This is a genomic window from Bizionia saleffrena, from assembly GCF_008086175.1.
GTDB lineage: Bacteria > Bacteroidota > Bacteroidia > Flavobacteriales > Flavobacteriaceae > Bizionia > Bizionia saleffrena.
This window is the reverse complement of record NZ_VSKM01000004.1, coordinates 115,344-293,017: the sequence shown is the minus strand read 5'-3', so window position 1 is coordinate 293,017 and position 177,674 is coordinate 115,344. Positions and strand designations below refer to the sequence as shown.

Here is a 177,674-nt window from a genome sequence, read left to right as displayed (position 1 = left end):
CTAGTTCTGACAGGTTCTTTCTGTCCTTACTTAATTCTACAGCTTGTCGTTTAAAAGCTGGATCATATTTCTTTCGCTCTTGTGTCATAAGTTAAATGTAAGACTTTATGCTTAACTTGTACTGTCCCCTAAATTAGCACATCCAGTCCTGCTTTCCTATGTAATACTAAAATAACGGGTATCCTATTGGTCGGTTATTAGATCTAAACAAGGTTAACAGAATTCTAGCGAATCATAATATAACTTTATAATCTTCATATAGACATTCCTTGTCGTATTTTTAATAATAATTAATATGCCAAGTTAAGTGTTCTGGCTAGTGGTTGTTCTTAGTTGCGAATTGCCATATGACCATATAAAGTGTTATAAAAGACTAGTTTTTCAAATTTTTTTAAGGAAAAATTATAAGAAATTTCAGCATTTACGATTTTTTACAATAAAATAGAATAAGTAATTTCTATATTGTGTGGGCTATTAATAGACAGGTTTCACACTAATTGTGATAACTCTTATATTTATTTAGTATTTAATAAATTTTAAAGATCAACTTTTACACTTTGTGATAAGCCAATTATTTGATTTTGTTAAGGAAAAATTAGTTGTGTTACAATTGAGTTCTAAAATGAGATTTAAATAGTTTATGTACGCACTTGATTAGATTTTTAGAAGAAACAAAAGTTAATGTTCAGAATAGAATTTAATAGAATACGGGAAACCGTAAAAAAGCTATGAGAATGAGTATTATTTTTAAGAATTATAAACCAACCGATAAAATATGGAGTTAATCCAAAATAATCCTTACCGAATTGCAGGGATTCTCTCAAACGCAACTGCAAAAGAAGTACAAAAAAATAAAAGTAAATTTCTGAAATTTGCTGAAGTTGGAAAAAGAATTGAATCTGAATATGATTTCAATAGTAGTCTTCAATTAATAAATCGAGATAAGGATAATTTAGCCCAAGCTTTTTCTCAAATTCAGCAAAGTCAAGACAAAGTCAACTTTTCTCTATTTTGGTTTTTAAATGCAAACCCTTATGACAATACTGCCATCGAGTATTTAAAAAATGGAGACAAAGAAAAAGCAGTTGAGATTTGGGAAAAAGTAACGCGAGATAAAGGAGTGAATTCTAAAAATTTCTCGGCATTCAATAATTTAGGAACTTTCAAACTGTTAAGTCATAGGAAGGAAGATATTAAAGAAGGTCTTGAGGCTAAAATAAAACTTATTGAATCTGAATGCTTTAGGGAATTCGTTCTTTCCGTTGCTGATGAGACTGTTAAAATAAATAAGGATTTACAAATCGAAAAATTTGTTGATGAATTACTAAAGCACTTTAAATCCCAGTACTCAAATTTAGAATCATTACAAATGTTTAGTAATTGTAATGGCTCAACTCAAAAATATATTTCAAGAAAATTTACAGAAGAACCAATTCACTTTATTGAAAGCCAAATTGAAAGTACTAAAAACAAAAGGAATAAAAATAAAAGTAACGCCTTTAAATATGGGTTAGATTTAGCTGCTATGTGTAAGAAAGAGTTGGTGTTACTACAATCCCTAACTGGTACAACCGACTTAAAGTATAAAACAATTGCAGACCAGTTAGCAAGTGAAATTATGCAGTGCGGAATAGACTATTTCAATGCAAGTCTTAAAAATGATGCTAATGAGAATTATCTTGAATTTGCTATAAAGTTAACAAAAATTGCAGATAGAATTGCAGTTGGTAAGTTGACCAAAGATAGGGCTAAAGATAATCTTGTTACCCTCGCCGAAATGAAAGATCAAGAGCTTTCGGAAGCAATAGAAATTTTAAAAACTATTGTTAATGCCTATAAAAATAATGAAAGAAAAATTTTGAAACAGGTCAGAGAAGAAGAGGCATCTATGAGCTACGGCCAGTCTATAAATTATTCTAAAGTTTCTGAATTGATTAAAAATTCGATCGATTGGGATAAGGCCACGGAAATTATTAACAAGGTAATACCAAAAGAAAATATTGCTAAAATTAAGAGAAGTCAAGATTCCTCTAAAATCTCGGAGTACAAGAGTTTAGTCGAAAGTGTGTTAGAGAGAATGAGTTACACCAATAGAAGTAGAGTTGAATATCTACAATACTGGGAATCGACAAGAGTAACAAAAAAGCGTGAGTCGACATCTACATCTAGTTATAAAGATCAAACAACTACTTCATCAACGGATGGCGAAGGTATTCCATTGTGGTTAAAATGGGCTGGCGCGATTTTATTTTTTTTCTTATTAGTCAAATCTTGTAGTTAATAAAGTTATTATATGAGCGATTAAAACATTTGTAAAACGCAGCGTTTTGGGTTTTAAATTTAATGATCCAATAATATTATTAGCTCTGCAATCGAGACAATGGCTATCTATAAGTTTTAGAGTCTTGAAAAATTAAAATAAGACTTTTTAAGTAAATCCGTAATTTTAAGAGGTTTTACTAAGCTCCCCTCGAGATATCTATTATGAATAGTAAAAAAGCCAAAAACAAACAATGTATTAACCTTAGAATTAGTAAAGTATTAGATAAAATTAATCAAATAACAATGGAAAAAAATATTACTCATTTCGCTCTTTTTCGGAGTAACAAATCTTTTTGCACAACAGCAACAACTTCACATTCGACTGAAAGTGAAGGTATCCCAACTTGGTTAGAATGGGTTGCAGGAATTATACTATTTATCATTTTAATTAAAGCTTGTAATTAGATATGGAAAATCAAGAAATAAATTATTCATTAAATAAAATTGAGTTTAAAAATGATATTGATGATGGCTTGATGTATTGTTTATTAAATTTTTTAATAAAAAATAAAACTGAAATTGAATCAATTAAAAAGAATAATCCAAAGAGCTTTAAAGGACTTACAGACAAAATTGCTAAAAAGTTTTTTGATAAGTTTTCTACAGACTTCGAAAGCTTAATTCAAAACGAAAACCCTGAAAAACTTGCAATGTATTTAACGATGATTGATTCTAGTAGGATTGAAAATAACTTAAAAGATGGAGTTCTAATAATATTCAAGGAAACCCAACGGAGAATTAGTAACTATATAGAATTTCTTAAAGGGAACAAAAGTGATGATAATGGAGGTTGCTATATTGCAACTATGGCCTATGGTGATTATGACCATCCACAAGTAATTGAATTACGAAATTTTAGAGATGACTTTTTAAGCAAAACCATAGGTGGAAGACGTTTTATCAAATTTTACTATAAATATTCGCCAAGTTTAGTCGAAAAGTTAAAGAACAAACAAAGTATTAACCTCATAATCCGAAAAGGATTAAACCAATTTATTAAAGCAATCAAAAAATAATGAAAAAAATGTTACTCTTAGCTCTGTTTTTTGGAGCATCAAATCTTTTTGCTCAACAGCAACAAGATTCAATTTTAATTAAGGAAATACCAACCATAAAAAATAACGTATTTCAGCAAAGGCAAGAGATTGATGCTTTGACAAAAAAGCTGAACAATCAAAATTTTACAATTGGAAAGCAAAGCCAATCAGTTTCTACCTTACAAGACGAGAATATAAACCTAAATTCTTCAATCGATAGTTTAATCCAATTGATTCAAACGAATAGTCAAAATATTGTAACCAACTCGTCTGAACTTGGAATTAAAATTCAAGAAACACGACAAAAAGCAAATTCCCAGATAGCTCATTTAGATAGTAGTGTAGAAAAAAACCAATTGTATTGGATTATTGCCACTTTGTCAACTCTCTTACTAGGTGGATTAGTTTATTGGTTATTGGGCAAACGTATCACATCAAGCAAGATTGATGTAGAAACCCAGATCAGAAACACAAAAACAGTTTTAGTAGAAGAAGGCGTGAAGTTAGATAATAAATTATTAGAGGTTTTGGAAACACAATTAAAACTAAAACAAGAAGAAACGAAAGCGAAGCCAAGTATTTCCTATGAAAAGGCAGACCATTCTTTAGCCTTAAAAGTTGCGGATGAAATTGTACGAATGCAAAAGAATTTAACCCAAATGGATGAAAAAACAAAAGGATTAAAACAATTAAAATCTTCTGTGCAGCGTATTCAAGACAACTTTGCAGCTAATGGATATGAATTAGTTGAAATGCTAGGTAAAGAATATAATGAAGGGATGAAAGTAACCGCAAATTTCACACCAAGTGAGGATTTAGAAACAGGAAAACAAATTATTTCACGAATTATTAAACCACAAGTAAACTTTAAAGGAGAGATGATACAAGCAGCTCAAATTGAAGTTAGCGTAGGTGAATAAAAAAAATATAAAATGGCAAGAACAAAAATTGACTACGGAATTGATTTAGGAACCACTAATTCCGCAATTTCCAGAATGGAAAATGGAGATGCAATCATTAAAAAAACGGACACTTTAAAAGATACTATGCCCTCTTCTGTTTATATTAATAAGAAGAAAGCAATACAAGTGGGAGATAGTGCTTACAATGCACTGAAACGAGATAAACTCAAAGCAATGAAAACTTGGAATGATTCTAATTCCAATTCTTATATCGAGTTTAAAAGAACAATGGGAAGTGATAAATCTTATTCAAGTTCAAATCTTGGAAAAGATTTAACTTCAGAAGAATTATCGGCAGAAGTTTTAAAGACTTTAAAATCTTTTGTAAAAGATGAAAATATAAATTCCATTGTTATTACAGTTCCAGCAGCTTTTAAAAACAACCAAAAAGAAGCAACAAGAGAAGCAGCAAAATTAGCAGGGTTCAATCATATAGAATTATTACAAGAGCCAGTTGCTGCATCGATGGCTTATGGTTTAGATACTGACAAAAAAGATGGTTATTGGTTAGTGTTTGACTTTGGTGGTGGGACTTTTGATGTTGCACTTTTAAAAGTTGAAGAAGGTATAATGAAGGTGATTGACACTGAAGGGGACAACCATCTTGGTGGTAAAAATTTAGACTTTGCCATTGTTGATGAAATTATTATACCATACATACAAGACAATTTTGCGATTGACTCTGTTTTAGCAGACGACACAAAAAAACAAATTTTGCGAAACGCAATGAAGTTTTTCGCAGAAGAAACTAAAGTCGCCCTTTCTTTTAAGGAAACTCATAATATTTTATCTGATTTAGGAGATCTTGGTGAGGATGATGAAGGAGAAGAGATTGAGTTAGATATTACTGTTACACAGGAAAACATCACAAAAGCACTTTCACCGGTTTTCCAAAAAGCAATTGACATAAGTAAAAACTTATTAGAGCGTAAGAATTTAAAAGGTTTGTCTTTAGACGCATTAATACTTGTTGGAGGGCCAACATTTTCACCTGTATTACGAAAAATGTTAGAAGCACAAATTTGTAAACCAGATATAAGTGCAGATCCAATGACAGTAGTTTCAAAAGGAGCTGCATTATATGCTTCTACAGTTAACGTTTCAGAAGAAGTAAGAGAACAAACAAGAGATAAAACTAAAATACAGTTAGAAATAGCTAACGAATCGTCTACGGTTGAAACAGAAGAGTTTGTGCCAATCAAAATTTTAGCAGACAAAACAGAAGGTGAAATCCCTGACAAAGTATTTGCAGAGGTTACGAGAGGTGATAAAGCATGGTCAAGTGGAAAAGTAGAAATAAATACTATTGGAGATATTGTTGAAATTCAATTAAACGAAGGTAAAACTAATGTTTTTGATGTCATTCTTTATGATGATAAAGGTAATATTTTAGAAAGTGAACCATCTAGTTTTAGTGTAATTCAAGGATCTAAAATAGGTAGTTCAACTCTTGCTTACAATTTTGGGATAGAACTTAAAGATAGAGCTACAGGAAAAATTAGATTTAGAACAATTAAAAATTTAGAAAAAAATCAGCCCATACCAGCTGTAGGAATAAAAAATGGTTTAAAAACTCAAAAACGAATAAGACCAGGAAAGGATGCGGACTTCTTAAAGATACCTATTTATGAAGGAGGACATGAAGCGGAAGGGACAAGAGCGATTTATAACGAACATGTAACAGATATAAGAATCAGCGGAGCAGAATTACCTTCTTTACTACCAGAAAATCAAGATGTCGATTTAACAATAAGTATTAATAGATCAGAAAAAGTGATGGTTACGGCATACTTTCCTTATTTAGATTTCACATATGAAACAACAGTAGAAAGAACAATTTCTTCTATTGATACAGAATGGCTTTCAAATGAAATTAGAAAAGCAAAAGGCAGTATTTTAGAACTAAAACAAGATGGGAAATCTGATGATGTAAAACTTCAAAAATTGGAATCTGACTTGAATCTGTTGGATAAATCATTTGAGAATAATAAAAATGATGTAGATGCAAAGTCGGAAGTGCTAAATAATTTAAGAAAGTCATTAAAAGCGATCGATGAATTAAATGAAAGGACTGAATGGCCAAATTTAGAAGCAGAACTTAAAGAAAGATTCTACCGATTAGAAAAAGCCAACAATGATTTAGGAGATGATAATTCTAGATCCTTGGTTAATGAACTCCGTTTGCAATTGGAGGAAGTTATAAAAATAAAAGATGTGAAACTAGGCAATATTTTGTTGGAAGAAATCAATAACTTCTTTTTTCAGTTAACTATGATTTATCAGCTAATAGGAATGCTAAGAAATTTTAATGAGAAATTTGGAGATTATAGCTGGAGTGATTCTAATAGGGCAAGGCAACTAGTGAATAAGGGTATTAGTAAAATATCAGAAAATCCTGATACAGAAGAATTGAGACAAATACTAATTTCACTATACGATATGTTACCTCCAAATGAAGTTCCTAGTGGTGATGATACAGTTTTAGTAGGATAAATTGAACAATATGAGATTAAAAAATAAATTTAAACTTCCACTATTTTGTTTAGCAATAGCACTTTTCTCTTGCGAAAATGAAGCAGATAGAAAAGAGCGTTTAGCTATAGAAGAAGAACATAGAATTGAATTGAAAGAAAAGCGTGTAGCAAAAGAGGCTGAACGCACCTTTCAATTAGAACAAGAGCGCATTGAACGTGAAAAACGAGAAGAAGAAGAACGAATTATAAGAGAAGCTCGTCTTGAAAAAGAAAGACTAGAAAAAGCCATATATGCCAAGTTTAACGGTAATTCATTGAATACAGGTGCAATGCCTTATTCTCGTTATTATGGTGCAAACTCAACTTGTGTTGATTATGGTTGCTCAGAGATAAAAGTAAGAACTAGCAACTCTGATGTTATAGTAACTATCAAGAAAAATGGAAACGTAGTAAGACACGCTTATATCAATTCAGGAAGTAGTTATACATTCTCATTCCCTAACGGGATTTATCAGACATTCTTTTATTACGGTAAAGGATGGAACCCTGAAAAGGAGATGAAAGGCGGGACAATGAAAGGAGGTTTTATAGATAATGAAGTTTTTGGGAAGGATGAGCCACAAACATTGAGTAACAATGTTTTGGAATACCAATTGATTTTACAAGAAAACGGAAATTTCAGTACGCGTCCTAGTAATTCTGAAGAAGCTTTATAAATGAACCAAAATCAGAACATATTATCAAAAGGTCAAACAATTAACGAAAAATATAAGGTAACCTTCTTTCTTAAAAAAGGAAGTTATGCTGAAACCTACCGTGTAAAAGATCAAAATGGTAAAACAAAATTATTGAAACTGTTTTCTTATTCTAAATTAGATAGAACACAATTCAACAACAATGATGATGTTTTAGAAATTGAGATTTTAAAGCAAATTAAACATCCTAATTTGGTAAAATATTGCGATAATGGCGAATTGCTTATAGAAAATCAAAAGTATGCTTTTGTAATTCTCGATTTTATTAGTGGCGAAACTCTAGCTGATAAAATGAAACGAGACCAAACACTTAATCCTTATGACGCAAAAGATATAATTTCAGGCGTTCTAAATGGATTGAGCTATTTACATAATCTTGAAAATCCAGTTATTCATAATGATATTACGAATCTAAATATTATGACTGATTTGTCAGGCAAAGTTGTAATTCCAAAAATTATTGATTTTGGTTATGCAAGATATGTAAGTCAGTCAACCAAAGATTTTTTAAAAGATGGTCTGAATCCTTTTTATCAATCCAATGAAGCATTTAATAAAGTGTTCTCTGTTACAAGTGATGTATTTTCAGTTGGTGCCTTATATTATCATTTACTTTTTGGTTTGCCACCTTGGTTTGTTGAAATATCAAAATACAAATCCGATAGAATAAAATTAGAAGATGCTATTTTAGATGAACGAAATAAACCTTTAAAATTTGACGGCTCTGATATAAAAATTGACAAACAAACAGTAAATTTAATAAGAAAGGCATTACAGCCTAATGCAGAAAATCGTTTTAAAAATGTAAAGGAATTTATTCAAGCCATAAACGGAGAATTAGAAATCAAGCAAGTTTCTAATGTAAACGAATCAACCAAGCCCAAATTAAAAAGCATAAAAAACGGTAAAGGTTTTAAGGCAATTGCAGGAATGCAGGAACTTAAAGAAACCATACAATTAGATGTAATTGATGCGTTAAATGATAAAGAAAAGTATGCAGAATATGGTTTAACAATTCCCAACGGAATGTTACTTTACGGTCCACCAGGTTGCGGAAAAACATTTTTTGCAGAGCGAATGGCGGAAGAAATTGGGTTTAATTTCTACCAAATAAAGCCTTCTGATATTCAGAGCAAATTTGTAAATCAATCGCAAGAAAACATTAAAAATCTTTTTGATGAAGCTCGTGAAAACGCACCAAGTATCATTTTTATTGATGAATTGGACGCTGTTGTTCCAAATCGTGATAATTCAAGTGTAAATCATATGAACACGAGTGCAGTAAATGAATTTTTAGCACAAATGAATAATTGTGGAGAGGATGGCGTTTTTATTATTGGAGCGACCAACAGACCTAATTCAATTGATCCAGCAATATTGAGAGCAGGACGATTAGATAAAGTAATTTATTTACCCCCACCTGATTTTGAAGCTCGTGAGATGATGTTTAAATTGTATTTAGATAAAAGGCCAAGAGAAATTGGTTTAGATTACTCTGCTTTTGCAAAATTAACAGAAAAATACGTTTCGAGTGATATAAAATTCCTGTGTGATGAAGCTTCGAGAAGTGCATTAAAAATGAATTCAAGAATTTCAAAAGAAATTTTATTTGAAACTATTAAAAACAATCGACCTTCAATTTCTCTTAAGGAGTTAAATAGCTACATTGCTATTAAGGCAAAATTGGAAGGTTTAGCAGAAAACACTAATGAAAGACCAGCTATTGGTTTTAAAAACAATTAATATGGAAACAATAAACTTTGACAAATTATTACTTAAAACGGCGTTTTCATGTATGGCTTGTGATGGAGATATAGATAAGAGAGAAATAAAATTGATAAAGCAATTACATCAGGAGAGAAAAACGTTTGGTGAAATTGATATTAATTCTGAAATGGATAATTTATTACTTGCTATTAATAAAGATGGTCATCAGTTTCTTAAAGACTATTTTAATCAACTTACCGAATTTGAATTAACAGAAGCCGACGAACTAAAAATAATTGAAGTAGCAATTGCTACAATCAAAGCAGATGATAAAGTAGAGTATAGTGAAATTAAGTTTTTCAAGGTCATTCGCTCAAAATTAAAAATCGCTAACAAACCAATTCTTGATAAGCATCCAGATTTTGAGGATTATTTAGAGCAGGATATTATAAGCGAATCTTATCTATCAAGACTTCAAGCGGACTTTTTTGATACGCATATTTCAAATGAATTTGAACTTATAAGTCAAATCGATTCTAAAACATTAGATAGTTTAAAACAAAATGATGAAGAATAGCAAAACAATACTAAAAATTGCGTTAGCACTTTTATTGTTTTTATGTTTGTTGGATATGCCTTATGGATTCTATCAATTTGTACGCTTTGTAGCACTTATTGGATTTGGATTTTTGGCATTCAAAGCAAATGAAACAAATGACAATACAGAAGTAATTATTTATGGAGGTATTTAAGAGAGGATTATGCTTTTAATTCATCGCGTATTTTGAATTAATTCAAGATTTACTTGTCTTCTATGAAAAGAATCTAAAGAAATTCTATGAACGAAGTTTACCTAAAAAAACGCAAATTTTAACTCCTGTTGCGGACGATAAGTTTAAAATTGAAACTCAATATCGTAAAAAGAAAAAACAACACTCATAACTAGCTATATAGGGAATAGGGAGTTCAGTGGTTTATTAAAGTTCAGTCCTATTTACCAATACCGCCAAATCGTTGATTTGGCTTTTAAAAACAAAAGTCAACGTTTTGGCTCAGAGCAAAATTGAAAGTTTATCGCTTTCTACTGCTCTACTTGCCATAGGCTAAAAGTTGGCATTACTTTAAAAAACTAAAAAAAATGAATGCATACTTTTTAAATGTAATTCCAAAAATTCAGCAGTTTTCTAAAAAACTTGATGATTTAACTTTATTAAAAAATCAAAATTGGGTTTTAATTGATGAATCTAATGATAATAAAAATGTTTTTATTTTTCGTGATAATAACCAAGTTATAATCTCAAAAAACGGAAAAGTTAAAAGGGAAAATTGGGAATACATAGGACAAAATAATCTACTAATTGATATTGACGGTGAAAGTTATCTATTCAGACATGGTTTTTTGGACGAAAATATATTTGCCTTAAAAATGGATAGTAAAGACAATTATGTTTTTTTGATTAATGAATCTAAGTATGGCTTTGAAATTAATAGCGTCGCAGATATAAATGACTTTTTAATTGACAATTACTTAAGCAAAAACCAACAAAGCATAAATAGTCGACTTAATAATAATTACGAAATTAAAAAAATAAAGAGTAAAAAAGCTTTCTTTGGTCCAATATGGGAAACATATAAAGTTCACTTCAATGATAGATTAAAAGATGAAATATATGTGAATAAAACTAGTAATAAGGCATATTTTATTGACGGAATCAATTATACTTCAGAAATGAAACGGTATTATATAAATTCTGAATACTGTATTTCTGCTTTGCATGAATTTTTGAAAACAGGTAATATTTCAAAAGATGGTTTAGTTGAATCACTAATTTCATAGAAACAAACTTCTGCCAACACCGTATAAAATTAATTTATAAATTTAGACTATTTAAGAAAGTTCTTAGATTCTTCTTATCTGTGAATTATTTACTAACTTTAGTTTTTAAAACACGCAACTAAAGTTAAACAATCACGCTAACATCTCTAAACCCGCCCCCACAAATACACAACATTCCCAGTTTCTATATCAAAATAGGGGAGTGCACCATCGTGTCTATTGGGTATGTTTTTGACTAAATGGTAACGTTTTGTGAGTTTATCGCTAAGTTGTTTGAAATCTGCTTTTGTAGCTGGTTTGTTATCTAATGGCGTAAATATAGATTTTAATGAATCGGCGAGTAGACTTCCTGCTGCTGCATTTCCAATACCAGCTGTACTAACGGCTTCAATTTTAGTTTTGCTTGGTGGTATGGGTGGTTGCGCTTCCTGAACTGCAGTAGTAAAGGGAATTAGTTCTGTAGTCTTATTCGGGGTCGATTTTCTTAAATGGTAGGCTTTCGAACGGCAGGTATCGCTACAATATTTCTGAACACGACGGCGTTTGGGCTCAAAATCGGTAAAACAATACTCGCAAGTGTAATATTTCATATTTTCAATTTAACGTATAACAAACGTTTGTTTGACGCTAAATTAATGATTTTTATTAGATTTCAACCATATTAGGTAAAAATTTAGTCTAAAGTTACATTAAATACTGAAGTTAATAACAACCTATCGACTTCCTCATCATCTATCACTAATTTTTGTTTTTTAGAAGGTGTGCTTTCTACCACAGGTTTACTTACAGTAAAAATAGGGGTTTCAACGGGTTCAATACGACTAGGTTTAACATTCTTTTCTGCGGTAGGTGTGATTGTTTTAAATTGATCTATAAACTTTAAATCACCGTTAGGTGCGGTGTCAAAATAGGAGTCAAATTCTTTCGTATGCCTTTCGAAATAATCTAATTGCAATTTAAAAAGGTTAACAATTTTAAGATCCAGATTTTTAAATATAGAATCAATATTATGGTACATCCAATTTGTGATAAACATATAGCCTTCCAAATAGGTTTTATATTTATTTAGGAGTATTTGAAAAGGTGCAATATCTATTTCTTTTTTAGCTTCAAATAAAAGAAATAGGTTGTTTTCTAAGTGCTCATTTTTGTTTATTAATTTAAGCATAGAAAAATCGTTAAGATCATCGAAATGTTGCTCTTTAGTTTCCAGGTAGTATAATTTATTTACGGTCTGCACAGGAATTACGCCTTCATAAATACTTCCCTTTAGTATTTTAAATGCAGCCTCTGGAACGTAAACGACAAAGTCTTTACTTAAATTCTCTTTTAGTGTTGATAAAGTATTCATAGCGCTTAAAGTAGGTCAGAATAATCTTTTGGCAATTCAGCATCAATATCTCTCAGGTATTTTTCTAGCGCATCCATAGAGGCGTGACCAGTAATACCCATTAATTCACTTTTTGCTGCGTGAGACGATGAATTTTCTAATAAACCACGATATAATTTCGTAATAAAAGTATGTCTAAAACTGTATAAAGCGTGATTTTCACCCAGTTTAAAATGATCTTTTACTACAGTTTTAAAACGTTTTGAAAAATAATCTCTTCTATTATTCTCTGTTGCTTCCCAAGTCCCACCAAGTTTAGTGGGTGTAAAAAAGTAGTTTTCAGGATGAAGCTTCGATAAATCGGGCAGCTCTTTAAGTAACAATTTAGGAATTAACTTCGTTTTTAAAGGGCTGTTTTTAGCTTTAAACTGTATCGTGTTATTCTCTAAGTCAAAATCTTTTACTTTCAATCTACATACCTCTATTGGTCTTAGGAGGTTGTAAGAAATGAATTTAATATATAACAAGAGTATAGGATCCTCCTTTTCAAGGTATCCGAATATTTTTTCTTGTTCTGTAAGACTATAGGTCTGGTTTCGTTTAGGGGTACTCTTAAGAACAGAAATCTTTTTAATAGGGTTATGTTCAATAATCTCATTATCCTCTAACGTTTGCATTAAACTACTAAGGTTAAGGCGATAATTGTTTCTATTCCTAGAGCTCGATCTTAATAATATAAAATTCAGAAAAGCTAAAGCAGCTTTTTTATCAAATTGATCGATGGTTTTTATTTCTGGTCGCTTGTTTTTAGCCCATTTTACAACCGCATTGGTGCTGTATAGGTAATCTTGAAGCGAGCGTTCGTTGATTACTTTGGCTTTTAGCTTCAAACTAAAATCAAAAGCCTCACGCAAAGTCATTTTAGGATTTTCTTTTTCAATCTCCAATGTTGCTACAGGTAAAGCAGGCTCTACAGCTGTTTCTATAGAGTTTGTAGCAGCGATTACCACTTTTTGCTTCTTTATTTTTGGTACTACAGGTTTGCTTTTTTCGGCTAATTGCTCTTTATGATAATCGGTATTATTAATATACGGATTATAGCCCTCTCGTAGTAATTTTAGCAGCCTTCTACGATAGCGAGAAAGGAGCATCATTCTCTCCTCTTTGGTCTTGTGTGAGTTAGCAGCTCCATAAATGTTTTTCATCCGTTTTAGTCGTCCAGTTTTAGGATCTCTAAATGAAAAATAAACGTACCAGCGTTTTGATAAATCGCCGTTTGCAATGTAAATTTTTGGAGGTGAAAAATCTTTTTTGTGTGCCAAATCGTGTTCTAAATCGTGTTCATTATCGTGTTCAAATGTAATGATTTCGTTTGTAGTAAGCATAAAAAAACGGTTTAGAGTGAACTAAACCGTTTGTTTTGAATTGAATAAGATTTGTAGCGAGAACGAGAATTGAACTCGTGACCTCCGGGTTATGAATCCGACGCTCTAACCGACTGAGCTACCTCGCCATATTTTTGAGAGTGCAAATATAGTAACAATTTTCAATCAAACAAGTAAAAGGTGAAATAAAATTTTTATTTCATTAGAGTGTTAATCTTACTAATTAATGTATATATTGTCGCCATAATTTTTAAAGAAAATATGGAAGATAAAGTTAAATACGAAATAGAATTTCCTATTCACGCTTCACCCTCATTACTATTTCAATATATTTCAACTCCATCGGGTTTATCAGAGTGGTTTGCCGATAATGTTAACTCAAGAGGTGAATTATTTAAGTTTATTTGGGACGGCGCAGAAGAGCAGGCAAAATTAGTTACAAAAAAAAGTGGCGAACGTATTAAATTTAAATGGTTGGCAGATGAAGTAGATTCTTATTTCTTTGAAATTAAAATTCAAGTGGATGAAATTACTAAAGATGTCTCTATTATAATAATCGATTTCGCAGAAGCAGACGAAGTTGAAGATGCGAAAATGCTTTGGGAAAATCAAATCTCAGATTTAAAGCAGGTATTAGGTTCTGCATAGCATAAAAAATAGAATTAAAACATATATTTGTCCTGAAGAAATTCAGGACTTTTTTTATGATAAATTTTAACGGTAATATTCAAGAAAACGACAGTGTTTTAACTCCTAGTAATAGAGGTTATTCTTATGGAGACGCACTCTTTGAGACAGTAAAAGCCTCACACGGTAAACTATTGTTTTGGGAAGATCATTACTTTAGATTAATGTCTTCAATGCGTATTATGCGTATGGAAATACCGATGTCGTTTACAATGGAGTTTTTAGAAGCCGAAATTTTGAAAATTTTAGAAAGTGAAGATCTTACTCAGGCGTCAGCACGTGTAAAATTACAAGTACATAGAAACTCGGGAGGGCTATATTTACCAACTAACAATGGGGTTGCCTTTATTATTTCAGCTAAAAAAGTAGCGTCAGACTTTTATTTGATGAATGAATCACAGTACGAAGTCGATTTATTTAAAGATTTTTATGTTTCTCCAAGTATGTTATCGACTTTAAAATCGAATAATAAAGCAATAAACATTGTTGGAAGCGTCTATGCTGAAGAAAATGATTTAGACAATTGCTTCCTTTTAAACACGAATAAAAGTGTCGTTGAAGCATTGAACGGAAATGTCTTTTTAGTGAAAGGAAATACTATTAAAACGCCGCCATTAACCGATGGTTGCCTAAAAGGTATAATGAGAAAGCAAATAATACAGGTTTTAGAACTATTACCAGAGTACGAATTCTTAGAAGAGTCTATTTCTCCTTTCGAGCTTCAAAAAGCCGACGAGCTATTCATTACAAATGTTATTACCGGAATACAACCTATAACAAAATATAGAAAAAAGGAATATGCAAATACCGTTGCAAAAGGATTATTGCAAAAACTTAATGTAAAAGTGAGGTTGGGTTAATTGTAACTTGGGTTTTCTGGTGCATTAGACCAAATGCTGTAGGTGCCACCCAATTCGACCATTTTTTCTCTCCAGAAAAATTCGTAGTCTTTTTCTATTATTGCTTTTTTGTGAACATTCTTTGTAACTACCCAAGCGTTGGTTCTTAACTCATTTTCTAATTGGTTAATTTCCCAACCAGAATACCCCAAGAAAAACTTAATGTCTTTTTCTGTTATTTTACCTTGGATAATTAATTTAGAAACTTCACTAAAATCACCTCCCCAATAAATACCTAACGAAATTTCAATACTATTGGGTATTAACTCTGGAATTTTGTGGATAAAATATAAATTATCTTGTTCTACAGGACCGCCATTATAAACTTTAAAAGGGGTTTCTATCTCCGGAATAAGTTCGTCTATCGTATACCCCAAGGGCTTATTTAATATAAAACCAATAGAGCCTTCATCAGAGTGGTCTGTTAATAAAACAATAGAACGATTAAAAGATAAATCCCCGATTATTGAGGGTTCTGCAATTAATAAATCTCCTTTGGTTGGCTTAGTTAAAATCATTTTAGAAAGATTTAATTTAACTAAAAGTAGTTTTTTTTTTATTTAAATGCAATTTTTTGAAAATAAAATCCATAAAAAAAGCCTCCATTGCTGAAGGCTTAGTTATATTATTGATGCTAAAAACTTAGTTTACAGCATTTGATAAATCAGAACCCGCTTTAAACTTTACAACGTTTTTTGCTTTAATTTGAATTGTTTTTCCTGTTTGAGGATTTCTTCCGTCTCTTGCAGCTCTTTGAGATACCGACCAAGATCCAAAACCTACTAATGAAACTCTGTCGCCTTTCTTTAAAGCCCCTTCAATTTCAGTTAACGCACATTCTAAAGCTTTCTTTGAAGCTGCTTTAGTAATTCCTGCGTGTTCTGCCATTGCATCGATTAAATCTGTTTTGTTCATAGTTTTAATTTTAATATTAATAAAAGTTGGTTAAACATAATTGTTAAATCCTTTACAAATTTATACGGATTATCCTACCATGCAAGTAATGACGGGGTAAATCACTTATTTTGTTAATAACTTGTCCAATTTGTTAATAAAGAAGGATGGTTTAATATGATTTTTTAAAATATCAGCAACGATGCGGCCTTAGAGCATTTTTGCATCAGCTTTCACTTCATATCCGTTTAAAAGCGATTTTATGTCCATTGTTTTTTTTCCCGGAAGTTTTATATTTAGTATTGAAATGTATCCGTTTTTAACAGCGACTTTAAGTTCTTTTTTTGTGGTAATAATCGTTCCAATAGTTAAATTATGCGATTCTAGTTCTTTTTCTACCGAATAAATTTTAATGTCTAACGCAGCATCCCCATTCTGAAATAAACACCATGCTGCAGGATACGGACTCAAACCACGAATATGATTGTGTATAGCGTTAATAGAGACGTTCCAATCTATTTTACAGTTTTCCTTGTTTAATTTATAGGCGGTTTTACTAATGGCATTCTCAGGCTGTGGGGTAGTACTTACGTTGCCTTTAGCAATAAGGTTTACAGTTTTAATAATTAAATCGCTTCCTAAGTGCATAAGCTTATCGTGCAAGCTTCCGGCATTTTCATGAGGATCTATAGCGAGTTCTTCCTGCAGAATCATTGCTCCGGTATCAATTTTTTCATCTATAAAGAAAGTAGAAACACCCGTTTTTGTTTCTCCATTTATAATCGCCCAATTTATAGGGGCAGCACCGCGATAATTAGGTAATAGGGAGGCGTGCAAGTTAAATGTGCCGTATTCTGGCATTTGCCAAACCGCTTTAGGTAACATTCTAAAGGCTACTACTATTTGTAAATTGGCATTTAACGCACGCAATTCGTCTAAAAAAGTCGCGTCTTTTAAATTAGTGGGTTGCAATATGTTTAACCCTTTTTCTTTAGCAAATACTTTTACCGCACTTTCGTTTAATTTTCTACCGCGACCTGCTGGTTTGTCTGGAGCTGTGATAACCCCGACAATAGTGCAATGGTTTTCTAAAAGTGCTTTTAATTGTGTGACAGCAAAATCTGGAGTGCCCATAAATACAATTCGTAATTCTCTGTGTGTCTCTTTCATTATATATGTGCTAATTTATAGGTGTTTGTTTTTGTTAGTTTTATAATCTCGTACTCTAGCAATTCGGTTAGTGTACACTGTATATCCTGCTCAGAGAAAGGTAGTTGTTCTGCTAAAGCTCTCGAGGATAGATCGCTCGTTTCTAGTAATTCAATAATACCGTGTTTAACCGATTTAGCATCAACTTTTGGAGCTTTTTTCTTCTGTAAGCACACATTACACACCCCGCAATCGTCAACATTTTTCTCACCGAAATAAGAGAGGAGTTGTACGCTTTTACAAATGGTATCGTTAGAAATATAATTTAAAACGGACCGTACTTGATGCTGTCTCAAGCTATTTTGTTGTTTTATAACCGTAGAAATTCTGTTGATGCTTTTATCATCTTCGCGAGGTTGTAAATAGGTGATTTGTGCATCGGTTTTAGAATTTTGAAGCGTTATCAATTCAGCTTTTTCTAATTGTTCTAGGTTAGAAATGACTTTAAACTCAGGAATCCCCGTTTTTTCGGCGATTAATAGCGTGTTTATCTTTGTTTCTTGCTCAAAAACACCGCCATAGGTTCTAAGTATTGTTTTAACAATTATAGCAGAGCCTGGATGTGTTTCTAAATAATTAAAAAGCGAAGCATTACTGGTTACCACTTGAATAAGCGTTTTTTTCTTGAATTGCTTCGACAACGTAATAATACTGGTGCGGTCTAGTGCCAAAAGCGCATTGTATGCTATAATAGTATTGAATTTGTACGTTTTACAAAAATCGTTAAAGTTGAAATCGAAAGTTTCAAACTCTCCTTCACCATAAGCCACTTGAAAATAGCTACTTAGTTTTTTGTAAATAAGTTTTATAAAATCGACAGTTGGTAACACGTTTAAAAATTGTTTTTCAACTAAAGCCTCGTCATTTTTATCTTTTAAAATAACGGCAAACGCTTTATCTCCATTTCTCCCGGCGCGACCGGCTTCTTGAAAATAACTTTCTATACTCTCTGGTAAATTTAAATGAATAACTGTCTTAACGTCAGGCTTGTCGATACCCATACCGAAGGCATTGGTGGCTACCATAACTTGTTTTCGGTTATTTATCCAGGCATCCATAGCCTCATCTTTCTCCTTATTCGAAAGTCCGCCATGATAATTCGTAGCCGTAAACCCTTTATGCTCTAAAAACCGACTAATATCGAACGTCGCTTTTCGATTTCTTACATAAATTATTGAAGAGGCTTTATTTTTTTTTAAGATGGCGACCAATCGGTAAAATTTATCTTCTTCAGTAAACACCATATACGCTAGATTAGGTCTAGCAAAAGATTGTTTAAATATCTTTGGGGCAATAAAATCTAATTGAGAAACGATATCTTCTACAACTTCTGGAGTTGCGCTCGCTGTTAAAGCAATGACATTAGCAGTGGGTTGAAGTTCTCTTAATACAGCTATATTTTTATAAGACGGTCTAAAATCGTTTCCCCATTGCGAAATACAATGCGCCTCGTCTACGGCAATTAAATTTACATTCATTTGTCGGATGCGATCCTTCACTATGTCTTGTTGTAGACGTTCTGGAGAGAGATATAAAAATTTGTACTTACCATAAATGCAGTTATCGAGCATCGTATCTAAGTCCTTATAACTTATGCCACTTGTTAAAGCCATAGCTTTTATGCCTTTATCTTGAAGAGCTTGTACTTGGTTTTTCATTAAAGCGATAAGCGGAGAAATAACGATACAAATACCTTCTTTTGCTAAAGCGGGTATTTGAAAGCATAGCGATTTACCGCCGCCAGTTGGCAACAGAGCGAAAGTGTCTTCGCCAGTAATTACCGCATTAATAATATCTTCTTGAAGCGGTTTAAAGGAGGTAAAGTTCCAGTAGCGTTCCAATATGTTTACTGGGTGCTGCATTATAGGTTTTTTAACATGTTTAAAATGTAATCTGTGCGCGCATTAATGGTGCCAAAGGGTACGTCTTTTAATTCGTAGCTATTGTTTTTATAGGCTTTTATGAGGTAATCGTGTATTTCTTTAGCTTGCTCAAAACTTTCATACCGTTCGCTATCACTTATAAATATTTCTTGCCAAGGAGCTAAAATAAAGATATAATCGTATTCGTGTTCTTGGCAAGCTTCGGTAAAAAAAGCAGGATAAATGTCGCCGCTATAATCCATATATGCAACTATGTCAGGAATACCACGATCTAAAAACACAACATCCTTTTGGCTGTTTTTAGCAGTATTGAATTGTTTTATCCTACCGTGTAATAAGAGTTCACTAAAGAGCAGTGGCTTGGTTAGAAAAAGCTGCTCTATGCCTTGTTTACGTGCCTCTAACGTTATTTCTCGCGAGACTTCTTCAAAGCACGTGTAACCTCTTTTAATAAGTTCATTAATAATAGCTGTTTTTCCGGTGCCGGGGCCGCCGGCTATGACAATTTTTTTTGTATTCAATTCTGGCAGGATTTTGGCTGTAAAATTCGTAATTAAAAAGATATAAAAAAAATATAAAGTAAAATGTATCTTTGTAATACATAAAAGAACAATGAGTAAAAAACAAAATCAAGAAGAGTTTTACGCTAATTTAAAAGAACAATTGGCAGAAACTTCAAATTGGCCATCAGAATATTTATATAAATTTATAGTGAAAACAAGTCCGGAAAAAATTATTGAGGTAGAGTCTATTTTCGATAACGCAGGAGCTGTTATTACAACTAAAGAATCGAGTAATGCGAAGTATACTAGTATTTCTGTTAATATTGTTATGGAAAACCCAGATGCTGTTATTGCAAAATATCTAGAAGTTACCCAGAAGGTAGAAGATGTTATTTCGCTTTAAAAAGAACGCAAAGAATATAGAGTATAAAATAGTTTATATATAAGGAGATATAAACTATTTTTTGTATTTTGGCGATTGCATAAAGACTACAGTGCAACACATTAATTCTACACATTTTTATTTTGATAGACGCTATAGAGTATAATACAGAACGTGAACATTTAATTATTCCGGAGTATGGAAGACATCTCCAGAAAATGATAAACTTCGCGAAAACACAAGAAGATAAGGAAGAACGTAATAAGCTAGCGAAAGCAATAATTTCCGTAATGGGAAATATGCAACCGCATTTACGCGATGTTCCAGATTTTCAACACAAGCTATGGGATCAGCTTTTTATTATGTCTAATTTTGAATTAGATGTCGATTCGCCTTACGGAATGCCTTCAGAAGAAGCGCTTAACGAAAGACCTGAAACTTTACCTTATCCACAAAATTTTCCAAAATATCGTTTCTACGGAAATAATATAAAAACAATGATTGACGTTGCAAATACGTGGGAAGAGGGGGAACTAAAAGAAGCCTTGGTCTTTACGATTGCAAATCATATGAAAAAATGTTTTTTAAATTGGAATAAAGATACGGTTGAAGATTCTGTAATTTACAATCATTTGTATGAACTATCTGACGGTAAAATTAATCTTAAAAATACCGAAGAAGAGTTAACAGACGCGACCCGTTTACTACAAAATAGCAATAAGAAAAAATATACGACTACGAGTTCTAACTCAAAAAAAGCTTACGCTAAAAAAAGTCACACTAACAATTCCAATCGCGGTAAAAAAAGATACTAAAGAAGTCTATGGGTACATTTAAAATTGAAGGAGGTCATCAATTAAAAGGTGAAATCCAGCCTCAAGGAGCTAAAAATGAAGCATTACAAATATTATGCGCTGTTTTATTAACCCCAGAAGTTGTTACCATAAACAATATTCCAGACATTATAGATGTTAATAAACTAATCTCTCTTTTAAAAAATTTAGGGGTAAAAGTGAAACATTTATCTTCTGGATCGTATTCTTTTCAAGCCGATGACATAAATCTAGACTACCTTAAATCTGCTAATTTTAAAGAGGAAGGACGTGGTTTACGGGGTTCTATAATGATTGTTGGTCCGCTTTTAGCACGTTTTGGTAAAGGATATATTCCTAAACCTGGAGGTGATAAAATTGGCCGTCGTCGTTTAGACACGCACTTCGAAGGATTTATAAATTTAGGTGCTAAATTTAGATATAATCCCGAAGAGTATTTTTATGGCGTTGAAGCCGATAAATTAAAAGGAACCGATATGCTTTTAGACGAAGCATCGGTTACAGGAACTGCAAATATTGTTATGGCTGCTGTTTTAGCGGAAGGTACTACGACCATTTATAACGCTGCTTGCGAACCTTATTTACAGCAATTATGTAAAATGCTGAATAGAATGGGCGCTAAAATTTCTGGTGTGGGTTCTAATTTACTAACCATTGAAGGTGTAGATGTTTTAGGCGGAACCGCGCACAGAATGCTGCCGGATATGATTGAAATTGGTAGTTGGATTGGTTTGGCTGCAATGACAAAAAGCGAACTGACAATTAAGAATGTAAGTTGGGACGATTTAGGGCAAATACCAAATGTGTTTGCTAAATTAGGAATTACTTTAGAGCGTAAGGGCGATGATATCTATATACCTGAGCATAAAGACGGTTACGAAATACAAAATTATATTGACGGTTCTATCTTAACCATCGCCGATGCGCCTTGGCCAGGATTTACTCCAGATTTATTGAGTATCGTTTTAGTGGTGGCAACACAAGCTAAAGGAGAAGTACTAGTACACCAAAAAATGTTTGAAAGTCGCTTGTTTTTTGTCGATAAATTAATCGATATGGGAGCGAAAATTATTCTTTGCGATCCGCACAGAGCTACAGTAATTGGTCACGATTTTAAATCGCAATTAAAAGCAACAACTATGGTTTCGCCAGATATTAGAGCAGGTATTTCATTATTAATTGCAGCGCTTTCTGCCAAAGGAACGTCGACCATTCATAACATCGAACAAATAGACAGAGGTTATGAGCATATTGTAGAACGTCTTAAAAAGATAGGTGCTAAAATAGAACGACTTGATGGAAATTAATTACGATTAATTTCTCTTTAAAATAGGTAACTAAAAAACGCTCACTTTAATAAGTGAGCGTTTTTTTTGTTTATTACAGTAGAGTTTCCGCTAAAAATAAGTTAATTTCTTTAACACTTTAAAACAAAGAACCTCATTAGTTTTTTGAAATGACAACTTACTTTTCAGTGAATGATTTTTAAAGAGATATTGAGGGGTTTTTCTCTTAAACCTATGGATTTGTTAAATGGCTAAAATCACGTCTTGGTTCTTAATTCTAAAAGTAAATGGCTCTTGTGTCTTCTCTCAGGCAACAATAATTTTATAAGAATGTAGTGTAAAACACTAAAGCTTATCTTTTAAATATTTACCAGTTATAGATTTTTTATCCTCCACCAATGCTTCAGGGGTTCCAAATGCAACTAAATGTCCACCATATTCTCCGCCTTCCGGCCCTAAATCAATAATGTGATCGGCACATTTAATCAGTTCTAAGTTATGCTCAACAACTAAAATGGAATGGCCTTTTTCAATTAAAGCGGTAAACGATTTTAACAATTTCTGAATATCGTGAAAATGTAGCCCGGTCGTGGGTTCATCAAAAATAAATAAGGCCGTCTCCTTCGTGTTTCCTTTTCCTAAAAATGAGGCCAATTTAATACGTTGTGCCTCTCCACCAGAAAGGGTAGAAGAACTCTGTCCTAAAGTAACATAACCTAACCCCACATCTTGTAAGGGTTGAAGTTTGTTTTTAATTTTTGTTACGTGGTTTTCATCAAAGAAAATAATGGCATCGTCAATTGTTAAATTTAAAATATCATCGATGTTTTTATCGGCAAAAGTCACCTCTAACACTTCTTTTTTAAAGCGCTTTCCTTTACACGTTTCGCATTCTAAATGCACATCGGCCATAAATTGCATTTCGATAGTCACTTCGCCTTCCCCTTTACACGTTTCACAACGACCACCATCGACATTAAAACTAAAATGTTTAGGCTGGTAATTGCGGATGACACTTAATTTTTGCTTAGAATATAACGCTCTAATATCGTCGTAAGCTTTAATATAAGTTACGGGATTAGAACGCGATGAGCGCCCAATGGGGTTTTGGTCTACGAACTCAATGTTTTTTACATTAGCGTAATTGCCTTTTAATTCAGAAAATTGCCCTGGTTTTTCACCAAAACCTGTTAATGTTTTTTGTAATGCAGGATATAATATTTTTTTAACGAGTGTACTTTTTCCACTCCCAGAAACTCCTGTAATAACGGTAAGCATTCCTAAAGGAAAATTAACATTGATGTTTTTTAAATTATTTTCGCGAGCGCCAATAACTTCAACATTGTATTTAGTAGTCCGTCTTTTTTTAGGCACTTTTATTTGAAGTGTTTCGTTTAAATATTGAGCGGTTAGTGAATTCGATTTTAAAATATCTTGAAAAGTACCTGAGGCAACAACTTCACCTCCTAAAGTTCCAGCTTCTGGTCCGATATCGATAATTTGATCGGCCTCTTTCATTATATCTTCATCGTGTTCGACGACAATAACGGTGTTTCCTAAATCGCGTAACGCTTTTAACACGATAATTAAACGTTCGGTATCCTTTGGATGTAAGCCAATGCTAGGTTCATCTAAAATATACATAGAGCCTACTAGACTACTCCCAAGAGACGTGGCTAGATTAATACGCTGACTCTCGCCACCAGATAACGTATTCGATTTACGGTTTAAGGTTAAATAATCTAATCCCACATTTGATAAAAAAGAGATGCGATTGTTGATTTCGATAAGCAGGCGTTTAGCAATCGTGCTATCGTGGTCGTTTAATTGTATACTTTTAAAGAAGTCTGCCAATTTATCCAACGGCATTTCGACTAAATCGCTAATGGATACACCATCTACTTTTACATAATTAGCTTCTATTCTTAAACGTTTCCCTTGGCACGTTTTGCATTTTGTTTTTCCGCGGTAACGCGATAGCATTACTCTATTTTGAATTTTATAGGCTTTAGATTCTAATTCTGCAAAAAAAGCATTTAGCCCTTCAAAATACTGATTTCCTTCCCAAATTAATGTTTTATGAACAGCGTCTAGTTTAAAGTACGGTTTGTGAATGGGAAAATCGAATTTATGCGATTGGTTTACCAACTGATCACGATAATAACTCATACTTTCTCCTCGCCACGGAAAAATAGCGTTTTCATAAACGGATAGTTCTGTATTTGGGATTACTAAATCGTCATCAATTCCAACAATATCGCCGTAACCTTCACATTTAGGACACGCACCATAAGGATTATTAAAACTGAATAAATGCACATTGGGCTCAAGAAATGAAAGATCATCCAATTCAAATTTATTACTAAAGTGACGCTTCGAATCTTCTTTTAACAACTGAATATAACACTCTCCTTTTCCTTCAAAAAAAGCAGTTTGAACTGCATCGGCCAACCGATTGTAAAAATCTTCGTCGTTTTTGGTGACAATTCTATCGACAACTAAAAATAAATTATCTAACGAACTTATGTTTTCAGCATCGTTAATTTTTAAGATTTCGCCGTTGTATTTAATACGCGCATACCCTTGCTGGTTTAACGCTTGAAGTTTATTTTCTATCGTTCTTCCTTCCTCTAAAAAAACAGGAGCAAGGAGGAGAAGTTTTTCTTTTTCGTCGAGTGTTTTAATATATTTTAAAACATCGCTAACCGTATCTTTTTTTACTTCAAGTCCAGACACTGGGGAATAGGTTTTGCCTATTCTAGCAAATAATAATTTTAAATAATCGTAGATCTCGGTGGTTGTCCCTACAGTAGATCGTGGGTTTGTAGAATTCACCTTCTGCTCGATGGCAATGGCAGGAGCGATTCCCTTTATATAATCGACTTTAGGCTTGTTTAGGCGGCCTAAAAACTGTCTGGCATAACTCGATAAGCTTTCAACATAACGACGTTGGCCTTCAGCATATAAAGTATCGAACGCCAAGCTTGATTTTCCAGAACCCGATAACCCCGTAATAACCACTAATTTGTTTCTGGGGATAACAACATCAATGTTTTTAAGGTTGTGCAGTCTCGCACCTTTAATAATAATGTTTTGTTTAGGGTTAACTTCGGAAAGTATAGTATTCATAAGTGTTTTTAATATATAAAGTGCAAAGATAAGGTATATGAAGCAGCATTAAAAAAAGAATATTGTGCAATAAAGTGTTAAATCTTTATATTATTTTGTTTTTTAGGAATGATTGTTGTTATATTTGATTCATTCAATAACAATCTTAAATCCATCGCTTATAGCATAATATTACTTTTCACTTTATAAATCCCAAATTGAAAGAAGGCTTCTTCTTCAAGAAAAAGTAATTATTATGCAAAACAAACTAATCTCAGATGCTACATTAGTTAGCAACTATATTCAAGGCGATGAATCTTCATTAGAAATTTTAATTAAGAGGCATAAACAGCGCATCTTTAGCTTTATATACTCTAAAGTGTACGATAGAGATGTCGCCGAAGATGTTTTTCAGGATACTTTTATTAAAGTTATTAAAACACTAAAACGAGGTGCTTATAATGAAGAAGGTAAGTTTTTACCTTGGGTTATGCGTATTTCTCACAATTTGGTTATAGATCATTTTAGAAAGAATAACAGGATGCCAAAATTTGATAATAGTGGCGAATTTAGTATTTTTTCTGTATTGAGTTGTGATACGCTTAACGCTGAAAAAGCGCTTATTAAAGAACAAGTAGAAAGTGATGTAAGACGCTTAATAGATGAGCTCCCAGAAGACCAAAAAGAAGTTTTAATGATGCGTATGTATAATGATATGAGTTTTAAAGAAATTTCTGAGCGTACAGGGGTAAGTATTAACACTGCTTTAGGACGTATGCGTTATGCATTAATTAATATGAGGAAGGTAATTGAGAAGCACAACATTATTTTAACCAATTAGCACAATATTTTGTAAAGTGCGCCGTTTTACATTTTGTAAACAACTAAAAACCAAAGATGGCGAAACTCTACTCTAAGAAAAATAAAACAGAAATTAAAATGAACCCACGAGATGAGACTATTAGTTTTATTCTTAATTATTCAAAGGCTTTATGTGTTATTAAATATAAAAATTTGAAGTTTGAAGCGCTTCAGAATTAGTTTTTTAAAAGCCTTGATTTATTTCAAGGCTTTTTTATTTTTGGTATAATAATCCTTAAGTACTGTTGCTCTCCCTATCGTTTTGGTAATAATATCTTTTTCTAAATCCCAACCTCGCGCGGGCGAATACTCTCTACCATACCATATAATTTGAAGGTGTAAATCGTTCCAAATGTCTTTAGGAAATATACGTTTGGCATCTTTTTCGGTCTGTACCACATTTTTACCATTGGTTAAATTCCAACGGTACATTAAACGGTGAATATGAGTATCGACAGGAAAAGCCGGAAAACCAAAACCTTGAGACATTACCACGCTTGCTGTTTTATGACCGACCGCAGGCAATTCCTCTAAATGCTCGTAGGTATTTGGGACTTCTCCGTTGTGTTTTTCAATTATAATTTTAGACAATCCGTAAATACCTTTACTTTTCATAGGTGATAAGCCACACGGACGAATAATTTCTTTAATCTCTTCTATTGAAAGTTTAACCATATCGTAGGGGTTGTCTGCTTTTGCAAATAATAATGGGGTAATTTGATTAACGCGAACATCGGTACACTGTGCAGAGAGTAAAACAGCAATGAGCAACGTATAACGATCTGTATGATCTAAAGGCACAGGTATCTCTGGATATAAGTCTTTTAACGTATTTATAACAAATTCTACCTTTTCTTGCTTCGTCATATATTGTATTTTTGGTATAAATCAAAAATACAACTATGACTACATTAAAACAAGGAGATAAAGTGCCAGATTTTTCGGTAAATAATCAAGATGGTGAAACGGTTTCGTTATCAGATTATAAAGGCAAAAAATTAATCGTGTTTTTTTATCCTAAAGCAAACACGCCTGGCTGTACTGCCGAAGCGTGTAACTTAACCGACAATTATAAAATTTTACAAGATAAAGGGTACGAGATTTTAGGAGTGAGTGCCGATTCTGAAAAAAAACAATCGAATTTTAAAACGAAATACGACTTTCCTTTTCCCTTATTAGCCGACGAAAATAAAGACGTTATTAATGCTTTTGGTGTTTGGGGATTAAAGAAGTTTATGGGTAAAGAATACGACGGTATTCATAGAAAAACCTTTATAGTAGATGAAAACGGGGTGATAGCGTACGTTATCGATAAAGTGAAAACGAAAGATCACGCTGCTCAAATACTAGAGTTGTAGAGCTTTATATTGTATTGAATTTTAATTTATAAATAGAATAAAGTAATATGTTACAAGGCTGCTATTTATAGAAATAGCAGCCTTATTTATAGGGTTATATTTTACTTTTCGTCACAGTTGGCTTGCTCCGTCTCACAGCCAAATAAGCTTTTTTCCATAATTAAACTAGACACGCCCGGAGGTAACATTTTTTGCCAACCTTCTTCATTCTTTGCAATCATAGAAAGAACTTTTCTAGAAAACACGGTTAGAGTAGTAGAATCGTATTCTGTAATATCTACTACTTTTCCGTTATATTTAAAGAACTTATAAAGTTCTTTCATTCTTGGGTGTACCTTTAAATTTTCGCTGGTTGTAATGGTGCCATCTTCATTTTCCATTGGGTATAAATACACACGTAAATCTTTAAAAAACAGTTTTCCGAAAGCTTCCAAAATACCACCACTTAAATGACGGTAGTATTTTTCGTCAAAAATATCGATTAAATTATTTACACCCATCGCTAAGCCCATTCTACTTTTGGTGTATTGCGAGAAGTATTCTACCAGTTTATAATACTCTTGAAAGTTCGAAATTAAAACCGTTTGCCCTAAAGAGCATAGTAATTTAGCACGATCCATAAAATCTTGCTCGTCAATTTCCCCTTCGGCACGAAGGTTAGAAAGCGTAATTTCGAAAATAACTTGCGTATTATCTTCATCTACTTTATTTTCTTTAATGAACATGTCGTAAGATTTCTTATACATATCCATATTTACTTTCGTTACCGGTCTAAAACTTCCGCGTAGCGTTAAAATATTTTTTTTATAAAGTACTTTTGCAGGGAGCACATTGTTACCATCTGGCGCAAACATAATGGCATCGGTCATTCCGTTTTTTACCAATTGTAAACTCATCAAACGGTTATCTACATTTTCAAAAACAGGTCCAGAGAAGTTAATGGTGTCGATTTCTAATTGATCTTGATCTAAATGATCGTATAAATATCGTAGTAGTTTCTTCGGTTTGTTATGTTTATAATAGGCGCCATAAATTAAATTTGTACCTAATTTGCCTAATGTTTCTTGTTGTAAGCGCGCATCATTTTCTTTAAAACGCACATGTAATACAATTTCATTATAGGCTTGGTCTGCGTCTATTTGGTATTTTATACCGATCCAACCGTGCCCTTTAAATTTTTTTGCAAAATCTATAGTTGCCACGGTATTTGCATAACTAAAAAACATTTTATGCGGATGTTTATCGCGTGTTATACGTTGCTCCATCAAGTTAATTTCGTGATCAAGCATTTTACGTAAACGTGCTTCGGTAACGTAGCGTCTGTCTTTTTCAATACCGTAAATGGCATCACTAAAATCTTTATCGTAAGCAGACATCGCTTTAGCAATAGTTCCCGACCCTCCACCAGCTCTAAAGAAATGACGTACCGTTTCCTGTCCAGCACCAATTTCGGAGAACGTTCCGTAAATGTTTTCATTTAAGTTAATGCGCAATGCTTTATCTTTTAATGAAGGAACACTTGCAATAATTTTATCTCCTTTTAATGTGATTTCCATAAGTAGAATCGGAATTTATTTGAATACTACAAAGGTACCAAATTACTATATGAAACAAAATAAATAGTTTATTTTTGTGCCAAAGAAATATTATTTGAAAGTTACATTTTTAGGCACTGGAACTTCGCAAGGTATTCCTGTTATAGGAAGCACTCACCCTGTATGTTTAAGTAAAAATTATAAAGATAAACGCCTCCGAGTTTCGGTTTTAGTGGAGTGGGAAAACTATACTTATGTTATAGATTGTGGCCCCGATTTTAGAACCCAAATGTTAAGAGCGAATTGCAACCGGATTGATGGTGTAATATTTACGCACGAACACGCTGATCACACGGCTGGTTTAGACGATATTAGACCTTACTTTTTTAGACAAGGCGATATTCCTATTTATGCACACAAACGCGTTTTAGGCGAATTGCGTCGTCGTTTTGATTATATTTTTGCCACAGAAAATAAATACCCTGGCGTGCCAAATGTCATTGAAAATGAAGTAAAGAATGCACCGTTTATGTTGCAAAATATGGCTGTTATCCCAATTGAAGGCTTTCATTATAAATTGCAAGTATTTGGGTATCGTTTTGGTAATTTTGCGTACATCACCGATATGAAAACTATCCCTAAAGTTGAATTACAAAAGCTTAAAAATTTGGATGTTCTAGTTATAAATGCGTTACGTGAAGAAGAACATATTTCTCATTTTAACTTAGAACAAGCTTTAGAAATTATTACTAAATTAAGACCTAAAAAGGCCTATTTAACACATATTAGTCATCATTTAGGATTTCACGACGCTGTGCAAGCGAATTTACCCGAAAATGTGTTTTTGGCTTACGACGAATTAGAAATTGAACTATAATTAAGAAGAGATATAAAATTATATTATGAAGAATAAAATATTTATGTACTTGTTTATTTTTACGTTGTTAATATTGTTGTTTCAATACATGACGGCTAAACAAATTTTCGATGATAGTAATAAAACAGTAGCAACTTATAAAGTGCAAACCGAAAAATATAAAGATTCTATCGTAAAGCTGAATAATAAAATAACCGATTTAGCTCTTTTTGATATTGAATGGAACGATCCTGCTTTATCTTATTTTGAAGATAGCGGCTATAACATTTCTAAATTATTACCATTAATTAAAGATGGTTTATATGCACAAAACGAAACGAAAGGTCAGCACCCACTTATTCCATACGCGTCTAGCGAAGGAAATAGAATGCAGATTAATTCTATTAGAATTTTAAATCATAAATGGATTATAGCCGATTTTACCGATGGTCAGTTTTCGGGTGAATTGTTTATTAAGTATTTTATAGACGATAAAAGCGAGCTAGAATATAGCGTTGAAGACTCGTTCTTATACCGTATGTAATCATAGCTTTTAGTAGTTTATCTTCTAATAAACCAATAGATTAAAGAAATATTACACGCGTATTTAAAATAATTTTTCCAACTTAATCCTCCCAGAAATCTGGGCGTATGTTAGAGGAGTACGAGGTGCAATCTCCGCATTTTGGACTAACAATTGAATAAACAGGAAATTCGCCGCCTATATATTGATAATTTTTAAAAGGTGATAAAAAATTAAAAAGCTGAGCTCTTTGGTTTGGAACCCCTATTCCTCCACCATTTAAACTATAATCTAGGATTAAATGGTTTTCGTTATAATTAAAATGGTAGGGTACAAATTCCGATATTTCATTTGTACGATATAAACAATCGTAGGGGTAGGGCGGTTGCGGGATATTTAAATCTTCATAATTAAAATAGAGGCGTTTAGAGGATACAGTCGCCACCTCAAAAAAACCAATAACACGTTCGTTTTTATTATTTACGGCTCTAACATTACCTATAACATATCCTGATTGACTTTCTGAAAGCAAGCTTTCGTTAGCGCTTAAAGAATTAATTATTTTGTAAAAATTATAAGACTCTATACTTTGAACAAACTGTTTTACTAGTATAGTGTATCGTTGTCGAATTAAGACATCATCTTTTTCGATCGTTCTTATTACAAATCTATCAATTATATTATTATCGAGTTGGCTAGTAGATGCCTGAATAATTTCTGTTGATGAATTTGTAGTATAGCACGTTTCTTTATTCTCTGTTTTGGGTACAATAACGATTTCATACTCTAAACCATTGTTGACAATGTTAGTAATTAAAGCATCACTATTACCGTAAAGAGGAACTACAATTTTGTGTGTTTCTGTAAATTCATATCTAAAATACTGAGCGTTCGTCGATTCATTATTACTATTTAGTAAAACTTGAATTTTGTTTGCCGATGTGCCGCCGGAACTTACTGCCGCATACAACTCGTCTATTTGCGATACTGGAGAAAGCGCAGTTTCTGAAGAGGTATAGTTTTTACCATCGCTGGTTGTAATTAAGAGCGTGTAATTTGTATTGGCAGAGGCTTCAAACTCCTCATTAGAGACATAAGTGCCTTCGCTGTTTTGTGCAAAGTTATAAGTATTGCCTAAGCTATCTGACACAGAAACAGAGGCATTATCTTCAATTATTAGATTGCTATCTTCTAAAAAATAGGTTCGTGAAAGTTTTACTTCTTGATGTTTTAATTCGTTTGTAAGAGTTGCTTCTACAACTAAAACGTCCTCAAAATCTTGAGTTTCTAATGGGATCTCCTCTGTGCAATTAAAACAACTCGAAAAGAGTGTTAATGCTAAAATTTTATAGAGTTCTTTCATTTTAATTTAGTCAAATTATTTTAACAAGCAAAAGCTTTGCAATGTACTAAACCCTTTTATTGCAGTAAACTAATATATTAAATATATCGCACAAATTAGGTATTAAAAGTAGGTTTTAGTAATTAATTCTCCCAAAAATCGGGTTGTATGTTAGAGCAATATGAGGTGTAATTTCCACACTAGGGGCTTACTATTCTGTAAATACCATTGCCGCCAGCAACATACTTATAAGCCCAATTGGGTGATAAAAACTTGAAAAGTTGCGCACGTTGGTTTTGGTTATCTCCATGTAAAGTATAATTTAACTTTAGGTGGTTTTCATTATAATTAGTAATCTCAAATTCATCCGTTCTATAGTCAGAGTCGTAAGGATATAGGGTTGAGGAATGTTTAAATCTTGAAAATTAAAATAGAGTTTTTTGTAAGAGACTGAAGACACTTAAAAATAACCAATAATACGTTCATCCTTATTATAGACGGCATTTATATTTCCTATTATGTAGCCCGGTTAATTTTCTGAAAGTAGGCTTTCGTGGTCGCCTAATTCATTTATTTTTTTGTAAAAATTATGGGCTTATGGGGTTTGAATATATTGTCTTACCATTAAAGAGTAGTGCTCCCGTAAAAGAGCAGCGTCTTTATTAATGGTTATTACAGGGAGTCTACTAACATTATTTTGATTTAGGGTATTTGTAGAGGTTTGTATAATGGGAATTGAAGAGTTTGTGGTAAAACAGACACGTTGACTTTCCAATTTTGGTAATAAAGTTAAATCAAAGTCATTGCTGTTATTTAAAACATTTAAGAGTTCAAGATTATAGTAGGCGTAATAAGGTACTCTTATTTTGTGTGTCTCTGTATATTCATATCTAAAAAACGGTGCATTTGTAGATTCATTGTTGCTACTCAGTAAAACTTAAACCTTATTAGCGTCTCTTCCGCCAGAAATAACTTCGGCATATAAATCGTCTATTTGCGATAAGGGAGCAAGCTCAGTTTTTGAAGATATATACTGTTTATCATCGCTGGTTTTTATACTAAGGGTATACATTGTGTTGGGTAGGGCTTCAAACGCCACATTAAAAACGTAAGCGCCTATATTATTTTGGATAAAATTATAAGTGTTGCCTTGGTTATCTGTTATAACTACAGAAGTATTCTCTTCAACTATTTTAATATTACTCTCTCATAGATAGGTGCGCGACAGCTTTACTTCTTGTTAATTTACTTCGTTTTTAAGTGTGGTTTCAACCACTAAAAGGTCTTCAAAATCCTGAGTTTCTAAAGGAATCTCATCTGTGCAATTAAAACAACTTAAAAAGAGCGCTAATGTTAAAATTTTATAGAGTTCTTTTATTACTTTTTTGAGTTTTACGTCTACAATTCTTATAAATAAATAACGTGGTATTTAGTGTTTTTCAATAGGTTTAGCGCTGATAACTTCTGGCAATATTATGTAACAAGAATTATTTTTATAAATATCAATCTTATTTAACTTCAATAAAAGTAGACGTACTAATAAACGTGCCTAAATTATTAAGGCCTTCCAATTTAACTTCAAAAACACCTTTAACGTCCGAGGTATAGGCTTTAAATTGAGTCTCATTTTTAGAAATTTCTGGAACCCATAATAATTGTCTTCTATAATCGGGTATACGATTATTTAGAAGTGTTGTATTAGAATACTCCGGCTGAAAATATTTTTTTTGGGGTTCTAATTTTTTTAAGTCTTTTTCTATAAAAAAGGCGCCTTTTATAGAGGTTTTAAAATCTTGTGCTATCGTTTCGATATCAATGATACCTTCAAACACTTTAGAACCATAGATGTATTGCCCTTGTACAACTGTAATTGATTTTATTTTTTTAGAGTCGTAAAATACTACATCATTATTATTCTGAATAATAATTCCATCAACTAAAAGCAAAGGTTCTAGGTTGGAGGAGATAAGGTCGTAATTAAGAACATTATCATAGACTACAAACCTGTGTGTGCCGTCACTATTTTGTCGCAGACCTGCTTGGTTTACAATTTCAATAAAAGTCTCTCTTACAGTTTTAAAACGCGTATAAGCATTCAACTCGTGCTTAATGCCTAAACCGTCATAAAATAATTGGGGTCCAGCATTAGGTAGAATACTATCCCGTTTCTCTTCATAATAGGCATTTTCTATTTGATTTTGAATGTTACGTGCTTCAATGGTCTGTTTTAATTTAGAATCTATATTCAAATTAGCAAAAGACAGCGCGTTGTAGTTATTAGAGCTCAAAGACTGTAGTTGCACTTTAAAATCTTCTTTATTCTTCTCTATGACTTGAATGATAGCGCGATGACTGATACTGTTCTCATTTAAGTTGAAGAAAAATGCTCCGTTACTATTGGTTTTAGCGACTTTAAAAGTATAATCTTTACCTGGCAGTGAGAGGGCAACATATTTATTTGAAACATCTAGTGTGTTAACCGTATTAGTTATTTTTCCACTAATTAACTCGCCTCTCATTTCTGGAATATATAACGTGTCTGAACTGGTTACTGAAACATAATTTTTACTATTAGGGTTTAAAGCTTCTATTGAGTCTAATTTTCTTATGGATACACTATAATTGCCACTTTTTATTCTGTCATTAATTTCAGTGTTAACGCTGATAAGTTCTCTTTGAGAATATTCCTTTTTTTGTGTGGAAATAGACAGTAGAGGGTGGGTTATGTTTTCTGTGGGGAACGCGTCTCTTAAATTTAGGGTAGCCGTCGTTTTTAAACTGTCTTGAACTTTCTGACTATTGGCTGTGAAAGGATTAACTATAAAGATGTCTTTAGCAAAATAGCTTTCATTTATATTGTTTTTACTAAAGTTTGTGTACCCTACAATTTTGTACATTCCTGTAAGTACAGTAGACGGGATAAAGAAATCACTATAACCAACGCCGTCTATAAGTTTTATTTTATGTTGTAAAACAACGTCTTTTTTGGCGTTTACCAATTCTACATAACCGACCTTACTAATAGTGCTCAAGGTATTATTATCGATAGTAAAAAGTTTGTAATACAAATATTCACCGGCAATAACAAAGTCTGCGTTTGTTTGTAAAACCGTTCTTTCCTTACTAGAAAAAGGAGTTGAATCTTCTAAAGTGCGTTTATCAATTTGACCAAATAAAGATAAATTGAAAGCAAATACGGCGATTATTAAAATAGTTTTTTTCATAATTAGTCTTCCCAGAAATCTGGTTGTATGTTAGATGATGATGAGAATGAGGTGCAGTCGCCACAAACTGGGCTTACAAGTGTGTATATCGGGTATTCGTGTTCTAAATATTGATAATTCTCTTTAGTTAAATAGTTATATAGTAGCGCTCTTTGGTTAGGAACAGGTGGATTACCAGCCCCCCCCGTTAATGTATAATCTAATTTTAAGTGATTTACATTATAATTAAAGGGGTAGGGGAAAGTGGGGTCGTATACATCAGTTTCATACTCGCAATCATATGGATATGGGGGTTGAGTGATATTTACGTCATTAAAATTAAAGAATAGTCGCTTAGAAGATACCCAAGACACATCAAAATAACCAATTACACGTTTACTATTATTATCCATAGGCTTTATATTTCCTACTACAAACCCGGGTTGACTTTCGGAAAGTAAACTTTCATCAGCTCCTAAATCATTAATTATTTTGTAATATTGATAGGCTTCAAAACTTTGAACATATTGTTTTACATCTATACTGTATTGTTCTCTTAGTAAAGCATTGTCTTTTTCTATAACTCTAACAGGAAACTTATTTACAATATTATTATTAAGATCAGAGGTAGATGTTTGGATAATAGTGTTTGAACTATTAGTAATATAACACGTCTGTTTATTCTCCGTTTTGGGTACTGTATATATATTATACTGTAATCCATCTCCTACCACATTATTTACTTGAGCATCAAGATTAGAGTAATATGGTACAATAATTTTATGGGTCTCTATATATTCATATCTAAAATATTGCGCGTTTGTTGTTTCATTATTACTATTTACAAGTACTTGAACTTTATCGGCATTTGGACCTTCTTGTGTGAGTTCTGCGTATAACTCATCTATATTAGAAATTGGCGTAAGCTGGGCCTCTGTAGATTTGTATTGTTTACCACTACTAGTGGTAATATAAAGGGTATAGTTTGTATTAGGCAATGCTTCAAATGCAGTATTTGAGATATAGATACCCTCGTTATTTTGTGAGAAATTATAAGTATTACCCATAGTGTTCACTATAGATACATTAGCACCATTCTCTAAAACTTGACTGTTTCCCTCTATAAAATAAGTTCGAGAAAGTGTAACTTCTTGATGTTTTACCTCGTTAGTCAGTGTAGCTTCAACCACCAAAACATCTTCAAAACCTTCCGTTTCTAAAGGGATTTCTTCAGTACAATTAAAGCAAGAAAGTACTAAGGCAAGACATACTGTTTTATATATTATATGTTTTTTCATAATTAATCGATCCAAAAATCTGGTTTTATATTTGATGAGAATGCCGTACAATCACCACATTCTGGACTTACTATATAATAAACAATATCGCCAGAATAATATTTATAATAATCGCCGTCCACTAACAGGGTATAAAGCAAAAGTCTTTGGTTGGGTAACTGACCACCCCCCGCTAAATTATAATTTAATTGTAAATGATTCTTGTTAGTACTATAAAGGCTTGTCGCATCAAGTCGCAAATCACAATCATAGGGATAGTCTGGTCTTGCTATATTTAAATCTTCATAATTAAAATAGATTCTCTGAGAAGATACAGAGGCAACCTCAAAAAAGCCCATTACCTTTTCTGCTGGATTATTTACCGCGCTTAAATTTCCAGACGCAAACCCTGGTTGACTTTCAGACAATAAACTTTCACTTGTAATTAAATCATTTACTGTCTTGTAAAAATTATAGGCTTCTTGACTTTGAACATATTGCTTGACCTTTATAGAATAGCGTTCTCTTAGTAAACTATTATCTTTATTTATGGTACGTATAGGAAATTTCTCTACTATATTATTTTCAAGTCTATTTGTAGAGGTCTGTAGAATGCTTTTGGACCTATTAGTTGTATAACATGTTTTTTCATTTTCTTCTTTTAAGACGAGTTCAATATCAAATTCTTGTCCGGCATAGCCTACAATATTCGTTATTACCGCATTGTAATTACTATAATAAGGCACCTCTATTTTAAAGGTTTCTTCATACTCGTATCTAAAATATTGTGCGTCTGAGGTTTCATTATTACTATCTACTAAAACTTCTATTTTATCTGTTTCAGGGCTTTCTTGAACATATAAGTTGTCGATTGTAGCTGTAGGTGTAAGCTTTGCTTCACTAGATTGATACTGCTCACCATTACTAGTGGTAATAAAAAGCACGTAATTGGTATCAGGTAAGGCTTCAAATTCTACATCAGAAACATAAATACCCTTATCATTTGGTGTAAAATTGTAGTTATTACTCATATCGTCTTGTATATGTACAGTAGCATTAGCTTCAGGGTTTTGTGTGCTTCCTTCTAATAAATAAGTGCGTGAAAACTTTATTTCTTGGTATCCTGAAGCGTTAGTCAGTGTAGCTTCAACCACTAAAATATCTTCAAAACTTTCAGTTTCTAAGGGGATTTCATCTGTGCAATTAAAGCAGAGATAAAGCATTAATAGTAAGAAAAGAGGATGTCTAAAGTTTATTTTCATGATAAGATCTGGTTATTTAAAATTTAAAATTATAAGAGACTGTAGGCACTGGTATCGAAAATATAGATGATTGATACGCTTTTACTTTACCTTGGTCATTTACAAAAAACACAGAATATGGATTGTTTCTACCTAACACATTATATACTGAAATATTCCAAAAACTGTGTGCTAGCTTTTTTAATTTATGACTTCCTTCAATATTAAAACCTACATCCAACCTGTAATAATCGGGTATTCTAAATTGGTTTCTATCACTATATAAAACTTGTTCGCTGCCCGCAAAATTATATTTTCCAATAGGGTAGGTTATTGGTCTACCGGTTTGGTATATAAAATTGGCAGAAAAACTGTATTTTTTTGTTAATTTGTAATTTAAAACCATACTAAAATCGTGAGGCTTATCGTAATTAGCAGGGAAATATTCGCCGTTATTAACTTGTTCTTGAGGAATTTCGTTTTGTAGTTTTAAAAGGGCTTTAGAGTAGCTATAACCTATCCAGCCGTTTAAATTACCATTCTCTTTCTTAATTAAAAATTCTACACCGTACGCTTTTCCTTCTCCTTGAAGCAATTCTTGTTCTATAGTTTCATTTAAAATTAATTCGGCACCCACTTTATAATCTAAAATATTGTTCATTTTTTTATAATAGCCTTCAACACTTACTTCTATAGCACTTTGGTCGAAATTTTTGTAAAGCCCAACAGAATATTGATAGGCTTCTTGTGGCTTCGTGTTTAAGTCTGATAGCTTCCACGTGTCTGTTGGAGAAATGGTAGTGTTATTGGATAGTAAATGTAAGTATTGAATGGTTTTATTAAAACTCGCTTTAACCGATAAGCTTGGGGTTAATAAGTAACGCATAGACAACCTAAATTCGGCGCCACCATAAGTCTCTATTGTTTCGTTATCGCCGTATTCTATAACCTCTGTGATGGTAGATTCATTTTTAGGCACATTGTCTTCGTAGACGTTTTGAGTGTTGGCTCCTAAAGCAGAGAAAACAGAATATCGTAATCCAACATCGAACAGTAATTTTTTATTGACTTCAAATTTATCTGAAAGGAAAACAGCCGATTCTAGGCCTCTTTCTTTATTTAATCGCTTAGACTCGATAATAGATTCGCTTCCTTTTGCACTTAAATTTCCAGGCTCAATTTGATATAGTTTAGTACTGGCACCATAGGTAAACTTATGTTTATCACTATGTAAGTATTTCATCTTTAATTTCAACTGTGTTTCATTAATTTTATAGTCAAAATCAAAGTTGCTATTAGAGCGTCCTTCATATTCAATTCCATATTTGTACTGACTATTTACGGCAATCACTTCGGCTTTGTGCTTATCGTTAAACGAATGGTTCCACTTAAGTGACGCTAAGGCATTATTATAGCTAAAAATGGAATCTGAGGTGATACTAAATCTATCTTTACTATAATACCCTGTGGCCTGAAATTTATTATTCTCATTTATTTTATGGTCATATTTTATTAGACCGTCGTAAAATGAAGCTTCACTATTTTTTAAAGATTCGTCATCTAAAGATTTAAGAATCCAATCAGAATAGGTTGCTCTAACTGCAGTCGTTAAAGATATTTTATCTTTTACAATTGGGGTTTGTAGACTTAAACTTCCCGTAACAGGGCCTATGGAGCCTTCTCCAGAAAATTTCTCATAATTGGGCTCCTTGGTTTTAATATCGAAAACAGAAGATAAACGCCCGCCATATTCGGCAGGAATACTCGCTTTATAAATATCTACAGATCCCGTTGCAAAGGGGTTTACGGCAGAAAAGAAACCTAAAAAATGCGACGGACTGTAAATAACAGCATCATCCAATAAAATTAGGTTTTGATCGGCACGACCGCCACGCACATTAAAACCAGCCGAACCTTCTCCGGCAGTTTTAATTCCAGGAAGCGTTGTGGCAATTTTTAAAATATCGCGCTCTCCTAATACTACAGGAATGTTTTTTAATCCCGCAATGTCAATTCTCGTAATCCCAACAATGGCTTCTTTTATATTATCATTTTTCTTGGAATCGATGACAACTTCATCAAGTTTTTCGGCAGCCTCAGAGACTTTAAAGTTAACGGTTCCATTTCCATAAACTAAAATATTTAAACGCTCTTCTTGATAACCAAACAATTTAGTTTCAATAGTATTTAGTCCAGAAGTAACAGTCGCAGAATATCGTCCGTTTTTATCTGTCGTAATTTGTCTATTTGTATTGGGAAATATAATAATTAATCCGTCAATAGGTTTACCTGTATTAGTATCTGTAACCCTGCCAGAGATTGTAAATTCTTGGCTATTTAAATTCACATTTTGTTTCCCAACGGTAATGACGTTTTTAGAGTCGTATTGATTAAAAAAAATAGCATCGTTTTCTGGGTAATACGATTGTTCTTTAGTTTTGAAGAAATCGTTGGGCAAGGTTTTATAAACGACGCTGTTATTAGTGAGAATTACTTTATTATCATATACTAAAAAATTAATGGACGACTGACTAAAAAGATCACTAAGGATAAATTGTACCGATTTGTTGTCGTAAGTTTTGGTTATTTTATTGGAGTCGAACCAACGGTCTACAAAATAAAATTTAAGGCTAGATTGTTCTTCTAATTGCGTTAAAGCCTCGACGGTGTTAGCGTTATTAAAAGAAATAGTTACGTATTCACTTTGAGCATTTAATAGGCAAATACTAAATAGAGCGAAATATAAAAGTATAGTTTTTTTCATTTAATACTTACTTATTAAGAGTTTTAAATTCTAAATTTTTAAAAAGACTAATAAAGAATTGCTCTTCATCCTTTTTAAATAATTTTTTATTGAACTTATAAAAAGATTTTATGTCTTTTTTGCGATTGGGGAGAATTTTATGGACTGTTCTATAAGAGCTTATCGGGTGTAACTCGTCATTATAAAAGAGATAAAATACATCGTCGGTTTTAAAAACGAAAACATATTTTTTATTGTCTAATTTTTTCGATACTTTCTTATCTCTTTTTATAAGAAATTTATAATGTTCAGAAGAGTACGCTATCTCTAGAAAACCTAAATCTGATACGACATCTTTCAGAAGTGATTTACTATTTATAAAATGATGTTTATCAATTTGAAAATCCGTCACTTTATCTTTCACTAATTCAATATTGATATAACTTTTATCACCGGTTAACTTTGTTATTAACTGGTCTGTGGTTACATCGTATTTTAAATCTACTTCGTAAAACGGCTGATTGTTATAAGTTACATTGCCTTTGGTATAGTCCGTAAACTTGAAGAAATTAGTGTTACTAGGTATGGTTTTGTAAGTATTGTAATACCGTTTACCATTAAATAGACTCGTGTTTTCTAGTCCAACTATATTATCGAATAATACAATATTTTCTCTATTTGTAGTTACTTCTTGAGAAAACATAAAAAGGACACTCAGAAAAGAAATGAGTGTCAGCAAAAGAGTTTTTAGCACCATAATATTTTTATATATAACGTAATATATAGAAATAATAAGAGTAACTCAAGTATAAGGTGTAATTAAATTACTATTTCACTACCAATCGTTTTTTTAACCACTCTTTTAATTCGTAGAAGTTTTGTGGCGCAACACCGTGTCCTACAGGGAATTCATTGTAAGTATGCTTAATATTCAAACCTTTTAAAAATACAGGGTTTTGTCTAGCCCAATCCACAGGGATAACTTGGTCTACACTTCCGTGCGAACTATAAATATCTAAATGCGAGTACGCTTTTTTATCTTTTGCCGTGAATAAATCCTCGTTAATATAACCACTTAACGCCATTACATTTTTAATTTTTTCAGGGTAAGTTAACGCTACGGCATAACTTAAAATCGTGCCTTGGCTAAACCCTAATAAAGAGACATTATTTTTATTTACAGGATACGCTTCGGTTACTTCGTCTATAAATTTAGCTATTAAATCGCGAGACAAAATTGCTTGCTCATTATCGCTCCATTTTCCTTTATCGGCATCAAAATTAATAGCATACCAAGCATTTCCGTAAGGTTCCATAGGGTAGGGAGCTCGCGCAGAAATAATGAGAAGTTCTTCTGGTAATTCTGAAGCAAAAGAAAACAAATCGTTTTCGTCGCTGCCGTAACCGTGAAGTAAAATTAATAGAGGTGCGTTTTCTTGTAATGAAGATTCGCGTACAACGTGGTGTAAAGATAAATTTGCCATATTATTTGCCAAGATTTGAAAAGAGTTTTTGATAAAAAGCGCCTATTAGTGGTACTTCTTGCATTTTTCCTGAAGCCGCCATAATAACGCCATAAAAAAATAGAATCCCAAATCCTACCCAGAAAGCAGTAGAAATCATCCAGCTATCAAATTGCCCAACAAAATATCCTAAAAGAAGGTACGTTACGCATAAGCCTAAGCCTTGACGGATGTGAAACGCCGCAAATTCATTTTTTTTGTCGTTATTTAAAACAAGCGCTATAATTGAGCCTATTATCGTTAAATAACTAATAATCGCCATTGTTTTACCTTGTTCGATGGTATCTGTGTCCATAACTTATAAACTGATTTTTTTATTTGAAATAATGCCGTACACCGAACCTTTTAAATTGGTGTTTAAAAACATACTATTTTTAGATTTCGAAACGATATGCTCTAAACTAAATGTGTATTTTGTATCGGGATTAAATAACGTGAAATTCGCTATTTCACCCTCGTTAATACTACTGTTTTCAAGACTAAAACGCGTTTTTCCTTTTGTTAATAACGCTATAGTTTTTTTAGTAGTAAACAACGTTTGAAGCGCACCAAACGCACTTTCTAAACCAATTGTACCATACGCCGCGTGATCGAATTCTACTTTTTTATCTTCTATGGTAATGGGGTTGTGGTCGCTAGTAACCATATCTATAGTGCCGTCTTTAATTCCTTCTATTAAGGCATCGATATCTTGTTGTGTACGCAATGGCGGATTCACTTTGTAAGCCGTCTCAAACTCTTTTAAATGATTATCTGAAAACAATAAATTATGTATCGCTACACTACACGTTACATCCATTTTCTTTTTCTTAGCCTGACGTATTAAGTCTACCGATTCGGCAGTAGAAATGGTCGGGATGTGTAATTTTCCGTTGGTGTATTCTAAAATATATAAATCTCTCGTTACTTGTAAGGCCTCGGCCAAATTAGGATTTCCTTTTAAACCTAAAGAGGTACTCATTACATTCTCGTTCATTACACCGTTTCCCGAAATGCGTTTTTCTTGCGGAAAGGAACAGACTAAACCATTAAAATTACTAGCGTATTGTAAGGCTATTTTTAAAAGATTAGGATTGCTAATTGGCAATTTGTAATCTGAAAAGGCTACGGCTCCAGCAGTTCTCATATCGTAAAGCTCGGCCAAATCAACACTTTCACTATTCTTGGTTAATGCGCCAATAGGTAGTAAGGTGACAGCGCTATCTTGAGCTTTAGAATTAACAAAAAAGATAGCTGAATTAGAATCGATTACCGGATAGGTATTTGCTTGCATTGCCACCGCAGTAAACCCCGATTTTGCAGCCGTTTTTAATCCGTTTTCAATGGTTTCACGATCTTCGAATCCTGGTTCTCCAAAACAAACACTACTATCAAACCACCCTTGAGAAATATGTAAATTGTCTAAAGCAATTTCTTTATAGTTGTTTGGGTTGTCCAGCTGTTGGCCAATTTTTGAAATGGAGCCTTTTTCGATTAAAATATCTTGTGAGCTGTTATGAAAATCACTTTTTGTGTCAATTATAAAGGCCGATTTTATAAGTAAATTCATTTAAAATATTTTAAGATAAGCATTTCGATAATTAAAAGTATGATTGCAAAAATAACAAACCATTTCCATAGTGCATTTATTTTGTAATCATTTTTTATAGTATTAAAAACAGAAGAAATATCATTTGAAATCGATACGCCATCTAAACCCCTTAAATTGTGATAGTTTAAAAGGCTCTCGTCTCGACTATAATTATAGCTCACGTTATTAAGTATTTCTGCTTTATTTTTTATGTTGTAAATACCAGAACGCTCGGGTGTTTCGTTGGTGGTAATAGAAACTTTATTATTAAAATAATGCTGTTGTGGAATAATGTTGTCTTCTGCATTCGCTAAACTTAAAATGCGGTCTTGCTGTAAAGTTGTGTTCACATCAAACGTGTTTTCTTGGCCAATAGTGTAGTACAAATTAGGGAGTTTCAAACTGCGTTTCGCAATGTTATAAAATGTCGGAACAATTAAATTGATAGACTGAAATGTTGTATTTTTTGTATTGAGCGCTGCTGTAAAGATATAACGATTATTTTGCTCTGATAAAAAGGGAGAACCATCTTCAAATTGAAGCACTTTTGAAGCCGCGTTTAACGACTGGTTGTAATAGGAATTTACTTTTGGGTATTGAAAATTACTTATTTCCTTTTCAAAGACACCATTATTATAAATAGGATGAGAATAGTTAATGGTTGTGAGCCGTTTTTCTGAGGAAATGGGATCGCTAAATGTATTTAAGTTATTGTTTAATAAAAACGAGTTATAGTTTTGTAAATCAATATCTTTATTGGGTATAATAATTAAATTACCGCCATTATTTGTAAACGATTTCAACGCGGTATTTAAGGCGCTTGGTATTCGCGATAGTTCGTTTAAAACAATAAGATTTTGATTGGAAATAAAACTGTAATTTAAATCGTTTATAGTGGAAGAAGTGTAGTTAAATTCAGCATTAGTATAGATCCGTTTTAAGAAAGAATCATCAGCTTCATTTATACTTAAAACGTTAATGGTTTGTGGCGAATTTATATTAAAAAACAGACTATTATCAAATTGTAAATTGGTAGCGCTAATGGTTACTTTTCCGTTGATAACAGTGTTATTTGGAATCGTGAAAACAGTCGTGACTTTATCTTTAAAACTAACGGTAGATTTTGCTAATAACTTATCATTATTAAATAGCGAGACGGGTAAATTAGTAACCGATTCACCATTATTTTTTAAGAATACTGTCAGTTCTAAATAGGTTGCAGTTTGCTTAGTTATGGCTAGCGAATCGAGAACAGTATTATTAATATTAACAGGTTTTAATTGCACTAAATGTGTCGAAAAGGTACTGTCTCTAGGTAGCGATAACGGTTTCCCTTTATTCTGAAAATCGCTAATAAACACTAAGTTTTTAATGGTGTTATTACCGTTAGAGAAGTGTTTTCCGCTTTTTAGAAAGGCAGCGTCATAATCCAGTTGCGTTGTCGCATAATCTATAGTTAGAATGGCGTTGGTAATACTTTTTATTGTGGTCGTCCTAAACGTGTCGTCGTTTGTTATTAAAGATAAGGTCTCGTTTTCGGGGAAAGAGGAGATTAGGTCTTGAGCTGCACGTTTTAAGAGTTCGCCTTGATCCCCTTTAATTTGCATACTAAAGGAATTGTCTAGAAAAACAACGGTTTCTCTCTGTGCATTACTGGTATTGTTTTGTGACGTAAACGGTTGCGCAAAAGCGATGATAATTACAGCGAGTAACCCCATTCGTGTCAATAAAATCAGCCATTTTTTAATTTGTGAACTTTTACGCGTTTGTAGCTGTACTTTTTTTAAAAAGGCGACATTAGTAAATGCTTCTTTTCTAAATTTACGTAACTGAAATAAATGAACAATAATAGGGATTAGCAGTAAGAATAGGGCGTAAAGGAGTTCTGGGTTTTTAAACTGCATGGCTAATTGGGATTAAACAAATATAGAAAATGAATTGTAATTTAGACGGCCTTTAGCAAAAGAAAAAATAATCTTGCATAGATTGTTTATCGTTACTTTCGAAATAGTTTTTAATTTGAGATTGCGCTTCAGGATTTGCAACACTTACAATACATTGTGGATGCTCTAAAGTCGCAATACTCCCGACTGCTTTCATTTCTTGATTGTAAATATGTTTACCAATTTTTTTAGGGTTGTTACACACCCAGTAAAAAGGTATGTTTAAAGTAATAAGTCGTTTGGCAATTGTTTTTCCTTTTTTTCCTGCTCCCCAAACCACTAGCGGTCGGGAGATATCCTTATTTAATTTCAAAAAATAATGTAGTTTTAGGTCTATAAAACTATTTTGTGCGTAATGGGGATTGGTTCTTGAGGCTCGTGTGGTGTAATCGCGCCAATAATGTAGCACGTTTTCGCAAGGAATTACTTTATATCCCGCGTCATAAAACCGAAATGTTAAATCGTAATCTTCAGGGTAACGTGAGGTATTAAAGGCATTTACGGCTTCTAAATCTTTTTTGTAAACCATCCAACACGGGGAAGGGATAACGCACTCTTTATAGATTTTAGAATAATTGTTTCCTGTTATTGTTAATTTGTTTAACCAGTTTTCATAATTGCGGTAGCCATCGCTAATGCCTTCTTCAGAAAAATAATGGACTAAGCCCGTCGCTACGTGGTATCTTCCGTGTGTTATAAGATTTTTAGCTAATGTTTCAATTTTAGAAGTATGCATAATATCGTCGCTATCCATTCGGGTGATGAGTTTTCCCTCAGAATAAGAAAAAGCTAATTGTAACGCCGAAATAATTCCGAAGCCTTCATTTTTTAAAAGTGTAATTCTAGAATCAGCATCTGCAACGCTTTTTACCAAGTTGTAGCTATTATCTGTAGAATGGTCGTCGACAATTATAAGTTCCCAATGCGTATAGGTTTGGTTTAAAAGAGACGCTAAACATTCGGTTAAGTAGTGTTCCGTGTTTTTAAACGGAATGAGGATACTGACTAATGAGTTTTGCATAAGCGAATTTAAGGAAACAATTTTTAACAAAATGTTAAGTAATAAGCGTGTAACATAATTTATTTTTGAGCGTCTTACCGCGTTAAGACATCAACTTAAATAAAAAACAATGAAGAAAATTGTATTGACCACAGTAGCCATTAGTATGCTATTAGTTGGTTGTAACACAGCAAAAACAGCTAAGGCAACCGGAAACGATTTGGCGGTAACAAACCCCATTGAAACGGCTCTAGACCTTACAAAAGTAGAAAACGACAAGGTGCCTGTAAGTATTAACCCGGGGCGTTTTACAGCAGAAACGGTAACCTATAGATTACCAAGAGTGGTACAAGGGACGTACTCTGTTAGTGATTTCGGAAAATATATAGACGATTTCAAAGCCTTAGATTATAATGGGAATGTGTTGCCCTCTAATAAATTGGATACTAATACTTGGACCATTACAAATGCATCCCAATTAGACAAAATTGAATACTATGTTAACGATACTTTCGATGTGGAAAGTGTTGGCGGTATTGGAGGAGAACAGCCTTTTTCTCCAGCAGGAACAAACATTGAAGAAACAAACTACGTGTTAAATTTACACGGGTTTATTGGGTACTTCGATGCTTTAAAGAATGCGCAATATAATTTAGAAGTTACAGCACCAAGTTCATTTTTACGCACGTCTGCTTTGCAGGAAACGGGTTCTAAAGTGAGTGAAGATGGTAACATTACAACATCAACCTATTTTGCACCTCGTTATTTTGATATTACTGATAATCCTATGTTTTATGGGGAATTAGATGTTGAAGAATTTCAGGTGGGCGATATTAAAATCGTATTGAGTGTCTATTCTCCAAACAAAAAATATTCTGCAAGTCAGTTAAAGGAGGTGATGCAAAAAATGATGCAAGCTCAAAAAGCGTACTTAGGAGCTGTAAATAGTACACCGCGTTACGATATTTACTTATACCTTTCTGATGGTGCAGAAACGTCACCAAAAGGTTTCGGTGCTTTAGAACACCACACATCTACGGTAGTTGTTATGCCAGAATCGATGCCAGAAGCAGCGCTTTACGAAAGTATGATTGATGTTGTTTCTCACGAATTTTTCCATATTGTAACGCCTTTAAGTGTGCACTCTGAAGATGTTCATTATTTTGATTACAACTCACCAAGTTTTTCTAAGCATTTATGGATGTATGAAGGGGTAACAGAATATTTTGCAACGTTATTTCAAGTCGATCAAGGTTTAGGCTCTGAAGAAGAGTTTTACGATAAAATAATGGGTAAAATCCAAACGGCTTCTGCAATGGATGATACTATGAGTTTTACAGCAATGAGTGAAAATGTTTTAGATGAACCGTATGCAGCACAATATCTTAACGTATACCAAAAAGGTGCCTTAATAGGAATGTCTATAGATATCATAATGCGTGAAGAAAGTAATGGTAATAGAGGAATTTTATCTTTAATGAAGGAATTATCTTTAAAATACGGAAAAAACAAACCGTTTGAAGACGATAATTTATTTGCTGAAATTACAGCAATGACATACCCATCGATAGGGGACTTTTTAACAACACACGTTTCAGGAACAACGCCAATAGATTACCCTGCACTTTTTGCAAAGGTAGGATTAGAGGTTGCTGAATCTAAAGTAAAAACAAACTATATTCAAAATAATGGTGCGTTTATCTTTAAACCAGATATGGCTAAAGGAACAATTGCTTTCTCTGAAGCTGTAAAAAACAACAGTTTTTGGGCTGAAAATGGTGTGTTACCAGGTGATGTTATTAAAACAATTGACGGTGAAGAATTAACTTTAGCGACTGCACAAAATATATTTTCTAAAGCCTTTGTATGGCAACCAGGAACGGCAATAGATGTTAAATTAGATCGCAACGGTACAGAAGTGGTTGTAAAAACGACCTTAACACAATCGTATACTTTAGGACAAAGTTTAAAAGAAATGCCTAAGGCAACTCAAGCTCAAAAAGACTTACGTCAAGCTTGGTTAAAAGGATAATATATATAGCATATTTAAAAAGCCAGATGAATTTATCATCTGGCTTTTTTTATATCCAAAAATAGGGAGGTTTTAATTATATTGCAATCGTAAAATAAAACGTGGTGCCTTTACCCAATTCTGATTCTAATTTAATTTTACCGCCCAAATTATTGATTAGTTTTTGAACTGTCGACAAACCAATACCGTGTCCTTTATTTCCGTTTCTATCCAAGTTTCCAACGGTAGAAAACAAGTTAAAAATCTCTTTCTGCTTGTCTTTAGGAATGCCTATTCCATTATCTGAAATCTTAAATTCTAATTGACTTTTTCGTTTTTTACATGCGATATCAATAATAACTTTTTCCTTATCATTATACTTTAAACTATTTCCTATAAGATTAAGAAAAATCTGTTCTAAAGCCGCGCGATTGCAATAAAGCTCTTCGTTTATCTCAGGAAAATTAATTTCGCAATCGATATTTATATTTAATAAATCGACAATCTCTTCGAGTAGTAAATGTAAATCGAAACTTTCTCTTACATTATCTAGTTTATCACTTTCATAATGATTAAGAAGCCCAGAAATATAGTCGCTAAGCGTAAAGGAAGATTGTTTTAAATAATCTAAATATTCAATACCTTTGGCGTCTAAAACAGTATTGTATTTCTTTCTTAAAATATCTGTAGTCACAATCATATTTGCTAATGGCATTTTCATATCGTGAGAGACGTGACCAGCAAAATTCTTTAAATTTTCATTCTGAATGTGTAATTCTTCTTTTGTTTCACGTAATTGAATATTACGTTTTCTAAGCTCGAATAAGTTAACTACCTGTTTGGCCATCGCAATTAGCACCTGCTTTTGTAAAGCGGTAAGTTTGCGTGGTTTCGTATCGAAAACGCATAACGTTCCTAAGGGTAAACCATCAGGATTTATTAACGATACTCCAGCATAAAAAATGGCGTTATGTTCTTTAACAATGGGATTATCATGAAAACGCTCGTCTTTTCTTGAGTCTTCAATAATAAAAATATCGTCTTCACACATTATCGCGTGGCCACAAAATGATAAATCTCGTGGTGCTTCATTAAAAGGAAAACCATAATGCGATTTTAGAAAATTTCTGTCAACATCCAGTAACGTAATAAGCGAAATAGGAATATTAAATATTGCCGCTATTATAGAAGTAATATTGTCAAAATCGCTTTCTGGTAGGGTGTCTATTAGTTTATATTCGTAAACAGCAGCCAATCTTGCCGACTCGTTACTGGGTATTTTTGGTGCTATCACGGAATTATGTTAAAATTAAGTTAAACAAAAATATAAAAAATTAAGATAATAATCATATAAAAATAAAAGATTCAGTATTTCGAAGTCTATAATTATTAAAAACCCTCAAAAACACCCAAACCAAATAACGCATAATCGTATTTAACCGGATCGTTTGGATCCAATTGATATAAGGCGTCATCTAATTCCTTTACCGCTTTTCCATCGTTTTGTTTTCGCTTTAATAACCCCAATTTACGTGCTACATTACCAGAATGCACATCTAAAGGACACGATAATTTACTAGGCGAAATGTGTTTCCAAAGGCCAAAATCAACGCCCGTATTATCGTCTCTTACCATCCAGCGTAAAAACATATTTATGCGTTTTGCGGCCGAATTCTTAAAAGGATCACTAATATGTTTCTGGGTGCGCTGTAAATGTTCTATTTCGAAAAAAGCGGATTTAAAATGGTGAATGGAAGCTTGTAAACCTTCCGTATTAGCGTGTTTAGAAAATACAGCTTCTAACCCGTTGTGGTTTTTATAAATATGTTGTAACCCTTGTATAAACGTGGCGAAATCGTATCCGTTAAACGTTCTATGTACAAAGTTCTCAAGTTTTATTAAATCGGTTTCTTCGTGATTTATAACAAAATCATAGGGCGAATGCTCCAATAATTCCATCATCTTGTTAGCGTTATTGATAATACTTTTTCGATTTCCCCAAGCTATGGTAGCGCTTAAAAAACCAGCAATTTCAATATCTTCTTTTATAGAAAACTGGTGCGGAATCTGAATAGGATCCGAAGCAATAAAACTAGGATTATTGTATAACTCCACTTTGGTATCTAAAAATTCTTTGAGTTCTGCTGTAGTCATTTTTGTTAGTGTTTAGAATAGCCACTTGTTATTCGCTATAAAAGATGAATTGCTGACTTTTAACTGTAAAATCCTTTTTAAGACTCTAAAAATAATAAACTTGGTATTATTAAAGAGGCATTAAATAATGCGTGTAAAACCATAGCGTAAACTAAGCCTATTTTTACGCGTAAAAACCCGAGTAAAACTCCCAAAACAAGTTGTGGAGCTACTAAAATAGGAGAGAAGATTAAGATCTTAAGCGTGAGGTCGTAATTAAAAATATGTATAAATCCAAACAGTAAAGTAAACGCATAAAAGGCCGTTTTAAAAAAAGTTTTATTTTTACAAAATAAGGTAATGGGAGCACGAAAGAGCAGCTCTTCTAAAACAGGCGCAACAATGGCAACCAACAATAAAATAACTGGTGGAGAGTAGTCTTTAAAAAGTTCGGTGGTGGCGTGCTGGTCCATGCTGAAAACGCTAAAATTTTCTAGAATACTAATTAAAATAGATAGAAAAAATGAAATGGCAAAAGCTAAAACTAACGTTTTTAATACGAGTTTTAATTTCTCAGTGATAGAGAGTTCTAAGGCATTACATGTTGGATTTTTTAAATAGCTAGTAATTGTTTTTAAAAGTATCGTCATATTTACTGGTCCATAATCTTACCGTCCACCATTGTTAATTTTCTGTCGGCAAGATTGGCTAAATCTTCATTGTGTGTAACAATGACAAAGGTTTGTCCGTATTCATCTCTCAATTTAAAAAATAAATTGTGTAAATTTTCGGCACTTTCGCTGTCTAAATTCCCCGAAGGTTCATCGGCAAAAATAAGTTCTGGATTGTTAACCAAAGCGCGTGCAACGGCAACCCGCTGTTGTTCTCCTCCAGATAATTCGTTGGGTTTATGGTCGTATCGATGCGATAAACCTAAGAAGTCTAACAGCTCTTGGGCTTTTTTTATAGCGTCGGCTTTTGGTGTTTTTTTTATAAATGCAGGAATACAAACGTTTTCTAAGGCTGTAAATTCTGGCAATAATTGATGAAATTGAAAGATAAAACCAATATGTTGATTTCTAAATTTAGCGAGATTTTTTTCGGATAAATCAGGAATCGACGTACCGTTAATAAGTAAAGAACCCGTGTCTTTTTTAGAAATATGATCTAAAGTGCCTAAAATTTGAAGTAGCGTTGTTTTTCCTGCTCCCGAAGCGCCAACAATCGAAACTACTTCGCCTTTTTTAACATGTATGTTAACGCCTTTTAAAACGTGAAGGTCGTCGTAGTATTTATGGATATTTTCTGCTTTAATCATAGATAAAATTTAAAGCCTCAAAGTACTGCTTTCGCTTAAAAGGCACAACAATTATATGGTTTTAGATTTCTTTTTTAAAAGGGTCTTTATCGCATTGTAATCGATAAAATACACTAATTTCAACGATACGGTATTTCGCTTATTTTCATCAAACAATTTTCCTAAACTTTCAAAATAATCATCTTGTGAAGCTTCTGATAAATTGAATATAGAATTGCGATACAGTGCTGTTAAACGGCTACCCGGTGCAAATTGCCAGCTATAACTTAAATCTAAATTCCACGTATTGAAATTTATATCGGGGTCGTAACCAATAGACTCTTTCGTATAGGCCGGATTTTCTTGTAAACGGCCAGTATCTTGTAAGTTATATAATTGGTTTTCATAAGTAACTGTTCCTAAATAATTTCTAAAGCTTAAAGTAATCGCGTTAAAAGAATTAAAATTATAATTTCCAGAAATAGTGGTTTCAATATCGACGCGATCTCGCTGACCAAAGATTATATTACCATCTGCTTTAGTAACATAACCGCGATCGTTTGTATAATCGTCAAATTCAAAATCTAAAACCAACAGGAATTTATCGTTAAATTTAAATCGTGGGCCCACAGAAAACCAATAATTGTTAAACCCATATCGGTCTGCGTTGAATTGTTTGGCATAACCCGCGCTAGCATCTATAGAAAAGAACGTGTTGTAATTAGAAGAAATCCAGAAGTTGCTTTGCGCATAATTTTCGGTTAAAAAGAAACTGTCGAACCCATTTCTAGGTTCGAAAAAATCGTATTGTTTACCTATATTCCAATTAAAATTCATTCCAAAGCTGTGTAGAGTTTTAGTGGTAGCGTTAAACTCAGCGCCTACATTTGCGCCAGTGTAGGTAAGTGGCGCGCTTAAATTATTATAATTACCAGAAACACCAATATACAAATTGTTTAAAGTTTCTGTGGGTTCAAAAATACGGTACGATGCATTGGCAGAAAAGTTACTGTAATTATTTCGGTTTAAAATACCCAAATCATTTATATCGAAATCTTTATCGGCATAATTATGCGAAACATTAAAACGGTACTCGCCACTTGTTTTTCCAAACCCTAAGTACGAACTATATCCCTTTTTATTACCGTCGACATCGTTAAGAAGACTCATTTTGGCTTCTCCAACCACACCATACGTGTTGCTTTTATTTATTAAATCTAAGAGTAACGCCGTAACATTTGCGTCTCTAAAATCACCATTTCTAGTCACATTAGTATTAATTATGGTTGCTGAGGAGTTTTTATTAAATTGTTGATCTAACACCATTATATTATAATTGGCCAAAGGTTCAATGACTTGTTTGCGTTTAGATTGAATGGTTTCTTCGAGGTTCGACTGCGGATTTATTTTAGTTTCAGACGTATTAATAGTTACCGATGTTTTCTTGGTGATGGCATTAAAAAAACCAATTCCTAAACCTTTTTTTGTTCTTCCAGACACTTTAACGGCGTTTAGAAGTTGAATTTTCTCAGGATATTCCGCAATGTCCTCATTCTCGTCAATATCTGGATATACCGAAGGGTTTCTTCCTATGCGTCGCGAATAGAACAAATCACCCTTATTAAATAAATCGACACCTTCAGTAAAAAACTGGCGTTGCTCTGAAAATTGTTGTTCAAAAGGGCCAAGATTTAATTGCACATTATCAAAACCAGCCTGACTAAAATCAGGTATTAAAGTAGCATCCAACGTTATGTTTTCTGTAATACCATATTTTACGTCCAATCCGACAGCAAAATCGGTGTCCGTTTTCCCATCAAATTGCGAGACCAGAGAAGACGCGTAGGGGTAAAAACTTAATCGCGTTGGCGGATCTATATTCTGTATACCTACCAATTCACCATTGTACAACCCGATGCTGCTACCTGTGGTAATATCTATGGGATTCCAAGTCGATTGCTCGCTTGTTTTTTTAAAATGTCTATGAAACTGAATACCCCAAGTTGGGTTTTCTTGCTTTGTAAAACGGAGACAGCGGTATGGTATTTTTATTTCAACAATCCAACCATTGGGCATCACGCTAACGGCACTTTCCCAAACAGCATTCCAACCAAAATCTTCACCTATATTTGGCCTTTCAACAGCATCGGCTTGATTTCCTGTAGGAAACACAAAAAACTCGGTGTTATTCTGAGCATCGTTATTAGGATTAAAAACGACTCCGAAAAAATCATTTTGACCAAAATTATCGCGCTGATTAAATTGACGCATCATATCTTCTGGCACATCGTACAAATACGCCGAAATATAAATTCCTGTATTATCGTACGCCATTTTTACCTCTGTGCGTTTATTTTCAGGATCCGGTTTTCCTAACGTTGGTTTAAACTGTATAAAATCTGATGCTATTTGAGCATTTTGCCAAATATTATCGCTTAAAATACCATCAATTTTAGGCGCAATACTTGCTCGAGTTATCGTATATTTCTTCTTTGCCTGCGCCGTAGTGGGCACATTAAAAAGTAAAATAAGTAATAAGAGTAGGGGGTGTTTCATTAATGAAATGGTTAGCGTTAGTTTACGTTTAACTTTAGTATAGACGAGTTTTAATTTCAATTGTTACAATTTTACTCAAAAAAAAAGAAACTACTAAACTTATAAGCCTAACGAAACGTTAAATATCGTACAGTATGTAAGGTTTTTCGAGGAAGTCGCACTCATTTTAAGTAAATTTAAATTATGAAAGAAAATAATCTACAACGCGCCACTTTTGCCGGTGGTTGCTTTTGGTGTACCGAAGCCGTTTTCGATAGAATAAACGGAGTAGAATCGGTGATTTCCGGTTATACTGGAGGGGCTATAAAAAACCCTGCTTATAGAGAGATCTGCACTGGAAGAACGGGGCACGCAGAAGCTATTCAAATCTATTTCAATCCTGCTATCGTTAGTTTTACGGAGTTGATGGAAGTCTTTTTCGCGACGCATGATCCCACAACTTTAAATCAGCAAGGGCACGATAAAGGCACGCAATACAGGTCGGCTATCTTTTATGAATCGGAAGAACAAAAACATAAAGCCGACGCTTTTATCACTTTTCTAGGGTCTGAAAAAGTCTTTAAATCTAAAATTGTGACTGAAATCACAGCTTTGGGGGCTTTCTATAACGCTGAAGACGATCACCAGGAATATTACGAGAATAATAAAGAACAGTCGTATTGTCAATTCGTAATCAACCCGAAAATAGACAAGCTGAAAACGTATTACAGCGACAAATTAAAAGAACAGTGAATTGATTAATAGAAAATAATAATTGGACTATGCCCTATAAAAAATTTGAGGAGTATAATATGCAAGTTACAGACGATGTGAAGGATCGTTATAAAGCTATTATTGAGGATTTAGGTGAAAATACTGAACGCGAAGGATTATTAAAAACCCCAGAGCGCGCTGCAAAAGCACTGCAGTTTTTAACTCAAGGTTATGAGCAAGATGCCGCTGAAATTTTAAAAAGTGCGATGTTTAAAGAATCCTATAACGAAATGGTTATAGTAAAGGATATAGAATTGTATTCGCTTTGTGAACATCATATTTTACCATTTTTCGGAAAAGCACATATTGCTTACATCCCCAACGGTCATATTGTTGGCTTAAGTAAAATACCGAGAATAGTAGATGTGTTTTCGCGACGATTGCAGGTTCAAGAGCGTTTAACAGAGCAAATTTTAAATTGCATAAACGATACCTTAAAACCCGAAGGTGTAGCGGTTGTTATTGAAGCGTCACATATGTGTATGATGATGCGTGGTGTGCAAAAACAAAATTCTACCACCACCACATCTGGCTTTAGAGGTGCTTTTAAAAATATTGAAACGCGTACCGAGTTTTTAAAACTAATCAGTGAAAAACTATCGTAATTAGCTCACGTTTCAAGCCTTTAATTATTTAAAGTTATTGATTATTAAAGTTGTATTGTCAGTGTTATAAAAATGGAATAAAATTTGTATTAGGTTTAAAACAACTATACAAATTATCGATGAATTTAGAACATAGCAATAAATATAATAAACTAGCCTTAGGATTACTATTTGATGCCGTTGGTTACCTTAGTTTTATTATTCCAGGATTTGGAGAATTAACAGATTTTATATGGGCACCAATTTCGGCGTGGTTAATGACTAAAATGTACAGTGGGAAAAAAGGTAAAGTGGGAGCGGTTGTGTCTTTTGTAGAAGAACTATTACCCGGTTTCGATATTATTCCGTCGTTTACTTTAATGTGGCTTTATACCTTCGTGCTTTCATCTTCGAAAGAAAGTAGTAGTGAAATAGAGTAGTACTAATAAATAAAAAAAGCCAGTAATTAATTACTGGCTTTTTTTATATTGACAATATTCTATAAGATAAAAGTTAACCCGAGGTTAAAACTGCGCCCCATATTAAATATACCATCACTTTTTAATCGCGATAAATGATTAAAATATGTTTTATTCGTTAAGTTGCTTCCGCTTAGCGACACGCCACAAGTGGTATTAAACACGATGAATTCGCCACCAAAACCAGCACTTAATAAATTATAACTGTCAGTTGTTGTTTCGAAAGCACTGGTGTTATTTTGTTTAAATGTAGATTTCAACTTCACAAAAGCATAGCCTTTAGAGACTTGATTGTTTTTAAATTCTACACGGATTTTATTTGTTAAACTATTAGCGGGAATTAATGGCAAGTACGCGCCATTGTCTTGTTTACCAGTTACGGTCTCGAAGCTACTTTCTAAATGCAACCAATGTATAGGATGCGGGTGTAAGTGAAACCCAATTTCTCCTCCATATAATGAAGCGTCTTCTTGCAAATATAAAAACACAGGATCGTTATTTATAAGCGTTCCATTAGGCGTTAAATAAATATAGTTATTAATTGTATTATAGAAACCATTAACAAAAAACTCAAAATGTTTGCTACCATATTCTAAAGTTAAATCTGCTTGAATATTTTGTTCGTTTTGTAACTCTGAATTTCCAATTTCATAACGGTTCGTGCCTTCATGACTACCATTACTTGTTAATTCTGCCAAATTTGGCGCTCTAAACCCAGACGCCATATTTAGGCGTACAACAGTATTTTCTGTAAGGTTTGTTTTCACACCAACCGATCCATTAAAGCTGTTATAACTTTTATGTATTCCAGAATTCACCTTAATATCGCGCGTGTCGAAACGAACTCCCAATTGCAAGTCGGCGGCATTAAAATGAATGTGGGATGTTGCCAAAACTCCAAAATCGTTAATGGTGGCGTCTGGTATTAATTGTTCTTCACCATAGTTTTTATTGGTTTGATTCATACCTTGAATACCAACAATAGTTTCTATAGTTTCAGTTCTTGGCAAATTATATTTAATATCGTAATTCGCCGTTTTTAGCTTCATATATAAAGCAGGATCTAAAACACTTTCTTTCTCTGTGTGATCATAGGCATCATCTTGATGTTGTTCCTCTGCGGAATGATCATCGTGTTCATGGTGTTCCTCAAACTCTTTTCTGTCGTTATAAGTATAACCAAACGTATAATCTAAACGTGAATTCTTGAAAAAGGAAGTGGATTTTAAACTAAAAATATGATTCGTTAGGTCTTGATACGGTAATAAAGGTGCACGATTGGTAGATTGCTCACCAATTTCTTCTGGAATTCCTAATTTTGAATGATTTACGTTATATCTAAAATCCGTTTTAAAACCATCATTTTGGTAACCAATACCGGCTTTAAAATCTTGTTCTCTAAAGCGGGTGTTAGTCACTCGGTAGTCTTCTGTATTATAATCGGAGTGTTCTGCAAGGCTTCCTCTAAAAAGAAATTTTAAATTTTCTCCAGACGATTTATAGCCTGCATTTGTGCTATATCCTTTAGTATTACTAAAATATTTCCCTTCAATATTAGACGCCGAAGAATTTCTAGAGGCATACCTTTCTGGGTTTAAATATAAAACGCCACCCAGCGCATCGCTCCCGTAAAGTAATGAGGCCGGGCCTTTAATGACTTCTACGCTTTCTATGCCGGCATCGCTAATACCCAAACCGTGTTCGTCTCCAAATTGCTGATTTTCTAAACGGATACCTTGCGCGTACACCAAAACACGATTAGAACTTAAACCTCGAATAACTGGTTTCCCGATGCTAACCCCTGTGGAAACGCTTTCTACGCCCGCGATAGTGGATAGGCCTTCAGATAAATTCATAGCGCCTTGTTGTTGTAACGCTTTTATGTTTGCACGTTCCACTTTCATAACGTTCTCACTTTGTAATTTATGAAAAGGGGTGGAAATGATGACCTCCTCCATTTCTATAGCAGAAGGTTTTAATGCCATAGTTAGTGGGGTGTTTAATGGTAAAATGATATTCTGTGATGCCGTTTGATAGCCTACTATCGAAACAATAATATTTTGTGTACCTAACGGAATGCCTTTTAAAGTAAAGCCCCCTTCTTGGTTGGTTGTGGTGCCTTTTTCTAACTTAGGAATGTAAACCGTTGCAAATTCTATAGGGTGATTAGTGTCTTGATCTATAATGATTCCTGTAATATTCTGTTGTGAATACAGGTGTGTTGCCGCTAAAAATAGCAGTAGTGTATAAAAATATTTCATTGAAAAATGTAATTAATTTAATAAATAGTGGTATTTCACTTCCTAATGAAGCGAAAGAATAAAAAACTATAGGTTAAACTAATTGTGGAGGCCCCCGAAGAGAGTAGGGTAACCGTTGATAATCGCTAATAAACTGATATTGAGAACTTGATATTTTGAAGTTTTCTTCGATAGACAAAAACACGTAAGTATCGAAATTAACTGAAAAAACGTGATTTAATTTGAATTTATAAAATTCACACTCTATATCTATTTCGTGAATGTGAGTATCTTTTTCTCCCGTACATACTTCGTGTTTATGGTCTTCGAAAATATGGCAGAATTTAACAACAGTAGGTATCGCCACTGCAAAGACTAAAGCCAATGCGAGTAATTTTATACTAATATGTTGTTTAAACTGATGCATTTAATCTACAAATCTTCCTAATCCAAAACGGCGAATCATTTTCTTTTCGAATTCCCAAAAGAATTTAAACTGACCAAAAAGCCAACCAATACTAACTAAAAGAATCTGATAAAATAGAATCCCAATGATAATATATAAAAACCAATACACATAGATATTTAGGTTTTCTTTAGTAATTCCCATTAGTTTTATAATTGGTCGTCCAACAAATAAAGAAGACGATCCTGTAATGGCAAATACCATAAAAATACGAATGAGTTCCCAGCGGTGTGTTACAATCCATTTTTTCTCTAGCCTCTTAAATAGAAAAAGAATAAACTTTAATAGAATAAAGAATATTAAAAGCGCAAAAATTACTTTTAGACCATTAGGGTATTCTTCTCTAAATAAACCAGTTAATTTATAACTAGAATAAAATAGAATTAGTACTCCGAAAATTGGGAAAATAAATTGCCAATTCCTATCGATATCCCAGCGTGCTTTAAATTGTTTCATAATATACAATACAGCCGCAAATATAATTAATTTGAGGGGATTCTGCCGCCTAATAGGTTTTGTTTATAAGTGTTTTGGAAGTAAATAAAATAGTTGTACAGCTTGTAATTTAGCGCGTAACCGTAATCAATATTGTTTTGGTAGTTAATAGGGAGTTCGTAAAGCTTTGAATTGTAACGTAATGGTTGCGATACTCTTTGGTTCCACTCTGTAACATAACGGAAATTTCTATTTTCTAAGTACCCTTGGTTGTGAAAACCTTGAGGCTTCGCTGTAGATTTTAGCCAATAATTAAAACCAGGTTCTATAATTAGAATATCGTATTCTAGATTTTTACCAGAGATTGTAATGGTATCTCCAACTGCCGTATTAGTAGTCTGTTTTATATTTTCTGTCGTCTTTTCATTTGTTTTACAACTAAATGCTAGAACAGAAAACAGTAGTATAAGAGAGATGTTTTTCATTTTTTTTTTATTAAAAATACAATTTTTAAAGGGTAATAAAAAAAGAGCAAAACATAAGTTTCACTCTTTAGATTTATTAATACTATTATAGATACATTGTTAGGTTATTTTCCACCGAAAAGACCGCCTAATAATCCGCCAAGTCCACCTTTCTTCTTACTACCTCCAAGTAGCATACCAGCAACATCGTCGATAACGCTACCATCGCCGTCTGCATCTAGAATTTTTTCTAAGAAATTTTGTTCCTCTTTAGCGTCGTTTCCGCCCAATAATCCACCTAATAACCCAGATAAATCATTAGTTGAGCTTACGTTCTTTTGCTGTGCTTGTTGACCAATAATACCCATTAAAATGGGAGCAGCGACTTTTAATATTTGCCCTACAGATCCCACATCTAATCCTGCTTTTTGTCCGATAATAGATTCTACGCCTCGTTTTTTGCTGCCTAATACGTGATTTAATATTTTATCGCCATCATTTTTTACATTATCATCAACGCCACCAGAAAACAAATCACTCAAATTATCTAAAATTCCACCGCTGTGTTTACCTTGAATAGCATTCATTAAACCTTCTGCACCCTTCGGTGTAGCGGCGTTGCGCTCCATTGCTTTCATTAAAACTGGTAATGCCATTGTAAGTACACTACTTGTTTTGTCTTTATCTTGTCCTGTAGAACCTGCAACACCACTTATAATTGTTTGCCCAAGATCTGAGTTTAGTACGTCTAAAATTCCTGCCATTTCTTTGTTTTTCTGTTAATTAAAGTATTGATGTACTAAAATTACATAAAAAAAGCCATAAACATAAGTCTACGGCTTTTTAATTTCTGTTTACAGATTACAACACTGCGTGGTATTTTATTTTACTTTGTAAGTAATAAACGGCTAATTTGTTCTGCTAATTCTGTACCTATTCTATCTTGCGCTTCGTTTGTTGCTGCACCAATATGTGGTGTAAGCGATACGCGACCATTCATTAATACTTTAATTGCTGGTTTAGGTTCTTCTTCAAAAGTATCTAATCCTGCAAAAGCAATTTTTCCGCTATCTAAGGCATCAACTAAAGCAACTTCGTCAATAACTCCTCCACGCGCTGCATTTACAATACCGGCTCCGTTTTTCATTAGTTCGAATTGCTCCTTACCAATAACATAGCCTTTTTGAGCAGGAACATGCAGTGTTACAAAATCAGATTGTTTTAATAAATCGTCTAAGGCTACTGTTTCAATTTCAACATTTATAGATTGCCCATTGTAAAACTCTACTTTTATATCTTCTTTACCAATAAATTTATCGGTAGCAATTACTTTCATACCCACACCTAGAGCAATTTTTGCAACGTCTTTACCAATACGTCCAAAACCGACAATACCTAAAGTTTTACCTTTAAGCTCGATACCTTTAGCGTAGTTTTTTTTAAGTTTTTTAAATTGTGTATCACCATCTAAAGGCATATTTCTGTTCGAATCGTGTAAAAAACGGACACTACCAAATAAATGAGCAAATACCAACTCTGCAACCGATTGTGATGAGGCTGCAGGTGTATTTATAACGTGAATACCTTTATCTTTCGCATATTCTACATCTATGTTGTCCATACCAACACCACCGCGACCAATTATTTTTAATCCCGGACATGCATCGATAATTTCTTTTCTAACGGTAGTTGCACTACGTACTAAGAGTACAGTAATATTATTCTCGTTTATAAAATTTGCTAACTGCTCTTGAGAAACAGTGGTTGTTAAGACTTCAAATCCGGCCTCCTCTAATGCTTTAATTCCACTTTGTGAAACGCCATCGTTTGCTAATACTTTCATTTATTTAAGGTTTAATTTTGAAGAACTTCAATGTGATTCACTACCAGCACTTCAACTTAAAATTAATTTTATTTTTATAAGAAAATGGGTTACTTACGCCTGACTTTCTAATTCGCTCATTACTTCAACTAATGCTTTAACGCTATCTATTGATAACGCGTTGTACATTGATGCACGGTAACCACCCACACTTCTATGTCCATTTAATCCTCTAATTCCTGCTTCTTGGCACATTGTTTCAAATGTTTCTTTAAGGTCGTCATTTATAAGGGTGAAGGTTGCGTTCATATTCGAGCGGTCTTCTTTTGCAGAGTAGCCTTTAAATAACGGGTTTAAATCGATTTCCGAATACATAATACGCGCTTTCATTTCGTTAACTTTTTCGATTGCTTTTATACCACCAAGGTTTTTAAGCCATTCTAAAGTTAACATAGACGTATATACCGCAAAGACAGGAGGTGTATTAAACATACTGCTTTTATCGATGTGTATTTTATAATCCATCATCGATGGAATTTTGCGTGATACTTTTCCTAAAATATCTTCTTTAATAACAACAAGTGTCGTTCCTGCTGGGCCCATATTTTTTTGAGCCCCGGCATAAATTAAATCGAATTGAGAAAAATCTAAACTACGAGAAAAAATATCGCTACTCATATCGCAAACCATAGGAATATCGGTCTTTGGAAAACTTTTCATTTGTGTTCCAAATATGGTATTGTTAGACGTGCAATGGAAATAATCGTAGTCTGAAGGGATATCGTATCCTTTAGGTATATAATTAAAATGCTCTTTTTTAGACGATCCTACTTCATAAACATCGCCATACATTCTGGCTTCTTTAATAGCTTTATCGGCCCACGTTCCAGTGTTTAAATAACCAGCTCTTTTTTCTAGTAAATTTAACGCTACCATTAAAAATTGAGTGCTTGCTCCACCTTGTAAAAATAGAGCTTTATAACCTTTACCCTCTAAACCAAGAAGTTCTAGGGCTAAGGCGCTGGCTTTATCCATAACATCTACAAAAGGCTTACTTCTATGTGAGATTTCTAATAACGACAAACCGTTATCGAAATCTAAAAGCGCTTCCGAGGCTTTAGTAATTACTTCTCTTGGCAAGATACAAGGTCCGGCACTAAAATTGTGTAGTTTCATTAAGATGGTATTTAAAATCTTCCGTTAAAAAGACTGTTTTTTATTGTTATAAGTGCAAAGGTGATAAATAATGCCTTATTTTATGTTATTTAAATTATAATTTATTATCTATATTTTTAACAAAAAGTCGATCACGTTTACATCATCGGCATAATCCCAAAGCTCGGGTTTTTGCGTTTTTCCAAACGGAATTTCCGTATCAATAAAACCTTTAGAAACAATGCATTGTATCTGTTCTGCTTCCGTTTTTAATTTGTCTTGAAGTGCTTCGGTAGATTCGTAATATTCGTAAAATAGAGTAGCAATAGGTGAGGAGTAGCTTTCATCTTCTTTAATCATTAAGAAACCATTTTCAAGCATTTTAAATTCACTCATTAAGTACACCGCTTTATTGTAATCGTAATTATTGGCGTATTTATGTTCGTTTATAATGTCGTTCCAAGGAAACATAGCATTAAAGAAGGCATCAAAATTATATCCTTTAGGTAAAAATAACTTAGACACATTTCGGCATCCTAATCCGTAATATCTAAAAATATCTTCGGAAAGATCTTGCATCTGCTGTTCAGTTTCGTTCCCAGTTAAAACGGCTACCGAGTTTCTGTTTTTTCTAATTATAGAGGATTTACCTTTAAAATAATATTCGAAATAACGCGCTGTATTATTACTTCCTGTTGCTATAACGGCATCGAAATCTTTCAATTTACCTTCTGTAAAAGTTATTTTTCCTTTAAACTCAGGCTCTACCTGCTCTAAGTATTTTGCTAAATAAGGTAGAATATGTTTATCGTTAGACGATTGTTTAACAAGTACCGCGTGCCCGGAAATTAACACAGATATAAAATCGTGAAAACCAACGAGCGGAATATTCCCCGCCATAATAATAGCTACTTGTTGGGGCGAAACGGCATCAAAATTATACTCTTTAAGCCATTGCTCTAATTGAGAAGGTGTTAAAGACTGAGCCCAACCTTGCAATGCAAAAATAAGATTTTTTTGTGTAAACCAACCATTGTGCTCTTTGGCCAATTTTAATTGGTGTTTAAATCCATCGAAAAAAAGTTCATTGTAGTCTACTGTTTCATTTTTTACAGCTTCAGGCGTTGTAAACTGACTTAAAAAGGCTCCTAACTTAGTAAAAGCGTTAATTCTTTGATGTAAATTCATATAGTATTTGCTTATGAATGGTTTTGGCTTTAAATTTGTGCAAATTTAGAAAAAGAAAATGCTATGGCAATTATAATAACAGACGAATGTATAAATTGTGGTGCTTGTGAGCCAGAATGCCCTAATACTGCAATTTATGAGGGAGCGGATGACTGGCGTTATAAAGACGGAACTCAATTGGACGGCAATGTTGTTTTACCTAACGGAAAAGTAGTAGACGCCGATGAAACTCAAGAACCCATTAGTGACGAAGTATATTATATAGTACCCGATAAATGTACAGAATGTAAAGGATTTCATGACGAACCACAATGTGCCGCGGTTTGCCCTGTAGATTGTTGCGTTCCTGATGACGAACACGTAGAAACAGAAGAGGTGTTATTAGCAAAACAACGTTTTATGCACCCAGAAGACTAGATTATATTTCAAGTGATATAAAAAAAAATCTCAAGATTAAACTTGAGATTTTTTTGTTTTAATAGTTTTTTATTCCACATCAGACATTTCGAAAACTAAATACTCCATAATCCTATCGACATCCGAGAACCCTTGATCTGTATTTTCGGTATGGAAAGACGCGTAAAATACAGCGCCACTGCCTACAAGAAAAGTAAAGGCTAAGTCTTTATTTGCTGTTACAACACCAGAGTTGGTAGTGTATGTAACGGGGCCGTTTAGCCAAGATACGCACGTATTAGGATCGTAAGAATCGACAACCTGCCAGCTGTTTAAAAACGCATTAATCTCTATGTTATCGTCTATAGTCATTCCGAAATTTAATAACAACCACGCGTTTAAATCACCATTCAAAATGGTTGCATTTGTGGTTAGTGATATTCCACTCCTTTCAGGATCTAAAAAGGTTAAATAATCGGCTCCCGCATTGGTTATACTATTTAAATAACCTGAAGCCCAATCTGTAGCATAGAGAAATCCGCCGTTATTAACATAATTTAGTAGGTTACTATCGCTAGATACAAAACCGTCATTTAAACCGCAGTTAAGAAATAAAATATCGTAAGTCCCTAAAAGTGCAGGATCGGTAATTAAGTCGCTAAAGTCGAAAGAGACATTAGTGTTTAATTGCGGATTTTGAGCAGCATTTTTATTTTGAGATAAGCTGTGATTACCGTGTTTAGGAGTTGTTTGGTAAGGTACTCGGTTAGTGTTTACACCTTCAATAATATCGAATAACGGCGCACCGGTTATCGGGTTTACTAAACCAATATCGTATAAAACATTTTCTATATTATCGTAATTACCGGTGACTACACCAATTTTTGGTAGAATATCTAATTTGTAACTATCTAGAGTAGTATCGGTGGTTACTGCAATCTCGTGTTCGGTAGAAAATAAACCTTTAGAAAGCACTAATTTATAAGCACCTTCAGGCAAAGAGATGTTGAATTCACCTTTATTATTGGTTACTGTGTTTCCTTTAAGAGTAGCATTCGTATAAGCTTCCACTTTAGCATTAGAAATGGGATCGAGGTTGTTAGGCGCTAATAGCTTTCCGGAGATATTAATTTGATGTGGTTCTGGTTGAAGCTCATCTTCTTCAGAACAAGAAAAAAATAGAAATACCGATAAGCAACTTAGTAAAAATAGTTTCATAAGAATTATTTTAATGGTTAATAGTCTTTAAAAATGAAAACTTAATTTATATATTAAGTATCTTATAGATATAACAATCAGAGTTCATTTTCTCCTACTAATTTAATAAAATAACTTAAAACGCTGTGAGTTATATGTTTAAACATTTCGTTTTTTAGATTAAAAAATTGTAATTAATAGTATATTTGCGCCACAATAAATTATAATATGAAAGCAGGAATAGTAGGATTACCAAACGTAGGAAAATCAACTTTATTTAATTGTTTATCCAATGCCAAAGCACAAAGTGCAAACTTTCCGTTTTGTACCATAGAGCCGAATATTGGAGTTGTAAACGTTCCCGATACTAGATTAGAAAAATTAGAAAGCTTAGTAAATCCAGAGCGTGTTTTACCAGCAACTGTAGAAATAGTAGATATTGCTGGTTTAGTTAAAGGGGCAAGTAAAGGAGAAGGTTTAGGAAATCAGTTTTTAGCAAATATTAGAGAAACTGATGCTATTTTACATGTATTACGTTGTTTTGACAACGATAACATTATTCACGTTGATGGTAATGTCAACCCGATTAGAGATAAAGAAACTATAGATATCGAATTACAACTTAAAGATTTAGATACTGTAGAAAAAAAGCTTGATAAAGTAAAAAGAGCGGCAAAAACGGGAAATAAAGAAGCGCAAAAAGAAGAAGCGGTTTTATTAAAAATTAAAACCGGTTTAGAAGCAGGAATATCTGTACGTGCTTTAGAGTTTACAGACGATGAATATAACGATTACGTTACCCCATCTCATTTAATTACAGATAAGCCCGTGTTATATGTTTGTAATGTAGATGAAGGATCGGCAGTTTCTGGAAACGCTTATGTAGACCAGGTAAAAGAAGCTGTAAAAGATGAAAATGCTGAAGTTATAGTGCTTGCAGTAGGAACAGAAGCTGATATTACTGAGTTGGATGATTATGAAGAGCGCCAGATGTTTCTATCAGATATAGGTTTAGACGAAGCCGGTTCGGCAAAACTAATTCGTTCTGCTTACAAATTATTAAAGTTACAAACGTACTTTACAGCGGGTGTAAAGGAAGTTCGTGCTTGGACGATTGATGTAGGCGCGACGGCACCACAAGCAGCAGGAGTGATACATACCGATTTCGAAAAAGGATTTATTAGAGCTGAAGTAATAGGTTACGACGATTACGTAACTTACGGTAGCGAAGCAAAAACAAAAGAAGCAGGAAAAATGCGAGTAGAAGGGAAGACTTACATCGTTAAAGATGGCGATGTTATGCACTTTTTATTCAACGTCTAATTCTTATACCATACACGATTAAAAAAGCCAATATCTCTCGATATTGGCTTTTTTATGTTTTACGATAATACTGTTTATTAATGGTGTCATTTAAACTGCTAGACTCAAGCCGCAATTGTTATCACCAAATGGCGTTTGGCTCCTTCAAGCTATAAGTGAATAGAACGTGTATTTAAAAAGGTTCACACTTATTTGAATTAACATCATTAGTCAACATCACCATTCCTTCCGCCTATCTCAGAATTGGTAATAAGCACTTGTTTATTAGAAGAAAAATAAGCGAACTAAAAATCAAAAAATAACAACCCTTACATAGTGATTTAATTTTAGTATTTTAAACTAATTATACAAGTCAGACCAAAATCTAAAATTCATTATAGTATCCTACATTTCTTTAACACCATTATGCTATTAAAAAAAGTAAAAGTTTGTTAATTACTTTGTTGCTTTGAGTTTTCATTTTTTCTACGGATATGGTATATTAGCAATCGATCTAAACTTTCTCTTAATCACTATGTCTGAACAAACTAATTATACCGAAGATAATATACGCTCACTAGATTGGAAGGAACATATCCGTATGCGTCCAGGAATGTATATTGGTAAATTAGGAGATGGATCGTCTCCAGACGATGGTATTTACATTTTACTTAAAGAGGTGCTCGATAACTCAATCGATGAGTTTGTTATGGGCGCCGGTAAAACTATAGATATTTCTGTTCAAGGCAGCAAAGTTATTGTGCGCGATTATGGTCGAGGTATTCCTTTAGGAAAAGTGGTAGATGTGGTTTCTAAAATGAATACCGGGGGAAAATACGACTCTAAAGCCTTTAAGAAATCTGTAGGTTTAAATGGGGTAGGTACTAAAGCGGTAAATGCCTTGTCGTCCTTTTTTAGAGTAGAATCGTCTCGTGATGGAAAAAGTGCTTCGGCAGATTTCGAGCAAGGAAATTTAACTAATGAAGAGTTTTTAGAGGAAACCACACGTAGAAAGGGTACTAAGGTATCGTTTGTTCCAGATGAAGTCATATTCAAAAATTACAAATACCGAAGTGAGTACGTTGTAAAAATGTTAAAAAACTACGTATACCTAAATCCTGGGTTAACCATAGTTTTTAACGGTGAAAAATTTTTCAGTGAAAATGGTTTAAAAGATCTTTTAGCTGAAAATATAAACGCTACCGATTTACTTTATCCTATCATTCATCTTCGTGGTGAGGATATCGAGGTCGCCATTACGCACAGTAAAACACAATATAGCGAACAATACCATTCTTTTGTTAACGGACAAAATACAACCCAGGGTGGAATGCACTTAACGGCTTTTAGAGAAGCTTTAGTGAAAACAATACGAGAATATTACGGTAAAAATTACGAAGCTTCAGATGTTAGAAAATCTGTCGTCTCTGCCATTGCTATTAAAGTAATGGAGCCCGTATTCGAGAGTCAAACAAAAACAAAATTAGGATCTACAGATATGGGAGGTGAATTACCAACCGTTCGTACCTATATTAACGATTTTCTAAAAACACATTTAGATAATTACCTTCATAAAAATCCTGAAACGGCCGATAAAATTCAGAGAAAGATTTTACAAGCAGAACGCGAACGTAAAGAACTCTCTGGTATTAGGAAATTAGCCAAAGACCGCGCTAAAAAAGCAAGTTTACACAATAAAAAATTGCGCGATTGCCGAGTGCATTTTGGCGATGCTAAAAACCCTAGAAACTTAGAGTCTACTTTATTTATTACCGAGGGAGATTCTGCATCTGGTAGTATTACAAAGTCTAGAGATGTAAATACGCAGGCGGTATTCAGTTTAAAAGGGAAACCATTAAATAGCTACGGTTTAACTAAGAAAATTGTTTACGAAAACGAAGAATTTAATTTGTTGCAAGCCGCCTTAAATATTGAAGAATCGTTAGAAGATTTACGCTACAATAATGTAGTAATCGCTACCGATGCCGATGTTGATGGTATGCACATTCGTTTATTATTAATAACATTCTTTCTTCAGTTTTTTCCAGAAATTATTAAGGACGGACATTTATATATTTTACAAACGCCTTTATTTCGTGTACGAAATAAGAAGGAAACTATTTACTGTTATTCAGATGAAGAGCGTGTTAAAGCGATAGAAAAATTAAAACCAAAACCAGAAATCACCCGATTTAAAGGTCTTGGTGAAATCTCTCCAGATGAATTTGTGCATTTTATTGGCGATAATATTCGTTTAGATCCTGTAATGTTAGATGACAATATGAATATTGACGATTTATTATCATTTTATATGGGTAAGAATACTCCCACCAGACAAGAGTTTATAATAGATAATTTAAAGGTCGAGTTGGATGTTATCGAATAACTTCCTAGAGAAGAAAACAGATTTAATTATATTAGTTATCAAATAATTAAATGATTATACTATTAATTTACAGTGATTTATAGTTCATTTTGAAATTGAAAACACTGTATAAATTTTAAGGATTGAATTGGAGTTTAAATACAGTGATATTTAAAACAAAACTAATAAAATGCCTCCCCACGAAGGAATACGCAATATGGCAGAAGACAACGACGAACTAACAAACGATAACTTAGAAGATTTAAATACCCAGGAACCGCAAGAAACCATTACCCGAATTACAGGAATGTATAAAGAATGGTTTCTCGATTATGCTTCGTATGTAATTTTGGAACGTGCGGTTCCTGCAATAGAAGACGGTTTCAAACCGGTGCAGCGTCGTATTATGCATTCTATGAAGGATTTAGACGATGGGCGTTACAATAAAGTAGCTAATATTGTGGGGCATACTATGCAATATCACCCGCACGGAGATGCGAGTATTGCCGATGCAATGGTGCAAATTGGTCAAAAAGACTTGTTAATAGATACGCAAGGAAACTGGGGGAATATTCTTACAGGAGATCGCGCTGCAGCAGCACGTTATATAGAAGCAAGAATTTCAAAATTTGGAATGGATGTTGTTTTCAATCCAAAAATTACCCAGTGGCAATCTAGTTACGATGGCCGTAGAAAAGAGCCTATAAATTTACCGGTAATGTTTCCGTTGCTTTTAGCACAAGGAGGAGAAGGGATTGCTGTAGGATTATCTACTAAAATTTTACCTCATAACTTTATAGAGTTAATCGACGCTTCGGTAAAACATTTACAGGGTAAGCGCTTTACTATTTTACCAGATTTTCCAACAGCCGGAATAGCAGATTGTTCTGATTATAACGATGGTTTGCGTGGAGGGAAAGTACATGTGCGTGCTAAAATTTCGCAACTCGATAAAAACACGTTGGTTATTTCTGAAATTCCTTTCGGTACGACAACCTCCTCTTTAATCGATTCTGTTTTAAAAGCGAACGATAAAGGGAAAATAAAGATTAAAAAAATTGAAGACAATACGGCTGCCGAAGTGGAAATTCTTATTCATTTGCCATCAGGATTATCGCCAGATAAAACTATCGACGCCTTGTATGCGTTTACCAATTGTGAAACGTCTATTTCACCATTGGGTTGTGTTATTGAAAATAATAAACCATTGTTTGTTGGTGTTACCGAAATGTTACGCCGAAGTACTGATAATACGGTTCAGCTTTTAAAACAAGAGCTTGAAATTAAATTAGGAGAATTTGAAGAGCAATGGCACTTCGCGAGTTTAGAGCGCATTTTTATAGAAAATAGAATTTATCGCGATATTGAGGAAGAAGAAACTTGGGATGGCGTTATTTCTGCTATCGAAAAAGGACTTCAACCACATATAAAACACCTGAAACGTGCTGTTACTGTTGACGATATTGCGCGTTTAACGGAGATACGAATTAAAAGAATTTCAAAATTTGATATCGATAAAGCGCAACAAAAAATTGATGCTTTAGAAGAACAAATAGCAGAGGTTAAACATCATTTAGCACATTTAATAGAGTATGCGATCGCTTTTTTTACACGACTTAAAAAAGAGTATGGCGCCGGTAGAGAACGAAAAACAGAATTAAGAACGTTTGAAGATGTCGATGCTACCAAAGTGGTGATTAGAAACACAAAGTTATACGTTAATAAAGAGGAAGGTTTTATTGGTACGTCTTTAAAGCGCGATGAATATGTTTGCGATTGTAGTGATATAGACGATATTATTGCATTTACTGCCGACGGTAAAATGATGGTCTCAAAGGTAGATTCTAAAACCTTTGTTGGCAAAGGCATTATATACGTAGCAGTATTTAAAAAGAAAGATAAACGTACCATTTATAATTTGGTGTATAAAGATGGAAGCAAAGGCCCTTCTTATATTAAACGTTTTGCAGTAACTTCTATTACTCGCGATAAAGAATACGATTTAACCAATGGTAATAAAAGTTCGAAAGCACTATATTTCACTGCGAACCCTAATGGAGAAGCTGAGGTAATTACCGTGTTTTTACGACAAGTGGGAAGTGTAAAAAAATTAAAATGGGATATCGATTTTGCTGATATTTTAATAAAAGGAAGAGCTTCTAAAGGTAATTTAGTGAGCAAACATCCTGTTAAAAAGATAGAATTAAAAGAAAAAGGTGTGTCGACTTTAAAGCCTAGAAAAATTTGGTACGACGATACTGTGCAGCGTCTTAATGTTGATGAGCGCGGAGAATTAGTTGGTGAATTTAGAGGAGAAGATCGTATTTTGGTAATTACCCAAAAAGGGATTGCGAAAACTATAATTCCTGAAGTGACTACGCATTTTGATAATGATATGTTGGTGATGGAAAAGTGGGTGCCTAAAAAACCTATTTCAGCAATTTATTTTGATGGAGAGAAAGAGATGTATTACGTAAAGCGTTTTATTATCGAAAATGAAAATAGAGAAGAGCAGTTTATTTCTAATCATCCCAATTCGTTTTTAGAAATTGTATCTACCGATTGGAAGCCTATGGCCGAAATAGAATTTAAAAAAGAAAGAGGTAAAGATCGCAAAGAGAATGAGCCCATAAACTTAGAGGAATTTATCTCTATTAAAGGAATTGCTGCGCAAGGGAATCAATTAACGAAAGACAGGGTAAATGCCATCCATATAATGGAATCTATTCCTTACGAAGCACCAGAAGAAATTCCAGCGGAAGATTTAGAAGTAATTGAAGAAGAGGATATGTCTGTTTCAAAAACAACAGATGATGAGACTAAAGCTTCAAATTCAGAAGATGATAATGGCCAGTCTACATTATTCTAATCTTATAAATAACAAACACTAAAAAAGCCCATCTTTAAGTAAAGATGGGCTTTTTTTATAGTAAAATTCCCGTGTTATTTCTTTGGCTTTTTACTCACTTTAAAGCTTAAGAATTCAATAAATAAAGAGAATGCTATAGCGAAATATAAATACCCTTTAGGAATTGCTCCAACCGAATTACCGAAAAACTCGGTGTGGGATAGGTGAGCGGCTTCAGTAATTAACATAAAGCCAATTAAGATTAAAAATGCTAAAGCAAGTAACTGAATACTTGGATGTTCTTCTATAAAGTCTCTAATTTTATTAGCGAAGCCAATCATTATACCAATTGAAATGACCACAGCAATAATCATTAAAATTAAATTGTAATTATGGTTGCCCGATAAGCCATTCGTCATCCCTACAGCAGTTAAAATTGAATCGATAGAAAAGATAAAGTCGATTAATAAAATTTGAATAATGGCCTGTTTTAAGGAATGAATTTTCTTTCCTTTCACTTGGTTTTCATCGTGAAGAGGTGTTTCTACTTTCTCTCTAATTTCAGAGGTGCTTTTATATAATAAAAAAAGCCCACCCGAGAATAAAATAATAGCTTGCCAACTTATTTCTAAGTGTAACCAATCGGTATCAACGACATAAAAAGGCTTAGATAACCCAATTAAAAACGATACAAAAAACAGCAAAACTACGCGTTGTACCATTGCCAATAAAAGACCTATGTTGGTTGCTTTCTTGCGTTGGTGCTCCGGAAGTTTATTTGCGGCTATAGAAATAAATACAATGTTGTCTATACCCAATATAATCTCTAAGAAGGTTAGTGTTAATAGAGCAAAAATAGCATCGCTCGAAGTAAAAAACTCAATCATAGTCAGTCAGTTTTAGTCGCTTCTCCTTTTTGTTTAGCTACTTCTCCAACATAAGAATATTCAAAAGTATAAGAGTTTGCGGTGGTTGTAATAATTTTAATGTGCACATCTTTCTGTTCAGCCATACTTTTAGGGTTGATTGTTTTAAAGATGACTTCGCAATCGTTAACCCATCGAACCATAGAAGAATCTATGCGGGTTCCGTAAGTTTCAATTTGTAAATCTTCAGTTCTTGTAAAGTGTCCTACTTGTTCTTCTCCATCTACCATATAGTTGAATTTAAAAGTTCCGGTTTTAAAATCGTTGCAATTACGGTCTGGTTGATTACATCCTAGAACTAATAATAAGAGTGAGAATAACGCTATATGTTTCATAAATTATATTTTTTGTAAAGCTACAAAATGAAATAATCAAATGCGCTTATAAAATTTTGATAAACGAAAAATTTCATACCTATTATAGCGTAATAATCATTGTCCTGAGAATCGCGTATTTCATTTTATTATTAGCCGTGTACTTAATTCTCGAAATTTGAAAAACTACCGTCTTTATAAAAAATAACAATACGATCAATTTCTTTTTTTGAATTTGAAATTATTGAAGAGGGGGTGTTCTCAGATTCTATATGTTTCGAATTGTTCTTTGAGTTTTCATCCGAGTTTCTGTTTGAAAATAAATGTTCTTTCGGTTCAGTTTGTTTTTGGTTTTGAACGTCGTTTTTTGTTTGAGCAGGAAATTGTCCCTTTCCATTCATTAACCAATACAATTCTACTTCTGGAAAATGGGCGAGTACCTTTAGTACAAATTCTAAACTTGGTTTATTTCTACCGGAAAGAATATGTGAAATAGTAGAACGCTGCACACCTATTTTTTCGGCGAAAGAAGAAGCACTTTCACTGTTGAAATCGATCACCTTTTGAAGGCGTTTAGCAAAATCAGCATTGTTTATCATTGTAAACACGGGTTAGTCGTTATTGAACGTTACAAATGTAAACTTATTATTTAGAACTACCAATAATTATAAGATATTTAATATTTCATAGTCAACATAAGCTTTAAGTAGAATATTATAAGTTATTGAAATACAATATATTAACTATGTGAGACGTATTGCTATGCATTATTCGGAATCCGTGTAGTAATCACTGTTAAAGACTGGTAACATTTGTATACATTAGTACGCTGACCAAGCAAAAAGAACTGTTTACAATTGTAACAAAACAATTGTTTACCTTTGTAACACTTAAAATTTACATATGGAAATAGAAGCACTTCAATCTCTTTTTTTAAAGCACAAAGAGCGTTCTCTTTTTGGACGTTATATACACTCTAACCACATAGAACCTTTATTAACTAAATTGCCTAAAGAATTTAAAGTTACGGTTATTGGCGTTTCTGTAAACGATCATAATATTTATTCAATAACAATAGGTACGGGGCATAAAAAAATATTGATGTGGTCTCAAATGCACGGTAATGAAGCGACAACAACTAAAGCTCTTTTTGATTTAATAAACACATTAAAAGGGAATTCTGAAATGTCTGAAACCATTTTAAAGCACTTTACCTTGACTATTATTCCTATTTTAAATCCAGATGGTGCTAAAGCGTATACGCGTTTAAATGCTAATTCAATAGACTTAAATCGGGATGCGCAAAACCTCTCTCAGCCAGAAAGCCGAGCGTTAAGAGCTTGTTTTGATGCCTTTAAACCGCATTATTGTTTTAATCTGCATGGTCAGCGTACCATTTTTAGTGCTGGACATGATAATAAAGTAGCGACCTTATCTTTTTTGTCTCCAGCGCAAGATGAACAGCGCTCTGTAACCCAAACAAGAGCAGTTGCTATGTCTGTTATAAATAGAATGACGGAGACTTTATATAAAGAAATACCTGGTCAAGTGGGGATTTACGATGATTCCTTTAATATAGACTGCGTAGGCGATACCTTTCAGGCGTTAAACGTGCCAACGGTTTTATTTGAGGCGGGACATTATAAGGAGGATTACGATAGGGAAGAGGTGCGGCGGTTAGTGTTTCAGTCTTATTTAGTGGCTTTGAGCGCTATTAGACTAAATACTTTAAGTGAAAAAGATGTTGAAATGTATCTTAAAACACCTCAAAATGAGAAATTGTTCTTTGATATAATCATTAAAAATGCCATAATTGGTGGTGTTATAAGAAGTGTCGCTATTCAATATGACGAACAATTGTTAAGTGATTCTATTGTTTTTATTCCGAAAATAGTCAAAATCGATAAGGGATTATCAAATTATGGTCATAGAGAGATAAATGCTAATGGTAAACCGTTGATTTCGATAAATACTGGTGAATTGCAGGTAGGTATGACCGTGAATTCAGTCCTTTTAAATAATGAAGTATTATCATTAAAATTAGGTAATAATTAACTTTTATTCTCTAAAACTTAATAAGATTATAGTATTTTTGCATAATATTTAATAATTAATTGAAATGGCAAAATTTAGACTAGACGAGGTAGATCATCAAATCCTTGATATGTTGATAGATAATACTCGTGTTCCTTTTACAGACATAGCAAAAAAGCTATTGATTTCTGCTGGAACTGTTCATGTAAGAGTAAAAAAGATGGAAGATGCTGGTATTATAAAAGGCTCTTCGTTAACAATAGATTATAAGAAGTTAGGATACTCTTTTATAGCGTATGTTGGTATATTCCTGCAGAATACGTCGCAAACAAAATTTGTTTTAGAGCGTATTAATTTACTGCCTTATGTGACTGTTGCTCACGTAACGACTGGGAAATTCAACATTTTTTGTAAAATTCGTGCTAAAGACACAGAACATGCAAAAGATATCATCTTTATGTTAGACGATATCGATGGTGTTTATAGAACTGAAACTATGATTTCTTTAGAGGAAAGCTTAAACGATAAGAAACGTTTAATGCACGACATTTTTAGAGAGATGTAATTATAATTAAAGTAAGAGTAAAAACGCCCTTTAGTGTAAGCTAAAGGGCGTTTTTGTTTAATATTTAGTCTAAAATATTGCCGGAATTGCATAAATTACTAGAAGTTAACACTTTTACAGATAATTAGAATGTTTTATTCTTCTTCATCTTCTTCATCTTTTTTAGTAAAGAAAGCCTCTTCAACAATAATATGTCCAGCTTCATTTAGTGCTAAAAGGTCAATATTATCATCCAAATTGGCCATAGTGTAATGCAAACGGCAGCTTACCTTTACTAAGTATGTGGTGTCTTCTGTTTTTACTTCGATAGCCTCGATAGTTTCGTTTCTATGGTTATCAAAAGTAATAATATCCTTATCCCCATAACCATCAGGAAATTTAGAGGTTAGTAACTGTAGTACCTCTGGTGTTAGTTTTTTGTAATCGACAAGAACTCTTCGCATAACAACAAGTTTAAATTAATACAATTAGGCGTGTAAGCTAGTCTAGTTGTTCTAAAATTACGAAAAAATACAATGCGTTTAAGGTTATTTGTTGTAAAAATTAAAAGCTTTTATGATTAATTCATTATCAACTTTGCAATCTATTATAGGTTTACCAACATCCTCTAATAAGACGAAATTAATAGCACCGTGTTCATTTTTCTTGTCGTATTTTAATAAATCTATAATAGGAGCGTAGTCGTTTTCTGAGATTGTCACGTCGCCATAAATAGACTTGATTGCACTTTTAATAGTAGTGTTTTTCTCTTCTGGAAAACCTGCTATTTTGGTAGAAATATAAGTGGCTAAAACCATCCCGATAGCGATTGCTTCTCCATGTAATAGAGTGGGTTTGTCTTGCTGACTTAAATAATAAGATTCAATAGCGTGACCAATAGTGTGGCCAAAGTTTAAAGTTTTACGTAAGTTATTTTCGTTAGGATCCTGTTCTACAATGTCTTTCTTTATAATTATGGACTCAAAAATCAAGGTATCTAAATCTTCAAGTGTAAGTTTAGGTAAATTGCTTAACTTGCTCCAGTATAATTCATTATGTATTAATCCGTGCTTAAGCATTTCGGCTAGGCCAGAGCGTAGTTCAAGTTGTGGTAAAGTGTCGAGAAAATGCGTGTCTACTACAACCATTTTAGGCGGATTAAAAACTCCTATTTGATTTTTTAAATTACCTAGATCGACGCCTGTTTTACCTCCAATTGAAGCATCTACCATCGCTAAAAGCGAGGTTGGAACATTGATAAAGTCTATACCTCTTTTAAAAGTGGAAGCCACGAAGCCACCAAGATCTGTAACAACCCCACCACCAATATTAATGAGTAAGCTTTTGCGATCGGCGTTTAACTCAGAAAGGGCGCTCCATACACCAGAGCACGTTTCTATATTTTTATGGATTTCACCAGCTTCAATTTCAATAATTTCAATCTCTTTTTCAGTCTTAATCTGAGCTAAAAAGTGAGGTAAACAATAATTGTGAGTGTTATTGTCTACTAAAAAAAACAATTTTGAATAATTTGTGGTTTTTAAGAAATCATTAAGGTGGTCGTAACTAGCCTTGCTAAAGTGAATTGCGTAATTTTGGGTGGTGATTGAAATCATTTTTTTAATTGTCTAAATAGATTGTGAAAATAAGGTCTTTTTATAATATAATTAGTCGCGAGTAAGTATATTTGCAAAATATCTTATTTATGAATAAAATGGGTCAAGTAAAAATTTTTGAAAATACGAAAGTAGCATTTTCTTTAAAGAGCGATTCAGAATTAGAACGCGCTTATTTTTTGTTTAAAATGATTTCTAGCCAACCTTTGGTTAAGATAGGAGCTGCCTTAACAACTTTTGCCTTAAAGTTAAAATTACCCGTCGAAAGATTGATTAGACTAACGGTTTTTGATCATTTTTGCGGTGGTATTAATGAAGAAGACTGTCTTGATGTTGTGGAAGAAATGTACACTAAAGGAGTGAGTTCTGTTTTAGACTATTCGGTTGAAGGTAAGGAAGAAGAGGAGCAGTTTGATGAAGCGACGCTTAAACTTCTTAAAATTGTTGGGTTTTCAGATGAAAAGAAAGCGTTGCCCATTGTTGTTTTTAAACCAACTGGTCTTGGGCGTTTTTACTTGTATCAGAAAAAAGGAGAAGGCAAATCCTTTTCTGAAGACGAGAAAAAGGAGTGGAGACGCATTGAATCTAGATTTGACGCAATTTGTAAACTGGCAAGCGAGAGAGATGTAGAGATCTTAATTGATGGTGAAGAGAGCTGGATGCAAGATGCGGCGGACGAGTTGGTCGGAAAAATGATGTCTACTTATAATAGAGAAAGACCTATTGTTTATAATACACTACAAACCTACAGATGGGATAGGTTAGAGTACTTAAAGGAATTACACAAACGTGCTAAAAAAGAAGGTTTTAAGCCTGGGTTTAAGATTGTGCGAGGTGCTTATATGGAAAAAGAACGTGAGCGCGCCCACGAGTTAGATTACGAATCTCCAATCTGTAAAGATAAATTTACAACAGACGTTAATTTTAATGATTGTTTAAAATACATATTAGATAACTTAAATGATATTTCGATATTTATAGGAACGCATAACGAAGAAAGCACCTATTTAGGGATGCAAATTATGGAGGATCTAAATATCGATAAGGATGATAATCGTGTATGGTTTGGTCAATTATACGGTATGAGTGATCATATTAGCTTTAATATGGCGGCACTTGGTTACAATGTTGCAAAATATGTGCCTTTTGGCCCTGTAAAAGATGTGATGCCTTATTTAATAAGACGTGCTGGGGAAAACACTTCGGTTGCTGGGCAGACGAGTAGAGAGTTGTCGTTGCTAAAAAAAGAAAGAAAAAGAAGAAAAGCAAATTAACTAGAAAAGCTTAAAGTATAGATAAAAAAAATCTCATAATATATTTTATGAGATTTTTTTTGTTATGATCTAGTTTAAAAACTGAATATGTTTTACAACAGCTTGTTTTTCGCAATTTTCAACGGTAAGGGCTGCTTCTTTTTTATTGAGTTCTCCTTCAATATAGTATTCGCCACAAGGCTCTTTGCGTGTGTTACTTTTTGAAAAGTCGACATCACCTTTATGTAAAATGTAATTGATTTGAAGGGTGTCTATACTATTCTGTTGCACAAACAACAGTGCCTCATCAGAAATAATTAATGTTTTCGTGGTAATATTTTTTAAAACTCGGGATTCTGGCCCGTAGCTGCACGATACTTTTTTTCCGTTTAGAAAAAAGGCTAAGAGTACTAATCCAATAGAGAATCCTCCTATGTAATAGGCTATTCTGCGAAGTAAAGACATATTGATGTGTTAAATGTTTAAGTAAAAAAAAGAATATATTTTTACCGCAAATTTAGAATATTAAAAGGTTAATGTCACTATATTTTAAGCCAAACCATTCACCAACCGAACGATTTGTTAAAATACCGTGATAAAAGTATAATCCGTTTTTTAAACCTTTGTCCATTCTTATAGAATGTTCTAATCCCCCATCATCTGCAATTTTAAGTAAGTATGGGGTAAAAATATTACTAATCGATGCCGAAGCGGTTCTTGCATATCGCGATGGGATATTTGGAACGCAGTAATGCACAACACCGTGTTTTTTAAATGTGGGTTTTGTGTGTGTGGTGATTTCGCTGGTTTCAAAACAGCCCCCCATATCAATGCTAACATCAATAACTACAGAGCCTGTTTTCATTTGCTCTACCATAGCCTCGGTAACAATAACTGGTGCGCGATCTTTTCCTCTAACGGCGCCAATCGCGACATCACATCGTTTTAAAGCTTTATTTAAATACTTAGGTTGTAGGGTAGACGTGTAAATAGTACGTCCTAAATTAGTTTGAAGGCACCGTAACTTAGTAATAGAGTTATCAAACACTTTAACGTTTGCGCCTAGGCCTATAGCACTACGAGCTGCAAATTCTCCAACTGTTCCAGCGCCTATAATAACAACTTCAATTGGGGGTACTCCACTTATATTTCCAAAAAGGAGACCGTTTCCTTCACTAGCATTGCTTAATAGTTCAGAGGCTATTAATACGGAAGCAGTTCCTGCTATTTCACTTAAAGAACGAACCGCTGGGTAAGCGCCGTCTTCGTCGCGAATAAATTCGAAAGCCAACGCTGTAATGCGTTTACTCGCTAAGGTTTCAAAATATTTTTTCGATTGAGTTTTTAATTGAAGCGCAGATATTAAAATAGTTTGTGGGTTAATATATTTAATTTCTTCCAAAGTAGGAGGAACCATTTTTAATATCATCGGGCAAGCATATATTTTTGCCGTGTCACTACTTATTTCTGCACCGGCTTCACTATAATCCTTGTCGCTAAACTTAGAGCCTTGTCCTGCACCAGATTCTATTAAAATTCTGTGTCCATTATTTACTATGGCAGATACGGCGTCTGGAGTTAGGCAAACGCGTTTTTCTTGAAAAGCAGTTTCTTTAGGGATTCCTATAAAGAGGTTGCTTTTCTTTTTAAAAATCTCTAATGTTTCTTCTTGCGGAAGTAATTGCGCTTTTGAAAAAGGAGATAGATGTGACGACATGATTAAGTGCTAGAATTTATAGTAAATGAAATTACGAATAAATTTTGAATGACCGTATTTAGATTTAAAAATACTGTTTTATTTTTTGAATAAACGTTAATGGTCTTATACGCATTTCGTCTTCTAATTCCTGAGTACTTTTGTTCACCGAATTAATACGGTTAAAAATTTTTGCTCGTATTAAATAAATAGAGGGTATTATTAACGCCATTAATGGTATAAAATATTTCAACTCAAAACTGTCAATATAATGGAGGTCGTCGTTAAGTACATTTGTCAATTGGTAAATGTACATAGTCATTGGTATAAGAAGGGCATGGTACCACCAATGTCTGCAAGTGAAAAACCATATTGTAAGGAAATATAAAGGGATGGATTTTCCTGTTATAGTCCAAAATGCTACGTTCGCACTATTGTAAAACTCACTTTTGTATGTAAATAAAAAAGTATCCCAAATCGGTTGATTCGGAACACTTTCATATAAATAAAAGAAATAAGGGGAAATTGAAATTGCAATCGCAACTAAACTCCCCATAATCAAGTTTTTTCTATCCGTGTGTTGGAACTTTGATGTCTTTTTTGTCAATTTGTGTCTGTTCTTGATCATTCAAGTCAATAATGTTAGAGGCTTGAGCTGTAAATAAAGCTCCTCCAAAAATGGCTAATGCGATTAAAAATTTTTTAGATTTCATAATGTTAGGATTTTAATTAGATTAATTTATACTGCTAAACTAATTAAAACACTAGTGCAAAAACGATGAAAATGTTAAAAAAATGTTAAAAACACCGTTTTTTCGTTAACCGGTTACGGCAAAAACCGTAATCGTTCAAAAATAACATTTTATTTTAAATAAAAAATTAATTATCAGTAATGTTATATATTAAATTTAGGTTTCTAGTACCGTTTTCTAATCGATTAATAGTAATCTCGTAAAAATTGTCGTCCAGCAATGGTTTTAACAAGTCTGGCCATTCTACAAATATCCAATGTTGCGTATTTAAATACTCTTCAATCCCTAAATTATAAAGTTCTTCTTCATCTTCTAATCGGTACAAATCGAAATGAAAGATGGAGGTCTTGTCTGCTTTATATTCGTTAACTAAAGAATATGTAGGACTGCTTACGGTTTCAGTACAGCCCAAGGCTTTAACTAACTCTTTAATAAGTGTTGTTTTTCCTGCCCCAAGATCCCCATTAAATAGTATGATGTTAGAACTGGACGCTGTTTCAATAATTTTATGGGCAACAGCCGTAAGTGTCTCTAAAGTGTATTCGATTTTCAAACGCTACAAAATTTTTACAAATTTATTGTTTAGGATTTAAAACAACAAATGGAATGATCATTTCTTCCAGAGAAATTCCTCCATGCTGGTAAGTGTTTCTAAAATAGCTTACATAATGATTGTAATTATTAGGGTAAGCGAAAAACAAATCACTTTTGGCAAAAATAAAAGAACTATTCATAGATAGTGAGGGTAAGTGTATTGTTTCGGGATTTTTAGCGACTACAACATCTTTATCTTCGTAACTTAAACTTCGCCCAGTTTTATAGCGTAAGTTTAAACTGGTGTCGCGATCTCCAATAACCTTAGATGGATTTTTAACGTTTATAGTACCATGGTCGGTAGTTAGTATTAATTTAAAGCCCATTTGTTGTGCTTGAACAATCATTTCTAAAAGTGGAGAATTTTTAAACCAGCTTTGTGTTAAAGAACGGTACGCCTTATCGTTAGAGGCTAATTCCTTAACCACATCCATTTCTGTTTTAGAATGAGACAACATGTCTACAAAGTTATACACCACAACTGTTAAGTCATTATCTTTTAATCCTTTGAAGTTTTCGGCCAGTTTCTTACCAGATTTTAAATTCGTAATTTTATAGTATTCAAATTTAAGATTAGTAAGCCTTAAACGCTTCAATTGTGCTTCTAAAAACTCGGCTTCAAATAAATTTTTTCCACCTTCATCGGTATCATTTTTCCATAATTTAGGATGCATCTTCTCCATATCTTTTGGCATCAATCCAGAGAAAATGGCATTTCTAGCATATTGTGTAGCCGACGGTAAGATGCTAAAGAAAGGAGATTCGGACTCTTTTTTATAATGATTAGTAACAAACGGTTCGAAGGCTTTCCATTGGTCGTAACGTAAATTATCAATTACAACTAATAATGTAGGTTGCTCTTTACTTAGTTCGGGCACCACTTTATTTTTAAATAAATTGTGAGATAAAGTAGGGGCGTCTGTATTTGGTTCGAACCAAGACGGATAATTTTTATCTATAAATTTTCCGAATTGAATATTAGCTTCGCTTTTTTGCGATTCTAAAATTTCAAACATTGCTGGATCCTCAATATCTTCCAATTGAATTTCCCAGTAAATAAGCTTTTGGTAGAGCGCAATCCATTCTTCGTAAGAATTCACCACCGATAGATCCATCGCGATTTTCCTGAATTCTTGCTGGTAATTAGATGTTGTTTTTTCCGAAACTAAACGCGAATGGTCTAAATTCTTCTTTAAACTCAATAAAATCTGATTCGGATTTACTGGTTTTATAAGATAATCGGCAATTTTATTACCAATAGCTTCCTCCATGAGGTACTCTTCTTCACTTTTGGTAATCATCACTACAGGCAGTGTGTCTTTTTTTTCTTTAATCCCGTGCAAGGTTTCTAAGCCCGTAAGACCCGGCATATTTTCGTCTAAAAAAACAATATCGAAAGTGTTATCTTCTAAAATTTCTAAAGCTTCAGTGCCACTTTTACAGGGCGTAACGTTGTAGTTCTTCTTCTCTAAAAAAAGAATATGTGGTTTTAGTAAATCTATTTCGTCGTCAACCCAAAGTATATTAATAGTGTTCATGTATATTTGTTTAAATTTAATTTTAAATATTAAAAGCTTGCAAACTATTAACAAACTCAAAATACTAAACGACCCAATTTACGGATTTATTACTATACCAAATTCGATGATTTTCGATTTAATCGAACATAGATATTTTCAGCGATTGCGTCGCATTTCTCAAATGGGATTGTCATATTTAGTCTATCCGGGTGCGCACCATACGCGATTTCAACACGCCTTAGGTTGTATGCATTTAATGCAGAAAACGGTTAACGTATTGCGCTTTAAGGGGGTTGCTATAAGCGAAGACGAGCAAAACGCACTTTATATTGCGATATTATTACATGATATTGGGCACGGACCCTTTTCGCACGCTATGGAGCATAGTATTGTAAATGGAGTCTCGCACGAGCATATCTCTATGCTTTTTATGCAAAAACTGAACGAAGAATTTAACGGCGATTTAACACTTGCCATCGAAATTTTTAGAGGAAAATATAAGCGTCAATTTATGTGCCAATTAATATCTAGTCAAATAGATATGGATCGCGCCGATTATTTAAAACGCGATAGCTTTTATACCGGTGTCGCCGAAGGAAATATTAATAGCGAGCGTTTAATTACGATGCTTAATGTTAAAGACGACTGTTTGGTGGTCGAAAATAAAGGGATTTACAGTGTCGAGAAATTTCTTATAGCACGACGTTTAATGTATTGGCAAGTCTATCTACATAAAACAGGAGTAGCTGCAGAGCAATTATTGATTAGAGTATTGAAAAGAGCAAAGGAGTTAACGCGCGATGGCGCCAAATTAACAGCAAGTAAACCTTTACTGTATTTCCTTAAAAACGATATAACAATGGAACATTTTAATGCTGAAGCTTTAGAATTATTTTCTAAATTAGACGATTATGATATTGTCTCTGCAATGAAAGAATGGCAATATGAAGATGATTTTGTGCTAAAAAACCTCTGCAGTATGATTATTAATCGAGATTTATTAAAATGTAAGTTAAAAAAGAAACCTGTTAAAAAAGAAGTGCTAATAAAGCATCGCGATGCATTAATTGAGAAATATAACATCTCTAAAGCAGAAGCAGATTATTTTGTGTTTTCCGGAGAAGTGTCTAATCAGGCGTTTACAGAAAAAAAACAAAGAATAAAAATTTTACAAAAAAATGGCAAGATTGAAGATATCGTTAAGGCATCAGATCAATTAAACATAAAAGCCTTGTCAAAATCAGTAACTAAATATTTTATATGTTACCCAAAGGAAAAACTTTGATACATTTTTTCTATTTTTGTCAATCATGAAGTTTACAGCAGAACAAATAGCAGATATTTTAGAAGGCGAAATCTTGGGGAACCCAAGTGTTGAAGTTTCCAAACTATCAAAAATAGAAGAAGGCGTTGAGGGGGCATTAACCTTTTTGGCTAATCCGAAGTATACGTCTCATATTTATAATACAAAAGCATCTATTGTAATTGTAAATAAAAGTTTTAATCCAGAGAAAGAAGTAACGCCCACTTTAATTATGGTGGACGATGCTTATAAATCATTTTCTAAACTTTTAGAATATTACAATCAAGTAAAACTTAATAAGTTTGGAATTGAACAGCCTGTCTTTTTACCAGAATCCACACGTATGGGAAAAGACGTTTATATTGGCGCTTTTTCTTATATAGGAGAAAATGTTGTTATAGGCGATAATGTTAAAATTTTTCCAAACTGTTTTATTGGTGATAATGCTACGATAGGTGATAATACAATTCTCTTTTCTGGAGCTAAAATATATTCAGAATGTATTATTGGTAACTATTGTGTCATTAATTCTGGAGTAATAATTGGAGCCGATGGTTTTGGTTTTACCCCTAATGAAAAAGGAGAATATACTAAAATACCTCAAATAGGTAATGTTATTCTTGAAGATTTTGTAGATATTGGGGCAGCAACCACTATCGATCGCGCCACTCTAGGATCTACAATTATTAGAAAAGGAGTAAAGTTAGACAATCAAATTCAAATTGCACACAATGTGGAAATCGGAAAAAACACTGTTATAGCAGCGCAAACAGGTATTGCCGGGTCTACAAAAATAGGAGAGAATTGCCAAATAGGTGGTCAAGTGGGTTTTGCGGGACATATAATAATAGGTAATAATGTAAAAATCCAAGCACAATCTGGTATTGGTCGTAATGTAAAAGATAACGAAGTATTACAAGGCTCTCCAGCTTTCTCTTACGGGGATTATAATAAGTCTTACGTATATTTTAAAAATTTACCAAAAATGGCGAAATCCATAAACCAACTAGAAAAAAAAGATTATGGCAATAGTTAGTACTGAAATAAAGCAAAAAACAATTAATAAGGAGGTGTCCTTAACGGGTGTGGGCTTACACACAGGAAAAGATGTCACTTTAACTTTTAAACCAGGACCAATAAATTCTGGATTTGCTTTTAAAAGGGTAGATTTAGAAGGAAGTCCCACTATAGAAGCAGACGCCAATTACGTTACAACCACACAACGTGGTACGTGCTTAGAGAGAAATGGAGTAACAATTCAAACTTGCGAGCACGTCTTAGCTGCATTTGTTGGTTTAGATATTGATAATGCAATTATAGAATTAAACAATTCTGAACCACCAATTCTAGACGGCTCTTCGAAATTTTTTGTTGAAGCTATTGAAGAAGCAGGAATTGTAGAACAAGATGCTTTTAGAGAAGAATACGTGGTTAAAAACGTTATTTCTTACGTAGATGAAGAGTCTGGAAGCGAAATTCTTATTATGCCTGCAAACGAATACCAAATAACGACAATGGTCGATTTTGGTACAAAAGTTCTAGGAACTCAAAATGCCACTTTAAATACGATGTCTCGTTTTAAAGAAGAAATTGCAAGTTCTAGAACATTTAGTTTTTTACACGAACTAGAAATGCTGTTAGAAAACGGACTTATAAAAGGAGGAGACTTAAACAATGCTATTGTATATGTAGATAAAGAATTATCTGAGAGTACAATGGAGAAGTTAAAAGTTGCTTTTAATAAAGACTCTATTTCAGTAAAGCCAAACGGCATTTTAGACAACCTAACCTTGCACCACCCTAATGAAGCAGCACGGCATAAGCTTTTAGATGTTATAGGCGACTTAGCGCTGATAAAAACGAGAATTAGAGGTAAAGTTATTGCTAATAAACCAGGGCATTTTGTAAACACTCAGTTCGCAAAAAAAATGTCTAAATTAATAAAAAATGAACGTCGTAACAACGTTCCAACTATCGATTTGAGTCAAGAGCCCGTAATGGATGTGAATCAAATTATGCAGATGTTACCTCATAGACAGCCTTTTTTACTAATTGATAAGATATTTGAAATTACAAATGACCGCGTTATAGGAATGAAAAACGTAACGATAAACGAATCGTTTTTTCAGGGTCATTTTCCTGGTGCTCCAGTAATGCCAGGCGTTCTTATAGTAGAAGCAATGGCACAGACAGGAGGAATATTGGTATTAAGTACAGTGCCAGATCCAGAAAATTATCTAACCTTCTTTATGAAAATGGATAATGTTAAGTTTAAACAAAAAGTAGTACCAGGAGATACTTTAATTTTTAAATGTACTTTAATCTCACCAATTCGCCGCGGAATTTGCCATATGCAAGGGTACGCTTACGCGAATGGTAAATTATGTGCCGAAGCAGAATTAATGGCACAAATATCAAAAGTAAAATAAGAATCAATAACAAAAATTAAAAAATGAACCAACCACTAGCTTACGTGCATCCAGGTGCTAAAATTGCTAAAAACGTAGTCATTGAGCCTTTTACAACCATACACAACAATGTTGTTATTGGAGATGGCACTTGGATTGGAAGCAATGTTACCATTATGGAAGGTGCCAGAATTGGAAAAAACTGTAGTATTTTTCCTGGTTCAGTTATTTCGGGAGTACCCCAAGATTTAAAATACGACGAGGAAGACACGCTAACTATTATTGGTGATAATGTTACCATAAGAGAGTGCGTTACTATAAATAGAGGAACTACCCACAAAATGAAAACAGTTGTGGGTAATAACTGTTTAATTATGGCCTATTGCCACATCGCACACGATTGCGTAATTGGAGATCATTGTATATTTTCTAACAATACAACATTAGCTGGGCATATAACGGTTGGTGATTATGTGGTATTGGCTGGAATGACAGCCGTGCATCAATTTTGTTCTATTGGTAATCACGCCTTCGTAACAGGAGGGTCTCTAGTTAGAAAAGATGTACCTCCCTTTGTAAAAGCAGGTCGCGAACCTTTATCGTATGTTGGTATAAACTCTGTAGGACTTAGACGTCGCGGGTTTACAACCGATAAAATTAGAGAAATTCAAAATATATATAGAATTTTATATCAAAAGAACTACAACAATACGCAAGCAGCTGGAATTATTGAAGCCGAAATGGAAGCAACTCACGAACGTGACGAAATCCTTCAGTTTATAAAAGATTCTCAAAGAGGAATAATGAAAGGCTATTTCAAGTCTAATTAATCTCTATAGCTATAACAATCAAATATTAAAACATTAATAAACACAATGGCAACAACATCAGATATTAGAAACGGACTGTGCATTAAATATAATAATGATATCTATAAGATAACAGAATTTTTGCATGTAAAACCAGGAAAAGGACCTGCATTTGTAAGAACGAAAATGAAGAGTGTTACTAACGGAAAAGTATTAGATAATACGTTTTCTGCGGGACATAAAATTGAAGATGTTCGTGTTGAAACCCATAAATTTCAGTTTTTGTACCATGATGGAGAGTTCTATCATTTTATGAATGAAGAAGATTATACGCAAATTCGTTTATTAGAGGCCGCTTTAGATAGACCTGATTTAATGAAAGAGGGGCAAATTGTAACTGTAATTATTAACACAGAAGACAATATGCCATTATCTGTTGAAATGCCGGCTAGTGTTGTTTTAGAAGTTACACATACAGAACCAGGGGTTAAAGGAAACACAGCAACCAATGCTTCTAAACCTGCAACCGTAGAAACAGGAGCAGAAGTAAGCGTACCTTTATTTATAAATGAAGGCGATAAAATTAAAATAGAAACTGAAAAAGGAACCTATAAAGAAAGGGTAAAAGAATAGTAACAAGATCTTTTTATTTTCCATAAACTAGTTTTTATATGAAATTCTCCAAATCGTATTCTTTAAAGGAAATAGCGCAATTAATTAATTGCGATTATGTTGGCGATGACGATTTCCCTGTGTTAGGAATGAACGAAATTCACGTGGTAACTTCAGGAGATATCGTTTTTGTAGATCATCCTAAATATTACGACAAAGCACTGCAGTCCGAAGGCACTGTTGTTCTCATTAATAAAAAAGTGGACTGCCCAGAAGGAAAAGCGTTGCTCATTAGCGACGATCCGTTCAGGGATTTCAATGCTTTAACGCATCATTTTAAACCGTTTGAAAGTGCCAATGTGAGCATTTCACCTTCAGCAACTATTGGAAAAAACACCACAATTCAACCCAACTGTTTTATTGGTCATAACGTAACTATAGGAGACGACTGTATTATTCATTCTAATGTTAGTATTTATGATGATACGGTTATTGGTAACAATGTAGTTATTCACGCAGGGACTATTTTAGGTGCCAGTGCTTTTTATTATAAAAAACGCCTCGAAGGTTACGATCAGTTAATTTCTGGCGGACGCGTAGTTATAGAAAGCAACGTGCATATTGGTGCATTATGTTCTATAGATAAAGGCGTAACCGGAGATACTACAATAGGCGAGGGGAGCAAATTAGATAATCAAATCCAGGTGGGACACGATACAGTTATTGGAAAACACTGTTTAATTGCTTCTCAAACAGGAATTGCTGGATGTTGTATTATTGAAGATGGCGTAACTCTTTGGGGACAAGTCGGTACAACAAGTGGTATTACCATTGGTGAAAATGCCGTCGTTTTGGGTCAAGCAGGTGTAACCAAATCTATTCCCGGTAATAAAACATATTCTGGAACGCCAATAAATGAAGCGCGCGCAAAACTGAGAGAATTAGCGACGCTTAGAAAACTTCCAGAAATAATAGAACAATTAAAAACGAAATAATATGACAGCTAAAGAAGTAGTTAAACAATTTTACGCTCTTGATTTTGCTAAAGACAATGGCGTTTTAGAGTTTATTCATCCAGAATGCGAATTAAATTGGAATAGTAGTAAAGGCTATACGAGTTTAGATTATAAAGATATCGAAGAAAAAATAACGGGTATAAAAGAATCGTTTTTAACCTTCAATTATAAGTTAAGTCATTTATTAGAAGATAATAATACAGTTACAGCACGATATACCATTTATGGAACACCAATCGAGCAAGATAATGACGATAACAACGAAGAAGCAATAGCTCATTTTATCTCTATTTGGGAGGTTAAAGAAGGCAAATTGTACAGAGGATATGAGATAAGTCAGCTATTAGATGATAAAGCTGAAAATATCTCTACCTTTTCAGAAATAAATATATAAAAATCATTAATAAATAGCGCTCAAAACCTTATTTTTGCAGCGTTTTAAATTATAAACTATAGAGATGAGCGTTTTAGTAAACAAAAATTCAAAAATAATAGTTCAAGGATTTACTGGTAGTGAGGGTACGTTTCACGCAGGACAAATGATTGAATACGGAACTAACGTAGTTGGTGGTGTTACACCAGGTAAAGGTGGTCAAACACATTTAGATAGACCGGTTTTCAATACTGTTTCAGAAGCTGTTGAAAAAGCAGGAGCTGACACAACAATCATTTTTGTGCCACCAGCATTTGCTGCAGATGCAATTATGGAAGCTGCAGACGCGGGTATTAAAGTAATTATTACAATTACTGAAGGCATCCCTGTTACTGATATGATTAAGGCTGCCGATTACATTAAAGGTAAAGACTGTCGTTTAGTTGGGCCTAACTGTCCAGGAATAATTACTCCAGGTGAAGCTAAAGTTGGTATTATGCCAGGTTTCGTTTTCAAAAAAGGTACCGTTGGTATCGTTTCTAAATCAGGAACTTTAACATACGAAGCTGCCGATCAAGTTGTAAAACAAGGATTAGGTATCACAACTGCTATTGGAATTGGTGGAGATCCAATTATTGGAACAACAACTAAAGAAGCTGTTGAGTTATTAATTAACGATCCAGAAACGGAAGCAGTAGTAATGATTGGTGAAATTGGAGGTCAGTTAGAAGCAGATGCTGCTAATTGGTACAAAGCTAGTGGTAGTAAAAAGCCAGTTATTGGTTTTATCGCCGGTGAAACTGCTCCCGCGGGCCGTACAATGGGCCACGCAGGTGCTATTGTTGGTGGAAGTGATGACACTGCTCAAGCTAAAAAAGCAATTATGAGAGAATGTGGTATTCACGTAGTAGATTCTCCAGCTGAAATAGGTAAGAAAGTTGCTGAAGTATTAGCGAAAGTTAACGCATAAGCATTACATAATTTTAAAAAAGGCTATCTATACTTAGATAGCCTTTTTTTTGCTTTAAACTGAAGGGTGTTTTAAATTTAGTTAAGAGAGTAATTAGAAGTATTTCTATGATAAATGAAGGTTTTAATAATGTGTACTTGGTTTAAGAAAAAAAAGGTTAATTATTATAGCAATGGTATTAAATGTATTTCATAATTAGAGCGTATTCTTATTGTTAAATACTGTTAAAATATGTGTAATCCACAGTGCTTATCAATGCGTTGGATGTACTTTAGCTCACAAACTTTTTTATATAATAATAGCTACTAAAAGTAGTTAACTAACAGTGCCAAAAATGAAACATTTAAAATGGATTGTTGTTGTAATGCTTGTCGCATTTATTTACAGTTGTAAAAACAACAATAATGAAGCGGGGATTACCGCTAAAACAGAAGTTAAAAAGGATGTTAATGGGTTCGCTTACGAAACCGTTGCTAACGACCCCACAGGTTTGCGGTTATATACTTTAGACAATGGCCTTAAAGTGTATTTAAGTAAAAACACAGACGAGCCTAAAATTCAAACCTATATTGCGGTTCGCGCGGGTTCTAATTACGATCCAAAAGAATCTACTGGTTTAGCGCACTATTTAGAGCACATGGTATTTAAAGGCACGCATAAAATTGGATCCTTAGATTGGGAAAAAGAAAAAGTATATCTCGATTCTATTTCTAGTCTTTACGAGCAACACCGTGCTGAGCAAGATCCAGATAAAAAATTGGCGTTGTATAAACAGATAGACGAAGTATCGCTTGCCGCATCACAGTTTTCTGTGGCTAACGAATACGATAAAATGACTAGCTCTATTGGTGCAACAGGAACCAATGCACATACTTGGTACGAAGAGACAGTATACAAAAATAAAATCCCTGTTAACGAATTAGATAAGTGGTTAGCTTTAGAAGAAGAGCGTTTTAGTACTTTAGTATTACGTTTATTCCACACAGAGTTAGAAGCTGTTTTCGAAGAGTTTAACCGTGGGCAAGATAGTGATGGTAGAAAGGCTGCCACGGCAATGTTAGAAGGGTTATTTCCAAATCATCCTTATGGGCAACAAAGTACAATAGGTACGGCAGAGCATCTTAAAAATCCATCGTTAGTAGATATCAATAATTATTTCGATACGTATTATGTGCCTAATAATATGGCAATGGTTTTAGTGGGGGATATCGATTTCGAAAAAACGATTGAAAAAGTAAATAATACCTTCGGAAAATTAGAAGGTAAGGCAGTTGTTCATCCAAAATTACCAACGGAAGCGCCTATTGAAGAAATCGTAATTAAAGAAGTGTTTGGGCCAACCTCTGAAAGTGTGTCTTTGGCATTTCGTTCTAAAGGTGTAAATACAAAAGAACAACAATTAGTAACGCTTTGCGATATGTTATTAGCAAATGGAAAAGCGGGACTTATCGATTTAAATTTAAAGCAAAAGCAATTAGTGCAAAGTGCCGGTGCTTCAGCGTCATTTTTTAACGACTACGGCTATCATAGATTTTATGGCGCTCCAAAAGATGGGCAGACGCTAGACGATGTGAAAACGTTGCTTTTAGACCAAATTGAATTACTTAAAAAAGGTGCGTTCGAAGACTGGATGTTAACTGCTGTTATTAACGATCTTAAAAAATCGCAATTAGAGGAATACGAAAATAATACCGGTTTAGCTTCTGCTTATTACGAAGCGTTTATTCACCACGAGAAATGGGAAGATAAAGTGTCGTTTTTAAACGATTTAAAAGCGATTACAAAACAAGAAATTGTAGCATTTGCGGCGTCTTTTTACGGCGAAAATTATGTACTAACGTACAAACGTAAAGGTGTAGACAATTCTATTGTTAAAGTCTCCAATCCAGGGATTACGCAAGTTAACTTAAATAGAGATAAAGCATCGGAGTATATTGTAAATTTCAATGCAACAGAGTCTAAACCTTTAGCGCCTGTTTATGTCGATTATAAGTCTGAAATTAAGAAATCAAGTACAGAAAGCGGAATCGAAGTGTCGTATATTAATAATAAGACTAACGATTTATTTAGCCTGAATTTTATATTCGATATGGGTGCTAATAACGATAAAAAGCTAGAATTAGCTATCGGTTATATTGACTATTTGGGAACTGAAAAGTTTTCAGCAGAAGACTTAAAGAAAGAATTTTATAAGTTAGGTATCGATTATTCATTTAGAACAGGATTAGAAAATACATACGTATCGTTAAGTGGTTTAAAAGAAAATTTGCCAGCAGGGTTAGAATTGCTAGAAAGTCTTTGGTCTACTGCAAAAGCAGACCCAGAAGCGTATGTTAAATACGTGGAGTCTATTGCTAAAAGTAGACAAAACAATAAAACGAATAAAGCGGCTATTTTACGAGGTGGATTATTAAATTATGCTAAATATGGCGAGCAATCGGCAGTGCGTAACATTATTCCTATCACAGAAATGGTAGCGATTAATCCGCAGGAATTAGTAGACATTACTAACGATTTAAAAAATTATAAGCAACGCATTTTCTATTACGGAAAGAATGTAGATATTGCTATTAATGCTTTAAATAAGAGCTATAAAACAGCTAAAGAGCTTAAGGCGTACCCAGAAGCGCTTACGTTTACAGAAAATGAAACAGGAGGTAATGTGTATTTCGTAGATTACGATATGGTACAATCAGAAGTGATGTTTTTAGCAAAAAGTAATACGTTCAATGCTGAAGATATTGCCGTAAGTACTTTATTTAATAATTATTTTGGCGCTGGTTTATCTTCCATTGTGTTTCAAGAAATCCGTGAATCGAAAGCCTTAGCGTATTCTGCTTGGGCAAATTATGCAATGGCAAGAGACAACGATAATTCTAATTACTTAATGGCGTATATGGGAACTCAAGCCAACAAAATGCCAGAGGCTGTAAGTGCGATGTTAGCATTATTAAGTGAGATGCCAGAAGTAGAAGATCAATTTAATTCGGCTAAGGATGCTACACTTAAAAAAATAGCGGCAGAGCGTATTACTAAAGCCAATATTTTTTGGAATTACGAACGTTTGCAAAAGCAAGGAATAGATAACGATAATAGAGAAGCGATTTATAACGCTATTGAAAAAATGACTTTATCAGATTTAAAAACGTTTTTCAATACCACTATTAAAGGTGAAGAATACACTGTTATAGTAATCGGAAACAAAAAAGATATCGATTTCCAAACACTTAAAAAATTAGGTGAAGTGAAAGAAGTAGAGGCCGATTATTTATTTAATTACGCCACACCTTCAGAAATAAAAAGCTAATCCCTTTAAAGTCTTAGTATTTTAAAACTAATATAGTTACAGTAAAACCTCACTTTTTCTTATAATTGTGAGGTTTTTTGTATTTATAACCGGTAGTAATTATTATATTTGGATACGAATAAACCATAGAGAAAAATGAAAATTTTAGAAGGAAAAACAGCCATCATAACAGGAGCAAGTCGCGGAATAGGAAAAGGGATTGCTCAGGTTTTTGCTCAACAAGGCGCTAACGTGGCTTTTACATACAGCGCTTCGGTAGAGGCGGCGAACACCTTAGAAAAAGAATTAAACGCTTTAGGTGTTAAAGCAAAAGGATATAAAAGTAACGCTGCAAATTTCGACGAAGCACAAACGCTTGCCGAAGAGGTGGTGAAAGAATTTGGTAGTATCGATATTTTAGTAAACAATGCCGGAATTACAAAGGATAATTTATTAATGCGTATTACCGAAGATGATTTCGATAAAGTGATAGAAGTGAACTTGAAATCGGTTTTTAATATGACGAAAGCGGTGCAGCGCACAATGCTTAAACAACGAAAAGGCTCTATAATTAATATGAGTTCGGTTGTTGGATTAAAAGGTAATGCGGGGCAAACAAACTACGCGGCTTCAAAAGCAGGAATTATAGGTTTTTCTAAGTCTGTAGCTTTAGAGTTAGGATCAAGAAATATTAGAAGTAACGTAATCGCGCCAGGTTTTATTGAAACTGAAATGACGGCGAAATTAGATGAAGAAACGGTAAAAGGATGGCGTAATGCTATTCCTTTAAAACGTGGTGGTACTCCAGAAGATATCGCTAACGTGTGTGTGTTTTTAGCTAGCGATATGTCGGCTTATATCACCGGGCAAACTATAAATGTAGATGGCGGAATGCTAACATAATAGAATTTAAAAATTAATGAGTTATCAAACTCTTTTATATATCATTCTAGCTGGAATTGCAGCTCTTTTATTAGCGCTTTTTCAATACAAATACAAAACAAAAAGCGCTTCTAACAAGACTGCGCTTTTTGTGATTTTAAGGACGATTACTTTGTTTTCTGTGTTTCTGTTGTTAATTAACCCGGAATTCGAACAGTTAACTATTACTACAGAAAAACCTACCTTAGTGGTGGCTGTAGATAATTCGAGCTCTATAAAACACTTGAATCAAGACGATAAAGTAAATCAGTTTTTAATAGCGTTAAAAGAAAACACAGCTATAAATGATCGGTTTACTGTCGATTTATACTCCTTCGGAAGCCTATTACAATCATTAGATACGTTGGGTTTTAGCGAAAATCAAACCAACATCTCTTCAGCGTTTTCCAGTTTACACCAAATTTATAAAAACACGGTCTCACCAACCCTTTTAATTACCGATGGAAACCAGACTTTTGGTAACGATTACGAATTTTCGGCGAAGAAATATAATCAGAAAATTTATCCTATTATTTTAGGAGATACCACGCTGTATGTAGATATTAAATTACAACAGTTAAATGTGAATAAATATGTGTTTTTAAAAAATAAATTTCCAGTTGAAGCGATAGCGGTATATTCAGGTAACAGCAATTTTTCAACTACATTTCAAGTCACACAGGGTAATGCTGTAGTATTTTCAAAAATTGTGTCGTTTTCAAAAACAAAAACGTCTGAAGTCATTTCTTTTAATTTACCAGCAAACAAGGTTGGAGTGCACGCTTACAAGGCGACATTAGTGCCAATTAACACCGAAAAAAACAAAGTTAATAACGTAAGAGATTTTGCGGTTGAAGTCATCGACCAGAAAACAAATGTAGCTTTAGTGAGTGCGTTGTTACATCCCGATTTAGGCGCATTGAAAAAAAGTATAGAAACAAACGAGCAACGCTCTGTAACCCTCTTTAAACCGAATGAATTACTAGGGAAGCTCGACGATTTTCAGTTGGTTATTGTTTACCAGCCAGACAATAGTTTTAGTCAGTTATTTGCTGAAATGAAGGATGTTAACAAGAATAAATTTGTAATAACAGGCACAAAAACCGATTGGACTTTTTTAAATGCGCAGTCCGAAAATTACAGGCAAGATATTACCTCACAAACCGAAGACTACCAAGCCCATTTAAATACGAGTTATTCTGCGTTTATTGTTGAAGATTTAAATTTCGTATCTTTGCCACCTTTGGTCTCATCTTTTGGAGCACCCGAATTTTCTGTACCTCTAGAAACACTATTGTATAAAACCGTTGGAAACTTTAAAACAGACGAGCCGCTTTTAGCCACTTTTGAAGTCGGCTCGAAACGTGAATCCATTTTATTTGGAGAGAATATTTGGAGATGGCGGGCTCAAAACTACCGCAATACCGAAAGTTTTAATGAGTTTGATAACTTTTTTGGTAAAATTATTCAGTACTTAAGTTCTAATAAACGAAAGAATAGACTGGAATTAGATTACGATTCATTTTATCAAGGAGCGACCAATGTGGTTATAAAAGCACACTATTTTAATAAAAACTACGAGTTTGATAAGACAGAAACGCTGTCCTTATCGATTGAAAATAAGGACAATACACTAGTTAAGGCAGTGCCTTTCTTGTTAAATAATAATGTATACGAAGCCGATTTGAACGATTTACCCGCCGGCGAATACAGTTTTACTGTGCGAACTAAGTCTGAAAATATTTCAAAAGAAGGCCAATTTAAAATTTTAGAATATAGCGTAGAACAACAGTTTTATAATGCTAATGCATCAAAATTAGAGTACATTGCCAAAAATAGTAACGGACAAAGTTATTATATAGATAATTATAGTGAGATGTTTAATAATCTCTCGGAAAATGAGGCCTTTAAACCGCTTCAGAAAAGTAATAAAAGTACAGTGCCATTAATAGATTGGAAGTATTTATTAGCATTAATAACGTTAAGTCTTTCAATAGAATGGTTTTTAAGAAAATATAAAGGATTAATTTAAATAAATAAAAAAGAAGTAAATGGACAAATTACCAAAAGTAGGAATACCAATAATAATAGGAATTGTAATACTTTTAATAGTATTATTTAAATCGACAGTAACGATTGACTCCGGTAAAGCAGGTGTGTTATATCGAACCTTTGATAATGGTGTAGTAACCGACGAGCCACCTTTAGGTGAAGGATTTCATATTGTTGCCCCTTGGAACAGAGTGACTGTTTACGAAGTGCGTCAGCAAGAAATTTTAGAGCAAATGAATGTGTTATCTTCAAACGGGTTAGATATTAGATTAGAAGCTTCAGTTTGGTTTCAGCCTAGATTCGAAGATTTGGCTAAATTACATCAAGAAAAAAGTCAGATGTACAAAGATCGTGTGCTATTACCAGCAATAAGATCGGCAGCTCGTAGCGTTGTAGGACGTTATACACCAGAACAATTATACTCTAGTAAACGTGATGCCATTCAGCAAGAAATTTTTGTAGAAACAAAAAATATAGTGCAAGATCAATATATCCAGTTAAACGAAGTTTTAGTTAGAGATGTAACGTTGCCATCCACTATAAAAGACGCTATTGAGCGTAAATTAAAGCAAGAGCAAGAGTCTTTAGAGTATGAATTTAGATTAGTTAAAGCTACTAAAGAAGCACAGAAACAAATTATTGAAGCGCAAGGTAAAGCAGATGCGAATAGAATTTTAAGCGCATCGATAACCGATAAAATCCTTCAAGACAAAGGTATTGAAGCTACGATAAAATTATCAGAATCACCTAATAGTAAGGTGGTTGTAATTGGAGCTGGAGATAGCGGAATGCCAATAATTTTAGGAAACTAAACGTCTTAATAAGCTAATGTTAGAATTTTATCATAAAACATTTGGTTTTACAGAATAAAATTAACGATATTTGCACTCAATAAAACAAGAACAATGACATTTATTCAATTCCATCATCATTTTCATAGTTGCTCTCAAGCGAAGTGAAAGTGTATTGAATAAAACCAAGATATTTTTAAAACCCGTTTGAGTAAATCAAACGGGTTTTTTGTTTCTACTCACTATCGATTTACTCAAATTTAATAAATCTAATTAAAATGAGTAAATTAAAAATTGCAGTTCAAAAATCTGGACGACTCAACGAAGAGTCAATGCAAATTCTAAAAAACATTGGAATATCAATCGATAACGGTAAAGAACAACTTAAAGCATCGGCACGAAATTTTCCGTTAGAAGTGTTTTATCTTAGAAATGGCGACATTCCACAGTATTTAAGAGATGGCGTTGTAGATATCGCTATTATCGGGGAGAATGTTTTAATCGAAAAAGGGGAAGATTTACCTATTGTAGAACGTCTAGGCTTTTCTAAATGTAAGGTCTCTATTGCTGTGCCAAAGTCTTCTAAAGCAAAATGTTTAAGAGATTTAGAAGGTAAACGCATAGCCACCTCTTACCCCAACACGGTCAATCAGTTTTTAGAGAAAAATAAGTTAACGGCCGACTTGCACGTTATTAGTGGATCGGTAGAAATTGCCCCAAATATTGGGTTGGCAGATGCTATCTGCGATATCGTTTCTAGCGGTAGTACTTTATTTAAAAACGGATTAAAGGAGATTGAAGTCTTATTAAAATCTGAAGCTGTGCTAGCTGTATCTCCTAAAATTTCAGAAGAAAATAGAGTCTTATTAGATACCATCCAATTTAGAATGCGTGCGGTTTTAAAAGGTCAAAACTCGAAATATGTACTCTTAAACGCACCAAACGAAAAACTAGCGCAAATTATAAAATTACTACCTGGAATGAAAAGTCCAACCGTATTGCCTTTGGATGATAAAGGTTGGAGTTCTGTACATTCAGTAATTAATGAGAATGAATTATGGGCGGTAATAGATGCGTTAAAAGACTCAGGTGCCCAAGGAATTTTAGTATGTCCAATCGAAAAAATGGTAGTGTAATGAATATAATTGAAAACCCTAAAAGAGACTGTTGGGCTGAGCTTTTAAAGCGTCCAACTCAAACAGTAAATGACATTGAAAAAACTGTCAATGAAATATTCGATGATATTAATAGAAATGGCGATGTAGCTGTTTCAAAATACACACATATATTTGATGGTGTGCAATTAACGCGCTTTACTGCATCAGAAGAAGAGATAAATCAAGCAACTCAAGCGGTTTCGCCAGAATTAAAGAAGGCCATACAGCAAGCTAAATCTAATATTGAAAAATTCCACACAGCTCAAAAGACCACAAAAATAGAAATTGAAACCCAAGAAGGTGTTACGTGTTGGCAAGAAAAAAGAGCGATTCAAAAAATAGGATTGTACATCCCTGGTGGGACGGCTCCTTTATTTTCAACGGTTTTAATGTTGGCCATTCCTGCCCAAATTGCGGGTTGTAAAGATATTGTTTTATGTACGCCACCAAATAAAGAGGGTAAAATAGCTAACGAAATTTTGTATGCGGCGCAGGTATGTGGCGTTTCAAAAGTGATTAAAATTGGTGGAATTCAGGCTATTGCCGGACTAACTTTTGGTACAGAAACCATTCCTAAAGTCTACAAAATCTATGGTCCCGGAAACCAATTCGTAACCGTTGCGAAACAAATGGCTACAAAATACGGTGTTGCAATCGATATGCCTGCTGGTCCCAGTGAGCTATTGGTAATGGCCGATGTTACCGCTAATGCGGAATACGTGGCCTCTGATTTGTTAAGTCAAGCAGAGCACGGGGCCGATAGTCAAGTGCTATTAGTGTCAACTTCAAAACCTTTAATTACTGCTGTCGAAAAGGAGGTTGAAAAACAGTTAAAGGTTTTGCCAAGGCAGGCAATGGCAAAAAAAGCAATAGAAAACTCTAAGTTAATTTTGGTGAAGAATGATGCAGAAGCTTTAGATTTAATAAATGAATACGCCCCCGAGCATTTTATAATTTGTACAGAAAACGAAGCGTTCTATTGTAACGGTATCGTCAATGCAGGCTCCGTTTTTGTTGGTAATTTTACACCTGAAAGTGCTGGCGATTATGCGTCGGGAACCAACCACACTTTACCTACTAATGGATTTAGTAAAGCCTATTCGGGAGTAAATTTAGATAGTTTTATGAAGAGTATGACGTTTCAAAAAATCACTAAAAAAGGGTTGTTAAATATTGGTAAAACAATTGAAATAATGGCAGAAGCTGAAGGCCTACACGCTCACAAAAATGCCGTTTCCATCCGATTAAAAGATTTATAATGAGTATACAACATTTAATAAGAGCAAACATAAAGGCCTTAAAACCGTACTCTTCAGCACGCGACGAGTTTCAGGAAAAAAGCAATGCGATGGTGTTTTTAGATGCTAACGAAAATCCGTTCGAAAATGGCGTTAATCGGTATCCCGATCCGCAACAATTAGAAGTAAAAAATCTATTGTCACAAATAAAGGAGTGTCCGATAGAAAATATAGTTTTAGGTAATGGAAGCGATGAAATCTTAGACCTAATCATTAGAGCGTTTTGTGAGCCCAATCAAGACAATATAATCACCCTGCCGCCAACCTATGGTATGTATGAGGTTTTGGCTAATATAAATGCTGTAGCGGTTAAAAAAGTAGTGTTAACCGAAGACTTTCAACCACGAGTCGACGCTATTTTAGAGGCGGCCACAGCACATAGTAAAATTTTGTTTTTATGTTCACCTAATAATCCTTCTGGAAATAGTTTCTCGGGAGATAGTGTTGACGAATTATTGCGTAAATTTAAGGGTGTTGTAGTGATAGATGAAGCATACATCGATTTTTCAGAGCAACAAAGTTGGTTAAATAAATTAGAGCAATTCCCTAATCTTATTATTACACAAACCTTATCTAAAGCCTATGGTTTAGCGGCGATTAGACTTGGTGTGTGTTACGCTTCCGCAGAAATAACGCGCGTGCTTAACAGTATAAAACCGCCGTATAATGTAAACGCATTAACTCAAGAAAAAGCAAAAGAGAGACTGTTAAATATCGATATTGTTTCCGAAGAAATTGAACGGATTAAAAACAATAGATCCACTCTAATTTCAGCTTTAAAGTCCATTTATTGCGTTGAGAAAATTTATCCGTCAGACTGTAATTTCGTGCTTATAAAAGTTGATAATGCTACAAAACGGTATAGTGAATTAATTAATAAGGGCATTGTGATTAGAAACAGAACAAACGAGTCGTTATGCCATAATTGTTTACGTTTAACCGTTGGGACAACTAAGGAAAATGCGTTATTAATACAAAGCTTAGAAGCTTTAAAATAGAATTTAAAAATGAAAAAAGTATTATTTATAGACCGAGACGGTACACTAATTAAGGAACCGGCCGATGAACAAATTGATGCATTCGATAAACTAGAATTCTATCCCAAAGTGTTTCAATATCTAAGTAAAATAGCGACTGAATTAGATTTTGAAATTGTAATGGTTACCAACCAAGATGGTTTAGGCACTAAAGGGTATCCCGAAAACACGTTTTGGCCCGTTCAGAATTTTATTTTAAAAACTTTTGAAGCAGAAGGTGTTCTCTTTAAAGAACAATTTATAGATAAAACTTTTGCTAAAGATAATGCGCCCACACGCAAACCAAGTACAGGGTTATTAACCCAGTATTTCTCTAAAGATTACGATTTAGCAAATTCCTTTGTTATTGGAGATCGCTTAACCGATGTAGAATTGGCAAAAAATTTAAATGCTCGGGCTATTTTTATAAATGATAATACTAATTTAGGAACAAGTGAAATTACAGTAAAACAAACCGATTTACAATCTTTTATAGCTCTAGAAACAAACGATTGGAAGGTGATTTACGAGTTTTTAAAGCTTAAAGAACGCTCTGCGCGTAGTATTAGAAATACTAATGAAACTAAAATAGCTATTGAATTAAATTTAGACGGAACAGGCAATAGTGAAATAGACACGGGGATTGCTTTTTTCGACCATATGTTAGATCAAATTGCACGACACGGTCAATTAGATTTAAACATTAAAGTTGTTGGGGATTTAGATGTCGATGAACATCACACCATTGAAGATACGGCAATCGCTTTAGGTGACGTTTTTGCAGAAGCATTAGGTAACAAATTAGGAGTGGAACGGTACGGATTTTGTTTACCAATGGACGATTGTTTAGCACAAGTAGCGATCGACTTTGGCGGTAGAAATTGGTTAGTTTGGGAAGCCGATTTTAAACGCGAGATGATTGGTAAAATGCCCACAGAAATGTTTGTTCACTTTTTTAAATCCTTTACCGATGGGGCAAAGTGTAACTTAAATATAAAAGCTGAAGGTGCAAACGAACACCACAAAATTGAAGCTATTTTTAAAGCCTTTGCTAAAGCCATAAAAATGGCTGTAAAACGCGATACAGAGAAAATGGTGTTACCCAGCACAAAAGGTGTGCTATAGGTATTTATTAATGAATATTAAAGAACAGATAATGAATGTAGTTATTATAGATTACGGCGCTGGAAATATTAAAAGCTTGCAATTTGCTTTTAAGCGCTTAGGCGTAGCGGCAAAACTAACTAGTATTCCAGAGGAGATTAGTGTGGCAGATAAAGTTATCTTTCCTGGTGTCGGAGAAGCGAGTAGCGCTATGGAAATGTTAAAAAAGAGTAAATTAGACCTTCTTATCCCTACTTTAAAACAACCCGTCTTAGGCATTTGCTTAGGTATGCAATTATTATGTAACAGCTCAGAAGAAGGGAGTACTAATGGTTTAGGAATCTTTAACACCGAAGTAAAACAATTTTCTACGGTTGTTAAAGTGCCTCAAATGGGATGGAATACTATTACCAATTTAAAATCGGGGTTGTTTAAAAACATTAAGGAAGACGCGTTCATGTATTTGGTGCATAGTTTTTATGCGGTAACAAACGCGCAAACCATTGCAACAACCCATTACGATTTGGATTACGCTTCAGCCTTACAACATAATAATTTTTATGGTGTACAATTTCATCCTGAGAAAAGCGGTGAAATTGGCGCGCAACTTTTAAGGAACTTTTTGACCTTAGAGTAAGCTATTTTAAAAACATTCAATAAAAAATAAAGAAAGAGATCGTCATTTTAATAATGACTAGCAGCAAAGAAACTTATGAGAATACTACCAGCAATAGATATAATAGACGGTAAATGTGTACGCTTAACGAAAGGCGATTACAGCACAAAAAAAATATATAACGAAAACCCTTTGGAGGTTGCCAAACAGTTTGAAGATTCAGGGATTACTTACCTACATTTAGTGGATTTAGATGGGGCTAAAGCAAAGCATATTGTGAATTACAAAGTGTTAGAAAATATTGCCACAAAAACAAATTTGAAAATAGATTTTGGCGGCGGATTAAAATCTAGTGACGATTTAATAACGGCTTTTAATTCTGGAGCAAAGCAAATAACGGGAGGAAGTATTGCGGTGCATGATACCGAAATTTTCGAAAGTTGGGTGGCTAAGTACGGTTCTCAGAAAATTATTTTGGGAGCCGATTGTAAAAACGAAAATATTGCCATTAGTGGTTGGTTAGAAGAAAGCAGTTTAAAAGTGGTACCTTTTATAAAAGAATACCAGAAAAAAGGAATTCAATACGTTATTTGTACCGATATCGCGAAAGATGGAATGCTAGAAGGGCCGTCGTTCGATTTATATAAAAAAATTATTTCAGAATGTTCTAACGGTAACAGTACAGATCAATCTATAAAATTAATAGCTTCTGGTGGTATTTCAAGTATCGATGAGTTGCCAAAACTAAAAGCGCTAGGCTGTGAAGCTGTAATTATAGGAAAAGCCATTTACGAAAACCGAATCAGTTTAAAAGAATTAGAACGTTTTGTTTAACTAATTTAAAGAATATTATAGAATCCAAATCACATATTATGTTAACAAAACGCATTATTCCGTGTCTCGATATAAAGAACGGACGCACCGTAAAAGGAATTAATTTTAAGCAATTACGAGATGCCGGCGATCCTGTAGAATTAGCAAAACGCTATGCCGATATGGGGGCAGATGAACTTGTATTTTTAGACATCTCTGCTACTTTAGAAGAACGAAACACCACTTTAGAGATGGTTTTAAAGGTCGCAGAGCACATTAATATTCCGTTTACTGTTGGTGGTGGTATTTCTTCAATAGAGGATGTTGATAGGCTTTTAAAATCGGGAGCAGATAAAGTGTCTGTAAATTCTTCAGCCATTAAAAATCCCGAGCTTATTAATGCGTTATCTAATAAATTTGGTAAACAATGTATTACGGTGGCTATCGACGCGAAAGAGATCGATGGGGAGTGGATTGTGCATTTAGCCGGCGGAAGCATACCAACAAAATTAAATATGTTCGATTGGGCAAAAGAAGTTGAAAGTAGGGGGGCAGGAGAAATTTTGTTTACTTCTATGAACAATGACGGTACAAAATCTGGTTTTGCAAATTCAGCGTTAGCGAAATTATCTCAGAGTCTGAATATTCCTATTATTGCTTCAGGCGGCGCAGGAACTATACAACATTTTGTAGCGGCTTTTACTTTAGGACAAGCAGATGCCGCTTTGGCTGCCAGTGTTTTTCATTTTAATGAAATCACTATCCCAGATTTAAAAAGAGAACTTCAAAATAAGGGTATTCCTATGCGTCTATAAGCAAATTATAATATAAAAAAGGCTACAACATAAAAAAATAAAAGAATGAATATAGATTTTAATAAAAATAATGATGGATTAGTGCCTGCAATAATCCAAGATAGCAATACCAAGAATGTATTGATGTTGGGGTATATGAATGAAGACGCTTTTAACACCACTGAAAAAACTAAAAAAGTAACATTTTATAGTAGAACAAAGCAGAGGCTTTGGATGAAAGGTGAAGAAAGTGGAAATGTATTACACGTAGTCGACATACAACTAGATTGCGATAACGATACCTTATTAATTCTCGTTAAACCCGAAGGACCGACGTGCCATAAAGGATCTGATACGTGTTGGAACACCAAAAACGAGGTACATTATGGGTTTATTTCTAATTTAGAAAAAACTATTGAAGCTCGAATTAAAGTTGGTAATACTGAAAAATCGTATGTCGCATCACTTTTTGAAAAAGGAATTAATAAAGTGGCACAAAAAGTAGGTGAGGAAGCCATTGAAGTGGTTATTGAAGCTAAAGATAATAACGATGTGCTATTTTTAAGTGAAAGTGCAGATCTACTGTTTCATTACTTATTATTATTGCAAGCAAAAGGCTTTAAAATTGACGATGTGGTAACTGTTTTAAAGGAGAGAGAGAAGTAGGAAACAAAATAACTTCGTGCGAAGTGAGACTTATTATTTTAAAAGTCTTGGTTTATCCTTAGTATATTTAAGTTAAATCAAGACTTGATATTTTTAATTTAAATCCGCTATAAAATCCAACCCTTACTTTCCGCTTTTTTAGCCAAGTAAAAAATCACGAAACCAAAAACTAAAACCATCATTGGCATAATAATCGCCCCTGGTCCGTAAACTTCTAAAGCGTTACTTATAAACAAATTATAGGTGAGTTGGATAGTAATCCCTATTAAAGATATTAGTAAAAGGGGTTTCGCCCATTTTGTTCTTAATAAAAGCGCCACACTTCCTAAAAAACCAAAAAAGACAGCGGTAGCAAATGCAGCCATTACCCAATCTGGAGTGTTTATAACCATTGTTAGGGTTTCTAGATCGGGGTACAGCGCTTTAAAAGCTTCGGTTTGGTAAGCGTGTTGTAAATATTTGTAAATGCCTAAAGCATTCCAAAGCAAGGCAAAGGCAGCAATAATCCAATACCAAATGGGTAGTTTTTGTTTAACGATTTTAGACATATATTAATGTTTTATTTAGTTTATAAAATACAAGGTATTAAAATTTTGCGAAATGTAATTTTATAAACTACTTTCGGCCAAAATTATATAATTTTGAAGAAGTTTTTCTACGTTATTACTTTACAATATTTAGGATATAGATTTCACGGATGGCAAAAGCAGCCTAACCTGAAAACGGTTCATTTAATGGTGGACAGAACACTGAATTTTATTTTAGAAGGAAAACGTTTTAAAAGTTTAAGCTCCGGCAGAACGGATGCTATGGTTTCGGCAGAAAATGCTGCATTCGAATTATTTCTATACGAGCCCATAGAAGATTTAACCACGTTTTTAACGTTATTTAATCATAACTTACCACAAGATATTCGCGCAACGGGCATTCGTGAAGTCGACGCTAAGTTTAATATTATTCAGCATTCAAAACTTAAAGAATACAATTATGTTTTCGCTTATGGAGATAAGTTTCACCCCTTTTGTGCGCCTATATTAACAACTATTTTAGACGATTTAGATATCGAGATAATGAAAGAAGGCGCCAAACTCTTTGAGGGAGAACACTATTTTAAAAGCTATAGTTACCGGCCAACCGATCACGGTATTTATACCCGAACCCTCTTGTTGTGTGAACTTGTTGAAAACACAAAATACACTGCCAATTTCTTTCCAGAAACCACGTATATGTTAAGAGTAAAGGGGAAAGGTTTTATGAGAAACCAAATACGATTAATGATGGGGGCTTTATTCGATTTGGGTAAAGGTAAATTGAGTTTAGACGATATTAAGAACTCACTAACCGTAGAAAATACTGCCAAAATGGAGTATATCGCACCAGCTTCAGGATTAATTCTAAGCAAAATAGATTTTGAGTAATATGATTTAAAACTGTTAAAATTATTTGTAATTATATTTTATTTTAACATAATTTACGTTAAGAGATTGACAGTAAGGTTAAAATATGTTAAAATAATTGACTTCGCCTAATACTCTGTTTATATTGAATGGAAACCAAAAAAGACTATTCAATTATGAGCTATTTAAATATACAAGACGAAAAATTATTACCTGTAGTAATGGATCTCAATACGTTGTTGGCAGATTACCATATTTACTACCAAAAACTAAGAACGTTTCACTGGAATGTTTTAGGGAAAAACTTCTTCGATTTACATATTCAGTTCGAAGAAATGTATAACGATGCTAAAGTTAAGATAGACGAAGTTGCAGAACGCATATTAACACTAAGACATCACCCTGTTAGTAAATTTAGTGACTACTTAAAAATATCATCATTAGAAGAAGGAAATGCTTTAGTGTCAGACCAAGATATGGTTACTGAGTTAATAGGCGATCATAAAAAAATCTTAGCGCAAATGTCTGAAATTATCGAGAAAGCTAACAGTGCGGGCGACGAGGGAACTATCGACTTAATTGGAGCTTACATTCGTGAGTTAGAAAAATCGAGTTGGATGTTAAATGCTTGGTCTAAAAAAGCAAAAGAACATTTAAACGTAAATGAATTAAAAACGGTAAAAAGGTAACTCACCGTTTTATAATGTCATTACAAAAATGTTCTAACCACCTATTGATTAACCCATAACTAACGACTAAAAATGCAAGATCAAATTAACAAATCATTTAATTTATTATCAGAGAAACTTTTAAGTTGGTTTAATGCTTTTGTAAAAAATCTGCCTAATTTACTAATAGCAATTATAGTATTAGTCGCTTTTTATTATATCGCCAAATATGCTTCAAAATTAGTAAAACGATTAATTTCTAAACGCATAAACCAAGATTCGCTAGTCAATATCATTTCTAAAATGACCACTATTGTTGTTGTTGCTATAGGGTTATTTCTAGCGTTAGGAGTGCTCAATTTGAGCAAAACTTTAGAAACGTTAATTGGAGCGGCAGGGGTTTCCGGATTGGTTATCGGTTTGGCATTACAAGGTACACTAAGTAATACATTTGCTGGTATTGTACTTAGTTTTAGAAAATCTATAGAATTAGGACATTGGGTAGAAACCAATGGATTCTCTGGAGAAGTTGTAGAAATTAGCCTTAAAAATTTTGTTGTTAGAGAGGCTGATAATAATATGGTAATGATACCGAATAAGAATATTCTAGAAAATCCAGTAAAAAACTATTCTTTAACGCCAAAAATAAGAGTCTCTTTTAATTGCGGTGTGGGTTACGAGTCTAACCTTGAATTTGTTGAAGAGTTAACAAAAAAAACCATAGTCAATGCTTTTAAAGGCATTGAAAAAGAGGAGGATGTAGAATTTTATTACCAAGAGTTTGGGGGGAGTTCTATTAATTTTTTATGCCGATTTTGGATTGAGGGTGATAAAGCCATTTATAAACTTAGAGCCATCAATACGGCCATTATCGCATTAAAAAAAGCATTCGATAAAAACGATATTAATATACCGTTCCCTATAAGAACATTACAATTTGATAACGAATTAACATTAGACAAAAATAACGTTGAGAAACAACCAAAAGAAGAAAAGCAATAGAATTTAATATTAACCTTAAAACCAGAAATTATGTTACGTTGAACCATCACATTCATTATTATTGCATTAATCGCTGGGGTTTTAGGCTTTGGAGGCATTGCCGGAGGAGCAGCTGGAATAGCTAAAATATGTTTCTTCATATTTATAGTGCTTTTTATACTGTCACTTATAAATGGCGGGTTAAAAAAGTAATAATAACAATAAAATGTAGTCAATAATAAAATTATAATAAGAAGCGAAAATTAGTTGAAAATTGATTATATTTATTTAAACTAAAAACTAATATTAACTTTAAAAACCACAAAAATGAAAAAATTAGCCTATACATTTATTGTATTATTTACAATGGCAACTGTTTTTACAGGATGTAGAGAAGAAAAATCTGCAGGAGACGCTATTGAAGATGTTGCAGATGATATTGAAGATGCAGTAGATTAATGTGCTGTACACCATTAAAATAATTAGTTATAATAACTAATTAGCTTAGAGTCTCGGGTATTCCGAGGCTTTTTCTATTTTTAAAAACTAAAAAAAGTCACAAAAATGAATGCAAAGCCTATATTTAAATTCTTAAACGCATTAGAAAAAAATAATAATAGAGAATGGTTTGCCGACAATAAACAAGAATTTAGAAATATTGAAACCGAAATAAAAATAGTCTATAATTCAATTTTAGAAGTCCTGAATACACACGACAATGTAGATAAAGTGAAGATTTTTAGGATTTATCGCGATGTGCGTTTTTCTAAAAACAAACTACCTTATAAAATACATTTTGGAGGGTCTTTTCATAGGGTGAAACCAGAACTAAGAGGTGGGTATTATTTGCAAATCCAACCTAATAATAAAAGTTTTATGGCTGCAGGCTTTTGGAATCCAGAGCCAACCGATTTATTAAGAATCCGCAAAGAATTTGAAACTGATGCGAGTGAAATGCGTGAGGTTTTAGAAGGAGCAGTCTTAAAAAACACTTGGGGAACACTTACTGGGGATGAAGTAAAAACAGCACCCAAAGGATTTAGCCGCGATCATAAAAACATAGATTTAATAAGAAAGAAGCAATTTATATTTACTAAAAACTTTACTGATGCCGAAGTTTTAGATCCTAACTTCACCGACCTTGTAAGTGATTCATTTAAAGCTATTCGTCCATATTTTAATTATATGAGTAACGTATTGACTACCGATTTAAATGGAGTTTCTACCATTTAATTAGATTTTAGCATATTTCGTAAAGCGTAGCAGTAACCAACATAAAAACTAATTTGAAACTACTAAATAACGTTATTTAAATAGTTGTTTTATAACCTTTTATACCAGTGGCACACCCATAAAAATAATCGACATTTTCGACTTCAAATTTCAAATTTCTAAAAATATTATATACGGCACCAGAGTTCTTAAAAGCTTCAGTATAAACGCCAAGCATTTTATAAGTTTCCGGATTTCCTAAAAACAGTTTTCCAAAAACAGGAACCATTTTTTTAAGATAAAACATATAAAACGGATTTAGAAGCGTACGATTTGGCACAGAAACGTCAATTAGTGAAAATTTTCCACCTGGCTTTAAAATTCTATTAATTTCAATGGCTAATTTTTCAAGCTGCTTGTTATTAAATGTTTTTAAACCAAAACCAGAAATCACGTAATCGGCAGAGTTATTAGGAATAGAGTTTTCAAAAATATTTTCTTTTAAAATATCTATATTATAACCTTTATACTTGCGTTTCTTTTTTCTGGCACGGTTAATCATTTCCGTAGAGAAATCTATAGCAATGAGTTTAGACGTATTGTCACTATTTTTTAAAATATGTTTCCAACATTCTCCCATACCCGTCATTAAATCGACGGTCGTTTTTCCTTTTTCGATGTTAATTTCTTCAACACATTGCTTTCGCCATCGCTCGCTAAACCCAAAGGAAGTTAGGTAATTCATTTTAGAATACGACGTGCTCATTTTATCAAAAAGCTTTTCAACAAATTTAGGCTCATAAATATCTATCATTATAGAAGTGTGTTAAAAAAGAGCTGCTTATAAAATATCTACAACCGTATACTTTTTGTCATTAAATGTAAAGCTGTCCGTTTTAGATTTTCCTTTTAATAGCATACCGATAGGGGATTGCAACGAAATGGCATAATAAATTTCGTTTTCAATTTCAATTTGGCCTACACTAGTAGATAAGTAAAAAACAATAGTTTCGGTTTTAACGATGCTTCCTAAAGCTGCAGTTGTGTGCGTGCTATTAGGGTTTATTTGCGCCAAAAAATCACGGGTTTTAAGGGCTTCATTTAAATAGCCAGCATTCTTTTCAATATCATTTAATAATTTCCCGTTGCCACCATCTCCATCTTCAGATTCTTTGTCATTATTTTCAATGGCTTCAGCAAGTAATGCCATTTCATTTCTGTAATCCGTAATGCGTTTTTCAACATTATCTTTACAGGCTTGTAATAAGAGTTTTTTTGTCGTCATTACTAATTAAACAGCAGATAAAGTTTGCGATTTCTCGAATAATTGTATGTTACTTTGTAAGCGTTCTCTTACTATATTGATTAAGCGTTTATTTAAAGCTGAAGAATTTTTAATATAATTAGCATATTCTTCCACTGTAAATAGGCCAATTACCATCCCTTTAAGGGCATTTCGTAATTTCATATCTTTTTGCAGCCCGTTTTCAATATAATGTAGACGCTTTTCTAGTGTTAATTCATAAAATACATTTTTATGTTTCGCAATGTAATTTCTAAAAACTTCCGTAAACAATTCACTTTGAAGTTTTATGATGGGACGAAGTGTTTCATTTTGAAAGCGTTCGCCACTACTCATATTTTCAGTGATTTTAATTGATGATATCACTGGTCTTATCGCTAATAATTGCTCTTTACGTGTGCTCATAATTCTTAAATCATTTTATATAAAAGTACTCACAAAGAGATCTCAATAATTTGTAATAAGATTAACTTGTTAACTGGTTTATGAACAATTATATTTATTGAAAAATTATTAAAAATGAAGATTGTAAGCGTCAACAATCCAGAAAACATTGATTTTATACTCCCTAGAGGACATAGCGATACGGCGAAAACATTGGCTTCCACCAGAAATAATATTGCTCTTAAAGTACACGTGAGTCGTCCAAAATTAAGCAAAGCCGATTTAAAATGACTTTACCCCAAAGGAACAAAAGACGAATTGGCGTATTATTCGTCTCAGTTTAATTTCGTTGAATTGAATACAACGTATTATAATTTTTTTCCTGCTGCACAGTTTACAATTTGGTATGATAATACGCTGGCAAATTTTAAATTCTTCGCAAAATTATTTCAGGATAGCAGTAATTCAAAAAGATTAAATGGAGTAGAAGTAGAGGTTAAAGACTTTTTATATAATGCGTCAAATTTAAAAGAAAAGTTAGGTTCTTTTTCTTGCAAATGCACACTAATTTTACGCCAAGTAATTTAACTTGGTACGTGATTTCGTTTACAAATGGTCGAAAGAGATTCCTTTAGTAATCGAATTTAGACATACTGAATGGTACAATAATCCATACGTTTCTGAGGCATTTTATCAACTTTTAGAGGCACATACTATCTCCAATATAATCGTAGATACTGTTGGTAGGCGCGATATTCTGCGTATGTAGTTGATTAATTCATCTGCATTTATCCGTTTTGTTAGTGTAACTCATTCTTCTGATTACCAACGATTAGACGATGGCGTAGTAGTTTAACACAATGGAAAACTGAAGGGATTCAAGACGTAAATTATTTAATCATCAAAATATAGAAGAAGAAACTGCACTGTTAGCGACCTATTTTATGGCAGAGATAAATAAGGCTATAGGGGTCAATTAAAAACGCCTAATGGCGGCAGTAACCAAACCTCTCTTTTTTAGATTAATTCTAAAGATTAGATTAATTAAGGTAAAATAAAAAACAAGCACAATTTAATTTTGAAAACGGCGTTATTTTTCAATTAAAAGGAACGATAAACTATAATACAACTTTAACGACTTGATTTTTAATAGTTTATGATTTAGTTGTATATTGCATCGTTAGTAATTAATATTTAATACTCCCTTTTAAGAAACAACAAATAAATTTTAATTTAATAAAATAAATTTATAGTATATGAATAAACACATCAAATGTAGCTTTCTATTGCTACTTCTTTTTCTAAGTTTTTCCGGATTTTCTCAACAAAAATTGCCAATAGACTGTTTAAATGGTATAGAGAATATTTCACAATTACAAGACACCTCTCTCCAAGATATTTTAAATACCGAAATTAATTCTAACGCTAAATGGAGACATCTAATAGACGCTAAGAAAATGTCTATTGGTATTGTAGATTTAAGTGATGAAACTAATATTAGGTACGCTGGTATTAACGATGAAGATATGATGTACGCTGCGAGTTTACCTAAAATAGCTATTTTGCTAGCAGCAATGGATGCGATTGATAAAGGTGAGCTTAAAGACACTAAAGACGTAAGAAACGATTTACGATTAATGATTAGTAAATCGAATAACCAAGCCTCAACACGAATGATTGATCGTTTAGGTTACGACAAAATTGAAGCTGTTTTAAGAGCGCCAGAAACTAAATTGTACGACGAGAATGTTGGTGGCGGCCTATGGGTAGGTAAACGGTATGCAGCTTCTGGAAAACGTCATCCAGAACCAATGAAAGGGTTAAGCCACGCGGCTACAACTAAGCAAGTGTGTAGTTTTTACTACCAATTGGCAATGGGTAATTTAGTGAATACAAAACGCTCTAAGGAAATGTTAGATATTATGAAAGACCCAGCGTTACACCATAAATTTGTAAATACATTAGATCGTATTGCGCCAACAGCAAACGTCTATAGAAAATCGGGTTCTTGGAAAAATTTCCATTCAGATTCTGCTTTAGTTTGGGGGCCCAACAGAAAATACATTATTGTCGCATTAATAGATGACAATTTTGGCGAACAAATTATTAGAAATTTGGTTGAACCATTGGATAAAGTTTTAAAAAAATCGCGTTATTTACTGTAAGAAACTCCAACAGTAAATTAGCAATACGTGTTTAAACAATTAATAAACAAGACATTTGGATTAAGAGATGGTGAAATATACATCTCTTTTTTAATGCAATTGTATGTATTTTTAATTATCACGGTTTTACTCATTGTAAAGCCTACTGTAAACGCCCTTTTTCTTTCGCGTTTAGGTGCCGAGCACCTGCCTTACGGTTACTTGCTAGTCGCTGGTGTTGCCGTGGCAACCTCCTATTTTTACAACAAAGCGTTAAGAAAATTCTCAATACTTAACGTCACCATCATTTCATTAATAAGCTTTAGTGTTAGCTTTCTTTTGCTGAGTTTATTTCTCCAATTTTCGTTGTTAAATAGTGCGCTTTTATATGTGTATTATCTTGGGGTTTCCCTTTTTGCTGTTATTGCTACCTCACAATTCTGGATTTTGGCCAATATGGTTTATAATGCGCGAGAAGCCAAACGATTATTTGGCTTTATTGGTGCAGGTGCGATAGCGGGTGGTATTTTTGGAGGCTATTTAACCAGTATTATTGTCTCGAGTTTTGGTAATAAAATAGTGGTTTTGTTAGCGGGTGTCTTAATCCTGTTTTGTATTCCTATTTTGAAAAAAATATGGAAGCTGCGTATTCGTAAAATGAATATCTATGTTCGTAAACAACGCAAAGTAGATAAAACAATGCTCGAAGACTCTTCCATCATTTTAATATCAAAATCGAAACATTTAACCTATTTAGCCTTAATAACAGGTATAGGGGTAATCATTGCTAAGTTGGTCGATTTTCAATTTAGTGATTTTGCTTATAAAGCCATTAGCGACCCTGATGAGTTGGCCACCTTTTTTGGGTTTTGGTTTTCGACGTTTAATGTTATAGCACTGGTTATTCAGTTGTTTTTAACCAATCGCGTACTGAGTAAATTAGGCGTGTCTTCAACATTGCTTATTTTACCTTTAGGTATTGCTTTAGGGTGTTTGTTATTTTTGACTTTCCCAGAGCTGTGGGTGCTAATAATAATTAAAGGTATCGATGGTAGCTTTAAGCAGTCACTTAATAAAGCAGCCGTAGAATTATCGGTTTTACCAATTCCGCTGCTTATTAAAAACCAGGCCAAATCTTTTATCGATGTAGTTGTAGATAGCATTGCTACAGGTGTTTCGGGATTAATGTTATTGTTTTTAATTAGAAGGCTAGATTTAAATAGTTCTTATATTACTGTTATTGTATTGCTCTTTGTCTTTGTTTGGATTATTTTAATTTACAGACTACGTGAAGCGTATTACGAATCCTTCAGAGAGAATATTCAAAGAAATTTATCCCAAGAATCTAATGACAAAAAAATGCAGAAAGGGGATACAACCTTGAGTGTTGCTTTAGATATTTTGAATAATGGAAGTGAAGAAGATATTTCGTCTTTATTAAAACACTTAAGTAGTTATAAATTAAAGAGTTTAAAGTCGAATGTAATTCACTTATTAGAACATTCTTCAACTGCCATAAAAATGGAAGCGATTAAACATTTATATGACTACGATAAAGGAACAGCTTTAAATAAAGTACAACAGTTAGTTTACATTAAGGACGACGCTTTAGTCTTGACTGCTTTAGAATATATATTAAATCATTCGTCATTTACTGAAGAGCATTTTTTTAATAAATATTTGAATAATGGAAGTGATTATATAGCGAGTGCCGCTTTACTTTGTTTAGCAAAAGAAGCTTCAAACAACCAACATCTAGCCAATAAATATCAGTTAGAATCAAGAATACAATATAGGGTAAGACTTTTAAATTCACCCGAAGGTTTCAGTAGAAAAGAAGCGGTCGGAGAACTTTTAATTACTATTGCTTATTCTGGGTTGCAAAAATATTATCCGTTTATATCGGTGCATTTAAACAATCGCGATCCTTTTATTGTAGCGCGCGCTATTGAAGCCGCGGGAATAACAAGTAATCAAAAATATATTGACACATTATTAGAGTTTATTGATGATGTAGAGCAACGAAAAAATGCCATAAAAGCTTTAATAGAATTTGGTCCTAAAATAATTGATACCATTTTAGAACTTGAGCAAAATGAAACGCTTAAAGATAATATTAAACAACATTTGCCACGCGTTATTGAAGCATTCAAAACCCAGGATGCGGTGAAAGTATTATTTAGATTAATGCGAAGTCGCGATATTGTTATCCGTTTAGAGGCCTCGAAATCATTAATCAAATTAAAAAATAAGAATAGTAAACTGTACTTTAATAAACGCCAGCTTAAAAGCCTTATTATTAAAGAAAGTAAGTACTATAAGTCTACCTTAAACGCGATGATTTCTGTGCGATATACTATAGATGAAAGTTCAAAGACTCTCGATTTTAGCGATAAAGGCACCGAAATTTTATTAGCGCGACAAAGCATTGAAGCGTTACTTAAACAGCAACAACAGCACAGTTTGAAATGTATATTTAAATTGTTGAGTTTGGCCTATTATGAAGATGATATTGAAGTCACCTATTCCGGATTATTAAGCAATGTTAAAGAGGCCAGAGTTAATGCTTTGGAGTTTTTAGATAACCTAATACAAAGCGATTTAAAGCGTAAGCTGTTTCCTTTAATAGAGCATTTTGTTATAGATGAAGCAGCGTTTGATGCTTCTGTGTTAAACTTGAAACGTATTCCAGAAAAAACATATATAAATAGGCTTCTGAAGAGTAGGGGAAAGAAAATGAAATTAGAGATTTTAAACCTTATTAAGCAACTGGAAGATGTTAGTTATCTCCCAGTAATTCTTCCGTATAAAAAACATAGAAATGAAGAGGTTAAGTTTTTTGCTTACGATACCATACAAAGTTTAGAGAACACTAGAAATTAATTAGTACCACTTTCCTCTGCATCTTCTTTATAAACCTCTTCTCTAACTTCCGTTTTGCTTTCTATATTATTTTTATTGATAATATCATCAATTTTACTAGCTAAATACATATGTGCTCCGGCAGAATTTTTATTCAAAACATTAGACATTAAACACACAATATATTTCGTGCCGTTGGGGTGTTCTACAATAATCACAGAGTTCATATAATTGAAAACGTTTCCGGCATAATCACTACAATTCGGATTTTTATTACGGTCGCATTTGTAAAAACTTCCCGATTTAAAATAAACTGCAGCACTGTCTAAACGGGGCGATCTTGCATACCTAATACGTCTGTCGGTACTATATAAAAGACGTTTCATCTCTAAACTTGTTTCGTGATCTACAATTTCGCCTTGTTCTAGTTTTACTAAGAAAGTCATTAGCCCTTTAGGGGTGCCAATACTGCCCCCTTTGCGACCTACATATTTTTCAGGGCCACGTGTAAAAAGGCCACCCAATCTCCAATCGTCTTCGCTAATTCCCATATCACGCAATGGTTGGTTAACGACCATATTAGCTAAGTTTGTTAAGGAATCTCGGGGTGTTTCTTTAAAAAAAGCCTCCGTTTTTTCCTGATTTAAAAAAAAGTAGTCAGATCCAAATGCGCGCATTAGCATAGCTTCTCTATACACGACGCTCGCTGCGCCATTATTGCTAACAGACGCCATGTGATCTAACCATTCGTAAAGAGAAAATTCATCGCTAGCAACCACACGTCTTTTCGTGAGTTTGTCTTTTTCAATATCGTAAACAGGAATTGTGTGATGGTCTCCTGTTCCCCAATATCCAGAGGTTACGCGCGTATGTTGCAAGTAAAATGCACGTTGATCCCAAGAATCGGGGCACAGTTTACTAAGCTCGGTCATTAAGGCCACGAGAACCGCTAATTTACCAACACTTCCTGGCTGGTAACCTACATCTTCGCGAAAAGCAGCATAACGCAATTTGCCAGGATTACTCATATCTAAGATTGCTGCCGAATACCCGCTACCAGGAAATAGTGCGCGCATTTCTTTTGTAAACGCATCGTCTTCTTTTAGCAATGTGTTAATGCTGTCTTTCGATCGCGATTTTAAATTGAGTTTAATGTCTTCTAAATTTAAATACGCACCCGCAGGAATGCGTTTGTAGGGTACACTATCCACTTGCATTTTTCGTAAGTGATATAATCTGGATATTCCGGTAGACTCATAACCATCGATAGGGTAGGATATAAAACCAAATGATATAACGATGCAAAGTGTAATAGTAATATAAAAAAGGTTTTTCATAATTAAAGTGCTGTGGTTAGTGCTATGTTTCTGTCTACATTAGTACGTGGTGAAATCGAAATTAAGTACTCTGAACTTTTAGCTTGTTTATTTTCTACAAACGGACGGATTTGAAACAACCATAATTCATTGTTTTTAAAGCCAAATTCGACATCAAAAGCGTGCTCCGAAACCGAGTTAGGATCCATTGTTTTTCTAATGCTTTTAGCTAAAGCTTTAATATCTTCTATGTTTTTATCATTTAGAATAGGCGCATTGTACGATGTGTAGTAGGTCTTTGTGCCGCCATTTTCAGGTAAACGGATGTAGTTAGGCTGTCTGGCAGGTGCTAATAATTCTGAAGCGTCTTCTGTAATTAAACGTGTTTCTGCCAATTGTCCGTCGACAGCTCCACCAGCGCCACGACTAAATGCAACCGTTACATCGCTAGTGTTTCCAGAATTGATTCCTTTTGTAATCATTACTCCAGAATAATCAACATCGACACTAGGAATAATTAAAATAGAAGGAAATACATTTTCAGGATTCAATAAATACTTTTGTCTCCACTTAAAACTACGCTCGGTATAGGCCGAAGCCCATACCTGTTTAATACCTTTTAATATACCATCTTCCAAGAGGATATTAAATAAAGTTAAGTTTAACCCAGCGCCTGTAAACTCCTTAAGATCTTCCATATTGGTATCACTTCTTAAAAAAACAGGGACAGTACCAATGCTTCCTTTAAAAGCGTCTTTAAAATTAGCTTTTAAATCCTTCTCAAAAGTGGCGCTTAGCTGCATATTTATAATAGCTTTATGTAATATTCTCAAGTTCTCTAATTGAAAAGCTTCAACCGTTTCTTCATCACTATTTTCTGTGCGCAGCGCTTCAGCTTTATTAAACGTTTCATTTAAATACGACCAATAACTTTTATTTTCGCCGGGCATTTGTTGGTCCATATGAGCTCTAAAAACACCAAACGGAATCACCAAACCTTCTACAACTTGCTCAGGGAATAAATGTTTCAGTTCTCCTAAATTAGCGGCCTTTGGACCGCAAATTTCCCCCGAATTAACAGCTCTCACCGCCCGCATATTTAATACTTCGTTTGTATCTAATTTAATGTTCTCGACAGGCACCGCAATTCTATTTTTTGTACTTTCTTTTTTAAAAAACAGGTCTTTTTCTTCCGAAGTCATATCGTCTTCAAATTTTAAGATAACGTGCCCCTGATTGGACACCGCATAAAACACTTTTTTACCGTCGTATGCTTTTAAATCTTTTAAATTCTCGTACGATAACACCGCATTTGGTATGCCCAAATTTCTAGCTAATAATTGTACGTGAGATACTAAATTACCTTCAGAAACCGTCATAATTCCTGCTATTGGTTTTAAATCTGATGGTGGTTTTTCAAATATATAGATGTTATTGGAGTGTACGCTTACATCTTCAGGGTTGCCATCGACAACCACTAGTTTACCGAACGCATATCCTGGATTTAACCCACGAATAGTGGTTTGGTTTTTAAGGTCTACCACAGCATTGTTAATATTAGAAACTTTAGCGATTAGAACGCCCAGTTTACTCACCTCTTCTCCTAGATTTAAAGAAATACTACTGCGTACTCTATCGTCTATAAAACCATAAGCAAGCGGCTCGAATTTAGTATAGATATTTACCTCATCTTGGTAATTGGCTTTAACCATTGTAGTCGTCCACTCCACAATACTGCGACTCGTATTGAGTATCGCATTTAGTTGTTTTAAATTAGTAGTATTTCCTGAAGTAGTTAAAGTAAATTGAGAGGCGATTGCATAGTATTCCCACTCTTCAATAAGACCGGAACCTAAAGTCGCACAAGCCAGTGTGTTTATTTTATAAAGGTTATCACTTAAATTTGTGGTGTCCCATTTTTGCGCTTCTTTTAATAAAATGTTTTCTAATTGATTGGAGAGGTCTAAAATAGCCAGTCTATTTTTGCTGTACTTAAAATCGGTGATATGTGTTCTAATAGCGTATAACACATTAGAAAGTGCCGATGTTAATTGGTCGGGTGTAGCGTCTTTTGAATAGTTTTTTAGAAATTCTGAAAGACTAGCCGTTGCCTCATTTTGCTCGGTAATTTGAGATAAATCACTTTTCAAATCTTTAAAATCGATTGGCGCATAAAAGGTATGCATAGTTTTAACTAAATCTTCAAAGGCCAAGGATGCTTCTTCAGTAAATGATGTCTTTTTAGATTGAAGATAATTATTAACGAGTCTAATATCTGAGGCTTGTGGTTGCCCGTGAATTTTAATTCTAATATCCATAAAAGAAGGATGGTCTTCCGATAAAATTTTCGACTGACTTCGCATTAATTGTGCGATATTATCATCGCCATTGTGCGGAATATCTTTTAAACTTTGGCGTAACAAATAGTAATTTTGAATAATAAATTCATCATCCGCTACTATGTTAATAAAGAAGTCTTTACCCCAGGCTTCTTCATCCTCAGATTGAATGGCACCACGATAATATTGTGCTTTACGTAACACCCAACCATTATCGACACTACTTAAATAATTACCGATTTGATATTGCTTTAAGCGGCTATAATTGGCATTACGATCTAAAAAGTCATTCGGTTTTAAACCACCTAAAATCTCACCAAAAAACAAATGATTAGCACGTCTTAGTTGAAGGGCAGACGCTTTAAAACTGGCGTGCTGTATACCGCCTCCAATGCCATCTGGACACGGATCTTTAGGCTCTCTTTCGGTTCCATCTTCACAAAACCATTTAATGCGATGGTAAGGCCCGCGCAGATCATTTTTGTAAGAGGTAATGAGCTTTGACACCTCTTGAGGCGGCAATTCTTGAGAATACGTGAAAGACGGATAACAATTAAAAATGAAAAGGAGTACTACTAATTTAACAGTATTCATAGAAAGCATTATAACGGTTAGTATTTGTATTAAAAATACAATATTAAACGATATAAATATATGGGAATATTACAAATGCGTTAATTATTAACTCTTTTACTAAAAAGAGAGCACCGAGACCTAATAAATTCCTGTAATACGTTCTACTTAATTGTTAATATTTTAAAGACACTGTATATTAGTGTGCTAAAGGCTTGAAATATTTAACGTCTGCGTAAAATGTTCCAAACGGCAATAAAGAGCACAACAAAATAATGAAAAATGACGTATTATTCCATTTGTACTTAGAACGTAAAAAAATAGCCAAAGCCACGTAAGCAACAAATAGTAAACCGTGTGGCATACCTAATAATTTAACGTATTGCGGATCTTCTGCAAAGTATTTTAAGGGCGTTGCTATAAATAACAGCAGGATGTAAGATAATCCCTCTAAAAGTGCAATAATTCTAAACGTGCTAAGCATAAAAAAAGTTTTTTCAAATTTAATCATATCGACTGATTGGGGCAAGTGTTTTTAAGTTGTTTTTCAATTTGTTTAAAATTGTAAATAAAAAGAATTTTCTATAAATGAAACTGTATTTTTGTAGCTTAAATTTAGTTATGAAACGACAAGAGCGAATACTTAATAAATTAGGGATTACCGCATTAAATGCAATGCAAGAAGAGGCGAATTTAGCAATAACAGCAGCAGATAATGTTATTTTACTTTCACCAACGGGTACGGGGAAAACGGTCGCTTTTTTATTGCCTATTATTAATGCGCTACAAGAGGATGTGGAAGGTATTCAGGTCTTAATTTTAGTACCGTCTCGAGAGCTTGCAATTCAAATTGAACAAGTAGTTCGGGAAATGGGAGCAGGATTTAAAGTAAATGCCGTTTATGGAGGAAGACCATTTTCTAAAGATAAAATAGAATTAAGTCACGCACCAACAATTCTAGTAGGTACACCCGGGCGAGTGGCCGATCATTTACGCCGTGAAACAATTAGTATAAAAAATATTAGATCGTTAGTCTTAGATGAATTCGATAAGTCACTAGAAGCAGGATTTGAAGGCGAAATGAGTGAAATTATTTTCGCATTACCACATATAGAAAAACGCATTCTTACCTCGGCAACTCAAAGTATAGAAGTGCCTAAATTTGTGGGGTTACAAAATGAATTGGTTATTGATTATTCAGATACTGTAGTGTCTAAGTTGGAAGTTAAAGCGGTACTTTCTCCCGATAAAAATAAAATTCAAACGTTAGTCGATTTATTGTGTCACATTGGTAATAAACCTGGTATCATTTTTTGTAATTTCAAAGATACCATCCAATTTGTTAGTGACTTTTTAACTGATAATAAGATTGCTCACGGTTGTTTTTATGGCGGATTAGAACAGATTGAAAGAGAACGTGCATTAATAAAATTTAGAAATGGTACGCACCAAATTATTATAGCAACCGATTTGGCAGCAAGAGGTTTAGATATTAATGAGTTAAATTTTATTATCCATTATCAATTGCCCTTAAAGGAAGAAGAGTTTACACACAGAAATGGTAGAACAGCGCGAATGAATAGCCAAGGAACGGCTTATGTGTTACAATGGGAGGAAGAACCATTACCAGAATTTATACACACTGATGGCGTACAGCAATTAGAAAATAATAGAGTACCAAAGCCAACAGATTGGTCGACATTATTTATTTCTGGAGGTCGGAAAGATAAAATTTCGAAAGGAGATATCGCCGGATTATTGTTTAAACAAGGCGAATTAAACAAAGACGAATTAGGAATTATAGAATTAAAACAAGATTGTGCCTTCGTTGCTGTGCCACGCTATAAAGCTGAAGCTGTGATTGCAAAAACGAATAACACCCGTTTAAAAAAGAAAAAAGTAAGAATTACTTTAGTATAAATTTATTTGCTAAATTGTGCTATGACGGCACAAGAATTTAAAGTTTTAGCGCTACACTTGGAGGCTATTGCTCCTCATATTCCAGAACGATGGGGAGCGATACAGAATGATAAAAGCGATGCGAAAATTAATATGTTTCGCTATGCGTCATTCGAAGCTTTAGAAATTGCTTTAAAACCTTTTGATGATGGTGTAAAAACCTATTTCAAAAAACGTTGGTTTCTATGGAAATGCGCCCAATGTGATGAATATTTATTCTATAAACATACCGATGTTTTAAAAAACCCAGACAGGAAAGATCAAAATTGGGATTTCGAATTTTTTGGAGAGAAACGTTTACAATTCGATTTAAAAGGGACAGTAATTCCAAAGGCTATTAAACAACGGTTGAATCCTACCGAAAGCCCTTCCGCGGAAGCGATAATAAATTTCTTCTACACCAAACAAAGTCGAGGCATTCGCGATAATATTCAAAACCGGTTATTCGTAATTCATTGCCCGTTTGGCAGAGCGTCAGATAATTTATTACGCGTAAATTTTCAAGCCAAAGCCCTTATTTATAGGCAGTACATTCATACAGTAAAACACCACGACAACTATCCGTTTTTTGTTTATAAGTCAAAGCTTGTAGATATTCTTTATCTCAACGAACAAATAGATGGAACGGTATGTTATGAGTTTGCAGCTTTGGATAGGAATTAAATGACTTAAAAAAAGCGAGATTTTACAATCTCGCTTTTACTTTTTAATCTTGGTTTACATAGAAAGCGTGGATAACGCCGGGAAGCCAACCTAACAAGGTTAATAATATATTGATTAGAAATTTGCCACCTAATCCGTGCTTTAAAAACACACCGAGTGGTGGTAAAAGGATAGTAATTATAATATTTAGTACTGACATTGTTTTGGGTTTTTGAGGTTGTTTATTGTTTTAAAAAGTCTAATAAAATGGTGTTTAATTCCTTTCTGTGAGTCACATTCAATCCATGAGGTGCATTTTTAAGAACTTTGTAAGTGTTGTTTTTAATCCCTTTAGCCGCTTGATTTCCAGAAGTTTCAATAGGTACAATATTATCAGAGTCACCGTGTACAATTAGAGCAGGTACCGTAACATTTTTTAATTCGGGTCTAAAATCGGTATTTGCCCAAGCTCTTGCGGTTTGTAAAGTCGCTCTTGGCGACGCAAATGAAGCAATTGTAAAATCGTAGTCTAACTGCGCTGCGCTTATGCGGTCTCCTTTGTTATCGTCGAAATTATAAAAATTCTTGTGGAAGTCTTTTAGAAATCCCACGCGATCGGTTTGTAACGCGTCCATAATAGCATTTAATCCGTCTTCGGGAACGCCCTCAGGATTATCTTCTTTTTTCTTTACTAAAGGAATAATGGAAGCGATTAAAGCAATTTTATCGATTTTATCTGTTCCGAAATCCGTTAAATAACGAATTACTTCGCCACCTCCCATAGAGAAACCAACCAATACTGCTTTTTCTAATTTAAGGTCGGTTATCAGGGTATTTAAATCTGATGCTAATGTTGAGTAGTCGAAGGAGTCCCAAGGCGCAGAGGAGATTCCGAATCCCCGACGATCGTAGGCGATGCATCGATATCCAGCAGCGACGATAGCACTAATTTGTCCTTCCCAAGCTTGGTGGCTTAAAGGCCACCCGTGGATTAAAATAACGGGTTGTCCGTTACCGTAATCTTTATAATGAATATCTACGTGTTCTTGAGTTGTTTTATTTGTTATAAATGGCATATTTTGAATTGTTAATACTGTTAATAATCCTTATTTTGAATTATAAAGATCTTTAAAATTAAGACTAATTATACCCATAAAGTTATTAATTCAAATGCTAACCAGATATTAATTAACAGAATTTGTTAAAAACTCGTTTTAAATGATTTCAAACCTTAGTTTTGTTAGACACCAATAAATTTGATATTTGAAAATAAAGCAATTCAAAATACAACACCTCCCGAAGTTACTTCTAGAAACAGCCAAAGCATGGTATAATAGTGAACCTTTTAAATTAAGCGCTGTTGTGGCGTATTACGCTATTTTGTCATTACCAGCTTTATTAATTATCATTTTTAATGTTGTCGGCAATTTGTGGGGTAGAGAAATTGTACAGGGGGAGGTACTAGATGAAATTTCTAATGCTATTGGTGTTGAAGCTGCCGAAAGTATTCGTGTTATGTTAGTAGATAAAGGCGACAAACCAACGTCCTTTTTTGCAACGACTATTGGTATTTTTACTTTACTATATGGTGCGACAGGAGTGTTTTATCAATTAGAAAATGCATTAGACGGTATTTGGAAAGCAAAACCACGTTTTTCTAACGGTATATTGGCTACTATTTTTAGTCGTGTTAAAAGCTTCGGTTTCATTTTAATTATAGGGTTTTTACTTTTAGTAAGCTTTGTAATGACCTCCCTGTTGAGTACCTTTAGCAAACGATTACAAAATTTGTTACCAGAAAACTTAATCGATTTTGTCTTTATTATTGATATCGCAATTTCCTTAACTTTTATTTATTTTTTATTTGCAGCAATGTTTAAGGTGTTGCCTAATGCAAGTATCCCGTGGAGAGCCGTAAAAATAGGGGCGGCTTTAACTGCCATACTTTTTACAATAGGTAAATATTTGTTAGCCATTTATTTTAATGAAATGGAACCCGGTTCTACCTACGGTGCAGCAGGATCGGTGATATTAATAATGTTGTGGGTGTCGTACACCAGTTTAATTTTGTTTTTCGGAGCACAGTTTACAAAGGTCTATTCTGATAATTATTTAACTAAAGAAGAATGATAGCAAAGGATTTTATAACTATTCAGAAAGGATTAGCTTCCTATATTCATTGTACGCCGGTTATAACGTCTTCGTTATTAAACAAAATAATAGGTGTTAATCTTCAATTTAAATGTGAGAATTTTCAGAAAACAGGTTCCTTTAAATTTCGTGGTGCAACGTATGCTATTCAGCAATTAACAGCAGCGCAAAAAAGTAGAGGAGTAGTAACGCATTCGTCTGGAAACTTTGCTCAAGCTTTAGCCTTAGCAGCAAAAGGATTAGGCGTAAAAGCACACATTGTAATGCCCAAAAATGCGCCACAAGTTAAAAAAGACGCCGTTTTAGAATACGACGGATTTATTACAGAATGCGAACCTGGTAACACCGCACGAGAAAAATCAGCAGCCAAAATCGAGAATGAAATAGATGCAACGTTTATTCATCCTTCAAACAATAAAAATGTTATTTTAGGACATAGTACAGCTACCTTAGAATTACTCGATCAAACGCATCACTTAGATATTATTGTAGCTCCCGTTGGTGGTGGTGGGTTATTAGCTGGAACAGCATTAGCAGCACATTATTTCTCAAAAAGTGCTGTTATTGGTGCAGAGCCTATGCAAGTAGACGATGCCTATCGCTCGTTATTGAGCGGTAAAATAGAAATGAATGTTCATAATAATAATAATAATAATACTATTGCCGACGGACTGAGAACACACTTAGGGTCAATTAACTTTCCTATTATCCAAAAGTACGTCGATGGCATTATTCGCGTTGAAGAATCCGAAATTATATCGGCTATGCGCCTTATTTTTCAATATTTAAAAATCGTTATCGAACCATCTAGTGCTGTGGCTCTCGCGGCTGTAATTAAAGAAAAAGAGCGCTTTAAAAGCCAGAATGTAGGAATTATACTATCTGGTGGTAATGTAAATCTAGATACGCTCTCTTTCTCTTAACTTTACTGTTAAATTCAGGTTATAGTCTGTTAAATTGACAATTATAATCTTGTTTTTTTTATATCTTAAACAATCAATAGCTTTAAAGCTATCTCTAAATGGACCAACACAATTTGTTGGTTTGTAATATTTCACATAAAAATTAATTAAATGAAACAAATTCAAGCATACGGAACAGAAGACAAAAACGCCAAATTAAAACCTTTAACCATCGAGCGTCGCGAATTATTAGAAAACGATGTAGATATCGATATTTTATTTTGTGGTGTTTGCCATAGTGATATTCATTCGGCACATAACGATTGGGGAGGTACAAAGTACCCGTTAGTTCCAGGACACGAAATTGTTGGTCGTGTAACCAAAGTGGGGAACGCGGTTAAAAAATATAAAGAAGGTGATTTAGTTGGTGTTGGCTGTATGGTCGATTCTTGCCAAGACTGCAACTCTTGTGCTGAAGATTTAGAACAATATTGCGAAAATGGAATGGTTGGCACCTACAATGGTAAGGATAAGCACACTGGTAAACAGACTTTTGGAGGTTACTCTACAAGCATCGTTGTAAAAGAAGAATTCGTATTAAGTATCCCGGAAAATCTAGAAATCAAAGCTGTAGCACCACTATTGTGTGCAGGAATCACATCATTCTCCCCTTTAAACCACTGGAAAATTAAAAAAGGAGATAAAGTCGGTGTTATTGGTCTAGGAGGGTTAGGCCATATGGGTATTAAATTTGCCCACGCTATGGGAGCCGAAACGATAATGATTACCACCTCTCCAAATAAAGCAGAAAGTGCTAAAGATCTAGGGGCAGATTCGGTTTTAATTTCTACCAATGGAGAGGATATGACGAAACAGAATGGAACTTTCGATTTCCTTTTAAACACTGTTCCTGTAAAACACGATATTAATCCTTATATACAACTATTAAAAAGAGATGCCACTATGGTCCTTGTTGGTGCTATTGAACCTTTAGAACCAATGAATGGCGGACAACTTATTTTAGGAAGAAAGCGCGTTGCTGGGTCTTTAATAGGGGGCATAAAAGAAACTCAAGAAATGTTAGATTTCTGCGGAAAACATAACATTGTTAGTGATATAGAAATGATCGATATGCAAGAGATAAATACCGCTTTTGAGAGAGTAACGAGTAACGATGTAAAATACCGTTTTGTTATAGATATGAAGAGTTTGAAATAAGAGTATAGAAGTACAACTTTAAAGATTAATAGTAACATCTAAATTAAAAATGATGATAAAACCAAGAGAGAAAACACCAGATTTAAATATACAATTAGTAAATGATACCACTTGGAAGTTAAGCGAGTAATCGCCGAAAAACTTTACAATGCTTCTTTTTTATAGAGGAAACCATTGCCCGGTGTGTAAAAAGCAATTAGAAGAACTGCAATCGTGATTAAGTAAATTTACAGAACGTAGCATTAATGTCATTGCGATAAGTTCTGATACCGAAGAGGTAGCGAAACAAACCCATAAAGAATGGGATATTAAAGATATTCCTTTAGGTTTTGGTTTTCCAATCGAAGAGGCCAGAAAATGGGGACTGTTTATTTCTAAGGGGATAAAAAAAGAACCAGAGCACTTTACAGAACCTGGCTTATTTATTTTAACGCCAGAGTCTACGGTGTATTGGGAGTCTATTCAATCCATGCCCTTTGGCCGCCCTGAATTTAAAGACGTTTTAAACGGTATTGATTATATTCTAAAAGCAGATTATCCGGCTAGAGGGGAGTCTTAAATTGCTTCAAGTTTAGTAGAAACAATAAATTATTAACTTAAATATAAAAACGATGAAAATAGGAATTATTGGAAGTGGGAACATTGGAGGGAATTTAGGTAAACACTGGGCCAAAGGTGGCCACCAAGTACTCTTTAGTTCTAGACATCCCGAAGAATTAAAAGATTTAGCTCGCGAAGCAGGAAATAATGCACAAGCGGTAAGTGTAGAAAAAGCATTTGAGGCAAACGCCGATGTGTATTTACTAGCAACGCCATTTAAAGCAATCGATAAATTGGCAGAGTTGTATGCCGGAGAATACGGTAATAAAGTGATTATTGATGCGACAAACCCTTACCCAGAACGCGATGGAGAAATGGCGCAAGACGTGAGAGATAGTAATAGAAATGCGTCAGAATACACGGCGATGAAATTTGGTACGGCGAAAACCGCTAAAGCTTTTAATAGTATAAAAGCCGAACATTTACGCGATTACGCGTGGCGTACTCAAGATAAAATTGCAATTCCATTTGCCGCTCAAGATGAAGATAGTCGAGCGAAAACCCAGCAATTAATTGAAGATATCGGTTTCGATGCCGTTTATATAGGAGATTTACAGCAGACAAAAATTATGGATCCCGAACAGAAAATTTATGGTAAATCGGTTGGAAGACAGGAGTTAGAGCAACTTATTAAGTCTTAATTAATTTTTATAATAAATATTACAAAGCAGCCTTCAATTTATGAAGGCTGCTTTTTTTGTTTTAATATTTAATGCTGTGCGCTGTTTGGCAACTCAAATTAATGCAATTACTGTCTGTGGTCTCTATTGCGTTCTAAATTTTCATTGCCATTTCCTCGTTGAGAATACAATTGGTTTTCTTGATTTTTTAAAGATGAATTTAATTTAACTTTTGGAAATTTCCTACCGGGTACATCTAAATTATTACCCGTAAAAACGACCTCTCTACATCTGTTTTTAAGCAGTTTAAGAGCGCACATTTTCATTTCTTGCGCTTAAAGCGTGTTTGTAATCTCCAGTAATTTTCGGATTGTATTTTTCTTCTTTTTTATCCTTCTTCAGAATCATCACGTTTTAGGTTCGTTTTTTTTCATAGACACTTCAAAATTTTTCTAAAACGACCTTTGCTCTTTTTCATAAAAAAAGTAATCCATTTAGAAACTGCTATGTTAATTATTTCTGAAATTCAACTCTATTATGACTCTTTTTATTTTAGGGCTTTTTAGCTGGAAGAGTTATCATAAGATATTCTTAAACCCATTGGTAATGAGTAAGATGTTAGTTAACTTTAAATGATTCAATGAAGGTGTGCTAATACTTTAAATCTGAAATTAAAATGAGTAACATCTATTTAATTCGGATATTTAATTCGGACAAAAATTGAATCAGGATAATTCATAAATTAATTTAAAGAGAACAACATGAGTACTGAGAAAAATGATAAAGGATTTGAAACTATTAATCCAACAACAGAAGAAACGCTAGCGCAATACAATTATATGTCGAAGGATGAAGCTATCGAAGCTGTAGAAAAGTGTCATAAAGCGTTTACTAATTGGAAAATAAAAAGCCTAGATGAGCGCGCGAAAATTATAAAAGCAATAGGTAAAGCGTTACAAGATAATAAAGAGGAATTATCACAATTAATGACTTCAGAAATGGGGAAATTATTGAAGCATAGTTACCAAGAAATTGATTTAAGTGCGGGTATTTGCGAATTTACGGCAACCGATGGTAAAAAGCAGTTAGAAGATGAAGTAAGAGAAATGCCAGATGGCGGAAAGGGAATTATTCAACAAGCACCAATAGGTGTTTTATATGGTATTCAACCTTGGAATTTTCCAACTTATCAAGTAATACGTTACGCAATCACCAATTTAATGGCGGGTAATGGTGTATTATTAAAACACGCAAAAAACGTTACTGGAAGCGCATTAAAATTAAAGAAAATATTTGAAGACGCCGGTCTGCCAAAAGATGTATTTACAGTCTTAGTTATTAGTCACGAGGTTTCAGATGCTATTATAGCACACGATTTAGTGCGAGCGGTAACTTTAACAGGAAGCTCGGAAGCAGGGAAATACGTCGCTAAAAAATCGGCTGAAGTATTAAAGAAAACAGTGCTAGAATTAGGGAGCAACGATGCCTACTTGGTACTAGACGACGCGGATATTGACTTGGCTGTAAAAACCTGTGTAATGGCACGAACATATAACAACGGAGAAACTTGTGTCGCAGCAAAACGTTTTGTTGTGGTAGATTCGGTTTACGATGACTTTAAAACGGCTTTTGTAAAAGCAATGGAAAATTTAAAATTTGGAGATCCTACCGATAAAGCGTCAAAAATAGGACCAATGGCTAGAGAAGATTTACGCGATAAATTACACGAACAAGTACAAGAAAGCATAAAACAAGGTTCTAAATTAGCTTGCGGTGGAGAAGTGCCCAAACAAAAAGGATATTTCTATCCAGCGACTGTTTTAGAAGATGTAAAACCCGGACAAGTCGCTTATAGCGATGAGCTTTTTGGACCTGTAGCTGCTTTAATCAGAGCTAAAGACAATGAAGATGCTATGCGCATAGCAAATGACAGTAAGTTTGGATTAGGTGGAGGAATCTTTAGTAAAGATGAAGAAACATCGATTGCGTTAGCTAAAAATCATTTTGATACGGGAATGGTAAATATTAATTGCTATGGATTAGCGCATCCAAACCTTCCGTTTGGAGGTGTAAAACAATCGGGTTATGGTAGAGAACACGGTGGTTTTGGAATTCGAGAATTTGTAAATACCAAAGCGATTTATATAGCTAATAATAAGAAATAATTTATAAATACTAAATAGAATTTTAAACACAAGAAAGCCTGTAAACAATTTGTTTACAGGCTTTTTTTAAGCGTTGAAATTAGTGGTTATTTCAACTATTTTAAAGCATCCAAAAGTTTATCAGCTACCAACTCTGAAGACGCTGGGTTTTGCCCGGTAATTAAATTACCGTCTTGAATTGCGTAAGCCGCCCAATCTTGTTTCTTAGAATAAATACCGCCATTTTCACTGAGCATATCTTCAACTAAAAACGGTACGACCTCCGTTAATTGCACTGCTGCTTCCTCAGAATTTGTAAATCCTGTTACTTTTTTACCTTTTACTAACGGCTGTCCATCGGTACCTTTTACGCTTTTTAAGGCCGCTGGCGCGTGACAAACAAAAGCAATCGGTTTTTGTTGCGCATTAAACGCTTCAATTAAAGCAATCGAAGTCTTGTCATTTGCTAAATCCCATAACGGCCCGTGACCACCTGGATAAAATACGGCATCGAAATCTTTAGCATCAATAGTACTTAACACTTTTGTGTTTTTAATCTTATCTTGAGCTGTAGCATCCTTTTTATAACGCTCTGTAGCTTCTGTGCTTGCATCTGGTGTATCACTACTCGGGTCTATTGGTGCAGCGCCCCCTTTTGGTGTCGCTAGAGTAATGGTTGCTCCTTTGTCTAATAAACTGTAATACGGATTTGCAAATTCTTCAATCCAAAATCCTGTTTTCTTTCCTGTGTCTCCTAATTTATCGTGAGACGTTAATACAAATAGTATATTCATTTTCTGTTCTGTTTTGGTTTCTATGTTGTCTTCTAAAACGGTTTCAGAAGGTGTTGTGTTACTTTTATTATTGCAACTTGACGCCATAATAAGAGTTAACGCTAGTGATACTGTGTGAATAATTTTCATAATTAATATGCCATTTTTACAATGTTTTCAGCATCTTTTGGTGTTAGAGACTTGTGTTCTCCTATACCTGTCCAACCACGATTAGTGAAACGTTTTGAAATTTCTTGAGCTGTTCCTTCGTAATCTTTAATATACTCAGATAATTTTGTGTCAATTCCCAATTGATGGAAAAAAGCTTCCGTTTTTGCAATCGCTGCTTTAGCTTTTTCGTCTTGCGTCCCTTCAGTTATATTCCAAACGCGTTCTCCATATTGCGCTAATTTTTCTTTTTTAGCTTCAAAATTATAAATATAATGACTCGGCATTACAATGGCTAACGTTCTCGCATGATCGATACCAAATAATGCAGTCAGTTCGTGCCCCATCATGTGCACTGCCCAATCGCCAGGAACACCTTGTTGTATTAAACCGTTTAAAGCCATTGTACAACTCCACATAAAGTTCGACGCTGCCTCATGATCTGTAGGATCTTCCATAACTTTTGGAGCAATTTCTATTAAAGTTTGTAAAATACTTTCGGCAAAACGGTCTTGTAATAAACCGCCCACAGGATAGGTCATGTATTGTTCTAAAACGTGTGTAAAGGCATCCGTTAAACCATTGGCTAATTGACGTTCTGGAATAGAAGTAATCACTTTAGGGTCTAAAATTGAAAACTCAGGGAATAATCCAGGTCCGCCCATTGACAGTTTCTCTTTCGTTTCTTTTCTAGTAATTACAGCGCCAGAATTCATTTCGGAACCTGTAGCTGGCAAGGTTAAAACCGTTCCAAAAGGCATTCCTTTTTGCGTGCGAATACTATTCTTTAAAATATCCCAAGGCGTGTCTCCGTCGTAAACCGCAGCAGCCGATAAAAATTTTGTACCATCGATTACAGATCCACCACCAACTGCTAATAAGTAGGTGATATTTTCGTTTTTAATTACGTTTAGCGCCTCCATTAACACAGCGTATTCAGGGTTTGCAGGAATACCTCCAAACTCAATAACTTCAACATTTTTTAAGGCTGTTTTTACTTGCTCATAGATACCATTTTTCTTAATACTCCCACCGCCGTAAAGTAGTAACACTTTGGCGTTTTTAGGTATTTCGTTCGTCAGTTTTTCTATGGTGTCCTTACCAAATATGATTTTAGTAGGGTTTTTATATTCAAAATTATTCATTGTTTTTATTTTTAAATTTTAACTATCATTTTACCTTTGTTCTTTCCTTCGAATAAATCGATAAAAGCAGTGGGGATATTTTCAAATCCGTTAACCACGGTTTCTGTGTATGCTAATTTATCTTCTGCTAACCACGTAGATAATTCTTTCATTGCCTCTGGAAATTTATCAGCATAATTAGAAACAATAAAACCTTGCATTAAAGCACTGTTTTTAATTAAAAAGGGTTGCACGCTAACACTTTGGGGTAATTCTATACTGTTATATAGAGAAATTGCACCGCAAATAATTAGTCTAGCAAATTTGTTGATATTGAATAGAACAGCATCAGATATTGAACCCCCCACATTATCAAAATAAATATCTACACCGTTTGGCGCAGCTTTCGCTATCGCTGCTTTAATGTCTTTACTGGTGTTGTAATTGATACCTGCATCAAACCCAAATTTTGTTTTTAGCATTTCAATTTTTTCATCCGTTCCTGCAATACCAATTACTGTGAGTCCTAAGAGTTTTCCTATTTGCCCTACAACACTACCAACGGCTCCAGCAGCTCCAGAAACAACAAGTGTTTCTCCTGCTTTCGGTTTTCCTATTTGTGTTAATCCTAAATATGCTGTTAATCCTGTCATTCCTAGAATTCCTAAATAGGCGCTTAAAGGTGCTTTGTTTTCATCTACTTTTAAAAGGCCTTCGCCGTTAGAAACTTGCTTCGTTTTCCAATCTAACATTCCGGATACGAATTCTCCTCCTTTGAATTTTTCGTTTTCAGACTCAAGTACTTTGGCGATAACACCCGAATGCACGGGTTTGTTTAATTCAAAAGAAGGAATGTAAGATTTGGCGTCGCTCATTCTTCCTCTTAAATAAGGATCTACGGAAACATAAACGGTTTCTAAAAGTATTTCTCCTTTTTTAATCGTGATATCCGATTCATCTGTTAAAAACTCAAAATCTGAAACTGTAGGTTTGCCTTCAGGTCTATCTTTTAATACTATTGTTTGAATCATAATGCTGTATTTTAATCAATTACTGTTACTAAATCTTCGGTGCTTTTTCTTACTTTAACTAGGTTCGCTAACCAATCGTCCTCTGTCTTTCTATAGCCTAATGGTAATAAAACAGCGCTACGTAATCCTTTTTCTCGTAAGCCTAAAATAGCGTCTACGGCCTCTGGATCGAATCCTTCAATAGGAGTGGCATCAACTTCTTCGAATGCTGCAGCTGTGATTGCTTGAGAAAAAGCAATGTAGGCTTGTTTTGCCGCGTGATTAAAGTTAACCTCAGCGTCTTGTTGCGGATAAGAGCTTAATAACATTTGGCGGTAATTTTCCCAACCTTCGTTTTTAAAACCGCGTACCTCGTTTGTTAAATCGAACATATAGTTAATACGATCTTCGGTATAGGTATCCCAAGCCGCGAAAACGAGTAGGTGAGAGCAATCTGTAATAACCGACTGATTCCAGGCTATGGGTCTTATTTTTTCTTTAATCTCTTGATTTTTTATAACGAATATCTCGAAAGGTTGCAAACCGCTTGAGGTTGGAGCTAAGCGAGCCGCTTCGATAATGCGGTCTATTTTTTCTTGATCTACTTTTTCGCCGTTCATTGCTTTCGCAGCGTATCTCCAGTTTAATTTATCTAATAACTCCATAGTTTTACTTATTTGCTAATTCTTGAATTGTTTGCGGCGGTATTATAGTGACACCTATATTTGAGTGTTTTGAAGTGTTTAAAAGTGCTTGCGCAATACGCTCTGCGTGAATGATTTTATATTTTTTTAAGTTCCCAATAAATAGAGGTTGAATAGCTTTTAGGATAAATAAACCTATATTTTCTAAAAAACGCTTTTCATTCCTAGGTCCGTCAATAAGTGATGGTCTAAAAATATAAGTCTGGCGAAGATTTTGTGTGATGACAACGGCTTCCATTTCACCTTTTGTTTTATTGTAAAAAACACTGCTATTTTTGTCGGCACCCAGTGCAGATATTACCATAAACGCTGGGATGTTATTTGATTTACATAATTTCGCTGCCGCTACTGGAATACCATAATCTATAGCTTTATATAGTGCTTTGTCTGGTGTCTTACTTGCTGTTGTGCCAATGCAACAAAAGACGACGTCTGCAGTAAAATCGGCTTTAAAATCTTCTAATTTTAAAAGATCACCAATGTATTGCTCCACGTAGGTTGGCAAGCCTTCAATTTTTGAACGCGAGAACAGTTTAATTTTATTAAACGCGCCATCTTTAATAATTTTTTCAAGCAGATAAGAACCCGTAAGTCCCGAAGCCCCTAAAATAATAGCTGTTTTTTTCATAATTAATTGACTTTTTTTATGCTATTCCAAGCTGCTTGAAAGGCCTCTTCAATATGCGATTTCTCTATTTTAAAAACGCCACGTTGTTGCATTATCATTAAAAATGACAACGGATTAATCGTGTAGGCATATAATAAGAAGTCCGAAACAGGATTAATAACACCTTCCGTTTTACCACGTTGCCACAAGTCGAGTAAGGGTTTAAGGTGACTAATACCTTCCTGGCGACTTGTTTCGTCTATAATTGGAGCGTTGTCGCATTGGGCTAAAAACAACGACTCGCGACATTGATTGAGTTTAAAATCAGCGATGCGTTTCCAAATCAATTCGAAACCTTCGGCCACAGGCATTGTTGGTGAATAGGTTTTAAAAGCATAGTCTGTAAATGTTGCTTTAACCTCTACATATACCTTATTTACCAAATCTTGCTTGTTATCAAAATACAAATAAATGGTGGCAGGAGACACGCTTGCTAGTTTTGCTATTTTAGAAATTGGCGTAGCGTGGAACCCGTGGTTGTTAACCAAATCGATTGTAGCTTGCACTAATGCGTCCCTTTTTTCAATGCTTTTTTGCAGTTTAGCCATATTGTTTTCTCTAATAGAGTACAAATATATATAAAAAATGAACGTTCATTCTTTTTTTAGACTGGTTTAATATTTAATTAACATTATTGCACCTAATCACATTATAATGAATAGAATAGTAGAGGAATGTCTCAGCTGTATTTAGACCGTAAAGAATAAGTAACTATTGAACTACCTTAAAATGGAAAGACATACAATAAATGAAACTGAAGCTATTCCGCAGAACAGAAAGTAATCAAAAGTAAAAAAGTTTATGGAGAATATTACATTGCATTATTCCCTTTTTAAGCCTATAAACAATGCTGTCGACACAAAAAGTAAAAGTAGGTACCAGGTATTAGAGAGTAAACCGAGGTAGCCTATTTTTCCGTTAGCGAAACTCAAAATCATTAATACTTGAGCGCCGTATGGCAAAATACCCTGACTAATACATGCAAAAACATCTAGAATGGATGCTGTTTTTTTGTTATCTAAGTCGTATTCGTCATTAATTGATTTTGCTATAGATCCAGAAATAATAATAGCAACCGTATTATTTGCGATAGCGACATTAATACTCGAGACTAACGCGGCAATTCCGAACTGCGCTGTTTTCTTATTTTTTATTAGGGTTTTTATTTTCTGCAAAATAAACGCAATGCCACCATTTTTAGCAACTAAAGCTGCTAAACCACCGGTTAATAGCGAGAGTAGGAATATTTCGGTCATATTGGTAAAGCCTGAGTAGGCGATACGCGTAAATTCGATAATTGAAAAATCGTTATAATACAGTCCTAAAACCCCCGCGGAGAGTACACCTAAAACTAAAGTTACGAATACATTGATACCGATAAGAGATAAAATTATAACAATTAAATACGGGGCTATCTTAAGTATGGAATAGGTGTAATCTAAAGTTTCCGGTGTATTTGTCCCTAGACTTAAGCCTTGATAAATAAGAATCCCGATTGTAAAAATAGCAGCTGGTAAAGCTATTTTAATATTTTCTTTAAACTTATCACTCATTTTAACCCCCAAAGACTGTGTGGCAGCTATTGTGGTATCGGAGATTACCGATAAATTATCGCCAAACATAGCCCCCCCCAATAGAGCACCACATAAAATACCCAAAGACAGATCCCCTTTATCTGTAAACCCAATAACAATAGGGGCTAAAGCTACAATAGCACCAACGGAAGTTCCTGTAGAAACCGACAAAAAAGCGGCAATAATAAAGACGCCAAAATAAATATATTGAATGTTTATAACATCTAACCCTAAGTTAACAATGGTATCTACACTTCCGGTGGCTTTGGTTACTGCAGCAAAAGCGCCTGCTAGTAAATAGATTAAACACATCGTTAGTATTTTATCGTCTCCACAACCTTTTAAAAGCGTACCGATTTTTGAATTTACAGACTGTTTAAATATAAGGAATGCTGCAAGAATTCCTGCAATTACGGCTATAGGAGCGGGTAGTGCATAGAAATCATTTTGAATGAGCCCGACACTTAAAAAAGTGATGATAAATACAAAAAAAGGTAGTAACGCCTTAAAGCTTGGGGTAATAGATTTAATCTGAGTCATTAGTCTGTTGTTGCAGAATCGCAATAATAAAATAACAGCAAATAAAGGGGAATTGAGTTAACGTTTTTTCCAAAGTATTTGGCTTATCATTTGTAGCACCTTGCTCGTTACTGCAGGTTGCTATCTCTTTTTGAGATTCTTGATAATTAAGTGCACAAAACTAAATCATTTTTGATTACTAAAACTTAAAGCTTTGTTATTTTTTAGAAAGATTTTAAACGTGTAACTGAAATTTGAGAGCTTAAAACAGTTATAAACACAGGCAATCATCAAATAAAATAAAAATATAAAAGTGTACTGTTTCGGGTGAATTTATAATAATGAATTGATTTTCAGTCAGTAATAGCATTAGGGTGAAGAAAACTTGAAGAGGGGTTAAAGTTGAAAAAAAATAATTTACGACCATTGAAACTAGAGCTATTCCGCAGAAAACAATAGAAAAAGAAACAGTATTGTCTCATAAAAGACGCAAGACTAAATTTTAACTATTTAAAAAACGAATCTGTTTTTAATCGTGTCATTAATATAAAAGTAAAAAAAAAGAGGTCGACATAACTATGTCGACCTCTTAAAAAACTCTTTAATTGTTAAAAACTATTCTATATTTTTTCTTCGGAAATTGTATAAGGTTTCATCAATCGTGAACCAACAGAAATAGAAGATTCCGGCAGAGAAAATGATATCACCAATCATACGCATCCATTTAAGGGTTTGAACCACTGGAGAATAGAGTAATTCGGCTTCTCTAGCATACGAGTATCCTTTGGTGATAGACGTATACGCCTGAATGATTCCTATGGGTAATAAACTAAACAAAACCATTGCTGTCAACCCGATATTTAGTAACCAAAAGGCACGCTTAAGTTTAGTGTTTTGCCACACGCGATCTGAATAAAAACGAAGACAGATAATAATGAAACCCATTCCTAACATTCCGTACACCCCGAATAAAGCGGTGTGAGCGTGCACTGCAGTAGTATTTAAACCTTGAATATAGTACAATGCAATTGGCGGATTAATTAAAAAACCGAATACACCAGCCCCGATGAAATTCCAGAATGCTACAGCGATAAAGAAAAATATGGGCCATTTGTATTTCTGAATCCAATCTTTACTTTTTAATAAATTCCAATTTTCTCTAATTTCGAAGCCCATTAAAGTTAATGGTACCACTTCCAAAGCACTAAATGTGGCTCCTAAAGCGATGGCTTGTACAGGAGTTCCTGAATAGTATAAATGGTGTAGTGTTCCTATAATTCCACCTGCTAAAAATATCGCTGCCGATGCTACCGATACGCGACCAGCAGTTTTAGGGGAAATAACTTTCATTCTAGAAAAAATAAAAGCGATAACTACCGTCGCAAAAACTTCGAAGAAACCTTCTACCCATAAGTGAACTAGCCACCATCTCCAGTAATTAATAACGGGTAAACTACTGTTTTCGCCATACATTAAGCCGGAGAAAAAGAACATACCAATCGCCATAACAGAGATTAATAAAATGATAATTAAGTGCTTGGACTCGTCATTTTTTCTAATAGCAAATATTAGGTGTCTGCTGACCATAATAACCCATAAAACGAGGCCTATTGCTAGAAATATTTGCCAAAAACGTCCTAAATCCATATACTCATATCCTTGGTGACCAAAGAAAAAGTTGGTCGTTAAATCTAAGAATTGGTGTACACCAAGCCATTCGCCAAGCATAGAGCCTAAAACGATAATTATTAAGGCAATAAACAGGAAGTTAATACCAAATACTTGGTATTTCATTTCTTTACCAGAAATCATAGGAGCTAAAAATAATCCTGTCGCTAACCATGTTGCGGCAATCCAAAAAATAGCTAATTGTGTGTGCCATGTACGTGTGATTGAATAGGGCAAAATACTAGATAAGTCGAAACCAAAAAACGCCTGACCTTCAACGGTGTAATGCACGGTTATAATACCTAAGACAACTTGTAAAGCGATAAGTAAAGAAATAACAATAAAGTACTTTAATACTGCTTTTTGAGACGATACCAATTGCAATTTCGCTAAGGGATCGCTATTTGGTTTTTCTAAAACTTCACCTTTTTCATGGTTTCTTAAATAATAGTAGGTCAACATCCCAATAAATAGTAACAATAAAACGATAGATAATCCAGACCAGATTAACGAATCGTCTGTAATTAGGTTATCAATTAACGGTTCGTGTGGCCAGTTAGACGTATACGTATAATCCTTTTCTGGTCGGTTTGTACTTGCCGCCCAAGAGGTCCAAAATAAGAATGCATTTAGTTGTTCAAGCTTCACTTTGTCGGTTAATGCGCCTTTTGGAATGGCGTATTGTTCGTGACCATCAGAAAAAATAGAACTATAATGTTTTATGTTTGCTGAAATCGCATCCCAACGAATTTGCGAAATGGTAATGGTTTTAGTGTCGGCATTAAACGTATTAGTTTTAATGTCTTTAATTAAGCGGGCTTTAATGGCCGCTTTTTTCTCGACATCTAAATCGTTGTAAGCAGTATTAAAATCGGTTTGCGCCCAATGCTCTAGCATATAAACGGCTTCTTTATGTATCCAATCGGCTGTCCAGTCTGGAGCAACGTAACTTCCGTGTCCCCAAATAGAGCCCACTTCCATACCACCGATCGATTCCCATACATTCTGTCCGATTTGTATATCGGCTTTGGTGTAAACGCGTTCGTTAGTTTCTTTAATTATTACTTGTTCTGGAATGGGAGGTTGTGTTTGGTACACCTCGGTACCAATCCATATTAATACTATAAATGACAGTACGACAACGCTTATAAAAGCGATCCATATTTTTCTCATGGTTTTTTATATTTAGTTTTTTTGGGGGGTAGTTAGTTTACAACACTTTTTACGCGATCTACGCTGTCATTTTTAGACAAGGATAGGCGTATAATACAATCTTCAGTGCAGTTTAAATCGTGAGGTACATTAGCTTCTAGGGCAATTAAATCTCCTTTTTTAAGTGATAGTTTTTCGCCTTTTACACCGAAGTCTATTGCACCTTGAAAAATGGCGACAACAATAGGTGCGGGCGCTTTGTGCTCTTTCATTGTTTGTCCTTTGCGCATGACGATTCTAATTTCTTTAGAGTGATCGGTGTCGAGAAGCACGCTAATGGCAGGTTTATCAGTGTTGTAGACCAATTGGTCTGTTATTGATGCTGTTTTCATAAATATTGGGATTGAATTATTAATTGTTATATAAAAAGGTCTTTTTATCCTTTATAAGCTTAAATAGGTTATGTTTTTAAGTGGAAGATATCTAATTCCATATCATTCACTAACATTAAAAGCGTCGTGTTTTGCAACATATTTTTAAGTTCTTCTCTTATGGCTACAAACTTAAAGTGTAGTGGGCAAGGTTTCTTATCGTTGCATTGCTTAAGTCCTAAACCGCAACCGGTGTAAATAGAATCGCCGTCTAAAACCTCTACTATAGCACTTAAATTTAATGTTTTCATTGCTTCAGTTTCGATAAAAAATCCACCGTGTGGCCCTTTAATAGAGTTCACTATATTGTTTTTAGTTAGCTGTTGTAATATTTTAGCTGTAAAAGCTTGTGGAGAATCTATAGCTTCAGAAATAGTAGTTAAACTCACTTTTGTTCCTAAATGCGATTGCTGGCCTATAAAAATAGTCGCTCGCAGTCCGTATTCACAAGATTTTGAAAACATAATTATTATTTAGACTGCAAAAGTAAATCAAAAAACATAAAAGACAATGATATCTTTTATTATTTTTAGTAAAAAGGGCATAAAATTTTAATAATTAAACTCCTTCATAATTTAAAGTGTTTTTAAGTTGTCATTTAGCACTGTTTCCTATAGTTTTGATATCAGTAAGACGTACCTTCTGGTATTGTTATTAGTTTTAAGAAATACAACCTATGATTAACGAAACCCAAATAAAATGTCCAAATTGTGGCACCTCGATAGATGTTCAAGATATTTTATCGCACCAATTAGAAGAAGAAATAAAACAAAAATACCAATCTGAAATTGCTTTAGAAAAAAAGAAGTACGAAGCGCAAGAGGTAAAGCTGAAGGAAGAAAAACTACGTTTCGAGCAAAAGAAAAAACAAGAAAACGAAATATTTCAAGAGCGTTTAGAACTTCAGATGAAGGAAAGAAGCAAAATTCTTGAACACAAGATAAAGTCTAAATTAACTGAAGAACAATCTGAGCAATTTAAAGCTCTTCAAACGGAATTAAACGAAAAATCTGAGCAGGTAAAAGAGTTAAATAGATCGAAAGCCGAAATTGAAAAATTAAAACGTGAAAAAGGCGAATTAAAAGAAGCAGCGGAAGCGGAAGCGCAGAAAAACCTCAATGCCACTTTAATTTCTGAAAAGGAAAAAATAAGAAAAGCCGAAGAAGACAAAAACGAATTGCGTTTTAAAGAAATGCAAAAGCAGTTGGAAGATCAAAAAAAACTGACTGAAGAAATGAAGCGCAAGCAGGAGCAAGGCTCGATGCAGTTGCAAGGGGAGGTTCAGGAATTAGCAATTGAAGAGTGGTTAGCGGCAAGATTTCCTTTAGATACAATTGAGGAGATTAAAAAAGGAGCACGTGGCGGCGATTGTATACAGATTGTAAATACGCGCACCGAGCAAAACTGCGGTAAAATTTATTACGAAAGTAAGCGCACAAAGGATTTTCAGCCGACTTGGATTGAAAAATTCAAAAATGATATTCGAGAAAAAGGGGCGAATATTGGTGTATTAGTTACTGAAGTAATGCCGTCGGATATGGACCGAATGGGATTAAGAGATGGTATTTGGATTTGTAATTACGATGAGTTTAAAGGTCTTTGTAACGTGTTACGCGAATCGATTGTAAAAGTTAATTTGGCAATTAGCAGTCAGGAAAATAAAGGTGATAAAATGCATATGCTGTACGATTATTTAACCAGCAATCAGTTTAAAATGCAAATTGAAGCGATTGTTGAAGGATTTACATCGATGAAAACGGCTCTAGATAAAGAAAAACGCGCGATGGGGCGTCTTTGGAAAGAACGCGAAAAGCAAATTGAAAAAGTCACGGCTAACACCATCGATATGCACGCGTCTATAAAAGGTATTGCCGGAAGCGCCGTGGGTACTATTAAATCGTTGGAATTGTATGACGAGACTTTAGAGTTAGACACTTAGTAGTAGGTAGTTTAAGACAAAAAGAATGTTTAGTTAGAATACACTTTAACTAAGATTTATAGCTAATTCAGGAGCTAATTGAACTTGATGTAGTATTTTTATTTTCGTGTTTAATAAAAAAGTAGAACAAAATGAAACTATTTAAATCTTCCATTCTGGTTATTGTGTTTTTAGCGGTGACCAATTTCTCTTGTGCGCAACAAAAGCAATACCAATTATCAACTCATATATTAGACGTTTCAGAAGGACTTCCGGCAGCCAATGTTTCTATTAAGTTAGAAAAAATGAACACCGAAACAAAAAAATGGGAGTTTATCGGGCAAAAAGAAACTTCAGAAAAAGGTAGAATAAATGATTTCTTGCCTTTAGAAAACGAAAATAATGGTGTATACCGGTTTACTTTTTTAACGGCCGATTACTTTAAAAAAAATGGCAAAGAATCTTTTTATCCGTTTATAGAAGTCGTTTTCGACATTAAGGAAAATACTCATTATCACGTTCCAATTACGTTATCTGCTTATGGGTATTCAACGTACCGCGGAAATTAAATCTTTATAATATATGTTAGATTTATTGATTAAAAACGCAAGAATTGAAGGTTATGAGACGCTGGTTTCTATTGGTGTTACAAACGGAATAATTACTTGTATAGAGGCGATTATTAATAGTGACGCAGAAATAATTTACGATGCTAATGATCATTTTGTGTGTTCTGGTTTTTACGAGAGTCATATTCATTTAGATAAAGCATGTATCTTAGAGCGTTGTACGATTGCGGAAGGGACATTAGCGGAGGCGGTTTCAGAAACTGGAAACGCAAAAAAAGAGTTTACTGAAGAAGATGTCTTTGAAAGAGCGAGTCGCGTGGTTGAAATGGCCATTAAGAAAGGAACGATGGGATTACGAACTTTTGTAGAAACGGACCCAAAAACAGAATTACGTGCTTTTGAAGCTATTAAAAGAGTAAGAAAACGATACGCTTTTGCTATCGATATGGAAATTTGTGCATTTGCACAGGAAGGATTAACCACAGAAAAGCAAACCCAGCGTTTGCTGAGAAAAGCTTTACAAAATGGAGCCGATTTGGTTGGAGGCTGCCCTTATAAAGATGAAAACCCCTATGAACATATTGAAATAATTTTTGATTTAGCGGAAGAATTTGACGTAAATGTCGATTTTCATTTGGATTTCGACTTGGATCCTAACAATTCTAGTATCCCAAAAATAGCTGAAGAAACTAAAAACAGAAACTATGAAGGGCGCGTGTCTATTGGTCACGTTACCAAATTGTCTGCAATGCCCAGAACGCAGCGTCTAGAAATGGCAATGCTTTTAAAAGAGGCTGATATTGCATTAACCGTTTTGCCTGCAACAGATGTTTTTTTAAACGGCCGTGACTACGAATCGTTAATACCACGGGGAATGGTAAATGCAAATGCCTTAAGTGAAAAAGGGATTACCACAACTATTTCTAGCAATAATATCCTTAATGCCTTTACGCCTTATGGTGATGCTTCCCTAGTTAGAATGGCGAATATGTACGCTAATATTGCACAATTGTCTAAAGACTCTGCGATCCAAGAGGTGTATAATATGATCACTAAAAACGCTGCAAAATTACTTTCAAAACAAACTGAAATTAAATTAGGCTCACCAGCGAATTTTGTTGTTTTAGAAGCTGTAACCGCTATTGATGTTATTCGTACGATTGCGCAACCTTTAGCGGGTTTTAAAAATGGTATCCAAACATTTTCTAACACCCAAGCCACAATTAATTTTCCTTAATTATGAAAACTGAAGAGACAGACACTATTTCCGAATTATCCTTTAAAGACTATAAGTATTTAGAGATTTGTGTAGCACTTGCCGAAGACGCTTTAAATGCAGGTGATGAGCCTTTTGGTTCTATTTTGGTAAATGCAAAAAATGAAATCATTGCCACAGCAAGAAATAAAGTTAATGCTGAAAATGTATTGTCACACCCTGAAATAGAATTAGCATATTGGGCGTTAGAAAACTTGAGTACGGAAGAGCGTAAAAGCACGACGATGTACACCACTGGAGAACATTGCCCCATGTGTGCGGCTGCGCATGGCTGGGCGGAAATAGGTCCATTGGTTTACCTTAGTTCAGCAGAACAATTAGGAGAGTGGTTACAAGAATTTGGAGCCAATGAAGCGCCAATTCACTTTGTGGCAAGTCGAGAAATTATAAAACACATAGACATTAAGGGGCCAGGGAGTGGTGTTGTGTTAGAAGCTATTAAGGCATTGCATAAACGCTATAATAGTGAATAGAAAACAGGCACTATCTTTAAAAGTCTGCAACAACTATTATTTATCATTATCTTTAATAAGGCTTTCTAACGCATAGTATAATCTGTTCTGCGCATTATCTTGAGACCCAAAAATAGAACGAAACAGCTCGCCTTTTTTGGAAATTAATAGCCATTGTGGTGTGCCTTCAGCAGTGAACTGATCGTAAACTTTGTGATGCTCGTCTATATAAATAGGAAACGGATTCTCTCCACTTGTAAAAATACTTTTAATTGAAGCTTTGGTTCCTTCTCGGTTTACAAAGTCCGAATGAATGCCCGCCACTTGAATCGAAGGGTATTTCTGTTGAAACTCATACGCCAAAGGAATCGCTCGCCCAGTACAACCCAAACAATCATTATTATAAATAATAAATAGCAACACTTGGTCTTTATATTTGGCCATTAAATCGACAGCAACGCCTTCTAAATCTTTAACTAGTATGGACTTTATAGTGTTAATCATTTTAAGTATTTCGTTTTTTTAATGTTTATAAATTTAGTTTGAAAATGGTAAACTTTTATGTTTTCCCATTGGGAGTGTTTCTATAAGTCATTAAAAATTAAAATTGACATAACTCATTCACTTCAGTTAAAACACGTTTTATTTTATGGTCTGAGATTCCAATAGACTTCATTATCTCCGTTGCCTTAGCTAATTCTTTAACTAACACAATATTTTTTTCTATAAGTTGATGTTTTTCTCTCTTAGTTAAGGTTGTTAAAGTGGTTACAGGGTATAAAGCTAATGTGTCTATATTTGCTTTTAACCCATTATTCTCTGGATAATCCCAACTTAACAAGGTTAATCCCACACATTTTCCATAATTTATCGCATCTGATGTAAATCTAGTATTAGTTACTAGCCACCCTTGTTTTAAATAGGTTTTATTGTTTGAATTTGAATTCCATTGTTCTTGAATATCTAAAAATCTGGAATTAATATATAATGGTATTTTCACATTACTAGCCGCTTTAGCATCAGAATGAAATTTACATTCTATCGCATATACGTTTTCATCTTTCTCGGCCAGTACATCAATTTCGTGAGTTACACATCTACCTTTTATAATAACACCTACTTTGGTTTTATATCCTTTTTCTTTTAACAACGCACCAACTAATCTCTCAAAAGGATAACCTGTTGGGCCTAAATCGAAAATAGCCCGTTTTAAACTGTATCGCGACGCAGAAATTTTGTTGTGTTTTTTTAATAAAACAAAGGCTTTCTTATATATTTCATCAGAAGATATTCCATCGTAAATATCGGTTTTAATTCTATTTATAATAGTGCTAATGGCTGCTTTAGATGCTCCAGTAGATTGGAGTGATTGTTTTAATTTTTCAAATAAAAAAAGTTCTATCTCACCGTTACTTTTCTTAATATAAATTTCTTTTTCCATACTATTTTAGTGTTTAAAATCTTAGAATTTCCGTCATTATACCAAATCGAATAATGGAGAGTTGACGTTCAAAATAAATATTATAATAATCCATTCCGTGATAAAACTGAATAAACAAACCTATATCATCTAAAAATTTTGGATGATAATAAAAAGTAAGACTTGCGTTTACTCTCTCTAAATCTAAAACATCTAAATCATTATAATTATCTAGCATTAATGTCGTTTCAGCCTTCAATGAAAAATTAGCTCTTGCGTTATTTTCTGTATTTAGAGGTAATTTAAACGATGTAAATGAATTATGCCATCTTACGCCACTATATTTGCCTTTCATTTCTTGATTTATCCAGCTTTTTGGATGAATTTCAATGGAACTTTTTATGGTTTTAATGGCTTTAAGCGTTTTACTATATGACGTTTTAAGAACACCAAGTTCAAAAAAATTAGTCGCAAAATTTCCCGACTGTAGGTTTATTGTGTTATCATCATTATAAAAATCACCATCTTGACCGTTGGAGTGATGTGCTATTTTACTAAATAAAATCAAGTAATTAAGTGCTTCCTTTTTATTAGCGAGATAATACAATGAAATCTGCGGAATATAACTTGGTGTACGCACAGGATACGAATTTTCGTTATACATCCTAATGGTAATTTGCGGTGTTAACACCGCCATTAGTTTGGAATCTTTTCGTTCTCTAATAACAAATGACGGATTAACGTTGGCTTCAAACAGTAAAGGTTCAATATTCCCAATATCCGTTGGGAAGGTTATATAGCTATCGGTTTGATTAATTAAAGCTATTTTGAACAAATCAAGCTGTGGCGAGGCATTCACCTCTTTTTGCGAAAAAGCGAAATGCGTAACACATAAATACAAAAATAATATGTAAGATTTTACTTTCATTGTGTATGCCTCATTTCTATTTTGATGGTGCTTTCAAGCTTTTAATCTTTATTCTTCGCGCCACTTACTATTCTTGAAATAATTCCTTTTTGTTCTGTAAATTCTGCTATTAATACACCGGCTAGATGGATTGTTATAAATGCAATTAGGTAGTAAATACCAAGTACGTGGATTTCTTCCATCGGTTTTTTATAGTCCTTTGGACCTAATTCTATAATTAGTCCTGTAATAAGTGAAATGATGACACACACATAAAATAGGATATATGTCCATTTCTGAAATTTCATTTTTGTAGATAGGTTTTTACCAAATGGGTTTTGGAATTTCATAGTTCCAAAGGCGGGAAGTATGAAACGAATACTAAATAATCCGACTAATAGATAACCAATATAAATATGCCAATCCCACATAGGTTGCCTTATCTTTTTTGCTAAAGTAATAAGTTGGTCTTCTGATAGGCTCTGCCCAGTACCAATCAAATAATCCTGAATAATAGCAGCCACGTTATATTTATTCATCCACGTTAGTCGCAAAAAAATCGTAATTAGTAATAGCATAAATGAAACGGCTATCGACCAATGAATAATTCTATATACTTTTGAATACTTTGTGTTTTCCATACTGTTTGTTTTTTTATTCTAATGATTAACTTTGTTTACTAATTATACTTTTGTTTTCGTTTTAAACTGCTATTTTTTATATTGAAAAAGGCCACAAGTGAAAAAGTTAACGTTACCAATATTCTAAAAATCAATGCTTTTACTGTTTTTGTTTCATAAACACCCCCACTGTTAATATAGAACTGCAACACAATGAAAGCAACAATTAAAATAACCAAAGGAGCGATTAACATCGAAAAAGTCCACTTCGCTTTTGTTATAAACCCATAAGCGGAAAATAGGTATAAGATGCTACAAATAAAATTTGCCCAAACTATAAACAAAACGTAGTTTCCTTCTTTGGCTCTAATACCAAACCAATCAAAAATAACAGCGCTACTTAAAAATATAGTAAGCAATGCAAACAGCGCTAAAATAATAGCACTTATAGTGTTTATACTATTTTTAACTTTCATTTGATACCGTTTTATTAGTGAATTCACCCAGCCACCATTTTGGTTTGTCCTGTTTTTTAACTAATCCGAATTTTTTAATGGAATGGGTTTTAATATGTGTAATTAAATCCTCCACAGAATCGGTTACAAAAAGTAGTTCCATATCTTCTGGGCTGATGCTTTCATTTTTTGCCATTACTTGAATATGCTGACACAATTCCTTGTGGTATTCTGAATCGAAAATAACAACTGGAAAATTCTGAATTACTTTCGTTTGAATTAATGTTAGCGCTTCAAACAATTCATCTAAAGTGCCAATTCCTCCCGGCATTACAACAAAAGCATAAGAATATTTTATAAGAATGACTTTGCGTAAAAAGAAATAGGGGATGTTAATCCATTTATGAAGATAAGGATTTGGTTTTTGCTCGAAGGGTAGAATAATATTGCAGCCAACAGAATATCCACCCGCTTCAAAAGCCCCTTTATTGGCAGCTTCCATAATACCCGGGCCACCACCTGTCATTACCGTAAAACCTGTTTTTGCTAAAGAAGCACCAATTTTTTCGGCATTTTTATAATGGTCATAATCTTTTGTAAATCGTGCAGAGCCAAATACAGTAACGCAAGGCCCTATAAAGTGCATTCTTCTAAAGGCTTTTAGAAAACTAAAAAAGACTTTAAAAGCAAAAATAAATTCCCTATAACGAGATAATGGCCCTCTAACAAATAAGGATTCTTCTTTAGACAGTTTTATTCTTTTATCAACGTTCATTTCCTATGTTTTAGTTGGTTTTTTTATAACTCCAGACCGCTAAACCATTCATTACAATTGCGTATAGCACTGTTTTTATTAGCTGGGGAAGAATATCTGTAAATCCAGAACCTTTAAGCATTACCATACGCATCACTTCAACATAATACTTTATGGGATTGAATTCTGTAACCATTTGAGCCCATCCAGGCATACTTTCTATAGGCGTGAACAAACCACTCATTAAAATAAAAATAACAACAAAAAACCAAGCTATAAACATCGCTTGTTGTTGGGTATCTGTAAAATTTGAAATGAATAATCCAATTCCTAAGATTACTAATATATAAATAGAGGTGTATAAATACATAAGTACCAAACTGCCAAGCATAGGCACATTGAATATTAATCTAGCTAATAGTAATCCAACGGTTAATAGACCCATTCCTATTACCCAAAACGGAAAAAGTTTCCCAATTATAAATTGGCTTTTTTTAATTGGAGTTACATTGATTTGCTCTAAAGTCCCTATTTCTTTTTCTCGGACAATATTCATTCCAGACAGAAATAAGGTAATCATAGAAACCAATAACACGAGAATACCAGGTACCATAAATGTTTTATAATTTAAGGTTTCGTTATACCAGAATAAAGGAATAGTGTCAATGTTAATTGGCTGTATTTGTTGATTTGAAAGGGGTAATAAATCAACTTTTAAATGTTGATTAAAGTTTTGTACTATCTCATTTACATATATATTTTCTACACCAGCTGCCGCACCATCTATAGCATTAATAGTAATACCTAAACTATTGTGTTTTTCCTTTTGCAAATCGCGTTCAAAATAGTTTGGAATATCTAAAACAACATCTATTTCTCCTTTTAGCATTGCTGATTTGGCAAATCCTTCAGACGAAAAATCTGTTAATACATCAAAATAGGTCGAAGCATTAAATTTCTCTATTAATGCTCTTGATGTCGTTGTATGGTCGTTATCAATATAACCAAATTTTATGTTTTTTACTTCAAAAGTAGCGGCGTTAGATAAAATAACGAGTTGGAGTAGTGGTAAAACAAAAATGATAGGAAGCATCCCTTTATTTCTAAAGATTTGCTTAAACTCTTTTTGTATGATGTATAGTATTGTTTTCATATTTTTAAAAGAATAAAGGGGTTAAAAAAAGAAAATAGAGCAGAGCATTTAGATGCTTTAGCGCTGTTCTGTCTTTTTTCTAATCTCTATTGTTTATTTCTTACTCTAATCTAATTTTATATTTTTTTACACTTAGTGCAATAAAAAACACCGTCATTCCCAATAATATTAAAGTTTCTTTCCATATAATTTGTAGTCCTACACCTTTAAGCATAATGCCTTTTACAATAATGATAAACCATTTAGCAGGAATAATATTACTGATGACTTGAAGTGGCATTGGCATACTTGAAATTGGAAAAATAAACCCTGATAATAAAATTACGGGAAGCATCAAGCCCATTAAAGAAATCATCATTGCTGTTTGTTGTGTTGCCGAGATGGTTGAAATTAAGATACCTAATGCTAAAGCGCTAATTATAAATAGAACACTTTCAAAACCTAGTAAAATGAAACTTCCTTGCACTGGCATATTAAAGATAAAGATGCTAAGCATAACTATTACAACTGCATTTATTACCGATAAAAATATATAGGGAAATACTTTTCCTATAATAACTTGCAATGGTTTTATTGGCGATACCAAAAGAATTTCCATAGTCCCTAATTCCTTTTCCCTAGTAATGGAAATAGAAGTCATCATAGCAGAAACTAACATAAGTATAATAGTCATTACACCAGGAACAAACATATAAACACCTTTTAATTCTGGATTATAAACCATACGTGTTTTTGGCACAATCTGATAAGTAATAGTAAGGTCTTTGTTTAATTCTTTTTGATACTTTTGAAGAATAGCATTAACATAATTACTTATAGTATTTGCTGTATTTGGGTCTGTAGCATCGGTAATAATCTGAACCGTTGCTTTGTGGTCTTTAATTAGGTTTTTACTAAACTCTTTTTCAAAAGTTAGAACAGCTTTCACTTGTCCTTTTTTAAAAACCGAAGCAATATCAGCTTCACTATTTACCATTTGTTTGATACTGAAATATTTTGAGGCTGAAATTTTATTAATTATTTCGGTAGTAGTGGCATCTTTGGAATGGTCTAAAATAGCAATATCTACATTATTGATTTCGTTGGTAATCGCAAACCCAAATAGCATAATTTGTGCAATCGGCATTCCAAAGAGTATAAACAATGAGCGTTTATCCCTAAAAATGTGGTAGAACTCCTTTTTTACAAAGCCTATAAATCTTTTCATATTTTATTGTCTGCGGATTTCGGTGTTACCCGCAGTTTTTTTTTGTTTATAACCCCTTCTATTTCTTCTAAATCCCTTTTGTTTCCCGCGGATCTCGCAGACTAGCGCAGAATTTTTTGAGAACCACACTTAATAGTGGTGTTTTTCCACGTGCATCATCTAAATCTGTGAGGTGTTTTTCTCATCCACGTGCTAATTTTAAAAACACATCGTTCATATTTTTAGCATTAAATTGTTCTTTAAGCTTCTTAGGTGTATCTAAAGCTTCTATTTTACCATTAACCATTATAGAAACGCGATCGCAATATTCGGCTTCGTCCATATAATGGGTCGTTACAAATACAGTAATACCCTGGTTGGCTGCTTTGTAAATCATTTCCCAAAACTGTCGCCTGGTAATTGGATCTACACCTCCCGTAGGTTCATCTAAAAACACAATTTTAGGATCGTGAAGTAGAGACACAGAAAAAGATAATTTCTGTTTCCAGCCTAATGGTAAAGCCCCAACCAATGTGTTGGCAACTTTTTCAAGCCCTAATTCATTAATTAAAACGGTCGATTTTTCTTTAATCCGTTTTCTAGATAATCCATAAATACCTCCAAAGAATGTTATATTTTCCCTAACGGTTAAATCGTCATATAATGCAAATTTCTGACTCATATAACCAATATTCTTTTTGATATCTTCGGCTTGTGTAAAGACATCAAAACCCGCAACTTTGGCCTTGCCAGACGTAGGGTTAGAAATACCAATTAGCATTTTCATAGCTGTGGTTTTCCCTGCACCATTGGCACCCAAGAATCCAAAAATCTCGCCTTTCTCAACGTCGAATGTAATAGCATTTACCGCAGCAAAATCTCCGAAAAGTTTAGTTAATCCTTCGACTTGTATGACCTTATTGTTTTTTTCCATATTCATTTCCTACGAAAGGGGGGAATCTTAATAATTTATCTCTTTTTTTCTATATCCACAAGTTTTTGAATCCTTGCAGGTTATTTTGCCAATTCCATAAAGGTATCTTCAATAGTGGCTACTGTTTCAGTAATTTCTATATTTGATAGTTGATTTGATTTTAAAAACACCAGTAATTGGTCCGGATTAAAATCTTTACGTTTATCTGTGTAATGTATAAACTCGCCAAAAGGGTATACGCTATGGTTGTATTCATAGTCATTTAAACTTTTAATAAGCTGATACATATTATTGGCACGTACATTATAAATCTGTTTGGGATAGTGTTTTACAATCGCTTCAGGGGTATCAATCTCCAGAATTTGCCCCTCTTGAATCAGTGCAATTCTATCACATAAAGCAGCTTCGTCCATATAAGGTGTAGATACCAAAATAGTGATGTCTTTTTGTTGTAGGCGTTTTAACATTTCCCAGAATTCCTTTCTAGACACAGGATCTACGCCTGTAGTGGGCTCATCTAAAAACAATACTTTAGGTTTATGAATTAATGCACAGCATAACGCCAGTTTTTGTTTCATTCCTCCTGATAATTTCCCTGCTCTTCGATTTTTAAAAGGTTCAATCTGGACATAAATATCTTTTATTAAATCGTAATTTTCTTCAATAGTAGTTCCAAAAATAGTCGCAAAAAAATGCAAGTTTTCTTCAACGGTTAAATCTTGATAGAGTGAAAATTTACCGGGCATATAGCCCACATTGCTTCTAATTTTTTTGTAATCTGTAACCACATCAAAACCTGCGACGGTCGCTGTGCCTTCATTAGCTATTAAAAGTGTTGTTAAAACCCTAAACAACGTTGTTTTACCAGCACCATCTGGACCAATAAGTCCAAAAAGCTCGCTCGGTTTTACATCAAAAGAAATATCCTGCAAGGCTTTTACATTTTTATAAGATTTACTAATATGGTTGACGGAAATGCCCACTTTTTTTTTAATTTTGGATGATTATTTTAGTTTCCATAGTCACTTTAGCTGTAATGGAATTTGAAATTAGGCACGCTTTTTCTGCTTTTTCTACAATACGTTCTGTGCGATCGCGTTTTGACGCGTCTGTAATGACAACCTCTGGGAATAGTAATACTTCGCTTATTACAAGCTTACCATCTACTTTTTCTAGAATACCTTTCGAATTACATTTAAAACTAACGTATTCTAATTTCGAAAAATCAGCAATCGCTAAAAAAGTTGTCATTAAACAACTACTCACAGCTGCCGTAAACAAATGCTCTGGCGACCAAATATTAGGCATACCTCCTGGGAATTCTGGAGGTGTTGCCACTTCTATACATTTTTTATCCTTGGTTTCAGTATTAAGAAGCTCTGGTGAGCATATCAGTCCTTTTCGGTCTTCTGTCCAAGTGATCGTAACGTTATAGCTATGTTGTTCCATAGTGTTTTTTTAATAATTATTGAAAATAGGTGTTATAGGCATTTACATTTTGCTCAATACTGTGTTTTAATTGCGAAGCTTCTTTAGTGGTTTTAGCTTCAGAAAGTGCGTCAATCTTTGCCATTAAAGGCAAAAGCCAAATGTGTAGATTATCGTGAGAAGCACCGGTCATTGTACAATTTTTTACAACGTAATTTTTGTCGTCACTGAGTTGTTTTGCTAATGTTTTATAGTCTTCTAAGGAATTAGTAGATTGTGTTTTAATACTTTCTTTCATTCGCTCTACACCATCATTGGTTTCAAAATTAGCTTGCCATTTATTGCCGTTATTTAACTCAATGTCATTGCTCCAAGCCTCGGCATATGCGTTAGTCATTTCGTGGTCGTTATGGTCGTTTGTCGCTTCAACAGTCTGCTCTATAGCCTCTGTTTTTAGGTTTTCATCAACGGTTTTACTGTCTTTGCAACTAACTATAGCCAATAGACTCATAGTAAAAATAAAATGTTTCATTGTTTTTGATTTTTATTTATTATTAATACTCGCGTTATCTAGCCATAGTTCTGCAGGCATTCCTATTTTTATACTACCATCATTGGCAACATCTATTTTAGCTGCATATACTAAGGCCACGCGTTCTTCTTTAGTTTGAATTATTTTAGGAGTGAATTCTGCTTCCGAAGCAATCCAACTCACAGTTCCTGTGTAGGATTTCATAGCATTTGCCGCATCTATTTTTACAGCAACGTTTGCTCCGATTTTTATAGTGGCTAATTGCGTTTCGCTTATATATACGCGCAATTGCATTGTCTTTAAATTGGCTATTTTATAAAGTGGTTTTCCAAAAGCTGTAATCTCATGCGGCTCGGCGTACTTAGTTAAAACTGTTCCGGCTATTGGGTTGGTAATTTTACTTTTTTGGATTTGATCGTCAATTTGTTTTAACTGAACATCTATAGATTTTAATTCGTTAACAACAGGCGCATTTTGAATTTCTACACTTCTAATCTGGCTTTTAATAACATCCATTTCTCCAGTTACATCATCTAATTGTTTTTGAGTTCCTGCGTTATCTTCAATGAGGTTTTCTGCTCGTTTTTTGTTAGTATTTGCTGTTTTTAACTTAGCATTTAATACATTAATTTGAGACAAAACGCCTTTAGATTTTGAACTAATAACAGCTTTAGAAACTTCTAATTGTTCGCGTTTTAAAGCGAGTGGAATAGTATCAATGTACCCTATAAATTGGCCTTTAGTAAGTTGGTCACCTTCCGTGATATCAAATTGCATCAGTTTCCCGTTGTTTTCGGCAGAAATCGTTATTTCTGTTGCTTCAAAATTACCGTAACCATCCGCCTTCCCATTGTCGTTTCCACAGGACATTAAGCTAGAAATGAGAATGATAAATCCTATATGTTTACTATTTGTTTTCATTTGTTTGTATTTTTATTTCCATCAGGTTTGTTTAATTATTTTATTTTTCTGCGAGATCTGAGTGATCTTAATTTTAGTGTCCTTTTATAACGTTGTAATTTGCTTTTGCCAATTGTAATTGTGTTTTATGCTGAATTAAATTGTTTTCATCTTCGTATAAATTGGTCAACTCTGTGACATAGGCCGAAGAGGTAATCACACCATTTTTAAGTTGTGAATCTGCCGACTTAAGCACTTCTTTTCTAAGGGTAATAATCTCTAGATCTGATACAATAAAACCTTCAATTTTACCGATTTCGTAATCGTATTTATTTAATTCAATACTAGTATTTAAAATGAAGTTTTTAGCTTCTGATTCTATAATCTCGTTATTAATTGCTAAAGATTGTTGCTGCTTTTTATTAGAATTCCAGTCGAAGACATTCCAACTTAATTTAATTCCAACGGTGTAAAATGTTTGAAATGAATTGTCTAGCATATTTAAACCCGGATTTCCATAGCCACCAGTTGCAAAACCAAGTAATTTAGGGGCGTTTTGAGAGGCTATTAATTTTTCAGAATTTTTAATTTCCTCTTTTCTAAATTGAAACCATTCTAACTCTGGTCGCGTAAGATTAGTTTTTAGTTGGGTTTCTAGCAATGGTTTTTTAAATAGAGTAGAACCGGTTAAAGATTTTTTTATGAGTTGTGATAACGTTTCAACTAAAACAGATTTATTGCTTCGTAATTCTTGAAATTGTTGATCAATTTTTAATAATTCAGCTTGTAAAACGTTATCCGAAGAGGGTAAAATTAGTCCATACTGTATTCCAGAACGCACTTCGTGAAGCTTTGCCTGTATTAGTGATTGTTTCGAGTTTAGTAATAACTCAGATTCTTGGGCTAATAATACAGAAAAATAGAGTTGATTAATTTGTTGTTTTAACTGATATAAATGAACTTCAACTTGTTTTTGCTTCGTTTTAAGTTCCGCCGATTTTAATTGCAATGCGGCCTTGGTAATTCCGCCATTATAGATGAGCTGGTTTACAGATAAAGTAGCGCGATATTGGTCTTTATTCAACGCTTCTATTGTCGAATTTGGAATGGGAACTTCAATCACATCCGATTGATAGGTCGCTTGAGCATCAAGATTAATTTGAGGTAATTTTGCTGTAGAAATAACAGCGGCATCTAATTTGCTTTGTGTCTCTAACAGTGCTGTTTGTTGTGCTAAAGGATGATTTTTTATTGCTAATTCATAACATTCTTGAAGTGTAATGGTATGTTGCCCGAAAACAGAAGCAGTAAATAATCCTATTAAAATGATGATGAAACGTTTCATTTTATGTGTTTTTTATTGAATTAATTATAAAATTAGCGACGTCACTTTTACGACTTTCTACGAATGTTTTATACGATTTTTCATCCTTATTTGTAAGCGCTTTGATTAATGGTTTCCCCAAAAAAGGAAAAATATTTAACGCGATAATGTTAACAAACAGTTGGTCGGCATCTATAGGCTTTATAAGTCCTTGATTAATTTCTTCCTGTACATTTATTTTGAATTTTTCTAGATTAGGAAAGCCTGTATTTTCCTTTAATTTTTCAATAAAATCTTCGTTTCTATTTAATTCCTGAATAATAAAATTTGGTAAATAAGGGTGCTTCATCATAAACGTTGTGTAATTTAAAGTGAAGTTCTTAATCTTTTCTTCAATGGAAGCGTCATCGTTTAAAATGGCATTAAGTTGCGGTGCCAATAGTGAAAATGCGTGGTTAAAAACGGCCTCAAAAAGTAATTGTTTACTTCTGTAATAATAATGAAGCATCGCTTTGTTTATTCCAGCATTGTCTGCTATTTCTTGCATACGCGCGCCATTCATACCTTTAGATTGGAATACGCTTTTTGCAGCAATAAGTATTTGCTCTTCTGTATTTTTGTCTTTTGATTTAGCCATTTGCATCTATGCGGTTTAACCATTTGGTTAACAAATATACCTTAAATAATTAAAACGCTGTTATCTTTTCCACTATTTATCTAATTTGTAAAAAAAACAGTCAAAAAAAGTTGACCACTGGCTTATTAAGTATATAATTTAATATTCTGTGTTACCAATACAAACAATAGAGAAATTCACTATATAAATTATATTTAACATATAATACTAATAATAAGCTCATTGGGTATACTATCTTTTATGACTTAAGGGATGGAAAAGAAAATATCTTTAAAAGATTGAATGATAGGTGACATAAGTCACTTTCAAATTGCATAAAAGAGGTTATTTTTGCCTTATGAAGCTTCTTGTCACGATGATATTATCCCTCTTGCTTTTAAACAATAGTTTTAAAACATCTATTGTTTACGGGTGGTATGCTTTAGATATAGAAAGCTTCGTTGAAGAACTTTGCGAAAATAAAGACAGGCCAGAACTAAAATGTAATGGTAAGTGCTATTTAAATGAAATTACAGCAAATAACTCGGCTCAAGAAAAACAAACCTTACCTAATTTAAAGTGGGATCAATTAGTGTTTTGTCAAACAGAACTAACCCTAAACGAAGCACCTTTATATCCCGTTGTAAAGCGAGAGAATTTCCAGTACAACATACTGTATAAATCAACACTTTTCTATTCGATTTTTCATCCCCCACAAGTATAATTACACTTTAATTTTAAGAGTTAGAGGAAAAGCTGTTTGCTATTTTCTCTTTATCACTGTGGAATAATTTTGAAAAATATACAATGAAAATAAAAAGAATAGCGCTTTTATGCGCACTATTACCTGTGTCTTTATTTGCACAAGAATTAACAACAAAAACGCAAGATTCAACTGAAACAAAACCTATAGAATTAAATACAGCTATAGTTACGGGTAGGGGTAATACAGACCCCGTGCTTACCACCGTAAAAACAAATCTTACAAAAAAGGTGGTACAACCTAAAAATGTAGCAGATTTGTTTAAAGATTTTAATGGTTTCTCATTAATTAAGCGTGGAAATTATGCGATAGATCCTTCATTTAGGGCATCTCAATATGAACAATTAAACATTCAATTTGATGGCGGAACAAAAGCGGTGCACGCTTGTCCTAATCGGATGGATCCTATTACTACGCACGTCATTCCGGAAGAGATAGAAAGAATAGAAGTGATTAAAGGGCCTTATACAGTACGCTATGGCGCAACCTTTGGAGGTGTTATTAATTTGGTTACCCAGAAACCTCAGGCCATGGATTCGGGTCTACACGGTAGTGTAAATTCTGGTTACGAATCTAACGGAAATTCGTTAGTGTCCTCAGTCAAGCTTCATCAAATAACCGATACATACGATATTGTTGCAAATGCAGGATATCGCGACTTTGGAAACTATAAGGATGGTGACGGCACAGAAATTCCTTCGGCATTTAGAAGTATAGATTACGGTTTACGACTAGGATACACTATTAAAGACAACCAGAGACTTCAAGCGCATTGGAGACAATCCTTTGGACGTGATGTTTTGCACGCAGGACTGCCTATGGATACTGATGAAGACAATAGCTCTATTTTATCTTTAGATTATAAGCTTTCAGACTTAACTGGTTTTATAAAAGAGGTTAATGCAAAAGCCTATTATTCTTATGTAGACCACATTATGTCTAATACAAACAGGCCTTCCTATAAAATGACAGACGCTGTATCTCAAATTGAAGCCACCACAAAAGGTGGTAAAATAGAATTACAGATGAAACCTACAGAGAAGTGGACGCTTTATAGTGGGGTAGATGCACTGCTTATTTCTAGAGATGGAGGAAGAACGAGACTTATAAAACGAAATGGTATGGGAATGGAATTGCCAGAACCTATTATGTATAATGATAAGGTGTGGCAAGATGCTTCTGTTAATGATTTTGGAGTGTTTGCAGAGAACAAATATGCAATTACAGATAAAACAATGCTTACTGCGGGAGTTAGATATGACCTTGTGGTTTCAGATATTCAAGATCCTGAGATTGATTTTCAAGAGCTTTATTCAAATTTGGAACAGAGAGAAGAGCGTAATATTTCGGCAACAGTATCTGTTAAACACAACATTTCAGACTACGTAAATTTAGAAATAGCTTATGGTCGTGGTGTGCGCTCTGCGAATATGATAGAACGTTACATAAATCACTTTACAGTAGGTCAAGATTCCTATGAGTACGTGGGAAATCCTTACCTCGATGCAGAGGTTAATAACCAGTTTGAAATTGGAATTAAAGGCATAAAGACGTTTACCGAAGGAATTGATGCACTTAGTTATGGATTCTCGGGGTATTATTCGTTGTATGAGAACTATATTGTTCCAGTTATAGATCCTGCTTTAGAACGTAAGTTCATGCCAAATGCGCAACCTCAAGAAGTAAAACGTTTTATAAATTTAGATAACGCTTATAAAATGGGTTTCGAAGCTAACTTAGGACTAAATTTTGCTTCCTATTTTAATCTTAATAGTAGCATCTCTTATGTATATACCAAAAATAAAGACTTAAATGAATCATTACCATTAACGCCTCCATTTATAACGCGGTTTGATTTAGATTTTGAAAAAGATAACTATTGGGCTAATCTTAAGTACACAATTACGTCTGCACAAGATGAGATAGCAACGAGTTTTAATGAACAAGAAACATCGGGTTATGAAACCTTAGACTTTCGTATTGGTTTTAAACCGCTACAAGATTTTACTATAGGACTTGCTATTTTAAATGTATTTGATGAAACGTACAATAATCATTTAAATTTCTCATTTGCAAATCAGGAAGATTTTTCACGAGTTCCTATTAATGATCCTGGTAGAAACTTTTCAGCATTTGTTCAATATGCATTTTAACTTTAAAAAAGCCCTTTTGATATTTTCAAAAGGGCTTTTTAGTATTTTTAAATATGATTGGATCTTAGAAATTATTCTAATTTTATTCTTGAGGAAATCTAGGAGCCTGCTAAGCGAGCTAAAAACACAGTTGTAATAAATCGTTTAATAGTTAATATAGATTACAATTTAGAGAACTTAGGGCGGTGAAACAGAATAGTAAACCTTAAATAATACGTGCTAAAGACGTTTGTTATTTAATTCTATTATGAAACAATTAGAAAAATTTTAAGTAATAAGTTGTCGGGAAACCTGTGCCGTTATCCACACCATTTTTTATTGTGTACTGAAGTAGCAATGATTATGAAAGAACATTAATTTTTATTAGTAAGGAAGCACAATAGCTTGGTGTAGTCGACACTACTTTAGATTGTGATTTCTTATGGTGAATACGCTCTCATTTTTAGCATTAATTTCACAAAACAATAAGAAATAAAATTCAGTTCTTCTCAAAACAATCGACTACTTTTGCTGCTTTCTGCCAACATCTCGTTTTATACCTAATTACTTTTAAATCTTAGTTGTATTAGGGCCTATTGTTTCAAAAACGTATCGTCATTTCTTTTTAAGTTTAATGGCAATTATCTCTTGAGATTTAAAACCGTTTAAAGCAACGAGAAATGGCTGTAAATGACAGTTAACGAACTAATAATTGGATGCACGAACGTCTGTTATGTTTATAAATTATGGAAAAACGAGACGAAAATGGATTGAATAAAGCCTCACGAACGCTATTGCTTTTAGGAATTTTATTCGTAGCTGTAAATTTACGACCTGCACTTTCTAGTATTGGGCCCTTAATTGATATGATTCGTCAAGATATTGGACTTTCTGACACATTACTAGGATTGTTAACAAGCTTGCCTTTAATTGCTTTTGGTGTTGTATCAACTATAACACCGTTGTTTACTAAGCGGTTCGGAATTGGAAACACGCTTTTAGGTGCACTGATTTTATTAACGACTGGTATTATAGTTCGCTCTTTAGGAAGTGTTTTTGAATTGTACTTGGGCACCATTTTATTGGGAATCGCTATAGCCTTTGGAAATGTGTTAATTCCGGCTTTAATTAAAAGAAACTTTCCACACAAAGCTGGATTAGTTACCAGTTTATACTCGGGTATTATGTCTTTGGGTGCTGCTTTTGCGGCCGGATTAAGTATTCCATTGGCAAAAGAGCTTAACTTAGGCTGGAGAGGATCGCTTGCCGTGTGGGCGGTGTTGGCTGTAATGGCTGTAATTATTTGGATTCCTAATATTAAGCGCATTAAGCGCACACCACCACGCAGAAGCTTTAAAGAAGCAATGAAGAAACTAAGTGGTTCGCTATTGGTTTGGAAATTGGCGCTGTATATGGGACTTCAATCTTTAACGTTTTACGTTATTTTAGCGTGGTTACCTGCTATACTTATCGATCGTGGATTTGAGGCATCGTATTCAGGATGGATGCTTTCTTTATCTCAGGCAACCGGTATTATTGGTGCTATTTTTATTCCTATTTGGGCGGGTTCTAGAAAAGATCAGCGCTTAGTTATTACTTTTTTAGTTGGTGTTGAAGTCATTGCCTTAATTGGATTAATGATTCCGGGAGTTGGAATGATTGAACTATGGACAGGGTTGATAGGAATAGCGATTGGTGGAACATTTGGGTTGGCTTTATTGCTTATTGTTTTACGTTCTAAAGATGCTGAAACAGCCGCCGAATTGTCTGGATTTGTCCAATCGATTGGTTATTTTATTGCGGCAGCCGGCCCCTTTATTGTTGGTGTTATTTACGATCTTACCAAAGAGTGGAATTATGCTTTAATCTTATTAATAGTGCTTGCCTTTTTTAAACTTTTAATGGGTGTGGCTGCTGGAAAAAACAGAAGGATTTAATCTTTTAATTTAAAGACTAAATACGCACGGTTATTTTTGATTTTTTTATAGGATCTCTTGGCAAAAATTAACAAACGAAAGCCTTAAATTTGTTGTAATAATTAAGAAGGGGCTTCTGTTTTGGTGTTCTAGTAGTCAAAAAGAGCAGTAATTAATAGATAAAATAGACCTTGGAAGTCTTTTATATTTTTCGATTTAATCGATCTCCACCCTAAATTTTACAACTCATTATATTTTTATGAAAACGCAACATACCGCTTATTCCATTTTAGACCTTGCATTAGTTTCTGAAGGTTATACACTTAAACAAACCTATAACAACGCTCTAAAATTGGCGCAAAATGCAGAAACTTTTGGTTACACGCGCTACTGGTTGGCAGAGCATCATAATGCGCCCAATATAGCAAGTAGTGCCACCTCTGTATTAATTGGTTATGTCGCCCAAGGCACAAAAACACTTCGCATAGGTTCTGGTGGTATTATGCTACCCAATCATTCACCGCTAATTGTTGCGGAGCAATTTGGTACTTTAGGGGCTTTATATCCCAACCGAATTGATTTAGGTCTAGGAAGAGCGTCAGGTACAGACAGGGAAACAGCACAAGCCATTCGCTCCGATTTTATGGAAGCAGCACACTCTTTTCCGAAAGAATTAGATAAGATTCAGCAGTATTTTTCTACTAAAAACGCGAGTTCTAAAGTTCGTGCCACAGTAGCAGAAGGCGTAAACGTACCTGTTTATATTCTAGGATCGAGTACAGATAGTGCACATTTAGCGGCTAAAAAAGGATTACCGTATTCGTTTGCGAGTCATTTTGCAACCACCCATTTGTGGGATGCTATCGCTATTTATCGTAAAGAGTTCAAGCCGTCAGCCGATTTAGAAACACCGTATGTTATGGCTGGTGTGAATATTATAGTTGCTGATACCGACGAAGAGGCCCATCGTTTATCGACCTCTCTGATCCGTATGATTTTGGGAATATTAACTGGTAAACGCGATTATGTGCAGCCGCCAACAGCTATGACCGCAGAGTATGAGGAAATTTTACAGCATCCGCAGATTCATCAAATGTTGAAGTATTCTTTTATTGGAAGTAAAGCTACAGTTAAAAGCCAAGTAAAAGCCTTTATGGCTAAAACTGAAGCCGACGAGCTTATTGCCGTTACTAATATTTATGATATTAAAGACCGCATTCGCTCTTACGAATTGTTTGCAGAAATAATGAAAGAATTAAATGAATAGTTAATAGAAGTTAGGACTATAATAAAATCGAAACGCCATAAAACACCTACTATTTCTATAGGTGTTTTTTTCTAGAACACTAATAAAAAAAATAACAACTCAAATTGGTGGTATTCCTTATAAAAGTGTGATTATCTTTGCCTAAAAATATTTTTATGTTAAAGCAGTTTTCAGATTTAGGAATTAATAAACAAATTCAAGAGAGTTTAGTTGGTTTAGACATCTCCGTTCCTACGGATATTCAAGAAAAGACCATTCCTATAATACTAAATCAAAAAGAAGATCTTGTTGTTTTAGCAAAAACGGGAACAGGAAAAACAGCGGCTTTTGGTTTACCTTTACTGCAGTTAATTGATGTTGAGAATACTGCTATTCAGGCTTTAATATTAGCACCGACAAGAGAATTAGGGCAACAGATTTTTGCAAATTTAGAATCGTTTGCTAAAAACAGTCCAGAACTTTCTATCGCCTCTGTCTGTGGTGGAATTCCTATAAAACCTCAAATAGAACGTTTAAAAGCTCCCACTCATATTGTGGTAGCAACTCCCGGGCGTTTGGTTGATTTAATTAAACGTGGCGCCATAAATATCAAAGACGTAGCGTATTTAGTATTGGATGAAGCCGATGAAATGATAAGTGCTTTAAAAGACGAGGTCGATACTATTATAAAAGACATTCCTAAATCTAGAAGAACATTGTTGTTTACGGCTACAATGCCTGGAACTATAAAGCAATTAGTTCAAAACTACATGTCGAAACACGTAGTATATATTGAAGCAGATATGGCAACGATGGGACATCAAGGTATAGACCACCAATATGTGGTTGTAGAACCTATAGAAAAACTAGAGGTATTACTTCATTTTTTAAATTCAAAAGAAGGGGAACGCGGTATTATATTTTGTAAAACTAAGGCAGCGGTTAACAAATTAGCCAAAAATTTAGCGATAAATAAATTCTCTTCAGGGGCTATTCACGGTAGTTTAACTCAAGGTATTCGCGACCGAATAATGGGTCAATTTAGAGAAGGCCATATTGATATTTTAGTTGCAACCGATCTGGCAGCTCGTGGAATAGATGTAAAAGAAGTATCGTACGTGGTTAATTACCATTTACCAGATACTTACGACGCGTATGTGCATAGAAGCGGACGAACGGCTAGGGCAGGAGCAAAAGGCTTGTCGTTAACCGTTTTACAAAAAGAAGAAGTAGAGGATATTGCCGATTTTGAAAAAGAATTGGGTCTTGTTTTTACGGCCTTTAAAAAAGCAGATGCACAAAGTATTGAAGAAAATAATGGTTTAATATGGGCTAAAAAAATATTTAAGACCAAACCTAATCGCGATGTTTCAGAAGATTTTAAAGCGCAAATAAAAACGGTGTTTCATCATTTAACAAAAGACGAGCTTGTCGATAAAATAGTAGCGAATTACATAGCACAATCGAGTACAGAACACCTAAAAGTTGAAGCAACGAAGAAGAATAAGAAAAAATAATGATTAAAATAGATAAGAATCAGTTAGATATTTCACGCTTAATTAAAACCAATTAATGGTTACGGTATTGTAAAGGAATATAGCGTTTAAACCTATAAAACAAGCTGTTTTAGTAAGGCAAGTTCACTTAATAAAAAAGAGGATAACTAATATAGTTGTCCTCTTTTTTATTAAAAATATTTTTCGTCAACATCTTCAATTTCAACAACCTTAGCTTCCGCGATAAATTTCATAAAAAGGTATAGTGACAAAATATGGCAGATAACAATTACTGCTGTAAAGGTTCTGTTATAGAAAAAGAACTCGTTAATAGATGATAAGGTCATTTGGAAAATATTAAAAATCCCAGAAGCTAATAGAACAGGGCCATTAACGTACTTATCACTGATATAAACCATAGCAAAAGTAATAGAAAATATAAATAAACAAAATGCGACGAAAACGGTGTAAATAACAAAGTGAGTGGGGATGTTGTTTATTAACAAATCGACAACGGCAAATATAATATAAGTTACTAATAACATACCGAGCACTACAGATAGTGACATTACCGATTTGAGCCTACTTTTACTTAAATATTTTATAAGTATTATAATTAAACAGATTAAATAAGAAGCTGTTAAAATAGCTATCCACGTAAAGTGATTGAAAAAATTTAGTAACGATAAGATATCAGAAACGAGAACTAGAAGTGCTGCAAAAATAAACAGCTTATTAACTGTAATATTTTTATAACTTAAATATTTTAAAATGATGATTACAATGACTAGCGGCAATATATAAACAAGCCGAGTTTGATCCATCGTTAAACTGATAAGTACAGACGCAAAAAAAGCTATAAAAAAGACTATATCGATAGCTTTCACTTCCTTTATAAGCTTTAAAATTTTGTGACACTTTTTTTTCATTTATCAGATTCTTATAATTTTGATATGTTTTTACACAAGATAATCATTAGTTTAATTAAATGATTTATTATCAAAAGATAAATTATGCGCCTATTTGTTGGTGAAATTAAGCTTTTTAAAAGTGAGATCTTGGTTAATAGGTTCTTACTCCTCAATATTTTAATTTAGTTATTTATTCACTTTCTCAGAACGGTATAACTATCTTCGCCAAAAATAATTTTTATATTAAATAGGATCTCGATATCACGTTTATAAGTATATGCTTACAGATAACAACCAACCAGACACCACTAGAAAACTCTCATTGGAGGAAATAGACCAATGTATTTCGGTCTTAGAACTTTTGGTAACCGATACCAATCAAATATTTAATCTTTCTGAAGAAAAAAGAACGGCATTATATAAAGCCTCAGGAATGCTGTCTCGTCCAAATCGTGATGAGTTTCAGCGGAGAAGAAAAGACGCTAAGAAGGCTATAAAGCGTAAAATGATTGCTAAAGATACGCACGCCAGAAAAACAACAGGTATCCGTTCTGCGCGAGAAGCGTCGTTATTTGTAGCTCCAAAACTACTAGCAGAAGCTTCTAATCGGGACGACACTTTAGAGTTAGAATCGCCGAGAAACTGCTACGTTTGCAAGGCTGTATTCTCAAAATTGCATCATTTTTACGATACAATGTGTACGGATTGTGGTGATTTAAATTACGCAAAACGTTTTCAGACGACCGATTTAAAAGATCAAGTAGCGGTAATTACAGGATCTAGATTAAAAATAGGCTATCATATTTCATTAATGTTATTACGTTCGGGAGCTACCGTTGTGGCTACGACACGTTTTCCTGCAGATTCTGCCATTCGGTTTTCTAAAGAAGAGGATTATAGCGATTGGAGTGATCGTTTGCATATTCACGGACTCGATTTGCGACATATACCAAGTGTAGAAATTTTCTGTAATTATATAGAGCAAAAATACGATCGCTTAGATATTTTAATCAATAATGCAGCACAAACTGTAAGACGCCCTTCAGGTTTTTATTCCCATTTAATGGAAAACGAAAAATTACCTGTCGGCCAACTGCCAAAATTAGCGCAACCATTGTTAAAAGATCATAATACCTGTCTAAAAGAATTAACAGCGTTTAGTGCTAGCACTTCAAAAACGAGTAAAAATAATGTGCTACCGGTGACCTGGCACGGGCCAGAACCAGGAATTGGATTGCGAAATTCGGCCGAATTATCTCAAATTCCATACAGTTTTGATAATTCATTACAAACTGCCGAAGTATTTCCAGAAGGTCAATTGGATGCCGATTTACAACAAGTAGACCTAAGAAAAACCAACAGTTGGCGATTAAAATTAGGTGAAATTGAAACTACGGAAATGGTAGAAGTTCAGTTAGTAAACGCCGTTGCACCGTTTGTGTTATGCAACCGTTTGTCTAATTTAATGAAGAAAGAAAACACAGGTAAGAAACATATAATTAATGTATCTGCGATGGAAGGGAAGTTTCATAGGTTTAAAAAAGCAGACAGACACCCGCATACAAATATGGCAAAAGCAGCCTTAAATATGCTTACACATACTTCTGCAGCAACCTTTGCGAAGTCTGGTATTTATATGAATGCTGTCGATACGGGCTGGGTAACAGACGAAGATCCAGCAGAATTATCTAAGAAAAAAGTAGAAATCCACGATTTTCAACCCCCTTTAGATATTGTTGATGGGGCGGCAAGGGTAATGGATCCGCTAATAGACGGCATAAATACCGGTAAACATTGGTCGGGGAAATTTTTAAAAGATTATTTTCCTATCGATTGGTAGTGGTTTATAAATAAATTGGCACTATCTTTGCACTCAAGTTATCAAATTATTAATTACAATTATTATTATTATGAGTAAAGGAACAGTAAAATTTTTCAACGACACTAAAGGATTTGGATTCATCACTGAAGAAGGAGTAGACAAAGATCATTTTGTACACATTTCAGGATTAATCGACGAAATCCGTGAGGGTGACGATGTTGAATTTGATTTACAAGAAGGAAACAAAGGATTAAATGCAGTTAACGTAAAAGTTATGTAATATATACTTCAAGTTTTTTAAAAGAGCCCATCAATATTTTGATGGGCTTTTTTTATGTGAAATTGTGAAATGATTTGTATTTTTCTAAAAAATAGTTTTAAAAATGGATAAAGAACAATTTATGCAAGAAGCTGTAAACGCAGCGTTGAAAGGTATGAACAATAACGAAGGTGGTCCATTTGGTTGTGTCGTTGTAAAAGACGGAAAAATAGTGGGTCGCGGTAATAATAAAGTTACGTCTACAAACGATCCCACAGCACATGCCGAAGTTACTGCTATTAGAGAGGCGTGTAAAAATCTAGGTTCGTTTCAGTTAGACGGTTGCGAAATTTATACGTCTTGCGAACCCTGCCCTATGTGTTTAGGAGCTATTTATTGGGCGCGACCAGATAAAGTGTACTACGGAAGCAGTCAAGTTGATGCCGCAAATATTGGCTTTGATGATGAATTTATTTATAAAGAAATCCCTTTGCCTTACAACAAAAGAAGTATTCCTTTTGTACAACTTGCGCCAGAAATTGCGATAAAACCTTTTCAAGAATGGGTTAAAAAAATGGATAAGACGGAATACTAGGAACTGATTTTGGGGAGGTTTTAATATTGGGTTAAAATATTTTATCCTTAAAGGGATTAATAATTAAACTCAATCAATGACTCAAATTCAAAGATAAAAATATCCAAAATTGTCTTATTCACACTCTAAAGTTGTCTGTAAAATGAAGTGTTTTAGCAGCTAAACAGATTTCGACTGCGATCAATCGGACAATAGTTGAAAATTACATTGACGGATTTTAAGCTGGTTTCTTGAGTGCTATTTTAGGGTTTACTTTATAACTTTTGGTAGTGTACCCCAAGACGGTAATACCAAAAAACAAGTTTCAAATAATTGCGATCGATATGGATCTGAATACAGACATAACTGTATTTACATATAAAGGCTTATGTCTCTTAGTTGTTTATATTTCGTACCAATTTAACTGGATATAGCTTTCAATAAGCTGCGTGTTTATATAAAGTAGAACCGTTTGCCCGAATGTCTAAATGCTACATTGGCAGCAATTTAATCCTCCTTTCATTTTCCTTTAAAGACACTTAATAGTTAATTATTTATCATTTACCCCCGCTTCTCTATAGCGTCTCCAGCTTGTACCTTGCGTACACGGACAATCGCTTACTCCTTGTAAGAAATCTATACCTATAGTTATCGCGTGCGTTCCAGAATTAAATCCCGATAAATCATTCATTGTGGCTTGGTAAGAATAGGCGAAATAAAATTCATTTTTCTTAATCCCCACCATTGGTCCAATGTTTAAAGGTTTTAAAGCTTGATCGTTTAAAAAACGGTAAGAAGCACCTACCCAGTAATAATCGCCATCGCCGTTATACTTTCTATATTTTAAATTAATATCTGTACTTGAACGTCCATCACTATTATACCTTTGGTAAAATATAGAAGGTTCAATTTCTGTATTTCTCATACTTTTGCTTTTAATAACATATCCAGCATAGGTTTGAAAATTTAATAGTTTACTCGGTTCTATTCCTGTAAAGGCATCAATCTTTTTGTCTAATATATTATTTACATTAAAACTTAAGAAAAACATTTTTAAGCGATATAGAATTCCAACATCAAAATTATTATTAGAAATGGATCTGTCATCTCTAATATTAGGATCTACGATTGGCATTTCTTCGGTACCTTCAAAGTTTTCAATATCAATTCTAAAGCTATTAATATTATAAGAAAGTCCGAAAGATAAATACTGTTTCGATTTATAATCTAAAATAATATGGTGCGCAAAAGAAAATTTAACCCCTTTTTGTCGTGTGTTTCCATTCTTATCATTATAAAGAGATACACCAACACCAGATTGATCTGCAATTCTAAAATCGACATATAGCGCCTGATTATCGGGAGCGTTTTTAATGCCTACCCATTGCGTCAATCCGTTGGCTCTAATTCTTAAATTATCGCCAACGCCAGCATAGGTGGGTGAAATAATAAAATCGTTATCTGCTAAGTACTGTGTAAACACCGGTAAGTTTAATTCTTGTCCGAAACCATAAGACGAGATAAAAAGAACGATATAAAGTGTGATTTTTTTCATTTGACTAATTTTTTAAAATGCTTTAGGTTCTATTATCTGTAAAGTGTAAAATGTCCAACATAATCCTTATCTAAAAGGTCGCTATTGGTTTTAACCACATACCAATAATCACCTGTAGGTAATTCTTTACCGTTATAACGCCCATCCCAATACTCACCAACGCGGTATGTTGCAACCTTACGGCCATAGCGATCGAAAATATCGAAGGTTAGGTTTGGAAAATCTTCTGTACAACCTGGCGCCCAAGTATCGGCGATACCATCACTATTAGGTGTGAAATAATTAGACATACACGGCCCCACAATGTCTATATCTATTACAGCTTCAGCTTGACAGCCGGCACTATCTGTTACCGTAACATAATAAGTTCCTGTTTCGGTTACTACAAACACATCGACAGCGCCATAACTTTGGTTATTTACTGTGTACTCGTAATCTCCAGTGCCACCAGTAGTTGTTGCAATAAACTCTCCAGGCTGATTTCCTTCTGATAAACTAAGTGATAGCGGCTGGTAGCTTTCAATAACAAAGAAATCTGTGTTTTGAATACATCCATTGGTATGTCTAACATCTATATAATGATTTGTTCCTGAAGGTACATTTGTGAATACATTACTTGATTGGTACGCACCACCATCTAAAGAATAATCTATTTGAGAGCTATCTGTAATGCTTTCATCTATAATAACTGTTACTGAATTGGTGAGTGTATTATTTTCACAAAGATATTCGATCTCTAGAGTAGGGTTAATGATCACTGATTCTGGGAACGTAATATTCCATTCAGACTCACAACCTACCGCATCGCGAATATACACTATGTGGTCACCACCGTTTAAATCTGTAAAATCGAATATGGTCTGCGTAGCATTACCGGTTATATACGGCCCGTTGTAGTCGTCAAGGCTCACACTGTAAGGTAAACTTCCGCCATCAATATCGATGCTAAATTCTCCATCTGCATCGCCATCACACACTGCTGCGAAAATTGAATTCGGAACAATACTTAAGATGACAGGTAAAGGGTCCGTAATTGTAAAATCGAAAGTAAGGTAACACCCTAAAGCATCTTGAACAACAACTTCATAATCACCAGGGGCTAAGTTTTCGAATACATTAGTATCGAAAAACTGATTTAACTGTGGTGAGATCGCATATTTAATAATTCCTGTTCCTCCAGTAGCAGTAATTTCTAAAATACCATTATTACTACCGCTACATGTAATATCGGTAATTTCAAATTCAGCGGTTAATGGCGCAGAAGGCTCGGTAATCGTTATTTGATTTGACGTAATAACACAATCATCGCTAACCACCGTTACCACGTAAGTACCAGCGACCAGTTCTGTGAATATGCCCGGACTATCCTGAGTTGCAGTAATAGTATTTCCGGCAGTATCTTCTAAAGTATAAATATAGTTTCCTAGTCCGCCTTGAGCTGTTGCTATAATACTTCCGTTATTATCTCCTGCACAATTAATTGTAGGATTGAGAGATTGTAAATTTATTACTAATTCTGGAAGTGGATCTATTGTTATTTCATTTGAAACATTCGCAATACACCCGTTAGCATCTTGAACATAATACTGATAGGTTCCTTCCGGTACAGAAAAAGTGGTATTTGTTGCAAAAGATCCTATAACCGTTGTAAAGGTATCCGTCTCACTATAGATATAAGGTCCGTTTCCTCCAGATGCTGATAGCGTTAAAGTAGATTCTACCAAACAACTTTGCGTTGTTTCCTTCACTAAACTTGCTTGTATTGGTGTTGGTTGTGCGATAGTAATATCTACTGAAGTAAACGCGCAATTATAACCGTCTGTTATGGTAACAGAATATATTCCTGCTCCTAAGTTACCAAACATATTTGTTGTTTGAGGACCAGAACCACTCACTGTTGGAAAAAGGGTGTTTAGAACATAGGTGTAATTACTCCCTTGACCACCAGCAGCACCCGTAATTGTTATTGAAGCGTTTTGATCTCCAAAACACGATAGCATTGTTGTATTTGGTGTAAATGTCGCGCTGATAGGTGTCGGTACGTCTAATATAACATCAGTTGTTGCGATACATCCTTCAGAATCTCTAACATTTACGGTATAAGTTCCCGCAGATAACTCTGAAAAGAAACTATTTAAAGAATACGCTTCAACAACTGTTCCCGCTAAAACTAATTCATATTCCAAATTTCCCCAGCCGCCATTTGCGTTAGCATCGATAGAGCCTGAGTTATTATCGCAAGTTACACTTGAAGCTTCGGAAGCCATAAGCGTTAATTCTTCGTTAGGTCGCGTAATCGTGAAATTCTTAGTTACTGTACAAAAAGGATTAGAAATTAGTGTCGCATTTACAGTATACGTATCGCCGGTTAACCCAGTTATAGTTATAGGCCCCGCATTTGAAGTAGTACCAGTAGCAGCTGTTGCTCCCGAACTATCCTCTATAGTATAGTTAAATGGTCCAGACTGATCTGGATTTGTTCCTGTAATAACCTGATCGATGAAAGTGATACTTACACTACCATCGTTATCGTTATAACACGTAACATCGATTACAGTATCTAAAATAAGATCGAAAGTATTCGGATCGTTTACATAATGTACATTTTCAATACTACATCCAGTATCCAAATTGGTAACTGTGATACTGTAGTTTCCAATATTTAAACCTGTAAATACGCCAGTGGTATTTGTCTGACTGTAGACACCTCCTGTAATAGAACCTTCAACATCCTCCACAATATATTCTAAATTCGGCGGTGTTCCACCAGTTGTTGAAGCGGTTACTGTTATATCTTCAAGGTTAGTACAAGAGATTGCAGTATCAACAGTAACTGTTACTGCATCTAATTCTATATACGGATTAATAGTAATTGCCGCAGTTGTAGTACCCAAACAGCCTTGATCGTCGTACACATTAACCGTGTAGGTTCCGCCAGAGGCATCTGATTCTGTATAAGTAGTATTACTTCCAGACTGAACGACCGTACCACTCTCGATAAATTCGTAAGTCGTGTACGTTCCAGATCCTCCCGTAACACCTGTCACCGTTATTGTAGCATAATTTAATGTATTACCAGTAGCACAAAGATATTGAGATACTGTAGGAGCAGAGATTAAAATGGCATCGGGCTCTGAAATTGCAATAGTTTCGGTAGCTACACAATCTTTACCTGAATTTACCTGAACCGTATAGGTACCAGCCACTAGATCTGTAAAGACATTTGACGTTTGAGGTGCCACAATAATAGGCGCAGTGATTTCGTAAGTATAAATTGGGTTATCATTACTTGTTGGTAAATCGACAACAATAATACCATCGCTTCCTCCATTACACGTTACATTATCTGCGTCTAGTGTAAAGTTTACTGGCGTCGCAGGGTCTAATGTTAAGGCGATCTCTTGTGTACATAATGTTGTTGCATCAGTCATAGTCACCGTATACGTCCCTGATGGTACACCAAAGAACACGTCACCACTCAAGGTGATTGATGAAGGATTCGGAGTTATAGAATATGTATAATTTCCTGAGCCTCCAGAACCGGCTACTGTTATCTCACCGTCGTCGTCATCACAACTTGGAGCTGTAGTAATAACAGCTGAAAATTGAATTGCTGGTAATATATCGAAAGTAAAAGGAGCTGTATTTGTACACCCGTTAGCATCCCTTACAATAACATTGTAAGTTCCTGGTGCATTTACAGTAAAGGTTGGACTAGTTTGGAATCCGTTACCTATACTATATTCATAAGGCGCTATTCCACTAGCAACATCTACTGTAAACGTATAGTCGTTTAATGGACTTGGACATTGACTTAAGCCCGAGATTGTTATTCCTGAAGGAATTGGGTCTGTTGCAATAGTAATTGTTAATGGCGTTGAGATAACACACGTATTACCATCTTGCACATACACATCCCACGTTGTTGATATTGCGGGATCTAAAATTGCTGAATTTGAAGACGAATATGTTCCTGCTGGATCACCACTCACTACAAAAGAATATGAATATGGAGTAATACCTCCAGAAGCTGTAACACTTACTTGCGCTCCCATAGTACAAGTCGCATTAATATTAGTATCTAATGTTAAACCTAAAGTAGCTGGCTGTGATACATCAATTGAAGTTGTCACAGTACAACCTGTAGTTTCATCTGTAACATCTATAGTTTGTGTACTCGCTCCGGTTAACCCAGAGACTGTTACTGTTGGATTTGTTTGTCCGGTTATCGGTGGAGCTCCATTTATAGAGTAGCTATAAGTTCCTGTAAAATCTGAAATGGTAAATAACACTTCACCATTTGCTCCTGGATTACAAGTCACATCACTAATTAATTGTCCTGCAACCGTTATATTTTCAACGTCTATAAGGTTATATAATTCTTGATAATTACAACCGTTAGCATCGGTAACTTGGAAAGTATAGTCATCAGGTGTTAATCCTGTGAACATTCCATTTGAAGCACCTGTTGTATTAGTCGTCGCACTCGCTGGCGATAGAATTTCGAAACTTAACGGGGCAATACCATTGGTTGCCGTTAATGTCACTGTACCATCATTTATTAAACATGTAATCGCCGTGGCACTAAAATCTAAATCTGTCGGCGAATCTAATGGATCAACAGTAACAGAACCAGACACTATACAGCCATTAGCATCTCGTACTGTATAAGTAATAATTTGAACAGTTCCATTATTATTAACTGTATACATGTTATTGGTTGTAAAGCCAAAACCGTTGAAATTGTAATAGTAACCTGTTCCACTTCCTGTAGGCGTTCCGTTCTGTCCAGTAACAGTGATTATTGTTTCTATATCACAGGTTGTATTTGCAGATACGGTGTGAGAAGCTGTTAAAACTGTTGGTTCATTAATGGTTATTGGAGCACTTGCCAAAGTACACGATTGCGTGTCCATTACAGTTATAACGTAGGTAGTTCCTTGAGATAACCCTGTAAAAACATTTGAATTCTGAAGAGCTCCGCCATCCAATTGGTATTGAAAAGGACCAACACCTGCCGTTACATTTACAGTAATAGTACCGTCACTACCACCATTACAGGTAACATCGGTCTCTATTGTAGTAAAGACTATAGTCGGAATTGGATCTAAGGTATACGTTGCTATTGCTTGACATCCTGCAGCATCTATAACGCTAAAGGTATATGTTCCAGAAGTGGTGGCTGTATAAACATTTGTAGCCATTGGGGTATAAGTGGTACCTCCGTCTGTTGACACTTCGTAAGCATAAGACGTCGTGTCTCCTCCTGTTGCAGTTAATGTGATTTCTGCATCTGGTGAAACCGTGCAATCTAAAGCTTTTATCAGCGCAGCGTTTAATTGTAATTCATCATTGACGATATAAGGTGTTGTTGCCACACATCCATTACCATCTTGAATATATAAGGTATAAGTACCTGCCGTATAAATTGTAAAGTTCGGATCTGAAGAATAAGTAGTTCCATTGGTACTATACAGTGGTGTTCCTACTGAAACTATTCCTGTAATCGTACCATTTATAGGAGTACCTACAAAACATGGCGCTACCAGAGGATCGATTGTTGGTTCAGCATCTCTTATTAAACTGATATCAAAATCTCTAATACAACCGTAAGCATCAATAGCATATATTGTATATCCATTTGCTGCCACTGTAAAAGTATTAGCCGATGCCCATCCTGTACTAGTTGCTATTGGAGCAGCATCTGTATCTAATAATATTTGATATTGATAAGGGGCAGTACCATCACTCGCTACTGCCGTTATAACACCAAGGTCATTACAGTTTTCATTTGAAGAGACGGAAGCCGTTAGACTTAAATCTATTGCAGATTCTGTAATATTAAAAGGCACTGTCACTATACTACAACCAGCATTTGGACCAGAGGTTTCAGATATAAGGACATAATAATTTCCAAAATCTAAAGGGCCTAAATTCGTTACCGATAGTGTGCCTCCTGCAGGAATAGTTCCGTTTCCAACAATAGAGGTTGTTGCTAATGATAGCGAGTTAAATATTTCATACGTTACATCGATAGCAATTCCTTCAGGATTGTTTAACGTGAATGACACATTACCATCGGCACTACCAGTACACGTAATATTATTTGAAGTTACAGCGGAAGCCGTTACAGTTGCATTCGTTGGAATAGGGTCGACAGCAGATTCAAAATAGTAACACGATGTTACCGTGTCATACACAATAAAAGTATATAAAACTCCTGGAGTTAAACCTGTAAAAACAGTTGAATTAGATCCTGGAGTTGTTTCCGTTTGCCATCCACCTGCAGGTGGGGTTGGGGCGGTTGCTGGAATGGTACCATCATAAATTGCAAAGTAAAAAGGACCAGGGCTTCCAAGAGTAGTACCAATACTAATTGTGGCTTCTCCTCCAGTAGCACAATCTGCTGTTGCATCAATTGTAATATCTAAATCGTCTGGTGGTGATGCCACTAGTACATCTTGAATTAAGACAGAACAGCCATTAGTATCCACAACGTTTATTTGGTATAATCCAAAATCAACGACATCAAAATTAACAGAAGTTGTACCCGCAGTGTTAAGTTCAGACTCCGCATAACCATTGGTACCTGTTACAAAATAGTTGTAAGGCGCTGTTCCTCCTGTTACACTATCTACAATTACAGAACCCTGAGAAACACCTCCTGTAGTACATGTAATTGGCACTGCATGGTAATTCACCACAATTGGGATAGGTTCTGAAATAGTAATCGTCTCTATTTCAGTACAGCCTTTAGCATCGGTAACAGTAATTGTATAATCTCCTGCTGCTAATCCAGACGTTTGTGTTCCATAATTTGTTCCTGTAGTTGTATTAATAACTTCAAAAACAAAGGGAGCTTGACCTAACGTTGTATCTGGAGTTATTGAAATAGCCGCAGTTTCTTCGCCATTACAATTAATAAAAGCAGTTTGAGTAACTGTAATATCTGGATCTATAGGTGTTGTTAAATCGATAGCAGTTGTTGTTACTGCTTGACAACCGTTAGCATCAGTTACTTGAAACGTATAACTACCCGGTGTTGATGTATTAAATACATTACTAGCCATAGGCGAGTAGGTTGTTCCACCATCGGTAGAATATTCAAAAGTATAAGCTGGTGTATTTCCTCCGTTAGCTGTTAACGTAATTTGAGCGTCTTGTGGAAGACTACACGTAATCTCCTTATCTAAATTAGGTGATAATGTTAACTGTGGATAAACCGTTACCGTATTACTATTAGCAATACAACCGTTAGCATCTCTAACCGTCACCGTATAGGTTCCTGGTGCAACTGTAAATGTGGCACTCGATTGGAAATTCGTTCCATCAATACTATAGGTATAGGGAGCAACTCCTAAACTTGCTGAGGCTGTTATTGTATAATTGCCGCCCACAGAACATTGATTATCAATATTTAGTGTCACGTTAGGTGTAGGGTCACTAGTAATTGTTATTGGTGTCATAACGACACAATCGTTAGCATCTTTTACATAGATATCTATAGTTAATCCTAAAACAGCTGTATCTACAGTAGTTCCATTACTATAAGTCCCAAGCGCTGGCGCTGGACTTCCTGAAGCAACATAAGCATAAGTATATGCTGGTGCGCCACCAGATAGTGTTGGAAAGCTAATCGTTGAAATTGTGTTATTACAGTTCACATTGGTTGCCGATGCTGAGAAGACAATTTCTGTAGCAGCATTAATAACTACTGAAGCCGAATCAATACATCCTGTGGTAATATCTTGTACATTAATGGTATAGGTTCCTGCTCCTAGATTTGTAACGTTTACAATGTTACCTGTCTGTGCAGCTGTTCCTGAAGACGGTGTAATAGTATAAGTGAAATTTCCAGAACTACTTACATCCGTAATAGTGAAAATCGCCTCACCATTAGCATCGCCAAAACACACTTCATCACTACTCGTACCTGAA

Annotated in this window: 163 protein-coding genes, 1 tRNA gene, 1 pseudogene and 1 riboswitch (1 of these 166 only partly in view); of the genes and pseudogenes, 79 read left to right on the top strand and 86 right to left on the bottom strand. The window is 34.0% G+C overall.

All coding sequences use genetic code 11. The features are described 5' to 3' along the window. Positions 1–775: 775 nt before the first annotated feature. From ES676_RS05590 to ES676_RS05545, 9 genes are all read left to right on the top strand, one after another. Positions 776–2,281, top strand: coding sequence for a hypothetical protein (locus ES676_RS05590; RefSeq protein WP_148369187.1), 1,506 nt, complete (start codon positions 776–778; stop codon positions 2,279–2,281). 448 nt (positions 2,282–2,729) lie between these two features. Further along, complete coding sequence (locus ES676_RS05580; RefSeq protein ID WP_148369185.1) at positions 2,730–3,338, top strand: CFI-box-CTERM domain-containing protein; 609 nt, start codon at positions 2,730–2,732, stop codon at positions 3,336–3,338. After that, a complete protein-coding gene (locus tag ES676_RS05575; protein ID WP_148369183.1) occupies positions 3,338–4,279 on the top strand; it encodes a hypothetical protein in 942 nt (313 codons plus the stop codon). Before ES676_RS05580 ends, ES676_RS05575 begins: the two co-directional genes overlap by 1 nt. Positions 4,280–4,291: 12 nt before the next feature. After that, positions 4,292–6,814, top strand: coding sequence for an Hsp70 family protein (locus ES676_RS05570; protein WP_148369181.1), 2,523 nt, complete (start codon positions 4,292–4,294; stop codon positions 6,812–6,814). Positions 6,815–6,824: 10 nt separating this feature from the next. Continuing rightward, positions 6,825–7,511, top strand: a complete 687-nt coding sequence (locus tag ES676_RS05565; RefSeq protein WP_148369179.1) for a hypothetical protein — start codon at positions 6,825–6,827, stop codon at positions 7,509–7,511. Then, positions 7,512–9,293: an AAA family ATPase gene (locus ES676_RS05560; protein ID WP_148369177.1), complete on the top strand. Its 1,782-nt coding sequence runs from the start codon at positions 7,512–7,514 to the stop codon at positions 9,291–9,293. It begins immediately after the preceding gene. A 1-nt stretch (position 9,294) separates the two neighbouring features. Beyond that, on the top strand, positions 9,295–9,834 hold the full coding sequence (locus ES676_RS05555) for a hypothetical protein (RefSeq protein ID WP_148369176.1): 540 nt from the start codon (positions 9,295–9,297) through the stop codon (positions 9,832–9,834). Further along, positions 9,821–10,009 (top strand): DUF6804 family protein, encoded by a 189-nt coding sequence (locus ES676_RS05550; RefSeq protein WP_148369174.1) that lies wholly within the window; start codon positions 9,821–9,823, stop codon positions 10,007–10,009. The genes ES676_RS05555 and ES676_RS05550 overlap by 14 nt, the downstream gene beginning before the upstream one ends. Positions 10,010–10,395: 386 nt before the next feature. Continuing rightward, complete coding sequence (locus ES676_RS05545) at positions 10,396–11,094, top strand: hypothetical protein (protein WP_148369172.1); 699 nt, start codon at positions 10,396–10,398, stop codon at positions 11,092–11,094. A 146-nt stretch (positions 11,095–11,240) separates the two neighbouring features. Here ES676_RS05545 and ES676_RS05540 read toward each other — a convergent pair whose 3' ends face one another. The 4 genes from ES676_RS05540 to ES676_RS05525 all read right to left on the bottom strand — a co-directional run bounded on the left by ES676_RS05540 (position 11,241) and on the right by ES676_RS05525 (position 13,937). Continuing rightward, the gene (locus ES676_RS05540; RefSeq protein ID WP_148369171.1) at positions 11,241–11,684 is read right to left on the bottom strand and encodes a hypothetical protein; all 444 of its coding nucleotides are present in this window, start codon (positions 11,682–11,684) and stop codon (positions 11,241–11,243) included. Positions 11,685–11,767: 83 nt separating this feature from the next. Next, positions 11,768–12,445, bottom strand: coding sequence for a hypothetical protein (locus tag ES676_RS05535; RefSeq protein ID WP_148369169.1), 678 nt, complete (start codon positions 12,443–12,445; stop codon positions 11,768–11,770). A 5-nt stretch (positions 12,446–12,450) separates the two neighbouring features. Continuing rightward, the gene (locus ES676_RS05530; RefSeq protein WP_148369167.1) at positions 12,451–13,809 is read right to left on the bottom strand and encodes a tyrosine-type recombinase/integrase; all 1,359 of its coding nucleotides are present in this window, start codon (positions 13,807–13,809) and stop codon (positions 12,451–12,453) included. Positions 13,810–13,863: 54 nt separating this feature from the next. Beyond that, positions 13,864–13,937: transfer RNA gene (locus ES676_RS05525), tRNA-Met, on the bottom strand. A 133-nt stretch (positions 13,938–14,070) separates the two neighbouring features. Here ES676_RS05525 and ES676_RS05520 point away from each other — a divergent pair. Together ES676_RS05520 and ES676_RS05515 are read left to right on the top strand one after the other, a co-directional pair. After that, a complete protein-coding gene (locus ES676_RS05520; RefSeq protein ID WP_148369165.1) occupies positions 14,071–14,457 on the top strand; it encodes an START-like domain-containing protein in 387 nt (128 codons plus the stop codon). 56 nt (positions 14,458–14,513) lie between these two features. Continuing rightward, positions 14,514–15,356 (top strand): aminotransferase class IV, encoded by an 843-nt coding sequence (locus ES676_RS05515; protein ID WP_148369163.1) that lies wholly within the window; start codon positions 14,514–14,516, stop codon positions 15,354–15,356. Here ES676_RS05515 and ES676_RS05510 read toward each other — a convergent pair. The 5 genes from ES676_RS05510 to ES676_RS05490 form a co-directional block, all read right to left on the bottom strand. Further along, positions 15,353–15,913, bottom strand: a complete 561-nt coding sequence (locus tag ES676_RS05510; protein WP_148369162.1) for a YqgE/AlgH family protein — start codon at positions 15,911–15,913, stop codon at positions 15,353–15,355. The genes ES676_RS05515 and ES676_RS05510 overlap by 4 nt on opposite strands. A gap of 124 nt (positions 15,914–16,037) precedes the next feature. Continuing rightward, positions 16,038–16,310 carry an HU family DNA-binding protein gene (locus ES676_RS05505; RefSeq protein ID WP_148369160.1) on the bottom strand — a complete coding sequence of 91 codons (273 nt, stop codon included), beginning with the start codon at positions 16,308–16,310 and terminating at the stop codon, positions 16,038–16,040. A gap of 189 nt (positions 16,311–16,499) precedes the next feature. Next, the gene (fmt, locus tag ES676_RS05500; RefSeq protein ID WP_148369158.1) at positions 16,500–17,459 is read right to left on the bottom strand and encodes a methionyl-tRNA formyltransferase; all 960 of its coding nucleotides are present in this window, start codon (positions 17,457–17,459) and stop codon (positions 16,500–16,502) included. Then, positions 17,459–19,360 (bottom strand): RecQ family ATP-dependent DNA helicase, encoded by a 1,902-nt coding sequence (locus ES676_RS05495; protein WP_148369156.1) that lies wholly within the window; start codon positions 19,358–19,360, stop codon positions 17,459–17,461. The genes fmt and ES676_RS05495 overlap by 1 nt, the downstream gene beginning before the upstream one ends. Then, positions 19,360–19,902 (bottom strand): AAA family ATPase, encoded by a 543-nt coding sequence (locus ES676_RS05490; protein WP_148369154.1) that lies wholly within the window; start codon positions 19,900–19,902, stop codon positions 19,360–19,362. The genes ES676_RS05495 and ES676_RS05490 overlap by 1 nt, the downstream gene beginning before the upstream one ends. A 91-nt stretch (positions 19,903–19,993) precedes the next feature. Between ES676_RS05490 and ES676_RS05485 the strand changes: the two genes are divergently transcribed. The 3 genes from ES676_RS05485 (at position 19,994) to murA (ending at position 22,406) form a co-directional block, all read left to right on the top strand. Next, positions 19,994–20,287, top strand: coding sequence for a DUF493 family protein (locus tag ES676_RS05485; protein WP_148369152.1), 294 nt, complete (start codon positions 19,994–19,996; stop codon positions 20,285–20,287). Positions 20,288–20,409: 122 nt separating this feature from the next. Next, entirely contained in the window at positions 20,410–21,081 is a 672-nt protein-coding gene (locus ES676_RS05480) for a DUF4290 domain-containing protein (RefSeq protein WP_148369150.1), read from the top strand. A gap of 8 nt (positions 21,082–21,089) precedes the next feature. Further along, positions 21,090–22,406 (top strand): UDP-N-acetylglucosamine 1-carboxyvinyltransferase, encoded by a 1,317-nt coding sequence (gene murA / locus ES676_RS05475; RefSeq protein WP_148369148.1) that lies wholly within the window; start codon positions 21,090–21,092, stop codon positions 22,404–22,406. Positions 22,407–22,730: 324 nt separating this feature from the next. Here murA and uvrA read toward each other — a convergent pair whose 3' ends face one another. Beyond that, positions 22,731–25,514 carry an excinuclease ABC subunit UvrA gene (uvrA, locus tag ES676_RS05470; RefSeq protein WP_148369146.1) on the bottom strand — a complete coding sequence of 928 codons (2,784 nt, stop codon included), beginning with the start codon at positions 25,512–25,514 and terminating at the stop codon, positions 22,731–22,733. A gap of 235 nt (positions 25,515–25,749) precedes the next feature. On the opposite strand from uvrA, the gene ES676_RS05465 reads away from it, so the two are divergent. Then, a complete protein-coding gene (locus ES676_RS05465) occupies positions 25,750–26,334 on the top strand; it encodes an RNA polymerase sigma factor (RefSeq protein ID WP_148369144.1) in 585 nt (194 codons plus the stop codon). Between the two features lie 218 nt (positions 26,335–26,552). On the opposite strand, the gene ES676_RS05460 is transcribed toward ES676_RS05465, so the two are convergent. Next, positions 26,553–27,221: an endonuclease III domain-containing protein gene (locus ES676_RS05460; protein ID WP_148369142.1), complete on the bottom strand. Its 669-nt coding sequence runs from the start codon at positions 27,219–27,221 to the stop codon at positions 26,553–26,555. Between the two features lie 35 nt (positions 27,222–27,256). On the opposite strand from ES676_RS05460, the gene bcp reads away from it, so the two are divergent. Further along, positions 27,257–27,712 (top strand): thioredoxin-dependent thiol peroxidase, encoded by a 456-nt coding sequence (gene bcp, locus ES676_RS05455; protein ID WP_148369140.1) that lies wholly within the window; start codon positions 27,257–27,259, stop codon positions 27,710–27,712. Positions 27,713–27,813: 101 nt separating this feature from the next. On the opposite strand, the gene ES676_RS05450 is transcribed toward bcp, so the two are convergent. Beyond that, on the bottom strand, positions 27,814–29,268 hold the full coding sequence (locus tag ES676_RS05450; protein ID WP_148369138.1) for a TonB-dependent receptor: 1,455 nt from the start codon (positions 29,266–29,268) through the stop codon (positions 27,814–27,816). A 94-nt stretch (positions 29,269–29,362) separates the two neighbouring features. Here ES676_RS05450 and ES676_RS05445 point away from each other — a divergent pair, with 94 nt between their 5' ends. Further along, complete coding sequence (locus ES676_RS05445; RefSeq protein WP_148369136.1) at positions 29,363–30,124, top strand: MBL fold metallo-hydrolase; 762 nt, start codon at positions 29,363–29,365, stop codon at positions 30,122–30,124. A 25-nt stretch (positions 30,125–30,149) separates the two neighbouring features. After that, a complete protein-coding gene (locus ES676_RS05440) occupies positions 30,150–30,647 on the top strand; it encodes a hydrolase (protein ID WP_148369134.1) in 498 nt (165 codons plus the stop codon). An 82-nt stretch (positions 30,648–30,729) separates the two neighbouring features. On the opposite strand, the gene ES676_RS05435 is transcribed toward ES676_RS05440, so the two are convergent. The 12 genes from ES676_RS05435 to ES676_RS05380 form a co-directional block, all read right to left on the bottom strand. After that, positions 30,730–31,989 carry a DUF4249 domain-containing protein gene (locus ES676_RS05435; RefSeq protein ID WP_148369132.1) on the bottom strand — a complete coding sequence of 420 codons (1,260 nt, stop codon included), beginning with the start codon at positions 31,987–31,989 and terminating at the stop codon, positions 30,730–30,732. Positions 31,990–32,905: 916 nt separating this feature from the next. Further along, positions 32,906–33,160 carry a DUF4249 domain-containing protein gene (locus tag ES676_RS05430; RefSeq protein WP_262712302.1) on the bottom strand — a complete coding sequence of 85 codons (255 nt, stop codon included), beginning with the start codon at positions 33,158–33,160 and terminating at the stop codon, positions 32,906–32,908. A gap of 316 nt (positions 33,161–33,476) precedes the next feature. Continuing rightward, positions 33,477–35,192, bottom strand: a complete 1,716-nt coding sequence (locus ES676_RS05425) for a hypothetical protein (RefSeq protein ID WP_148369128.1) — start codon at positions 35,190–35,192, stop codon at positions 33,477–33,479. A 2-nt stretch (positions 35,193–35,194) separates the two neighbouring features. Next, complete coding sequence (locus ES676_RS05420) at positions 35,195–36,469, bottom strand: DUF4249 domain-containing protein (protein ID WP_148369127.1); 1,275 nt, start codon at positions 36,467–36,469, stop codon at positions 35,195–35,197. A gap of 2 nt (positions 36,470–36,471) precedes the next feature. Then, on the bottom strand, positions 36,472–37,710 hold the full coding sequence (locus tag ES676_RS05415; protein WP_148369125.1) for a DUF4249 domain-containing protein: 1,239 nt from the start codon (positions 37,708–37,710) through the stop codon (positions 36,472–36,474). 16 nt (positions 37,711–37,726) lie between these two features. Beyond that, the gene (locus tag ES676_RS05410) at positions 37,727–40,453 is read right to left on the bottom strand and encodes a TonB-dependent receptor (protein ID WP_148369123.1); all 2,727 of its coding nucleotides are present in this window, start codon (positions 40,451–40,453) and stop codon (positions 37,727–37,729) included. 7 nt (positions 40,454–40,460) lie between these two features. After that, complete coding sequence (locus ES676_RS05405) at positions 40,461–41,171, bottom strand: hypothetical protein (RefSeq protein ID WP_170234428.1); 711 nt, start codon at positions 41,169–41,171, stop codon at positions 40,461–40,463. An 88-nt stretch (positions 41,172–41,259) separates the two neighbouring features. Next, positions 41,260–41,916 carry an alpha/beta hydrolase gene (locus tag ES676_RS05400; RefSeq protein WP_148369119.1) on the bottom strand — a complete coding sequence of 219 codons (657 nt, stop codon included), beginning with the start codon at positions 41,914–41,916 and terminating at the stop codon, positions 41,260–41,262. 1 nt (position 41,917) lies between these two features. Then, the gene (locus tag ES676_RS05395; RefSeq protein ID WP_148369118.1) at positions 41,918–42,250 is read right to left on the bottom strand and encodes a DUF4870 domain-containing protein; all 333 of its coding nucleotides are present in this window, start codon (positions 42,248–42,250) and stop codon (positions 41,918–41,920) included. A gap of 3 nt (positions 42,251–42,253) precedes the next feature. Beyond that, complete coding sequence (locus ES676_RS05390) at positions 42,254–43,504, bottom strand: dihydroorotase (RefSeq protein WP_148369116.1); 1,251 nt, start codon at positions 43,502–43,504, stop codon at positions 42,254–42,256. After that, on the bottom strand, positions 43,501–45,429 hold the full coding sequence (locus tag ES676_RS05385) for a vWA domain-containing protein (protein WP_148369114.1): 1,929 nt from the start codon (positions 45,427–45,429) through the stop codon (positions 43,501–43,503). The genes ES676_RS05390 and ES676_RS05385 overlap by 4 nt, the downstream gene beginning before the upstream one ends. Before the next feature lie 52 nt (positions 45,430–45,481). Then, a complete protein-coding gene (locus tag ES676_RS05380) occupies positions 45,482–46,489 on the bottom strand; it encodes a glycosyltransferase family 2 protein (RefSeq protein ID WP_148369112.1) in 1,008 nt (335 codons plus the stop codon). Positions 46,490–46,598: 109 nt separating this feature from the next. On the opposite strand from ES676_RS05380, the gene ES676_RS05375 reads away from it, so the two are divergent. Then, complete coding sequence (locus ES676_RS05375) at positions 46,599–48,500, top strand: M61 family metallopeptidase (protein ID WP_148369110.1); 1,902 nt, start codon at positions 46,599–46,601, stop codon at positions 48,498–48,500. A 76-nt stretch (positions 48,501–48,576) separates the two neighbouring features. On the opposite strand, the gene ES676_RS05370 is transcribed toward ES676_RS05375, so the two are convergent. The 5 genes from ES676_RS05370 to ES676_RS05350 form a co-directional block, all read right to left on the bottom strand. Next, positions 48,577–49,773, bottom strand: a complete 1,197-nt coding sequence (locus ES676_RS05370; RefSeq protein ID WP_148369108.1) for a sensor histidine kinase — start codon at positions 49,771–49,773, stop codon at positions 48,577–48,579. Positions 49,774–49,868: 95 nt separating this feature from the next. After that, positions 49,869–50,633: a TIGR02757 family protein gene (locus ES676_RS05365; protein ID WP_148369106.1), complete on the bottom strand. Its 765-nt coding sequence runs from the start codon at positions 50,631–50,633 to the stop codon at positions 49,869–49,871. A gap of 77 nt (positions 50,634–50,710) precedes the next feature. Next, positions 50,711–51,262 carry a CPBP family glutamic-type intramembrane protease gene (locus tag ES676_RS05360; RefSeq protein ID WP_148369104.1) on the bottom strand — a complete coding sequence of 184 codons (552 nt, stop codon included), beginning with the start codon at positions 51,260–51,262 and terminating at the stop codon, positions 50,711–50,713. 2 nt (positions 51,263–51,264) lie between these two features. Beyond that, positions 51,265–51,930 carry an ABC transporter ATP-binding protein gene (locus tag ES676_RS05355; RefSeq protein ID WP_148369102.1) on the bottom strand — a complete coding sequence of 222 codons (666 nt, stop codon included), beginning with the start codon at positions 51,928–51,930 and terminating at the stop codon, positions 51,265–51,267. Positions 51,931–51,981: 51 nt separating this feature from the next. Further along, a complete protein-coding gene (locus ES676_RS05350) occupies positions 51,982–54,525 on the bottom strand; it encodes a DUF5916 domain-containing protein (protein WP_317130823.1) in 2,544 nt (847 codons plus the stop codon). Positions 54,526–54,648: 123 nt separating this feature from the next. Between ES676_RS05350 and msrA the strand changes: the two genes are divergently transcribed. The 3 genes from msrA to ES676_RS05335 all read left to right on the top strand — a co-directional run bounded on the left by msrA (position 54,649) and on the right by ES676_RS05335 (position 56,242). Further along, positions 54,649–55,197 (top strand): peptide-methionine (S)-S-oxide reductase MsrA, encoded by a 549-nt coding sequence (gene msrA, locus ES676_RS05345; RefSeq protein WP_148369100.1) that lies wholly within the window; start codon positions 54,649–54,651, stop codon positions 55,195–55,197. Positions 55,198–55,226: 29 nt separating this feature from the next. Further along, positions 55,227–55,823 carry a GTP cyclohydrolase I FolE gene (gene folE, locus ES676_RS05340; RefSeq protein ID WP_148369098.1) on the top strand — a complete coding sequence of 199 codons (597 nt, stop codon included), beginning with the start codon at positions 55,227–55,229 and terminating at the stop codon, positions 55,821–55,823. A 119-nt stretch (positions 55,824–55,942) separates the two neighbouring features. Beyond that, a complete protein-coding gene (locus ES676_RS05335; protein WP_148369096.1) occupies positions 55,943–56,242 on the top strand; it encodes a hypothetical protein in 300 nt (99 codons plus the stop codon). 59 nt (positions 56,243–56,301) lie between these two features. Here ES676_RS05335 and ES676_RS05330 read toward each other — a convergent pair whose 3' ends face one another. From ES676_RS05330 to ES676_RS05295, 8 genes are all read right to left on the bottom strand, one after another. Further along, positions 56,302–58,542 carry a TonB-dependent receptor gene (locus tag ES676_RS05330; protein WP_148369094.1) on the bottom strand — a complete coding sequence of 747 codons (2,241 nt, stop codon included), beginning with the start codon at positions 58,540–58,542 and terminating at the stop codon, positions 56,302–56,304. 73 nt (positions 58,543–58,615) lie between these two features. Next, positions 58,616–58,948 carry a hypothetical protein gene (locus ES676_RS05325; protein WP_246124453.1) on the bottom strand — a complete coding sequence of 111 codons (333 nt, stop codon included), beginning with the start codon at positions 58,946–58,948 and terminating at the stop codon, positions 58,616–58,618. Continuing rightward, positions 58,949–59,443, bottom strand: coding sequence for a DUF6787 family protein (locus ES676_RS05320; RefSeq protein WP_148369092.1), 495 nt, complete (start codon positions 59,441–59,443; stop codon positions 58,949–58,951). Between the two features lie 26 nt (positions 59,444–59,469). Beyond that, positions 59,470–59,907, bottom strand: a complete 438-nt coding sequence (locus tag ES676_RS05315; protein WP_148369090.1) for a DUF6146 family protein — start codon at positions 59,905–59,907, stop codon at positions 59,470–59,472. A 104-nt stretch (positions 59,908–60,011) separates the two neighbouring features. Then, positions 60,012–60,650, bottom strand: a complete 639-nt coding sequence (locus tag ES676_RS05310; protein WP_148369088.1) for a DUF937 domain-containing protein — start codon at positions 60,648–60,650, stop codon at positions 60,012–60,014. Positions 60,651–60,772: 122 nt separating this feature from the next. Beyond that, complete coding sequence (locus ES676_RS05305; RefSeq protein WP_148369086.1) at positions 60,773–61,729, bottom strand: D-2-hydroxyacid dehydrogenase; 957 nt, start codon at positions 61,727–61,729, stop codon at positions 60,773–60,775. Between the two features lie 93 nt (positions 61,730–61,822). Further along, positions 61,823–62,884, bottom strand: coding sequence for a 3-phosphoserine/phosphohydroxythreonine transaminase (gene serC / locus ES676_RS05300; RefSeq protein WP_148369084.1), 1,062 nt, complete (start codon positions 62,882–62,884; stop codon positions 61,823–61,825). Between the two features lie 108 nt (positions 62,885–62,992). Further along, positions 62,993–64,051: an acyl-CoA reductase gene (locus ES676_RS05295; RefSeq protein ID WP_148369082.1), complete on the bottom strand. Its 1,059-nt coding sequence runs from the start codon at positions 64,049–64,051 to the stop codon at positions 62,993–62,995. A gap of 63 nt (positions 64,052–64,114) precedes the next feature. On the opposite strand from ES676_RS05295, the gene ES676_RS05290 reads away from it, so the two are divergent. Next, the gene (locus ES676_RS05290; protein WP_148369081.1) at positions 64,115–64,468 is read left to right on the top strand and encodes a 4Fe-4S dicluster domain-containing protein; all 354 of its coding nucleotides are present in this window, start codon (positions 64,115–64,117) and stop codon (positions 64,466–64,468) included. Between the two features lie 69 nt (positions 64,469–64,537). Here the strand turns inward: ES676_RS05290 and ES676_RS05285 are convergent, their stop codons facing one another. Further along, entirely contained in the window at positions 64,538–65,665 is a 1,128-nt protein-coding gene (locus ES676_RS05285; protein WP_148369079.1) for a carboxypeptidase-like regulatory domain-containing protein, read from the bottom strand. A 207-nt stretch (positions 65,666–65,872) separates the two neighbouring features. Here ES676_RS05285 and ychF point away from each other — a divergent pair, with 207 nt between their 5' ends. The 3 genes from ychF (at position 65,873) to ES676_RS05270 (ending at position 72,180) form a co-directional block, all read left to right on the top strand. Then, a complete protein-coding gene (gene ychF / locus ES676_RS05280) occupies positions 65,873–66,967 on the top strand; it encodes a redox-regulated ATPase YchF (RefSeq protein WP_148369077.1) in 1,095 nt (364 codons plus the stop codon). 514 nt (positions 66,968–67,481) lie between these two features. Continuing rightward, complete coding sequence (locus ES676_RS05275; protein ID WP_148369075.1) at positions 67,482–69,332, top strand: DNA topoisomerase IV subunit B; 1,851 nt, start codon at positions 67,482–67,484, stop codon at positions 69,330–69,332. 196 nt (positions 69,333–69,528) lie between these two features. Next, the gene (locus ES676_RS05270) at positions 69,529–72,180 is read left to right on the top strand and encodes a DNA gyrase/topoisomerase IV subunit A (RefSeq protein WP_148369202.1); all 2,652 of its coding nucleotides are present in this window, start codon (positions 69,529–69,531) and stop codon (positions 72,178–72,180) included. Between the two features lie 74 nt (positions 72,181–72,254). Here ES676_RS05270 and ES676_RS05265 read toward each other — a convergent pair whose 3' ends face one another. From ES676_RS05265 to ES676_RS05255, 3 genes are all read right to left on the bottom strand, one after another. Continuing rightward, entirely contained in the window at positions 72,255–73,046 is a 792-nt protein-coding gene (locus ES676_RS05265) for a TerC family protein (protein ID WP_148369073.1), read from the bottom strand. A 2-nt stretch (positions 73,047–73,048) separates the two neighbouring features. After that, complete coding sequence (locus tag ES676_RS05260) at positions 73,049–73,420, bottom strand: DNA topoisomerase IV (protein WP_148369071.1); 372 nt, start codon at positions 73,418–73,420, stop codon at positions 73,049–73,051. A gap of 143 nt (positions 73,421–73,563) precedes the next feature. Next, positions 73,564–73,998 carry a helix-turn-helix domain-containing protein gene (locus tag ES676_RS05255; RefSeq protein WP_148369069.1) on the bottom strand — a complete coding sequence of 145 codons (435 nt, stop codon included), beginning with the start codon at positions 73,996–73,998 and terminating at the stop codon, positions 73,564–73,566. Between the two features lie 304 nt (positions 73,999–74,302). On the opposite strand from ES676_RS05255, the gene ES676_RS05250 reads away from it, so the two are divergent. Next, entirely contained in the window at positions 74,303–75,454 is a 1,152-nt protein-coding gene (locus tag ES676_RS05250; RefSeq protein ID WP_148369067.1) for a M14 family metallopeptidase, read from the top strand. A 64-nt stretch (positions 75,455–75,518) separates the two neighbouring features. Continuing rightward, positions 75,519–75,998 carry an Lrp/AsnC family transcriptional regulator gene (locus ES676_RS05245; RefSeq protein WP_148369065.1) on the top strand — a complete coding sequence of 160 codons (480 nt, stop codon included), beginning with the start codon at positions 75,519–75,521 and terminating at the stop codon, positions 75,996–75,998. Between the two features lie 134 nt (positions 75,999–76,132). On the opposite strand, the gene ES676_RS05240 is transcribed toward ES676_RS05245, so the two are convergent. Continuing rightward, entirely contained in the window at positions 76,133–76,441 is a 309-nt protein-coding gene (locus ES676_RS05240) for a hypothetical protein (protein ID WP_148369063.1), read from the bottom strand. An 84-nt stretch (positions 76,442–76,525) separates the two neighbouring features. Then, the gene (gene aroB / locus ES676_RS05235; RefSeq protein ID WP_148369061.1) at positions 76,526–77,593 is read right to left on the bottom strand and encodes a 3-dehydroquinate synthase; all 1,068 of its coding nucleotides are present in this window, start codon (positions 77,591–77,593) and stop codon (positions 76,526–76,528) included. A 98-nt stretch (positions 77,594–77,691) separates the two neighbouring features. On the opposite strand from aroB, the gene ES676_RS05230 reads away from it, so the two are divergent. Then, positions 77,692–78,867, top strand: coding sequence for a proline dehydrogenase family protein (locus ES676_RS05230; protein ID WP_148369200.1), 1,176 nt, complete (start codon positions 77,692–77,694; stop codon positions 78,865–78,867). Between the two features lie 69 nt (positions 78,868–78,936). On the opposite strand, the gene ES676_RS05225 is transcribed toward ES676_RS05230, so the two are convergent. The 6 genes from ES676_RS05225 to porX form a co-directional block, all read right to left on the bottom strand. Continuing rightward, complete coding sequence (locus ES676_RS05225; RefSeq protein ID WP_148369059.1) at positions 78,937–79,311, bottom strand: DUF4258 domain-containing protein; 375 nt, start codon at positions 79,309–79,311, stop codon at positions 78,937–78,939. Between the two features lie 52 nt (positions 79,312–79,363). Next, the gene (locus ES676_RS05220; RefSeq protein WP_148369058.1) at positions 79,364–80,563 is read right to left on the bottom strand and encodes an alanine dehydrogenase; all 1,200 of its coding nucleotides are present in this window, start codon (positions 80,561–80,563) and stop codon (positions 79,364–79,366) included. Positions 80,564–80,627: 64 nt separating this feature from the next. Then, positions 80,628–81,098, bottom strand: a complete 471-nt coding sequence (locus ES676_RS05215; RefSeq protein WP_246130308.1) for a hypothetical protein — start codon at positions 81,096–81,098, stop codon at positions 80,628–80,630. 13 nt (positions 81,099–81,111) lie between these two features. After that, positions 81,112–81,255 (bottom strand): hypothetical protein, encoded by a 144-nt coding sequence (locus ES676_RS14670; protein ID WP_170234427.1) that lies wholly within the window; start codon positions 81,253–81,255, stop codon positions 81,112–81,114. A 166-nt stretch (positions 81,256–81,421) separates the two neighbouring features. Continuing rightward, a complete protein-coding gene (gene tsaE / locus ES676_RS05210; protein WP_148369055.1) occupies positions 81,422–81,847 on the bottom strand; it encodes a tRNA (adenosine(37)-N6)-threonylcarbamoyltransferase complex ATPase subunit type 1 TsaE in 426 nt (141 codons plus the stop codon). A 22-nt stretch (positions 81,848–81,869) separates the two neighbouring features. Beyond that, positions 81,870–83,426: a T9SS response regulator signal transducer PorX gene (gene porX / locus ES676_RS05205; protein ID WP_148369053.1), complete on the bottom strand. Its 1,557-nt coding sequence runs from the start codon at positions 83,424–83,426 to the stop codon at positions 81,870–81,872. 37 nt (positions 83,427–83,463) lie between these two features. On the opposite strand from porX, the gene ES676_RS05200 reads away from it, so the two are divergent. The 20 genes from ES676_RS05200 to hisIE all read left to right on the top strand — a co-directional run bounded on the left by ES676_RS05200 (position 83,464) and on the right by hisIE (position 105,413). Continuing rightward, a complete protein-coding gene (locus ES676_RS05200) occupies positions 83,464–84,693 on the top strand; it encodes an HD domain-containing protein (protein ID WP_211357872.1) in 1,230 nt (409 codons plus the stop codon). A gap of 25 nt (positions 84,694–84,718) precedes the next feature. Beyond that, the gene (gene lpxD / locus ES676_RS05195) at positions 84,719–85,747 is read left to right on the top strand and encodes a UDP-3-O-(3-hydroxymyristoyl)glucosamine N-acyltransferase (RefSeq protein WP_148369049.1); all 1,029 of its coding nucleotides are present in this window, start codon (positions 84,719–84,721) and stop codon (positions 85,745–85,747) included. Next, positions 85,734–87,140 carry a bifunctional UDP-3-O-[3-hydroxymyristoyl] N-acetylglucosamine deacetylase/3-hydroxyacyl-ACP dehydratase gene (locus tag ES676_RS05190; RefSeq protein ID WP_148369047.1) on the top strand — a complete coding sequence of 469 codons (1,407 nt, stop codon included), beginning with the start codon at positions 85,734–85,736 and terminating at the stop codon, positions 87,138–87,140. The genes lpxD and ES676_RS05190 overlap by 14 nt, the downstream gene beginning before the upstream one ends. A 23-nt stretch (positions 87,141–87,163) precedes the next feature. Continuing rightward, positions 87,164–87,949 carry an acyl-ACP--UDP-N-acetylglucosamine O-acyltransferase gene (gene lpxA, locus ES676_RS05185; protein ID WP_148369045.1) on the top strand — a complete coding sequence of 262 codons (786 nt, stop codon included), beginning with the start codon at positions 87,164–87,166 and terminating at the stop codon, positions 87,947–87,949. Positions 87,950–87,994: 45 nt separating this feature from the next. Beyond that, positions 87,995–88,561, top strand: coding sequence for an elongation factor P (gene efp, locus ES676_RS05180; protein WP_148369044.1), 567 nt, complete (start codon positions 87,995–87,997; stop codon positions 88,559–88,561). A 38-nt stretch (positions 88,562–88,599) separates the two neighbouring features. Then, the gene (locus ES676_RS05175) at positions 88,600–89,535 is read left to right on the top strand and encodes a UDP-3-O-(3-hydroxymyristoyl)glucosamine N-acyltransferase (protein WP_148369042.1); all 936 of its coding nucleotides are present in this window, start codon (positions 88,600–88,602) and stop codon (positions 89,533–89,535) included. Between the two features lies 1 nt (position 89,536). Beyond that, positions 89,537–89,950, top strand: a complete 414-nt coding sequence (locus ES676_RS05170) for a nuclear transport factor 2 family protein (RefSeq protein ID WP_148369040.1) — start codon at positions 89,537–89,539, stop codon at positions 89,948–89,950. 64 nt (positions 89,951–90,014) lie between these two features. After that, complete coding sequence (sucD, locus tag ES676_RS05165) at positions 90,015–90,899, top strand: succinate--CoA ligase subunit alpha (RefSeq protein ID WP_148369038.1); 885 nt, start codon at positions 90,015–90,017, stop codon at positions 90,897–90,899. A 334-nt stretch (positions 90,900–91,233) separates the two neighbouring features. Beyond that, the gene (locus ES676_RS05160) at positions 91,234–94,206 is read left to right on the top strand and encodes a M16 family metallopeptidase (protein ID WP_148369036.1); all 2,973 of its coding nucleotides are present in this window, start codon (positions 91,234–91,236) and stop codon (positions 94,204–94,206) included. 135 nt (positions 94,207–94,341) lie between these two features. Next, entirely contained in the window at positions 94,342–95,088 is a 747-nt protein-coding gene (gene fabG / locus ES676_RS05155) for a 3-oxoacyl-[acyl-carrier-protein] reductase (protein ID WP_148369034.1), read from the top strand. A gap of 16 nt (positions 95,089–95,104) precedes the next feature. After that, a complete protein-coding gene (locus tag ES676_RS05150) occupies positions 95,105–97,138 on the top strand; it encodes a vWA domain-containing protein (RefSeq protein WP_148369032.1) in 2,034 nt (677 codons plus the stop codon). Between the two features lie 19 nt (positions 97,139–97,157). Further along, the gene (locus tag ES676_RS05145; RefSeq protein ID WP_148369030.1) at positions 97,158–97,970 is read left to right on the top strand and encodes a prohibitin family protein; all 813 of its coding nucleotides are present in this window, start codon (positions 97,158–97,160) and stop codon (positions 97,968–97,970) included. A 257-nt stretch (positions 97,971–98,227) separates the two neighbouring features. Further along, positions 98,228–99,085, top strand: coding sequence for an ATP phosphoribosyltransferase (gene hisG / locus ES676_RS05140; RefSeq protein ID WP_148369028.1), 858 nt, complete (start codon positions 98,228–98,230; stop codon positions 99,083–99,085). Further along, positions 99,085–100,365, top strand: a complete 1,281-nt coding sequence (hisD, locus tag ES676_RS05135) for a histidinol dehydrogenase (RefSeq protein ID WP_148369026.1) — start codon at positions 99,085–99,087, stop codon at positions 100,363–100,365. Before hisG ends, hisD begins: the two co-directional genes overlap by 1 nt. Continuing rightward, positions 100,365–101,402, top strand: a complete 1,038-nt coding sequence (gene hisC / locus ES676_RS05130) for a histidinol-phosphate transaminase (RefSeq protein ID WP_148369024.1) — start codon at positions 100,365–100,367, stop codon at positions 101,400–101,402. The genes hisD and hisC overlap by 1 nt, the downstream gene beginning before the upstream one ends. 9 nt (positions 101,403–101,411) lie before the next feature. Further along, positions 101,412–102,545 carry a bifunctional histidinol-phosphatase/imidazoleglycerol-phosphate dehydratase HisB gene (hisB, locus tag ES676_RS05125; protein WP_148369022.1) on the top strand — a complete coding sequence of 378 codons (1,134 nt, stop codon included), beginning with the start codon at positions 101,412–101,414 and terminating at the stop codon, positions 102,543–102,545. A gap of 31 nt (positions 102,546–102,576) precedes the next feature. Further along, positions 102,577–103,161, top strand: coding sequence for an imidazole glycerol phosphate synthase subunit HisH (gene hisH, locus ES676_RS05120; protein WP_148369198.1), 585 nt, complete (start codon positions 102,577–102,579; stop codon positions 103,159–103,161). Between the two features lie 75 nt (positions 103,162–103,236). Further along, the gene (gene hisA / locus ES676_RS05115; protein WP_148369020.1) at positions 103,237–103,974 is read left to right on the top strand and encodes a 1-(5-phosphoribosyl)-5-[(5-phosphoribosylamino)methylideneamino]imidazole-4-carboxamide isomerase; all 738 of its coding nucleotides are present in this window, start codon (positions 103,237–103,239) and stop codon (positions 103,972–103,974) included. A 38-nt stretch (positions 103,975–104,012) separates the two neighbouring features. Next, a complete protein-coding gene (gene hisF / locus ES676_RS05110) occupies positions 104,013–104,768 on the top strand; it encodes an imidazole glycerol phosphate synthase subunit HisF (protein ID WP_148369018.1) in 756 nt (251 codons plus the stop codon). A 45-nt stretch (positions 104,769–104,813) separates the two neighbouring features. Next, entirely contained in the window at positions 104,814–105,413 is a 600-nt protein-coding gene (gene hisIE, locus ES676_RS05105) for a bifunctional phosphoribosyl-AMP cyclohydrolase/phosphoribosyl-ATP diphosphatase HisIE (RefSeq protein ID WP_148369017.1), read from the top strand. 107 nt (positions 105,414–105,520) lie between these two features. On the opposite strand, the gene ES676_RS05100 is transcribed toward hisIE, so the two are convergent. Beyond that, positions 105,521–105,961, bottom strand: coding sequence for a hypothetical protein (locus ES676_RS05100; RefSeq protein ID WP_148369016.1), 441 nt, complete (start codon positions 105,959–105,961; stop codon positions 105,521–105,523). 87 nt (positions 105,962–106,048) lie between these two features. Here ES676_RS05100 and ES676_RS05095 point away from each other — a divergent pair, with 87 nt between their 5' ends. The 6 genes from ES676_RS05095 (at position 106,049) to ES676_RS05075 (ending at position 109,692) form a co-directional block, all read left to right on the top strand. After that, positions 106,049–106,831, top strand: a complete 783-nt coding sequence (locus tag ES676_RS05095) for a tRNA pseudouridine synthase A (RefSeq protein ID WP_148369014.1) — start codon at positions 106,049–106,051, stop codon at positions 106,829–106,831. A gap of 155 nt (positions 106,832–106,986) precedes the next feature. Continuing rightward, positions 106,987–107,499 carry a Dps family protein gene (locus ES676_RS05090; RefSeq protein ID WP_148369196.1) on the top strand — a complete coding sequence of 171 codons (513 nt, stop codon included), beginning with the start codon at positions 106,987–106,989 and terminating at the stop codon, positions 107,497–107,499. Positions 107,500–107,571: 72 nt separating this feature from the next. Then, the gene (locus tag ES676_RS05085) at positions 107,572–108,480 is read left to right on the top strand and encodes a mechanosensitive ion channel family protein (RefSeq protein WP_148369012.1); all 909 of its coding nucleotides are present in this window, start codon (positions 107,572–107,574) and stop codon (positions 108,478–108,480) included. 45 nt (positions 108,481–108,525) lie between these two features. After that, the gene (locus ES676_RS05080; RefSeq protein WP_246124457.1) at positions 108,526–108,672 is read left to right on the top strand and encodes a DUF1328 domain-containing protein; all 147 of its coding nucleotides are present in this window, start codon (positions 108,526–108,528) and stop codon (positions 108,670–108,672) included. 114 nt (positions 108,673–108,786) lie between these two features. Further along, positions 108,787–108,918, top strand: a complete 132-nt coding sequence (locus ES676_RS15170; protein ID WP_262484282.1) for a hypothetical protein — start codon at positions 108,787–108,789, stop codon at positions 108,916–108,918. 105 nt (positions 108,919–109,023) lie between these two features. Beyond that, positions 109,024–109,692, top strand: a complete 669-nt coding sequence (locus ES676_RS05075; RefSeq protein WP_148369010.1) for a DUF2461 domain-containing protein — start codon at positions 109,024–109,026, stop codon at positions 109,690–109,692. Between the two features lie 76 nt (positions 109,693–109,768). Here ES676_RS05075 and ES676_RS05070 read toward each other — a convergent pair whose 3' ends face one another. The 3 genes from ES676_RS05070 to ES676_RS05060 are packed head-to-tail and all read right to left on the bottom strand — an operon-like array spanning position 109,769 to position 111,379. Then, positions 109,769–110,485, bottom strand: coding sequence for a class I SAM-dependent methyltransferase (locus ES676_RS05070; protein WP_148369008.1), 717 nt, complete (start codon positions 110,483–110,485; stop codon positions 109,769–109,771). 27 nt (positions 110,486–110,512) lie between these two features. Continuing rightward, positions 110,513–110,956 carry a hypothetical protein gene (locus ES676_RS05065; RefSeq protein ID WP_148369006.1) on the bottom strand — a complete coding sequence of 148 codons (444 nt, stop codon included), beginning with the start codon at positions 110,954–110,956 and terminating at the stop codon, positions 110,513–110,515. A 6-nt stretch (positions 110,957–110,962) separates the two neighbouring features. Then, positions 110,963–111,379 (bottom strand): glyoxalase, encoded by a 417-nt coding sequence (locus ES676_RS05060; protein ID WP_148369004.1) that lies wholly within the window; start codon positions 111,377–111,379, stop codon positions 110,963–110,965. Between the two features lie 114 nt (positions 111,380–111,493). Between ES676_RS05060 and ES676_RS15055 the strand changes: the two genes are divergently transcribed. The 4 genes from ES676_RS15055 (at position 111,494) to ES676_RS05045 (ending at position 116,385) form a co-directional block, all read left to right on the top strand. Next, a complete protein-coding gene (locus ES676_RS15055) occupies positions 111,494–111,649 on the top strand; it encodes a hypothetical protein (RefSeq protein WP_246130307.1) in 156 nt (51 codons plus the stop codon). Positions 111,650–111,676: 27 nt separating this feature from the next. Then, positions 111,677–111,946 (top strand): DUF72 domain-containing protein, encoded by a 270-nt coding sequence (locus ES676_RS15050; protein WP_317130822.1) that lies wholly within the window; start codon positions 111,677–111,679, stop codon positions 111,944–111,946. Between the two features lie 668 nt (positions 111,947–112,614). Beyond that, entirely contained in the window at positions 112,615–113,523 is a 909-nt protein-coding gene (locus tag ES676_RS05050) for a serine hydrolase (RefSeq protein WP_148369002.1), read from the top strand. 27 nt (positions 113,524–113,550) lie between these two features. After that, a complete protein-coding gene (locus ES676_RS05045) occupies positions 113,551–116,385 on the top strand; it encodes an Npt1/Npt2 family nucleotide transporter (protein ID WP_148369000.1) in 2,835 nt (944 codons plus the stop codon). On the opposite strand, the gene ES676_RS05040 is transcribed toward ES676_RS05045, so the two are convergent. The 3 genes from ES676_RS05040 to ES676_RS05030 form a co-directional block, all read right to left on the bottom strand. Further along, positions 116,382–117,701: a serine hydrolase gene (locus ES676_RS05040; protein ID WP_148368998.1), complete on the bottom strand. Its 1,320-nt coding sequence runs from the start codon at positions 117,699–117,701 to the stop codon at positions 116,382–116,384. The genes ES676_RS05045 and ES676_RS05040 overlap by 4 nt on opposite strands. Before the next feature lie 2 nt (positions 117,702–117,703). Then, positions 117,704–120,613 (bottom strand): PEP/pyruvate-binding domain-containing protein, encoded by a 2,910-nt coding sequence (locus ES676_RS05035; protein WP_148368996.1) that lies wholly within the window; start codon positions 120,611–120,613, stop codon positions 117,704–117,706. Between the two features lie 178 nt (positions 120,614–120,791). Then, on the bottom strand, positions 120,792–121,076 hold the full coding sequence (locus ES676_RS05030) for a DUF3817 domain-containing protein (RefSeq protein ID WP_148368995.1): 285 nt from the start codon (positions 121,074–121,076) through the stop codon (positions 120,792–120,794). 137 nt (positions 121,077–121,213) lie between these two features. Here ES676_RS05030 and ES676_RS05025 point away from each other — a divergent pair, with 137 nt between their 5' ends. After that, positions 121,214–122,512: a DEAD/DEAH box helicase gene (locus ES676_RS05025; protein ID WP_246130305.1), complete on the top strand. Its 1,299-nt coding sequence runs from the start codon at positions 121,214–121,216 to the stop codon at positions 122,510–122,512. 21 nt (positions 122,513–122,533) lie between these two features. Then, positions 122,534–123,214, top strand: coding sequence for a hypothetical protein (locus ES676_RS05020; protein ID WP_148368992.1), 681 nt, complete (start codon positions 122,534–122,536; stop codon positions 123,212–123,214). A 43-nt stretch (positions 123,215–123,257) separates the two neighbouring features. Here ES676_RS05020 and ES676_RS05015 read toward each other — a convergent pair whose 3' ends face one another. Next, entirely contained in the window at positions 123,258–123,413 is a 156-nt protein-coding gene (locus tag ES676_RS05015) for a YqaE/Pmp3 family membrane protein (protein ID WP_148368991.1), read from the bottom strand. Between the two features lie 22 nt (positions 123,414–123,435). Continuing rightward, complete coding sequence (locus tag ES676_RS05010) at positions 123,436–124,269, bottom strand: alpha/beta fold hydrolase (protein WP_148368989.1); 834 nt, start codon at positions 124,267–124,269, stop codon at positions 123,436–123,438. 187 nt (positions 124,270–124,456) lie between these two features. Here ES676_RS05010 and ES676_RS05005 point away from each other — a divergent pair, with 187 nt between their 5' ends. The 6 genes and pseudogenes from ES676_RS05005 (at position 124,457) to ES676_RS04980 (ending at position 130,849) form a co-directional block, all read left to right on the top strand. After that, positions 124,457–125,323 (top strand): YihY/virulence factor BrkB family protein, encoded by an 867-nt coding sequence (locus ES676_RS05005; RefSeq protein ID WP_148368986.1) that lies wholly within the window; start codon positions 124,457–124,459, stop codon positions 125,321–125,323. Then, positions 125,320–126,267, top strand: coding sequence for a pyridoxal-phosphate dependent enzyme (locus ES676_RS05000; protein WP_148368983.1), 948 nt, complete (start codon positions 125,320–125,322; stop codon positions 126,265–126,267). Before ES676_RS05005 ends, ES676_RS05000 begins: the two co-directional genes overlap by 4 nt. Positions 126,268–126,417: 150 nt before the next feature. Beyond that, positions 126,418–127,464: an NAD(P)-dependent alcohol dehydrogenase gene (locus ES676_RS04995; RefSeq protein WP_148368980.1), complete on the top strand. Its 1,047-nt coding sequence runs from the start codon at positions 126,418–126,420 to the stop codon at positions 127,462–127,464. A 52-nt stretch (positions 127,465–127,516) separates the two neighbouring features. Next, positions 127,517–128,023, top strand: a pseudogene (locus ES676_RS04990) (redoxin domain-containing protein). Between the two features lie 52 nt (positions 128,024–128,075). Beyond that, positions 128,076–128,705 carry an NADPH-dependent F420 reductase gene (locus tag ES676_RS04985; protein ID WP_148368977.1) on the top strand — a complete coding sequence of 210 codons (630 nt, stop codon included), beginning with the start codon at positions 128,076–128,078 and terminating at the stop codon, positions 128,703–128,705. Between the two features lie 740 nt (positions 128,706–129,445). After that, a complete protein-coding gene (locus ES676_RS04980; RefSeq protein WP_148368974.1) occupies positions 129,446–130,849 on the top strand; it encodes an NAD-dependent succinate-semialdehyde dehydrogenase in 1,404 nt (467 codons plus the stop codon). A 95-nt stretch (positions 130,850–130,944) separates the two neighbouring features. Here ES676_RS04980 and ES676_RS04975 read toward each other — a convergent pair whose 3' ends face one another. The 10 genes from ES676_RS04975 to ES676_RS04930 form a co-directional block, all read right to left on the bottom strand. Beyond that, complete coding sequence (locus ES676_RS04975; RefSeq protein ID WP_215731639.1) at positions 130,945–131,751, bottom strand: type 1 glutamine amidotransferase domain-containing protein; 807 nt, start codon at positions 131,749–131,751, stop codon at positions 130,945–130,947. A gap of 2 nt (positions 131,752–131,753) precedes the next feature. After that, on the bottom strand, positions 131,754–132,914 hold the full coding sequence (locus ES676_RS04970; protein ID WP_148368971.1) for an iron-containing alcohol dehydrogenase: 1,161 nt from the start codon (positions 132,912–132,914) through the stop codon (positions 131,754–131,756). A gap of 11 nt (positions 132,915–132,925) precedes the next feature. After that, positions 132,926–133,924, bottom strand: coding sequence for an NADP-dependent oxidoreductase (locus ES676_RS04965; RefSeq protein WP_148368968.1), 999 nt, complete (start codon positions 133,922–133,924; stop codon positions 132,926–132,928). Between the two features lie 11 nt (positions 133,925–133,935). Then, positions 133,936–134,568, bottom strand: coding sequence for an NAD(P)H-dependent oxidoreductase (locus ES676_RS04960; protein WP_148368966.1), 633 nt, complete (start codon positions 134,566–134,568; stop codon positions 133,936–133,938). Positions 134,569–134,572: 4 nt separating this feature from the next. Beyond that, positions 134,573–135,235 (bottom strand): NAD(P)H-binding protein, encoded by a 663-nt coding sequence (locus ES676_RS04955; protein WP_148368965.1) that lies wholly within the window; start codon positions 135,233–135,235, stop codon positions 134,573–134,575. Positions 135,236–135,237: 2 nt separating this feature from the next. Further along, positions 135,238–135,822, bottom strand: a complete 585-nt coding sequence (locus ES676_RS04950) for a TetR/AcrR family transcriptional regulator (RefSeq protein ID WP_148368963.1) — start codon at positions 135,820–135,822, stop codon at positions 135,238–135,240. A gap of 273 nt (positions 135,823–136,095) precedes the next feature. Beyond that, positions 136,096–137,388 (bottom strand): Na+/H+ antiporter NhaC family protein, encoded by a 1,293-nt coding sequence (locus ES676_RS04945; RefSeq protein WP_148368961.1) that lies wholly within the window; start codon positions 137,386–137,388, stop codon positions 136,096–136,098. Positions 137,389–137,441: 53 nt separating this feature from the next. Then, positions 137,442–137,539: riboswitch (SAM-I-IV-variant riboswitch) on the bottom strand. A 443-nt stretch (positions 137,540–137,982) separates the two neighbouring features. Then, positions 137,983–140,208: a nitric-oxide reductase large subunit gene (locus ES676_RS04940; protein ID WP_148368959.1), complete on the bottom strand. Its 2,226-nt coding sequence runs from the start codon at positions 140,206–140,208 to the stop codon at positions 137,983–137,985. 32 nt (positions 140,209–140,240) lie between these two features. Then, complete coding sequence (locus tag ES676_RS04935; RefSeq protein ID WP_148368958.1) at positions 140,241–140,579, bottom strand: cupin domain-containing protein; 339 nt, start codon at positions 140,577–140,579, stop codon at positions 140,241–140,243. A gap of 68 nt (positions 140,580–140,647) precedes the next feature. Then, entirely contained in the window at positions 140,648–141,082 is a 435-nt protein-coding gene (locus ES676_RS04930; protein ID WP_148368956.1) for an RrF2 family transcriptional regulator, read from the bottom strand. Between the two features lie 212 nt (positions 141,083–141,294). Between ES676_RS04930 and ES676_RS04925 the strand changes: the two genes are divergently transcribed. The 4 genes from ES676_RS04925 (at position 141,295) to ES676_RS04910 (ending at position 144,854) form a co-directional block, all read left to right on the top strand. Continuing rightward, entirely contained in the window at positions 141,295–142,557 is a 1,263-nt protein-coding gene (locus ES676_RS04925) for a DUF2130 domain-containing protein (RefSeq protein WP_148368954.1), read from the top strand. Positions 142,558–142,688: 131 nt separating this feature from the next. Next, positions 142,689–143,105, top strand: coding sequence for a hydroxyisourate hydrolase (uraH, locus tag ES676_RS04920; protein WP_148368952.1), 417 nt, complete (start codon positions 142,689–142,691; stop codon positions 143,103–143,105). Positions 143,106–143,118: 13 nt separating this feature from the next. Next, a complete protein-coding gene (locus tag ES676_RS04915; RefSeq protein ID WP_148368951.1) occupies positions 143,119–144,342 on the top strand; it encodes an amidohydrolase family protein in 1,224 nt (407 codons plus the stop codon). Positions 144,343–144,344: 2 nt separating this feature from the next. Then, positions 144,345–144,854 carry a nucleoside deaminase gene (locus tag ES676_RS04910; RefSeq protein ID WP_148368950.1) on the top strand — a complete coding sequence of 170 codons (510 nt, stop codon included), beginning with the start codon at positions 144,345–144,347 and terminating at the stop codon, positions 144,852–144,854. Positions 144,855–144,890: 36 nt separating this feature from the next. Here the strand turns inward: ES676_RS04910 and ES676_RS04905 are convergent, their stop codons facing one another. From ES676_RS04905 to ES676_RS04835, 15 genes are all read right to left on the bottom strand, one after another. Beyond that, complete coding sequence (locus ES676_RS04905) at positions 144,891–145,337, bottom strand: TlpA family protein disulfide reductase (RefSeq protein WP_148368948.1); 447 nt, start codon at positions 145,335–145,337, stop codon at positions 144,891–144,893. 97 nt (positions 145,338–145,434) lie between these two features. Next, positions 145,435–146,274, bottom strand: coding sequence for a restriction endonuclease (locus ES676_RS04900; RefSeq protein WP_148368947.1), 840 nt, complete (start codon positions 146,272–146,274; stop codon positions 145,435–145,437). Positions 146,275–146,287: 13 nt separating this feature from the next. Continuing rightward, positions 146,288–147,181, bottom strand: a complete 894-nt coding sequence (locus ES676_RS04895) for a hypothetical protein (protein WP_148368945.1) — start codon at positions 147,179–147,181, stop codon at positions 146,288–146,290. 41 nt (positions 147,182–147,222) lie between these two features. Beyond that, positions 147,223–147,801, bottom strand: coding sequence for a cytochrome b/b6 domain-containing protein (locus tag ES676_RS04890; RefSeq protein ID WP_148368943.1), 579 nt, complete (start codon positions 147,799–147,801; stop codon positions 147,223–147,225). Between the two features lie 38 nt (positions 147,802–147,839). Continuing rightward, complete coding sequence (locus ES676_RS04885) at positions 147,840–148,256, bottom strand: hypothetical protein (protein ID WP_148368941.1); 417 nt, start codon at positions 148,254–148,256, stop codon at positions 147,840–147,842. Further along, on the bottom strand, positions 148,246–149,010 hold the full coding sequence (locus ES676_RS04880) for an LOG family protein (protein WP_148368939.1): 765 nt from the start codon (positions 149,008–149,010) through the stop codon (positions 148,246–148,248). Before ES676_RS04880 ends, ES676_RS04885 begins: the two co-directional genes overlap by 11 nt. 10 nt (positions 149,011–149,020) lie before the next feature. Further along, positions 149,021–150,142 carry an ABC transporter permease gene (locus ES676_RS04875; RefSeq protein WP_148368938.1) on the bottom strand — a complete coding sequence of 374 codons (1,122 nt, stop codon included), beginning with the start codon at positions 150,140–150,142 and terminating at the stop codon, positions 149,021–149,023. Positions 150,143–150,242: 100 nt separating this feature from the next. Next, complete coding sequence (locus tag ES676_RS04870; protein WP_148368936.1) at positions 150,243–151,349, bottom strand: ABC transporter permease; 1,107 nt, start codon at positions 151,347–151,349, stop codon at positions 150,243–150,245. A 181-nt stretch (positions 151,350–151,530) separates the two neighbouring features. Further along, on the bottom strand, positions 151,531–152,262 hold the full coding sequence (locus ES676_RS04865; RefSeq protein WP_148368935.1) for an ABC transporter ATP-binding protein: 732 nt from the start codon (positions 152,260–152,262) through the stop codon (positions 151,531–151,533). Positions 152,263–152,342: 80 nt separating this feature from the next. Then, positions 152,343–153,245 carry an ABC transporter ATP-binding protein gene (locus ES676_RS04860; RefSeq protein WP_148368933.1) on the bottom strand — a complete coding sequence of 301 codons (903 nt, stop codon included), beginning with the start codon at positions 153,243–153,245 and terminating at the stop codon, positions 152,343–152,345. 7 nt (positions 153,246–153,252) lie between these two features. Beyond that, positions 153,253–153,711 (bottom strand): OsmC family protein, encoded by a 459-nt coding sequence (locus ES676_RS04855; RefSeq protein ID WP_148368931.1) that lies wholly within the window; start codon positions 153,709–153,711, stop codon positions 153,253–153,255. A 16-nt stretch (positions 153,712–153,727) separates the two neighbouring features. After that, positions 153,728–154,222, bottom strand: a complete 495-nt coding sequence (locus tag ES676_RS04850; protein WP_148368930.1) for a hypothetical protein — start codon at positions 154,220–154,222, stop codon at positions 153,728–153,730. 12 nt (positions 154,223–154,234) lie between these two features. After that, on the bottom strand, positions 154,235–155,143 hold the full coding sequence (locus ES676_RS04845) for an HlyD family secretion protein (protein WP_148368929.1): 909 nt from the start codon (positions 155,141–155,143) through the stop codon (positions 154,235–154,237). A 73-nt stretch (positions 155,144–155,216) separates the two neighbouring features. Continuing rightward, a complete protein-coding gene (locus ES676_RS04840) occupies positions 155,217–156,467 on the bottom strand; it encodes a TolC family protein (RefSeq protein ID WP_148368927.1) in 1,251 nt (416 codons plus the stop codon). 1 nt (position 156,468) lies between these two features. Beyond that, complete coding sequence (locus ES676_RS04835; RefSeq protein WP_148368925.1) at positions 156,469–157,083, bottom strand: TetR/AcrR family transcriptional regulator; 615 nt, start codon at positions 157,081–157,083, stop codon at positions 156,469–156,471. Between the two features lie 355 nt (positions 157,084–157,438). Here ES676_RS04835 and ES676_RS04830 point away from each other — a divergent pair, with 355 nt between their 5' ends. The 5 genes from ES676_RS04830 (at position 157,439) to ES676_RS04810 (ending at position 164,636) form a co-directional block, all read left to right on the top strand. Next, entirely contained in the window at positions 157,439–157,786 is a 348-nt protein-coding gene (locus ES676_RS04830; RefSeq protein ID WP_148368923.1) for a hypothetical protein, read from the top strand. Between the two features lie 83 nt (positions 157,787–157,869). Continuing rightward, complete coding sequence (locus ES676_RS04825) at positions 157,870–159,978, top strand: TonB-dependent receptor domain-containing protein (RefSeq protein ID WP_148368921.1); 2,109 nt, start codon at positions 157,870–157,872, stop codon at positions 159,976–159,978. A 725-nt stretch (positions 159,979–160,703) separates the two neighbouring features. Next, on the top strand, positions 160,704–161,894 hold the full coding sequence (locus ES676_RS04820; protein ID WP_148368919.1) for a CynX/NimT family MFS transporter: 1,191 nt from the start codon (positions 160,704–160,706) through the stop codon (positions 161,892–161,894). A gap of 238 nt (positions 161,895–162,132) precedes the next feature. Then, positions 162,133–163,140: an LLM class flavin-dependent oxidoreductase gene (locus tag ES676_RS04815; RefSeq protein ID WP_148368918.1), complete on the top strand. Its 1,008-nt coding sequence runs from the start codon at positions 162,133–162,135 to the stop codon at positions 163,138–163,140. A 155-nt stretch (positions 163,141–163,295) separates the two neighbouring features. Next, positions 163,296–164,636: a DEAD/DEAH box helicase gene (locus tag ES676_RS04810; protein WP_148368917.1), complete on the top strand. Its 1,341-nt coding sequence runs from the start codon at positions 163,296–163,298 to the stop codon at positions 164,634–164,636. A gap of 170 nt (positions 164,637–164,806) precedes the next feature. On the opposite strand, the gene ES676_RS04805 is transcribed toward ES676_RS04810, so the two are convergent. Further along, on the bottom strand, positions 164,807–165,544 hold the full coding sequence (locus ES676_RS04805) for a hypothetical protein (RefSeq protein ID WP_148368915.1): 738 nt from the start codon (positions 165,542–165,544) through the stop codon (positions 164,807–164,809). A 259-nt stretch (positions 165,545–165,803) separates the two neighbouring features. Here ES676_RS04805 and ES676_RS04800 point away from each other — a divergent pair, with 259 nt between their 5' ends. The 3 genes from ES676_RS04800 to ES676_RS04790 all read left to right on the top strand — a co-directional run bounded on the left by ES676_RS04800 (position 165,804) and on the right by ES676_RS04790 (position 168,202). Then, a complete protein-coding gene (locus ES676_RS04800; protein ID WP_148368913.1) occupies positions 165,804–167,366 on the top strand; it encodes an SDR family NAD(P)-dependent oxidoreductase in 1,563 nt (520 codons plus the stop codon). 70 nt (positions 167,367–167,436) lie between these two features. Next, the gene (locus ES676_RS04795; RefSeq protein ID WP_148368911.1) at positions 167,437–167,628 is read left to right on the top strand and encodes a cold-shock protein; all 192 of its coding nucleotides are present in this window, start codon (positions 167,437–167,439) and stop codon (positions 167,626–167,628) included. 103 nt (positions 167,629–167,731) lie between these two features. Further along, positions 167,732–168,202, top strand: a complete 471-nt coding sequence (locus ES676_RS04790) for a nucleoside deaminase (protein WP_148368909.1) — start codon at positions 167,732–167,734, stop codon at positions 168,200–168,202. Positions 168,203–168,731: 529 nt separating this feature from the next. On the opposite strand, the gene ES676_RS04785 is transcribed toward ES676_RS04790, so the two are convergent. Both ES676_RS04785 and ES676_RS04780 read right to left on the bottom strand, forming a co-directional pair. Beyond that, positions 168,732–169,736 carry a PorP/SprF family type IX secretion system membrane protein gene (locus tag ES676_RS04785; RefSeq protein ID WP_148368907.1) on the bottom strand — a complete coding sequence of 335 codons (1,005 nt, stop codon included), beginning with the start codon at positions 169,734–169,736 and terminating at the stop codon, positions 168,732–168,734. A 32-nt stretch (positions 169,737–169,768) separates the two neighbouring features. Then, positions 169,769–177,674: the 3' portion of a T9SS type B sorting domain-containing protein gene (locus tag ES676_RS04780; RefSeq protein WP_148368905.1), read on the bottom strand. Its footprint extends 5,957 nt past the window's final position; only the last 7,906 of its 13,863 coding nucleotides appear in the window; its start codon lies off the right edge, out of view — the gene reads right to left on this strand; the stop codon is at positions 169,769–169,771.

Coding starts and splice junctions, on each gene's coding strand:
- ES676_RS05590 (WP_148369187.1), top strand. CDS start 776: ATGGAGTTAATCCAAAATAATCCTTACCGAATTGCAGGGATTCTCTCA.
- ES676_RS05580 (WP_148369185.1), top strand. CDS start 2,730: ATGGAAAATCAAGAAATAAATTATTCATTAAATAAAATTGAGTTTAAA.
- ES676_RS05575 (WP_148369183.1), top strand. CDS start 3,338: ATGAAAAAAATGTTACTCTTAGCTCTGTTTTTTGGAGCATCAAATCTT.
- ES676_RS05570 (WP_148369181.1), top strand. CDS start 4,292: ATGGCAAGAACAAAAATTGACTACGGAATTGATTTAGGAACCACTAAT.
- ES676_RS05565 (WP_148369179.1), top strand. CDS start 6,825: ATGAGATTAAAAAATAAATTTAAACTTCCACTATTTTGTTTAGCAATA.
- ES676_RS05560 (WP_148369177.1), top strand. CDS start 7,512: ATGAACCAAAATCAGAACATATTATCAAAAGGTCAAACAATTAACGAA.
- ES676_RS05555 (WP_148369176.1), top strand. CDS start 9,295: ATGGAAACAATAAACTTTGACAAATTATTACTTAAAACGGCGTTTTCA.
- ES676_RS05550 (WP_148369174.1), top strand. CDS start 9,821: ATGATGAAGAATAGCAAAACAATACTAAAAATTGCGTTAGCACTTTTA.
- ES676_RS05545 (WP_148369172.1), top strand. CDS start 10,396: ATGAATGCATACTTTTTAAATGTAATTCCAAAAATTCAGCAGTTTTCT.
- ES676_RS05540 (WP_148369171.1), bottom strand. CDS start 11,684: ATGAAATATTACACTTGCGAGTATTGTTTTACCGATTTTGAGCCCAAA.
- ES676_RS05535 (WP_148369169.1), bottom strand. CDS start 12,445: ATGAATACTTTATCAACACTAAAAGAGAATTTAAGTAAAGACTTTGTC.
- ES676_RS05530 (WP_148369167.1), bottom strand. CDS start 13,809: ATGCTTACTACAAACGAAATCATTACATTTGAACACGATAATGAACAC.
- ES676_RS05520 (WP_148369165.1), top strand. CDS start 14,071: ATGGAAGATAAAGTTAAATACGAAATAGAATTTCCTATTCACGCTTCA.
- ES676_RS05515 (WP_148369163.1), top strand. CDS start 14,514: ATGATAAATTTTAACGGTAATATTCAAGAAAACGACAGTGTTTTAACT.
- ES676_RS05510 (WP_148369162.1), bottom strand. CDS start 15,913: ATGATTTTAACTAAGCCAACCAAAGGAGATTTATTAATTGCAGAACCC.
- ES676_RS05505 (WP_148369160.1), bottom strand. CDS start 16,310: ATGAACAAAACAGATTTAATCGATGCAATGGCAGAACACGCAGGAATT.
- fmt (WP_148369158.1), bottom strand. CDS start 17,459: ATGAAAGAGACACACAGAGAATTACGAATTGTATTTATGGGCACTCCA.
- ES676_RS05495 (WP_148369156.1), bottom strand. CDS start 19,360: ATGCAGCACCCAGTAAACATATTGGAACGCTACTGGAACTTTACCTCC.
- ES676_RS05485 (WP_148369152.1), top strand. CDS start 19,994: ATGAGTAAAAAACAAAATCAAGAAGAGTTTTACGCTAATTTAAAAGAA.
- murA (WP_148369148.1), top strand. CDS start 21,090: ATGGGTACATTTAAAATTGAAGGAGGTCATCAATTAAAAGGTGAAATC.
- uvrA (WP_148369146.1), bottom strand. CDS start 25,514: ATGAATACTATACTTTCCGAAGTTAACCCTAAACAAAACATTATTATT.
- ES676_RS05465 (WP_148369144.1), top strand. CDS start 25,750: ATGCAAAACAAACTAATCTCAGATGCTACATTAGTTAGCAACTATATT.
- ES676_RS05460 (WP_148369142.1), bottom strand. CDS start 27,221: ATGACGAAGCAAGAAAAGGTAGAATTTGTTATAAATACGTTAAAAGAC.
- bcp (WP_148369140.1), top strand. CDS start 27,257: ATGACTACATTAAAACAAGGAGATAAAGTGCCAGATTTTTCGGTAAAT.
- ES676_RS05450 (WP_148369138.1), bottom strand. CDS start 29,268: ATGGAAATCACATTAAAAGGAGATAAAATTATTGCAAGTGTTCCTTCA.
- ES676_RS05440 (WP_148369134.1), top strand. CDS start 30,150: ATGAAGAATAAAATATTTATGTACTTGTTTATTTTTACGTTGTTAATA.
- ES676_RS05435 (WP_148369132.1), bottom strand. CDS start 31,989: ATGAAAGAACTCTATAAAATTTTAGCATTAACACTCTTTTCGAGTTGT.
- ES676_RS05425 (WP_148369128.1), bottom strand. CDS start 35,192: ATGAAAAAAACTATTTTAATAATCGCCGTATTTGCTTTCAATTTATCT.
- ES676_RS05420 (WP_148369127.1), bottom strand. CDS start 36,469: ATGAAAAAACATATAATATATAAAACAGTATGTCTTGCCTTAGTACTT.
- ES676_RS05415 (WP_148369125.1), bottom strand. CDS start 37,710: ATGAAAATAAACTTTAGACATCCTCTTTTCTTACTATTAATGCTTTAT.
- ES676_RS05410 (WP_148369123.1), bottom strand. CDS start 40,453: ATGAAAAAAACTATACTTTTATATTTCGCTCTATTTAGTATTTGCCTA.
- ES676_RS05400 (WP_148369119.1), bottom strand. CDS start 41,916: ATGGCAAATTTATCTTTACACCACGTTGTACGCGAATCTTCATTACAA.
- ES676_RS05395 (WP_148369118.1), bottom strand. CDS start 42,250: ATGGACACAGATACCATCGAACAAGGTAAAACAATGGCGATTATTAGT.
- ES676_RS05390 (WP_148369116.1), bottom strand. CDS start 43,504: ATGAATTTACTTATAAAATCGGCCTTTATAATTGACACAAAAAGTGAT.
- ES676_RS05385 (WP_148369114.1), bottom strand. CDS start 45,429: ATGCAGTTTAAAAACCCAGAACTCCTTTACGCCCTATTCTTACTGCTA.
- ES676_RS05380 (WP_148369112.1), bottom strand. CDS start 46,489: ATGCAAAACTCATTAGTCAGTATCCTCATTCCGTTTAAAAACACGGAA.
- ES676_RS05375 (WP_148369110.1), top strand. CDS start 46,599: ATGAAGAAAATTGTATTGACCACAGTAGCCATTAGTATGCTATTAGTT.
- ES676_RS05365 (WP_148369106.1), bottom strand. CDS start 50,633: ATGACTACAGCAGAACTCAAAGAATTTTTAGATACCAAAGTGGAGTTA.
- ES676_RS05360 (WP_148369104.1), bottom strand. CDS start 51,262: ATGACGATACTTTTAAAAACAATTACTAGCTATTTAAAAAATCCAACA.
- ES676_RS05355 (WP_148369102.1), bottom strand. CDS start 51,930: ATGATTAAAGCAGAAAATATCCATAAATACTACGACGACCTTCACGTT.
- msrA (WP_148369100.1), top strand. CDS start 54,649: ATGAAAGAAAATAATCTACAACGCGCCACTTTTGCCGGTGGTTGCTTT.
- folE (WP_148369098.1), top strand. CDS start 55,227: ATGCCCTATAAAAAATTTGAGGAGTATAATATGCAAGTTACAGACGAT.
- ES676_RS05335 (WP_148369096.1), top strand. CDS start 55,943: ATGAATTTAGAACATAGCAATAAATATAATAAACTAGCCTTAGGATTA.
- ES676_RS05330 (WP_148369094.1), bottom strand. CDS start 58,542: ATGAAATATTTTTATACACTACTGCTATTTTTAGCGGCAACACACCTG.
- ES676_RS05325 (WP_246124453.1), bottom strand. CDS start 58,948: ATGCATCAGTTTAAACAACATATTAGTATAAAATTACTCGCATTGGCT.
- ES676_RS05320 (WP_148369092.1), bottom strand. CDS start 59,443: ATGAAACAATTTAAAGCACGCTGGGATATCGATAGGAATTGGCAATTT.
- ES676_RS05315 (WP_148369090.1), bottom strand. CDS start 59,907: ATGAAAAACATCTCTCTTATACTACTGTTTTCTGTTCTAGCATTTAGT.
- ES676_RS05310 (WP_148369088.1), bottom strand. CDS start 60,650: ATGGCAGGAATTTTAGACGTACTAAACTCAGATCTTGGGCAAACAATT.
- ES676_RS05305 (WP_148369086.1), bottom strand. CDS start 61,729: ATGAAAGTATTAGCAAACGATGGCGTTTCACAAAGTGGAATTAAAGCA.
- serC (WP_148369084.1), bottom strand. CDS start 62,884: ATGAAACTACACAATTTTAGTGCCGGACCTTGTATCTTGCCAAGAGAA.
- ES676_RS05295 (WP_148369082.1), bottom strand. CDS start 64,051: ATGAATTTACATCAAAGAATTAACGCTTTTACTAAGTTAGGAGCCTTT.
- ES676_RS05290 (WP_148369081.1), top strand. CDS start 64,115: ATGGCAATTATAATAACAGACGAATGTATAAATTGTGGTGCTTGTGAG.
- ES676_RS05285 (WP_148369079.1), bottom strand. CDS start 65,665: ATGAAACTATTTTTACTAAGTTGCTTATCGGTATTTCTATTTTTTTCT.
- ychF (WP_148369077.1), top strand. CDS start 65,873: ATGAAAGCAGGAATAGTAGGATTACCAAACGTAGGAAAATCAACTTTA.
- ES676_RS05275 (WP_148369075.1), top strand. CDS start 67,482: ATGTCTGAACAAACTAATTATACCGAAGATAATATACGCTCACTAGAT.
- ES676_RS05270 (WP_148369202.1), top strand. CDS start 69,529: ATGGCAGAAGACAACGACGAACTAACAAACGATAACTTAGAAGATTTA.
- ES676_RS05265 (WP_148369073.1), bottom strand. CDS start 73,046: ATGATTGAGTTTTTTACTTCGAGCGATGCTATTTTTGCTCTATTAACA.
- ES676_RS05260 (WP_148369071.1), bottom strand. CDS start 73,420: ATGAAACATATAGCGTTATTCTCACTCTTATTATTAGTTCTAGGATGT.
- ES676_RS05255 (WP_148369069.1), bottom strand. CDS start 73,998: ATGATAAACAATGCTGATTTTGCTAAACGCCTTCAAAAGGTGATCGAT.
- ES676_RS05250 (WP_148369067.1), top strand. CDS start 74,303: ATGGAAATAGAAGCACTTCAATCTCTTTTTTTAAAGCACAAAGAGCGT.
- ES676_RS05245 (WP_148369065.1), top strand. CDS start 75,519: ATGGCAAAATTTAGACTAGACGAGGTAGATCATCAAATCCTTGATATG.
- ES676_RS05240 (WP_148369063.1), bottom strand. CDS start 76,441: ATGCGAAGAGTTCTTGTCGATTACAAAAAACTAACACCAGAGGTACTA.
- aroB (WP_148369061.1), bottom strand. CDS start 77,593: ATGATTTCAATCACCACCCAAAATTACGCAATTCACTTTAGCAAGGCT.
- ES676_RS05230 (WP_148369200.1), top strand. CDS start 77,692: ATGGGTCAAGTAAAAATTTTTGAAAATACGAAAGTAGCATTTTCTTTA.
- ES676_RS05225 (WP_148369059.1), bottom strand. CDS start 79,311: ATGTCTTTACTTCGCAGAATAGCCTATTACATAGGAGGATTCTCTATT.
- ES676_RS05220 (WP_148369058.1), bottom strand. CDS start 80,563: ATGTCGTCACATCTATCTCCTTTTTCAAAAGCGCAATTACTTCCGCAA.
- ES676_RS05215 (WP_246130308.1), bottom strand. CDS start 81,098: ATGGGGAGTTTAGTTGCGATTGCAATTTCAATTTCCCCTTATTTCTTT.
- ES676_RS14670 (WP_170234427.1), bottom strand. CDS start 81,255: ATGAAATCTAAAAAATTTTTAATCGCATTAGCCATTTTTGGAGGAGCT.
- porX (WP_148369053.1), bottom strand. CDS start 83,426: ATGAACACTATTAATATACTTTGGGTTGACGACGAAATAGATTTACTA.
- lpxD (WP_148369049.1), top strand. CDS start 84,719: ATGAAGTTTACAGCAGAACAAATAGCAGATATTTTAGAAGGCGAAATC.
- ES676_RS05190 (WP_148369047.1), top strand. CDS start 85,734: ATGGCAATAGTTAGTACTGAAATAAAGCAAAAAACAATTAATAAGGAG.
- lpxA (WP_148369045.1), top strand. CDS start 87,164: ATGAACCAACCACTAGCTTACGTGCATCCAGGTGCTAAAATTGCTAAA.
- efp (WP_148369044.1), top strand. CDS start 87,995: ATGGCAACAACATCAGATATTAGAAACGGACTGTGCATTAAATATAAT.
- ES676_RS05175 (WP_148369042.1), top strand. CDS start 88,600: ATGAAATTCTCCAAATCGTATTCTTTAAAGGAAATAGCGCAATTAATT.
- ES676_RS05170 (WP_148369040.1), top strand. CDS start 89,537: ATGACAGCTAAAGAAGTAGTTAAACAATTTTACGCTCTTGATTTTGCT.
- sucD (WP_148369038.1), top strand. CDS start 90,015: ATGAGCGTTTTAGTAAACAAAAATTCAAAAATAATAGTTCAAGGATTT.
- ES676_RS05160 (WP_148369036.1), top strand. CDS start 91,234: ATGAAACATTTAAAATGGATTGTTGTTGTAATGCTTGTCGCATTTATT.
- fabG (WP_148369034.1), top strand. CDS start 94,342: ATGAAAATTTTAGAAGGAAAAACAGCCATCATAACAGGAGCAAGTCGC.
- ES676_RS05150 (WP_148369032.1), top strand. CDS start 95,105: ATGAGTTATCAAACTCTTTTATATATCATTCTAGCTGGAATTGCAGCT.
- ES676_RS05145 (WP_148369030.1), top strand. CDS start 97,158: ATGGACAAATTACCAAAAGTAGGAATACCAATAATAATAGGAATTGTA.
- hisG (WP_148369028.1), top strand. CDS start 98,228: ATGAGTAAATTAAAAATTGCAGTTCAAAAATCTGGACGACTCAACGAA.
- hisD (WP_148369026.1), top strand. CDS start 99,085: ATGAATATAATTGAAAACCCTAAAAGAGACTGTTGGGCTGAGCTTTTA.
- hisC (WP_148369024.1), top strand. CDS start 100,365: ATGAGTATACAACATTTAATAAGAGCAAACATAAAGGCCTTAAAACCG.
- hisB (WP_148369022.1), top strand. CDS start 101,412: ATGAAAAAAGTATTATTTATAGACCGAGACGGTACACTAATTAAGGAA.
- hisH (WP_148369198.1), top strand. CDS start 102,577: ATGAATGTAGTTATTATAGATTACGGCGCTGGAAATATTAAAAGCTTG.
- hisA (WP_148369020.1), top strand. CDS start 103,237: ATGAGAATACTACCAGCAATAGATATAATAGACGGTAAATGTGTACGC.
- hisF (WP_148369018.1), top strand. CDS start 104,013: ATGTTAACAAAACGCATTATTCCGTGTCTCGATATAAAGAACGGACGC.
- hisIE (WP_148369017.1), top strand. CDS start 104,814: ATGAATATAGATTTTAATAAAAATAATGATGGATTAGTGCCTGCAATA.
- ES676_RS05100 (WP_148369016.1), bottom strand. CDS start 105,961: ATGTCTAAAATCGTTAAACAAAAACTACCCATTTGGTATTGGATTATT.
- ES676_RS05090 (WP_148369196.1), top strand. CDS start 106,987: ATGAGCTATTTAAATATACAAGACGAAAAATTATTACCTGTAGTAATG.
- ES676_RS05085 (WP_148369012.1), top strand. CDS start 107,572: ATGCAAGATCAAATTAACAAATCATTTAATTTATTATCAGAGAAACTT.
- ES676_RS15170 (WP_262484282.1), top strand. CDS start 108,787: ATGAAAAAATTAGCCTATACATTTATTGTATTATTTACAATGGCAACT.
- ES676_RS05075 (WP_148369010.1), top strand. CDS start 109,024: ATGAATGCAAAGCCTATATTTAAATTCTTAAACGCATTAGAAAAAAAT.
- ES676_RS05070 (WP_148369008.1), bottom strand. CDS start 110,485: ATGATAGATATTTATGAGCCTAAATTTGTTGAAAAGCTTTTTGATAAA.
- ES676_RS05065 (WP_148369006.1), bottom strand. CDS start 110,956: ATGACGACAAAAAAACTCTTATTACAAGCCTGTAAAGATAATGTTGAA.
- ES676_RS05060 (WP_148369004.1), bottom strand. CDS start 111,379: ATGAGCACACGTAAAGAGCAATTATTAGCGATAAGACCAGTGATATCA.
- ES676_RS15055 (WP_246130307.1), top strand. CDS start 111,494: ATGAAGATTGTAAGCGTCAACAATCCAGAAAACATTGATTTTATACTC.
- ES676_RS05050 (WP_148369002.1), top strand. CDS start 112,615: ATGAATAAACACATCAAATGTAGCTTTCTATTGCTACTTCTTTTTCTA.
- ES676_RS05040 (WP_148368998.1), bottom strand. CDS start 117,701: ATGAAAAACCTTTTTTATATTACTATTACACTTTGCATCGTTATATCA.
- ES676_RS05035 (WP_148368996.1), bottom strand. CDS start 120,613: ATGAATACTGTTAAATTAGTAGTACTCCTTTTCATTTTTAATTGTTAT.
- ES676_RS05030 (WP_148368995.1), bottom strand. CDS start 121,076: ATGCTTAGCACGTTTAGAATTATTGCACTTTTAGAGGGATTATCTTAC.
- ES676_RS05025 (WP_246130305.1), top strand. CDS start 121,214: ATGAAACGACAAGAGCGAATACTTAATAAATTAGGGATTACCGCATTA.
- ES676_RS05020 (WP_148368992.1), top strand. CDS start 122,534: ATGACGGCACAAGAATTTAAAGTTTTAGCGCTACACTTGGAGGCTATT.
- ES676_RS05015 (WP_148368991.1), bottom strand. CDS start 123,413: ATGTCAGTACTAAATATTATAATTACTATCCTTTTACCACCACTCGGT.
- ES676_RS05010 (WP_148368989.1), bottom strand. CDS start 124,269: ATGCCATTTATAACAAATAAAACAACTCAAGAACACGTAGATATTCAT.
- ES676_RS05000 (WP_148368983.1), top strand. CDS start 125,320: ATGATAGCAAAGGATTTTATAACTATTCAGAAAGGATTAGCTTCCTAT.
- ES676_RS04995 (WP_148368980.1), top strand. CDS start 126,418: ATGAAACAAATTCAAGCATACGGAACAGAAGACAAAAACGCCAAATTA.
- ES676_RS04985 (WP_148368977.1), top strand. CDS start 128,076: ATGAAAATAGGAATTATTGGAAGTGGGAACATTGGAGGGAATTTAGGT.
- ES676_RS04980 (WP_148368974.1), top strand. CDS start 129,446: ATGAGTACTGAGAAAAATGATAAAGGATTTGAAACTATTAATCCAACA.
- ES676_RS04975 (WP_215731639.1), bottom strand. CDS start 131,751: ATGAAAATTATTCACACAGTATCACTAGCGTTAACTCTTATTATGGCG.
- ES676_RS04970 (WP_148368971.1), bottom strand. CDS start 132,914: ATGAATAATTTTGAATATAAAAACCCTACTAAAATCATATTTGGTAAG.
- ES676_RS04965 (WP_148368968.1), bottom strand. CDS start 133,924: ATGATTCAAACAATAGTATTAAAAGATAGACCTGAAGGCAAACCTACA.
- ES676_RS04960 (WP_148368966.1), bottom strand. CDS start 134,568: ATGGAGTTATTAGATAAATTAAACTGGAGATACGCTGCGAAAGCAATG.
- ES676_RS04955 (WP_148368965.1), bottom strand. CDS start 135,235: ATGAAAAAAACAGCTATTATTTTAGGGGCTTCGGGACTTACGGGTTCT.
- ES676_RS04950 (WP_148368963.1), bottom strand. CDS start 135,822: ATGGCTAAACTGCAAAAAAGCATTGAAAAAAGGGACGCATTAGTGCAA.
- ES676_RS04945 (WP_148368961.1), bottom strand. CDS start 137,388: ATGACTCAGATTAAATCTATTACCCCAAGCTTTAAGGCGTTACTACCT.
- ES676_RS04940 (WP_148368959.1), bottom strand. CDS start 140,208: ATGAGAAAAATATGGATCGCTTTTATAAGCGTTGTCGTACTGTCATTT.
- ES676_RS04935 (WP_148368958.1), bottom strand. CDS start 140,579: ATGAAAACAGCATCAATAACAGACCAATTGGTCTACAACACTGATAAA.
- ES676_RS04930 (WP_148368956.1), bottom strand. CDS start 141,082: ATGTTTTCAAAATCTTGTGAATACGGACTGCGAGCGACTATTTTTATA.
- ES676_RS04925 (WP_148368954.1), top strand. CDS start 141,295: ATGATTAACGAAACCCAAATAAAATGTCCAAATTGTGGCACCTCGATA.
- uraH (WP_148368952.1), top strand. CDS start 142,689: ATGAAACTATTTAAATCTTCCATTCTGGTTATTGTGTTTTTAGCGGTG.
- ES676_RS04915 (WP_148368951.1), top strand. CDS start 143,119: ATGTTAGATTTATTGATTAAAAACGCAAGAATTGAAGGTTATGAGACG.
- ES676_RS04910 (WP_148368950.1), top strand. CDS start 144,345: ATGAAAACTGAAGAGACAGACACTATTTCCGAATTATCCTTTAAAGAC.
- ES676_RS04905 (WP_148368948.1), bottom strand. CDS start 145,337: ATGATTAACACTATAAAGTCCATACTAGTTAAAGATTTAGAAGGCGTT.
- ES676_RS04900 (WP_148368947.1), bottom strand. CDS start 146,274: ATGGAAAAAGAAATTTATATTAAGAAAAGTAACGGTGAGATAGAACTT.
- ES676_RS04895 (WP_148368945.1), bottom strand. CDS start 147,181: ATGAAAGTAAAATCTTACATATTATTTTTGTATTTATGTGTTACGCAT.
- ES676_RS04890 (WP_148368943.1), bottom strand. CDS start 147,801: ATGGAAAACACAAAGTATTCAAAAGTATATAGAATTATTCATTGGTCG.
- ES676_RS04885 (WP_148368941.1), bottom strand. CDS start 148,256: ATGAAAGTTAAAAATAGTATAAACACTATAAGTGCTATTATTTTAGCG.
- ES676_RS04880 (WP_148368939.1), bottom strand. CDS start 149,010: ATGAACGTTGATAAAAGAATAAAACTGTCTAAAGAAGAATCCTTATTT.
- ES676_RS04875 (WP_148368938.1), bottom strand. CDS start 150,142: ATGAAAACAATACTATACATCATACAAAAAGAGTTTAAGCAAATCTTT.
- ES676_RS04870 (WP_148368936.1), bottom strand. CDS start 151,349: ATGAAAAGATTTATAGGCTTTGTAAAAAAGGAGTTCTACCACATTTTT.
- ES676_RS04865 (WP_148368935.1), bottom strand. CDS start 152,262: ATGGAAAAAAACAATAAGGTCATACAAGTCGAAGGATTAACTAAACTT.
- ES676_RS04855 (WP_148368931.1), bottom strand. CDS start 153,711: ATGGAACAACATAGCTATAACGTTACGATCACTTGGACAGAAGACCGA.
- ES676_RS04850 (WP_148368930.1), bottom strand. CDS start 154,222: ATGAAACATTTTATTTTTACTATGAGTCTATTGGCTATAGTTAGTTGC.
- ES676_RS04845 (WP_148368929.1), bottom strand. CDS start 155,143: ATGAAAACAAATAGTAAACATATAGGATTTATCATTCTCATTTCTAGC.
- ES676_RS04840 (WP_148368927.1), bottom strand. CDS start 156,467: ATGAAACGTTTCATCATCATTTTAATAGGATTATTTACTGCTTCTGTT.
- ES676_RS04835 (WP_148368925.1), bottom strand. CDS start 157,083: ATGGCTAAATCAAAAGACAAAAATACAGAAGAGCAAATACTTATTGCT.
- ES676_RS04830 (WP_148368923.1), top strand. CDS start 157,439: ATGATATTATCCCTCTTGCTTTTAAACAATAGTTTTAAAACATCTATT.
- ES676_RS04825 (WP_148368921.1), top strand. CDS start 157,870: ATGAAAATAAAAAGAATAGCGCTTTTATGCGCACTATTACCTGTGTCT.
- ES676_RS04820 (WP_148368919.1), top strand. CDS start 160,704: ATGGAAAAACGAGACGAAAATGGATTGAATAAAGCCTCACGAACGCTA.
- ES676_RS04815 (WP_148368918.1), top strand. CDS start 162,133: ATGAAAACGCAACATACCGCTTATTCCATTTTAGACCTTGCATTAGTT.
- ES676_RS04810 (WP_148368917.1), top strand. CDS start 163,296: ATGTTAAAGCAGTTTTCAGATTTAGGAATTAATAAACAAATTCAAGAG.
- ES676_RS04805 (WP_148368915.1), bottom strand. CDS start 165,544: ATGAAAAAAAAGTGTCACAAAATTTTAAAGCTTATAAAGGAAGTGAAA.
- ES676_RS04800 (WP_148368913.1), top strand. CDS start 165,804: ATGCTTACAGATAACAACCAACCAGACACCACTAGAAAACTCTCATTG.
- ES676_RS04795 (WP_148368911.1), top strand. CDS start 167,437: ATGAGTAAAGGAACAGTAAAATTTTTCAACGACACTAAAGGATTTGGA.
- ES676_RS04790 (WP_148368909.1), top strand. CDS start 167,732: ATGGATAAAGAACAATTTATGCAAGAAGCTGTAAACGCAGCGTTGAAA.
- ES676_RS04785 (WP_148368907.1), bottom strand. CDS start 169,736: ATGAAAAAAATCACACTTTATATCGTTCTTTTTATCTCGTCTTATGGT.